Origin of the sequence: Lutibacter citreus (assembly GCF_003260195.1) — a bacterium.
Classification (GTDB): Bacteria; Bacteroidota; Bacteroidia; order Flavobacteriales; family Flavobacteriaceae; genus Lutibacter; species Lutibacter citreus.
Genome location: NZ_QEIH01000002.1, coordinates 115,343 through 346,028 on the forward strand (window position 1 = coordinate 115,343; position 230,686 = coordinate 346,028).

178 protein-coding genes, 1 tRNA gene and 1 pseudogene (2 of these 180 cut by a window edge) are annotated in these 230,686 nt (G+C 29.6%); 63 read left to right on the plus strand and 117 right to left on the minus strand.

Going from position 1 to position 230,686, the window contains the following annotated elements:
- Positions 1-425, plus strand: partial view of a tetratricopeptide repeat protein gene (locus tag DAD81_RS03600; RefSeq protein ID WP_111706873.1) — the 3' portion only. The gene continues 307 nt to the left of window position 1, outside the view; only the last 425 of its 732 coding nucleotides appear in the window; the start codon falls outside the window, past its left edge; it ends in the stop codon at positions 423-425.
- Between the two features lie 361 nt (positions 426-786).
- Here the strand turns inward: DAD81_RS03600 and DAD81_RS03605 are convergent, their stop codons facing one another.
- On the minus strand, positions 787-1,095 hold the full coding sequence (locus tag DAD81_RS03605) for an EthD family reductase (protein WP_111706874.1): 309 nt from the start codon (positions 1,093-1,095) through the stop codon (positions 787-789).
- A 341-nt stretch (positions 1,096-1,436) separates the two neighbouring features.
- Entirely contained in the window at positions 1,437-4,010 is a 2,574-nt protein-coding gene (locus DAD81_RS03610) for a hypothetical protein (protein ID WP_157961071.1), read from the minus strand.
- A gap of 704 nt (positions 4,011-4,714) precedes the next feature.
- On the opposite strand from DAD81_RS03610, the gene DAD81_RS03615 reads away from it, so the two are divergent.
- Complete coding sequence (locus DAD81_RS03615) at positions 4,715-4,918, plus strand: lipopolysaccharide assembly protein LapA domain-containing protein (protein WP_111706876.1); 204 nt, start codon at positions 4,715-4,717, stop codon at positions 4,916-4,918.
- Between the two features lie 11 nt (positions 4,919-4,929).
- On the plus strand, positions 4,930-5,373 hold the full coding sequence (locus DAD81_RS03620; RefSeq protein WP_111706877.1) for a hypothetical protein: 444 nt from the start codon (positions 4,930-4,932) through the stop codon (positions 5,371-5,373).
- Positions 5,374-5,556: 183 nt separating this feature from the next.
- Here the strand turns inward: DAD81_RS03620 and DAD81_RS03625 are convergent, their stop codons facing one another.
- Positions 5,557-6,648 (minus strand): OmpA family protein, encoded by a 1,092-nt coding sequence (locus tag DAD81_RS03625; protein WP_111706878.1) that lies wholly within the window; start codon positions 6,646-6,648, stop codon positions 5,557-5,559.
- A gap of 148 nt (positions 6,649-6,796) precedes the next feature.
- Between DAD81_RS03625 and DAD81_RS03630 the strand changes: the two genes are divergently transcribed.
- Positions 6,797-9,106 carry an outer membrane beta-barrel protein gene (locus DAD81_RS03630; RefSeq protein ID WP_111706879.1) on the plus strand — a complete coding sequence of 770 codons (2,310 nt, stop codon included), beginning with the start codon at positions 6,797-6,799 and terminating at the stop codon, positions 9,104-9,106.
- 147 nt (positions 9,107-9,253) lie between these two features.
- Here DAD81_RS03630 and DAD81_RS03635 read toward each other — a convergent pair whose 3' ends face one another.
- The 5 genes from DAD81_RS03635 to DAD81_RS03660 form a co-directional block, all read right to left on the minus strand.
- Complete coding sequence (locus tag DAD81_RS03635) at positions 9,254-9,889, minus strand: hypothetical protein (protein ID WP_111706880.1); 636 nt, start codon at positions 9,887-9,889, stop codon at positions 9,254-9,256.
- 177 nt (positions 9,890-10,066) lie between these two features.
- Positions 10,067-10,549 (minus strand): RidA family protein, encoded by a 483-nt coding sequence (locus DAD81_RS03640; protein ID WP_394340153.1) that lies wholly within the window; start codon positions 10,547-10,549, stop codon positions 10,067-10,069.
- A gap of 535 nt (positions 10,550-11,084) precedes the next feature.
- Complete coding sequence (locus DAD81_RS03650) at positions 11,085-11,303, minus strand: SDR family NAD(P)-dependent oxidoreductase (protein WP_262511268.1); 219 nt, start codon at positions 11,301-11,303, stop codon at positions 11,085-11,087.
- A gap of 144 nt (positions 11,304-11,447) precedes the next feature.
- On the minus strand, positions 11,448-11,834 hold the full coding sequence (locus DAD81_RS03655; protein WP_157961072.1) for a YybH family protein: 387 nt from the start codon (positions 11,832-11,834) through the stop codon (positions 11,448-11,450).
- A 414-nt stretch (positions 11,835-12,248) separates the two neighbouring features.
- Positions 12,249-12,971, minus strand: a complete 723-nt coding sequence (locus DAD81_RS03660; protein WP_111706884.1) for a hypothetical protein — start codon at positions 12,969-12,971, stop codon at positions 12,249-12,251.
- 90 nt (positions 12,972-13,061) lie between these two features.
- On the opposite strand from DAD81_RS03660, the gene DAD81_RS03665 reads away from it, so the two are divergent.
- Complete coding sequence (locus tag DAD81_RS03665) at positions 13,062-13,829, plus strand: TatD family hydrolase (protein ID WP_111706885.1); 768 nt, start codon at positions 13,062-13,064, stop codon at positions 13,827-13,829.
- Positions 13,830-13,831: 2 nt separating this feature from the next.
- On the opposite strand, the gene DAD81_RS03670 is transcribed toward DAD81_RS03665, so the two are convergent.
- Positions 13,832-14,194, minus strand: a complete 363-nt coding sequence (locus DAD81_RS03670; protein WP_111706886.1) for a hypothetical protein — start codon at positions 14,192-14,194, stop codon at positions 13,832-13,834.
- A 161-nt stretch (positions 14,195-14,355) separates the two neighbouring features.
- On the opposite strand from DAD81_RS03670, the gene DAD81_RS03675 reads away from it, so the two are divergent.
- The 3 genes from DAD81_RS03675 to DAD81_RS03685 all read left to right on the plus strand — a co-directional run bounded on the left by DAD81_RS03675 (position 14,356) and on the right by DAD81_RS03685 (position 19,008).
- Complete coding sequence (locus DAD81_RS03675) at positions 14,356-14,838, plus strand: methylated-DNA--[protein]-cysteine S-methyltransferase (RefSeq protein WP_394340148.1); 483 nt, start codon at positions 14,356-14,358, stop codon at positions 14,836-14,838.
- 156 nt (positions 14,839-14,994) lie between these two features.
- Complete coding sequence (locus DAD81_RS03680) at positions 14,995-18,384, plus strand: hypothetical protein (RefSeq protein WP_111706888.1); 3,390 nt, start codon at positions 14,995-14,997, stop codon at positions 18,382-18,384.
- A 57-nt stretch (positions 18,385-18,441) separates the two neighbouring features.
- Positions 18,442-19,008: a hypothetical protein gene (locus tag DAD81_RS03685; protein ID WP_111706889.1), complete on the plus strand. Its 567-nt coding sequence runs from the start codon at positions 18,442-18,444 to the stop codon at positions 19,006-19,008.
- A gap of 57 nt (positions 19,009-19,065) precedes the next feature.
- Here the strand turns inward: DAD81_RS03685 and DAD81_RS03690 are convergent, their stop codons facing one another.
- The 3 genes from DAD81_RS03690 to DAD81_RS03700 all read right to left on the minus strand — a co-directional run bounded on the left by DAD81_RS03690 (position 19,066) and on the right by DAD81_RS03700 (position 23,987).
- The gene (locus DAD81_RS03690) at positions 19,066-19,344 is read right to left on the minus strand and encodes a F0F1 ATP synthase subunit epsilon (RefSeq protein WP_111706890.1); all 279 of its coding nucleotides are present in this window, start codon (positions 19,342-19,344) and stop codon (positions 19,066-19,068) included.
- Between the two features lie 15 nt (positions 19,345-19,359).
- Complete coding sequence (atpD, locus tag DAD81_RS03695) at positions 19,360-20,868, minus strand: F0F1 ATP synthase subunit beta (RefSeq protein ID WP_111706891.1); 1,509 nt, start codon at positions 20,866-20,868, stop codon at positions 19,360-19,362.
- 170 nt (positions 20,869-21,038) lie between these two features.
- A complete protein-coding gene (locus tag DAD81_RS03700; RefSeq protein ID WP_111706892.1) occupies positions 21,039-23,987 on the minus strand; it encodes a TonB-dependent receptor domain-containing protein in 2,949 nt (982 codons plus the stop codon).
- A 224-nt stretch (positions 23,988-24,211) separates the two neighbouring features.
- Between DAD81_RS03700 and DAD81_RS03705 the strand changes: the two genes are divergently transcribed.
- Genes DAD81_RS03705 through DAD81_RS03715 form a run of 3 tightly spaced genes read left to right on the plus strand, consistent with a single transcriptional unit; the run spans position 24,212 to position 26,454 of the window.
- Complete coding sequence (locus DAD81_RS03705; protein ID WP_179950018.1) at positions 24,212-24,646, plus strand: hypothetical protein; 435 nt, start codon at positions 24,212-24,214, stop codon at positions 24,644-24,646.
- Between the two features lie 54 nt (positions 24,647-24,700).
- A complete protein-coding gene (locus tag DAD81_RS03710; RefSeq protein WP_111706893.1) occupies positions 24,701-25,432 on the plus strand; it encodes a lysophospholipid acyltransferase family protein in 732 nt (243 codons plus the stop codon).
- 26 nt (positions 25,433-25,458) lie between these two features.
- Positions 25,459-26,454 carry an acyl-ACP desaturase gene (locus DAD81_RS03715; RefSeq protein ID WP_111706894.1) on the plus strand — a complete coding sequence of 332 codons (996 nt, stop codon included), beginning with the start codon at positions 25,459-25,461 and terminating at the stop codon, positions 26,452-26,454.
- Positions 26,455-26,575: 121 nt separating this feature from the next.
- Here DAD81_RS03715 and DAD81_RS03720 read toward each other — a convergent pair whose 3' ends face one another.
- From DAD81_RS03720 to DAD81_RS03775, 12 genes are all read right to left on the minus strand, one after another.
- Entirely contained in the window at positions 26,576-27,358 is a 783-nt protein-coding gene (locus DAD81_RS03720; protein WP_111706895.1) for an amidohydrolase, read from the minus strand.
- Positions 27,359-27,369: 11 nt separating this feature from the next.
- Positions 27,370-27,846 carry a hypothetical protein gene (locus DAD81_RS03725; RefSeq protein ID WP_111706896.1) on the minus strand — a complete coding sequence of 159 codons (477 nt, stop codon included), beginning with the start codon at positions 27,844-27,846 and terminating at the stop codon, positions 27,370-27,372.
- A 38-nt stretch (positions 27,847-27,884) separates the two neighbouring features.
- On the minus strand, positions 27,885-29,042 hold the full coding sequence (locus DAD81_RS03730; RefSeq protein WP_111706897.1) for a methionine aminotransferase: 1,158 nt from the start codon (positions 29,040-29,042) through the stop codon (positions 27,885-27,887).
- 21 nt (positions 29,043-29,063) lie between these two features.
- The gene (locus DAD81_RS03735) at positions 29,064-30,236 is read right to left on the minus strand and encodes a carboxypeptidase-like regulatory domain-containing protein (RefSeq protein WP_111706898.1); all 1,173 of its coding nucleotides are present in this window, start codon (positions 30,234-30,236) and stop codon (positions 29,064-29,066) included.
- Between the two features lie 385 nt (positions 30,237-30,621).
- Entirely contained in the window at positions 30,622-31,362 is a 741-nt protein-coding gene (locus DAD81_RS03740; protein WP_111706899.1) for a succinate dehydrogenase/fumarate reductase iron-sulfur subunit, read from the minus strand.
- A 10-nt stretch (positions 31,363-31,372) separates the two neighbouring features.
- On the minus strand, positions 31,373-33,376 hold the full coding sequence (locus DAD81_RS03745; RefSeq protein ID WP_111706900.1) for a fumarate reductase/succinate dehydrogenase flavoprotein subunit: 2,004 nt from the start codon (positions 33,374-33,376) through the stop codon (positions 31,373-31,375).
- A gap of 12 nt (positions 33,377-33,388) precedes the next feature.
- A complete protein-coding gene (locus tag DAD81_RS03750; RefSeq protein WP_111706901.1) occupies positions 33,389-34,063 on the minus strand; it encodes a succinate dehydrogenase cytochrome b subunit in 675 nt (224 codons plus the stop codon).
- Between the two features lie 294 nt (positions 34,064-34,357).
- A complete protein-coding gene (locus DAD81_RS03755; protein ID WP_111706902.1) occupies positions 34,358-35,590 on the minus strand; it encodes a hypothetical protein in 1,233 nt (410 codons plus the stop codon).
- Positions 35,591-36,032: 442 nt separating this feature from the next.
- Positions 36,033-36,878, minus strand: coding sequence for a universal stress protein (locus DAD81_RS03760; RefSeq protein WP_157961073.1), 846 nt, complete (start codon positions 36,876-36,878; stop codon positions 36,033-36,035).
- 101 nt (positions 36,879-36,979) lie between these two features.
- Entirely contained in the window at positions 36,980-38,044 is a 1,065-nt protein-coding gene (locus DAD81_RS03765) for a response regulator (protein WP_111706904.1), read from the minus strand.
- Positions 38,041-39,273 (minus strand): PAS domain-containing sensor histidine kinase, encoded by a 1,233-nt coding sequence (locus DAD81_RS03770; protein ID WP_111706905.1) that lies wholly within the window; start codon positions 39,271-39,273, stop codon positions 38,041-38,043. Before DAD81_RS03770 ends, DAD81_RS03765 begins: the two co-directional genes overlap by 4 nt.
- 96 nt (positions 39,274-39,369) lie before the next feature.
- Positions 39,370-40,224: a ChaN family lipoprotein gene (locus tag DAD81_RS03775; RefSeq protein ID WP_111706906.1), complete on the minus strand. Its 855-nt coding sequence runs from the start codon at positions 40,222-40,224 to the stop codon at positions 39,370-39,372.
- 143 nt (positions 40,225-40,367) lie between these two features.
- Here DAD81_RS03775 and DAD81_RS03780 point away from each other — a divergent pair, with 143 nt between their 5' ends.
- Positions 40,368-41,660 (plus strand): aminopeptidase P family protein, encoded by a 1,293-nt coding sequence (locus DAD81_RS03780; protein WP_111706907.1) that lies wholly within the window; start codon positions 40,368-40,370, stop codon positions 41,658-41,660.
- A gap of 81 nt (positions 41,661-41,741) precedes the next feature.
- On the opposite strand, the gene DAD81_RS03785 is transcribed toward DAD81_RS03780, so the two are convergent.
- Positions 41,742-43,049 carry an aspartate kinase gene (locus tag DAD81_RS03785; RefSeq protein ID WP_111706908.1) on the minus strand — a complete coding sequence of 436 codons (1,308 nt, stop codon included), beginning with the start codon at positions 43,047-43,049 and terminating at the stop codon, positions 41,742-41,744.
- A gap of 102 nt (positions 43,050-43,151) precedes the next feature.
- On the opposite strand from DAD81_RS03785, the gene DAD81_RS03790 reads away from it, so the two are divergent.
- The 3 genes from DAD81_RS03790 to DAD81_RS03800 are packed head-to-tail and all read left to right on the plus strand — an operon-like array spanning position 43,152 to position 45,274.
- Positions 43,152-43,808 (plus strand): hypothetical protein, encoded by a 657-nt coding sequence (locus DAD81_RS03790; protein ID WP_111706909.1) that lies wholly within the window; start codon positions 43,152-43,154, stop codon positions 43,806-43,808.
- A gap of 33 nt (positions 43,809-43,841) precedes the next feature.
- Positions 43,842-44,624 (plus strand): alpha/beta fold hydrolase, encoded by a 783-nt coding sequence (locus tag DAD81_RS03795; RefSeq protein ID WP_111706910.1) that lies wholly within the window; start codon positions 43,842-43,844, stop codon positions 44,622-44,624.
- The gene (locus tag DAD81_RS03800; RefSeq protein ID WP_111706911.1) at positions 44,615-45,274 is read left to right on the plus strand and encodes a YiiX/YebB-like N1pC/P60 family cysteine hydrolase; all 660 of its coding nucleotides are present in this window, start codon (positions 44,615-44,617) and stop codon (positions 45,272-45,274) included. The genes DAD81_RS03795 and DAD81_RS03800 overlap by 10 nt, the downstream gene beginning before the upstream one ends.
- Here the strand turns inward: DAD81_RS03800 and thiL are convergent.
- A complete protein-coding gene (gene thiL, locus DAD81_RS03805) occupies positions 45,271-46,317 on the minus strand; it encodes a thiamine-phosphate kinase (RefSeq protein WP_111706912.1) in 1,047 nt (348 codons plus the stop codon). The genes DAD81_RS03800 and thiL overlap by 4 nt on opposite strands.
- Before the next feature lie 133 nt (positions 46,318-46,450).
- Here thiL and DAD81_RS03810 point away from each other — a divergent pair, with 133 nt between their 5' ends.
- From DAD81_RS03810 to sufD, 4 genes are read left to right on the plus strand one after another with little or no spacing between them, the layout of a single operon-like run.
- Positions 46,451-46,780 (plus strand): HesB/IscA family protein, encoded by a 330-nt coding sequence (locus DAD81_RS03810; protein ID WP_111706913.1) that lies wholly within the window; start codon positions 46,451-46,453, stop codon positions 46,778-46,780.
- A gap of 9 nt (positions 46,781-46,789) precedes the next feature.
- The gene (gene sufB / locus DAD81_RS03815; RefSeq protein WP_111706914.1) at positions 46,790-48,238 is read left to right on the plus strand and encodes a Fe-S cluster assembly protein SufB; all 1,449 of its coding nucleotides are present in this window, start codon (positions 46,790-46,792) and stop codon (positions 48,236-48,238) included.
- Positions 48,239-48,249: 11 nt separating this feature from the next.
- Positions 48,250-48,987, plus strand: a complete 738-nt coding sequence (gene sufC, locus DAD81_RS03820) for a Fe-S cluster assembly ATPase SufC (RefSeq protein WP_111706915.1) — start codon at positions 48,250-48,252, stop codon at positions 48,985-48,987.
- 6 nt (positions 48,988-48,993) lie between these two features.
- Positions 48,994-50,316, plus strand: coding sequence for a Fe-S cluster assembly protein SufD (gene sufD / locus DAD81_RS03825; protein WP_111706916.1), 1,323 nt, complete (start codon positions 48,994-48,996; stop codon positions 50,314-50,316).
- A gap of 64 nt (positions 50,317-50,380) precedes the next feature.
- Here the strand turns inward: sufD and DAD81_RS03830 are convergent, their stop codons facing one another.
- From DAD81_RS03830 to DAD81_RS03850, 5 genes are all read right to left on the minus strand, one after another.
- Positions 50,381-51,478 (minus strand): OmpA family protein, encoded by a 1,098-nt coding sequence (locus DAD81_RS03830; protein WP_111706917.1) that lies wholly within the window; start codon positions 51,476-51,478, stop codon positions 50,381-50,383.
- An 88-nt stretch (positions 51,479-51,566) separates the two neighbouring features.
- Positions 51,567-53,162 (minus strand): OmpA family protein, encoded by a 1,596-nt coding sequence (locus DAD81_RS03835; protein WP_111706918.1) that lies wholly within the window; start codon positions 53,160-53,162, stop codon positions 51,567-51,569.
- Between the two features lie 18 nt (positions 53,163-53,180).
- A complete protein-coding gene (locus DAD81_RS03840) occupies positions 53,181-54,083 on the minus strand; it encodes a PorP/SprF family type IX secretion system membrane protein (RefSeq protein ID WP_111706919.1) in 903 nt (300 codons plus the stop codon).
- Positions 54,084-54,145: 62 nt separating this feature from the next.
- The gene (locus tag DAD81_RS03845) at positions 54,146-68,893 is read right to left on the minus strand and encodes a T9SS type B sorting domain-containing protein (RefSeq protein WP_111706920.1); all 14,748 of its coding nucleotides are present in this window, start codon (positions 68,891-68,893) and stop codon (positions 54,146-54,148) included.
- A 668-nt stretch (positions 68,894-69,561) separates the two neighbouring features.
- On the minus strand, positions 69,562-70,968 hold the full coding sequence (locus tag DAD81_RS03850) for a serine hydrolase domain-containing protein (protein WP_111706921.1): 1,407 nt from the start codon (positions 70,966-70,968) through the stop codon (positions 69,562-69,564).
- 125 nt (positions 70,969-71,093) lie between these two features.
- Between DAD81_RS03850 and DAD81_RS03855 the strand changes: the two genes are divergently transcribed.
- Positions 71,094-72,308, plus strand: coding sequence for an aminotransferase class V-fold PLP-dependent enzyme (locus DAD81_RS03855; RefSeq protein ID WP_111706922.1), 1,215 nt, complete (start codon positions 71,094-71,096; stop codon positions 72,306-72,308).
- Positions 72,309-72,611: 303 nt separating this feature from the next.
- On the opposite strand, the gene DAD81_RS03860 is transcribed toward DAD81_RS03855, so the two are convergent.
- Together DAD81_RS03860 and purN are read right to left on the minus strand one after the other, a co-directional pair.
- Positions 72,612-73,244 carry a ribonuclease H1 domain-containing protein gene (locus DAD81_RS03860; RefSeq protein WP_111706923.1) on the minus strand — a complete coding sequence of 211 codons (633 nt, stop codon included), beginning with the start codon at positions 73,242-73,244 and terminating at the stop codon, positions 72,612-72,614.
- Positions 73,237-73,806, minus strand: a complete 570-nt coding sequence (purN, locus tag DAD81_RS03865; protein ID WP_111706924.1) for a phosphoribosylglycinamide formyltransferase — start codon at positions 73,804-73,806, stop codon at positions 73,237-73,239. Before purN ends, DAD81_RS03860 begins: the two co-directional genes overlap by 8 nt.
- Before the next feature lie 173 nt (positions 73,807-73,979).
- On the opposite strand from purN, the gene DAD81_RS03870 reads away from it, so the two are divergent.
- The 5 genes from DAD81_RS03870 (at position 73,980) to pyk (ending at position 78,208) form a co-directional block, all read left to right on the plus strand.
- A complete protein-coding gene (locus DAD81_RS03870; protein WP_068209181.1) occupies positions 73,980-74,216 on the plus strand; it encodes an acyl carrier protein in 237 nt (78 codons plus the stop codon).
- 7 nt (positions 74,217-74,223) lie between these two features.
- A complete protein-coding gene (gene fabF / locus DAD81_RS03875; protein ID WP_111706925.1) occupies positions 74,224-75,474 on the plus strand; it encodes a beta-ketoacyl-ACP synthase II in 1,251 nt (416 codons plus the stop codon).
- A gap of 9 nt (positions 75,475-75,483) precedes the next feature.
- Positions 75,484-76,224: a ribonuclease III gene (gene rnc / locus DAD81_RS03880; RefSeq protein WP_111706926.1), complete on the plus strand. Its 741-nt coding sequence runs from the start codon at positions 75,484-75,486 to the stop codon at positions 76,222-76,224.
- A gap of 89 nt (positions 76,225-76,313) precedes the next feature.
- Positions 76,314-76,769 (plus strand): IPExxxVDY family protein, encoded by a 456-nt coding sequence (locus tag DAD81_RS03885; RefSeq protein WP_111706927.1) that lies wholly within the window; start codon positions 76,314-76,316, stop codon positions 76,767-76,769.
- A 2-nt stretch (positions 76,770-76,771) separates the two neighbouring features.
- Complete coding sequence (gene pyk / locus DAD81_RS03890) at positions 76,772-78,208, plus strand: pyruvate kinase (protein ID WP_111706928.1); 1,437 nt, start codon at positions 76,772-76,774, stop codon at positions 78,206-78,208.
- Between the two features lie 270 nt (positions 78,209-78,478).
- Here pyk and DAD81_RS03895 read toward each other — a convergent pair whose 3' ends face one another.
- Together DAD81_RS03895 and DAD81_RS03900 are read right to left on the minus strand one after the other, a co-directional pair.
- On the minus strand, positions 78,479-78,826 hold the full coding sequence (locus tag DAD81_RS03895; protein WP_111706929.1) for a hypothetical protein: 348 nt from the start codon (positions 78,824-78,826) through the stop codon (positions 78,479-78,481).
- A gap of 93 nt (positions 78,827-78,919) precedes the next feature.
- Complete coding sequence (locus DAD81_RS03900; protein ID WP_111706930.1) at positions 78,920-79,492, minus strand: HNH endonuclease; 573 nt, start codon at positions 79,490-79,492, stop codon at positions 78,920-78,922.
- A gap of 594 nt (positions 79,493-80,086) precedes the next feature.
- Here DAD81_RS03900 and DAD81_RS03905 point away from each other — a divergent pair.
- Both DAD81_RS03905 and DAD81_RS03910 read left to right on the plus strand, forming a co-directional pair.
- On the plus strand, positions 80,087-83,215 hold the full coding sequence (locus tag DAD81_RS03905; protein WP_111706931.1) for a coiled-coil domain-containing protein: 3,129 nt from the start codon (positions 80,087-80,089) through the stop codon (positions 83,213-83,215).
- Between the two features lie 93 nt (positions 83,216-83,308).
- The gene (locus DAD81_RS03910; protein WP_111706932.1) at positions 83,309-84,181 is read left to right on the plus strand and encodes a BT1926 family outer membrane beta-barrel protein; all 873 of its coding nucleotides are present in this window, start codon (positions 83,309-83,311) and stop codon (positions 84,179-84,181) included.
- Between the two features lie 242 nt (positions 84,182-84,423).
- On the opposite strand, the gene DAD81_RS03915 is transcribed toward DAD81_RS03910, so the two are convergent.
- Positions 84,424-86,547 carry a Tex family protein gene (locus DAD81_RS03915; protein WP_111706933.1) on the minus strand — a complete coding sequence of 708 codons (2,124 nt, stop codon included), beginning with the start codon at positions 86,545-86,547 and terminating at the stop codon, positions 84,424-84,426.
- A gap of 42 nt (positions 86,548-86,589) precedes the next feature.
- Positions 86,590-87,771 carry a winged helix-turn-helix domain-containing protein gene (locus DAD81_RS03920; protein ID WP_111706934.1) on the minus strand — a complete coding sequence of 394 codons (1,182 nt, stop codon included), beginning with the start codon at positions 87,769-87,771 and terminating at the stop codon, positions 86,590-86,592.
- A 740-nt stretch (positions 87,772-88,511) separates the two neighbouring features.
- Here DAD81_RS03920 and DAD81_RS03925 point away from each other — a divergent pair.
- Positions 88,512-89,525: a glycoside hydrolase family protein gene (locus DAD81_RS03925; protein ID WP_157961074.1), complete on the plus strand. Its 1,014-nt coding sequence runs from the start codon at positions 88,512-88,514 to the stop codon at positions 89,523-89,525.
- An 18-nt stretch (positions 89,526-89,543) separates the two neighbouring features.
- Positions 89,544-91,973 carry a hypothetical protein gene (locus DAD81_RS03930; protein ID WP_111706936.1) on the plus strand — a complete coding sequence of 810 codons (2,430 nt, stop codon included), beginning with the start codon at positions 89,544-89,546 and terminating at the stop codon, positions 91,971-91,973.
- 68 nt (positions 91,974-92,041) lie between these two features.
- On the opposite strand, the gene metG is transcribed toward DAD81_RS03930, so the two are convergent.
- Positions 92,042-94,099 carry a methionine--tRNA ligase gene (gene metG, locus DAD81_RS03935; RefSeq protein ID WP_111707376.1) on the minus strand — a complete coding sequence of 686 codons (2,058 nt, stop codon included), beginning with the start codon at positions 94,097-94,099 and terminating at the stop codon, positions 92,042-92,044.
- A 101-nt stretch (positions 94,100-94,200) separates the two neighbouring features.
- Here metG and DAD81_RS03940 point away from each other — a divergent pair, with 101 nt between their 5' ends.
- The 4 genes from DAD81_RS03940 to DAD81_RS03955 all read left to right on the plus strand — a co-directional run bounded on the left by DAD81_RS03940 (position 94,201) and on the right by DAD81_RS03955 (position 96,466).
- A complete protein-coding gene (locus DAD81_RS03940; RefSeq protein ID WP_111707377.1) occupies positions 94,201-95,097 on the plus strand; it encodes a S66 peptidase family protein in 897 nt (298 codons plus the stop codon).
- A 110-nt stretch (positions 95,098-95,207) separates the two neighbouring features.
- The gene (locus tag DAD81_RS03945) at positions 95,208-95,567 is read left to right on the plus strand and encodes a YraN family protein (protein WP_111706937.1); all 360 of its coding nucleotides are present in this window, start codon (positions 95,208-95,210) and stop codon (positions 95,565-95,567) included.
- A gap of 97 nt (positions 95,568-95,664) precedes the next feature.
- On the plus strand, positions 95,665-96,063 hold the full coding sequence (locus DAD81_RS03950; protein WP_111706938.1) for a DUF134 domain-containing protein: 399 nt from the start codon (positions 95,665-95,667) through the stop codon (positions 96,061-96,063).
- A gap of 31 nt (positions 96,064-96,094) precedes the next feature.
- Positions 96,095-96,466 carry a NifB/NifX family molybdenum-iron cluster-binding protein gene (locus DAD81_RS03955; protein WP_111706939.1) on the plus strand — a complete coding sequence of 124 codons (372 nt, stop codon included), beginning with the start codon at positions 96,095-96,097 and terminating at the stop codon, positions 96,464-96,466.
- 70 nt (positions 96,467-96,536) lie between these two features.
- On the opposite strand, the gene DAD81_RS03960 is transcribed toward DAD81_RS03955, so the two are convergent.
- From DAD81_RS03960 to DAD81_RS03970, 3 genes are all read right to left on the minus strand, one after another.
- Positions 96,537-97,025 (minus strand): TlpA family protein disulfide reductase, encoded by a 489-nt coding sequence (locus DAD81_RS03960; protein ID WP_111706940.1) that lies wholly within the window; start codon positions 97,023-97,025, stop codon positions 96,537-96,539.
- A 120-nt stretch (positions 97,026-97,145) separates the two neighbouring features.
- Positions 97,146-98,552: a thioredoxin-like domain-containing protein gene (locus DAD81_RS03965; protein WP_111706941.1), complete on the minus strand. Its 1,407-nt coding sequence runs from the start codon at positions 98,550-98,552 to the stop codon at positions 97,146-97,148.
- Between the two features lie 79 nt (positions 98,553-98,631).
- A complete protein-coding gene (locus DAD81_RS03970; RefSeq protein WP_111706942.1) occupies positions 98,632-98,985 on the minus strand; it encodes a hypothetical protein in 354 nt (117 codons plus the stop codon).
- Between the two features lie 127 nt (positions 98,986-99,112).
- Between DAD81_RS03970 and DAD81_RS03975 the strand changes: the two genes are divergently transcribed.
- Both DAD81_RS03975 and DAD81_RS03980 read left to right on the plus strand, forming a co-directional pair.
- On the plus strand, positions 99,113-99,628 hold the full coding sequence (locus DAD81_RS03975) for a CvpA family protein (protein ID WP_111706943.1): 516 nt from the start codon (positions 99,113-99,115) through the stop codon (positions 99,626-99,628).
- Positions 99,629-99,681: 53 nt separating this feature from the next.
- A complete protein-coding gene (locus tag DAD81_RS03980; RefSeq protein ID WP_111706944.1) occupies positions 99,682-100,800 on the plus strand; it encodes a TlpA family protein disulfide reductase in 1,119 nt (372 codons plus the stop codon).
- Between the two features lie 172 nt (positions 100,801-100,972).
- Here DAD81_RS03980 and DAD81_RS03985 read toward each other — a convergent pair whose 3' ends face one another.
- From DAD81_RS03985 to DAD81_RS04075, 19 genes and pseudogenes are all read right to left on the minus strand, one after another.
- A complete protein-coding gene (locus DAD81_RS03985) occupies positions 100,973-101,725 on the minus strand; it encodes an SH3 domain-containing protein (RefSeq protein ID WP_111706945.1) in 753 nt (250 codons plus the stop codon).
- A 1-nt stretch (position 101,726) separates the two neighbouring features.
- The gene (locus DAD81_RS03990) at positions 101,727-103,493 is read right to left on the minus strand and encodes a BatD family protein (protein ID WP_111706946.1); all 1,767 of its coding nucleotides are present in this window, start codon (positions 103,491-103,493) and stop codon (positions 101,727-101,729) included.
- 5 nt (positions 103,494-103,498) lie between these two features.
- On the minus strand, positions 103,499-104,299 hold the full coding sequence (locus tag DAD81_RS03995; RefSeq protein ID WP_111706947.1) for a tetratricopeptide repeat protein: 801 nt from the start codon (positions 104,297-104,299) through the stop codon (positions 103,499-103,501).
- Positions 104,289-105,338, minus strand: a complete 1,050-nt coding sequence (locus DAD81_RS04000) for a VWA domain-containing protein (protein ID WP_179950019.1) — start codon at positions 105,336-105,338, stop codon at positions 104,289-104,291. Before DAD81_RS04000 ends, DAD81_RS03995 begins: the two co-directional genes overlap by 11 nt.
- Positions 105,339-105,406: 68 nt before the next feature.
- A complete protein-coding gene (locus tag DAD81_RS04005; RefSeq protein ID WP_179950020.1) occupies positions 105,407-106,411 on the minus strand; it encodes a vWA domain-containing protein in 1,005 nt (334 codons plus the stop codon).
- 2 nt (positions 106,412-106,413) lie between these two features.
- A complete protein-coding gene (locus DAD81_RS04010; RefSeq protein WP_111706949.1) occupies positions 106,414-108,003 on the minus strand; it encodes a hypothetical protein in 1,590 nt (529 codons plus the stop codon).
- A 15-nt stretch (positions 108,004-108,018) separates the two neighbouring features.
- The gene (locus tag DAD81_RS04015; protein ID WP_111706950.1) at positions 108,019-108,891 is read right to left on the minus strand and encodes a DUF58 domain-containing protein; all 873 of its coding nucleotides are present in this window, start codon (positions 108,889-108,891) and stop codon (positions 108,019-108,021) included.
- A gap of 79 nt (positions 108,892-108,970) precedes the next feature.
- Positions 108,971-109,978: an AAA family ATPase gene (locus DAD81_RS04020; RefSeq protein ID WP_179950021.1), complete on the minus strand. Its 1,008-nt coding sequence runs from the start codon at positions 109,976-109,978 to the stop codon at positions 108,971-108,973.
- A gap of 172 nt (positions 109,979-110,150) precedes the next feature.
- Positions 110,151-110,999, minus strand: coding sequence for an OmpA family protein (locus tag DAD81_RS04025; RefSeq protein ID WP_111706951.1), 849 nt, complete (start codon positions 110,997-110,999; stop codon positions 110,151-110,153).
- 113 nt (positions 111,000-111,112) lie between these two features.
- Positions 111,113-111,323, minus strand: a pseudogene (locus DAD81_RS04030) (UDP-2,3-diacylglucosamine diphosphatase); the annotation flags it as partial.
- A 35-nt stretch (positions 111,324-111,358) separates the two neighbouring features.
- The gene (locus DAD81_RS04035) at positions 111,359-112,207 is read right to left on the minus strand and encodes an OmpA family protein (protein WP_111706952.1); all 849 of its coding nucleotides are present in this window, start codon (positions 112,205-112,207) and stop codon (positions 111,359-111,361) included.
- A 113-nt stretch (positions 112,208-112,320) separates the two neighbouring features.
- Positions 112,321-113,073 carry a UDP-2,3-diacylglucosamine diphosphatase gene (locus DAD81_RS04040; RefSeq protein WP_111706953.1) on the minus strand — a complete coding sequence of 251 codons (753 nt, stop codon included), beginning with the start codon at positions 113,071-113,073 and terminating at the stop codon, positions 112,321-112,323.
- Between the two features lie 57 nt (positions 113,074-113,130).
- Positions 113,131-114,756, minus strand: coding sequence for a S41 family peptidase (locus DAD81_RS04045; RefSeq protein WP_111706954.1), 1,626 nt, complete (start codon positions 114,754-114,756; stop codon positions 113,131-113,133).
- A complete protein-coding gene (locus DAD81_RS04050; protein WP_111706955.1) occupies positions 114,753-115,178 on the minus strand; it encodes a deoxycytidylate deaminase in 426 nt (141 codons plus the stop codon). Before DAD81_RS04050 ends, DAD81_RS04045 begins: the two co-directional genes overlap by 4 nt.
- A 55-nt stretch (positions 115,179-115,233) precedes the next feature.
- Complete coding sequence (locus tag DAD81_RS04055) at positions 115,234-115,806, minus strand: HupE/UreJ family protein (RefSeq protein WP_317047310.1); 573 nt, start codon at positions 115,804-115,806, stop codon at positions 115,234-115,236.
- A 61-nt stretch (positions 115,807-115,867) separates the two neighbouring features.
- On the minus strand, positions 115,868-117,346 hold the full coding sequence (locus tag DAD81_RS04060) for an aminotransferase class V-fold PLP-dependent enzyme (protein ID WP_111706957.1): 1,479 nt from the start codon (positions 117,344-117,346) through the stop codon (positions 115,868-115,870).
- Between the two features lie 8 nt (positions 117,347-117,354).
- Positions 117,355-119,304, minus strand: coding sequence for a protein-disulfide reductase DsbD family protein (locus DAD81_RS04065; RefSeq protein ID WP_111706958.1), 1,950 nt, complete (start codon positions 119,302-119,304; stop codon positions 117,355-117,357).
- Positions 119,305-119,614: 310 nt separating this feature from the next.
- On the minus strand, positions 119,615-120,292 hold the full coding sequence (locus tag DAD81_RS04070) for a response regulator (protein ID WP_111706959.1): 678 nt from the start codon (positions 120,290-120,292) through the stop codon (positions 119,615-119,617).
- 7 nt (positions 120,293-120,299) lie between these two features.
- Positions 120,300-122,318, minus strand: coding sequence for a tetratricopeptide repeat-containing sensor histidine kinase (locus DAD81_RS04075; RefSeq protein WP_111706960.1), 2,019 nt, complete (start codon positions 122,316-122,318; stop codon positions 120,300-120,302).
- Between the two features lie 491 nt (positions 122,319-122,809).
- Between DAD81_RS04075 and DAD81_RS04080 the strand changes: the two genes are divergently transcribed.
- A complete protein-coding gene (locus DAD81_RS04080) occupies positions 122,810-124,606 on the plus strand; it encodes a Na/Pi cotransporter family protein (protein WP_111706961.1) in 1,797 nt (598 codons plus the stop codon).
- Positions 124,607-124,711: 105 nt separating this feature from the next.
- On the opposite strand, the gene DAD81_RS04085 is transcribed toward DAD81_RS04080, so the two are convergent.
- Positions 124,712-125,905, minus strand: a complete 1,194-nt coding sequence (locus tag DAD81_RS04085; RefSeq protein WP_111706962.1) for a porin — start codon at positions 125,903-125,905, stop codon at positions 124,712-124,714.
- Between the two features lie 260 nt (positions 125,906-126,165).
- On the opposite strand from DAD81_RS04085, the gene DAD81_RS04090 reads away from it, so the two are divergent.
- The 4 genes from DAD81_RS04090 (at position 126,166) to DAD81_RS04105 (ending at position 130,053) form a co-directional block, all read left to right on the plus strand.
- Positions 126,166-126,465: a hypothetical protein gene (locus tag DAD81_RS04090; RefSeq protein WP_111706963.1), complete on the plus strand. Its 300-nt coding sequence runs from the start codon at positions 126,166-126,168 to the stop codon at positions 126,463-126,465.
- A 272-nt stretch (positions 126,466-126,737) separates the two neighbouring features.
- Positions 126,738-127,367, plus strand: coding sequence for a carbonic anhydrase family protein (locus DAD81_RS04095; protein ID WP_111706964.1), 630 nt, complete (start codon positions 126,738-126,740; stop codon positions 127,365-127,367).
- A 55-nt stretch (positions 127,368-127,422) separates the two neighbouring features.
- Positions 127,423-129,285, plus strand: coding sequence for a SulP family inorganic anion transporter (locus DAD81_RS04100; protein WP_111706965.1), 1,863 nt, complete (start codon positions 127,423-127,425; stop codon positions 129,283-129,285).
- A 420-nt stretch (positions 129,286-129,705) separates the two neighbouring features.
- Positions 129,706-130,053, plus strand: coding sequence for a hypothetical protein (locus DAD81_RS04105; protein WP_111706966.1), 348 nt, complete (start codon positions 129,706-129,708; stop codon positions 130,051-130,053).
- A 297-nt stretch (positions 130,054-130,350) separates the two neighbouring features.
- On the opposite strand, the gene DAD81_RS20680 is transcribed toward DAD81_RS04105, so the two are convergent.
- Positions 130,351-130,509 carry a hypothetical protein gene (locus DAD81_RS20680; RefSeq protein WP_157961075.1) on the minus strand — a complete coding sequence of 53 codons (159 nt, stop codon included), beginning with the start codon at positions 130,507-130,509 and terminating at the stop codon, positions 130,351-130,353.
- A 179-nt stretch (positions 130,510-130,688) separates the two neighbouring features.
- Positions 130,689-131,444 (minus strand): LytR/AlgR family response regulator transcription factor, encoded by a 756-nt coding sequence (locus tag DAD81_RS04110; RefSeq protein ID WP_157961076.1) that lies wholly within the window; start codon positions 131,442-131,444, stop codon positions 130,689-130,691.
- A 167-nt stretch (positions 131,445-131,611) separates the two neighbouring features.
- Between DAD81_RS04110 and DAD81_RS20685 the strand changes: the two genes are divergently transcribed.
- Both DAD81_RS20685 and DAD81_RS04115 read left to right on the plus strand, forming a co-directional pair.
- Positions 131,612-131,767: a hypothetical protein gene (locus DAD81_RS20685; RefSeq protein ID WP_157961077.1), complete on the plus strand. Its 156-nt coding sequence runs from the start codon at positions 131,612-131,614 to the stop codon at positions 131,765-131,767.
- A 533-nt stretch (positions 131,768-132,300) separates the two neighbouring features.
- Complete coding sequence (locus tag DAD81_RS04115; RefSeq protein ID WP_111706968.1) at positions 132,301-133,629, plus strand: sugar MFS transporter; 1,329 nt, start codon at positions 132,301-132,303, stop codon at positions 133,627-133,629.
- 49 nt (positions 133,630-133,678) lie between these two features.
- Here DAD81_RS04115 and DAD81_RS04120 read toward each other — a convergent pair.
- Positions 133,679-133,760, minus strand: a tRNA-Leu gene (locus DAD81_RS04120).
- A 121-nt stretch (positions 133,761-133,881) separates the two neighbouring features.
- Between DAD81_RS04120 and DAD81_RS04125 the strand changes: the two genes are divergently transcribed.
- From DAD81_RS04125 to pth, 3 genes are all read left to right on the plus strand, one after another.
- Complete coding sequence (locus tag DAD81_RS04125; RefSeq protein ID WP_111706969.1) at positions 133,882-134,823, plus strand: ribose-phosphate pyrophosphokinase; 942 nt, start codon at positions 133,882-133,884, stop codon at positions 134,821-134,823.
- Positions 134,824-134,844: 21 nt separating this feature from the next.
- The gene (locus DAD81_RS04130; RefSeq protein WP_111706970.1) at positions 134,845-135,468 is read left to right on the plus strand and encodes a 50S ribosomal protein L25/general stress protein Ctc; all 624 of its coding nucleotides are present in this window, start codon (positions 134,845-134,847) and stop codon (positions 135,466-135,468) included.
- Between the two features lie 155 nt (positions 135,469-135,623).
- Positions 135,624-136,190 (plus strand): aminoacyl-tRNA hydrolase, encoded by a 567-nt coding sequence (pth, locus tag DAD81_RS04135; protein ID WP_111707380.1) that lies wholly within the window; start codon positions 135,624-135,626, stop codon positions 136,188-136,190.
- Between the two features lie 67 nt (positions 136,191-136,257).
- Here the strand turns inward: pth and DAD81_RS04140 are convergent, their stop codons facing one another.
- The 13 genes from DAD81_RS04140 to DAD81_RS04200 form a co-directional block, all read right to left on the minus strand.
- Positions 136,258-136,716: a 6-pyruvoyl trahydropterin synthase family protein gene (locus DAD81_RS04140; RefSeq protein WP_111706971.1), complete on the minus strand. Its 459-nt coding sequence runs from the start codon at positions 136,714-136,716 to the stop codon at positions 136,258-136,260.
- A 16-nt stretch (positions 136,717-136,732) separates the two neighbouring features.
- Positions 136,733-136,915, minus strand: a complete 183-nt coding sequence (locus DAD81_RS04145) for a hypothetical protein (RefSeq protein ID WP_111706972.1) — start codon at positions 136,913-136,915, stop codon at positions 136,733-136,735.
- Positions 136,916-136,918: 3 nt separating this feature from the next.
- Positions 136,919-137,674: an enoyl-CoA hydratase/isomerase family protein gene (locus DAD81_RS04150; protein ID WP_111706973.1), complete on the minus strand. Its 756-nt coding sequence runs from the start codon at positions 137,672-137,674 to the stop codon at positions 136,919-136,921.
- Between the two features lie 12 nt (positions 137,675-137,686).
- Entirely contained in the window at positions 137,687-139,021 is a 1,335-nt protein-coding gene (locus DAD81_RS04155) for an MATE family efflux transporter (protein WP_111706974.1), read from the minus strand.
- Positions 139,014-139,523, minus strand: a complete 510-nt coding sequence (locus DAD81_RS04160; RefSeq protein WP_111706975.1) for a GNAT family N-acetyltransferase — start codon at positions 139,521-139,523, stop codon at positions 139,014-139,016. The genes DAD81_RS04155 and DAD81_RS04160 overlap by 8 nt, the downstream gene beginning before the upstream one ends.
- Entirely contained in the window at positions 139,523-140,371 is an 849-nt protein-coding gene (locus DAD81_RS04165; protein ID WP_111706976.1) for an alpha/beta hydrolase family protein, read from the minus strand. Before DAD81_RS04165 ends, DAD81_RS04160 begins: the two co-directional genes overlap by 1 nt.
- Before the next feature lie 11 nt (positions 140,372-140,382).
- Positions 140,383-143,124 (minus strand): PD-(D/E)XK nuclease family protein, encoded by a 2,742-nt coding sequence (locus tag DAD81_RS04170; protein ID WP_111706977.1) that lies wholly within the window; start codon positions 143,122-143,124, stop codon positions 140,383-140,385.
- 128 nt (positions 143,125-143,252) lie between these two features.
- Positions 143,253-144,611 carry an OmpA family protein gene (locus DAD81_RS04175; protein WP_245949172.1) on the minus strand — a complete coding sequence of 453 codons (1,359 nt, stop codon included), beginning with the start codon at positions 144,609-144,611 and terminating at the stop codon, positions 143,253-143,255.
- 119 nt (positions 144,612-144,730) lie between these two features.
- Positions 144,731-145,924, minus strand: coding sequence for a glycine C-acetyltransferase (gene kbl, locus DAD81_RS04180; RefSeq protein ID WP_111706978.1), 1,194 nt, complete (start codon positions 145,922-145,924; stop codon positions 144,731-144,733).
- A gap of 37 nt (positions 145,925-145,961) precedes the next feature.
- Positions 145,962-149,108 carry a UvrD-helicase domain-containing protein gene (locus tag DAD81_RS04185; protein ID WP_111706979.1) on the minus strand — a complete coding sequence of 1,049 codons (3,147 nt, stop codon included), beginning with the start codon at positions 149,106-149,108 and terminating at the stop codon, positions 145,962-145,964.
- A 52-nt stretch (positions 149,109-149,160) separates the two neighbouring features.
- A complete protein-coding gene (locus tag DAD81_RS04190) occupies positions 149,161-149,823 on the minus strand; it encodes a hypothetical protein (RefSeq protein WP_111706980.1) in 663 nt (220 codons plus the stop codon).
- A 101-nt stretch (positions 149,824-149,924) separates the two neighbouring features.
- Positions 149,925-150,359 (minus strand): tellurite resistance TerB family protein, encoded by a 435-nt coding sequence (locus DAD81_RS04195; protein ID WP_111706981.1) that lies wholly within the window; start codon positions 150,357-150,359, stop codon positions 149,925-149,927.
- Between the two features lie 64 nt (positions 150,360-150,423).
- Positions 150,424-150,864: a TerB family tellurite resistance protein gene (locus DAD81_RS04200; RefSeq protein ID WP_111706982.1), complete on the minus strand. Its 441-nt coding sequence runs from the start codon at positions 150,862-150,864 to the stop codon at positions 150,424-150,426.
- Between the two features lie 88 nt (positions 150,865-150,952).
- Between DAD81_RS04200 and mfd the strand changes: the two genes are divergently transcribed.
- Together mfd and DAD81_RS04210 are read left to right on the plus strand one after the other, a co-directional pair.
- A complete protein-coding gene (gene mfd / locus DAD81_RS04205) occupies positions 150,953-154,345 on the plus strand; it encodes a transcription-repair coupling factor (RefSeq protein ID WP_111707382.1) in 3,393 nt (1,130 codons plus the stop codon).
- A complete protein-coding gene (locus DAD81_RS04210; RefSeq protein WP_111706983.1) occupies positions 154,338-155,195 on the plus strand; it encodes a DMT family transporter in 858 nt (285 codons plus the stop codon). Before mfd ends, DAD81_RS04210 begins: the two co-directional genes overlap by 8 nt.
- Positions 155,196-155,206: 11 nt before the next feature.
- Here the strand turns inward: DAD81_RS04210 and DAD81_RS04215 are convergent, their stop codons facing one another.
- The gene (locus DAD81_RS04215) at positions 155,207-155,803 is read right to left on the minus strand and encodes an HAD family hydrolase (RefSeq protein ID WP_111706984.1); all 597 of its coding nucleotides are present in this window, start codon (positions 155,801-155,803) and stop codon (positions 155,207-155,209) included.
- A 152-nt stretch (positions 155,804-155,955) separates the two neighbouring features.
- Here DAD81_RS04215 and DAD81_RS04220 point away from each other — a divergent pair, with 152 nt between their 5' ends.
- Complete coding sequence (locus DAD81_RS04220) at positions 155,956-157,512, plus strand: sulfatase-like hydrolase/transferase (protein WP_111706985.1); 1,557 nt, start codon at positions 155,956-155,958, stop codon at positions 157,510-157,512.
- Between the two features lie 123 nt (positions 157,513-157,635).
- Here DAD81_RS04220 and dprA read toward each other — a convergent pair whose 3' ends face one another.
- A complete protein-coding gene (gene dprA / locus DAD81_RS04225; RefSeq protein WP_111706986.1) occupies positions 157,636-158,739 on the minus strand; it encodes a DNA-processing protein DprA in 1,104 nt (367 codons plus the stop codon).
- A gap of 96 nt (positions 158,740-158,835) precedes the next feature.
- Here dprA and DAD81_RS04230 point away from each other — a divergent pair, with 96 nt between their 5' ends.
- On the plus strand, positions 158,836-159,768 hold the full coding sequence (locus DAD81_RS04230) for an HU domain-containing protein (protein ID WP_111706987.1): 933 nt from the start codon (positions 158,836-158,838) through the stop codon (positions 159,766-159,768).
- Between the two features lie 66 nt (positions 159,769-159,834).
- Positions 159,835-160,344, plus strand: coding sequence for an acyl-CoA thioesterase (locus tag DAD81_RS04235; RefSeq protein ID WP_111706988.1), 510 nt, complete (start codon positions 159,835-159,837; stop codon positions 160,342-160,344).
- 348 nt (positions 160,345-160,692) lie between these two features.
- Here DAD81_RS04235 and DAD81_RS04240 read toward each other — a convergent pair whose 3' ends face one another.
- From DAD81_RS04240 to DAD81_RS21190, 4 genes are read right to left on the minus strand one after another with little or no spacing between them, the layout of a single operon-like run.
- Positions 160,693-161,925 carry a murein hydrolase activator EnvC family protein gene (locus tag DAD81_RS04240; protein ID WP_111706989.1) on the minus strand — a complete coding sequence of 411 codons (1,233 nt, stop codon included), beginning with the start codon at positions 161,923-161,925 and terminating at the stop codon, positions 160,693-160,695.
- Positions 161,925-162,701, minus strand: coding sequence for a DUF4292 domain-containing protein (locus DAD81_RS04245; protein ID WP_111706990.1), 777 nt, complete (start codon positions 162,699-162,701; stop codon positions 161,925-161,927). The genes DAD81_RS04240 and DAD81_RS04245 overlap by 1 nt, the downstream gene beginning before the upstream one ends.
- The gene (locus tag DAD81_RS04250) at positions 162,702-163,694 is read right to left on the minus strand and encodes a tetratricopeptide repeat protein (protein WP_111706991.1); all 993 of its coding nucleotides are present in this window, start codon (positions 163,692-163,694) and stop codon (positions 162,702-162,704) included. It abuts the gene before it with no gap.
- A 30-nt stretch (positions 163,695-163,724) separates the two neighbouring features.
- Complete coding sequence (locus tag DAD81_RS21190) at positions 163,725-165,398, minus strand: ABC transporter ATP-binding protein (RefSeq protein ID WP_111706992.1); 1,674 nt, start codon at positions 165,396-165,398, stop codon at positions 163,725-163,727.
- 303 nt (positions 165,399-165,701) lie between these two features.
- Between DAD81_RS21190 and DAD81_RS04260 the strand changes: the two genes are divergently transcribed.
- A complete protein-coding gene (locus tag DAD81_RS04260) occupies positions 165,702-167,564 on the plus strand; it encodes an ABC-F family ATP-binding cassette domain-containing protein (protein WP_111706993.1) in 1,863 nt (620 codons plus the stop codon).
- A gap of 211 nt (positions 167,565-167,775) precedes the next feature.
- Here DAD81_RS04260 and DAD81_RS04265 read toward each other — a convergent pair whose 3' ends face one another.
- Positions 167,776-168,492, minus strand: coding sequence for a 3'-5' exonuclease (locus tag DAD81_RS04265; RefSeq protein WP_111706994.1), 717 nt, complete (start codon positions 168,490-168,492; stop codon positions 167,776-167,778).
- 59 nt (positions 168,493-168,551) lie between these two features.
- Positions 168,552-169,295 (minus strand): T9SS type A sorting domain-containing protein, encoded by a 744-nt coding sequence (locus DAD81_RS04270; protein ID WP_111706995.1) that lies wholly within the window; start codon positions 169,293-169,295, stop codon positions 168,552-168,554.
- Positions 169,296-169,853: 558 nt separating this feature from the next.
- Here DAD81_RS04270 and DAD81_RS04275 point away from each other — a divergent pair.
- Positions 169,854-171,272 (plus strand): PKD domain-containing protein, encoded by a 1,419-nt coding sequence (locus DAD81_RS04275; protein WP_111706996.1) that lies wholly within the window; start codon positions 169,854-169,856, stop codon positions 171,270-171,272.
- A gap of 5 nt (positions 171,273-171,277) precedes the next feature.
- Here the strand turns inward: DAD81_RS04275 and DAD81_RS04280 are convergent, their stop codons facing one another.
- Both DAD81_RS04280 and DAD81_RS04285 read right to left on the minus strand, forming a co-directional pair.
- On the minus strand, positions 171,278-172,108 hold the full coding sequence (locus tag DAD81_RS04280) for a T9SS type A sorting domain-containing protein (protein WP_111706997.1): 831 nt from the start codon (positions 172,106-172,108) through the stop codon (positions 171,278-171,280).
- Between the two features lie 248 nt (positions 172,109-172,356).
- Complete coding sequence (locus tag DAD81_RS04285; protein ID WP_111706998.1) at positions 172,357-173,964, minus strand: lamin tail domain-containing protein; 1,608 nt, start codon at positions 173,962-173,964, stop codon at positions 172,357-172,359.
- Between the two features lie 210 nt (positions 173,965-174,174).
- Here DAD81_RS04285 and DAD81_RS04290 point away from each other — a divergent pair, with 210 nt between their 5' ends.
- Both DAD81_RS04290 and DAD81_RS04295 read left to right on the plus strand, forming a co-directional pair.
- A complete protein-coding gene (locus DAD81_RS04290) occupies positions 174,175-174,879 on the plus strand; it encodes a response regulator transcription factor (protein ID WP_111706999.1) in 705 nt (234 codons plus the stop codon).
- Positions 174,869-175,921 carry a sensor histidine kinase gene (locus DAD81_RS04295; protein ID WP_111707000.1) on the plus strand — a complete coding sequence of 351 codons (1,053 nt, stop codon included), beginning with the start codon at positions 174,869-174,871 and terminating at the stop codon, positions 175,919-175,921. The genes DAD81_RS04290 and DAD81_RS04295 overlap by 11 nt, the downstream gene beginning before the upstream one ends.
- Before the next feature lie 63 nt (positions 175,922-175,984).
- Here the strand turns inward: DAD81_RS04295 and purD are convergent, their stop codons facing one another.
- The 4 genes from purD to rnpA form a co-directional block, all read right to left on the minus strand.
- Positions 175,985-177,256, minus strand: a complete 1,272-nt coding sequence (purD, locus tag DAD81_RS04300; protein ID WP_111707001.1) for a phosphoribosylamine--glycine ligase — start codon at positions 177,254-177,256, stop codon at positions 175,985-175,987.
- Between the two features lie 36 nt (positions 177,257-177,292).
- On the minus strand, positions 177,293-178,981 hold the full coding sequence (locus tag DAD81_RS04305; protein ID WP_111707002.1) for a DUF6909 family protein: 1,689 nt from the start codon (positions 178,979-178,981) through the stop codon (positions 177,293-177,295).
- A 74-nt stretch (positions 178,982-179,055) separates the two neighbouring features.
- Positions 179,056-180,693: a S41 family peptidase gene (locus tag DAD81_RS04310; RefSeq protein ID WP_111707003.1), complete on the minus strand. Its 1,638-nt coding sequence runs from the start codon at positions 180,691-180,693 to the stop codon at positions 179,056-179,058.
- Positions 180,683-181,066: a ribonuclease P protein component gene (gene rnpA, locus DAD81_RS04315; protein WP_111707004.1), complete on the minus strand. Its 384-nt coding sequence runs from the start codon at positions 181,064-181,066 to the stop codon at positions 180,683-180,685. Before rnpA ends, DAD81_RS04310 begins: the two co-directional genes overlap by 11 nt.
- A 67-nt stretch (positions 181,067-181,133) precedes the next feature.
- Here rnpA and DAD81_RS04320 point away from each other — a divergent pair, with 67 nt between their 5' ends.
- Positions 181,134-182,312 carry an acyl-CoA dehydrogenase family protein gene (locus DAD81_RS04320; RefSeq protein WP_111707005.1) on the plus strand — a complete coding sequence of 393 codons (1,179 nt, stop codon included), beginning with the start codon at positions 181,134-181,136 and terminating at the stop codon, positions 182,310-182,312.
- A gap of 18 nt (positions 182,313-182,330) precedes the next feature.
- Here the strand turns inward: DAD81_RS04320 and DAD81_RS04325 are convergent, their stop codons facing one another.
- The 7 genes from DAD81_RS04325 to DAD81_RS04355 all read right to left on the minus strand — a co-directional run bounded on the left by DAD81_RS04325 (position 182,331) and on the right by DAD81_RS04355 (position 198,237).
- Positions 182,331-184,784 (minus strand): TonB-dependent receptor plug domain-containing protein, encoded by a 2,454-nt coding sequence (locus DAD81_RS04325; protein ID WP_111707006.1) that lies wholly within the window; start codon positions 184,782-184,784, stop codon positions 182,331-182,333.
- 2 nt (positions 184,785-184,786) lie between these two features.
- Positions 184,787-185,503 carry a DNA repair protein RecO gene (gene recO / locus DAD81_RS04330; RefSeq protein ID WP_111707007.1) on the minus strand — a complete coding sequence of 239 codons (717 nt, stop codon included), beginning with the start codon at positions 185,501-185,503 and terminating at the stop codon, positions 184,787-184,789.
- Between the two features lie 2 nt (positions 185,504-185,505).
- A complete protein-coding gene (gene porZ / locus DAD81_RS04335) occupies positions 185,506-187,779 on the minus strand; it encodes a type IX secretion system anionic LPS delivery protein PorZ (protein WP_111707008.1) in 2,274 nt (757 codons plus the stop codon).
- Positions 187,780-188,134: 355 nt separating this feature from the next.
- Positions 188,135-189,463, minus strand: coding sequence for a sensor histidine kinase (locus DAD81_RS04340; RefSeq protein ID WP_111707009.1), 1,329 nt, complete (start codon positions 189,461-189,463; stop codon positions 188,135-188,137).
- Positions 189,464-189,466: 3 nt separating this feature from the next.
- Positions 189,467-190,204, minus strand: coding sequence for a LytR/AlgR family response regulator transcription factor (locus DAD81_RS04345; RefSeq protein WP_111707010.1), 738 nt, complete (start codon positions 190,202-190,204; stop codon positions 189,467-189,469).
- A 69-nt stretch (positions 190,205-190,273) separates the two neighbouring features.
- On the minus strand, positions 190,274-192,625 hold the full coding sequence (gene pbpC / locus DAD81_RS04350) for a penicillin-binding protein 1C (protein WP_394340149.1): 2,352 nt from the start codon (positions 192,623-192,625) through the stop codon (positions 190,274-190,276).
- Between the two features lie 32 nt (positions 192,626-192,657).
- Positions 192,658-198,237, minus strand: a complete 5,580-nt coding sequence (locus DAD81_RS04355) for an alpha-2-macroglobulin family protein (RefSeq protein WP_111707012.1) — start codon at positions 198,235-198,237, stop codon at positions 192,658-192,660.
- Between the two features lie 229 nt (positions 198,238-198,466).
- On the opposite strand from DAD81_RS04355, the gene DAD81_RS04360 reads away from it, so the two are divergent.
- Positions 198,467-200,851 (plus strand): erythromycin esterase family protein, encoded by a 2,385-nt coding sequence (locus DAD81_RS04360; protein ID WP_111707013.1) that lies wholly within the window; start codon positions 198,467-198,469, stop codon positions 200,849-200,851.
- Between the two features lie 3 nt (positions 200,852-200,854).
- Here DAD81_RS04360 and trhA read toward each other — a convergent pair whose 3' ends face one another.
- A complete protein-coding gene (gene trhA / locus DAD81_RS04365; RefSeq protein WP_111707014.1) occupies positions 200,855-201,508 on the minus strand; it encodes a PAQR family membrane homeostasis protein TrhA in 654 nt (217 codons plus the stop codon).
- 49 nt (positions 201,509-201,557) lie between these two features.
- Positions 201,558-202,280: a lysophospholipid acyltransferase family protein gene (locus DAD81_RS04370; RefSeq protein WP_317047311.1), complete on the minus strand. Its 723-nt coding sequence runs from the start codon at positions 202,278-202,280 to the stop codon at positions 201,558-201,560.
- Positions 202,281-202,366: 86 nt separating this feature from the next.
- On the opposite strand from DAD81_RS04370, the gene DAD81_RS04375 reads away from it, so the two are divergent.
- From DAD81_RS04375 to DAD81_RS04385, 3 genes are all read left to right on the plus strand, one after another.
- Positions 202,367-202,603 (plus strand): GlsB/YeaQ/YmgE family stress response membrane protein, encoded by a 237-nt coding sequence (locus tag DAD81_RS04375; protein ID WP_111707016.1) that lies wholly within the window; start codon positions 202,367-202,369, stop codon positions 202,601-202,603.
- Between the two features lie 90 nt (positions 202,604-202,693).
- Positions 202,694-203,662: a tryptophan--tRNA ligase gene (gene trpS, locus DAD81_RS04380; protein ID WP_111707017.1), complete on the plus strand. Its 969-nt coding sequence runs from the start codon at positions 202,694-202,696 to the stop codon at positions 203,660-203,662.
- A 10-nt stretch (positions 203,663-203,672) separates the two neighbouring features.
- Positions 203,673-204,845, plus strand: coding sequence for a DUF418 domain-containing protein (locus tag DAD81_RS04385; protein ID WP_111707018.1), 1,173 nt, complete (start codon positions 203,673-203,675; stop codon positions 204,843-204,845).
- A gap of 16 nt (positions 204,846-204,861) precedes the next feature.
- Here DAD81_RS04385 and DAD81_RS04390 read toward each other — a convergent pair whose 3' ends face one another.
- The 8 genes from DAD81_RS04390 to DAD81_RS04425 form a co-directional block, all read right to left on the minus strand.
- Positions 204,862-205,983 (minus strand): PepSY-associated TM helix domain-containing protein, encoded by a 1,122-nt coding sequence (locus DAD81_RS04390; protein WP_111707019.1) that lies wholly within the window; start codon positions 205,981-205,983, stop codon positions 204,862-204,864.
- 166 nt (positions 205,984-206,149) lie between these two features.
- Complete coding sequence (locus DAD81_RS21120; RefSeq protein ID WP_111707020.1) at positions 206,150-208,573, minus strand: TonB-dependent receptor domain-containing protein; 2,424 nt, start codon at positions 208,571-208,573, stop codon at positions 206,150-206,152.
- Positions 208,574-208,936: 363 nt separating this feature from the next.
- A complete protein-coding gene (gene ccsA, locus DAD81_RS04400) occupies positions 208,937-209,740 on the minus strand; it encodes a cytochrome c biogenesis protein CcsA (protein ID WP_111707021.1) in 804 nt (267 codons plus the stop codon).
- Positions 209,740-210,993, minus strand: coding sequence for a cytochrome c biogenesis protein ResB (locus DAD81_RS04405; protein ID WP_111707022.1), 1,254 nt, complete (start codon positions 210,991-210,993; stop codon positions 209,740-209,742). Before DAD81_RS04405 ends, ccsA begins: the two co-directional genes overlap by 1 nt.
- A 105-nt stretch (positions 210,994-211,098) precedes the next feature.
- A complete protein-coding gene (gene nrfA, locus DAD81_RS04410; RefSeq protein WP_111707023.1) occupies positions 211,099-212,589 on the minus strand; it encodes an ammonia-forming cytochrome c nitrite reductase in 1,491 nt (496 codons plus the stop codon).
- A complete protein-coding gene (gene nrfH / locus DAD81_RS04415; protein WP_111707024.1) occupies positions 212,582-213,205 on the minus strand; it encodes a cytochrome c nitrite reductase small subunit in 624 nt (207 codons plus the stop codon). The genes nrfA and nrfH overlap by 8 nt, the downstream gene beginning before the upstream one ends.
- 146 nt (positions 213,206-213,351) lie before the next feature.
- Positions 213,352-214,389, minus strand: a complete 1,038-nt coding sequence (locus DAD81_RS04420) for an aldo/keto reductase (protein ID WP_111707025.1) — start codon at positions 214,387-214,389, stop codon at positions 213,352-213,354.
- A gap of 124 nt (positions 214,390-214,513) precedes the next feature.
- Positions 214,514-215,701 (minus strand): phosphoglycerate kinase, encoded by a 1,188-nt coding sequence (locus DAD81_RS04425; protein WP_111707026.1) that lies wholly within the window; start codon positions 215,699-215,701, stop codon positions 214,514-214,516.
- Positions 215,702-216,003: 302 nt separating this feature from the next.
- On the opposite strand from DAD81_RS04425, the gene DAD81_RS04430 reads away from it, so the two are divergent.
- The 3 genes from DAD81_RS04430 (at position 216,004) to DAD81_RS04440 (ending at position 218,479) form a co-directional block, all read left to right on the plus strand.
- On the plus strand, positions 216,004-217,140 hold the full coding sequence (locus DAD81_RS04430) for a DNA polymerase III subunit (RefSeq protein ID WP_111707027.1): 1,137 nt from the start codon (positions 216,004-216,006) through the stop codon (positions 217,138-217,140).
- Between the two features lie 403 nt (positions 217,141-217,543).
- Positions 217,544-217,939: a DoxX family protein gene (locus DAD81_RS04435; RefSeq protein ID WP_111707028.1), complete on the plus strand. Its 396-nt coding sequence runs from the start codon at positions 217,544-217,546 to the stop codon at positions 217,937-217,939.
- A gap of 12 nt (positions 217,940-217,951) precedes the next feature.
- Entirely contained in the window at positions 217,952-218,479 is a 528-nt protein-coding gene (locus DAD81_RS04440; RefSeq protein ID WP_111707029.1) for a hypothetical protein, read from the plus strand.
- 66 nt (positions 218,480-218,545) lie between these two features.
- Here the strand turns inward: DAD81_RS04440 and DAD81_RS04445 are convergent, their stop codons facing one another.
- The 8 genes from DAD81_RS04445 to DAD81_RS04485 all read right to left on the minus strand — a co-directional run bounded on the left by DAD81_RS04445 (position 218,546) and on the right by DAD81_RS04485 (position 228,394).
- Positions 218,546-219,064, minus strand: a complete 519-nt coding sequence (locus DAD81_RS04445) for an OmpH family outer membrane protein (protein WP_111707030.1) — start codon at positions 219,062-219,064, stop codon at positions 218,546-218,548.
- A 223-nt stretch (positions 219,065-219,287) separates the two neighbouring features.
- Complete coding sequence (locus tag DAD81_RS04450; RefSeq protein WP_111707031.1) at positions 219,288-220,154, minus strand: class I SAM-dependent methyltransferase; 867 nt, start codon at positions 220,152-220,154, stop codon at positions 219,288-219,290.
- A 31-nt stretch (positions 220,155-220,185) separates the two neighbouring features.
- Positions 220,186-222,057, minus strand: a complete 1,872-nt coding sequence (gene mnmG, locus DAD81_RS04455) for a tRNA uridine-5-carboxymethylaminomethyl(34) synthesis enzyme MnmG (RefSeq protein ID WP_111707032.1) — start codon at positions 222,055-222,057, stop codon at positions 220,186-220,188.
- Between the two features lie 35 nt (positions 222,058-222,092).
- Complete coding sequence (ybeY, locus tag DAD81_RS04460) at positions 222,093-222,506, minus strand: rRNA maturation RNase YbeY (RefSeq protein WP_111707033.1); 414 nt, start codon at positions 222,504-222,506, stop codon at positions 222,093-222,095.
- Between the two features lie 2 nt (positions 222,507-222,508).
- A complete protein-coding gene (locus DAD81_RS04465; RefSeq protein ID WP_111707034.1) occupies positions 222,509-225,859 on the minus strand; it encodes a DUF4175 family protein in 3,351 nt (1,116 codons plus the stop codon).
- A 48-nt stretch (positions 225,860-225,907) separates the two neighbouring features.
- On the minus strand, positions 225,908-226,558 hold the full coding sequence (locus DAD81_RS04470) for a response regulator transcription factor (RefSeq protein WP_111707035.1): 651 nt from the start codon (positions 226,556-226,558) through the stop codon (positions 225,908-225,910).
- A 12-nt stretch (positions 226,559-226,570) separates the two neighbouring features.
- The gene (locus DAD81_RS04475; RefSeq protein WP_111707036.1) at positions 226,571-227,347 is read right to left on the minus strand and encodes a sensor histidine kinase; all 777 of its coding nucleotides are present in this window, start codon (positions 227,345-227,347) and stop codon (positions 226,571-226,573) included.
- Positions 227,348-227,992: 645 nt separating this feature from the next.
- Positions 227,993-228,394 carry a hypothetical protein gene (locus tag DAD81_RS04485; protein WP_111707038.1) on the minus strand — a complete coding sequence of 134 codons (402 nt, stop codon included), beginning with the start codon at positions 228,392-228,394 and terminating at the stop codon, positions 227,993-227,995.
- A 462-nt stretch (positions 228,395-228,856) separates the two neighbouring features.
- Here DAD81_RS04485 and gltX point away from each other — a divergent pair, with 462 nt between their 5' ends.
- The gene (gene gltX / locus DAD81_RS04490) at positions 228,857-230,380 is read left to right on the plus strand and encodes a glutamate--tRNA ligase (RefSeq protein ID WP_111707039.1); all 1,524 of its coding nucleotides are present in this window, start codon (positions 228,857-228,859) and stop codon (positions 230,378-230,380) included.
- A gap of 129 nt (positions 230,381-230,509) precedes the next feature.
- Here gltX and DAD81_RS04495 read toward each other — a convergent pair whose 3' ends face one another.
- On the minus strand, positions 230,510-230,686 hold the 3' portion of the coding sequence (locus DAD81_RS04495; protein ID WP_111707040.1) for an acyl-CoA thioesterase. It continues 369 nt past the right edge of the window; 177 of the gene's 546 nt are visible here — the last part of the coding sequence; the start codon falls outside the window, past its right edge; its stop codon occupies positions 230,510-230,512.

The following is a 230,686-nucleotide window of genomic DNA, read 5'->3' on the forward strand; positions in this document are numbered from 1 at the left end:
GCTTTTTTGTTTTTAAAAATGGTAATCCTGTATACAGTGACTTTTCTAACCATAATAATTTAGATATTGTAGCCAGAGGTGATTCTAACAATACTAAATCTAAAGCAGAAAAAGCATTTAACTCTAAAAATTATATTGAAGCTTTAAAACAACTTACTACCCTATCTAATGAGCATCCTAATGATGTTGAAATACAATTGTATAAAGGAATAAGCTTACTAGAACTAAATAAATATAGTGAAGCTGACGCAATTTTCGAAAAAATAAGCACTGGAAGCTCAGCTTTTACAACAAAAGCCACTTGGTACAAAGCTTTAAATTATTTGAAGCAAAAAAAGTTTGAAGATTGTAAACGTGTCCTTAAAACTATTCCTGAAGCTGCCGAAGAATATGAGATGGCTCAGAAGTTGTTGGGAGAATTATAATAAAGAAAAGAATAAAAACTCAGGACTGAAATTCAATCCTGAGTTTTTTTTAAACTTACACAGTTTATTAGATACTGCTAGAAATTGCTTTTTTTTTAGAGCCAGTGGATTTTCAATAGAATAAGTATTAATCAATTCTTGATTAATTAAACTGTAAAAATTAGCTGTTTATAATTTTATTTTTCTCATCCCAATTGTATAATTTATAATACAATTATAATTCCAATCACAACTAGTATAATTTCTCAACTACATAAAACATATATTTCCAAAAATTGTTTTAGTTAGCATTTTTTCGCGAATTATTCTATAGAATTTTATTATTTGTTAATAGCTGGTTGTAATAATTACGATATGTTTTTTAACTTGATTTTCCAATTAAGATTGTTGGTGCGCCTCCCGTTGAAATCCTATTTGCATCTGCTGCAACTTCTTGCATTCCTTCTGAAGACATTGCTCCATTTAATGCTTCTAGCGAATCAAATGGCATTGTAAACATCTGATAAAAAGGAGGATTACCTTCTGGTCCTTGTAAAAATTTAGTTACTATATAAGGTTTTACCTCATTAGGTATTCCTGTTTTCTCATGAAATAACTTAATGTGAGCAGAATACTCCGATTCAAATTTTTCTACGTCTATTGGTTGTGGATAAAGAACTATTAAATTCATAATTGTTAAGTTTTATTTTATACCTACTCTAATCGGTTTTCGGCTCCCCCATTTTTAACTAAATAGTTGTTTTATTTAATGAAGCCGAACAGGATTAATGTAACCTAAAAGGGTAATCGAAAAACATCACTTTCAAGATACAATAAACTTAGCGCGAGTGATAAGTTTATTGTATCACTAAAACCAACGTTAAATAAAGCTGTTGTAACTAAAATTGAGATTGCAATTGAACAACGTGAAGCCATTTCATAACTCTCACGAGGTTCTAAATACATCTCTTGCCTCCAAAAAGCATAAACCGAAAAAAGAGTTAATTTTCTTTTTTAGAATAGTTTAAAGGCTTACTCAAACTTCCACATAGCACTCCACGAATTTGGTTGAATTGGACCTATTTCTAGTTTGCCATATTCAATATGTATAACCTTTTCGGGATACCAATTATTTTGAAGTCTTCCATAGCCACTATGAGTTGGAATTAATTTCCATAAGGCACTTGCCCAATTAGGTTTAATAGAAACAACTTCAAGTGTACTACCCGAAAAATTTAAGTAAAGTTCAGGATTCTCCAAGCTTTGTATTCGGAACCAACCGTTAGCAGCAGGAATCATCTTCCATTGGTCTGCGTTACCGGTAACTGATTTTACCCCCTTTATAGCCTTTTTACCTTGGCTTTGGATGTACATATCTTTTTTCCAATAGTTTCTAATTCGTTTGTAATCTCCTTTCTTAACTGTATATAAAAACCCCTGATTGCCGCCAACAACACCAATGTTTGCTCCTTTTTTAAATTGTTGTATATCCTTTTGAATAGGCACAGCAAATCTTCCATCTGCCATTCTTAAATAAGCAAATGCTTGAAAACCACTACTCCAAGCATCATTAAGCTCATTTTCTGTTGCTAATGTCCAACCATGAAATTGTGCTTTACTTTTGGCCTGTGCCAAAGTAAGACCATCCTCGGAATAATGATGCATATCAGGGATAAGGTACCTAGCATCCAAAGTGGACATTATTTGATTTTTAAGCGCAGCCTGTTTAGCATCTTTCCTCACTATATAATTAGCAGCAGCAGTTTCCAAACGACGTTGTTCGGCTTTATCCGCAACATCCGCAGGAATCAAATAAGTGAAGTCCTTAGCATCTACAACCAACATCTTGAATAAGAATGAAAAATTTTCAATCTTCTCAGCATCTTTCATAGCCATCCAATCTTGTTGACGGTCTTTTATATAGCTATCCTTTTTTAGGTTATCTTCAAAAATAGCTATTTCTATTGCTTTACCACCTGTAGGCATAAAACCGACCATAAACACCCCAACTCCAGCTGCTATTGGGCCAATAGCGTTTACAAGAGCCGGTCCAATAGCATTAGATCCGAGTGCAGAACTGTTAACCCCTACACTTGTAATTGTAGTAACACTTTTTTCTACTAATTGCCCACCAATATTATGAACCACTGCATTGGTAATTGGACCAGACAAACTCCTTGCTATTTCAGCTGAAAGTTGGAGCGCTTGAAGTGCAAATCCGCTAAATAATAGGGTTCCTCCAATAGCAGCTCCCGTTCCAGCTCTTATGCCTATACTTTCAGCAATATTAAGTGCTTTAGCTTCTGCAGATAAGTTTTTGGAAAAGTAATTAGGAACACTCAATAGCAATTTTACACCTTGATCATTTTGGAAAGATTGCGCTGCCACTGGCATTACAAAATCCATTACCACTAAATTTTGTTCAAACGTAAAATACATAGGACTGCCATTCATTCCATTCTCTTTAAAATCATTAACTGACTTACCTGGTAATGGAACGGCAGATTTTATAAAAATGGACGACATAGTAACCCGATCATAAGATTGAGCCGTTCCTAAGTCATTTTGATCTATTAATGTTGGACCAGCATTTAGGTTTAACCCTGGTATAAAAGGCTCATCTCTTAACTGAGCTGAGTTTCTTCTTGAATAATACTTCCACGCTACTAAACTTTTTCTACTCGCGCTTGCAATGTGATAACTTACATATTCAGAAAACTGTTGTCGTAATGCAGGATTGGATCCTGTGCGCAGCATTTTCAGATACTCAGGCACAAAAAAACCAACAAACTCATATCTAGCAATCTCACAATCAGTACAATTTTCATCCTTACTAAGGATTAGACTTTTTAAATATTCAAATAAATGGATACTATTATCACGATAGCTATTAGGAAACTTTTCAACAATGTATCGACTTAGCGCTCTGTTTAAAATAGGTTGGTAATTAGCATCATCCCATTTGTCTTGCATAATATTACCAATACCATTTGCATACTTTTTTTCATATTCACGATATTTAGCAGCATCACTATCTTTATAAGGTATCCCATTTAATTTAAAGAACTCTCTAGCATAAAACCCTCCTTCTGAATTGTTTATAGCTATTGGATTACCTGCATTTCCCGATAATTTGATTGTATTATTAGATGGAGACGCAGCTACAACCGCTGGAGGCCTTTTTACAATTGGCGTTCCAGGTTTAATAGTGTAAAAGAAGCCTTGGTTACCTCCATTCACACCAATATTTACACCCTTTTTAAATGTGCCCATATCGCTTTGAACCGGAACTGACATTTGACCATCTGCCAACATTCCATAAGCAAAATGGCCATAGTTTAACCTGTTATAAGCAGCAGATAATTCATCTGCCGTGGCCAATGTCCAACCACTATAAGAAGCAACCGTTTTGGCTTGTTCTAAAGACAAATTGTTTTCATTATGAAATTTCACTTCATAGAGGCAGCCTCCATTAACACCATTCACCTTACCATCAGTACAGTTGGTCCTTATGCTAACATCTCCCGTTATAATAATCTTTTTTTGGGAGTATAATTGGTTTACAATAAAAAATAAAAGAATGGAGAATAAGATTCGATTCATCATTAGTTGGATTTTTAGTTAAAATAGAATTTTGTTTCACTTTATTCACAAGCAATATGTTGCTTGCTATATTAATAGTTAGAATTACAAAGACATTCTTTAATCTGAAGAAATATTTTACTGATTTTGTAAAACATCATTCTGATTTATCATGTCTGAGAAAGTCAACTTTAATTTATCTTGAAACTTATCTTGCTTCAAACTCCTATTATAAGTAGTAATTATAATGTTTATCGGTTCTATTTACCTTATAAACCAAGAGTCATTATTAAATTAATTTATGTTCAAAATTTCAAATAAGTATTTAATTACACTAAACGCGATTAAACAAGAAAATTAAAAGTAAAGACATAGATATTCTGGAGGAAATTTTTTTCTTTTCATCAGTCATTTTTTTGGTTAGTAATACACAATTTAAAAAATTTAATTAATAAAAACAAATTTAACACACTGAAATAGTTTGCATTACATTTAAAAAACAACTTAAATTAAAAATAATTGAAATTTATTATCCAACTGAAAAACCAATAATATACTTACAGTAAACAGGTGAGTTTTATTGACTTTTTAAGCCTAAAAGTTGAAATTAAAAAGTAGCTAATTCCGTTAAAATATCCACGTTTAATAGTTAAACGCAAATAACTTATTAGAGTTTAATTATGTCTTAAAATAACGTAACTTTATATAACAATTTATTTTTCATAAAAATGAAAACAAAAACAATTATAGCTATACTATTTATTTCATTAATAATTATTTTCTCCTTACAAAATGCAGAAATAACTGATGTTAAATTTTTATTCTGGAAAATAAGTATCTCTAGAGTATTGGTGATTTTAGGTAGTTTTGTAATTGGAATTTTAGTTGGTATATTAGTGTCAATCAAAAAGAAATTTACTAAACCTATTTAATATTTACTATAATGGCAAAATTAACTTCTATAAAGCTAGGTGAGCTACCTGAATCTATTGTTGTTGGAAACGATTCAACTGAAGTTTCAATAGAGGCAATAATTGATTTTCATAAAATAGATTTACAATTAGAAATGGAATACATATTATTTCTTTTTGTATACGATGTAAATGGTAAAATTGATATTCCTGTTATTATTGGAAATTGGGACCAAAGTAGTATTTATGGAATTTCAGATGATCGCCACGATCATTTAATGGGCACTATAAAGCTACCTATAAAAGCAATTGAAAGTAACGTTATTTTGAACACGTCTATAAAATTAAATTTAGGAAGGATCTTAGATGGAGATTCATATTTTTCTAAAAAACTAGAAGTATTTGGCACTTTAATTCCTGCTATAGGAAGAGCTTCTAATTGGTCTCAGCCTAAAGAGATAGGTATTCTATTTTAGATTATTTTGTATATGCCTGCTACCAAATATCTTAAATCTGTATGTTTTCTGGATGTGTTAGCATTTTCAATTCTTCACTTTAGCTAAAGACAGGTTAAAGTAAAATTTCTCATATTTATTGTAAATCAAAATTATTCTTTTACATCTTATATTACTTCAGATGTAAAAGAATACTAATATATATTAAAGAGTTTTAGTAATTTCTATTTCAACTCTACGTGCTTTTGATTCATTTTTCTCAGTATAATCAACGCCAAAAGATTCACTTTTAATAGCACTACCCTCCACACCTTTTATAACTAAATAATTAAGTACTGCTTGTGATCTTTTTGTTGATAAAGCTTTATTATAACTCGTATTTCCAGAATTACTTGCAAAACCTTTAATAGAAAAATTAAGTTTATCATTAACTCCATAAACATTTGAAAACATCTCATCAAGAATGGTTTTATTTATTTCATTTAAACTGAATTCATTATTAAAAAAATACAATTTTAAAGTACTAATATCTTTAACCTTTTCAATTTTTCTTGGCACCGATATGTTTTTCATTACTAATTGATTTTTTAATGAATCAATTAGTAATTGCTGGTCTTTTATCTGGTTACTTTTTACAGTTAACAACTTCATATTTAAAGAATCTAGGGTTTTAGAACCATCATTTTCTTTTAAAACATACACTGTATCAGTTTTTGAAATAGTTTTTTCAAGAAACACTGGTGCCGGATGAATAACGGTTCTTACATCTTTAGTTTCACCAGAAAGAATAGAGTTTTTCACCTGATTTTCAAGAACTTTTGAAACCAAATATTTTAATTCAGCAACTTCTTGCTGAAGCCTGTTTAACTCTAAAGTTTTATTTTCATTTTCATAATTAGTGCTTTTTTCTTTATTAGAATACTCATTAACAGCTTTAGATAGCACAGATTCTTTAGGTGAGTTTATATTGTCTTCAACATTAACATCCTTATTAGAGTCCAAAGCTGTAACAACTATTGGAACTAATTCTTTTGAACTTAATGTCGATTTTTTTTGTAATGAAAGTAATTCAGTTAATTGATTTATTCTTTGGTTTAACGAATCTAACTCTCTTTTTGTTGAGTTATTAATAGTTAAACTATTGGTGTTTTTGTATTTTTTTAAAGTATTTGAAAGCGAAATTAATTCTGCTTCAGAAATAACTATGTTACTTTTTTGCGTTTTAATTTGCGCAAAATTATGTGTACTTAATAGTACTAAAAACAACCCTAAAATTACTTTGTATGATTTTTTCATTTAACGAATATTTTTTTACAAATGTATGCACAATTTACCTAAATTAGACATAAAAAATAATTGATAATCGTATAAAAAAATAAGTTACTTTTGTCTCCAATTTTTTAAAAATGAGTTACATAACAACAATTTAAAGAAATCAATATAAATGAAAAAAATAATATTAGTAATCGTATTCTTTTTGATAATTACTTCAAAACTTACAGCGCAAGTAAAAGATATTAGTTTTACTTTTTCACCTGCTGCAGAATATACTTGGTGGGATAATCAAGCAGCATTTAAAGATGGTACTTTAGTTGGTGGAAAACTAGGATTTGGATTTGGTGAATATATAGAACTTCGTGGAGTTTATTTACGTTCATTAGATTTACAAACAGATTTTTCAAACTTTGGACTAACTAGTTTTGATAAAACCTTGTTTAACTCGCAAGATGCAACTCTTACCCGTTGGGGAGGCGAGTTTAAAGCTAATATTGGAACAAAAAGGTTAAAACCGTATTTTACAATTGGAACGGGAGTTCAAAATATTGAAGTAAATTCAGAAAAATTTGATCAAGTTTATGGTAGTTTAGGTGTTGGATTTAAAGTTAATTTGGTAAAAAGAATAGTATTATCAGTTGAAGCAAAAAACACAACTTATAACTTTAATGCAGCTTCTGCTTTATTAACAAATAATGATAAAGCTACGTTTAATGTAAATGATGCAAATACAACCAAAGAACGTACAAGTAACTGGGGATTAATGGGATCTCTTCAGATTTATTTAGGAGGAAGAAAACCAGGAACACTTACCGAATTGGATGAAGCATATTTAAAAAAGTTTAAAGGTGGTTTTAAAGGAATGCAATTGGTTATTGAACCAAGTATTGCACATATTTCATTTGATGATAATTCATTATTTAAAGACACTTATATGTTAGGTGGCTATGCTGGTTTTGATTTTAATGAATATATAGGAATAAGAGGTTTTTACTTTAAAGCAACGGAAAACGATGAGATTTCAACAAATTTTGATGAATTATCTATGTATGGAGTTGAATTTAGAGCAAGATTAAATGATGGAAACGGAGTAACTCCTTACTTAATTTTAGGTGGAGGATATTTAAACTCGTCTGATTTATATATTGGCAAAGGAAATTTAAATGTTGATAGCGGAGAATTTGCCACAGGTGGTTTAGGCTTAAATATACCTTTAGGTAGAAGAGTACTTATTTCTGGTGGGCTGCGAGCTATGATTACTTCTGGTGAAGATATTGACAATATTTCTGCACCAAATGATATTAAAACACATTTAATGTACAATGCTGGGGTTAAATTTACTATGGGAAGAAAATCTAAAGCGCCTTCAACCGTTTATGATGAAAAAGTTGCAAAAGAATTAAGTGTTCAGCAAGAAAATAATACTGAAAAAATTAATGCACTTAAAAATGAATATCAATCTAAAATAACAACCTTAGAAGGTGAAATTCAAAAAGCCTACCAAGCTAAAGATGTAAATAAAGCATTAGAGCTATTGGAAGATAAAAAAGAAGCTCAAGAAGCTTTAAAAGAAGTTGAAAAAATTTCAAAAATAGAAAATGAAAAAGCTATTGCACCACAAAATGGAACAATTATACAAATGACTCCTTTAGAGTTTGAATCGTTAATTGATAGAATTTTAAAAGGAGTAAATGGAGCTACTTCTGAAGATAATGAATTTATAAATGGTTCTGAGAAGTCAAAATCGGTAAATCATCAATTAGATAGTATTAACTCACGAATAAATGTTTTGGAAAAATTGATTTTAGAAAAAAACGAAATTCAAAAAGAAAGTTTAATTGAAAATTCTAAAGTTATAGACTCTTCTAAAACAGTAAAAAAAGAGCAAAAAGAAAAAAAATCTTTAAAAACTCTTATAAAAACAGAACAGAAAGATACAACTACAAAAGAAGATAAAAAAGCTGCTAAAAAAATAGCAAAAAATATTGAATCTATTGAGAAAGACAATATAAAATTGGACAAAGTTAATACAGAAACTAAAATAACTGATGCTATTACGGTTGACAATTCTGATAAATTAATTTCAGAACGATTTTTATCGTATAAAAATTCTTCAATTCAAGGTGGCTATGAATTTAGCAATTCTGGATATGCGGTTATTGGAGCAAAAGCTTATTTTACAATGGGCAATTCTTCATTTGAGTTTGTACCAGAAATATTTGCAGGATTTGACGATAATATTGTATTTGGAGCTGCTGGAAACATAATTTACCCATTTTTAAAAGAAAATATAAAAATACAACCTTACGTAGGAGTTGGAGCAGGAGCATTATCAAATAGTGACAATACTAAAGGGTTTTACAATGCAATATTAGGTGCTTATTTACCTTTTATTTCAGAAAAATTATTTATTGATTACACTATGAGAAACACGTTTGATTTAAATCAAATTTCAATTGGGTATCAACTACCGTTTTAGTCTCATTTTATAGGCATAGCTTGTACAAATAAAAAAAACAATTGTCCCATAGTCTAATTTATAATTCCTTTAAATATGGCTAGGGACAATCTTTAAGAATTAAAGTTTATTGTTTATATATTCACTTAAAGATAAGTATCCATATTATTATAAGCTACCACTAGTAATTGCAGGAGTTGGGTCGTTTTCTTTAATTCTAATTCTACATTTTTTTTCAATATTAAATACATTTTCAATTTGTGAAATATAGATAATATCTGGTATAAAAACATCTGATCGGTTTTTTCTACTTTTCATTTTCCCTGTTCTTAATTCCAACTCAATATCCCCATAATTACCATTACTTTTAATATTAATGCTCCCTGTAAATTGTTCCCAATCTTTTATGGTAATATTTCCTTTTCTAAATTTAATCAATCTAGTTTTAGTACCTACAAAATAAGCTCCATCTTGAAAAAATAAAATTATTGCCCAAATTAACATTCCTATTCCAACTATAAGAAATAGTCCAATAACTAATCCGGGAATTAATAAAGGCTCTAAATTTTCAGGACTTGCTACTACAGCAATATTGTTACTTGAAAAATGAACTTCTTTTCCTTTAAATATTGGCCCTAAAAAAGCAAATACAAAAATACTTGTAAAAGCAATCCAAAAAAATGAAAAAAACAATAAAGAAACACTTTTCTTTTTAGGATAATTTCTCTTGCTTTTTATTAAAAAATCAATTTTTTCAGAATCAATTATAATTTTTAATTCTTTTGGTGGGTTTAAAAAATTCATGATTTTAAGTATAGTTTATAGCGTTTTTAAGTAACTAATTTAGCAAATAAAACACATACCATAAAAATCGGAATTATAAATTATAAACTATTTATAAATTGATAATATTTCCGTCTCATATTTTCCATTGTTAGTTTAACATATTTAGACCAACTATCTGAAATTTTTCAACTTTCACTACTCGGATTTATGAACTTCTAATTCAATTTCAATCATAAATTCTGGTAGTGCTAACTCTTTCACTCCAAGCCAAGAACCTGTTGGAAATTGCTTTTTATAGATTTCAGTTCTGTAACCTGCGACTTCCAAAAATTTTGGCATATCTGTTGTGAATACATCTTCCTTTACCACATCATCAAAAGTACAACTATAATGTTTTAATATTTTTTCTAAATCGGCATAACAATTTTTCATTTGTTGCTCAAAATCACCAATGGCTGTTGGATTTCCTTCGTCGTCCATACTTACAGCTCCAGATATTTTAATATCATTACCTATTTTTACAGCGTGTGAATATCCATATGCTTTTTCAACTTCTGGTCGGAGTAAAAAATATTCAGGTTTTTCAGGTTTAACAACTATTTCTTTTTCAACTTCTTTCTTTGATTCTTTTTCCTTCTCTTCACAACTTTGAATTGTAAAAGTCAATGTTAAAAGCATCAAAATTAATGTGAACTTATTAGTAAAATTAATTCGTTTTTTCATAATTATTATTTTTTAGTGCCTACTTTGAATGGTTTTTCGGCTTAAGCTTAATTTATTTTTTAGTCAAGTTGATTGTGTAGCGGGTACAATTCAGGTCGTACATCAATGCCATGTTTCTTTGCTAATGGCACCATAATTTCTCCATTTTTTTTAAAGTCCTCTACTGACTCCCAAATGTTAACAACTTGTATTTCACCCTCTTTTATAGACGCGAAATGATGTGGTCTTGCTTTAAATTTTATTTGTTTTGCTTCTTTTAAATCCACTAATAAATCATCATACGATTTTGTGGTTGCACCTTTTAGGTGTAAATTGCTAATACTTTTTTCATTGTTTTTAAACTTAAAATATTTACCTACTCTAGTCGGTTTTCAGTATCCCCGTTTAAGTTTTCTTAAAAAATTTAGCTAACTTGTTTATATATATTTTGGTTGCCAACAACTTTATTCTTTCATTTTCGCCCTAATCAATAATCTAACTTTAAGATTTATTACATCGTCAATGTGAGTCCACCGTCAACTGTAAGTGTTGAACCAGAAATATAACTAGATTCATCTGAACAAAGAAATACAATAGCATTTGCAACCTCCTCTGGGCGACCAGTTCTTTGTAAATGTACAGTAGGTAGCAATCCTTTATCGTACAAGTCGTCTCCAACAATACCTCGCAAGCGATGGTGCATAGGTGTATCAGTTATACCTGGACATATAAGATTAGTTGTATGGTTTAAGCACTATAATTATCAAATAAATCACCGATAGAATATTCCTCAGGAATATTTTTAAGTAGGCTACAACTAGCAATTAATTATATAAATTGCTATCTATAGGTTTTTTATGTAGACTTCTTTAAGCTATTTCTTTTTGTCAGAAAACCAAGTATCTCGTAATATTTTCCATTTTCCGTCATCTTTTTTCCAAACTAATAAATATCTTCCACTTCCAACAGCCGTTCCATTAGTATGGTACCAAGTTTCTGTTCCGTCTTCCACAAATAATTGTTCATTTCCCCATAATTTCGTAGTTTTAAAACTTGAGCCAGTTGTACCGCCTCTAATCATATTCCCAAATACCTTAGTAATATTTTCTTTTCCCACAACAGATGGTATTATCTCGGCATCTTCCATATACATATTCCCTAAAGCAATCGAGTCACCTTTTTTTAAATGACTTTCATATTCTTGAAGACGTAATTCAATTTCTTTTTCAAGGATTGGTAAATCCGTTTGGTTAGATCTCAAAGTCTGATCATTTGCTTTTTGGTCACAGCTCGTAATGAAAATCAAAGCTATTAAAAACGCTAAAATTGGATCTTTGTTAGTTTTGATTTTTTCATTTTTTTTCTATTTAAAGTGTTTATTCAGCTTATGAACAACCATCCATTAAAAGCACAAATTCAAACCTTCACCCTTTAATTTTAACGGATAAACCAAATAGTAATTATTTATATTTAATAGATAAAAAATGGGATTGTTTAATAATTTATTTCTTAAAATTATTAAGTATCAAATAGCAATTTTAGAAAAGCAGTTTTTGTTATCACAACTAATTTTTTTAGTTAGTTACAGCTAAATGTAAGAAAAAATATGACATATTACAAATGTAAAGTACTGTATGTCTATATGTTAATTTATTTATACGTGTAAAATAATATCTTAATTATTTCTTTTCGATAAATAATAAGGTAATAATTTATTCTTTCCGTGTTCAAAACGAGAATGACAATTATCAATATCACCTTCAAATTTTAACTCGTTTGGAACAGCCAAATTAAATATTCCTTTACCTTTTGCAATTCTTTCTAATCTATAAAGTGCTTTAATTGAAAGTCTATTATATAAGGGTTCTAAAACTTGACATTGCTCATAAGTCCCGTTTTTAATATCCCAAATTTTAGCTTTTTCACCTATTATAAGATCTTCAGAAAAATAAACTTCTTTCAACAATGGAAATCCAAATGCCAATACTTTTTTAGAACCTTCATTTGCAAAAAGTACTATTTCTTTATTTCTAACAATAAAAACCCGGATAAAACCATTATCCATATTAGATAATTGTTTTGCAGCTATAGAAGCAATTCCAACTCCATTTATTTCGTGCCCTTTAACCTTAATAGCATTATCAAACCATTTATAAAAATCACAAATCTGACTTATAGAAGTATACTTTAAATTTCCATTTTCTGCCGCCAAATTAAAAATATTAGCATTTTCCCAAACTTCAGTTTGTCTTTTTCTGTCTTTTTTTAGCCAACAACCAGATTGTAAAACCTTGCTATTTGAAACCTTTTTATAAGTTTGTATATTCCTATATTCCTGCGCACTTACACATTCAAAAAGGAACACAAATAACAAAATAAAACCAATCTTAATATTCATTCTTTAACAACTTATTACGGCTAAACTAAAGTAGGTATTAATTACTGAACAACTCTATTATTTAAAACAGTTTTTAACTACTTTTGCCCTATGATTTTAACCGATACGCACACGCATTTATACAGCGAACAATTTGATGATGATAGAAATGAAATTGTACAACGCGCCATAGATTCTGGAGTTTCTAGATTATTTATTCCTGCCATAGATTCTACTTATTTACCAGCTATGTTAGATTTGGAAAAAGCTTTTCCAAAAAATATATTTTTAATGATGGGATTACACCCAACACATGTAAAAGAAAATGTCGCTGAGGAATTAGCATTTGTAAAAGAATGGTTGGATAAGCGGAATTTTTATGCAGTTGGTGAAATTGGTATAGATTTGTATTGGGATAAATCCTTTTTACAGCAACAACAAGATGCTTTTAAGCAACAAATTGAATGGGCTAAAGAAAAAAACTTACCAATTGTAATTCATTGTAGAGATGCTTTTAATGAGATTTTTGAAGTTTTAGAAGAAGTGAAAGATGATAAGTTATACGGAATATTTCATTGTTTTACGGGAAATTTAGAACAAGCCCAACAAGCAATTTCATATAATATGAAATTAGGAATAGGTGGTGTTTTAACCTTTAAAAATGGTAAAATAGATAAATTTTTAAATGAAATTCCATTAAATAATATTGTTCTGGAAACCGATTCTCCATATTTAGCACCAACTCCTTTTAGAGGAAAAAGAAACGAAAGTAGTTATATTATAAATGTATTAGATAAACTAGTAGATATATACAATTTAACGCCACAAGAAATCGCTAAAATAACAACACAAAACTCTAAAGATATTTTTAAAATTTAGAATTATTCAACTTTATTAAATGGTAAGTCTGAATAATCTATTAAAATAAGTTGCCCTGTTTTATTAAAAGAAAATGAAGTTTTATTAATTTCATCCAATTCATCAAATGTTAGGATATTTTCATCAGTACTCCAATTAAACATAATAGCTGAAGAAACAATTGTTGTTCCCATATTCCCTTCTTTAAAGGTTTTATAACCAGTGTTATCTGGAAGAAAATTTAATTTAAATTCAAGATTTTCACTAAAATCAGTGCGCAACCATTCTCCTATCAACTTATCAGATAGATCCATATCATCATCACTATTACAAGATAAGAATGTAGTAAAAGTTACTAGTAATAAAAGAAATTTAATATTTTTCATAGCTAAGTAATTTAATGTCAGAACTTAAATTACACATCAAAGTTAATTCTTTAATATATTAAAAAAAAACTTAATAAGCTAACTGTAATGTTTTTTCAACAATTGGCGTCTTTTCATAAATAAATGTATATTTAATATTCATAAATAATATTTTCAATATTTTGGAACAAAATCATAAAGTATATTATAAAACACCCATCGGAATTGCCAAAATAATTGGTGATATAAATGGAATAATTTCAGTCTCTGTTATAAATGATGAAATTGAATCTTCTGAAATAGTCCCTGAATGTTTGAAAGATTGTGTACAGCAACTAGATGAATACTTTAAAGGTTCAAGAGAATCATTTAACTTAAAACTAAATCCTGTTGGGACAGATTTTCAAAAAAAAGTTTGGAATGAATTATTAAATGTACCCTTTGGAAAAACAAGAAGTTATTTAGACCAAAGTAAAAAACTTGGAGATGTAAAAGCCATTAGAGCTGTAGCTTCAGCAAATGGAAAAAACCCAATCTGGATTATTATTCCATGTCATAGGATAATTGGAAGTGATGGTTCTTTAACAGGTTATGCCGGCGGAATCTGGAGAAAAAAATGGCTTTTAGAACACGAAAGCCCTTCTCTGCAACAGTCATTATTTTAAACTATTTTTGCTAAAAATTCGTTATACCGTTTATTGCTTGCATTTACTATAAAAGAAAATAATGTATCGCTATAGTAACGGTTTCTTTTTTTAATGAACTAGAAAAAGAGCATTTTAATGTGGTGAATATAATTGATGAATGGTATTATTTAAAAAATGAAAAAAGGACTCTTCTTATTATTTCTTTTAAGTAGTGTAATTGTCAATGCCCAATTTCAATCTAAAAATTTACATAAGAAATCATTTTCAGTTAAAAACGACAGTGTAAAAATAGATTCTGTAAGCATAAATCCATTTAAATTTAAAGTTTTTTCAGATACTATTTCTGAAATTGATTCTTCCAGATACATTATAGATTTTTCCAAAGCATTGCTTATTTTTAAATCTAATAATTCTAAAAAATATTCAAATATAATAGTTCAATATAACTCCTACCCAGATTTTTTAACCAAAAAATATTTTGATTTTGACGATAAAATTATTGTTCCGAATGATCAAATTGACGCACCATTATATAGCCTCACAACTAATCAAGAAAAATCACCATTCAAACCTTTTGAAGGGTTAAATACTGCCGGAAATATTACAAGAGGTCTCACTGTTGGTAACAACCAAAATGGAGTAGTAAATTCTTCATTAGATTTACAAATTGCTGGAAAATTATCAGATAAAATAACTTTAAAAGCTTCTATAATTGACACCAATTTACCTATTCAAGAAAATGGAAATACTTATAAATTAAATGAGTTTGATCGCGTTTTTATGGAGCTTTTTAGTGATAATTGGAGTTTAAACGCAGGTGATATTTATTTAAACAACCAAGAAACTTCTTTTTTAAATTTTAATAAAAAAGTTTCAGGATTACGGGTAAACACAAAAATTAATAATGAAAATTCAGAAATAGCTATTAAAGCCTCTGGAGCTATTGTAAGAGGGAAATATAATAAAGTTCAATTTATAGGAAATGAAGGAAATCAGGGTCCGTATAATTTATCTGATTTTAACAATAAATATGTATTAATTTTATCTGGAACGGAAAAAATATATGTGAATGGACGCCTTTTAAAACGCGGTGAAAATAATGATTATACTATAGATTATAATACCGCTGAATTAACTTTTACCACAACTTTTCCAGTTACTGCAAATATGCGGATTTCAGCAGAATATCAATTCAATGATAGGGTTTATACACGTTTTATCACTTACAACAATATTTCTTACAAAAGCGACAAACTCTCAGTTAGTGGATATTTTTACAATGAAAACGATTTAAAAAACCAATCTTTAGAACAAGATTTATCTAATGATCAAAAGCTAATTTTAGCAAATTCAGGAAATAACACCAGAGAAATGGTCACTCCTTCTGCTTATTTAGACACGTTTTCTGAAGACAAAATATTATATCGAAAAATTTCAAATGGTGCCACTAATATTTTTGAATATTCAATAAACGAAAACGATGAATTATACCAAGTTTCATTTTCTTATGTTGGAGAAAATTTAGGAAATTATACATTAAAAGATGTTATTGCTCTTGGAAAAATATATGAATATAAAGGCGAAAACTTAGGAGATTACAACCCAACTATTCAATTAGTTGCGCCTGAAAAATTACAAGTCGCCGTTTTTAAAGCAACTTATAATCCTTCTACAAAAACTACAATTAATACAGAAACTGCATTTAGTACTTTTGATCAAAATTTATTCTCAAAACTTGATGATTCAGAAAATAATGGTTTAGCTTCAAAATTTAGCTGGGATCAAATTATTTTTCAACATAAATGGGAGTTAAAAAGCAATTTAAAATTCAACTTTATTAATGAACGTTTTAAAAGTGTTGAACGTGTTCAAAACATTGAATTTAATAGAGATTGGAATATTGAGAACACAAGCGGAGATCAAAAATTATTAAGTAGTTTTTTAGAATTAAAAAACCAACAGAATAGTACATTTAAATACCTTTTTGAAAATTTAGAATTTGGTGAATCTTTTACAGGAAACAAACATCATTTATTAGGAAATATCAACAAAAAAAATAGCTCTCTAAATTTCAATACAAGTATTTTAAATAATGAAACTTTATTAGATAAAGGAACTTTTACTAGATATTTTGTAGTTTCAAAATATAACCTTTCAAAAAGCTGGTTTGGTATTCAATTAAGTGGAGAAAATAATAAACGTATAGAAACTGCATCAAATTTAACATCAAAATTAAGTCATAAATTTAATGAGTACGAAGCCTTTATGGGAATTGGAGATTCCACTAAAGTTTACACGCAATTTGGTGCTAATTTTCGATCAACAGATAGTATACAAAACAACACTTTTAAACGTGCTAACAATTCAAAAACGTATTATTTAAAGTCTACATTAATTAATACAAAAAGAGCTCAATTAAATACATATATAAATTATAGAACAGTTGAAAATACAAATTTTAAAAATGAAGAATCATTAAACTCAAAGATATTTTACAAACAACAGTTATTTAATCAGTTTTTATCTTTTAATACTGTTTATGAAAACAAATCAGGAAACTTACCTCAACAAGATTATTCATATATTAAAACTGAACCAGGTCAAGGTTTTTATACTTGGATTGATTACAACAATGATAATATTAAGGATTTAAATGAATTTGAAATAGCTCAATTTGCTGATCAGGCAACTTATTTAAGAATTATTTTACCAACTATAAATTACATAGCCACGCAACAAAATAAATTTACTCAAAATATCTCTATAAATCCACAACAGTGGAACTCTAAAAAAGGACTAAAAAAATTAGCTTCTCATTTTTACAATCAAACTTATTTACTGGTAGATAGTAAACAAAAAAAGAGTGGAAACTCATTCAACTTAAATCCTTTTGATACTAATAATGAAAACTTATTGGGATTAAACTATAATTTAAACAATAGCCTATTCTTTAATAAAGGGAAGAAAAATTATTCAACAACCTATAGCTATATTCAATCAAAAATTAAAAACACTACAACTATTGATGATTTAGAAAATGAAATTGAACTTCATAAAATTAAATTTGAACATAAAATTGGTGCTTTTTGGCAATTAAATTTTGATGCTAGTAATACTTATAACAATTCCTTATCCTTAAATTTTAACAATAGAAACTATAAACTTAAAAACACTTCTCTTTTACCAAAAATCTCTTATTATTATAATGACAACACCTACTTCTCTTTATTTTATGAATCTGAAAATAAAAAAAATAAAATTGGTGATTTAGAAGCCTTAAAATTGCAAAAATTAGGTTTTGAAGTAAACTATGCCTCAAACGCTAAAAACCTCTTAAAAGCTGATCTAAATCTTTTTAAAAACAACTTTACAGGAAATAGTAATTCACCCATCGCATACCATATGCTAGAAGGTTTACAACCTGGGGAAAATTTTACTTGGAGTATCTTATTTTACCGAAAAATAAATTCATTTCTAAATCTTAACTTAAATTATTTAGGAAGAAAAAGTGAAAGTTCAAATGCTATTCACACAGGAACAATTCAATTAAAAGCTCTTTTTTAAGTTAACTAAATTTATGGTTCGGTTTTTGTAATTATTAATTTAAATAAACATTAAGTTATGAAAAAACTCGCATTAGCATTTGCATTTCTATTCAGTATAACTGTCTTTTCACAAGGTATTAGAGGCTCCTACAGAATAAATAATACTCAGCAACAAAACTATAGAACTCCATCACAATTAAATGAAATAAAAATAGACGGAGCAAAACTTGCAATAGGAGGTATTCTTGAAGCTAGTTATGAGTTTGTAGGCAATAATTCTTCAGGTTATGGAATATCCGTTTTAGTTAACCCTAGGGAAAGTGATGCTTATTTTGAGAAATTTTCTATAACTCCTTTCTATAGAATGTATTTTTTAAACCGTCAAGATTATGGAGCAAAAGGACTTTTTATTGAAGGTTTTTCTAAATTCTCATTTGGTACAGATGACAATTATTACTATGACAACTATGGAGATGATGAATACTTTGATACAGCTTTAGGATTATCCATTGGAAAAAAATGGGTAAACAATAATGGATTTATTTTGGAAATATTTGCTGGAGGAGGTAGAACACTTGGTATGAGTGAGGCTTCTCCAGAAGGATTTTTTAGAGGAGGTATTTTTATAGGAAAAAGATTTTAAAAATAAAAAATGCCTAGCAAATTGCTAGGCATTTTTTTATAAATATATTATTTGAAATTAATCAGCAAGAATAATAATCTTGTTTTCTTTCATTTCAATTGTACCACTTTTAATAGGTAATGAATACCCTTCTTTATTATTAGAAAATTTACTTTCAAAACCTTCTTCAAACTTCACATTTGCTCCTTTAAATTTAACAGTACCTTCAACAAGTAAAGAAACTATAGGTGCGTGATTATCTAACATTTGAAACTCTCCATTTACACCAGGAACTGAAACTAGTTCAACTTCTGAATGTAATAATGTTGCTTCTGGTGAAACTATTTCTAAAATCATAATTATATAATTAAATTATACTTCAGCTAACATTTTCTCTCCAGCATCAATCGCATCTTGAATTGATCCTCTTAAGTTAAATGCAGCTTCAGGATATTTATCTAACTCACCATCCATAATCATATTAAACCCTTTAATAGTATCTTTAATATCAACTAAAACACCTGGTATACCTGTAAACTGTTCAGCAACGTGGAATGGTTGAGATAAGAAACGTTGAGCTCTACGTGCTCTATGTACAGCTAATTTATCTTCTTCAGATAATTCTTCCATACCTAAAATCGCAATAATATCTTGTAATTCTTTATAACGTTGTAACAACTCTTTAACACGTTGTGCACAATCATAATGTTCTTTACCTAAAATGTCTGCCGTTAAAATTCTTGAAGTAGAATCCAATGGATCTACCGCAGGATAAATACCAAGCTCAGCAATTTTACGAGACAATACTGTAGTAGCATCTAAATGCGCAAACGTTGTTGCTGGCGCTGGATCCGTTAAATCATCCGCAGGTACATATACCGCTTGTACTGATGTAATTGAACCATTTTTTGTTGAAGTAATACGTTCTTGCATTGCTCCCATTTCAGTTGCCAATGTTGGTTGGTAACCTACCGCTGATGGCATACGACCTAAAAGTGCAGATACCTCTGAACCAGCTTGTGTGAAACGGAAAATATTATCTACGAAAAATAATACATCTTTTCCTTGTCCTTCACCTGCACCATCACGGAAATACTCAGCAATAGTTAATCCAGATAAGGCAACACGTGCACGTGCTCCAGGTGGCTCATTCATTTGACCGAATACGAAAGTAGCCTTAGATTCTTTCATTCCAGCCTTATCAACTTTAGATAAATCCCATCCTCCTTCTTCCATAGAGTGCATAAAATCATCACCGTATTTAATAATACCAGATTCTAACATCTCTCTTAAAAGGTCATTTCCTTCACGAGTTCTTTCTCCTACACCAGCAAATACTGATAAACCACCGTGACCTTTTGCTATATTATTAATTAACTCTTGAATTAATACAGTTTTACCAACTCCGGCTCCACCAAATAATCCAATTTTACCACCTTTTGCATATGGCTCAATTAAGTCAATTACTTTAATTCCTGTAAATAATACTTCTGTTGAAGTAGACAAGTCTTCAAATCTTGGAGCCTGTCTGTGAATAGGTAAACCATTTTCACCAGCTTTTGGTAAATTACCTAAACCGTCAATTGAATCTCCAATAACGTTAAATAAACGGCCATAAATATCAGCTCCAACTGGCATTTGAATTGCATTACCTGTAGAAAAAACCTCAGTTCCTCTACTTAATCCATCTGTTGAATCCATTGAAATAGTTCTAACAGTATCTTCACCAATATGTGACTGAACTTCTAACACTAATAATGATCCATCTGTTCTTTTAATCTCTAATGAATCATACAACTTTGGAAGTTCTGCACCTGATTCAAATTCAACATCGATAACTGGACCAATAATTTGTGCAACTTTACCTGTAACTTTTGTCATTACTTTAACTGTTTATATTTAAGATAATTAATCTTTTTAGTTTATCCGCATTTTGCAGATTGCAAAGATAGTTTTTTGATTTTATTTTGAAAATTTTTACATATCTTTTTTAAAAAGAAGCGCTTTAACTACAATTAAAGCGCTTAAAATTCTTTATTTATTTGCTATTATTATAGATTAAAAGTCCATGAAGCAAAGTATTGAGAACCTATTTTCCCATTACCCGGAGCACTAAAATACTCTTTTCCTCCTAAATTAGCTGCTCCAATTTTAAATGTGGATTTCCAGGTTGGTATTGTATAGTTTACTTGTGCATCAACTACAGTTCTTGCATCAATAATAGCATCTGCAATTGTAGATTGCCACATATATTCATCGCTCCAACGCACATTTAAGTTAAAACCTAGGTTGTCTATTACATTTGTATTTCCAAAAGATAATTTCACTTTATGCTCTGGAGTATTAAAACCAGCTTCATAGTCAGGGTCTGAAGATTGATCAAAATCAAACTTTGCATACGTATAACTTAAACCAGCATTATAATTTCCAAATATTTTTGATGTAAGACCAATACTACCTCCATATGATGAAATATCTGCATCAGAATTTGTATATACTTGAAATCCTTGTAAATCTCCACTTCCAATAGCTTCTAACAATAATTGTGTATTTGGATCCGTAGCAACATTTGCTGGATTAAAACTTGGCACGTCTCCATATAATGGTACTGCAACATTTTTGTTTCCAATAAAATCTTCGTATTGGTTGTAATATGCACTTGCATCAAGAGAGAATTTTCCAAAACCAGCTCTATATCCAATTTCATAAGCAGTAACTCGCTCAGGTTGTACGTAATTAATTTTAGATTGTTTTATTAAACCGGCATTTAAACCGGCCGCCTGAGCAGGAGTTGCTCCAGCTAAAACTGCAGTTTGAACCGCTGCTCCGAATGCTATCAGAGAGGACTCTGTAAAAGCATTATCATAAGCTCTTGCTCCAGATAATTGTACTGTTGATCCACCAGCTACAGATTGACCCGTTGGACTATTAATTGGAATTGGTGCAGATGTATACCTATCTAAGTTATCAGGTGAAGATCCTACAAGTATTCCTACCCCAGCATCTAAACCAATATATAAATCTTGAGTTGTTGGGTTTCTAAACCCTGTTTGAAATGAAGCTCTTAAATTTCTAGTTTTTTCTTTCCCTAATGAATAAGACAATGAAATTCTAGGTGAAACATTTCCATCAAAGTTTTTAGCTTTATCATATCTTAAAGACCCTGTAAATTTAAGCCTGTCATCTAAATACTTTTTTTGAATTTGTGTATATGCTCCATATTCAGAATAATCAATAGGCCCATCTGAATCTGTAAATATAGTTCCGTCAGAATTTAATGAATACTGTCTCCAAGAACCTCCAACTTGAATATCCGCAAAATCGATTAATTCATGAAAATTATAATTAGCATCAATATGATACAATTTAGTATTATCTTTAAATTTAGCTCCTGTTAATATATTTGGATCCGAGACTACAGCATCTAATGCTTTTTTAAATTCAGGAGTTCCTGGTTGTAAAGTAACATTTGCATCGGCATATTGTCTTGCTCCGGCATGTAATTGGCTAGATGCAGCTGCCACGTCTGCTTGTGTACCTCCACCAGCTAAAATTTGACTAGCACCAGTTGCATATGCTCCTGCATAAGTTCCAAACCAAGTACCTGCAGTTTGTTTATTTAAATTAACACCAGCAAACTTCATATCATAAGAATCTCCGGCATCTTCAGTTGTTAAATACCCTCTCACAAAAAATCGATCACTTTTAATTTCTAACTTATGTTGTTGCAGCCAAAAATTATTAATGTTGTATCTATTTGTTCCTTGGTAAATTGTATTTCCTTTACCAAATTTACCATTATAAATAATTTCTAAATCATCAGCAAAAGGTCTATAATGTAACGCTACGTTGGTTTTTATACTTCGCGCACTATAATCTGTTAAATCTTGCTCTTTATATCCAGTACGTGATACATTATCTTTTGGCAATAAAGCGCTAGCTCCTGCTGGAAGTTGATTAATACTTTCTAAATATTGACCAAATAAATTTAAATCACCTAAACCTGCTGAAGATAAATTTACTTCATCACCATATATGTTCATTCTATCAAATGAAGTTTGCCCTGTTTCGGCTTTTATTGGTGTAGCAGAACCAGTTACGCTATTATCATGATCATAATCTCTATAATCTGTAGCGTACCAATCTGTTCCATCTAAAAATGAAAAAGAAGCTTTTGCTGCAAATTTATCACTAAACTTATGAGCTATTCTTATACCGGCATCTACAAAAAGATTATCTCCGGCAGCTTTTTGAGACGTTATTCCAGTTTTCCCGTAAGCACTAATCCCATGAGAATCAAACGGATTTTTACTGGTCATAAATAAAACACCATTAAATGCATTTGCACCATACAATGCAGAAGACGCACCAGGCAATAATTCAACAGTATTCACATCCAATTCAGACATTCCTAATAAATTTCCCAAAGCAAAATTTAATGCAGGTGATGAATTATCCATCCCATCAACCAATTGCATAAAACGTGTATTAGAGAAAGTAGCAAATCCTCTAGTATTAACGCTTTTATTGGTCAAACTATTCGCATTAATATCCACACCCTTTAAGTTTTCTAAACCATCATAAAATGTGGGTGAAGATGTATTTTTAATCGCTCTTGCATCCATTCTTTCAATAGTTACAGGCGATTCTAAAATTCTTTCTGGTGTTCTGGAAGCGGATACCACAACTTCATCTAAAGCTGTTGCAGACTCGTTTAACGAAATGTTTAAAACTTGATTATTTTTTGAAACTTCAACAGTGGTTGATGAATAACCTATTAACGAAATCTCTAGAGAGAAAGGAGGGTCTTGCGCAACTTTCATTGAAAAATTTCCATCAAAATCAGTAGTTGTACCAATAGATTTCCCAACAAATTTAATGTTGGCACCTGGAATTGGCTGTCCAGATTTAGCCTCCTTTACTGAACCCGTTACAGATGTCTGTGCTACTAAAACAAAACCTGTAAAAAGCGTAAAGAAAACACTTAATAATTTTTTCATATTTTCTTAATTAGAATTGATTAACTTAATCGCAAAATACAATATTTTTCTAATTTTCCTAAAAATAGTGTTAATATTTTTAATGTTTGACTAATTTACACGTTAATAATAATAGATTTTTCAATAAAAAAAACAATCTTAAACTTTTTTAACATACCCAATTTTAAAAAAATAAATTTCATTTTATTTAACTAAATTTGCTGCAACTAAAAAAAACTTTTATTATGATTAAAATGATACATTCTTATTGGGCCTACGTTGTTTTAGCAATTTTAATTTTTGCTACAATAAATGCAATTATTGGTTTAACTTCTAAGAAGAAATTTGGAGCTAATGACTTAAGAATTTCATTATTTGCACTTATAACTTCTCATATTCAACTATTAATTGGATTTGTTGCTTTTTACGTTTCTACTTACTATGAAACTATGAGAGAAATTGGAATGGGAGCCGTTATGAAAAACAGTGACCTAAGAAAAATCTTAATTGAACATCCTTTAGTAGGAGTAATAGCAATTACTTTAATAACTATTGGTTTTTCTAAGCATAAAAAGAAAACAACAGATACTGCTAAATTTAAAACAATTGCTGTTTTTTATGCAATAGCACTGCTTTTAATATTGAGTAGAATCCCTTGGTCTCAATGGTTTTCAAATTAATATAATACAATCCTAAGCATTATTGCTTAGGATTTTTTTTTACCCTTTTCTATTATGAAAAAAACAATATCATATATTCTTTCACCTATTTTCTATCTTTTTTATGGTAGTTTACTTGTAATATTTCATGGTTTACAATGGCTAGGGTTTAACCTTGGAAAATACAAAGGACATAAAATAGCTGTAGACTTAATGAATTGTACTCTTACATATTTACTTTATATGTTGGGAACTAGAATAAAATTTATAAGCAATTACCCCATTCCTAAAAATGTTCCTTTAATTGTAGTATCAAATCATCAAAGCATGCATGATATTTGCCCACTTGCCTGTTTTTTAAAAGATTACCACCCTAAATTTGTTTCTAAGATTGAATTAGGAAAAGGAATTCCAGGTGTATCTTACAATTTAACTCATGGAGGTTCAGTTTTAATAGATAGAAAAGATCCTAGACAATCACTAACAGCAATTAAAGAGTTTGGAAAATATATTGAAACTAATAATTATGCTGCTGTTATTTTTCCTGAAGGAACTAGAAGTAAAACAGGAGAACCAAGACGTTTTTCAGAAAATGGGTTAAAAATGCTAACCAAATTTGCTCCGTCTGCTTATGTTGTTCCAGTAACAATTAATAACTGTTGGAAAATAAATAAATATGGAATGTTCCCTCTAGAAATTGGGGTAAATGTAACAATAGAATTCCATGAAGCCATTGAAGCTAAATCAATGAAATTTGAAGACCTCTTCGAAAAAGTAGAAAATACAATTAAAAATTCCGTAATTTAGTTTTCTACTAAACTAAAAAAACGGACATGTCACAACACAATATCAGGTTAGAGGTAATGCTAACCCTAGAAAAGAATATAGAAACTTTTGTAGATAAATTTTTAATAAAACCCGAGGAAATTTGGCAACCAACAGATTTTCTACCAAATTCTCAAAGCGATAAATTTATTGAAGAAGTAAAAGAAATTAGAGAACTCTCAAAAGAAATGAATGATGATTTTTGGGTAGTTCTTGTTGGAGATACTATTACTGAAGAAGCATTACCAACCTATGAATCTTGGCTTTTAGATGTTGAAGGAATTTCACAACACAGCAATAACAATGGAGATAATGGTTGGGCGAAATGGATTAGATCTTGGACAGGTGAAGAAAACAGACATGGTGATGTTTTAAACAAATACCTATATCTTTCTGGTAGGGTAAATATGCGAGAAGTTGAAATTACTACGCAACATTTAATTTCTGATGGATTTGATATTGGAACTTCAAGAGATCCATACAAAAATTTTGTTTATACAAGCTTTCAAGAGCTGGCAACATATATTTCACACAATAACGTAGCCAAAATTGCTCGTAAAAATGGTCATAAAATGCTAGCCAAAATGTCTAAAATTATTGCGGGAGATGAAATGCGTCATCATTTAGCATATACAGAATTTGTGCGACAAATATTTGAACACGATCCAAGTGAAATGATGTTTGCTTACCAACATATGATGAAACATAAAATAGTAATGCCAGCTTATCATTTAAGACATTCGGGCGAAGAAAAAGGATCTTTATTCGATCAATTTTCAACAGTTGCCCAAAGAGTTGGTGTATATACTGGTTTTGATTATGTAGACATTATTAAAAAACTAAATACTACTTGGGAAATAGATAAAATCACCGGGCTAACTCCCGAAGCTGAAAAAGCAAGAGATTACTTAATGAAACTTCCAGAAAGAATGTATAGAATTACAGAGCGCATTGTTGTTCCAGATACCAAATACAACTTTAAATGGATGAATCCTTTAACTTAAAACAGTTAAATTATCATTAACCAGTATTTGATATTCAAATGATAAGTTTTTGAAACAAGTTCAGAATATCGTTATTATTACAAACCAAAGTGGTCTTCAAAACCTCATTGGTTTGTTTTTTTTACTCCATTATCTGAAAAGAATCTCTGTCATTTAAAAAATTAAGGTTTTTTCTTGTTTCAATAATATGACTTTTACTCAATTCAATTATTTGAACTGAGGCAGTTTCTTCGTTTAAATTACTTTTTATTTCACCTAAACAATTATAAACAGCAGAATGACCAATATAATTTAAATTATTAGCATCCTCTCCTATTCTATTTACCCCAACTGTATAACATAAATTCTCAATAGATCTTGCTTTTAACAAAGTATCCCAAGCCAATATTCTTAGTTTTGGCCAATTGGCAACATACAATAAAACATCATATTCTTCTATATTTCTAGAAAATACAGGGAATCGTAAATCGTAACAAATTTGTGGACAAATTTTCCACCCTTTAAAATCAATTATAACTTTTTCACAACCGGAAGTATAAATTTTATCTTCCCCGGCCAATGAAAACAAATGACGCTTATTATAAATATCAATTTCTCCTGAAGGATGCACAAATAAAAATCGATTGTAAAACTTATTATTTTCAGTTATTATAACACTTCCTGCAACCGCAACTTTTTTCTGAAAAGCAACTTTTTTCATCCACTGAACAGTTTCACCATCCATAGATTCTGCAATTTCTTGTGGTTCCATACTAAAACCAGTAGTAAACATTTCAGGCAAAACTATAATATCAGTTTCTTCACGAATCCCTTCAATTATTTTAGTAAAGTTAAGCAAGTTTTGACTACTGTTTTGCCAAACAATTGCTGATTGAAGTATTGTTATTTTTAAAAATGAATTCATAAAACTAAAAACTATAATTTTCTTTTGGCCTTATCTATTTTCTTTTGGTACCCTTTTAATTTTTCCTGCCATTTAGTTTCATCTTCAATAGATAACTTGCCTTTATCTCTTAATTTATCATGACGCTTTAATTCCTTTTTATATTTTTCTTTAGCATCAGTATAATTTTTTTTGAGTTTTTCTTTTTCTTTTATTTTATTTTCGGCTTTTTTTTGTTTTTTTTCAGCTTTCTTCTGAGCCTTTTCAGCATTTCTTTGAGCTTTTTTAGCTTCGTCTAACTTTTTTTCAGCTGATATCTGTTCGCTTAATCTATTCTTAATATTAACTTGTTTTTCTTGTGAAAGGGTATTTGTAACATCTAATTTATCAACAAATATGGCGTTTTTTTTCACCATATACTTCACTCCATTAAACTCTACCTTTTGAGCCTGAACTATGGTAAACACAAATAAAAAAACAAATAATACTATTCCTTTTAATTTTTCCATTTTTATAAATTTAATATATCGTAATTGTAAATTACAAATTATATTTTACATAAAATAGCAGCCGCTTGCTTTAAAGTATCATCAGTTTTAGCAAAACAAAAACGTAAAACTTTTGTATCTAACCTATCTTCATTAAATACTGAAATTGGAATACTTGCTATTTTATATTCTTCAATCAATCTTTTTGCAAAAACAACATCATTTTCATCAGTAATATCTTTATAACTCATAATTTGAAAATACGTACCATTAGAAGGCTTAAACTTAAATCTAGAATCCTTCATTAAATCTAAAAATAAATCACGTTTTTTCTGATAAAAAACCCCAAGTTCCATATACGTTTCAGGGTTTTTTATATATTTTGCCAACCCCACTTGCATTGGATGATTTACACTAAATACATTAAATTGATGCACTTTTTGAAATTCTTTCATCAAATACTTTGGAGCCAAACAATAACCTACTTTCCAGCCGGTATTATGAAATGTTTTTCCAAATGAAGCTGTTATAAAAGTTCTTTCGGCCAATCCTGGAAATAAAGCTGCAGACTGGTGTTGTTTATTATCAAAAATAATATGCTCATATACTTCATCACTTAACAATAATATATTTGTATCTCTCAGCAATCGCTCAAGACATTGCATATCTTCTTTTGAAAAAACCTTTCCTGATGGGTTATGCGGTGTATTTATTAAAATCATTTTGGTTTTAGAAGTAATTAACTTTTTAACCTCTTCCCAATTAACTTTAAACGTCTCAGGATTTAATTGATAAGAAACTACTTTTCCTCCAAATAATTGTATTGTTGGCTCATAACTATCATAAGCAGGTTTAAAAATAATAACCTCATCACCAACATTAACAACTGCTGCAATTGCCGTAAAAATAGCTTGTGTTGCACCTGCGGTTATTGTGATTTCAGTTTCTGGATTGTAACTCGCTCCATACAAATTCTCCATCTTTTCAGAAATAGCTCTTCTTAAACTAAATATACCTTGCATTGGTGCATATTGATTTTTACCATTTAACATGGCATTATTCACCATTTGCTTCAACTCTAAAGAACTTTCAAAATTTGGAAATCCTTGAGATAAATTTATAGCATTATGTTTAAATGCTAAACCGCTCATTACTGAAAAAATAGAGCTTTCAACATTTGGTAATTTAGATTGAATATATGGATTGTATTTTGGCATTAAATTAAATATTTTGGACAGTTAATTTACCAGTTCATACTGCTTTTCTAATGGAACACCATAATGTGATTCCAATTCTGATTTTATCTTTCTAAAAAACTCTGTATCTGGTGGAACATTAAAATTTTTCCAAAAATCGGCATGATAAGGAACTTTCATATCTCCCATATCCATTACTTCATTGTAATTTTTACCAAAGTTTATTTTCTTTCTGTTAGTTTCAATGCCCATTACAAAAGCCTCATGTCTGTAAGCTACTGTAATTTTATTATCTCCTTTTGTAATTCCCCTCAATTTTCGTTGATATTCAGGTAACGGAACTGCTGATTTCCAAACACGATTATGATAACTTAAATACAACTTTCCGTCTTTATTTTTTTTATAAACATAAACCGCATCTAAATCTGAAGTCTCTACTTTATAAATACCATAAGTGTCAACTCCTATATACAATCTTAAAAACCTTTGCTTTCCAATTCTACCTTCCATTATTACAACATCTTCACCATCATAAGATGTATCACCTTTCTTTGTCCATTTATATTTTTTAAAAGGAATTCCTTCTCTTAATGGATTTCTAGTAGCCATTACTTTAATATTATGAATAGGAAATTTCTTTTTTACGAATCTATAATCTGCAGATTTTCTCCCTTCCATAATTTCAATATCATTAAACGCACTAACACCAACACCATAGTCAATTACATTAATATAGTGCTCCACAAAAAATCTTGATATACCTTCCTCTTCTGACGCTCTTCGGTAAAGAATTTTTAATTGATGTCTAGAGCCTACACTATTTTGTCGCAAATTTTTAATTGCCCTCTTAACGTAATCAACATTTTTCAATATTTCTACAGTAGATAAAGACGTTACATGTTCTTTTAAAACTATGTTTTTGTCTTTATTATTAATAAAATCTTGTACTTTAAGTTTTAGTGATTCAAATCCAATACTAGAGACAAATAAACTATCCTTCAAATTTTCTTTTGAAACTGAAAGCGTAAAACCACCTTCTTCAGTACTAGATGTACCATTATTTTTATTAAAAATTGTAATTGAAGCATATGGAATTGTCATATTAAATTCATCCTTAATAACTCCTTCTAATACCATTTTTTCTTGTTGTGAAAAAACGGTTAAACTACTTGTAAAAAGTGCAATTAAAAGAATTTGTAATTTTATAAGCCTCATATGATTTTAATTAAGTTTTAAATATACACAATTTAACATTCTGAAGTAAACTCAATCAATAAAACAAAAAGCCTATTTTAGAAATAAAATAGGCTTTTAATTAACTTTATATGGTTTAGTAATTTAATTTCTGTCTTTCTAGTTCCAAATACTTAAATCTATAACCTCGGTGATATGTTTCATAGTCAAATTTGGATATGTATTATTTAATCAAAAGCATAAATAATAATATTACTTGAACCTCTTCAAAAGACTTCGTTTTTGTAATAATAAAATCCCACTTTGGAATTTAATGTTATTCCATATAAGAACAAAAAATATTTTCAATAAAAAAGAGCCGTATTATTAAAAATACGGCTCTTTTAATTATATATTTATTATTAATCTACATACTTGCTTTTAGATATTCACGATTCATACGTGCAATATTTTCTAATGAAATTCCTTTAGGGCATTCCACCTCACAAGCACCAGTATTAGTACAGTTACCAAAACCTTCTTCATCCATTTGTTTAACCATATTTCTAACTCGGTCTGCAGCTTCAATTTGACCTTGAGGCAATAATGCAAACTGAGAAACTTTAGCAGAAACAAATAACATTGCTGAAGAGTTTTTACAACTAGCAACACAAGCTCCACAACCAATACAAGCAGCAGCATCCATAGATAAATCTGCATTGTGCTTAGAAATAGGAATTGCATTTGCATCTTGTGTATTTCCTGAAGTATTTACAGAAATATACCCACCAGCTTGTTGAATACGCTCAAAAGCCATACGGTCTACAATTAAATCTTTAATTACCGGGAATGCTTTAGCTCTCCAAGGCTCAATATAAATAGTATCACCGTCTTTAAACATACGCATATGTAACTGACAAGTTGTAATACCTCTATCTGGACCGTGTGGTTCACCATTAATATGTAATGAACACATACCACAAATACCTTCTCTACAATCGTGATCAAAAGCTACAGGAACTTCTCCTTTAGCTACTAAACCTTCATTTAACACATCCATCATTTCTAAGAATGACATGTGTTCTGAAATATCGGTAACTTTATATTCGACCATTTGACCTTTATCTTGAGGCCCTTTTTGTCTCCAAATTTTTAACGTTAAATCCATATTGTCTTTCTTATTTGTATGAACGAGTTTTTAATTCGATATCTTTAAATTCTAATTGTTCTTTATGTAAAATAGCTTCGCTAGGTTTACCTGTATATTCCCAAGCAGCAACATACGCAAAGTTTTTATCATCACGTTTTGCTTCTCCATCTTCAGTAACGTGTTCTTCACGGAAGTGACCTCCACATGATTCTTCACGATTTAAAGCATCCTTTGCAAATAACTCACCTAATTCTAAGAAATCAGCAACTCTACCAGCTTTTTCAAGCTCAGCATTCATTTCATTTAAATCTCCAGGAACTTTTACGTTTTTCCAGAAATCTTCACGAATATCTTGAATTTCTTTAATCGCTTCTTTTAAGTGTTTTTCATTACGAGCCATCCCTACTTTATTCCACATAACTAAACCTAGTTTTTTATGGAAATAATCTACAGAATGCGTTCCGTTATTATTAATGAAAAATTCTAATTTTTCTTTTATTTCTTTTTCAGCTGCGTCAAACTCAGCAGAATCTGTTGGAATTGCACCAGTTCTAATATCATCAGATAAATATTCTCCAATAGTATAAGGTAATACAAAATAACCATCAGCCAACCCTTGCATTAAAGCAGAAGCTCCAAGTCTGTTTGCACCGTGATCAGAGAAGTTAGCTTCACCAATACAATATAAACCAGGTACTGTAGTCATTAAGTTATAATCAACCCAAACACCACCCATTGTATAGTGTGTTGCAGGATAAATCATCATTGGAGTTTTGTATGGATTCTCATCAACGATTTTCTCATACATTTGGAACAAGTTACCGTATTTTTCTTCAATAACAGCTTCTCCTAATTCAGTAATTACTTCTTTTGAAGCATTAGTTAAACCTTTAAGCTTTGCTTGAATAGTTCCATAACGGTTAATTGCATAAGCAAAATCTAAATAAACAGCTTCACCAGTAGCATTAACTCCAAAACCAGCATCACAACGTTCTTTTGCAGCTCTTGATGCAACATCACGTGGTACTAAGTTACCAAATGCAGGATATCTTCTTTCTAAATAGTAATCTCTATTTTCCTCAGCAATTGCAGTAGGTTTTAATTTTCCTTCTTGAATTGCTTTTGCATCTTCAATTTTTGCAGGAACCCAAATTCTACCATCATTACGTAATGATTCAGACATTAACGTTAATTTAGATTGGTAATCACCTGAACGAGGAATACACGTAGGGTGAATTTGTGTAAAACAAGGATTTGCAAAATATGCTCCTTTTTTATGAATTTTCCAAGCTGCAGTTGCATTAGATCCCATTGCGTTAGTAGATAAGAAATATACATTTCCATAACCACCAGTTGCAATAACTACTGCGTGAGCTGAATGACGCTCAATTTCACCAGTAATTAAATTACGCGCAATAATACCTCTTGCTTTTCCATCAACTTTTACAACATCTAGCATTTCGTGACGATTGAACATTTCAATATTTCCACGAGCTATTTGACGGTTCATTGCTGAATAACAACCTAATAATAATTGTTGTCCTGTTTGTCCTTTAGCGTAAAAAGTACGAGATACTAATACCCCACCAAATGAACGGTTATCAAGTAAACCACCATAATCACGTGCAAAAGGAACACCTTGTGCAACACATTGATCAATAATAGCTCCTGAAACCTCTGCCAAACGGTGTACATTCCCTTCACGAGAACGGTAATCTCCACCTTTTACTGTATCATAAAATAAACGATAGTCAGAATCACCATCATTTTGATAATTTTTTGATGCATTGATACCTCCTTGTGCTGCAATTGAATGCGCTCTACGTGGAGAATCTTGGTAAGCAAATGCTTTTACGTTATATCCTAATTCTGCTAACGAAGCCGCTGCAGAACCTCCTGCTAAACCTGTTCCAACAACAATAATATCAATATTACGTTTGTTTGCTGGGTTTACCAGATTTACATTTTCTTTATAAGTTGTCCATTTATCTTTAATTGGACCCTGTGGTACTTTTGAATTTAAAGTCGTCATAGTTATCTAAGATTAATGGTTAAAATGGTGACATAATGCTACAATAATAAATCCTAAAGGAATTACAATTGAATAAAATTTACCAAATGCTTTTACAAAACCAGTGTATTTGTTGTTGAAACCCATTGATTGAAATGCAGATTGAAAACCGTGCATTAAATGAATTGCTAATAAAACAAAAGCAACTACATAAGCTCCAACTCTTAATGGATTTGCAAATTTGTGTTGTAATTCTTCAAAATAACGATATCCTTCTTCACCTGGTAAAACACCAGACATGTCTCCTAAGACATATTTAGTATTCAATTCAGGAATCCAAAAATCGATGAAGTGTAACACGATAAAAGCCAAAATAACTGCTCCAGAAATAATCATATTTCTAGATGCCCAAGTTGAACTTGCTGCTCCGTTAAATTTAGCATACTTTACATTTCTAGCTCCTCTATTCCTTAGCTCTAATACAAATCCCATCACAAAGTGAAAAACAACTCCAAAAATTAATACCGGTTGCATAGCAAACTGTATTAATGGATTTGTCCCCATAAAATGAGAAGCTTCGTTAAAAGCATCTGCACTAAATAATGAAGTTAAATTAACTGCTAAATGAATAATTAAGAAAATGATAAGGAAAAGTGCTGACAATGCCATGGCTACTTTCCTTGCAATTGATGATGATAAAACGCTCATTTTTTATTATTTTTTTTAAAGGCACAAAGATACTCATTTCTCACTTCAAATTAAAGATAAAATGACCTTTTAGCTTTATTTAGAATGGTTATAAAAAACACACCACAAGCTTAAAAACTTAACCGGCATAAAGATTAGTAGATCTTTTTATCAATTAAAAACAATACCAATATAAGCTTAATTCTGGTTAAAAGAATTAAAAAACAAACCTAGAGGTTTCTACTTTCTGTTATAGCTATCAAAAACCAGGTTATTTAAAGATAGGAAAAACAACGTTTTGACTCTATTTTTTATTTAAAAATTAAAACGAGGATTAACAATTGAATTATACATGGAGCCAAAAGAATAATTAAGCCCCATTCTTAATGAATAATTATAACCAGATTTTGCTTGTTTTTGGGCCAATAATAAATCCTCTAAAGAAATATCACCAGCTGCTAAATTTAGTTGGTTATCTGTTATTTTATAATTTCCATTTACACTTAATGAAAGCCCTTTAAACACTCTAAAGTTAGTTCCAAGTCTAAAAGCCAGCGCACTTAATTTTGAATCATGTAAATAATGTTCGTAAGATAATTCACTACTAATATTTCCCCATTTTTGCAATACACTTCCTCCTAAATTTAAACCATGTTCCCAAAGTAGCTCCTCATCTTCACCGTATATAGTTGTTTCAATATAATCATTCTGACTAGCTCCAATTCTATAAGATAAAACAAGTTGCTTTTTAGAAGATTCTTTATAGGTAAAGAAATTATATTCAATGGCAGGTTTTAAATACGATGAAAAATCATAATTATTGTAGGTTGATTTATAAATACCTCCAAATACACCTGCAGACCAATGACTGTTTAAACTAAATATATTAGAAATACGCAAAGAGCTTGACTTCTGATTTGTTATAATTGTATCAGTGACTTTTCTAAATGTTTTTTTATCATTAGAATTGCTAATTCTAAAAAAGAATTTATTATTCTCTGTTACCCTTTTTGCCGAAACATTATAATTTAAGTATCGGGATTCTTTAACTTCTTGCCCTGTAAAACTTCCTCTAAACCCAACATTAAACGCCCATTTATTCCAAGGATCTCCCACTTCAACATCCTCTTCATTTTCATCTTCCTCTTTTAAATGTATAGAAATTACATCATCATTCCCACTGCGGATCCAAAATTTAACCAAACCTAATTTAATATACTCAAAAATCATATCTCTAACCTCGGCTTGAGTATCATCAGATTTTGTAGAAAAATTCAACCAATTTCTATTTTTCTTATAACGTCCCTGACCAAGAAAATCAATTTCATATTTTTTACCTCCACTTCCATTTGACTGAATTCTAAATAGAATATAAACATCTGCAAAATTCTGATCTCTAACAAAATCAACATGACTCAAATTTTGTTTTATATAAGATTCATCACAATTTGAACAATCCAAAAATAGTTTTAAATCAGAATGCTTCTTTTCCTGAGATGACAATTGAAATAAAGAAAATAATGTTATAAAAAGAAGAAAATTTTTCATTTTGAATTCTAAAGTTTAACGCGTCGATAAAAATATTTAGTTACAAATATAAACGTAAAAAATACATTTAAGCATTAAATTGAACATTTCTAATACTTTGTAGAAACAACACGCTTCTTACTCTTCCAATTTTGGAATTGATATTCTTTAAGAATCGCACCTTTTCAACTAAAAAAACTCGATTGGAATCTTTCTTTAGAGCTTATAAACTTCCTCTTTTTATTAAAAGTCTAATCTTTTCTTTTTTATCCTAGCCCAAACTTATTATTAAATAAATCCATCTATTTTTAAAGCATCTACCAAATATTTAACTAATAATGTAGTGGTTGCAATTGAATCGGAAACTTTTATAGCTTTTTCTAAAATTATTTCCGCTTTATTCACTTTAAAAGGATGTAAAAGTATCTAAGTTTTAAAAAGGAATGAATAAGTTTTTTACTCTTTAAAAATTAGATTGATGCATTGCAAGAAAAGGAGTTTTAGAATAGTACTCTAAATTTTCTTTTTTTGGTCTAAAAAGTATTTGTTCTAATAAATTCAAATTTTTTGCAGCCAATACAATTATATTAACCTTCTTTTCTTTTATGAATTCCTCTATAGATTCCTCTAAATTTTTATTTACTTTAGAATTAAAACTATGATTTTTATTTATAAAATAATCATGCAATGTTTCTTTATTCCAAGTTTGTTCTTTACTTAATTTGTATATTTCTTTACTTAGGTATAAAAAACGAATTGAAGAATTACTATAACAATCTCTATTTGTTAAATCTTGTAATAATTTTCCTTCGTAAAAATTTGTATAATCTGTTGGGAATCCTATTTCATTTAATCTATTAAAACAAGCATCTTCTGGAACTATTAATACAGAGCATTTTACTTTAGTAATTACTTCTTCAGAAATAGATTTTTTATTCTTTTTCCCATTAATAGTCATATCATCTGCACCAATAACAATTAAATCAATTTTTTTATTTCGTACTTGATTTCTTGTAGCTTCAACTATGTTGTTATCATCAATAATTGGAATAAATGTATGATCTCCTTTTATAGAAAGTAAATTGATTTTTTGAATTAATTTATCAAAAGCCCTTTTAGAATCTCTTTTACTATAAACTTTCACCAATTCTAATTGGTCGTGAATTTCGTCTTCAATTTCATTCTCATATCTTTTTCCAGCATGTAGTAAATGGAAAGAGCATTGAGTGTTTTGCAACAACTCAAGAACATACTCAATAGAGTTCCATGATTTTTTAGAAAAATCAGTTAAAATTAATACGTTTTTCATTATTCTTAATATTACTGCAAACATATAGTATGCAGTATTAATAAGAAATGACATAAATCAGTGAAATTATTTCTTAAAGTTGCTCTTTTTAAATAAAGAAATTAATAAATAGCCTTTAACTTTTCTAAATCAACTATTCTTATATTTCTTCCTTCTATTTCAATAACCCCTTCTTTCTTTAAATCTGTTAAAGTTCTAATTAAGCTTTCTGTTGCAATACCGGCAACACTAGCAAGGTCTCTTCTTGAAATATTAATACTATTTGTGGGTGTTTGCCTCATTTTATGAGCAAATTTTAAAATAGTTTTTGCAGTTTTTCTTCGCATAGAACCATATGCCATTTGAAGTAATTGGTCTTTAACTTCAGTTAAATTATCATTTATTAATTGAAATATATCTAGTGATAATTGATAGTTGTTTTTTAATATTTGTTGAATTATATTTTTTGAAACACTCATTATTTCAACTTTTTCCATTGCAATGGCAGATTCATAATTTCTAGAACCGTCAAATAATGCAGAGAAACCAAAAATATCATCGTCTTTGTTTACAGTAATTATTAATTCTTTCCCAAACTCATCAATTTTAACCCCTTTTACTTTTCCTTTATAAACTAAATATACACTATTTGAATTCTCTCTTTCTTTATAAATAGGTTCTCCTTTTTTATATAATTTTAGAGTACCAAAGTCACAAAAGTAATTTTTAAGGTCTTCTAAATTTAAAATATCAAGCAATGTTTCATCAACCTCTTCTTCAACCTTTTCTTCAACAGCAATATGTGTTTCATTTAAAAGTTCAGCTTTTGCTAGTCTACTTTCAATAGCACTTAATAACAATTCCTCTTGAACCGGTTTTGTTAAATAATCATCTGCACCTAAATCCATTCCTCTTCTAACATCTTTCATTTCTGTTTTAGCAGACATGAAAATAAAAGGTATTTTTTTTGTTTTATCTTCTTCTGAAAGCAATTTAAAAACATCGTACCCATCTAACTCAGGCATCATAATATCACAAATTATTAAGTCTGGCAACATAATTCGCGCTTGTTCAACACCTCTTTTACCATTAGAAGCTGTAACTACTTTATAGTTTTCTAATTCCAAAATTTCAGCCGTAGTTTCTCTTAAAACAACGTCATCTTCTATAATTAATATTTTTTTCATTCCTTATTTTTTAGTGGTATTTCAACAATAAAAATTGTTCCTTCATTAAAAATACTTCTAAATTTTATTTTCCCTCCTAAATTTTCTACGTGAGTTTTTACAATATTTAAACCAATACCTGTACCTTGATTTGTTAATGCATTTTCGGCTCTAAAATAACGATTAAAAATATATTTCTGATCTTTTGGTGGTATTCCAATTCCCTCATCTTTAATTTCATAAATCACTTTAGAAGTGTCAGATTTTATTATAAAATTAATTTTCGAATTTTCAGGAGAATATTTAATAGCATTATTTAAAATATTAGACAATATTAATTCTAATATTTTTTCATCTTGGTATAAATCTATATTATCAATATTCTTAGGATAAATAATATGTTGCCCATTTTTTAACATTAAATTAGAATTGTAAATAACTTCATTTACAACTTTACTCAACTTAAAATTGCCATATTTATATTTTACCTTACCAGACTCCATTCTTTCAACAGATAAGAAATCATTTAAAATACCATCTAAATATTGAACTTTATTTTTAATAGTTAATAAGTGCTTTTCTCTTTTCTCCTGCATTTCCGAAAGCTTATATTTACCTATTAAAATAGAAGCATTTAAAATTCCACTTAAAGGAGTTTTAAACTCATGAGAAACTAACGATAAAAACTTAGTCTTTAACTCATTTAGCTCTTTCTCTTTCTTTAACGCTTTAATTAATTTACTTTCAGCTTTTACTCTTTTCTCAATTTCTACTTGAAGGGTTTTAACAGTTTTATTTAATTCTGAAGTTCTTTCAGAAACCTTTCCTTCTAATAATGTATTAAGTTCTAATATTTTAGCCTCAGATTTTCGTCTATTTGTTATATCAATAATTATAGACATAACATACTTCTTCCCACTTATTTCAAAAGGATTTAAGCCAACCTCAACAGGAAAGTTTATTCCAGTTTTATTTGCCCCATATAAATCACTATTCTGCCCCATTTGACGGGTAGAAGATTTTTTATAAAATGAACTAAAATGAGAACCATGTTTTTTATGGTACCTAATTGGAATTAGTAAATTTAATGGTTGATTTAACAACTCTTCTTTAGTATATCCAAACATTTTTTCAGCCGCCCTGTTCGTAACAACAATTGTTTGATTTTCATCAACAACAATTACTCCTTCAGAAACTGCTTCAAATAGAACACTAAAAACAAATTCGTTTTCATGAAATAGATTAGGCAATGTGATATTTTTTAGTCTTAGTAGCTTCGAAAATAGCAAAAATTATTAAGTGATTAACTATTTTATCACTATTAAATTGTTAAAATAATTCTTCTATCAATAAGTCTTTGTCATATTTGTAGGAACAGAAATTATAAAATCAGCTTTCATTTTATTCTCTTTACTAAATTTTTTAATGTTTTCTTGGTCAATTAAACTAACCGTAACAATATTTAAGTTTTTATTATTTTCTTTTAAATACCAATAAATCCCTTCATAATTATCTGAATGATAAGAACCATTATAATGAATAAATAAATTATTTGGCTCTAAATTTTCTGTAATAAAATAACTCATTGTTGCATCTTTAATGGCTTGAGCTTTTGGTAAATTATCACCTCCATGACCACCCATCATCCCTTTCATTTTTACATAACCAGGTAAGGTTGCATCATATTTAACTGGCAATGGAGCCACCCATTCTTTTTCTTCATATGTAAGTTTCTCAAGAATTTCAAAACCACCTCTAAACACCAAACTTGCATATCTTCTAGGAATATTGGTTGCTATAAAAGCTAATTTATTCTCTTTAGCAAAATCCACTAAGGGCTTATAATCTGTAGGATAATTACTCCATAATCTCGCCAAAGTATCTAATTCTCTTTGTGTAATTTTCCCTAATAAATAATTATTTAATGCTTCTTGATTATCAGCCTCAAACATTTCTGCGCCAAGGGTTAGTTTTCTCAATTCATTTAAATCTTTAGTAACCTCTAATTGCAACCAATGCACTATTGGGTTATTGTGGTGTTCTCCAAATAAAACAACATCAGCTTTTCCCATTTTTTTAATCATTTTTTTATAAGATACTTTATTCCCTTTAGCATTGTATAATTTGTAAGCAGGCTTCTTTTGAGAATGCGTAACAACTGTAAATAAGATTGAAAGTAGAAATACTATTAGTTTTCGCATAAATAATATTAAAAATTTAAAGTTATGTTTTAAACAAATTTATAACTTTGTTACTTAATATTTCAATTATTCCTTTCTAATGAAATATTTATTCTTTTCTTAATTCAAACATTAAGATATTTATAACTTAAAACATTTTTAAAATGAAATACGCACCAATAAAAAATCAACTTTTTAAAAAAAACAGAGCAAAATTTGTTGCTCAAATGAAACCAAAATCAATTGCTGTTTTTAATTCGAATGATACCTTTACAACGGGTGCCGATAGCGCACTGCCTTTTGAACAAAGTCGAGATTTATTTTATTTAAGTGGTGCTGATCAAGAAGAAAGTATTTTAGTGCTTTTTCCAGATGCTATTGACCCAAACCACAGAGAAATTTTATTTTTAACTGAAACTAGCAAACTTATTGAAATCTGGTATGGAGCAAAATACTCTAAAGAAGAAGCTACCGAGGTTTCTGGTATTAAAACTATTTATTGGCTCTCAGAATTTGAAAAAACATTTTATGATTTAATGACCGAAGCTGAAAGCGTTTATTTTAACACAAATGAACACTACAGACAATCTGTAAAAATAGAAACTCGAGAAGATAGATTTATAAAAAAATGTAAAAATGATTACCCTGCTCATAAATGGGAAAAAAGCGGGCAAATCATGCAAGCTATTAGAGGTGTAAAAGAGCCTGAAGAAATTGAGCAAATGCAAACTGCCTGTGAAATTACCAATAAAGGTTTTAGAAGAATTTTACCTTTTGTGAAGCCAGGGATTATGGAATATGAAATTGAAGCTGAATATATGCATGAATTTTTAAGAGCTCGTTCTAAAGGATTTGCATACACACCAATTATTGCTTCTGGGTACAGCGCTTGTGTTTTACATTATATTGAAAATAATAAAATGTGTAAAGACGGTGATATGCTACTTATGGATGTTGGTGCTGAATATGCAAATTATTCAAGCGATATGACAAGAACTATTCCTGTTAATGGTCGTTTTACAGAACGTCAAAAAGCAGTTTACAACGCTGTTTTAAGAGTTAAAAATGAAGCTACAAAAATGCTTGTTCCAGGAAATCTTTGGGGAGAATACCACAAAGAAATTGGAAAAATAATGACTTCTGAATTAATAGATTTAGGATTAATTAGCAAAGCAGATGTAGAAAATGAAGATCCAAACTGGCCAGCTTATAAAAAATACTTTATGCACGGGACTTCACACCATTTAGGATTAGACACCCATGATTATGGAGCATTAAAAACACCAATGAAAGCCAATATGGTATTCACCGTTGAACCGGGAATTTACATTCCTGAAGAGAATATGGGTATTAGAATTGAAGATGATGTTGTGATTCAAAAAAACGGAAATCCTTTTAACTTAATGAGAAACATTCCTATTGAAGTTGAAGAAATTGAAGATTTGATGAATAGTTAATATTAATTTAAATGTATAAAAAAACCGAATCAATAGATTCGGTTTTTTTTATATTAACCAATAAATTTAAATACAATTGCTTTAAAAAACGTAAGAATTTAACTTTTTAAGAGCAGTTATTTTATCATCTGTATTTACTAATAATGATATATTATTATTACTACCACCATAAGAAATCATTCTTACAGGAATATCTTTTAAAACTTTAAATAATTTATGAGTATCAGCATGTTTAACTATTGAATGCCCAGCTAAACAAACAATTGTTTGTTGGCTATCTACCTCTACAGTTGAAAATTTCTCTAACTCTTCAACTATTGATTCTAAGTTAGAAGCATCATCTATTGTTAATGAAACTGCTATTTCAGAAGTAGTAATCATATCAATTGAAGTTTCATACTTTTCAAATATTTCAAAAACTTTTTTCAAAAAACCATGTGATTGTAGCATTCTAGCAGATTTTATTTTAATAGCTGTAATACCATCTTTTGCCGCAATAGCTTTAACACCGTCACCTTCCGTATCTTGCGAAATTAATGTTCCGTAAGATTCTGGATCCATTGTATTTTTTAATCTCACAGGAATATTAGCTTCACGAGCCGGCATTACTGTTTGCGGATGTAATATTTTTGCTCCAAAATATGCTAACTCGGCAGCTTCATCAAAACTTAAATTTGAAATGGCGTGTGTATTCTCTACAAATCTTGGATCATTATTATGCATTCCGTCAATATCTGTCCAAATTTGAACTTCATCAGCTTCAACAACAGCTCCAATAATTGTTGCTGTATAATCACTTCCTCCTCGTTGTAAGTTTGCAACATTTCCATAAGCATCTAAACAAATAAATCCTTGTGTAATATAAATTTCAGCTGGTAAAGCTTCATCAATTATACGTTGCAAGTTTTGTTTAATATAAAAATCATCTGGTTCATTTGATTTATCAATACGCATAAACCCTAAAGCAGGAAGTAAGCGAGCATTCACACCTTCTTGATTTAAATATTTAGTAAACATATAGGTAGACATTAATTCTCCCTGTGAAACAATTTTATTATATAAAAACTCATTATGTTTTTCAGAAGTTAATGATTTTAAATAATCAAAAACCTGATCTACATAATTACTAACTTCTTGTTTTAATTCAGATGCCTCAAACAACTCATCAATAACTACTTGATATTTTGCATATAATTCATCCATACTCTCTAAAGCTTCGTTAACCAAACCAGCTTTAATATTTTCTGAAAATCCAACTAATACATTTGTTGTGCCCGACATTGCCGATAAAACAACTATTTTTTTATCTCCATCAGTAATTATTTCTTTAACACGTTTAATGTTCTTAATTGAACCAACTGATGTTCCACCGAATTTTAAAACTTTCATTTTCTTGTTTTTAGAACTACAAATTTAAAATGATTTTCAAGTTTATGTGTATAATTAAAAATTATACACTAATTTTGCACAAACTGTTAACTATTTAACAAGATGAGAACAATAGCTACTTGCGTAGAAGAGATTTTAGTATCACAACCTTTTTTAGAAGATGCACTTACAAGAAACATCTTAAATTACAGCGCACTAGCTGAAGAGCTTAGAGATCCTATTTCTAAAATGCTACGTAAACCAGTAAAATCAGGCGCTATAATGATGGCGTTAAGAAGGTACAGTCCGCCAAAAGAAATGGCTAATAAAATTAAATTAAATAGAGCTCTTCAAAATTTAGGTGATATTACGGTTCGTTCAGATTTATCTGATTATACCTTTAAAAATTCGCCTTCTTTAATTCAGGCACATTTAAAAACTTTGGAAATAATAAAAGATGATTCTCATATCTTTTACACATTTACACGTGGTGTACACGAAAGTAACGTATTAATTACCACAGCTTTAAAAGAGCAAATTGAAGACTTTTATAAAAATGAAGTTTGCACTGCAGTACAAGATCATTTATCTGCCATTACTATTGGCTTACCTAAAGAAAACACTAAAATTGCTGGTTTATACTATCAATTTTTTAAACGTTTAGCTTGGGAAGGAATTTCTTTATATGAAGTTGTATCTACCACTAATGAATTTACAATTTTGGTAGAAGAAGATGTGGTTGACAAAGCTTTTTCAGCCATTAAAGGGTTGAAAAACTAATTTTTTATTAGTATTAATTTTTTATTTTGAGATATGCATATATTTCATAAAAATTCACAAGTCCACTTTTCAGATACGGGAAAAGGAAGTGCCATTGTTTTATTGCATGGTTTTCTTGAAAATAGTTCTATGTGGAATAGTACCGTAAATATTCTTTCTACAAAATTTAGAGTAATATGTATTGATTTACTAGGTCATGGTAAAACCGAAAATTTAGGATATGTTCATTCAATGAATGATCAAGCTGAAATGGTAAAAACAGTTTTAAATCATTTACATTTAAGAAAATACATGTTGGTTGGACATAGTATGGGAGGTTATATTGCACTTGCTTTTGGAAAACTTTTTCCTGAAAATGTTAAAGGATTGTGTTTAATGAATTCAACCGCTTTACCCGATACTGAAGAAAAAAAAATAAATAGAGATAGAGGGATTAAAGCTGTTAAACAAAACCATAAAACATTTATAAGAATTGCTATTCCAATGTTATTTTCAGAAAAAAACAGAACCATTTTCAAAAAAGAAATTGAAGAAGTAATTGAGGAGGCTTTAAAATTATCACCACAAGGAATAACTGCGGCTTTAGAAGGAATGAAAATAAGAGAAAATCTTACTTCTATTTATAAAAATACAACGTTCCCTATTGAAATGATTATAGGAAAACAAGATCCTGCTTTAGATTATAATTCATTAATTTATCAAACTAAAAATACGAAAGTTAGTATTGTTGAATTTCCTGATGGACATATGAGTCATATTGAGAATAAAAACGATTTAATTGAATCACTTTTAAAATTCGGAAAAAAATGTTTTTAAAAATTTTACCTTTCCTATTTTTATGTTTACTACTTATATCCTGTAGCCTAAACAAATTTAAGTTAAAAGAAGGTGATATACTTTTTCAAGATCTTGATAAAGAAAATATTGATGATGCCATAAAAAAAGTAACAGAAACAGGTTTAAAATTCAACTTTACCCATGTTGCTATTGTTGTTAAAGATAATAACAAATTAAAAGTCCTTGAGGCCATTTCATCTGGTGTTCAATTATCTTCAATTTCTACTTTTTTAGACAGAAATCTTGAAAACGGAAAACCAAAAGTTGTTGTAGGGCGATTAAAAAAAGTATTTAAACCATTAATAAAACCAGCTATTGAATACGGAAAAACGTTGGTTGGTTTACCTTATGATAAAATTTATATTATTGGCGATGATAATTATTATTGTTCAGAATTACTTTATGTAATGTTTCATAAAATTAATTCAACAACAAATCCTTTTCAATTAGAGCCTATGACTTTTAAAGATCCTAAAACTAATGAAACATTAAAGTTTTGGATTAATTATTATACAGAACTAAATCACTCAATACCAGAAGGTGAACCTGGATTAAACCCAAACGGAATGTCTAAATCTCCAAATATTAATCTAGTTTATGATTATTCAATAGGAAAAAAAATGAATTAATTTTTTAACGAATTCCAACCTTGAGCTGTTAATCCAATTTTCTGCCCCGCTCTAGTTACCAAATTAGCTCCCATAGAAGCATCGGTCATATGGCCAATTACAGTTAAATGCGGATTTGCCTTAATTTTTGGAAAATCTTCCTGAGCAACTGTAAATAATAGTTCATAATCTTCTCCTCCACTTAAAGCAATAGTAGTACTATTCAACTCAAATTCTTCACAAGTAGAAATTACTTGAGGATCTAATGGAATTTTTTCTTCATATAAATCACACCCAACTTTAGATTCTGTACATATATGTAAAATTTCAGAAGAAAGTCCATCAGAAATATCAATCATTGATGTAGGTTTAACTTTTAAATCTTTCAATAATTTTACAATATCTTTTCTTGCTTCTGGTTTTAATTGACGTTCAACTAAATAAGAATAAATAGACAGATCTGGTTGCGAATTTGGATTTACTTCAAAGACCTTCTTTTCACGTTCTAAAACCTGCAAACCTAAATATGCTGCTCCTAAGTCTCCTGAAACAACCAACAAATCATTAGGTTTTGCACCATTTCTACAAACAATATCCTCTTGGTTTATATCTCCAATAGCCGTAATACTAATCACCAAACCAGTAACAGAAGAAGTTGTATCACCTCCAACCAAATCAATATTATAACTACTACATGCTAAATGAATTCCTTCATATAATTCTTCAACTGCCTCTAAAGGAAAACGATTAGAAACCGCAATTGAAACAGTAATTTGAGTTGCTGTTCCATTCATTGCATAAACATCAGATAAATTTACCATAACCGCCTTATACCCCAAGTGTTTTAAAGGCATATAGCTTAAATCAAAGTGCACTCCTTCAATTAATAAATCTGTAGTTACTAAGGCTTTTTTATCTTTTAAATCAAGAACTGCCGCATCATCTCCAATTCCAATTACCGTAGATTTTTGTTGAATTTTAAAATTTTGAGTTAAGTGTTTTATCAATTTAAATTCACCTAATTCTGAAATACTTGTTCGTGCCTGGTTTTTATCTTCAATCATTTTGCAAAGTTAAAATATAAATTTTGAATAAGGAACATCAATAGTACTATCAATTATATTCATTATATATAGTACAAAAACACGTTTTTTCTCCTATATTTGCACTAATTTAGAATTAATCTATATAAGCAAAATGATAAAAGTTTCAGATATAGCAAAAAAGAAAGTTATAGAGCTTATGACTGATGACGGCTTTGACCCACAAGTTGATTTTGTGAGAGTTGGTGTTAAAAGTGGTGGTTGCTCAGGACTTTCATACGATTTAAATTTCGACAAAGAAAACCAAGATGATGATAAAGTTTTTGAAGACAATGGCATAAAAATTATTGTAGATAAAAAAAGCTTTTTATATTTGGTGGGCACAACATTAGAGTATTCTGGTGGATTAAACGGAACTGGATTTGTATTTAACAATCCTAATGCACAACGCACTTGTGGATGTGGCGAAAGTTTTTCACTTTAAAAATTTGTAATGAATAAATTTACTGAAGACGATTTAAAAAAAGAACTCGAAACTAAAGAGTACGAATACGGGTTTTATACTGATATAGAAGCTGATAAGTTTCCTATTGGTTTAAATGAAGAAGTTGTAATTGCAATTTCTAAAAAGAAAAATGAACCAGATTGGATGACTGAATGGCGTTTAGAAGCTTTTCGTGTATGGAAAGAGATGGAAGAGCCTGATTGGGCAAATGTTAATTACGAAAAACCAAAATTTCAAGACATTAGCTATTACTCAGCCCCAATTCAAAAGAAACAATTAGATAGTTTAGATCAAGTTGATCCTGAATTATTAAAAACTTTTGAAAAACTTGGAATTTCAATAGATGAACAAAAACGGTTATCAAATGTAGCTGTTGATATTGTTATTGATTCTGTTTCTGTAGCCACAACATTCAAAAAAACATTAAACGAAAAAGGTATTCTTTTTATGCCAATTTCAGATGCAATACAGGAACATCCAGAACTAGTTAAAAAATATTTAGGAACTATTGTACCTACTTCTGATAATTTTTATGCAGCATTAAATTCAGCTGTTTTTTCAGATGGATCTTTCTGTTACATTCCAAAAGGTGTTACTTGTCCAATGGAACTTTCAACATATTTTAGAATAAATGAAGGTGGAACAGGACAATTTGAACGTACTTTAGTTATAGCAGACGAAGGAAGTTTTGTAAGTTATTTAGAAGGTTGTACAGCACCTGCTCGTGATGAAAATCAATTACACGCAGCTGTTGTAGAGTTAATTGCTTTAGATGATGCTGAAATTAAATATTCAACAGTTCAAAACTGGTATCCTGGTGATGCAGAAGGAAAAGGTGGAGTTTACAATTTTGTAACTAAACGTGGATTGTGTGAAAAGAATGCAAAAATTTCTTGGACACAAGTTGAAACTGGAAGTGCTGTTACTTGGAAATATCCAAGTTGTGTATTAAAAGGTGATAATTCGGTTGGCGAATTTTATTCAATTGCTGTAACTAATAATTACCAGCAAGCAGATACTGGAACAAAAATGATACACTTAGGTAAAAACACAAAAAGTACAATTATATCTAAAGGTATTTCTGCCGGACATTCACAAAATTCATATAGAGGTTTGGTTCATGTTGGAGCACGTGCAAAAAATGCTCGTAACTTCTCTCAATGTGACTCCTTATTAATGGGTAATTTATGTGGAGCTCATACCTTCCCATATATTGAAGCAAAAAACAAAACAGCACAAATAGAACACGAAGCAACAACAAGTAAAATAGGTGAAGACCAATTATTTTATTGTAATCAACGTGGTATAAATACAGAAAAAGCCATTGCTTTAATTGTAAATGGTTTTGGTAAAGAAGTATTAAATAAATTACCAATGGAGTTTGCTGTTGAAGCTCAAAAATTATTAGAAATTAGTTTAGAAGGATCCGTAGGATAAAATATATAAAAATGTTAGAAGTAAAAAATTTACACGCAAGCATAAACGACAAAGAGATTTTAAGAGGTATAAATCTTAGTATTAAACCAGGTGAAGTTCACGCAATTATGGGACCTAACGGTTCTGGAAAAAGTACACTTTCAGCCGTAATTGCAGGAAAAGATGAATATGAAGTAACTAAAGGATCAGTTATTTTAAATGGTGAAGATTTAGCTGATTTAGCACCAGAAGATAGAGCACATAAAGGTATTTTCTTATCTTTTCAATATCCTGTTGAAATTCCAGGAGTAACAGTTACCAATTTTATTAAAACTGCAATTAATGAGACTAGAAAGGCAAAAGGTTTAGAAGACCTTCCAGCTAAAGATATGTTGAAGTTAATTCGTGAAAAAGCCGATTTATTAGAAATTGATCGTAAATTTTTATCACGCTCGTTAAACCAAGGTTTTTCAGGTGGAGAAAAGAAACGAAATGAGATTTTTCAAATGGCTATGTTAGAACCAAAATTAGCTATTTTAGATGAAACAGATTCAGGTTTAGATATTGATGCTTTAAAAATTGTTGCAAATGGAGTAAACAAGCTTAAAAGCAAGGATAATGCAGTTATTGTAATTACACACTACCAACGTTTGTTAGATTATATAGTTCCTGATTTTGTACATGTTTTACACAATGGTAAAATTGTTAAATCTGGAGGTAAAGAATTAGCTTTTGAATTAGAAGAAAAAGGTTACGACTGGTTGAAATAAAACACTATGGAATTAAAAGAAAAATTAGTTTCTTCATTTTTGGCTTTTGAAAACAAAGGTAACTTGGATTTAGATTCAAATGTTCACTCATTACGTTTAAAAGCAATTCACAATTTTGAAAAGGAAGGTTTTCCTACAAAAAAGAATGAAGAATGGAAATACACCAGCTTAAAATCTATATTAAAAAAAGATCTTGGTTTATTTCCGTCAACAGATAAATCAATTGGATTTAAAGATATTAAAGAATATTTGATTAATGATATTGAATCTTACACATTAATATTTATTGATGGTGTATTTAATTCATTTTTATCAGACACAACACATGATAATTGTGATGTTTGTGTTTTATCATCTGCTTTAACACGTCCAAAATATAAAATGATTGTTGATAATTATTTCAACACCATTGCAAAAGAAAACAATAGTTTAGCGGAATTAAATACAGCTTTTACAACAGAAGGTGCGTTTATAAATGTCCCTAAAAATACTATTGTTCAAAAGCCAATTCAAATACTAAACTTTTCAACTGGTATTGAAGGTGAAGTAATGCTTCAACCAAGAAATTTAGTTGTTGTTGGTGAAAATTCTCACGTTCAAATAATAGAACGTAATCAGAATTTATCTAAAAACACAACTCTAACAAATTCAGTTACTGAAATTTTTGTTCATAAAAGAGCTATTGTTGATTTTTACAAAATTCAAGATGATACGAAAGATTCATCTTTAATTGACAGTACTTTTGTTTCTCAAAAACAACAAAGTGTTGCATCTGTTCATACGTACTCGTTTGGAGGAAAAATTATTCGTAATAATTTAGAGTTCTATCACGAAGGTGAAAATATTACTTCAAATTTAAACGGTATATCAATTTTAAACGATAAGCAACACGTAGATAATCATACCTTAGTAAACCACAAGTATCCAAATTGTGAGAGCCACGAGCTTTATAAGGGTATTTATGATGATAAATCAACAGGTGTTTTTAACGGAAAAGTAATTGTACAACAAGAAGCACAAAAAACAAATGCATTTCAACAAAACAATAATATTTTAATTAGTGATGGTGCTACAATTAATTCGAAACCACAATTAGAAATATTTGCTGACGATGTTAAGTGTTCTCACGGTTGTACTATTGGTCAATTAGATGAAAGTGCATTATTTTATATGCAATCTCGAGGTATACCAAAAAAGGAAGCCAAAGCATTATTATTATTCGCCTTTGGAAATGATGTTGTTGAAAAAATAAAAATCCCACAATTAAAATCTAACATTACAAAACTAATTGCCAAAAATCTTGGCGTTGATTTAGGTTTTGATTTATAAGATTATTTAAATCATAAAAAATGCCACTTTATAAAAGTGGCATTTTTTTTATTCAATTTCTTAGTTATTCTTCACTTACTACTTCAGGATTTAAAATAACAAATTCTGTTCTTCTATTTAATTGATGCTCCTCTTCGGTACATAATACTCCATTTGAACATTTATTAACCAATTTGCTTTCTCCATAACCTTTTCCAGTTAATTGGAAAGGATTAATGCCTTTGTTAAACAACCAAGAAAGCACAGAATTAGTTCTTTGCCTGGATAGCTTTAAATTATAGCTGTCATCTTCTTTAGAATCCGTATGCGATCTTATTTCAACTTTAAGCTTTGGAAACTTCTTTAATAAAAATTCAACTTTTACTAATTCAGATACGCCGTCTTTTCTAATACTATATTTATCATTATCAAAGTAAATTGGTTTTATATCTATTTTTAAAATTCCGCGTTCCTTGCTTATAACTTTTTTAGACCAAGAAACAATTGAGTCATGTTTAAAAATAATTTGATCTTCTTTTTTACATTTCAAGTAAATAGGTTCTGCTATTGGGTAATCATCGTTTAAGTCAAAATCCTTTAAATAACCTTCATTTCCATAATTTTCAAATTCAACAGAAGTTACGTGTATAAATTCAAACATTACTCTACTTGTAGGCCCTTCATTTTCTTCAACGGCACCAAAAGTATCAATGCTTGGAGGATTATTATCTAAAATTAAATTTGTTTCGCTTGAAGTGCCTATTGATTTTAAATTTTCATTACAGTTTGTAGATAAAGCCTCATTATTAGGACCATCAATATCATTAATAATAAATCTTAAATTAGATGGTGGAATTAGCGTTTTTTGGTCAGATTTTAAAAAAGTAAATCGGATAATACTTAAATTATCAGGTATACCTTTTAAACTTGACAATGAAATATATCTTATATTATCTCCATTAATAGTAAATATACCATTTTCAGAGCCTTCTAATTTTTGCGCTCTTATATAAGCAAGAGAAGGAATTTGAGATGATTTTGCACTAAACAGCGCACAACTTGTCTCATTTCCCAATACAACATTTGTAACAGCTACTAAATGGTGGTCCTGACCAAAGCTTTTAAATATAAAAACTATGATTAAAATAACTATTACAAACCATTTATTACTCACACATTTCATTAACCACAAGTTAATCAAGTTTTAACTTTTAATTCAAAAAAAAACCACTAATAATTATTAGTGGTCTTTAAAATATATTTAAAACTTTTTAATTGTCTTCGTTTACTACTTCTGGATTTATAATTATAAATTCTGTTCTTCTATTTAATTGATGTTCTTCGTCTGAACATTTTACACCATTAGAACAATTATTAACCAATTCTGTTTCTCCAAATCCTTCAGCTGTTATTCTTGTAGGATCAATACCTTGATCAATTAACCACTCTAAAGAAGCTTTTGCTCTTCTATTGGATAAATCCCAATTGTATTTATCTGAAGCTCTACTATCAGTATGAGATCCCAATGCCACTTTAATTTTAGGATATTTTTCCATTACTTTTAAAACCTTTCCTAGCTCAACTGCCGCATCTGATCTAATAAATGATTGATTTAAATCAAAATAAATAGGATCTATTTTCACCATTAATTGTCCACGAACATTAATAAAATCGTTTGTTGTTAAATTTAAATCCAAAGCCAACTCTAAATCAGCCTCATTTGAAGTCTCAAATGCTTCTTGGTCTTTTAAATAATATTCTTTAGTTCCAATAACCTTATATGGTGTTTCACAATTTACTTTAAATGTAAAAGATGCAAATTTATCGGCAATTACACTTTCAATTTTTTCTCCGTCTTTTCCATATAAAGTTACTAAAGTTCCTGGTAATAATGCTTTGGTAGTTTTATCACGCACAATTCCTTCTACTATTTGATTACATTCAAGCTTAACAGGTATTAATTCTTCAAAATAATAGATATCATCGTCTCCTTTTCCTCCTTCTCTATTTGAAGAAAAATGACCCCAATTTTTTCCTGGTTTATAAACCAATGAAAAATCATCCTTATCGCTATTCATAGGAACGCCAATATTTACAGCAAGTTTAACAGCTTCTTTACCAACTATTTTTGTTTTATAAATATCCAAACCTCCGTAACCATCAATGTAACCATTTGATGAAAAATACAACACATTATTATCATCTATAAAAGGAAACATTTCTTTTCTTCTAGTGTTTACATTTGGCCCTAAATTAACAGGCTCTCCATAAGTTCCGTCTTTATTAATATCAACTACAAAAATATCTGTTTCCCCAATTGACCCAGGCATATCTGAAGTAAAATATAATTTATCCTCTAGCTTATTTAGAGATGGGTGTCCTGTCTGGTATTTATCACTGTTAAATGGCATTGGAACTATATTTGACCATTCTCCATTTTTATCTACAGTTGCTTTATACAATTGTATTAAAACCCAGCCATCATCATCTTTCGCTATTTTTTTATTAATATAATTATCTCTTGAAAAATAAACAGTTTTTAAATCTTTTGTAAAAGCAACATTAGACTCATGGTATTTGGTGTTTATTGTTTCTGAAAAACTTTCAATATCCTTAATCTCACCATCAGTAGTTAATGTTCCTTTAAATAATTCTAAATACGGTTGTTTATTTAAATACCATTTTCTTTTTCTAATAGATTTATCTTTTCTAGATGAAGCAAATACGGCCTCATTCTTTCCAAAATAAGTGACACCAAAATCAGATAACTTGGTATTCTCAGAAATGTTTTTGATACTATAGTTAACTTCTTGTGCATTCATAAAAGAAGCACAAAACAATAGTATTATAAGTGTAATTTTTTTCATATTATTTCTGTTTTATTATTAAAAGAATCTAGGACTCTTAATATTTTTTACATTAAAATCAAATAACAACATAATTTCATGAGATCCAGAATTAAAATTTCCAAATTTTGAAGTTGTATGATCATAGGCATACCCCACTCTAAAATCTTCATTTACTTGAAACCCTATCATACCACTAACAGAATCATCAAACCTATGAGACAGCCCTAACTCTATTTTTTCATCAATTAATAAATTAACAGATAAATCAACAGATATTGGCGCTCCAGAAGTTGCTTTTATCATAGTAGATGGTTTTAATTTTAAATTATCAGCTACATCAAACACATAACCAGAAGTTAAAAAATAATGCATTTTCTCTGAAGCTGTACTTACAATTCCTCCTTCTTTTTCAAGATGTTTGGTTTCTAAAAAATTTGGAGCAGACAAACCTGCATAAAATTTGTTTGTATAATAAAAAACACCAGCTCCAAAATTTGGAGAGGCTTGGTGTATTGGTATATTTAATGGATCTGGATCAACAGTTATAAACTCTCTAACATCCATAAATGTAATACCACCTTTTAATCCAAATGCTAACCTTCCTTCTTCAGAAGTAAAAATAGTATATGAGAAATCTGCGTATACATTATCCTCTTTAACCGGTCCTATTTCATCATGAATAACAGATAAACCAAGCCCAGTTGCTCTTCCTATAGGCGAATGTGCAGATAAGGTTACTGTTTTTGGAGCTCCTTCTACTCCTACCCATTGTGTTCTTCCCAATAAACCAATACTTGTAATACCTTTTGAACCTGCATAGGCTGGGTTCAAAACATTCATATTATACATATACTGAGTATATTGTGGATCTTGTTGACCATAAACTGTAGTAATGGACATTAAGATTATAAATCCAAAAAGTAATTTAAATTTTTTCATAAACCTTGTTTAAAATTTTAATGGAAAGAGAACATAAAAATTCTCTTTCCAAAAATAGTGTTTTATTTTCTTAAATATATCCAACCCGTTTGTGGTTTTCTATCATCGTCATTAAAGTGAATAGTATAGAAATAAGTTCCTGTAGGAAGTATATCATTAGTTAAATTCCAACGTCCGGTTGAGTAACCATCCCACCACTGTGGTGTATGGTATGGATTACCATCATGTTTATAATTATAAACTTTATTTCCGTATCTATTAACAATTTCCATTGAGAAGTTTGGATACAATACTTCTAAATATTCTATCTCAAATACATCGTTTATTCCATCTCCATTTGGTGTAAATCCTTCTGGAAGTGTTAATGGAATTATTGGATCAGTAGCAACTTGATCCATATCATCCTCAAAAATATCTCCATTGTTTGGTGTAGAATCTATATCTAATTCATTTGTAGCTGTTATCTCTGCCACATTTACCCAATCTCCAAGTGGATTAACAAAAGCTGTTATAATCAAGGTTTCTGACATTTCACTACTAATTGTTCCAACATTCCAAATTCCGGAATTATTATCATAGCTTCCAGTTGAAGTAGTAGCACTAACAAAATTATAACCATTTGGTAACATATCAGTCACTTCAACACCTGTTGCATCACTTAGTCCATTATTTGTTAACGTAATAGTGAAATTAACATTTGTTTCAGCATAAGGTTCTAATATGTCTGTTGTACTAACAGGTCCTTCACTAGCATCTGCAAAATCAACTTCTTTAGTTAATTCTAAATCTACCATCTTAACAGGAACTGTAGCAATACAACTTGTATTGTTTGATAATTCAAAATCTGTTTGGTGCATTTCTGTAATAGTAGCACAATTTAAATAATCACCTGTTGCATTTACTATTGCATCAACAACTAGTACCTCAGTTTCTCCATCTGCAATTGTCCCTACATTCCATTTTCCATCATCATAATCATAAGTCCCTCTAGTTGAACTATGATTAACATATGTATACCCTGCTGGCAACAAGTCAGTAACAACTACTTCTGTACCTTCTACAATTCCATCATTTATTAATCTAATTTCAAATGAAACTTCTGAACCAACTTCAGGTGTAATATTATCAGCTATTACAGTTTTTTCTAATCTTAAATCAAGCTCTTGATATGGAGGAGCAGATGCACAATCAAAATCATCTTCGTTTGGATCAAAATTATTTGGTGTAGAATCTAAATCATTTTCATTTGCGCCTGTAATTTCAGCACAATTCACATATTCACCACTTTTTAAAACTATTACATCAATAAGTAATACAGGTGTATTTCCAGCCTCTATAAAGCCAATGTTCCATAATCCAGTTATTGGATTATATGTACCTATTGTTGAACTATAATTTACAAAATTATATCCTGAAGGAATAATATCCGTTACTTTAACTCCAGTAGCTTCTGTTGGACCTTCATTCTCAACTCTTATTTCAAATGTAATCATAGTACCAACTTCTGGGTCTACTACATCATCAACTACTGATTTAGTTAAACTTAAATCTATAGTTGCCGTTGGAACTATTGAAACAATTCCAACATTATTAGTTGTATCAGAATCAGACTGATCTGCAAGAACACTACTTGTTGTATTTGTAATAGTTTGTCCTAAAGTATCATCATCAACAGTTGCATTTATTGTTAAAACTGCCGTTGCTCCATTTGTTAAATTTCCAATTGTCCACTCACCAGAACCATAGTTAAATGTTCCTTTTGAAGCTGAATGACTAACAAAAGTTACTCCTACTGGTAAATTATCAGTTAAGCTTACATTTGTTGCATCACTTGGTCCATTATTAGTTACTTCAATAGTATAGGTAATTGTATCGCCTTCATTTGGTTTTTTATTACTTACTGTTTTAACAGTTTCTAAATCTGTATTTGTAACAATTATAGTTTCAGAAGCATCATCTTCTGTTAAATTACTATCATCTTGATCTTGAGTATTTGAAATATTGTTAACCAATGTAATACCTCCTTGATCCATTCCTACAATAGCTTTTACAACAATTGTTTCTTGCTCTCCTTGAACAAGAGTTCCAATGTCCCAATTTGGTGCTCTCCAGACACCGTCACTTGGTGTAACCGTTTCATAAGTTAATCCAGATGGTAATTCATCTGTTACAACTAACCCTGTAACCACTGCATCTCCATTATTTACAACTGTAATTGTATATGTTATAATATCTCCTGCATTTGGAGTAGCATTGTCTACTACCTTAGTTAAGGCAATATCAACAAAATTTCCAACTCTAATTGCTGCTTCCAATACATCTCCATCTGTTGTTGGATCAAATTGATCTCCTTTAGCAGCAGTTGTAGCATTAGTTATTATAGATCCTGCTGTTCCTGCGTTAACACTTGCGGTAATATTCATTGTTACGGTAGCTCCTGTTACTATATAACCAATAGTCCATATTCCTGAACCTCTATTATAAGCTCCATTTTGATTGTCACTAACATAAGTAACTCCTGCTGGTAATAAATCTGTTAAACTTACCCCAGTTGCATCACTTGGTCCATTATTAGTAACGGCTATTGAATAAACAATATTATCTCCTTCAGCTGGTATAGCTTCACTTACAGTTTTAACAGTAACTAAATCTGAACCTGTAACTACAATTGTTTCTGTATCATCATCTTCAGTTAAGTTTGAATCAACTTGATCTTGGGTATTCGACACTGTATTTGTAAGTGTCTTACCTCCTTGATCCATACCTACAAGAGCTTCAATGACTATTGTTTCTTCTTCTCCTGTTTCTAAGATATCAACATTCCAATTTGGCGCTGTCCAGGTTCCATCACCTGGAGAAACAATACCATAAGTTAATCCTTCTGGTAAAGCATCCATGACAACTAAACCTGTAACTCTTGAAGGTCCGTTATTTCTAACAGTTACTGTATAAGTTACTATATCACCAACATTTGGTGTTGCATTATCAACTATTTTAGTTAATACAATATCTGTAAAATTCTGAACTTTAATTACTGCTTCCAGCACATCTCCATTTGTTATTAGATCTAATTGATCTCCTTTAGCAGCAGTTGTTGTATTAATTATTGTCTCTCCTACTGTTCCTGCATTAACTCTCGCTCTAATATTCATTCTTACAGTAGCACCTGCAAACATATTACCAATAGTCCATTTTCCTGAACCACTATTATAGGCCCCATTTTTATCATCACTTAAATAAGTAACTCCTGCAGGTAGTACATCGGTTAAACTTACTCCCGTTGCAAAACTAGGTCCATTATTTTTAACTGCTATTGAATAAATGATTTCGTCCCCTTCAGCAGGTTTAGTATTACTCACTCTTTTAACAGTAACTAAATCAGATGCCGTTACTATAATATCAGCAGAAGCTTCACTTGGTAAAGAAGTATCAACCTGATCTTGTGTATGACTTGCAGTATTAGTAATTGGTAATTGATCTAATGTTCCAATAGCATTCACGACACCTTCAATAGTCATAGTTTCGGTTTCTCCTACCGGTAACGTACCTATATTCCAAATTGGCGAAGTCCAGATACCCGCACTTGGCGTAACTAAACCTTCAATTACTCCTGAAGGAACAAGGTCTTCAACTTGTAAGTTAGTTACAATCGCTGGCCCATTATTTGTTATAGTAATTGTATAAGTAACAGTGTCTCCTGTATTAGGAGTACTATTATCTACTACTTTTGTTAATACAATATCAGAATAATTATCAACACCTATTTTTGCTTCTAAAACATCTCCATCTGTTGTAGGATCTGCTTGATCTCCTGTTGCTGCAGTTGTAATATTTGTAATAGATGTTCCTGATGTATCTTCATCAACAGTTGCTGTAATATTTAGTGTTGCTTTAGCAGTGTTAGCAATAGCTCCTATTGTCCAAATTCCTGAACCACTATTATATGCACCACCCTGATCATCACTAACATAAGTAACCCCTATTGGTAATAAATCTGTTAAACTTACTCCGGTTGCATTACTTGGGCCATTATTAGTTACTTCAATTGTATATATAATTGTATCACCTTCATTTGGTATAGAATTACTTACTGTTTTTACAGTTACTAAATCTGAACTTGTTACAACTATTGTTTCTCTATCATCATCCTCTGTTAATTCTGAATCTACTTGATCTTGACTATTACTAACTATATTTGTAAGTGTTTGACCTCCTTGATCCATACCTACAACAGCTTCAATAACTATTGTTTCTTCTTCACCTGAATCTAAGTTGTCTACGTACCAATTTGGTGCTGTCCAAGTTCCATCACTTGGTGAAACAATTGCATAGGTTAATCCTGTTGGCAATGCATCAGTTACTACTAAATTTGTAACTTTTGATGGACCGTTATTTCTAACAGTTACCGTATAGGTTACTGTATCTCCAACATTTGGTGTGGAATTGTCTACTATTTTTGTTAATACAATATCAGTATAATTTTCAACACCTATTATTGCTTCTAAAACATCTCCATCTGTTGTAGAATCTGTTTGATCTCCTGTTGCCGCAGTTGTAGTATTAGTTATAGAGGTTCCTGATGTGTCTTCATCAACGGTTGCTGTTATATTTAATGTTGCTTTTCCGCTGTTAGAAATAGTTCCTATAGTCCAAATTCCTGAACCACTATTATATGCCCCACCTTGATCATTGCTAACATAAGTAACCCCTACTGGTAATAAATCTGTTAAACTTACTCCGGTTGCATTACTTGGGCCATTATTAGTTACTTCAATTGTATATATAATTGTATCACCTTCATTTGGTGTTGGTTTATTTACTGATTTTACAGTTACTAAATCTGAAGCCGTTACCACTATATCCTCTTCTAAATCATCTTCAGCAGTTGTTGGATCTAACTGATCACCTGCTGCTGCAGTTACAATGTTTGTAATTGGATTTGATATTCCTTCTGCATTTACAAGTGCATTTATAGTTAAATTTGCTGATCCTCCAATATCAATCAACCCAATTACCCAGGTCATATCTCCTGCAATATCTGCATAAGTATTAACAGAACCTCCAGTTGCTGTATGGCTTACATACTCCAATCCTGTTGGTAAATTATCAATTAAATAAACTCCAGTAGCAGCACTTGGCCCTTTATTTACAACCGTTATGGTATAGGTAATTGTATCACCATTGTTTGGTGTACTATTGTTAACTGTTTTAGTAGTTACTAAATTTGTAATAGCCCTTGGTGTTGTCGTTGCTTCATCTTGATCATCTTCTATAGGATTATTATTTCCATGTATTGAATTAGGATCTTTTTGATCTGCATAAACAACCTCAGCTGTATTGGTATAATTTCCACTTTCATTAACAATTGCTGTTACTGTTAGTGTAGCTTCACTTACTCCTGTTGAATTATTATCAACTAAACTTCCTAAATCCCAAAGACCTGAATTTGGTCCACCTGGATAATAAATTCCTTGACTTGTACTTGGTGGTGTAGTTGTACTTAAAGTATAACCAGTTGGTAACACATCTAATACATCTATTCCTGTTGCATCTGATGGCCCCATATTGGTAACTGTAATTGTGAAAACAACTTCTGACCCAACATCTGGTGTTAAATTATCAACTGTTTTATTTACAACCAATGCAGCTTCTGCATCCATCTCGTCTGTATCCGTAGAACTATTGTTACTAGAATCCGGATCAACTGGCTCATTAAAGTTTGTTGATGGTGGTAAACTAGTACTTGCAGTATTTACAATATCTCCTGTATAACCACTAGGAACATTAATTGTTACTGTATATGTTACGGTTACACCTGAATCTAAAGTTGCAATTATATCATTTGAGATATCACCTACAACATCTGTTTTACCATTTCCAGTCCAAGTTGTAACAGCTTGTAAAATAGGGTCTGTTATATCATCATTTACAATTACACCTGCTGCATTAGCTGGTCCATTATTGGTTACTGTTATTGTATATACAATAGGTTCTCCTGGAGCATAGGTGTCAGAATTATCTGTTTTTACAACTTCAATATCTGCTAGAGCAATGTATATAATTGTTATGGAAGAATCATTAGATTGATTACCATCATTATCTTCTATATTATATGATACAGGTGTTGGATTACCATTAAAAGTTGTTATAGGTGTAAATTTAATTTCACCTGAAACTAAGTCAACACTCCAGTTACCTTCATTTGGTACATCAAAACTAGTTACATCTCCATTGCTATCAATAATTGTATTTATAGCTCCTGTTGGAGTAACCAAACTAACTGTAGTATAATCTAACGTTCCTCCTGCTGCTGCATCTCCATCAACATCTGGTCCTGAACCATTATTAACAGTAGGGTTTATTGTTACAGAATTTCCTGGTACATGACCTGCACCTCCATTATCACTCAAATCATCTTGAGTTATTGGTGGAACTGCTGTATATTCAACTGTAACTTTTGCTTTATTAGATATATTACCGTCATTATCCTCTACTGTATAATATATAGGTGTTGGATTATTCGTAAATGTTGGTAATGGTGTAAAAACAATATTAGCTTGATCTGAGTCCGTTATACTTAGTTCAATCGTCCATGTTCCTTCACCTGCTACTACTAATGGATCTCCTTCATTTATTGTTCCAACTATTTTTACTGTTGAAGACACTAATACCCCTCCAGCAGCTGCATCTACATCATAATCATTAGTTGGAGAACCGTCTAAAGCAGGAACTACAGCTTGGGTACCTGTTGTTAAACCTCCTAAATAATCATCAATTGCTACAGGTGATTCTATATCATAATTTACATGTACTGTTGCAGGTAATGAAGTATTTGGTGTAGCTCCACTTACTGCTTGTAAATCGTTTATTGTATATTGAATATCTGTTGGATCATTTGTAAAGCCAGAATCTGGACTAAACGTTAATTCTCCTGTTGTTGCATTATAAGACCATACCCCTTCTCCATCAACATCTGCCTGATAGTTTGAAGTTCCTATTGAACCTGTAATATTTGTTGTTACCCCTAATGCTGGTACAAATACAAAACTATCTGGATCAACAATATCTCCAGTAATATCATTTGCTAATATATCTATAACTGCATCAACTCCTGTTATGTTCCCTAAACTACTATCATTTATAGCAATAGGTACATAATCTATTAATATAGTGGCATTATTTGATGGATTACCATCATTATCTTCAATATTATATTCAATTATTGTTGGATCTTCTGTAAATGTTGATAATGGCGTAAACGTTATTTCTCCTGTTGTTCTGTGCACACTCCAGTTTCCTTCATTTGCTACATCAAAACTTGTAACATTACCATTATCGTAAACTGCATTTAATGCTCCAGCTGGTTCTATTAAACTTACCGTTGTTGGATCTAATGCTCCATCTGAATCTTCATCTACATCATCAAAAGTTCCTCCTGTTGCAACATTATTATCAATTAAAACATCAATTGTAACAGCAGTACCTGGTGTATTTCCTAAACTTTCATCATTAATAGCTACTGGATTTTGAGCCAAATATGATGCACTTACAATTGCTGTATCTGATAAACCTGTAGAGGTCTCAGTTAAAATATATGTAATTGGTGTTGGGTTACCTGTAAAATTAATTACATTACCTTGAAAAGTATAAGTACCTGGATCAAATGTTAAGTTATCAGTTGCAGGATCATAAGTCCAAACTCCTTCATTTGGAACTGTAACTACTAAGCCTCCATTACTTAAAACACCTCCTGGAACACTAGTTGCATCTAAAACTATTGTTGCATTTCCAGCATTTACAGCACTTCCATCACTTAATGTATCATTACCTGAAATATCTTCTATTACAGCAGGATCTCCTGTTATAATTCCCGTTACTCCATTATCTTCTGCAACCGGTGGTGCAGGATCATACTCTACTGTTACTAAAGCTGAAGTTGAATTTCCTTCAGCATCTGAAATTGTATAACCTATTTCTGTTGGATTTGTTGTAAATCCATCATCTGGATTAAATATTAATTCTCCGGTTGCTGGATTATAAGTCCAAGTTCCTTCATTTGGTATTGTTGCTATTAACCCTGTTCCGTCTATATAAGCTGCTGGCATTGGATTTGAAGTACTACCAAATTCAAAAGTTGTTAAATCTACAGCATCTCCTTCTGTATCGTTTGAAGTTATGTTTATAATAACATCATTTCCTACAGTATTTCCTGTACTTAAATCATCAACTGCCACTGGAATATAATCTACAGTAACCATTGCATTTGTTAATGACTCATTTCCATCATTATCTTCAATATTATAATACGTAGGTGTTGGATCTTCTGTAAATCCTGGTACTGGAGTAAAGGTTATTGCTCCTGTTGTTGGATTCACTTCCCATGTTCCTTCTCCTGGTTCTATATAACTTGTTGTATTTCCTTCTACATTGGTAATTACACTTGTTGCAGTACTTGTTGCTACTAAACTAACTTGCGTAGGATCTATAGTTCCTCCGGCAGTAACTCCATCTCCATCATAATCCTGACCTGCCGTTCCTGGTATAGGATCAACAATTACTGGTCCTGCAGTATTAGCTGAACTTAAATCATCTACTGGTACTGGTGGTTGAGCCACATATGCAGCACTAACAATTGCTGTATCTGTTAAGCCTGTAGAAGTCTCAGTTAAAATATAAGTAATTGGTGTTGGGTCTGAAGTAAATCCTAATACTGGATCAAATGTTAAATAACCATCCGTTGGCCCCGAATTATCAGCTGGAGTATAAGTCCAAACTCCTTCATTAGGAACTGTTACACTTCCATTTGTTTCTAAAACACCTCCTGGAACACTAGTTGCATCTAAAACTATTGTTGCATTTCCAGTTGTTGGTGTAGTATCTACAGCACTTCCATCACTTAATGAATCATTACCTGAAATATTTGGTATTAAAGCATTAGCTCCTGTTATAACTCCTGTTACTCCGTCATCTTCTGCAACTGGTGGTGCAGGATCATACTCTACTGTTACTAAAGCTGAAGTTGAATTTCCTTCAACATCTGATATTGTATAACCTATTGGTGTTGGATCTGTTGTGAAACCATCAATTGGATCAAATATTAATTCTCCGGTTGCTGGATTATAAGTCCAAGTTCCTTCATTTGGAATTGTTGCTATTAACCCTGTTCCATCAACATAAGCTGCTGGTATTGGATTTGCTGCACTACCAAATTCAAAAGTTGTTAAATCTACAGCATCTCCTTCTGTATCATTTGACGTTATGTTTATAGTAACATCATTACCAACTGTATTTCCTGTAATTAAATCATCAACTGCCACTGGAACATAATCTATAGTAACCTTAGCATTTGTTAATGACTGATTACCGTCATTATCTTCAATATTATAGTATACAGGTGTTGGATCTTCTGTAAATCCTGATACTGGAGTAAATGTTATTGCTCCTGTTGTTGGATTCACCTCCCATGTTCCTTCTCCTGGTTCTATAAAACTAGTTGTATTTCCTTCTACATTAGTAATTACGCTAGTTGCAGTGCCTGTTGCTACTAAACTAACTTGCGTAGGATCTATAGTTCCTCCTGCAGAAGCTCCATCCGCATCATAATCCTGACCTGGCGTTCCTGGTATAGGATCAACAATTACTGGTCCAGCTGTATTTGCTGAACTTAAATCATCAACTGGAACTGGTGCTTGAGCCACATAAGATGCATTTACAACAGCTGTATCTGTTAAACCTGTAGAGGTCTCAGTTAAAATATATGTAATTGGTGTTGGATTTGCGGTAAAACCAACAATTGGATCAAATGTTAACTCATCAGTTGTTGGATTATAAGTCCAAACTCCTTCATTTGGAACTGTTACACTTCCATTTGTTTCTAAAACACCTCCTGGAACACTAGTTGCATCTAAAACTATTGTTACATTTCCTGTTCCTGGTGTTGTATCTACAGCACTTCCATCACTTAATGTATCATTACCTGAAATATTTGGTATTACAGCATTAGCTCCTGTTATAACTCCTGTTACTCCATTATCTTCTGCAACTGGTGAATCGTTTACTACCACATTTGCAAAATCTCTATCATCTTCAGTAACATCATTATTACCAGGTATTGAATCTGGATCAAATTGATCAACTGAAACAATCTCAGCAAAATTTGTAAAATCACCTGTTGCATTTACAGTTGCTACAACTGTTAAAGTTGCAGTAGTATTACCTGGCAATACTGGAATAACCCAATGTCCTGTAATATTTGAATAAGTTCCTAAAGTTGTAGATGAACTAACATAAGAAAACCCTGATGGTAAATAATCAAATATATCTACATCTGTACCTTCATTTGGCCCTGTATTTATAACATTAATTGTAAATGTAACAACCTCTCCAGGGTTTGGCGCTGTATTACTAACAGTCTTTTTTATACTTAAATCTACAACAGGAAAAATTGTAATCTTAACAATATCACTGGTTGAAGCACAAGGGCTATTTTCAACCGTCCATTCAAATCTATATTCTCCTGGTTGTGTTCCTGTAACTATTGTTGTTGGAGATTTAGAATCTATAAAATTAGGAGTTGTTGGGCCAGATACAAATGACCATTCACCAGAACCTGATATTGTTGGATCATCTGCTTCTAATTGTAAAGTAGTAAACTGAGCTATTTCTTTATCTGCACCTGCGTTAGCATTTGCAACCGCATCTGTTACAGTAATTTGAACTGTATCTTCTAATGTACAATTTCCTTCTGCATTTTTTACTGTCCACATAAGTTCATAAACTCCTTCTTTTAATTCAGAAACAGTTGTTGATGCTGCATCAACCGGTGAAAAAACTGGATCAACACTCCCACCTGGTTTGGTAACAATAGTCCATTCCCCAGTATTTGTTGGGTCTATTGCTGCTGCTGATAAAGTAGTAGATACACTTCCCGCTGGGTTTATATTACACACTACCTTATCTGTTCCTGCATCTGCAGGTGCAGGCGGAACACCTGGATAATGTAAAATAATCGTAGCTACAGCGTCTGTACAGGTACCATTTGTCACTGTCCAAGTAAACTCATAATCACCTGTTTGTAAAGCATAAGGATCTCTTATTGTAAATGCTGTTGAAGGATTATTTGGATTATCAATTGTAATATCTCCAATGGTATAACCTATTGCTGTACCTGTTAAAGTCCATGTTCCAATACCATTATCTGGTGCATTAGCATCAAGTTGTGGAAATAATTGACAAGAAGTACCACTTGTTTCCGTTGTTGATATATCTGCATCACTTGGAGCCGCATAGGCTCTAACGGTTACTAAATCATTCAATCCACCTAAACATGCGTTGTTTGGTGATGCATTTTTTGAATTCCATTGAAATACATAAACCCCCTCATCATAAACATTTATGTCTGTTGTACCACTATTAGGATTAACAATTACAGCTGCTCCATTTACTACGGCAGGACCATCAATCAAAGTCCATGTTCCTGTGCTTGGGCCAACATCATTTCCAGCCATTGTTACTGTATTACCATCAGCTAAACATATTTCTTGATCATCACCTGCTATTGGAGTTTCTGGTGGCGCATCAGTTATAACTATTACTTCATCCTCTGCTCCACAATCAGAACCAGTATTATATTTAAAAATATAAGTATTCCCCGGTACTATTGTTGCAATTGCAGTATTACTTGCATTGGCAATTGTACCAAGAGTAGCAGTTCCATCTGTAGTAGATTCTAAAGTCCAATTTCCTACTGAACCCTCATTACCTTGCAACAAAACAGAGGTTGCATTACATAAACGAGTATCCTCACCCGCGTATGCTGGTGTATCAACCGTTAATGTAAAAGTTGCAGGTGATGGTGCATCACACATAGTACTAAGTGGTGTTATACTCCAGGTAAAGGTATACTCGCCTACCACTAATCCTGAAACATCTAAATTAGGTCCGTTTGGAGTATTTATAGTTGGTGAATTAGGTCCACTTACAGACCATGTACCTGTACCATTTACCACTGGTAATGTTAAAACTTCTGATAGATCCGAAGGATTTGAATAAACATATGTGGTGCTACAAATATTAGCAGAAGTTTCATTTAACCCAGCATCACTAGCTTGTAAATTCACATTAAATTCTACCTCATCTTCGTAAAAACCGCAAAGCCCTTTATCTACAACCCATTTAAATTTGTAATATCCAGGTTTAAAATCTGTTAAATTTGCAGTTGAATTATTTAATTCATCTTTATTGGTTTGTATTTGAGCCCATGAATTATCTCCATCTAATTGAACCCAAGTTCCTGTAAACCCATCATTTGAAGGATCACCAGCAACCAATTGAACATTTGCAACACCATCTAAGGTTGAACAAATATCTGAAGGGCCTGTTATAGGATACATAAATGTTGGATCATCAACAGTAATAGAAACAGTATCGGTATTTACACTGGCACAAGTACTTCCATTAGTAGTTTCCCATTCAAAAACATATTTCCCTTTTTCCAATCCTGAAAAAATCTGGTTAGGATCTGTTGAAGGTAACTCTATTGGATCAGCTGCTCCAGAAGGCTTACTTATTAAAGTCCAAGTTCCTACTGTATTTGGTGTTGCATCAGTAAAATTAGTAGCATCTGCCTGCATAGTTACGGATGTTGTACCTGCTAATAAACATTGGTCTGCACCTGCTTTTGCAGCTATAGGTGCCACATTAGTATCTGTAGAGATAGCAACTGTAGTATTATAATCACAACCTGTGGTAGTTGTAACGCTCCAAGTAAAAACGTAATCAGTTGCTGGTAATAGATTTACATATGTAGATGTACTAGTTGGATCTGTAAAGGTAGCGCTTGGGCTACTTGTCCACACACCTGTTTCTTGTGGTTCTAGAGCTCCCGCCTCCAAGAAAAAGTCTCCAGAACAAACTATGCCTGGTGACGTTAATATCCCTGAATTTGGAATAAGACTTACCGTAATAACAGTTTCATCAGATGAAACATCCGCTCCAGCTCCACCAGAAATATGCCAATTAAAAGTATACTCTCCAGAAGCTCCAACATCAACCCGCGTATTCCAATCATTCACATCTTCAATTACTGCAACACTTGGCCCACTTGTTTGTGTCCAATAACCAGTATATACATTAGTATCACCTACAGGAGGAGATGCGGGATCATTTCCTTGTAATTTGGTATAGTCAAGACCACATTTTAAAACAGAATCCGTCCCTGCATTTGCACCCATTGGGTCAAACTCTACAATAGTTTTAGAAACAATTAAAGTAATATCTTCAGATGCTTCATTACATTCTGTGGCAATTAAACCTTCAGAGTATCTAGTTACTTTAATAACATATGTTCCTGCACTATTTAAATTTGAAACCGTAATTTCGTTAGAACTATATTTAATATCATCTTTTGTATCAATCGCACTAGGCCCAGTTACTTCATATTTAAATTTATTCCCACCTGAATAAGTAATAGGAAATGTAACCGTATCTGCATCTGCAGGCAGAAGAATTGTATTGTCTCCTGAAGGATTTAAATCAATAGTAACAGGGTCGTTCGCATAACTTACAAAAATATCATTATCAGTAGTACAATCTTTAGCTGGATCCCCTAAGTCTGGCCCAGTAATTGCATACCTAAACATATAGGTACTAGATCCATTAAGACCCGATACTGTTGTTGTTGAACTATTTGGAGATTCAATTATTGCTGTTGTTGATGTTGGGCTTATTTGAGTCCATTTAACTGTTTCACCAGCATATAAAGGTGTATTGGCTGTTAAAACCGTAGAAGTAACGGGATCACAAAAAACTTGATCCAGTCCAGTACTAGCATTTGTAACCGTTTGGGTAGGTGCAGGAATCTCAATAACAACAGTATCTGACCCTGTTGCACAAGCCCCACTTACTGTCCATCTTAATGTATAGGTTCCTTCTGTTAAATTAGTAACACTAGTAACATTACTATGTTCATTTGTAAAAACCGGATTAGTAGTTGCTGTATTACTTGCTACAGACCAAGTACCTTGTTGACCACCATTACCAGTACCTCCATTTGAAGCACGTAAATTAACAGACTGTGTTGTTGAATAACATTCAGACACAGTTAATTGATCAGGCCCTGCGTCTACTGGTTGTTCACCTCCATAATTTGTAACAACTAAATCATCACTTGTTGAACAATAATTTACATCATCAGTAGGAAATCCATTTGAAATCACCCAACTTAAAACTGTGTCTCCAGATTTAGTTGCATCAAACGTAACTTCTGAATTAGGATCACTAGGATTAATAATAGTAACTCCCGCATTATTAGCGCTAGCAATAACCCAAACACCATTTTCTGATGTATGTAAAGGAGTATTACCTGAAAGCGTGTAAGGACCACCACTTGGGCATCCTAATATAGGACCCCCTACTTCAGCTTGCGTATTAGAATTTACTTTTATTAAAACAGACTGAGAATTAACTCCACTACCATCTATACAAGTACCTTCCAATAAAAAAGTATAATCGTTCCCGCCGGTATACCCAATAACTTCTGTTATTTCTGAAGTTGGTGATACAATATAAACTGATGGCCCTCCTATTTGAGTCCATTTTATATTATTTGTGGTACCTTCATTAATTGAATTAACATTTCCTAAAAATAAACTTTCAGTTTCACAAATTATGCGATCATTCCCTGCATTTAAATTACAAGTTTGAGCGTTTAATTCAGGATTAAACAAACCTAGCAACGCAATAAACATGACAAGAAGTGTCTGTTTATAATTTTTTCCGGAATTTTTCTTAAAAAAGTAATTTTTTCCCATATAATTAAATTTTATTTCTATAGCATAAGCTGCTATGGGCTTTATTCTATTATTTTAGATATAGAAATTCTTATAATCACTTAAATATTGATTGATAGAATTAATAAAATAACTTGCTATAACCTTTTGAATGTACAAATATTTTTTTATTTTTTTGTGAAATATTTGCTTAAAGAGAATTGCAAAATATTCATCAAAAATTTCAATTATAAAAAAACAAAAGACTAAGTGGGGTTAGCATTTTATTTTATTAATTCTATCAATCAAAATTAAACATTCTTACTTAAATTTTATTATAACTTTATTTTTTTCAACCAAACACCTTAATCAACTATAAATAAGGCGATTAAATAGATTAATTTTCAATTAAAAACGATTAAAAAACTTAAAATCACTACCCTAAAGCACTAATTCAAAATATTTTAACGCTGCAAAGCTACTTTTTTAAATAAAAAATTAACATAATTTCAACAAAAACTTAGCCAATTTAATATTCTTTAACATAAACGACATGCTTTGTAACATAAATAACACCTATCGATTTATTCGACCCAAGTTTACATATAAAGTCACATTATTGTATAAAAACTCTTAACATTTTAGTTTTAATGTTAAGAGTTTTTATAAAGGAATAATTTAATTTTATTTCAGTTAAAATAAAGTTTTCATTAATTAATTGTAGAAAGAATATTTTTTAACAAATTGTTATAGGTTATATTATTCAATTCAAATTCAACTACGTGTTTATTTTCGGCAGGTTTAATAGGTCTTGTCTTTAACAACTCATTTATTTTACTATAAGTAGCTCCCAACCTTACTACAACTAAATCTTTTGATGGAATTATAATAACACGCTGTCCTTGAAAACCATCTGCAAAAAAACAGTCTTTGGGTACATCTGATAAATGCCCTTTTGAATTTAACCAAAATTGAGCTCCATAAACACCTTGAGAAGTGTTTGTTGGTGTAGTTGTATATTTTACCCAATCTTCACTTATAATTTGCTCTCCGTTCCAATTTCCATTATTTAAATACAACAAACCATAACGCGCCCAATCTCTTGCTGTTGCCCAACTATAGGATGAAGCAATGTAATTACCTGCCATATCTGTTTCTAATAACATGGAATGCATTCCAATTTTATCTATTAATTGGGAATACCAAAAATCTAAATATTGTTGATGCGTTTTAAATTTTTTACGGATAATACCAGATACTAAATTTGTTGAACCCGAAGAATAGTACCAATGCTCATTAGGTTTGCTAATTAGTTTTTTATTTATTTGAGGTTTTGTCATATCACTTTCTAAATACAACATTTTTGTAACGTCTGAAATTTTGGTATAATCCTCTTCCCAATTTAAGCCACTATTCATTTGTAATAAATTATTGATGGTAATTTTAGAACGTTTGTCATTTTTCCACGCATCAATTGGTGCTAACTCATCTTTATTTAATAATCCTTTTTTACTCATTACCCCACAAACGGTACTCATTAAGCTTTTTGCCATGGACCATCCTAAAAATCGCGTTTGTTTATCAAAACCATCCGCATACTTCTCTGCAATAATTTTATTTTTATAGAGCACAACTAAAGCACGTGTTGTATTTTCAGGTGTATTTTCATTAAAATAATCTTCTACTACATTATTTAACTTCTTATAATTTATAGCAGAAAAAACGGTATCTTTTTGAGGTAAATCGCCATACGGAAATGGCAAAGCTGTTTTAATTTTATAACGGTTTGGTTTAAAGGTAATTTGGTCTGAATTTTTAGGTAACAAAATACATCCTACACCTTCTTTATATATAGCCTTTCTTTTCATTAACCCAAAAACCGTTGAAGTAACAGATTTTTCATCAAAATTAATTTTGTTTTTAGCTATATTAATTGGACTAAAACCATTATCTCCTTTTTCAATAGATGATAATTCTCTATCCGCAACAAAAGTACATGAACAAACACCTTTTGCTGAAAACCCTGAAATAATATTTAAACGCGGATATTGGTTCCAAACAACAGCAACAAGAATTACAACTAACGGAAATATTCCAAATTTTAATACTTTTTTCATTTGAATAGAAATTTTATGATTCTCAAATGTAACATTTATTTTGTGAGTTTAAAAAATCAGGAACACACCCTATAAATAACTTCAATTTTGTAATTTTGTATTTAGAATCATTCTAAAAAACACACATGATAGATATTCAAAAAATTCGCGCAGACTTTCCTATTTTAAAAACAACAGTTAACGGAAAGCCTCTTGTTTATTTAGATAATGCAGCTACAAGCCAAAAACCACAAGTAGTAATAGACAGTATTGTAAATTACTATTCTACAATAAATTCAAACATACACCGTGGCGTTCATACCTTAAGTCAGAAAGCTACCGACGCTTATGAAGAAACTCGTATAAAATTACAACATCATTTTAACGCAAATAAAAATTATGAAATTATACTAACTGCAGGTACAACACACAGTATAAATATTGTGGCTACAGGGTTTACTTCATTATTAAAAAAAGGAGATGAAATTATTGTTTCAACTATGGAGCATCATTCAAATATTGTTCCTTGGCAAATGCTTTGCGAAAGAACAGGTGCTATTTTAAAAGTAATTCCTATGAATTTTGAAGGGGAGTTATTAATGGATGCTTATGATAATTTACTTTCTAATAAAACAAAGTTAGTTTTTGTAAATCACGTATCAAATGCACTTGGAACCATAAACCCAATAAAAGAAATTATTGATAAAGCTCACCAGGTTGGAGCGGCTGTTTTAATTGATGGAGCTCAAAGTTGCCCACATTTAAAACCAGATGTTCAAGCCTTAGATGTTGATTTTTATGTTGCTTCAGCTCATAAATTATGTGGGCCAACTGGAGTTGGTGTTTTATATGGTAAAGAAGATTGGTTAAATAAATTACCTCCATACCAAGGTGGTGGAGAAATGATAAAACAGGTAACTTTTGAAAAAACTACCTATGCAGATTTACCTTATAAATTTGAAGCTGGAACTCCAAATATTGCCGGCGGAATTGCCTTTGGAGCAGCTATAGATTATATGAATGAAATTGGCTTTGATAATATTGCCAAGTATGAAGATGAATTGCTTAATTACGCTACAAAAAAATTGTTACAAATTGAAGGCTTAAAAATTTATGGGACTGCTAAAAATAAAACTTCAGTAATTTCATTTAATATAGGTGATATTCACCCATTTGATATAGGTTCAATTATTGATAAATTAGGAATTGCCGTTAGAACCGGACACCATTGTGCGCAACCAATTATGGCTTTTTATAACATTCCTGGAACAGTTAGAGCTTCATTCTCTTTTTACAATACTTTTGAAGAAGTAGATATATTATATGATGCTTTAGTTAGAGCTAAAACGATGTTGAGTTAAATTAGATGTTACAAAACTATTTTATTAAGCACTAATATCAATCCACCCAACATGCTGAACCTGTTTCATTAGCCTTACGTTTACCATATTATGAGATCCCGAATCAAGTTCGGGATGACGCATTATCTTTGATAAATTCAGCATTACACTGAATTTATTTCAGCATCACATAATAAATAAGAAGAGTTGGATGAGACCCGTAATTTGAACAATCACGAATTCCATAATATAAAATTTAATGAGTAATCAAGTTCTAGGTGGCGTGATAAATTGAAAACAACTCCAAATTAATCATTAATTAATCTATTTTCTCCCGAAATCAGCAGGTATTTCTCCCCAAGCTTTGGTTTCCCATTTTAAAACTTTTGTGGTGTATTTATTTTCACTCAGCCATTTTTCAGCACGTTTTACAAAATCAAATAATTCTTTATTTTTTGAAGTAATTTGTAAATTTGTTCTACACTGACCTTTTTTAACCCAACTCATTGCTATTTTAGAATCTGAATAAATTGGAAGGTTGCTATTTCTCTGTTTTAAAAAACCAAGTCCATGAACTAATGCCAGAAATTCTCCAATATTATTTGTTCCTTGTTCAAAAGGACCTTGAATAAATAATTGTTTTTTTGATTTAGAATCTACTCCGCGATATTCCATTTTTCCAGGATTTCCTGCGCAAGCTGCATCAACTGATAAAGAAGGATAAATAGGTAGTCCTATTTTTTTTAATTCTTCAGAAGAAAGTTTTACTCTTTTAGTATCTACACCTACATAATCTTCATATCTACCTTCTAATGCTTTTTCCGCAGCTGTTTTAGATACAAATGCCTTGTATTGAGCACCTTTAAAATCTGTGATTTGCTTTTTACAAACATTCCAAGAAGTAAAAACTCCTTTTTTATGCCCTTTCCAAACAACGTAAAATTTCTTTTTAGCCATTTTTTAAAATAACTTGTTCAATAACTTTCGGGAAATTCTCATACTCTAATGTATGTACTTTATTTGCTACATCTTCCGCAGAATCTGACGGTAAAACTTCAAATTTCTTCTGAAAAACAATAGCACCTTCATCATAATTCTCATTTACAAAGTGAATTGTTATCCCAGATTCTTTTTCTTTATTTTCTACAACCGCATCATGAACATGCATTCCATACATCCCTTTTCCTCCATATTTTGGTAATAAAGCAGGATGAATATTAATTATTTTATTTGGAAAAGCCTCAATAATAGTCTCCGGTATTTTCCAAAGAAAACCTGCTAAAATAATATAATCAGCTTTCTTTTTTAAAATATCTAACACAACATTAGACTTTGAAAATTCCTCTCTATTAAAAATACCACTACTGATATTCAACCTTTTAGCCCTTTCTAAAACTTTGGCATCTTTCTTGTTGGTAAGCACCTGAGTAACAGAAATAGATTCATTATTATTAAAGTACTTTATAATGTTCTCGGCATTTGACCCAGAACCTGAAGCCAGTATTACTATACGATTCATAATTAAAAACTTGTTCTTCACAAATAAAACAAATTATTAGTAACAATTACCCATAAAATATAAAAAAAAATAGATTTATTATGTATGCATAGAATCTTTTATTGTTTAAAAGATTTTGAATTCATAAAAGTTTTATATTTTTGCCGAGTAATTAAATTTAAATTAAAAAAAATATGTCAGACATTGCATCAAGAGTAAAAGCCATTATCGTAGATAAATTAGGCGTTGACGAAAATGAAGTAACAACAGAAGCTAGCTTTACTAACGATTTAGGAGCAGACTCACTTGATACTGTTGAATTAATCATGGAATTTGAAAAAGAATTTGATATTCAAATACCAGATGATCAAGCAGAGAACATTGGAACTGTAGGTCAAGCAATTAGCTATATAGAAGAAGCTAAAAAGTAATTTTCATATGGAATTAAAACGAGTAGTAGTAACTGGACTTGGAGCATTGACTCCAATAGGAAATAATATTGAAGAATATTGGAACGGGCTTGTTAACGGTGTTAGCGGATCAGCTCCAATAACACATTTTGATGCATCCAAGTTCAAAACTCGTTTTGCTTGCGAGGTTAAAAATTTCAATGTTCTTGATTTTATTGACCGTAAAGAAGCTCGCAAAATGGATAAATTTTCACAGTATGCTTCAATAGCATCTGATGAAGCCATTAGCGATGCCAACTTTGATTTAGAAAACTTAGATAAAGATAGAGTTGGTGTAATTTGGGGAGCTGGTATTGGAGGTTTAGAAACGTTCCAAAACGAGTGTATTAATTTTGCCAATGGCGATGGTACTCCTAGATTTAACCCTTTCTTTATACCTAAAATGATTGCTGATATTGCACCTGGTCAAATTTCTATTAAATATGGATTTAGAGGACCAAATTTTGCAACTGTATCAGCATGTGCATCATCATCAAATGCTTTGATTGATGCTATGAATTATATTCGTTTAGGATATGCAGATGTTATGGTTTCTGGTGGCTCTGAGGCTGCTGTAGCAATAGCTGGTATGGGTGGTTTTAACGCTCTACAAGCACTTTCAACTAACAATGATGAGTATAAAACAGCATCTAGACCTTTTGATAAAGACCGTGATGGTTTTGTTTTAGGTGAAGGAGCTGGAGCTCTTATTTTAGAAGAATATGAATACGCAGTTGCTCGTGGCGCAAAAATTTATGCTGAAATAGGCGGTGGAGGCCTTTCTGCAGATGCTCACCATATTACAGCACCACATCCTGAAGGATTAGGAGCTAAAAATGTAATGAGAAACTGTTTAAAAGATGCTGGTTTAAAACCAGAAGATGTTGATGCTATTAATATGCACGGTACTGCTACACCTCTTGGTGATATTGCAGAATCTAAAGCTATTATTGAAGTTTTTGGCGAACACGCTTACAACTTAAACATTAACTCAACCAAGTCAATGACTGGTCACTTATTAGGTGCGGCTGGTGCTATAGAAGCTATTGCTTCAATATTAGCAATAAAAAATGGTATTGTACCACCTACCATAAATCATTTTACCGATGATGACCGAATTGACAGTAAATTAAATTTCACGTTTAATAAAGCACAAAAACGTGATGTGAAAGTTGCAATGAGCAACACATTTGGCTTTGGAGGACACAACGCTTGTGTGCTCTTTAAAAAATTTGAATAAAATAACTGAATGAAATTCATTCGAAAAATTATTGAAACTCGTTCTGCTAAGGACGAGGCATTTGTTGTTGACTTAAAAAAAATAATAGGTTTTACACCAAAAAATATACACCTTTATAAGAAAGCGTTTATTCATCGTTCTATTAAAGAATATGATAACAAAACAGGGCATCCTTTAAATTATGAACGTTTAGAATTTTTAGGTGATGCTATGCTTAGTGCTGTAATTGCTTCATTTTTATTTAAAGAAGTACCTTCTGGAGATGAAGGTTACTTAACTCAAATGAGATCTAAAATTGTAAGTAGAGAACATTTAAATGAACTTGGTAAAGACTTAGATTTATTTAGATTTGTTAGAAGCAATGTTGCAAAATCTAAATTTGGTGAAAATGTACATGGAAATATATTTGAAGCACTAGTTGGAGCTATTTATCTAGATAGAGGTTATAAATATTGCAACAAGTTTATTTTTAAAAGAGTTATTAACCCATATGTAGATGTACCAAAACTTGAAGGAAAAATAACAAGTTATAAAAGTATATTTATTGAATGGTGCCAAAAAGTAAAAAAAGAATTTGTTTTTGAAGTTTATGAAGACACCGCAAATGACATTGTAAAACATTTTAGTGTTAAACTTTTTTTAGACGGAAAAATAATTTCAAAAGGAAGGGCAACTTCTAAGAAAAAAGCTGAAGAGACAGCTGCAAAAAGAGCATATTTTGCTTTTCAACAAGAAATATCCAATATTTAAAATTGGTTATGTCGAATACGATTTCGTAAAATAATTAGTATCTATTACTAAACAATAGTACTTTTGCAACATTAATACTCATTCTTTACATGCAGCATTTAACGTTTGATTTAGAAGATGATTATTTATTGGTTGGAATTCATTCAACCGAAGAAGATTTTAGATTGGCTTATTTAATTAATAAACATCTAAATTTTAATTTTACCAGATATAAGGAAAATTTAGACTTTAAAAACTCTAATGCTCAATTCCCTTTATTCGAATATAAAAATGAAAAAACCTTCATCAACTATTACCTTATTAATAATAAATTTTTAAATGTTAATAATGAACAATATGCTGATGGATTATTTGGAGGTGAATATAGCACAACATCTTATTTAATACCAGAAAAAAAAAGAGTAGATTATCTGCTTAAGATTGAAGGATGCGATCCGAATTATATTTTCAATTTAATTGAAAAATTAAATAGTATTGAACAAATAATTACCACTTACCAAATAGAAACTAACACTTTAAAATCAAAAAATAACCTAATTTTTTAATTATGGCACAAAACAGAAAACGCACCAAAATAGTAGCAACTTTAGGCCCCGCTTGCGACAATAAAGAGGTTATTGAAAGTATGATAAAAGCCGGTGTAAATGTATTTAGAATAAATTTTTCTCACGCCGAATATCCTGATGTTATAAGAAGAGTAAATATCATTAGAGAAATAAATGAACGTTGTAACTACCATGTAGCAGTATTAGCTGATTTACAAGGACCAAAATTACGCGTTGGAATTATGCAAGATGGTATTGAGTTAAATACTGGAGATACATTTACTTTTACTACTGAACAATGTGAAGGAACTCATGAGAAGGCATTTATGACTTATCAAAATTTCCCAAAAGACGTTCAGGCTGGTGAACATATTTTAGTTGACGATGGTAAATTATTATTTGAAGTTATTGACACTGATAGAAAAACTAATGTAACAACTAAAGTTTTACGTGGTGGACCTTTAAAATCTAAAAAAGGAGTTAACTTACCAAATACAAAGATTTCTTTACCTGCACTTACTGAAAAAGATCATAAAGATGTTCTTTTTGCTATTGGGTTAGATGTAGACTGGATAGCTTTATCTTTTGTAAGAACACCTGAAGATTTAATATTATTACAAGATATTATTAAAGCTAATTCTGATCACAAAATTCCTATTATAGCTAAGATTGAAAAACCAGAAGCTGTTGATAATATAGATAAATTAACACCTTATTGTGACGCCTTAATGGTTGCTCGTGGTGATTTAGGTGTTGAGGTACCAATGGAAAGAGTTCCTTTAATTCAAAAAAGGTTGGTATTAAAAGCTAAAAAAGCTCATATCCCAGTAATTATCGCTACACAAATGATGGAAACTATGATTGATAATCAAGTTCCAACAAGAGCCGAAGTTAATGATGTTGCAAATTCTATTATGGATGGTGCAGATGCAGTTATGTTATCTGGTGAAACAGCAATGGGTAAATTTCCATTAGCGGTAATTCAACAAATGCGTAAAATTATAGAAAATGTTGAAAATTCACCATTAATTTCTATGCCTGAAAAATATATTCAGTGTATTAATGAACGTTATGTTTCAAAAACAATTTGTCATCAAGCTGCTTTAGTTGCAAATTCTGTTAATGCAGAAGTAATTACAACATTAACTGATTCAGGATTTACTGCTTTTCATATTTCATCTTGGAGACCAACATCTAATATTTTAGTATTTTCATCAAATAAAAGAGTTTTAGCAATGCTAAATTTATTATGGGGTGTAAAAGGAGTTTACTATGATAGGTTTGTAAGTACAGATCAAACAATTGAAGATATTAACAATTTAGCAGCTGAACGTGGATATTTACGTGAAGGGGATTTTGCTATTAACGTAACTTCAATGCCAGTAAAAGAAAGAGGTATGGCTAACACAATGAGAATTACAGAATATCATAAATCTTAATTACTTTTAAGATTATATACTTTTAGTAAAATAAAAAGACCGCAAGAAAATATTCTTGCGGTCTTTTTTTTATAAAAAATGCTACTCCTTATTATTATAACTAATTAAAAAACAATATTAAGAGATAAAACAGATTATCCTCAACTCTAATTAGTTTGCTAAAATCCCTCTTTTTAATCAGCTTTATTTTTTATATAATTTATAAGAAACAAAAACCTAAACACATTAATAAAATAGAATGTGCTTTAAAATACTTCAACAGAAAACTTACTATTCCTTTTTTATTAACAAATAATAATCATTCTCTAAAGCTAAATAACCTTGGTTGTAAATATAATAATAGGTATTCCCTGTTTTAGTAATGTAAATAGAAGTGAAAAAATTAAAATCAAAATTACCATCCAATAATTTTGTTCTTGTAACCTTAGTTTTACCAGTAACATTTAACTCCGATAATAATTTGTGATTTTTACGAAGACGGTTATTAATATTTCTTATTAAATTTTTACTGTCCTTATTAATTTTATTGTTGTAAGAATTTCTACAATAATCGGAGCAAAACTTTTTATCTATCCTTCCTTTAAGTATTGCACCACACTCCAGGCAATTTTTTTTCATATAATTTATTTATCTTTTACAAGGTAATAGAGAATGTACGCAATTTTTTATTTTCATATAGGTTAAATTTAAACAAACTCACTTACTATAATTTTAATCTTTGTTACTATCCTCAATATCAATTTTTACACTACCCCAGTTTTCACCAGATTTTATTCTATATAACTGCATTTCAGAAATTCCAAATTGCTTCGCAATCATTTTTAACCTAGTTTTTCTATTAGGATCAAATATTTTCTTTTTAATTAAGCGCACTCTACCTTCAGTTAATTTAGAATAGGTTCTTTTACCAAATCGCTCTAACTTTTTAGGGTTTTTTTTATGATGTAAAAACATTTCTGATTTATTCACCCATTTTAAATTTGAAGATTCATTATTTAGTTTATCAAAATTTAAGTGAATCACATAAACTTGATCTTCTTTTTTATCACAAAATAATTCAGCTACAATTCTATGTGTATAGCAATAACTAGATCTATCTCTGCCTTTTTTTCTTACCCAAAAGGTATCATACCCACCAACTAAAGAGGTTTTTGATAATTCCCAATCTTCTTTATCTATCTTTTTTCGTTGTACCCTACCATAATTAGAAATTAAATATTCATCTTCAACAACTAACAATTCATTTTTATAAGGTTTCCACACTTCATTTCTATAATTTCTCATATTCCTTTTAATTTTAGTTAGTTACCACGTAATATACAAAAAATTTATTCGACTCCTATTATATATAAAATCTTACCTTAAACATTTTTAAACGTACTTTTAAAAAATCACACAATTTACAGAAACTAAAAAATTAAGTTAATCTTCAAAAATGAAATATATCTCACTGCACCTCTAAAATTAACTTTACAGCTAAATATTATAGATTAAAAAATCAACTTGAATAAATCCTTTAATTTGTCAATTCTTAATTAAAAACGCAGGTTTTAATCCTTTAAATTTAGAAAGTTGACTTTTTTAACTCACTTTTATTTAAAAAAAACAAATAAAAATTCTAAATATCATAATCTATCACTAATAATTGCAATAATCACTCAATAAAAACAGCATAAAAACCAAACATAAACTATTGTTTTTTAACCTTTTACATAAGCCAACACACTCTAACACTTATTAACCGTCAAAAAAACATTAGTTTTCGCATATCAACTATTGCATAATTAAATATTTTATGTAGTTTTGTTAACTAATTGTAATAACACAAGTTTATTAACCTATTTAAATTTTAAAGAATATTAATTAAAAAGTTACAAAATGAAAAATTTAAAAAAATTGTCGGTAGTACTATTTGCTACTTTACTAAGTTTAAACTTCACATCATGTATTGATGACGGAGTTTCTGACGCTGTAGACCAAGTATACTTGGCGCAAGCAGAATTCCTTAAAGCACAAGCCACATTAAAAGAGGCTGACGCTCAAGTTCAATTAGCTATTGCTTCTAAAGAAGAAGCTAAAGCTCAATACCAATTGGCACTAGCAGAAGTACAATTAGCTAATGCACGTGAGAAAGATGCTGACACTGAATCTCAAACAATTCAGAATACTTATGACGCTGCAAAAGATGCACAAGATCTTCAAAAGTTTGCTGCTCAATTAGATGTTGAGTTAGAAAAACAGTTAGGTTTGCTAGAAGAAGCAAAATCTGCAAATCAAGTTGCATTAGTTGCTTATGCTGATGCTGTTGCTGAAGCTAAAGATGCTTTATTAACTAATTTAGCAGGTAAGTACACAAGTAGAATTGGTGATTTAGATCAACTTTACGTAGATGAAATTTCTAAAATGAATGACATTGCAAAAGCTGAGTTAGTTTTAACAGGTACTTACGGTGATGAAACTGCTGCTTTTGTACGTGCTGGTTTAGTTGCTGATTTAGCTGAATTAAATCAAGGTTTATTAGATGCTCAAGCTGAAATTGCTCGTTTAGAAGGTTTAACTCCTTCAGATGCTCAACAACAAACTACTGATTTAGAGCAACAAATTGAAGATTTAAAAGATCTTCAAATGGCTTTAGGTGTAGATTTAGCAACTAAAGAAAATGCATTTACAGAAGCTAAAGTTGCTTTTGAAGCTGCAAATCAAGATTTTTCTGATATAAACACAAAACAAAATGAGGTTGATGGTATTAACGCTTTAATTACTGCTCACAATAATGCAGATAAAGCTGCAGATAAAGCTATTGCTACAGCTAACGATAATATAGCTGCAATTCCTGCTGCTGAAACTGCTGTTGCTGATGCTGAAGCTTATATTGTTACTGCTGAAGCTGGTGTACAAACGGCTAAAGATGATGTAGCCGCTGCTGAAGCTGCTGTTGGTGTAAATTACACTAATGACTCTCCTGATGCTGTTAAAGATCCAAAAATTACTGATTCTCCTATAACTGAAGTTACTGCTTGGGATAAAGTATGGAATGCAGAATTAGCTGCAATACAAGCTAAAGCTGAGTATGATAGTATTGCTAAATATACTGTTGTCTCTACTACATTTGGTGCACCAGCAATTATGTTAAATGACTTACAATCTGCATTAAAAGGTGCTATCCTTGCTGCTACAGGAACTTTACCTGCAAGTATTCAAGCTGCTCAAGATACATTTGACGATGCTGCTGCAAGAGAAGAAGCTGCTCAACTTGCTTTTAACGCTGACCCTTCTGGATCAACTTGGACTGATGGTACTGACGGTGGTACAACATTTCCTAATACATTAATTGGTGATCATACTGATGGTGCTATTGCAACTTCATATGTAAAAGTAGCAACTTGGCAAGAATTACCAACCACTGGTAGTGGTTTTTGGTATCCTTTAACTTATGTAGCTGGTTCAGTTCCTGCTATTCCAGTTGTTGCTGGTTATAGTGAATTTGATGCTTCTGCAGGAGTAAATACTGCAGATAAAGATGAAGCTTTAGCTGATACAAAAGCATTTTATGTTGAAATTGAAGCTGATGATACTCCTACAGATAATTTAACTGAATTAATTGATGCTGCAGCTGCAGCTCAAATAGCTGAAAACGCTTTAAATACTTTACAAGGTACTAATAGTTTAGAAGCTAAAACTATTGCTGATGCTCAAGCAGAATTAGATTTCGCTTATGCTGCTTTAGGGTATGCTGTACCTCCAACTAGTTTTACTAGTTCTGATTTAAATGCTTTAGCTGCTAAAAAAACTGCTGCTCAAAATGATGCACAAGCTGCACAAGCTGCAATTGGTACTGATATGACTAACGTTGTTGTTGGAACAGCAATTACAAGTCCTTACAGTAACGCTGAAAAAGCAACTGCTTACTATAACGTTGTTGTAGCTGAAGCTGCTGTACAAACGGCTAACGCTGCTTTAGGTAATGATTTCCGTCCAGGTAACCCAGAAAGTTGGGAAACTGAATTTTCTGTATGGTATGATTTAACTCCAGATGCTATGGCTGATGATGCGTACGATGTAAATAATCAAGCTGTTGTTGGTACTGGTAACCAATACCAAGCATTAGAAGAAGAAGTTAACGCTGCTGGTGATAAAGAAAGACTTTACTTATTACCACACGTTGCTAAAGGTTCTTACACTCCTTCTGCTTACCAAGAATTAAGAAATGCTTATTTCATGTTAGTTTGGGAAATGGAAAAACTTGAAGCTTTACAAACTGTAGAGTACGTAAGTCCATATAATGAAATTGGTAATAATAATTCAGATTCAAATGCTAAAACAATAACTGAAGCAACAAAAGATATTGCTAAGATTGCTGATTTATTAGTTGCTGATGAAGCACTTAAAGCTATATACGACGCTCAATTAGCTGACTTAAAAGCTGCTGCTGGTTATGATACTAGTTCTCTTTTATGGGATCACGAAACACAAACATTTTCTGTAGTTGAAAATTCTGGTGATTATGGTCAAACTAATGGAAGTAATGCAAATTATAATGATTCTGGTTACTTACCTTTATTAGCTGATTTATTAAATGCTGAAATAGCTAGAGATATGGTAGCTGTTCAAGTACAGGCTAACAAAGCTGAGCAAGATAAAATTACAAATATCATTAACCACGTTCAGTTCTATTTATTAGATAACGATCCTAGTGATGCTGCCTATGCAATTAAAAATGTAGAATCATTTGAAGAATGGGTTAAAGATGCAATTGCAATGGAAAACTATGATATCGACGGTGAAGCAGTAACTATTGATGGTACTTCTTACTCTGCTAAAGATGGTTTAATTAAAGACATTGAGCAAGCTGAAGTATTAATTGCTAAAGACATGGTAACTGAAGAAGATGCTGCTGCTAAGCTTGAAGATGATAAACGTCAATTAGTTGAAATTCAAACTGAAATTGAATACACAGAAGATTCTGCTGCTAGTATTTTAGCTAGAATGGAACTTTTAATGAACTAGTAAAGTTTTTTTAAGAAATAAATTGAGACTGGAAGTTTATCTTCCAGTCTCTATTAAACTAAAATTAGTCAAATCTTAAAGAACTTTAACAATATGAAAAACAAAATAATTTTTAGCTTTCTACTTTCAATATTTACTGTTGTTGGTATGAATGCTCAAGATAAAGATTCTCAAAGCAAAGATGCTTGTGCACAAGATACTTGTGAACACAGTCCTAGATTTGCGCCAAAAAGAGGAGACTTTACTGCTCAAATGTTATTTGGTAGAGGTAATTTTGCTAATTATAATCTAACAGGTCAAGTACCTACTTCTAGTACATCTAGCGCTTACGCTGGAACAGGAAGTACTGTTATGAGTACTGATTTAGTTGTTAGTGAAGTTAGCGCTAATGATAACAGCATATCTAATATGACTGGTGCTGAATTTAGATATTATGTTAGTGATAAAGTAGCATTAAAAGTTAGTGGTGCTGCAATATTAAGAAACACTCCTTACCAAGTAAATATTCCAGGTGTTAACGATCCTACTACAGGAGCTGTTATTATACCAGGATACAGTACAGTAGATTCAACTGAAGAAATTCAGGCACAATTCTCTATTGGAGCTGAATATTTATTGAAAACAAACAATGAGAGATTATTTCCTTATGTAGGTATAAACTTACCATTTGATTACGCTAGAAGTTCTGTGTTTACACCAGCTTCTATTGATATAAGTGGTAATGTAAGTATCCCTGATACAGGAGCTCGTCATTACGAAGTAACAGCTTATAGTGCACAGTTTATTGCTGGTGCAGATTACTATATAGCAAAAGGATTATTTGCAGGTTTCGAGATTAAACCAGCATCTTATACTTACGCAACTAGCGTTAAGTCTCCTGCTCCTGAATTGAGAAATTTAGAAGTAGAAAATAGTACAGTTTCATTCTTTGCCCAATATTCATTTAAACTTGGGTTTAAATTTTAACTTGTGGGATATTACTATATTATGAAAAGGCTACCAATTTGGTAGCCTTTTTTTTTGTATATACTTTACGCACTTTCCAAGTTAAAGAATTTAACTAGCACTATTAACTTAAGAAATACATTCCTTTATCATACTCAAGATAATCAACTCTCTTATTTGAAAAGAACAGTTAAAACTTAACTAAAAAACCTTCACCCAGAATACAACTGTAAATATTAGTATAAGCAAAGAATCACTATTTTTTATTTAACCAAAGCCAATTGAATACGTTTTCTAGCCACATCTACTTCTAATACTTTAACTATAACTTGTTGGTGTAAGCTAACAACTGAACTTATATCACTAACAAATTTATCAGATAAGTTTGAAACGTGTATTAAACCACTTTCTTTAATACCTATATCTACAAAGCAACCAAAATTTGTTATATTATTCACAATACCGGGTAATAATTGCCCTTCATGTAAATCAGTAATACTTCTTATATTTTGATTAAAAGTAAATACTTTGGCTTTTTCCCTTGGATCTAACCCTGGTTTTTCAAGCTCTGCAACAATATCTTTTAATGTAGGCAAACCAACAGTAGCAGAAGTATACTTTACAAGGTCAATTTTTTGAAGAACTTCTTTATTACCAATTAAATCATGAACAGTACAGCCTTCATCTTTTGCCATTATTTCAACAACTTTATAACTTTCAGGATGCACGGCTGAATCATCTAAAGGATTTTTCCCATTTTTAATTCGTAAAAATCCCGCACCTTGTTCATACGCTTTATTACCTAAACGAGTTACCTTTTTAATATCATTTCTTGAAATAAAAGGGCCGTTCTCATCTCTATACTTTACAATATTTTCTGCCAATTTAGGTCCAATACCAGACACATAACTTAGTAAAGAAGTACTTGCCGTATTAACATTTACACCAACAGAATTTACACAACTTTCAACAACAGTATCTAAAGAAGTATTAAGTTTAGTTTGATCAACATCGTGCTGATATTGTCCAACTCCTATAGATTTTGCATCTATCTTCACTAATTCCGCCAACGGATCCGCTAAACGACGCCCTATTGAAACCGAACCACGAACAGTAACATCATAATTTGGAAATTCATCACGAGCAATTTTTGAAGCTGAATAAATACTTGCACCTGCTTCACTTACCACAAAAACCTCAACATCTTTATTAAAACGCATTTTACGAATTAAATGTTCCGTTTCACGAGATGCTGTTCCATTACCAATTGCAATTGCTTCTATTTTATAAGCGTCTACCAATGAATTAATTTTTTTCATTGCACCAATAGAATCATTTTTTGGAGCATGTGGATAAATAGTTTCGTTATGCACCAAGCCTCCTTGTGCATTTAAACAAACTACTTTACAACCCGATCTAAAACCAGGATCAATAGCCAAAATAGTTTTTTCGCCTAAAGGTGCACCTAATAATAATTGCTTCAAATTTTTAGCGAATACTTCAATTGCGTTATCATCAGCTTTTACTTTTGCAATATTTAACGCTTCGTTTGATAATGATGGAAATAACAATCGCTTATAGGAATCTTCTACAGCAAAACTAATTTGTTCACTACATTCACTTTTAGAACGAATGATTCTGTCTTCCATTTTTTCCAATGCACGTTCATTATCAATCTCAATTTTAACACGAATAAAACCTTCTTTTTCTGCTCTTAAAATGGCCAATAATCTGTGAGAAGGACAACGGTTTAAACTTTCAGACCAATTAAAGTAATCTCTAAACTTTTGAGCTTTTTCATCTTCAACCTTAGCTTTTATAACCTTTGTGGTAATACTCGCATATTTTTCTAATTGATATCGAATATTGTTCCTAATATCCGTGCGCTCATTAATCCACTCCGCAATAATAAAACGAGCACCTTCTAATGCACTATCTTTATCTGCAACTTCCTTATTTATATATTTTGAAGCTGTATGATCCAAATCGTTTACTCGCTGACTCATTATCATTTTAGCCAATGGTTCTAAACCATTCTTTCGAGCAGTTTCAGCCTTTGTCTTGCGTTTTTTCTTAAAAGGAAGGTAAATATCTTCTAAAACAGTTAAGTCCGTTGTAGCTTCAATTTTTTGTCTTAATTCAGTCGTTAAAACCTCTTGCTCTTCTAAAGCTTTTAAAATAGCTGTTTTTCGTTTTTCTAATTCCTCAAACTGAGATTTAAATTTTACTATTTCTCCTATTTCAACTTCGTCTAAATTTCCTGTTCGTTCTTTTCTATAACGAGAAATAAATGGAATAGTACAATCTTCATTTAATAACTGAACCGTGTTTTCAATTCCTTTTATTGGAAGATTTGTTTTGTTTTGTATGAAGTTTAAGATTTGCATTTTATTGTAAGCTTATTTTTGGCAAATTTAAACTTTCAAACCTTAATCCAAAGTCTCAAGCTCAACTAACTTACATTCAATTTCAGTTCTATTAATTCCTTTAACTTCAAATAATGCGTTAAAATACTTTTTATCCTTCGGAATTCCCTTATAAAAATTATCTAACCATTCTTTATTCAAAAAGTTATTTACTGTTGCCAATACACCAATATCATTGTTAGAAACAAAAAACAAGGCTCTTTTTCCATTCTCAAGTTTTGCGAAAGAAACTAAGGCATACTCTAAGCGAATTCCATCTTCCAAACTGTTTTTATATTCTATTTTTCTGTTTTCTCTGGTAGCAACAAAACTATACATATCTGATTGATTTCTAAACACCTTGCTATTTTTTAAAAATATAGGTTTAGAAGTACTCATAGTTTTCAATTGCCCAATATAAATGAGATTATTATCTCGTAATTCATCTAACTCAAAATTACTTTCTAAACGCAACCCAAAATTACTTTTATGCTTTACAAATAACTCTGTAAGTTTTTTTACAGAAAAAGGGGCCATTTTAGAAAACAACGTATAATTTGCCAACCTCATCGAATCATTTGGGTGCTTTTGCAAATAAGAAATATAATCTGCTTTGTTGTTTATATCCTTATGCATTGTTGGTGCCAATTTATTGCCAAGTGTATGCCAGACAATGATTTGGTCTGCCATAATGCATATATTCTTCTCGCTTTTAAAAAAATCATTCCATAAATACATGTCCTCTTTCAAAAGACTTGTAAAATATACGGAGCCAAATACAATAGCTAAAATTGAGAACAAACCAATAATTCTATTTTTAGTAATTATTTTATTCACAAAATATTTAGGTTTACTTTCTTCGCAATAAGAACTCGAATCTCTTTTTTCAAAACTTAAATTATACTGTCCTTTCTCGAGCTTAAAAACAAGCGGATCATTTTTCCCTTCAGTTGTATAATACTCTTTTAATTTTTTTCTCAAATTATACATATAAACACGAACCTTACTATCGTTTTTGTGAGGTTCGTAATTCTTTTCGAATAATTCAAAACCAATTACATATTCATTCACATCTTTTCCAAGATTCGAACATTCAACCAAAAACTTTAGTAGTCTAACATTTCTAGGAGATTTTTCAAACATACGATCTCCGCATATTTTCTTTAAACAACTCTCAATTAATGTAATATCTAAAGGTTTTTTCATAATAGTAAAAGTACTAAAATAAAAGACATAAAATAAATGTGAGCTACTATGACTAGAAGGATGTTAATTCTACTTAACATATAATTTAACCGCTAAATAACTTTATTTTATCGAATTCGACACTCTATATTTAAGCAGTGATGTATTTTTATAAAAACAAATCAAATTAATATGAAGAAGATATTTTTATTGACTCTTATAGGAGTATTCTTATTAACGATATCATGCAATAAGAATGAGAACACCAAACAAGATATTACAATAACAAAAGGACCATTCAAACTATAGAAAAAGCGTTTGAGATATCTGAAGTAATAAGAGAAAATACAAATGAAACGATAAAATAAAATAAAATGAAGGTCTTAAAATTGATAATTTTGGTTTTATTGGCAAGTGCCTGTAATACGCCAGAAAAGTTTCAAATAACAAAATTAGAACTCTCTGATCAAGAAATAGACAGAGATGGAAGTGTTACCTTAAAGGTTTCAGTTATAAACAACAGCGAAACAAACGAAGAGCAAGATATTAATCTATATATTTCAAAACTTGGGCAATTTTTTGAAACACCCAGAGACTCTTTGAAATTAACAAAAAAAATATCAGGCAAACTGGGTAAGAAACAGCTAGTCGAATTTAATTTAACCCCTGGTAATTTACAGGTGCTCTGGGGTAATAATCGAAAAATAACAGCTCCTGGAACGTATTTATTATATGTTGGTTTTTCTTCAAACAGGAACAACATGAAACATGTCAAACTTAAAATAAAGGATGTTTTAAGTAAAAAAGAAACTGCTTATGAAGCATCATATGAAACCGAAAATCCTTTTCGTGATGCAATGCTACCGGTTCCTAAAACTGCAATCTTCAAAATGAAAGGCTATTCGGTATGGTGTCCTGCTATAATTAAAGTTGACAACGTATATCACATGTTCTGCTCACGATGGGCTGACACTGCATTCTGGGGAACAAGTCATATCATTAGAGCAACATCTAAATCATTGTTCGGCCCATATGAATACAAGGAAACAGTAATGAAGCCATCAACCTTTCCACATAAATGGGGGCAAGTAGGCTTACACAATCCTAAAATAATGAAAATCAAAGATAAATACCTATTATACTTCCTTGGTATCCCTTCAGGACATACAGGATATGCAATTTCTGATAAAATAACAGGACCTTGGGAAATAATAGATAAACCAGTAATTCCAATAAATAATCCTGCAATGTGTATTTCCAAAAATGGGAAAGCCTATGTAGTAGGAAAAGATAATGTGAAGGAAAACGGTAATGTTATCAGGAAAATGCGAGCATTTGAAGCCGATAATTATATGGGACCTTTCAAAATGCTTGGAGATACTCTCAACAGATTACCTTATAATTTTCAGCTTGAAGACCCAGCGATATGGTTTAACAATAACCAATACAATATAATTTGCACCGACTGGTTAGGTTTGATAACGAGTGAACAAAAATCGGTTGTATATTTAACCTCAAAAGACGGTATAAATTACAAATTATATTCTCGTCAAGCTATTTGGAGGCGAACAGACCCTATTCCTATTATTGATAAAAAAACCTCTGCTATTGATACACTATATATCGAGCAAGTTGAACGCCCCGAGGTATATCTCAATAAAAAAGGTGAAGTAGAAGCTCTTATGGTAGGAGTAATAGATAGAGTAGCTAAAGACAAAAAAATAAATTATATAATGATTCGTCCGGTGGATAAATTTGTACCAAAAAATAAATAAAAAAGGAATCTCTTGAACATGAAAAAACATTTATTATTAATTCTAATTCTGACTTTAATAAGTATAAATTCATACTCGCAAATAACTTTACTTGGTGACAACGCACCACACGCCAACGTTAACGATGGTGATTTTGAAGCCGTTCGAGGTTATTGGCGTCAGTCTAAACAATCTCCATTTTGGAAAACGTACAATGTAAAAGGACTTGGAGAATACAAAATGGGATTACATTATGGCACCATGTTTAGTATTAACGATATTGGTATTGCAGAATCTAAGCTATTAAATACCAATCCTGATTATCAAAATCCAAAAGCTGGAGATATCATAAACTGGAGTTTTGGAGCAGATTTAGAATACATCAGTAGCGGAGGCATTTCATTAAGTCTTGTTTTCGGTAAAAATGAACATATTGTAGCCGAAAAAGTGAAACTAATTGGTTCAGATAAAGTTGTTGAACATTTTAAAGGAACTTATACCGTTACTGAAGAAGATGCTAATGCTGGACTTCCTTTTGTTAGAGCCACATTTTATAGCGAAGATGAAATAAAAGTATTTTTACATTATGTAAATATTAGTGTTGTTGACAACAATAAAACTGGACCAAATATTTCTGCTGAAGTACAAAACGATGGCATTAATTTAACTTGGAAAGATAATTTAGCCAATGAATATAGTACATTTTACATATACCGACAATTTAATGAAAAGCAACCATATGAAAAGCTTGGAGAAACTTCAGAAAAAAACTTTTTAGATACAACTTTAATAAACGGTGTAAAATACACCTACGTTGTAACTCGTTATAATAAAAAAGAATCTGGGGCTTCTAACAAAATAAACATAGCTAAAATAGACACCATTCCTCCTACTCCGCCAACAAACTTAAAAGCCGAAATATATGATTCTGAAATAAAAATTTCTTGGAAAAAAAGTGTAGATAATGATGTTAAAAATTATTCGGTTTATCGCGGTGATGAAAATGGAAATAATTTGCAAGAAATTGCACATAATATTACTAGAAATTTCTATTTAGATTTTACACCTGCTAAAAATATTAAAAATACATATGCAGTGTTTGCTGAAGATTATAGCGGCAATAAAAGTGTTGCCTCAAAACCATTAAAAGCGAAAGTAAAAATGGTCTCTGGAGTGTCATTTAGTGATTTAATTTTACCAATGTCAATTCATAAAAAACTGAGTTCTAATGTTTGGGGAGCTGAAGGTGTTTTACCTCGCGATGCTGATAATGGAATAGAAGATCCTGCATGGAGTTATTGGGGAGGACGACCTGTTAAAGACAAAGATGGAAAATTTCATATAAATGTTACTCGCTGGCCTGCTAATGCAACCAAAGGTCATTGGGAATGGCCAAGATCAACCGTTGCTCATGCAGTTTCAGAAAAACCACAAGGCCCCTATTTAGTAAAAGATAATACTGTTTATGAATTTAATAATGGTCTAGGGCATAATCCTGATATCATCCTTTTAAACAATGGAACTTATTTAATGTATTCTCTTATTAATTGGGAACCAACCTTGTTTTCGTCAAATTCTATGAATGGTCCTTGGAAAAGATTAGGAATTATGAAAGTTGATACAAATACAACCTTAGAAAAACCTAACTTATTATACCGTTTTGAAAGAAATTTATCTGGAGTTCAATTAAATGATGGTCGTTTTTTGTTTGTTACCAAAGGTGGCGCAATGATGCTAAGTGAAGGAACCAACCCTTTAGGAATTTATAAAATAATGACTGCTCCTTTACAAGGAAACCCTATAATTCCAGAAAAATATAGAAATTCAAATTTTGAAGATCCTGTTCTTTGGAAAGATGAAGTTCAGTTTCATATGATGATTAACGCATTTATAGATTACCGTGCTATCTATTTGCGTTCACCTGATGGAATTCACTGGAAATTTAATCCCGGGACAGCCTACACACCTAATAATACATTTTATGAAAATGGTACTCAAACACATTGGTATAAGTTAGAACGCCCTCACGTTTTAACTGATGAATATGGGCGCGCAACTCATTTATCTTTAGCTGTTATTGATGTTCCAAAAGCTGATGATCTCGCTAAAGACAAGCATAGTTCTAAAAATATAGTAATGCCTTTAACGGTTCACAAACGTTTAAAAATATTGAATAAAAAACCGGTTACTAAGGATACAAAATCTATTAAAATTTTAATTCTTTCAGAAGAAGGTTTTGATGCTCAAAAAGATATTGATATTGAAAGCCTAAGATTTGGAGCTGCAGAAGAAGTTGATTACGGACGAGGTTGTAAAGCAGTTAAAACAAAGAAAAAAGGCGCAAATTTATTAGTTGAATTCAACGGCATAGGAAACGGAATTACAGCAAGTAATTTTGTTTGTAAACTTCTTGGGAAAACAAAAAAAGGAAAACTAATTATTGGGTTTTCTAAGTTACAAGCTGAGTAGTTTAAATAACTAAAAAAGGTCATTCAAAATATATTTTGAATGACCTTTTTTATATAATATTAGTTATTTTAACTCACCTGTTCACCATTTTTAACTGAATCATTTCCTGGCTCAACAAAAGCAAGTTTTCCATCAGGAGTATCAGTCATTAAGATCATTCCTTGGCTTTCAACACCACGTAATTTTCTTGGCGCTAGATTCACCAAAACAGTTACTTTTTGACCAATAATATCTTCTGGTTTAAAACTTTCTGCAATACCAGAAACAATGGTTCTAGTATCAATACCAACATCAACTTTAAGTTGTAATAACTTTTTAGTTTTGGGTACTTTTACAGCTTCAATTATAGTTCCAACACGCATATCAAGTTTTGTAAAATCATCAAACTCAATAGTTTCTTTTTGTGGTTCTACTACTTTATTTTCAGCTTCATTTGCTAATTTTGTAGCTTCCAATTTATCTAATTGAACTTGAATCTCACTATCTTCAATTTTAGCAAATAATAATTCGGCTTTTCCAATAGTATGATTAGCGGCAATTAATTCTGGAGTTGTTTCAATAGCATCCCAAGCTACACCTTCAGAAATATTTAAAATTCCTTTTAATTTTTCTGCAGAAAAAGGTAAAAAAGGCTCTGCAACAACAGATAATCCTGCAGCTATTTGTAACGCAACATACATTATTGTTTTTACGCGCTCTGGATTTGTTTTTATCAATTTCCAAGGTTCTTCATCAGCCAAATATTTATTTCCTAAACGGGCCAAATTCATTAACTCCTGAGAAGCTTCTCTAAAACGGTAGCGCTCTATAGAACTCGAAATAATTGATGGAAATTTCTGCAGTCTTTCTAAGGTTTCATTATCAACATCTGAAAACTCATTTGGCTCAGGAATAATTCCTTCGTAATATTTATTTGTAAGTACCACTACTCTATTAATAAAATTACCGAAAATGGCAACCAACTCGTTATTATTACGTGCTTGAAAATCTTTCCAAGTAAAATCATTATCCTTTGTTTCAGGTGCATTTGCAGTTAAAGCATAACGCAACACATCTTGCTTACCAGGGAAATCTTCTAAATACTCGTGTAACCAAACTGCCCAATTCTTAGAAGTTGATATTTTATTTCCTTCTAAATTTAAAAACTCATTTGCAGGTACATTTTCAGGTAAAATATAGCTTCCTTCAGCTTTTAACATTGCTGGGAAAATAATACAATGAAATACAATATTATCTTTTCCAATAAAGTGAACTAATTTTGTGTCTTTGTCTTTCCAATAAGGCTCCCAATCTTTTCCTTCACGTGCTGCCCATTCTTTAGTAGATGAAATATAACCAATAGGAGCATCAAACCAAACATACAGCACCTTTCCTTCTCCACCTTCAACAGGTACAGGAATTCCCCAATCTAAATCACGAGTTACAGCTCTTGGTTTTAAACCATCATCTAACCACGATTTTACTTGCCCAAGAACGTTTGTTTTCCAATCGTTCTTATGCCCTTCAACAATCCATTCACGTAACCATTTTTCGTATTTATCTAATGGCAAGTACCAGTGTTTTGTTACTTTGGTTGTTGGTACATTTCCCGTAATTGCAGATTTTGGATTGATTAAATCAGTTGCATTATGACTTGTTCCACAGCTCTCACACTGATCGCCATAACTTTCTTCGTTTCCACATTTTGGACACGTTCCAATTACAAATCTGTCTGCTAAAAACTGATTCGCTTCAGCATCATATAATTGTTCAGAAGATTCTTCAATAAATTTTCCTTCATCATATAATTTTTTAAAAAATTCAGAAGCAGTATCATGATGTACTTTTGCTGAAGTACGAGAATAATTATCAAAAGAAATACCAAATTCGCTAAACGATTTTTTAATAATTGCGTGGTATTTATCTACAATATCTTGTGGAGTAACACCTTCTTTTTTCGCCTTTAAAGTAATTGGCACACCGTGTTCATCTGAACCACATACGTACAACACATCGTTTCCTGTGTTACGTAAATAACGTGCATAAATATCAGCTGGCACATAAACACCTGCTAAATGACCAATGTGAACTGGTCCGTTAGTATAAGGCAAAGCCGCCGTAATGGTATATCTTTTTGTATTGCTCATTAACATAAATTTTGAAAGTGTAAAAATACGGATTGTTTGTTAGAAAAGTGAATAGTTGTTTGGGTTTTCGTAATTTGCATTTAGATTTAAAACTAAAAAAATTGATTCAACCTTCTTTTTTACAAAAAAACGATACTGTTGCCATCGTTTCTACAGCTCGAAAAATCACATCGTCAGCAATTAAACCTGCCATAAACTTACTTAAAAGTTGGGGCTTAACTGTTGAAATTGGAAAAACAATTGGTTTAGAAGACAATCAATTTGCTGGAAATGATCTTGAACGCACTGCCGATTTTCAGCAAATGCTAGACAACCCAAATATTAAAGCTATTTGGTGCGCTCGTGGTGGTTATGGAACCGTTAGAATTATTGATAAATTAGATTTTACTGAATTCAAAAAACACCCGAAATGGATTATTGGATATTCTGATGTTACTGTTTTACACAGTTACTTAAATAATTTAGGTTTTCAAACATTACACGCAACTATGCCGTTGGATGTAGAAAAAAACACCAAAAAAGCTTTAGAAACTTTAAAATATTGTTTGTTTGGGAAAACTATTTATTATGAAATTCCTACTTCAACAGAAAATAGATTAGGAAAGTGTTCTGGTGAATTGATTGGTGGAAATTTATCTATGTTTTATAGTTTATTGGGCAGTGAAACAAGCATAAACACAACTGGTAAAATATTATTTATTGAAGATTTAGATGAATACTTATATCATCTAGATAGAATGTTGATGAATTTAAAACGTAACGGTTATTTTAACCATTTAAAAGGACTTATTGTTGGAGGAATGACTGATATGCACGACAATAAAATTCCGTTTGGTAAAAATGCAGAGGAGATTATTTTAGATATTACTTATAAATATGATTTTCCAATAGTTTTTAATTTTCCTGCGGGACATCTAAAAGATAACCAAGCCTTGGTTTTTGGTAGAAATGTTGAATTAGAGGTTGGTGAAGAGAAAAGCTCAATAAAGTTTAAATAATAATTTAGTTTAAATGTTTGAAAGTACGTCATGCTGAACTTGTTTCAGCATCTCATCCTAAAATGCTAAATTGAAGGTGACGGAATCTCGCTTATACAAAAACAAAAAAAATGGCTACACACAATGAATTAGGAGAAAAAGGAGAACAATTAGCTGTTAATTTTCTTTTAAAAAAAGGTTATAAAATTTTAGAACGTAATTGGCGATTTAAAAAAGCTGAAGTTGATATTATTGCATTAAAAGATTCAATTTTAGTTCCGGTTGAAGTAAAAACCAGAACTTCAAATTACTTTGGAAATCCACAAGATTTTGTAAATCACAAAAAGATTCAATTATTGGTTGAAGCTATTAACCAATATGTAGTTTCTAAAGATTTAGATGTTGAAGTTAGGTTTGATATTATAGCAATTATCAAAAACAAAAACACCTCTAAAATAGAACATTTAGAAGATGCCTTCTTACATTTTTAAGGCTATGTAACTTTTACTGCCAAAAATAGCTATTTTTTATTTTTATTATGAACGCAGGTTCATTATATTTGTGCTTTCTTTTGAAGAATTATTAATAATGGCAAGACCAGAAAAGAATCGTAAAATTTCACAACCTCCTATAATGAAAGGCTTTAAACCTTATGGGATTCCACGTTGTAAAGTAGCGTCGGTTCAACTTACACTAGAAGAATACGAAAGTATACGATTGGTTAATTATGAAATGCTTCAACAAAAAGAAGCTGCAGTACTTATGAATATTTCTAGGCCTACACTTACCAGAATTTACAATAAAGCTTTAAAAACAATCACCAAAGCGTTTGTTGAAGGGAAATCCATTGAAATTGAAGGTGGCAATTATGAGTTTGATAAGGAATGGTACCGTTGTAAAAATTGCCACAATTTAGTTGAAGGAGAAAACAATGACGTTGTTTGTAAAACAAAAGAAAACTTCTGTAAAAGGGAGCAAAAAATTTGAATATTAAAAAATTAAAAATAATATAAATATCATGAAAAAAATAGCAATACCTGTAAATGAAAATAAAGAAATTGAAGATCATTTTGGACAATGTGACTTTTATGAAATATACACAATTGTAGAAGGAAATAAAATTCAAGAAGTTAACATTTTAGAATCTGAACAAGGCTGTGGATGCAAATCTAATATAGCAAGTGTTCTTGCTGAAAATGGTGTAACAACAATGCTTGCAGGTGGAATTGGACAAGGAGCCATTAATGTTTTAAACCAATCTAATATTGATGTTATTAGAGGTTGTTCTGGAAAAACTAAAAGTATTGTAGAACAATATTTAAACGGTAAAATACTAGACAGTGGCGAAACATGTACGTCTCATAGTCACGATCATGAATGCAGTCATTAATTAAATTATAATAAAAAAGAGCTCAACAAATTGAGCTCTTTTTTATTATAATTTATATCAATACTTACTTTTAAAGTAACTTTTCAATTTCTGAAATTAATATTTCTTCAATATTTTCAGAAGAACCTTCTAAAACAAAAGAAATAACTCCTTTTTTATTTATAATTACATGTGTTGGGTACAACTTTACCGGATTATAAACTTTTAACATTTCATAAGATCCAGACATTACTTCATAATCAAAATCAACTTTTCGTAAAAACTTTTTAAGTGTTTTTTTACTATTTGGTGCTGGAGCAATAAACACTATATCTGCTCTATTTTTATATTTTTCCACTACCTTGTTTACCTTTGGCATTTCTTGTATGCAAGGTGCACAGGTAGTAAACCACATTTTTAAAACAACAACCTTATCAGCATATGTTTCTATAGTACTTGTCTTGCCTTTTAAGTTATACAACTTAAAATCTGGTGCATTCTTACCTTTTAATACACTTTGTGCATTTACATTTAATAAAGCAAGTACCGCAACTAAAAAAACAATTAATCTTTTACGCATATTATCCTTTTATATTTATTATTTAACAAACGCCATACTATTCAAGATAAATAATTTAAATCCTTGAGATGATCTTTAAGTTTAAATTCTTTAACTATTAAAAATAAAATATTTCAGTTTTTACTTTGCGTTTAACAACAGCTCATCTTTTTCTATAACTCCTTTTTCAGATTCCGTTTTATTCTCATTCAAATACATCTTTAAATCTAAAAAATGTTCTGGTTTTGAAATAATTGTTTTATAAGAATCTAATATAAAATAGGTAGGGGTTGAATGAATTTCATACATCCTAGCAATAGGGTTTGTCCATTTTTCTAAAGCTAAAACATTTGTCCATTTTGTAAATTTTTCTGTATGATGATTAAAACCTAATTCATCTTTCTCTAAAGAAATTGCAATAACTTCAACATTTTTATTGTCTTTAATATATGTGTACAATTCAGGAACTTCTTTTAAACAATGGGAACAAGTAGTACTCCAAAAAACCAAAACATATTTTTTTGCACCTTTTAAATCAGATAATTTAACAAGTTTCCCTTCTTGTTCAAATGAAAAATCTGGAGCTGTTTTTCCAATTGCTAATTTTACTTTAGATTGAACATCTTCAATAACCTTCTGACTAATTAACTCAGCCGGAAGTTTATTATAATAATTATCAATACAAAAATCTAACATTCTAAAATTTTCTTCATTTGCAAATGCATATAAAAGAGAAACTAACACATCGCTTTTTGCATTGTTATCAGTTATTAATTTCATAACATTATTAACAGAATTCTTAAAAAGAACACTTTGCACATGAATATCATCAGAGCTATTTAAATAAAAAACATATTCAACAACACGTTCGCTTAAAAAAGACGAATTTATAAGTACTTTATCATTAAAGTTAATATTATCAAAATAATGTTTGTCTAAAAAATTTAAATATTCTTGAGGTGTTTTAATAGGTTTCTCTGGATATTCTTTTTTATAAGATTTTATAAAACTATTTGCAATATTATTTTGTGATTCACTTTCAAATTTAGATTGAAATTTTAAATATTCCTTTTTCTTTGAAACAAACTGTTTTGCCGTTTTCTTTGCTATTTTTTCGTCTTTCAAATTAAAAAACGCTAATTGTAAAGAATCTAAATTATGCAATATTGCAACTGATTCATTTAAATAACTTGCCAATGAACCGTTTTCTACAGAATTTATAAATTTAGTTGTGCCAGATGGAAATGTAGGGTCGAAATTAAATTGTATACTTTTTTTTGAATATAAAAAATCAACATATCCTGTATTTTCAAAATCAAACATTAATCTATACATTCCATTATTGAAAGATTCTGGAATTTCAACTGAAAAATCACCAGTTTTCTTATCAATAGCGGCATAATTCACATACAATTGCTTAGCTCCTTTTAATTGATAGACGATAACATTTTCATAATCTTCAGATACCGGATCCATCTTACCACTCACAATATTTTGCGCAAAACTATAAGTAGATACAAGGAAAACTAAAAGAACTATTCTTAACATATTCTATATTTTTTATAAATTATTTCAATAATCAGACCAAAATTAGTAATTTTTATAATCTAATTTTGAAACCTAATATTTAAATTAACTCTTGAGCTTTAAAGTATAAAACTATTGCTTCTTTCATAAGTACTGTTTGTTCACCAGATTTTAGTGGCGGTAACTCTTCCAATACTTTAAAATGTGGCCATCCATCATCATCAAAAAAATCAAATTCATAATACCCAAATGGTTCTAATAACCTACAAATGGCAATATGCATTAAGTTTAATTTATCATCCTTTTTAAATTCTACAACTCCTTTTCCAAGTTCCTGAACACCAATTAAATAAATTATAGCATCTAAATTAAGTTGCTCACCTTCTCCAAATTTTGCTGATAATATAGAAATAACAGAATCGTATTCCTCTTTTAATTTTATATCTCTTGACATTATTATTTTCTAGTTAGATTGCAAAGATAGTTATTAGTTTTTTTCGTTTAAACATAAAAACAATCAAATAAACAACGCATCATTTTAACAAATAAACAATAATAGTATCTTTACAAAAAACATTTATATGAATACTTTTGATATAATAATTGCTGCACTTTTAGTATTCGGATTTATAAGAGGGCTTTTAAAAGGACTTTTTGTTGAAGTTGCTTCACTAGTTGCTTTAATTGCTGGGATTTACGGTGCTATTCATTTTTCTTTTTTTGTTGGCAATTTTTTAGCAAAACAGGTTTCTTGGGATGAAAGATATATTACCATTGTTTCTTTTGCTGTAACCTTTGCAATTATTGTTTTAGTTATTAGTTTGTTAGGAAAATTATTCACCAAAATAGCAGATTTTGCAGCATTGGGTTTATTAAATAAAATTCTTGGTGGTGTATTTGGAGCTCTTAAAATTGGGCTTATTTTAAGTATTGTATTATTAGTGTTTACTAAATTAAATGACACAATTCCTTTTATTTCAGATGAACAAAAAGAGGAATCTATTTTATACCAACCCATTAAAAATTTAGCCCCAACAATATTTCCAAACTTTTTAACTATTGTTGAAGATAAAACCAATACTGCTATTTCAAATTAAATTATGTTAGTTAAATCATTTTGATGCGTCAAAAAGGTTAATTATTAAAAATTATGCACAATAAAACTATTTCACTACTAGGATTTTTAATTACTATCCTTCTTTTTTCTGGATGTAATTCTAACAACGAAAATTCATTCATTATTTCTGGAAAAATTCCAACTTTAAAGAATAGATATATCTTACTTTCAAAAATTGAAACTATAAAAATGAATAAAACCACCTTTATAGATTCAATAAAAGTTGATGAAAGAGGAGAATTTAATTCGGTTTACTTTCTAGAACCTGCCATTTATTCATTATCATTTAATAATGAGAGAACAATTTTAATAGCCGCAAATAGAGGTCAAAACATTAAATTTAAAGGTATTTCTGTAGATAAAATAAAAGTTGCTGGCTCTAAGGATTCAAAATTATTATATGCTTATCAAGCATTTAGAACCAAATCTTTAAATAGGTTGGTAAAATCAGTTAGAGATGAAATTAAAAATTTAGATTCCACTAAAATTTCTGTTAAAAAAATAACAGAATTAAGAGAGTTAGAAGTTGAAAACTACGGAAAACACATGAATGAATTAGCTGATTTTGTAAAAGATAAAATGGGGAATTCTATCGCAATTTATGTCTCTGCATTACGATGGAATAATGAGAAACTTCCATTTTTTGAAGATTTAATGGTTGATTTTTCGGAAAAATATCCTGATTTAGAAATTACACATCAATTACAAGATAAAATTGAGTTACTTAAAAAAACAAGCATTGGAAGTAAAATTTCAGCTATTAAAATGCCAAATGAATTTAATAAAACTATTTCATTAGATTCAATAAAAGGTACCTATACTCTTATAGATTTCTGGGCTAGCTGGTGTCCTCCCTGCAGAACAGAAAGTGTTTTACTTAAAGAGCTATATAAAGCATACAATCCGGAAGGATTTCAAATTTTAAGTATATCATTAGATTCCAATGGAAATCGTTGGTTAAATGCGCTTAAATTAGAACAGAGAACCTGGCCAAATGTTTCAACCGTTGAAGGATTTAGTACACCTGTTGCAATTGAATATGGAATTACCTCCTTACCATATAATATTTTAATAGATGCTGAAGGTAAAATTGTTGCTTCAAATGTTCATGGAAAGCATTTAAAAGAATTTGTTGAAAAATTATTTGAGTAAAGAAATTTATATCCACTAAAAATCATTTAGCTAAATAAGTTGTTTTTCTTAATCTCTGAAGAGAGATAAAAAATTCCATATTATTTATTAAGACCTTTAAATAACAGTTCTAAGCTGAAGGAAAGAATAACTTAGATTTTTTATTAAAAAAAATGAACTAAAGAGATAAAATTTAAATTTCTTTTAAGTAATCTGCATAAATCCATCCGATTTTACCATCGGCAATTTTAATTTTTTTCCAATTATCAAGTTCATCTAAAACAATTACTTTAGTTCCTTCATGAAGTTCAAACACTTCATCACTTGAAGTTGAAGGCGCATTTTTAATTTCTACTTTTGAAGAAAAAATAATCGCTGTTCTATTTTTTTGAACTGTTTTAAAATTTGAATAAGCGAAAAATACCGTTACAATTAAAACCAGCACTGAAAAAATAGTTGTATTAAAATAGAATATCTTCTTTTTTGATGATGATGAAAAATGATATAATAAAAATAATAACGAAGCTAAAAAAGAGGCTATAACAGCAATTATTGCCCAAGTATCAAAGGAAAACTTCTGGATAATACTAGCTGAGAATCGTTGCAAAAAAGTTTTTGGCAACTCTTCAATAACATCAATAGTCATTCTTTTTGCAAATGCCAGATTATTTAATGCATCCTCATTAGTTGGGTTTATTTTTAATGCTTTTTCATAATAATAAATAGCTGGAGCTACTTTATTCATTTTATAATAACAATTTGCAATATTAAAGTACAAATCATCAGATACCATTCCTTGTTCTTCAATAGCCAAATAAACACCAACGGCTCTTGTATAATTTTCTTCTTTATAAAATGTATTACCTTCATCAAAAAGCTTATCAACTTCTTGTGAATAAGCAACTAAGCTCAAAAGCAATACTACTATGCTAACTAACTTTTTCATCTTACAACTGCTTATCTATATTTGTTATTACTTCTTTGGCTTTCTCTAATTCTTGCTCCATCATTACATTTGTTGTTGGCGTATAACGAGCAAAATTACAACTATTTAAAACATTCATAAATTGCTTAATTGTTTCTGAATCAACCCCTTTTTCAGTCAATATTTCAGCTATTCTTTCAGATGAAATGTCAGAAGTTTCAACAAGAAGTTTTGCTTTTAAGAAATTATGCAATGCTCTTTCTAGAGCTATATAAAAGGCCTCCTGGTTTCCTAGTTCCTTTTTAGCTTGTGATAAATATTTTTTTGCCAGTCTATCCGCCTTTCTTATTTTATTTCCAAATACATCCCTAGCACGTTCCGCTCGTTTTTTACCTATTAAAACTCCAATAGGAATTGCTAAAAATGGCAAGAACAACAATAAATAAAATAGGTCGGAATCTAAAAATTGAGATTTAACATTTGCTTCTAATTCTGAATCTAAAGCAATAAATCTAAAATTATTATCAGTTCCTACAACACGCTGTTTAGGACTCACAGCTACATTATTGTTAGATGATGGTAATTCTTTACCTTCTGTTACATTAACAAAAATAGCCGGTGCTTTAATAGTATTATATTTTTCCTCTTTTGGGTTAAAATATGTAAATGAAACTTCTGGAATTTTATATTTTCCTTTATATTGTGGAACAACTGTATAAGTGTCGGCAACACTTCCACGTAAACCTGTTAATGCAGTTGCTACATTTTCTTTATGTTCTGGCGTATACACCTCTAATTCAGAAGGAGTAGTTATTTTAGGAATTTCAAATAGTTTTAAATTTCCTTTTCCCGAAACTTCTACTTTTATTTGTGCTGCATCATTTGCTTTTAAAACATTTTTATTTGCAGCAACCTTAAAGTCAAACTCACCAACAGCACCATTAAAATCAATTGGTTTTCCTGCTAATGGAAGTGCTTTTACATTCACCGTTTTAATAGCTGAACTTGCAGAGTAATTAATGTTTTTTGTAATCATATTCCCAAAAAAATCACCTCTCCCAGTTGGTACACCAACAGAGAAACTCATTTTCATAGGTTCAATTTTAAGATTTCCTTCTCTTTGTGGAATTAAAACAGCTCTTTTTAGAATTATATATCTATAATCTTCACCATTATATTCTCCTTTTTTAACACTAATCTCCTTTACTTCAATATCTTGATTCCAAAATCCATTATACTGCGGCGATTCGCTTACTCGCCAATCATTAACACTTATGTTTTCACTCACATAAAGCTTATAAACAACATAAATTCCTTCACCAACATAAGGTTTTAAATTAGAAACCTCAGCTACTAAATGAATATTTTGTTGTGCTATATACTCAGGATTATTTGGGTCTTTTGGTATATCAACGGCTTTTACAACTGTAATTTTAACTGGATTTGATTTTATAATCTCACCATCATACTCAATAGATGCCGGAGCAATAGTAAATTCCCCCTCTTTTTTAGGTTCAAGAATATATATGTAAGATTGAGAATAAGATGCTTTACCATTAATCCAAGATTGATTTACAGATGAACTAGGCCCTCCAACAATTGTAAAATTGTTAAAAGAAGGCGCAGCAAAATTATCAGCACCTTGTTTATTCACTGAAAATTGAACTTTAAATCGTTGATTTACTCCTAATTTATTTTTACTTACATCTGTTTTAAACTCAATTTGAGCAGACAACAGTTGCGATGTGCAAACTAAAAAACCAAGTATGTAAATTTTAAGAAATTTCATTTTTGTTACCAGTCTTTTTCTTGTTTAACTTGTTTACCTTTTGCTTTTTCAGCATTTAATTTTTTCTGAGTTTTATTCTCTTCATTATTCATAGCCTCTAACAATTGTTTCATCTGTTCTGGAGACAATTGATTTGGTCTAGGTTTTTGTTCCTGTTTTTTATCTTCATCTTTCTTTTCGTCATTTTTCTTTGGATCTCCTTTATCATCTTTCTTTTCGTCTCCTTTATCCTTTTTATCGTCTTTATTTTTGTCGTCTCCGTCTTTTTTATCCTTGTCCTTGTTATCCTTATTTTTATCGTCCTTTTTGTCTTTGTTATCTTTATTGTCCTTGTTATCCTTGTTTTGTTGTTGCTGTTGTTTCAACATTTCTTGAGCCAAAGCCAAATTGTAACGTGTTTCATCATCTTTTGAGTTGTTTCTCAAAGATTTTTTATAGGCATCTACCGCTTTATCATACTGTTTTTCTTTCATAAATGAATTTCCCATATTATGATAGGTTTCAGCCTTGCTTATTTTATCAGTACTCATTTTTTCAACCAATTCAAATTGCGCTATTGCTTCTTTGTTTCTATTTTGCTGATAAATTGTATTCCCTAAATTGTACGAAGCTTTTGGGTAACTTGGGTTCTTAGATAAGGCTTTTTTATACGAAATTTCAGCTTCATTAAATTTCAATTGATTGTATAATTTATTCCCCTCTCTAACATCTTCCCTAGCTTCACGCGCCAATTTCTCAGGGCTTTTTTGCTGAGAAAAAAGAACACTTGTAAAACCTAAAAATAATATGATGAATCTATTTTTCATTCTTTTCAGTTTGATTAAATAAATTTAAATTTTGAATCCATTTTGTTTTTTTCTCTAACATTAATACATCTAATAACAAGAATAATAAACCTAAGCCAACAAACCATTGAAACTGATCTTTATAATCAGCAAATTTTTTGGTTTCGAATTCACTTTTTTCTGCATTTAATAATAGATCTCCTATTATATCAACTGTTTCTTGCGTTTTATTTCCGTTAATGTATTTTCCATTACCTTCATTGGCAACATCCATCAATACTTTTTCAACCATCCGGGTTATTACTACTTCTCCTTTATTATCTTTTTTATAACCAATAACCGAACCATTATCTTTTATTGGAATTGGACCTCCTTTTTCTGTACCTACACCAATTGTATATGTTTTTATACCTTGTTCTTTAGCTTCTTTTGCCAATGAAACCGTATTCTCTTCGTGATCTTCACCATCTGAAACAATAAAAAGAAACCTATTGGTTTGTTCTTCATTATCAAAATAAGATATAGCTCTTTCAATTGCTTCATTTATTGCAGTTCCTTGGCTACTTACCATATCTGGAGTTGCATTTTGTAGAAACATTTTTGCGGCAGCGTGATCTGTTGTTATTGGTAATAAAGGATATGAATTTCCTGCATAAATAATAATCCCAACTCTATCGCTACCTAGTTTTTCAATTATTCGGGTAATAATTTGCTTTGCTTTATCCAATCTGCTTGGCGCAATATCCTCAGCTAACATACTTTTAGAAACATCTAGTGCAAAAACAATATCTACACCTTCTCGTTTCACTGTTTCAAGCTTTGTACCCATTTTAGGGTTTGTTAAAGAAATAACTAAAAAAGCCAGTCCTAAACAAAGTGAAATAATTTTCACAAACGATTTAAATGTTGATCGTTCTGGACTTAACTTGTTAATTAATCCAATATCTGCAAATTGTTTTTGTTTTCTTTTTTTCCACCAAAACACCAACAAAAACAATACAAATATTACTGGAATAATTGTTAGATATAAAAAATATGTCGGTTCTTCTATTTGATACATTTTTACTGATTGTTATTTCTTAGTTGTTGATTTCATTATTAAACAATTCCATTTCTCAACATCTATTTTTATATAAAACTTTTAAATATTGTGTTTCTTAAGAATACTTCAATCAAAATAAATAATCCTGCTAAAAGCACTAATAATCTATATTTCTCTTGATAATTATAATATTTAAACTCTTCTATTTTTGTTTTTTCTAATTTATTAATCTCTTCATAAATGGATTTTAATTTAGAATTATCAGTTGCTCTAAAATAGGTTCCCCCAGTTTCTTTAGCTATATACTGTAACAACTCTTCATCAATTTCAACAGGAGAGCTTCTAAATAATAATTTTCCAGTTCTAGGGTCTTTAGCATACGGAAATGAAGCGGTACCATTGGTTCCTAAACCAATTGTATAGACTTTTATTCCTAAGCCAACTGCTAATTCAGTTGCTGTTTTTGGATCTACAAAACCAGTATTATTTACTCCATCGGTTAATAATATAATAACCTTACTTTTAGCTTTACTTTCCTTTAACCTGTTTACTGCTGAACCTAATCCCATTCCAATTGCAGTACCACCATCAAGATCTCCCCATTTAATTTTTGAAATGGTATTTCTTATAATTCTTTTATCACTGGTTATAGGTGTTTGAGTAAAGCTTTCACCTGCATAAACAACAATTCCTATTCTATCATTTGGACGTTGGTTTACAAATTCAGTTGCTACTTTTTTAAGTGCCTCTAATCTGTTTGGTTTTAAATCACGTGCCAACATACTTGCTGAAACGTCAATTGCCATAACAATATCAATTCCCTTATTTGTTTTAGTACGTTTGCTTACTGATACATTTCTTGGGCGCGCCAATGCCACTATTAATAAGGTTAAGGCTAACAGCCTTAAAACATTTAATAAAGGCTTAAACTTAGCTAATAATGATGGTTTTGCCTCAAACCCTTTTATACTTGAAATGGTTAAAGTTGCTCCATCTTTTTTACGAACTAAAAAGAGCCAAACAGCCAATAATGGTATTAAAATTAATAACCATAAAAACTGAGGATGTAAAAATTCAAAATTTCTCCACATAATTACGGTTTTAATGATATTGATTTTACTATTCTATTTACCACTGCTTCGGCAGAATCATCACTCCATAGCGATGAAACATACACTTGTCTCATACCGTCTTCATCTGCAAAAAGTAACATTGTTAACTTATAATCTTCATTTAGATTAGTACTTTCATTTTTTCTTTTAAATTCAACATCTGCTCTTTTCCCTTTTATACCATCAATTTTAATGTTCTTCTTTTTAATATTGGTAAAGGTTGTATTCATTTGGGTTTCCATTGCATTTAATGATCCTGAAATTCCAATATCTAAATCTATTTCTTGCAGCTTATTTAAAAATTTTGTTGTTGAAACTGCTATATAAAAATTACTAATTGGACTACCATATGTAAATATTGAAAAATCTCCAATTGTTGAAACTCCATTATTTGGTAATTGCACTGATTGCACTGCTAAAATTTCTGGTGTTTCAACATAAATTGCAGGATTTCCATAGGTAGATTTGTACCATTGATCTTCAAGCATTTCAGTTGTAGTTTTTCCTAAGAAATTTTCTTTTATAAAATGATATCCAAAATAGCCAATTATACTAACTGCTAAAAATGCCAAAGCAATAAATATTAATAAATATTTTTTCAGCGGGCTTTTCTTTTTAACTGGTTGTTCGATAAATATCTCTTCATCTAAACTCTCATCTTTAGTTTTTAAATTATTAATATGAACAGCAGTTTGTGTATTTTTTATAATTTCTTCTACAGTTAATCTATCTGATTTAATTTCTTCAATTATTGGTTTTGATTTTGCGAATTTAACTAAATCAGCACTTTGTAAAACCTCTTTTAACTGCTTTATAGTTTCTTTTGAAATTCCTAATTTACTAGATTCATTAAAATCAACAATTGTTTCAACCAACTCGTTAGTTGTAGATTCTAATGCCGGAATTTTTATATCTTTTTCTATATAAGTTCTAACAATATCTGTTAATTCAGAATAGTATATTTTAACCTTATTTTGCTTCAACAATTCTTTTTCGTCTAATTCCTTAAGTCTATTCATAGCTTCCTGAATAGGAGCAACATAAACTTTTGGAATTGCTTTTATTATTTTCTTTCTAAAAATAAAATATAAGATAGCTGCAAATAATAGTAGTATTGGGATGATCCACCACCATAAATACTTGTAATCATCATAAGTTTTAGGTTCTCTTTTAATGGACTTTATTAAGTACATTTTTTGTTTTGTAGTATCTACTTTAACACTTACAACATTAATTAATAATGAGTCTGTTAAGTATTTTTTACTATTAACTAAAACTTGCTGTTGAGGAATAATAAACTGACCGCTATCAAAGCTTGTTAGCAAATATCTTTTTTCAAATTTATTTTTTAACGTATCTGTTTTAAAAGATTCAACAACTTCAACCTTACCTAAACTATCTAATTTTAATTCAGGAAAAACCACATTATCAGTTTCATTTACAGATATTTTATATTGAATTTGTTCTCCAATTCTTATAAAAGTAGTATCCGTTGAAATTGAAACAGTGTTTTGCTGTGCAATTCCAATAAAACCAATAAAAAACAATATATAAACTAAGTATTTTTTCATTTTTAAATTCACTATCTATCTTGCTCCTTTACGCTTAAAATATCCTAATAATTTTTTCACATAACTTTCATCAATTCGAGAACTTATAGTACCTGCACCACTACGAGTAAAGGATTTTTCAAAATAATCAACTGTTTCATTGTAGTGCTGAGAATATCCATTTCTTACACTTTTTGAAGCCGTATTTACCAATATTGTTTTACCCGATTCTGCATCAAGCATTGGCACCATACCTAGGTTTGGAATAGAAATATCATGTTTATCATAAATTCGTATTCCGGTAACATCATGCTTTCTACCTACAATTTTTAACGTGCGCTCATAATGTGTATCCATAAAATCAGAAAGCACAAAAACAATGGCTTTCTTTTTCATAACACTGGATAAAAATTTAAATGCTTCGTTTATATTTGTTTTAGTGCTTTTTGGTTTAAATTCAATAAGCTCTCTAATAATACGAAGTACATGACTCTTTCCTTTTTTAGGTGGAATATATAACTCCATTTCATCAGAAAAAAGCACTAACCCAACTTTATCATTATTTTGAATTGCAGAAAATGCTAACGTCGCAGCTATTTCTGTTATAGTATCTCTTTTAAATTGTTGTGTTGTTCCAAATAATTCTGAACCGCTAATATCAACCATTAACATCATTGTTAATTCACGTTCTTCTTCAAACACCTTTATGTAAGGCTCATTATAGCGTGCTGTAACATTCCAGTCAATTGCTCTTACATCATCTCCATATTGATATTGTCTTACTTCAGAAAAAGTCATACCTCGTCCTTTAAACGAACTGTGATATTCGCCTGAAAATATATGATCAGACAAACGACGCGTCTTAATCTCTATTTTTCGAACTTTTTTAAGTATTTCTTTAGTATCCAATTGTTGTTTATTTGTTGAATTGTTAAATCGTGTAATAGAAAAAAGTTTAACCGATTAATCGGTTAAATGCTTAAATATTTTAAGGCACTTCTACTTCGTTTACTATTTGATTTATGATATCTTCAGAAGTTACGTTTTCAGCTTCAGCTTCATATGTAATCCCAATTCTATGACGCAATACATCGTGAACTATTGCACGAACATCTTCTGGAATAACATATCCTCTTCGCTTAATAAATGCGTAACATTTGGCTGCCATAGCAAGGTTAATACTTCCACGAGGTGAAGCTCCAAAACTAATAAGCCCTTTTAAATCTGGTAAGTTATATTTCTCTGGATAACGAGTTGCAAAAATTATATCTAGTATATATTTTTCAATTTTCTCATCCATATAAACTTCTTTAACCGCTGCTCTTGCTCTATTTATTTGATCTAGAGACGCTACAGAATTAACAACACCAAAAGTTCCCATTAAATTATGACGCATAATTTGCTGTTCTTCTTCTAATTTTGGGTAGTCTATAACTGTTTTAAGCATAAAACGGTCAACTTGCGCTTCTGGCAATGGGTAAGTTCCTTCTTGTTCTACTGGATTTTGTGTAGCCATTACTAAAAATGGCTCATCTAATTTAAAAGTTGTGTCTCCAATTGTAATTTGACGTTCTTGCATTGCTTCTAATAAAGCAGACTGCACTTTTGCTGGAGCACGGTTAATCTCATCTGCCAATACGAAATTTGCAAATATTGGTCCTTTTTTTATAGTAAAATCATTGTCTTTTACACTATAAATCATAGTTCCAACAACATCTGCAGGCAGTAAATCTGGTGTAAATTGAATTCTACTAAAATCACCGTCAACGGCCTTAGCCATTGTGTTAATTGCTAATGTTTTTGCTAACCCAGGAACACCTTCCAATAAAATATGTCCATTTCCAAGTAAACCGATAAGCAATCGTTCAATCATGTGTTTTTGACCAACAATTACTTTGTTCATCTCCATAATTAGCAAATCAACAAATGCACTTTCCTTTTCAATCTTTTCATTGATAGCTTTTATATCAATAGAAACATTATTTTCTTCAATCATTTTTATTGTTTTTAACCGCGTGAATTTAACATGCTTTCTAACACCGTGCAAGTAGCATAAATTATTTTTTATTTGCTGTTAAAAATTGGTTAAAACAATGATGAACTATGGAATTTTATGAAAATTTAAACAATTAATATCTTTAATTAAAGCTTTGTTGAATTTAGCTTTCTTAGTTAGCCGAACTCACTCTTCTTGTTAAATATTCCATATCACTGATTGGCTTATATTTATTATGAAGTACAAATTCAACTCTTTTATTTTCAAGGTGCTTAGAACGAGAACATTTTGCTCCGTTAACACATTCATTTATAAGTTTAGTTTCTCCATACCCAACTGCTGTTAAACGATCCTTGTTTGGCCATTTTGATGAGTTAATATATTTATATATTTCATCGGCTCTTTTGGTTGTTAAATTCAAATTAAAAGAATCACCTCCTAAACTTGATGCATGTACTCCGATTTCAATTTCAAAATCTGGATATTTATATAAAAGCAATATAACTTTGTTTATATTTCTTTTAGATTCTGCAGTCATTTTAGTACTATTAATTTCAAATTGAATAGGATCTATTTTCATTAAAACACGCGAATCTTTATCTACATAAACTTCTTGATTTTCTAGGTTAAAATTAATTTCTCGCTCCTTAACTGAAGTATCTTCTGTAGAAAACAATTTTGTTTGACTAATAAAACCATTTATAGTAACTATTAATTTATAGCACTTTTCTGGAAGCATTTCAATTGTATATTCACCAGATTCATTTGTTGAAACAGATTTCAACTTATGCATTTTTGTGTTTTGACGAATAGTTTCTTGCCCTTTTTTTAAGTTTACAAAATCTTCTTTATTTATGTCATACAAAACAATTTTTGCATTGGACAAAGTTTGAGCCGTTAAGGAATCTTTAACAGTCCCTGAAGCAGTAATTAAATTTTCTGATGAAATTTTTTCTTTAGCGGTAGTAGAGATTGTAAATAAAAATACAACTATACAACTTAGGGTAATTAGGGGTTTCATATGTTAACGTATTTAAATTGGGGTTCTCAAATCTAATTAAATTAGATGATACATCCAAATAAATAGTCACTTTTTTTAAATAAACGGTATGTTTTTTCCTTTAAATGGTATTTCTAAGATTTGTAATAATTCAATATAAAGGCCTTACCATCCAATACAGCATAGGAAAAATAGGTAATCCAATCTTCTGTATTTATATATTTTGAGTTTTTACCAATTTTTATTTCAAGTGGTAAGTGCCTATGCCCAAATACAAAATAATCATAATGTTTATGTGAAAGCTTATCTTTACAATACAAGCCATTCATTTTCTTCGCCAAGAAATATCTTTAATTAAAACTTTATTGAATTTAGCTTTCTTAGTTAGCCGAACTTACTCTTCTAGTTAAATATTCCATATCACTGATAGGCTTGTATTTGTTTTTAAGTACAAATTCAACTCTTTTATTTTCAAGGTGCTTAGAACGAGAACATTTTGCTCCGTTAACACATTCATTTATAAGTTTAGCTTCTCCATACCCAACTGCTGTTAAACGATCCTTGTTTGGCCATTTTGATGAGTTAATGTATTTATATATTTCATCGGCTCTTTTGGTTGTTAAATTCAAATTAAAAGAATCACCTCCTAAACTTGATGCATGTACTCCGATTTCAATTTCAAAATCTGGATATTTATATAAAAGCAATATAACTTTGTTTATATTTCTTTTAGATTCTGCAGTCATTTTAGTACTATTAATTTCAAATTGAATAGGATCTATTTTCATTAAAACACGCGAATCTTTATCTACATAAACTTCTTGATTTTCTAGGTTAAAATTAATTTCTCGCTCCTTAACTGAAGTATCTTCTGTAGAAAACAATTTTGTTTGACTAATAAAACCATTTATAGTAACTATTAATTTATAGCACTTTTCTGGAAGCATTTCAATTGTATATTCACCAGATTCATTTGTTGAAACAGATTTCAACTTATGCATTTTTGTGTTTTGACGAATAGTTTCTTGCCCTTTTTTTAAGTTTACAAAATCTTCTTTATTTATGTCATACAAAACAATTTTTGCATTGGACAAAGTTTGAGCCGTTAAGGAATCTTTAACAGTCCCTGAAGCAGTAATTAAATTTTCTGATGAAATTTTTTCTTTAGCGGTAGTAGAGATTGTAAATAAAAATACAACTATACAACTTAGGGTAATTAGGGGTTTCATATGTTAACGTATTTAAATTGGGGTTTTCAAATCTAATTAAATTAGATGATAAATCAAAATAAATAGTCACTTTTTATTAATAAACGGTATGTTTTTACCTTTAAATGGTATTTCTAAGATTTATAATAATTCAATAAAAAGTCCTTACCATCAAATACAGCATAGGAAAAATAGGTAATCCAATCTCCTGTATTTATATATTTTGAGTTTTTACCAATTTTTATTTCAAGAGGTAAATGTCTATGCCCAAATACAAAATAATCATAATGTTTTTGCGAAAGCTTACTTTTACAATACTGTACAAGCCATTCATTTTCTTCACCAAGAAACTTCACATCTTCTTCCCCCGAAATTAATTTATTTTTTACTGATAAATACTGCGCTAATTTAACACCAATATCTGGATGAAGCCATCTAAAGAACCATTTAGAAAATGGGTTTATAAATACCTTTTTCATAATTTTAAAACCAGTATCACCTGGTCCTAAGCCGTCTCCATGCCCAATTAAAAACGTTTTACCATTAAACGTAAACTCTTTAGGAGTATGATATACCGGAATATTTAACTCTGTTTGAAAATAGTCTTCCATCCAAAGGTCATGATTCCCAACAAAAAAATGAATTTCAATTCCATTATCTTTTAGTTCTGCCAGTTTACCTAGCACGCGTATAAATCCTTTAGGAACTACTTTTTTATATTCAAACCAAAAATCAAATAAATCTCCTAGTAAAAAAATAACATCAGCATCGTTTTTAATGGAATCTAACCAATTAATAAACTTACGTTCTCTAATTTTACTTTTTTCAATTGTTGGCGCTCCAAAATGTTGATCAGAGGCAAAATATATTTTTTTATTGGAATTCAATACAGCAAAGAGTTAAGATTCGCAAAGATACATATTAAAACTTAATGAGATAAAGCTTTAATTAGCACTATCTAATTCAATAACTTTTTCAATCATATTATCCTGCTTCTGGGTTATTAAAAAATACCCAGTTTGACCAAATAAATCTCTTGCAAAAAAAGCATTGAAGTAAATTTTTAAATCTTCTCTTATTTTTGGCGCTAATGAAGTTTTAAGTTTCAACTCGTTTATATATGTATTAAAAATTTCACTATCAACATCAAAGTGATTTTTAAAATCTTTTAATTTCATATTCAAAAAAGAACCTCTATGATTATCTATATAATTAAAAACAAAACTATTTAAACCTCTATAAAATTTACTATTATATGTACGTGTAGTATCAATAGGAACAAAAACATCTGGAATTATCCCTCCTCCTCCGTAAACAATTTTCCCTTTAGGAGTGGTATATTTTAAAGAATCGTTTACCTTAATACTATCCTTAGACATTAATTCACCACTATGAATTCTGGTTAAATAATCACTATTATATTTAGTTGAATTAATGTGGTCATAAGGTTTTTGAATAGATCTTCCTGTTGGTGTATAATACCTTGAAGTAGTAAGCCTAACAGCAGAACCATCTCCTAAATCCATTTCTTGTTGAACTAATCCTTTACCAAATGATCGTCTTCCTACAATTGTTCCTTTATCATTATCTTGCAATGCTCCAGCAACAATTTCACTGGCTGATGCCGAATTTTGATCAATTAAAACATATACTTTACCTTCTTCAAAATCACCATATGATGTGGCAAAAGATTTATCTACCTCTCCGTTTTTATTTTTTGTAAAAACAATTAGTTTTCCATCTTCTAAAAATTCATCAATAATACTATTTGCAATATCCATATAACCCCCGGGGTTCCCTCTTAAATCTAAAATTAAAGACCCCATCCCTTCCGATTGTAAATCTGTTAAGGCTAGTTTAAATTCTTTAAAGGTTGTTCTGGCAAATCGCTCTATATTTATATAACCTAAAGTGTTATTAACCATATAATACCCAGGAACACTCTTAAGAGGAACTTCTCCACGATTAATAAGAATATCTAATACTTCGTTTGTAGATCGTCTATATACTGAAACTAATACATCTGTATTAACCTCTCCTTTCAATGCATTCATTACAGCTTCAGAAATTTTTCTACTTCCTAAGATGGTTCCTTTTTCACCTTCTTCTAATTTTGCTTTTTTTTCAATATAAGCACCAAATAATGAATCTTTATCTGCAGCTATAATTCTATCCCCAGCTTTTAAACCAGCTTTAAAACTTGGGCCACCTTCAATTACACTTGAAACAGTAACAGTATCTTTATACACCAAGAACTTTACACCAATACCTACAAATTTACCCTGCATATTCTCAGTCACTTGTTTCAATTCTTCTTTAGGAATATAAACCGAATGAGGGTCTAATTTTACAAGCATGTTAGTAATAGCGTTATCTAGCAAACTATCCGTATCAACTTCATCTACATAATCATATTGAATATAATTAATTAGTTTTTTTATTTTAACTTCATTGCTATTTGAACTAAATAAAACAGCTTTGTTTTTAAAGTTAATTGAACTTCCTATTAATATTCCAATAGCTACTGCTATACCTATATATAAAGGTAAGCTTGCTTTTCCTTTTATCATTTTAATTCTTTAAGGTGTGTTATTTCTACTCCCGCTTTTTCTAAAAACTGCAAACCAGAAACATCTTTATACTTATTACCATATACTACACGTTTTATTCCAGATTGATGTATTAATTTACTACATTCTTTACAAGGAGAAAGTGTAATATATAGTGTGGAATTTTTACACGATTGCGTTGAACTAGCTACTTTTAAAATTGCATTTGCCTCAGCATGTAAAACATACCATTTTGTATCTCCAACTTCTTCTTCACAACAATTCTCAAAACCTGTTGGTGTGCCATTAAAACCATCAGAAATAATCATTCTATCTTTTACAATTAGCGCACCTACTTTTTTTCTATCACAATATGATAATTTTGCCCATTCTAAGGCCATTCTCATATAGGCCTGATCATATTTTAATTGTTTTTTTTTCATAGTTCTGAGATAATTACGAATGTAAAAAGATTCTTTTTAACGGCAAGTTAAAATTTTACCAAAATATAGTAGACTTCAACATAGGAATCACAACTCCAATAACAATTGATGAAATTATGAGTACCCAATCACGTTTTGAAAATCGAAATATTGTTTGAAAAATAAAACCTAATATTAAGATTATTAAAACAATAATTATTTGAGCTACCTCTACACCCAAAGCAAATTCTAATAATGGGATAAGTTTATATTCTGATTTTCCTATTAAAATTCTAAAGTATGTTGAAAACCCTAAACCATGAATTAATCCAAAAAAGAGTGCGAATACTAAATTTGTGTTGGTTTTTAACTCCTTTGTACTATTCCTAACATAAAATATATTAAATAACGCGGTAATGAAAATAGTTACTGGAATTAAAAATTCAATCCAACGAGAATCAACTGAAACAACTTTATATACAGCCAAAATTAAAGATAATGAATGACCTATAGTAAATAATGTGATTAACCAAATAACTTTTTCCCAATTTCTAAAATCATAAACTACAGCAAGTGCAATTAAAAATAATATATGATCATAGGCGTTCCAATCTAACACATGAAACAAACCCTCTTTTCCAAAAAACATAAGATTATCCATTATAAAATAAAAAAATTAGCGCTCAAAGATAGTAAAGTTTACCCATTGGTTATTGAGCAAACCATTTATTTACAATAGAAGGCTCAATAAGTTTAGCCGTTTTATGAACAAAATCATTTTTACTATCACTATACTGGTAATCTTTACCCCACACTTTATAATTTTCTGCTACTTGCTTAATAGCCTCACAAACAAATAACACTTCCTTATTAGTAATTGTTGGGTGAATTGACATTCTAATCCAACCTGGACGCTCTATCATACATCCTCCTAAAATTTGCTCTTCTATATTATGAGAGTTTTCTTGGCTTACATGCAATAAAAAATGACCGTAAGTACCTGCGCAAGAGCACCCTCCTCGTGTTTGAACACCAAACTTATCATTCAATAATTTTACAATTAAATTAAAATGTACATCTTCAACATAAAAAGAAAAAATTCCTAATCTATCTTCGTGCTGCGAAGCAAGTATTTTTAAGTTTGAAATCTGTTTTAACTTTTCAAAAACAATTTTATTTATTTCATGTTCACGTCTCAAAATATTTTCAACACCCATTTTTTCTTTTAACTGGATGGCTAAAGCAATTTTTATACTTTGTAAAAAACCTGGTGTTCCGCCATCTTCACGCGTTTCAATATCATCTATATAATCATGATTACCCCAAGGGTTTGTATAATTAACGGTACCTCCTCCTGGATTATCAGGAATCATATTTTTGTATAATTTTTTATTAAAAACCAATACCCCTGAAGTACCCGGACCTCCCAAAAACTTATGAGGTGAAAAGAAAATAGCATCTAAATATGCTTCTTTATCCGTTGGGTGCATATTTATTTGAACATACGGTGCTGAACAAGCAAAATCTACAAAACATAAACCACCATACTGATGAATTATTTTTGCAATTTTATGAAAATCTGTTCTTATTCCCGTAACATTTGAACAAGCTGTTACAGAGGCAATTTTTATAGGTCTATTTTTATATTGTTCTAATAGCTTTATAAAACTATCAAAACAAATTAATCCTGAATCCTGACAAGGGATAATTTCAACATTAGCAATAGTTTCTAACCAAGAAGTTTGATTAGAATGATGCTCCATATGTGTAATAAAAACTATTGGTTTTAAATCTTCAGGAACTTTAGTAAATTCTTTTAAACCTTCTGATACCTTTAACCCTAAAATACGCTGAAACTTATTTACAACTCCCGTCATACCAGTTCCATCGGTTATTAACACATCGTTTTCACTTGCATTTACGTGTTCTTTAATTATGTTTCGGGCTTTATGGTAAGCCATTGTCATTACAGAGCCTGTAATAGAAGTTTCTGTATGAGTATTGGCTACAAACGGGCCAAACTCATTCATCATTTTTTCTTCAATTGGTCTGTACAACCTTCCACTTGCTGTCCAATCGGTATAAATAATTTCTTTTTCACCATAAGGTGAGTTAAACGTTTGATTTACACCTACAATATTATTTCTAAATTGTTTAAAATACTTTTCTAATGCTATTTGGTCAGCCATAATTTAAATTACTTAAAGTTTGAAACCCCTTTTTTCATCCAATTAAAATACTCATCAACATCTGGGGTATATGCAACTGGATCAATTAAATTCTCTTCATTTAAATCCATCAACACATAAAAAGGCTGTGCATTTGCTTTGTATTTTATTGTTTGAAATTCGCTCCATTTCTGTCCAATGTATTTTAATTTTTTACCTGGGCGTAATTTAGATGCTACTTCTTCTCCTTTTGGCAATCGACGCTTATCATCTACATACAACGAGATTAAAACAACATCATTTTTTAAAATGTTTAAAACTTTATCTTTTACCCATACATTTTGCTCCATTTTTCGACAATTAACACAAGCATGCCCCGTAAAATCAATCATTACGGGTTTGTTCACCTTTTTAGCGTATGCCAAACCTAAATCGTAATCGTTAAAAGCTATAATATTGTGTGGTGCCATTACATGAGCTCCTTCAGGAATATCTCCGTGAGCACTTCCGCCTCCTTGACTATTTCCAACTCCATAAGGAGATTCACTATAATGTTGTGCTGGTGGAAATGCGCTAATTAAATTTAAAGGCGCTCCCCATAAACCTGGAATCATATACACCGTAAATGAAAGTACTACCAAACCTAAACCTAACCTACCTACTGAAATATATTCTAAAGGTGAATCATGTGGTAATTTAATTTTTCCAAATAAATATAATGCTAAAACACCAAATACTGCAATCCAAATTGCTAAAAACACTTCACGTTCTAACCAATGTAATTGTAATACTAAATCGGCATTTGATAAAAATTTAAATGCCAAAGCTAATTCTAAAAATCCTAAAACCACTTTTACAGTATTTAACCATCCTCCAGATTTAGGTAATGAATTTAACCAACCCGGGAAAGCTGCAAATAATGCAAAAGGTATTGCTAAAGCTAAAGAAAAACCTAACATACCAACAATAGGACCAACCTGATTACCTCCTGCAGCGGCTTCAACCAATAAGGTTCCAACTATTGGACCTGTACAAGAAAATGATACAATTGCCAATGCTAATGCCATAAAGAAAATACCAATCATACCTCCTCTATCTGCTTGCGCATCTACTGTTGTTCCCCATGAACTTGGTAACGTAATTTCAAACGCACCTAAAAATGAGATGGCAAATATTATTAATAATAAGAAGAAAATAATATTAAACCACACATTTGTTGATAGTGCATTTAATGCATCTGCACCAAAAATTACACTAACTAACAATCCTAAAACAACATATATAATAACAATTGAAATACCATAAATAATTGCATTTCTAATCCCAACTGCTTTGTTCTTGCTTTGTTTTGTAAAAAAGCTTACCGTCATTGGTATCATTGGAAATACACATGGTGTTAAAAGCGCTGCAAAACCCGAGAAAAAGGCAATAATAAATATGGTTAATAAACTTTTATTTGAAGATTTATTTTTTATAGGTTTTGTGATTTCCTTTTTATCAATTTTAGATGAAATAGGAGCTACCTTTTCACCTGAAATAGAAAAATCTAAATCAACAAAAGTGGGTGGTAAACAACTGGCATCATCACAAACCATAAACTCAACTTCACCAACTACTTTAAATGCTGCTTTTGTTAGGGTTTTTATTCGTTGTTTAAAGACAGCTTTGTTTTCAAAAAACTTAATCTTCATTTGAAAAACTGGGTCATCAACAGTATGTCCTTTTTCTTCGGAAACGTCCCCTACAAATTCAAATGAATTTGAAGCTTCAAAGGTAAAAGAAGTTGGAATGGGTCCATCTTCAGGAACATTTTGAGAGTATAAGTGCCATCCTGAATCTATAGTTGCAGTTGCAACCAAATCAAATTCATTTTCTGAAATTTTATTAACTGATGTAGACCATTTTACAGGTTCATGAATTTGAGAGTACCCAGTTGTAATTAATAATATTAAAGATAGTAGCGTAAATATTTTTTTCATAATCTTAGTTAGATTTGATTAAAGAATTTCAAAATTAATCATTATTACAAGCTAAGACGTTGATTCACCGATTTTCCCTATAAATAAAATGTTAAATTTTTCTTAATGATTTTTTCTTTTAGGAATAATTCAAAAATAATAAGCTTTTCCCTTACTTTAAATAGATAAATTCCATAAACTTTTAAGCTAATTCAAAATTTGGTTGATAAAAGCTTTAAATATCTTAGAATTGTATTTACATTTATAAACGACTATAGGAATAATAATCAATCCCAAAGACATTTTTGTAGCAAAAAGGGTTTATTTTAAATTAAATAAACCCTTTTTCTTTTGCTTTTAGTATTAATTCTCGATCATCATTATCCAAAACTTTAAATAATTCTTTTAGATTTTTTTTCCTTTTTTCAAGTCCAGCCATAGACATTGGAATTATTTTAGGAAGATCTTTCATTTTTGTTCCAATAGACATTTCGTATAACAATTGTCTATCAATTTTATCTAATTTATAATCTATAGAAGATTGTTTTCTAAACAGTTCCAATACAGATTTACTGTAGTATGGAGAATCGTTTAAAACATTTTTTATAGAATTAACTAATTCGTCCTTATTAATATCATTTTTAATTAAAAAACCATCTGGGTTTACATTTTTCAAGATTACTTGAATTCTGTAATTATCATTAAAAGTTGTTGCAACTATTATTTTACATTTAGGTAACAACTCCTTTATTTTTACTCCAAGATCCTCTCCTGATAAATATTTTCCATCACTGGATGGCGGCAATGATATATCTAAAAAAATAATATCAAATGATTTATTTTTACTTGCAAAACTTATCTTATCAATAGCCTCATCACAATTTACTGCAATAGAAATATTAAAATTTAACTTTTCCTGCTCAGAACTTACAAATTCAAAAGCGCTTTTATATGCATCTGCTATTATTGGATGATCATCAATTAATAAAACATTATAATCTCTATTCATAATAATACTATAATATAGGGCAGTTAATATAAATGGTAGTTCCTTCGTTTATAGATGTAATTACTTTGAAAGAACCATCTAATTTACTAGCCCTTGATTTCATATTTTTTAGGCCAATTCCTTTTCTTGTTTCAGTTTCATCAAAACCTTTACCGTTATCTTTTATTACCAACTCAATATTTTTATCTATTAAATTAATTGCAACTTTTATTTTTGATGCTTCCGCGTACTTAATTACATTTTGCAAAGCTTCTTGGATAATTCTATAGAAATTAATTTTTATACTATCACTAATTAATTCCCAATGTATCTCTTCATCATTATCAAACTCCCACTCCAATCCTTCTAAATTACTCTTTTTTTCAATTAAATCTTCTATAATATTAAAGAAATCTTCTTTTGAGGATAGTATATCATTCTTTAACTCGTGTGAAATAGACCGTATTTCTTTTTCAATATTTTGAAGCTCGTCTATATATGTATCTAATTTAGTAATAGTCTCTTCGTCTCCTTTAACACTTAAAAAACCAAGCCCTAATCTTGTACCAAATATTTTACCTAAAACCCCATCATGCAAATCTTCAGAAATTCTATGCCGCTCTCTTAGCCTACCCTCTTCTAATTTTGTTTGTTGTTTTAACATTAAAGAGTAAATTTCTTCATTTGCCTTTTGTTGTTCTTTTTCAAATAACAATTCCTTATTTTTAATCCTTTGAACCCTTACTACGTAAGCAAATGAAAGAAACAAAATTGTTAAAAAACCTCCAAGAGATATAAATAATTTTTGCTGAGATAGCTTTTCTGTTTCTTGTATATATTCATCTGTTTCAAAACGAATTCTTGTAAATTTATTTCTTATTTTTCTTTCTTGTACTTGTAAACTATCATTTATTTTAACATAGTCTGTTAAATAAATTCCAGCATTTTTTTTATCAACATTTGCAAGCAGTAATAAGGTCTCTAACTTATCTCTATTATTTCCTACTTCTCCTGCCAAATTAAAAGCATCATTCGCTAATGATATCGCTTTTATTGTATCTTTTTTTAAAGCATAAAATTCTGATAAATGTCTTTTACTTACAACTACTCCCGATAAATAATTAAGGCTATCTCTAATTTTTAGGGCATTATATAAGTCGTCTTTAATATTTTCTGCATCTCCTCTTAAAAATTTTGTATAAGCAATATTATCAATAAGTGAAGCATAAAACTTAGGATCTTGATTTTTTAAATTTCTATATTCCATAGATTTATTGAAATTCTCCAGAGCTTTTCCATAATTTTTCAACTTTTGATAAACTAAGCCTAAATTACTTAAATTAACTTCTTTAGAATTTCCTACGTATTCAACTTTCTCTAAAAATTCTAATGCCTTATTATGATAATAAACAGCTTTGTCAAATTCTTCTAAATTGTAATAAATTATTCCTAAAAGATTATAGCATTGGTATAAATCCTTAAATTTATTTTCCTTCTCAAATGCTGGAATAGCCTCAAATAATGCAACTTCGCTTCCAGTATAATCTTTCATCCCAGACAGAATAAACCCCATATTAAACAACATTTTTGCCGAATAAAATTTATATTTTGGGTTATCTTTTGCTTTTTTAAAAGCACTATATGCTTTACTATAGTGAAAATATGCACTATCAACTACTTTTATATCTGTGTAATAATTTCCGTAATTCCAATATATGTAACCCATTTTAAAATAATCGGTTAATTTTAATGCTAAATCCAGAGATTCCCTATTAACCTTTATAAATAAACTATCAATATTTTGAGATTCAGCCTGAAACGCTATTTCTTCAAAATAAATTAGTTTTATAGAATCTTGATTTATTTCTGAAGTTAAATTATGCGCATTTTCTAACGCATTAGCTCTTTGGGTTAAACTAGTTTCATAAAGTTTAGATTGTTCAATCCAGTATTTAATACTATCATATTTAATTAATTCATTACTTTTAGAAGAATTAATTGAATTACTGCAACAAGAAAATATTGGTATTACAATTATGAATACCAAAACTTTAATTAATAATATGTGAATCTTTGTTTGAATTTAAACAGTATTAAATTTATTAAACAAAACTACTAAAAATGAACACTAAAAATAGAATAACTCATTATAATTTAATTCATCTTTCTTATAATGGTATACAATCTTATTTAAATACCTATTAAAAAATAAAAATGTAAAACCTGTATTAGTTTGTGAGTTATGTTTTCTGATAAAATGCTAAATTAAAAAAAATATAACATTCTAAATAACAATCTTTTAAATTAAAAACACTACCATGGTATAAAACAAAAAAATTGTGAAATAAGTTATATCTCACAATATAAGAAAAGACTTCATTTAACTTTTTTTGAATTCCAAAGTGAAAATACTTAACTTTAAACCTACAAAAAACTAATTAATATAAATTTTCAAGCTGTTGTTAGGAAGACTCAAATTAATAACCTTATGTTTATAATTAGATCTTTTATTTAAACAATTTTAACCATCAATTTTTAATGATTAGAAAAATCTTCTTTTCCATTTTTTTAGCTGCTTTAGCACTAATATTATTCTTCAATCCAAATTTTAAAACAATTGCTGCTGGGGTTGCTATTTTACTTTTTGGAATGATTTTATTAGAGGAAGGTTTTAAAGTTTTTACAAGAGGCCCACTTCAAAATATATTAAAAAAAGCAACTAACAAATTATATAAAAGTATTACCGCTGGAGCCGTTGTAACAGCCCTTATTCAATCTAGCTCATTAGTATCTGTAATTACAATTTCGTTTATAAGTGCAGGCTTAATAAGTCTTGGTGGAGGTATTGGGTTAATCTTTGGAGCAAATATTGGAAGTACTGCAACTGCATGGTTAGTAGCTGGTTTTGGTTTAAAAATTAAAATATCTGCCTTGGCAATGCCAATGATAATTTTTGGTTTAATTTTTTCATTTCAAAAAAACAGCACCTTAAAAGGAATAGGTGATGTACTTGCTGGTTTAGGCTTTTTCTTTCTTGGTATTTTCTTTATGAAAGAAGGATTTGATGTTTATAGCAAACATATAGATTTAACCCAATATGCTGTTTCAGGTTACTCAGGCGTATTATTATATACAGCTATTGGTATAATTATTACAATTATTTTACAATCTAGTGCAGCATCTTTAGTATTGGTGCTAACAGCTTTAGCCGCAGCGCAAATTGAGTATGAAAATGCGTTAGCAATGGCAATTGGGGCAAATGTAGGCACAACTATTACTGCTATCTTAGGCTCATTAAAATCTAACATAGCAGGAAAAAGACTGGCCGGGGCACATTTAATATTTAATATTTTAACGGCAATTATAGCATTAATTTTTATTTTCCCATTGGCCAACTTAGTAAACTATTTAGCTAATTTAGTTGGTATTGCAACAAACGATTACACATTGAAACTAGCAATGTTTCACACAATTTTTAATATTATTGGAGTACTTATTATGATTCCTTTTATTAAAAAACTGGAAGTTTTCTTATTGAAATTCTTTAAAGAAAGAAATGGAAAAGATATTCATGAACCTAAATATTTAAACGAGGCCATTTTAAAATTCCCAGGAACTGCAATTTCATCTTTAATAAACGAATCTAAATATTTATATAAAAATGCAGTTTTTGAAATTGTTGCTCACGGACTTAATATTCACAGAGATGATATTATTTCTGATAAAAAAATTAAAAAAATAATTAAGTCATCCACAAAAAACATGGATGTAAATGTTGAAGAACTTTACTATAGTAAAGTGAAAACAATTTATGGTGAAATTATTAAATACGCAACAACGGCCCAAAATGATCTAAAATTAACTAAGGAACAAAATAATGCCATTACTGATATAAAAATAGCTAATCGAAAAATGGTAGAAGTAATTAAAGATGTTAGAGAATTGAATAAAAACTTAACACTTTCTTTAAATTTAGACAATAAGGATCTGTTAGATGAATACAACAATTTTAGAAAAAAAATAACAAAAGTATTAAGGGTTATTTATTTGTTTAGAACTGAAGAAAATTCTAAAAAATATGCTGAAAAACTAAGTCAATTAAAAAAAGAAGCAAAAGAAAGCATTAGATTAAGTAACAAATCTATAGATAAACTAATTCGAGAAAATTTAATTTCTGTAAAAATGGCTTCTTCACTATTTAATGATAACACCAATGTAAAAGACATAAATAAGAAGTTGATTGAAGTAGCTGAATTACTGTATGGCAATAAAGATTCTCTTTTTGAAAATGGTAAAAAGAACAAAAAGTTGAAAAAGAAAGAAAAATTAACTTAAAAATCCTTCATCATTAGAAACTATTTTTAAGTTTTTATTAGACGATTTATATAAAAAAACAAGCCCCTTTAAAAGGGGCTTGTTTTTTTATATATATACCTTTTATTAAAAATGAAGCTCCACTTGTAACCTATACATTAGTTCATTATTACCACCTTTAACTTCTAGATGGCTAATATCTGTTTGAACTTTTAAATTATGACCAACAATATATTTTGACAGCCCTAAAGTATATTGATTTTCAGGATTTTTACCAGTAATATTTTTATCTAACTTAATGTTAGTATAACGCCCAGAAACTTCCCAATTATTATTCAATAAAAACCCACTTTGTAAATTTAAACCTTTTCCTACCTGCACTTCATCTCCTGTTAAAGAACCGTCAGAATTTTTTGCAAAAGGATCATCTGCATCTCTATCTGAATATTCAGCCATAAATGAAAACCCATTGTATTTAAACATTGCATCTATAAACAAAGTGTTTATGTTAGTCTCAAAAAACCCTGTATCAGTTGTCATATAAGAACCTTGATTACTTCTAGTTTTAACTGCATTATTATTATGATCATAACTTACACCTATTGCTAATTTAGGTGTTTGCTCTCTATTTAAATCAGCTCCTTTATAATCTCCTTTCCCTTCAAATTCCCCAAAAGGCAACAATTCTAATCTTCCAGTATACATATGGCCCCCCAAATTTCCTGTTGTTATATTTCTACCCTCACCTTGTGCTAATGAGAATATTTCTTTCATAACAATTTTTTTAGAAAGCTTTAATTTATGTCTTAACTGAAACCCAAAATCACGATCTATAGTAAATCTACTATTTAGTAAAGAACGATCTACTTGTTGCAAGTTAGCTGATGAAATAACACGTTCCCTGTTTCCTGGCAATTTACCTTGACCAAACCATAATTCAAAATTCTCATAAAAATTCCATTTTAACTGAGCATCTAAAATATATCTTGGTGCATTACTTGTAAATTCTGAAGCTCCCGAAAGATCTCTATTTGATAATCCCAGCTCAATTTTATACTTTAATTTAGGGCTATAAGCATAACCATCAAATTTTAAACGAGCTCTTCTTGCTAAAAAACTAGCCTCACTTTGCCCTCCTTCTTCCCAAGTTGAAGTTCCTAAAAGTTGAACTCTTAACCCAACTTTCATTGTCCAAGTGCTATCTTGACCAACTATATTTAAAAGACCTTTCCCAAATTTTGTTGGTTTAATCACCTCTTGAGAATAAGATAATGTAGCCGCAAAAAGGCATAATAACGCCAAGATAATTTTAACTTTCATAATGTATAATTTTCATTTTTGTCGTTGCAAAGAACCAACTTCTATGTTAAGTAATTGTTTCCTAATGGTTATCATATATTAAAGTTAACATTTTTTTGATATTTTGTTTTATATTATTTAATCATTTTACATCGCTCAAAAATTAATAAGAGCTTTTAAACTAAAAAAATAGCAACTTAACCCTACAATAAAGACTTTAAGATTATTTTAACAAAAAATTATTCTAAAAATGTATCTTTGTATTTCTCTTAAACTTAAATATGAAGAAAAATACAATTGCAATCTTTTTTTCAATATTATTTATTGCCTTTGTATCAATCCCTTCTATTGTAATTATACTGGATGATTCAATTGATGTTTCCATGTTCTACTCTACTTCAGAAGAAGAAAAAGGAAGTGAAAAAACAAAAGAAAATATAGTATTACTTTTTAATGAAAATTTAAGCGAAGTAAATTTAGCTTCAATAAAAATTGAAGAGAATACTGAGTATTTTTTTAAAATTTATTCAAAACCTTTTACTGGTATTATATCTCCCCCACCAGACTCATTTAAATTATAATTTCATTACATTTTTAATAAGAGATAAGCTTATTATTCTTATTTTTAGGATAAATTTAGTTATCTCAAGATTCATATAGAAATTATATTAATCTCATTAAACATAAATAACTATTACTTGACTAAAAAAACCTATGATTAAGATTTCTTGATATAGTTTTAAGGAAATTAATAATTTTCTTGTTTTCGTATGAATTTAAAAACTATTCAAAGAAATAACACCTAGCTTATTTTTAATGAGCCAAAATAACCGAACAAAAAAACAAAAACATAATGAAAGCACATACTAAAGAAACGCAAGCAACAATGACCCCTGAAAAGTCATTGCAATTTTTAAAAGAAGGAAATCGAAGATTTCAAAATAATTTAAAAGCAAACAGAAATTTATTAGAGCAGGTTAATGATACAAGTGAAGGTCAATTTCCATTTGCAACCATATTACATTGTATTGATTCTAGAGTTTCAGCAGAACTTATTTTCGACCAAGGTTTAGGAGATGTTTTTAGCATTAGAATTGCGGGTAATTTTGTAAATGAAGATATTTTAGGAAGTATGGAATTTGCTTGTAAACTTGCAGGAACAGAAGTTATTGTAGTTTTAGGACACACTAGTTGTGGAGCTGTAAAAGGAGCTTGTGATGATGCAAAATTAGGAAACTTAACTACTATGTTAGAAAAAATTAAACCTGCAGTTAACGCTGTTAAACTTCCTGAAGATAAAAGCTTACGAAATTCATCTAATAAAGAATTTGTAAATAATGTGGCTATAAAAAACGTAAATCTAACTATTGAAAGAATTTTAAAAGAAAGCCCTGTTTTGGCTGAGATGGTTACAAATGGTCAAGTTAAAATTGTAGGTGCTATGTATGATGTTAATACTGGAGCTGTTGATTTTTATGAATAAATCAATTTATAATTTTAATAATAAAACTAAGAAATAACTAAATAAAATAAAATAAATGAAAAATTTCTTTTCAAACTTTAAAGGAGATGCCTTTGGTGGAATTACAGCTGGAATTGTAGCCTTACCACTGGCATTAGCATTTGGTGTATCATCAGGTTTAGGACCAACCGCTGGGTTATATGGAGCCATTTTTATTAGCTTTTTTGCAGCTCTTTTTGGAGGTACAAACACTCAAATTTCTGGTCCAACTGCTCCGATGACCGCGGTTAGTATGGTTGTAATTGCTGGTATAATAGCTGTAAATGATGGGGATGTTAACAAAGCTTTACCTACAATACTTACAATTTTTTTATTGGCAGGTTTAATGCAAATTGGACTTGGAGTTATTGGTGTAGGTAAATATATTAGGTATATACCTTATCCCGTAGTTTCAGGATTTATGACTGCTATTGGTGTTATAATTTTAATTACACAAATTTTCCCTTCAGTTGGTTATTATCCAAAGGAAGATGTAGACTTTGTAAATCAATTTAAACCTCAAGCCGAAGAGTTAGTCTTAGAAAATATTTTAAAAGAAGAAGCAGGCGAAGGTATTTTAGTTCTTGACAATTTTAAAGAAACTATTAATAGAGCCCAAAATATTAGTGAAGATAAAATTTTAGCAGAATCTCAAACATTAGCAGCAAAAAAGGCTTCAGGTGTTATAGGTACACTAAAAATACTTCCAAGAGCGCTTAAAAGTATTAACTGGTTAGAATTAGCCCTTTCACTAGCTACCATTTTTATAATTTACGGATTTAAACGAATAACAACCGCTATTCCAAGTACACTTGTTGCTCTGGTTTTAGTTTCTGGTGTTGCAATTGCTTTTGGGTTTAATTATAGACCTATAGAACAAATACCTAGTGGATTTCCTTATCCTGTAGTAGAAATATTTACAAGTTTTAAACTTGGTAGTGTTACACCTTATGTTTTTACCGCTTTAACATTAGCTCTTTTAGGTTCAATTGACTCTTTATTAACTAGTGTTGTAGCAGATAATATGACAAAAACAAAGCACAAACCTAATAAAGAATTAATAGGTCAAGGTATTGGTAATAGTATTGGTGCAATATTTGGTGGTTTACCAGGTGCTGGTGCAACTATTAGAACTGTTGTTAACATTAATTCTGGAGGAAAAACTAGATTATCTGGTATGATTGCCGGTATTATGTTATTATTTATTTTACTTGCCTTAGGACCAATTGCATCTAAAATACCTGCCGCAGTATTAGCAGGAATACTTATTACAGTTGGATTAGGTGTAATGGATTACAAAGGTTTAAAAGCAATACCTAACTTACCTAGAGATATTAAACTTGGTCCTATTAAATTAAGTTCAGAAGTTATAACTATGCTTATTGTTTTAGTATTAGCATCAGTCTGGAATCTTGTTTATGCTGTAGGAATTGGTCTTGTAATTGCATCTTTGTCTTTTATGAAAAAAATTGGAGACTTAACAGCCAAGAGATCTAATGTTAAATCACTAAAAGAAGAGGTGTGGAAGGATGAAGTTGGGATCTTAGATCATCACAAAGAAGAAGTTTTTATTAAACATCTTAAAGGACCCTTGTTTTTTGGATCTACAAGTGATTTCCAAAGTTTAGCGGCTCAAATTCCAGATTCAGCTTCCATTGTAATAATGCGTTTAGGAAGAATGCAATATATGGATCAATCTGGATTATATGTTATGGAAGACATGTTATTAGATTTAAAAAAGAAAAACATTGATGTTGTTTTTGTAAACCTTTTAGACCAACCAAGATATATGATGGAACGTATTGATATTATCCCAGATTTTATTCCTGAGGATAGAATTTTTAAAAGTTTTAAAAAATGTATAAAATGGGTAAAAGTAACTTTAGAAGATGAAAATTAATTTCTGAAATAAATTATATAATTTATTATAAAAACAAAGACCACCAATTTCTTGGTGGTCTTTTCATTTCAAAAATTATTGTTGACAAAAACGAATATTATATGAAATGTAGGATGTATATAATTTTCAATACATATTTACAAATATTAAATAAAAATAAATATTATGCCTAAACTTATTATTATGAAATTATTAAATTTAAGCTGTTAACTATAACAATTGATAAAGATTTTTTTTAAATATCCTAATTTCTACAACATCTTCCCATTAAGCTTATCTGCTTCAATATAAACCTATTATACACTTACAAAAAAAACTTAATGTAAACTTAATGTTAAGAAAAGGTTTTTTAAGTGTTAATTCTATAAATTTGAACATAGAAGTTATAAACGAATAATTCACCTAAAAAAATCATATATTATGAAAAATTTATTAAACTTAATCTTATTATTATTTTGTGTAACGGCATTTGCTCAAGAGCAAAAAGTAGATTATAAAAAAACAGAAAATAATTTAGTTAAAGCAACTTACTATTTTACTGATAATGCATCAATAGTTGAAAGAGAAGGCTATTTCAATAAAGAAGGTAAATTACACGGCATTTGGACAAATTATGATGTAAACGGGAACAAAACAACAATTGCTTCATATAAAAACGGAACAAAGGACGGTGTTTGGACTTATATTAAAAAAGACAAAATAAATTTAGTTACTTACAACAATAATAAAATTATTAAAGTAGAAGAAAAGGCATTGGCAATTAATTAAAGTCAAATTAATGTTCTAAACAAAAAAGGGTGCTAATTAATTAGCACCCTTTTTTGTTTTTTCAATTTTACTACAATGATCTCTTCACGTAAATAAAAAAGACTATATAATTCCTTTAAAGCTTTTACTATTAAATATTTTATCTGAAAAATTACAGGTTACAAACTTAAATTTAAAACCAATGAAATTTAAACACAATAAAAAAACCAGTGAAAATGAATTCACTGGTTTAAATTTTATCTAGCATAATCTTAAACTTATATTAGGTACAACCTAAGTACAAATCAATGTAAATAATTAATCTCTTTCTCTCATTACATGAGCACCAGCTGTTTCACCTCCTGTTGCTTGCTCTTGTGCATAAAGTTGCTCATCTTCTGAAATAGAATCTGAAGTACAAGAAATAAATAATGTTGAAAATAATAAGAATGCGAAAATTAATTTGATTGATTTCATAATAAAAGGTTTTTATATTTTAATGATTTTGTTTCTCTTTAACACTGTAAAAGTATATTATAAAAACATATTTAAATACGTTTTTAACCTTTTATTAGCAAAATCGCAACATTTATTAGTGAAATCGTACTATTTATACGTGTAATTGGTTTTTAGCTATAAAAAATTAAATTGGTCTTTTAACTTACAGAAAGGTAGGAGTAATCAGATAATGATTTATTTATCTTTTTAATAGCTTCAATATAAGTTTTGGTGAAAGGCACTTCATATCTATTCCTTTTTATGGTGCATGAAAATTTCCCAAATTGAATTCTTGAAATGAAATTTTTATTAATCATATAACTCTTATGTATTCGATAAAAATTATTTGGCAGTAAATTTTCAAAAGTTTTAAGAGTTTTATAGGCATTTACAACATTACCATCATTCATATAAAAATCGGTACTATTATTATCGGCTTTTAAAAACAAAATTTCATCAGTATTAAGATATTGGTAATCTTTATACGACTTTAAACAAATACTTTTTTTTGATTGAGATGGAACCTTTTTAAGTACTTTTAAAATAGATTTCCTAATTTCCAATTCAGACAAAGGCTTCAATAAAAAATCAAAAAAACCACTTTTAATAACTTGATATAAGTTCTTTTTTGAACCTGACATAGCAATAAAAACTGGAAAATTCTCATTAAATAAATTCAACTCCCTTGCAAATTCAAAAGGATTTTCAAAAAGATTATCTACATTAAAAAAAACTAAATCTGGACTTTCTTTAAGAATTATATTCATTGCATCTTCATATATACTTGAAGTACCAATACAGTTAAATTCCATATAATCATCCAATACATTTTTAATTGTTTGAATTGATTTAGAATCGTTGTCAATTATAAAATAATTACGTATTTGAGAAGTAAATAACATATGTAATATCAAAAATACTGATTTTATTTAATAAAAAAGTACGGTTAAACCGTTCTTTTACTACGGTTTTATTTTTAAACTTTAAACTTAATAGAATTAAGTTTGCCATGTATTTGGATAAACATATAGTTTAATTCGCTAGTTTACCAATCATTTAATTTTTAATTAAAAAGTTTTAAATGAAAAATAAAATAAATAATGAAGTTTTAAAAATTAGCGGAATAAAACCTTCAACTATTGTAAATAGTAGTAATGAAGAGTCGAACATGCATTATTTAACCGAAGATAGCTACCCGAATGATATTCAAGGTTTGTTTAATCAATTAGGTATATAAAAGTACAAGCTAAAAATTAAAAAGTTTAGATTTTTTAATTAAATAATATATATTTTATTAAAATTCAGTTGCTATGAAAAATTGAATTAAACCCTGAGGATTTTTGATTCTTGGGGTTTTTAATTTAATATATTTAACTAAATAAGTTCATATAAAGTCTTTTTAAGCTTACAATAAAAAAATCTAAAAATTATTCTTCAACTCAATAAATTGAATGCTTATATTGAATTTTCTAATTTTAATATAAAGGTATTATTATTGGGATTTTATTTAAAACTTAACAACACCCATAACCTACTCATATTCAGAATTTAATAAAAAGTTAATTACCTCACTTTTTTAAACAATAACAAATCTGCTATATAAAAATCGATGAAATTACAGAATAACTTGTTTTCTTTCAACCTAAATAAGAATTATTTAGAGTTGATTCTAGAAAATTCTATATGTCTAAACTATTAAAAATACTACTTTAGAGCTTTATTCAATTTAAAGTGAAAAATAGATTTTTTAATCACCCAAAAACAAAGTCAATGTCAAACTCCCATAGAACAGATATCACTAAAAAAAATAGTACTTTAATTCCAATTCTTATAATTGCAAGCTTGTTTTTTATATTCGGCTTTGTAACTTGGATTAATGGAGCATTAATTCCTTTTATGAAAACTATTAATGAATTAACAGATGCTCAATCTTACTTAGTTGCATCGGCTTCTTATATTTCATTTGTTGTTATGGCTATTCCGGCATCCTCCATTATAGATAAAATAGGATACAGAAAAGGCATGTCTCTGGGTTTAATTGTAATGGCTATTGGAGCCTTAGTTTTTATTCCGGCAGCTGAAGCACGCACTTATTGGATATTCTTAGCAGGTATTTTTATTCAAGGAATGGGTATGACTCTTTTACAAACGGCATCCAACCCATATATTACAATATTAGGACCTATTGATAGTGCGGCAAAACGTATTGCTATTATGGGAATTGCAAATAAGGTTGCGGGCGCTCTAGGATCTATTATTTTTGGAGCTATTTTATTAACTGGAATTGGTGAAATTAAAGAAAAACTTAGCTCCGTTTCTTTAGAAGAAAAAGAAACAATTCTTGACGGTATGGCTGATAGTGTGGTTACGCCTTATATTGTAATGGCTATCGTTTTGTTTTTATTGGGAATATTAATAAGAAAAGCTCCTTTACCACATGTAGAAGCAGATCCAATTGAGGAATCAGAAGAAGGGAAAACAACAAAAACTAACATTTTTCAATTTCCACATTTATGGTTAGGTGTTTTAACTTTATTTGTTTATGTTGGAGTTGAAGTTATTGCTGGAGATACAATTATCTCCTATGGACTTTCATTGGGAATGCCACCTGAAAAAGCAAAATTTTTCACAATGCTTACATTAATGGCAATGGTAGCTACTTATGCACTAGGGGTATTTTTAATCCCTAAATATATTAGTCAAGCCTTAGCATTAAGGCTTAGTGCAATTTTAGGAATTGTTTTTACCTTTTTCGTACTTTTTACAACTGGTTTTACCTCAGTTTTATTTGTAGCTAGTTTAGGTATTGCCAATGCCTTAGTTTGGCCAGCAGTTTGGCCATTAACTTTAAAAGGATTAGGGAAATTCACCAAAACAGCTTCAGCATTATTAATTATGGCTATTTCTGGTGGAGCAATTATCCCTCCTTTATATGGTAAATTAGTTGATGGAAACAAAGCTGAATTAATAGCCAAAGGAATGAGTGAAATTGCAGCAAATGCTGAAGCTGCAACATCAAGCTATTGGATCTTACTTCCTTGCTATATTATTATTTTGTACTATGCTATTGCGGGTCATAAATTAGGTTTGAAAAAATAAACTCTTAAAAAATAAAAAAGCTGAGACCTAAATCTCAGCTTTTCTTCTGTACCTCGAGTGGGAATCGAACCCACACTCCCGAAAGAACTGGATTTTGAATCCAGCGCGTCTACCTATTCCGCCATCGAGGCTTTTAAACCGGATGCAAATTTATAAATAATTTTTGTCAAAAACCTAAAAAAAACAAGAAGTTGTTTAATAACTCTATTTTTAGTTTTAAATTTGCGCCAACAAACAACAACATAACTTAAGATGATAAACAACCAACTTACTCCAATAATCTTTGCATGCCGGCAAAGTAAGGAATTAGCAAAGAATATTGCCGAATCTTATGGACTTAAATTAGGAAATGTTAAAATTTCAACATTTAGTGATGGCGAATTTCAACCAGCTTTGGTTGACTCCGTAAGGGGAAGAAGAATATTTGTAATAGGATCAACATTTCCTAATACAGATAATTTAATGGAAATGCTATTGATTTTAGATGCCGCAAAAAGAGCTTCTGCAAGACATATTACTGCAGTAATACCTTATTTTGGTTGGGCAAGACAAGATCGTAAAGATCAACCTCGTGTTGCAATTGGAGCCAAATTAGTTGCAAATTTAATTCAAACTGCTGGAGCAACTAGAATAATGACAATGGATTTACATGCAGATCAAATTCAAGGATTTTTTGAAAAACCTGTTGATCATTTGTACGCATCAACAATATTTTTGCCATACATTCAAAAACTTGGTTTAGATAATATAACCGTTGCATCCCCTGATATGGGAGGCTCAAAAAGAGCTTATGCTTATTCTAAATACCTATCTAGTGAAGTTGTAATTTGTTACAAAGAGCGTTTAAAAGCCAATGTTATTGACACTATGGAGCTTATTGGAGAGGTTAGAGGACGCAATGTAATACTAGTTGATGATATGATTGATACTGGTGGTACGCTTGCAAAAGCAGCAGATGTAATGATGGAAAAAGGAGCTTTAAGTGTTCGTGCTGTATGTACTCATCCATTATTATCAGGCAATGCTTATGAAAAAATAGAAAACTCTAAACTAACTGAACTTATTGTTTCAGATACAATCCCTTTAAAAAGAGAGAGTTCTAAAATAAAAGTTGTATCTTGCGCCCCTTTGTTTGCGGATGTTATGCATAAAGTACAAAATTGCACATCAATTAGCGGACAATTTTTAATGTAAATAATTAATAAATATATATAAATGAAATCAATTACAATCAAAGGATCTCAAAGAGAAAGCGTGGGTAAAGTATCAACTAAGGCCTTACGTAATGCTGGAAAGGTACCTTGCGTATTATACGGAGGGGATAAACCATTACACTTTTCAGCTGACGAAATTTCGTTCAAAAAATTAGTGTATACCGCTAACGTTTATACTGCAACGATTGAATTAGAAGGAACTAAATATCATGCAATTTTGCAAGATATTCAATTTCACCCAGTATCAGATAGAATTTTACACGTAGATTTTTATCAATTATTTGATGATAAATTGGTAACAATGGAAATTCCTGTAAGATTAGCTGGTACTTCACCTGGTGTAATTAATGGTGGTTCTTTAAGTTTTGCTAAACGTAAATTAAGTGTAAGAGCATTACCTACAGATTTACCTGATTTTTTAACTGCAGATATTTCTAAATTAAAAATTGGTAGCAAATTAGTTGTTGCTGAATTAGAAAATGAAAAATTCTCAATATTACATCCTGAAAACACAGTTGTTGTTCAAGTTAGAACATCAAGAGCTGCTGTTTTAGAAGATGAAGATGGTGAAGAAGGTGAAGAAGGTGAAGAAGGAGCTGCAACTGAAGAAACTGCTGCTGAATAATTCAAAATCTTTAGATATTTTAAAAAGCGTTGCTTCGGCAGCGCTTTTTCTTTTTTAAAAAATCACTTCTTTTACTATTTTTGTGTATGAAAATTTCAGATTTAATAAAATTTTTATTCGGTAAAAGAAAAATAAATAAACCTACAGAAGACCTTATGAAAAAATTCTTGATTGTTGGCTTAGGAAATGTTGGTGTGAAATATGAAGAAACACGCCATAATATAGGTTTTAAAATTTTAGACGCTATGGCTTCAAAAGAGGATATTACTTTTGAAAGTCAAAAATTGGGTTCAATTTCTAAATTCAGATTTAAGGGTCGAACTTTTATTTTATTAAAACCTTCTACTTTTATGAATTTAAGTGGAAAAGCTGTTAAATACTGGCTTAATAAGGAAAATATTCCTTTTGAAAACTTATTAATTATTTGTGATGATTTAAATCTAGATTTTGGAGCAATAAGATTAAAAGCAAAAGGTAGTGATGGCGGCCATAATGGTTTAAAAGATATTAATGCCATTTTACAAACACAAAAATACGCTAGATATAGATTTGGCGTAAGTTCTCAATTTTCAAAAGGAAAACAGATAGATTATGTTTTAGGCGAATGGAATGATGATGAAAAAAAACTACTTCCAGAACGATTAGAGAAATCAGTTGAAATAATTAAATCTTTTGGTACTGCAGGTTTAAATAATACTATGAATACCTTCAACGGAAAATAAAGTATCCTCTTAAATCCCTTCCTAACGGGAAGGAATTTAATTAATTTAAGCTTTCCTATCAAAAAACTTAGATGGAATTTTGATCACTTGCAAACCACTCAGCATGCGAAGTTCCAGTTTCTTGTAACTTTAACGAATGTAATTTTATAGTTTCGGGTAATCTATTTTTAATTTTTTCAGAAAAATCAATCAACATCATCTCACTAGTTGGCTGATATTCAACCAAAATAACATTATGACCTCGTTTTTCTAATTCATGAGCCAATTCAATGTGAGGTGTATTTTTATTAAAAACAGTTGCATGGTCAAATTTATCTACAATTTCAGATAAGACTATTTTTTTTAAATCTCCAAAATCAATCACCATTCCGTATTTTACATTAGACACATCAATTATTGGAGTTCCAATTACAGTAACAGACAATTTATAGCTATGCCCATGTACATTTTTACATTTTCCATCATAACCATACAATGCGTGTCCTGTTTCAAAATCAAATTGTTTAGTTATTCTAATATTGCTCATTATTTTATTATATAAATTAATCTTCTAAATCTTTTCTATTCTTTGCTTTGTAATAAACCAAATATGCAATTCCCACTAAAACCACAAAGGGTAAATAAGTACCAATAACTACGCCTAACTCATAACCACTATCAGGTGCATTTTTTATTTTATCTTCTATATCTACGTCTTGTAAAAATCCTATTAGGTTAAAAAACATTGTTTATTTTTTAAATTTATTTAGTGCATCCTTTGTGAATTCCGACAATACTAGTTTTCCGCTTATTTCAGCTCTATTCTCCAGCAATTGGCCCCAATCTTCAGTTCCACTCCAAAACACTCTCTTCATCTCTCTTAAGGCTTTAGGATTGTAATTAGAGAGTTTATTCAACAACACGTCCAACTCAAAGTCCATATCTTTAATGTTTTCAAAAACATTTGAATACAAGCCTTTCTTTTGAGCCCAATAAGCATTTTTCCAACTTGTAGCATCTATAGTTAACTCGCTCAAAGCTGCCACTCCCATTTTTCTCTCAACTACTGGCGCAATAACAAATGGTCCAATACCAATTGTAAATTCAGATAATTTAATAGATGAAGCTTCTGTTGCAAAACAATAATCACAAGCTGCTGCCAAACCTACTCCACCACCAACTGCTTTTCCTTGAACTCTTCCAATAATTAATTTAGAACAAGTTCTCATTGCATTTATTACATTGGCAAAACCAAGAAAAAACTCCTTTCCTTGTTCAAAATTATCAATATTCACTAATTCATCAAATGAAGCTCCTGCACAAAATGCTTTATCCTTTTCACTTTTTAAAACAATTACAGATACCTCATTATTATTACTTAATTCATTAAAAGTCTTTGCAAGCCTTTCTAATAATTCTTTAGGCATTGAATTACTGGCTGGGTGATAAAACTCAACAGTTGCAATATTTTTTTGAATTTCTGTATATAAACTTCCATTACTCATAGTGGTTCAAAGTTACGTGTTTTTATGCAAATACTTATTCCTAAATTTAACAACTAATATACCAGATCTTAATAACATCCAAATAGTAAATGCTATCCAAATTGCATATAATTTCAAATCAAAATAATCACCAATTACCAAGGCCGGAATAAACCCTAAAAAAGTTGCAACTATTAATAAGTTTCTTAGGATCACTGCTTCTGCTAAGCCTTTAAAAATACCGTCAAAAACAAAAGCAACAGCATTAATAGGCTGCATTAGAATAACAATCCAAAATATTTGATAAAAAGAAGCCAACACATTTGTATCCTTTGAAAATAGTTTTCCTATATCATTATAAAAAACACCACATAAACACGCCAATATTAAAGCAATTATTATAGAATATCTGCTTAATTTAACACTTAAAATCCATAATGATTTATAATCTTTTTCACCTAATAATTTTCCAGAAACAATATTTCCAACACTTGCATAACCATCAATAAAAAATGAGAAAAACAACCATATTTGAAATGCAATTGTTTGTGCTGCAATATAATTATCTCCATACTTTGTAGCGTATGAATTTGACAAATAAAGTGCAATATTTAAAGCTACAGCTCTAACTATTAAATTTAAACTTATAGCTATAAGATTCTTAATTTCTTTATTAAAAGGAAATTTAAGTTTATAACTAAATGGTGTTTTTTTGAATAAGAGCACGGCTGCTAAAATTGCCATAACCCCTTGTGAAATTACACTTGCCCAAGCGGCTCCCTCTACATTCAACGGATCAATAAAACCCTCTATTCCGTATACCAAAGCAACGTCTAAAACAACATTTAAAACAGCTCCAATAATACTAATTACCATTGGCCAATAGGTGTTTTGTAAGCCTCTAAAAACACCAAAAGCCGAAAACACAAAAAGTGTAAGCGGAAAACCAATTGCCCTTATTTTGTAATATGCAACCGCATAATTTAATATAATTCCTTCAGCATTATAAAGTTTAAAAATTTGATTTACAAACAATAAAGTCACCAAATAAATAACAATACTAAGCACTAAATTTATAGCGATTATTTGCGCAGGTAAAGTTCCAATTTCATTTAGCTTTCTAGCTCCCAAATACTTACTTATTGTAGCTGAAATAGCAGATCTTGTTTGAGCCAAAATCCAAACTAAAGCAGAAATAAATGAACCTGCAATACCCACAGCTGCTAAAGCTTCAGTAGGATTTATATTAATATTTCCTACAATTGCAGTATCCGTAATTGAAAGCAAAGGCTCTGCAATACCAGATATTATTGCAGGTATTGCCAATTTATTTATCCCTTTAAAAGTTATGTTTGAAGCTTTATACATTTAGTGTTTTTTCATAACAATAAAAGGGATAAGAACTTTGATTTTGAAAATAAATACTCTCAAGTTTTATGTAATTTCGTTTTTCATAAAAATGCTGATTTCTTTTATTTTTACTGAAAGTATCTAACCTAATTGAAGTATATTTATTCTCAACAGCGAATTTCTCTGCAAAATTCATTAATTTTTGTGCATATCCCTTACCCTGAAATTTTGGATGCACCGCCAACCTATGAATATATAAATTATCACTACTTTCACTATTCCATTTCACTGTGTGATATTCTTCATCTACAATATTGGTTAAAACTATAATTCCAATAAGTTCTCTATCTTTTACCAATTTCCAAAGCTGATTTAACTGTAAATCATTTTGTAAAACATTTTTTGAAGGATAATGAGCATTCCATTGAAAAATACCTTGACTTTCCATATGTTTAGCACAACTTGTTGTAATACAATAGAGTTGTTCTAAATCCGATAAAACAGCCTTTTCGATTTTCATTATTTCTTTAATAAAAAAGAGATACTATTTTTTACAACTTCCGCTAAATAATGAGGCATTTTTGGTTGTGTCCACGGTTGTGAACAACCAAGTGGATGCTCCATCCCTTTAATAATAAGCAACTCACTATTAGGATTCCAACTATGTAAATTTTTAGCTTCTATTGGTTTTACTACTTCATCTTTATCTCCTTGAATTATTAACTGTGGAATTTTTAAATTAGCCACAGCCTTACTTATGGTTAAACGCTCTTCATTTTCTTTAAAATTTGTATAAAATTGAAAATAATGAGGCATTTGCTGTTTTGTTCTTGAATTTTCAATATAAGAAACACCAGCTTTCTCCCACATCTTTAACATCTCTGGATTAGGGAATCTCACTCCAAAATTAGAGACTCCTGCCCAAGAAATAACTTTTGTAATTCTTTTATCCTCAGAAGCTTTTAAAGTTACAATTCCTCCACCTCTAGAATGGCCAATTAAGGTAATATTTTCTGGATCTATTTCATTTTTAAATTCAGAATTTGAAAGAATCCAATTAATAATTGTCTCTAAATCATCCAATTCCAACACAAAATTGTTCTTTCCAAAAGCTTCTAAATCTGGAAAATCAATTGGATTTTCCAATGTTCCTCCATTATGAGAAAAATTAAACTTAACAAAAAACAATTCATTTTTTAAAAATTCATCAACCATTAAATTCCATGCACCCCAATCTTTATAACCCTTATATCCATGACAAAATATAACAACTGGTTTTTTAATCTCATTTTTGTTATAAAAAACATCTGTCACAATTGGCTTGTTATGTTTATTACTTTGTACGGGTATATTTATTAATTTGTTCATTATTAACTATTTTAAAATGGTAAATCTTTATTCTGTATAAATGGTGTTTTTGGGTCTAATATCTCTTTAATCAAGTTTTTTATCTCCTCCATAAAACTATTAATTCTTTCTTCTGAAACCTGATTGTCTGTTCCTCTATATTTTTCTGAAAAATTCATTTTTAAAAAACCTGAATTCAAATTTTTAAAAGATATCACACCACTTTCTAATTCACTTAATTCTTTTTTATTAGTTTTAGAATACATAAATGAATACAACATAACCTGCATTGCTTTTGTGTATTTATAATCTTCAGAAATTAAGCTAAAATCAGCTAATTTTAACTCACTTGCGGCAACCTTTCCGGTTTTGTAATCAATTATCCTTGTTATACCATCTAATTCATCAATTCTATCTACAATGCCTCGTAAACGAATTGGATAATCAATTCCTTCAATTGTTATTTCTACGTTTAAAAACTGTTCTAAAGCTATAATTTTCAATGCTTTATTTTTAGATACAACAGCTAATTCTTTCTTTAAAAAACGGTTTATATGATTTTTACAAACCTCAAATATAAGTTTGTTTTTTCCTGTTTCAATATTTCCTTTTAAATAATGCTTCTCAAAATATGTTAGTAATAAATCATCTAATTTCAGTTGCATATTAGCAATTGAATCTTTTGAGATAAACTTGTTTTCAAAAGGCTTATATAATTGCTCTAGAACATCATGAATTACGGTACCCATTGTATTTACAGCTATGGTTTCCTCTACTTCATCTGCATCATAAATTCCCAAAACTTTTTGTTCATAAAATTTTAAAGGGTTATAAATATAGGTGGCAAATGCAGAAGGTGATATCCCTTTTGTAAATACTTCTTTTAGTTTTTTAAGAATCGCATCTGTTTTTTCTATTTGAATTACCTTATCCTCAGTTTTCTGTAATTGTGGACTAACAATAGTATTTTTAATGTTTAGATTTTTAATTTCTAATTGTGTTAGAAAGCGACTTTTTTCACCAGCTCCATAACCATCCGTTTCTGTGTTATATAATAAATAAACATTTTTGGCCCGCTGAAGTAAACGTTGAAAATGATATGAAAAAATTGCATCCTTCTCTTGAAAAGTCGGCAATCCAAAGTATTTTTTCACATCATATGGTATAAACGAAGCCTCATTCTTACTTCCTGGTAAAATCCCTTCGTTTACCGATGTTATAATAATTGTTTCAAAATCCAGTACACGTGTTTCTAACATCCCCATTAACTGCAGGCCTCTTAATGGCTCTCCCTGAAATGATAGCTTTTCATTTTGTAAAATTTGGCCATAAAACAAAGTCAATGTTTTTAAATCTGAAATATGATTATACCTATTATTCAAAGCTTCTATTTGTTGAAAAACTTTATAAAAACGGAATAAATATTCTCTATCCACCCCTTCAACCAACGGTTTTATTTCACTTATTAATTGAAGACATTGATTAATAATTTTACTTATTGAAGTTGAAAATTCAAATAACTGCAAAAAGAAACTAACTTTTTCAAGTTCTTCCGTTATAATTGAGCTTTTCAAATCTTGTACAGTTAAAAATATTTTATTCTCTTTTTTTAAATTAGAAGCAATCTTTTGAAGGATTTCACCTTCCTTTTTATTTAAATAAGGGTCATTAAGAATGTTTAAGACATCTTTAAAGTAAAACTCGCTGTTCTGTGCTTTATTAAATTTTTGCTGGTTTAAATGCAGTTTAAATAACTTATCAAACAAGCCGGAAAGTGGAATATCATTTAAAGGATATCCCATTGTAATATTTATATTTTTAACGCTATTTGGAAGTGAATTTAACGTTAGTGTTAATAAATTTTCATCAGCTAGAACCAATGCTGTTTTTTGATGATTATCAAATCTTTCTAATAATTCTCCGGCATATTTAATTTGGGTTATATTTTTAGGAGCTCCTATAAATTCAATATTCTTATTATCATCACAATCTGATTGCACCCATAAAAAAGAATTTGATTTATAAAACGCCCATTCTTCTTTGTATTTTCTTAAAAAATAACCTGCTTCATTTGATTTTTTAAAGTATTCTTCAGTCGCATCCCAATAAACTGTTGCTATTTTAGCATTTAATAAATACTGAAATATATGCTCTTCCGCATTATTTAATGCATTAAACCCTACAAATACAATATGTTTATCTGAATTATTACTTATGTAATTGTCTAAATTTTTAGTAGCTTCCCTGTATACTAAACCCTGATATCCAAACCTATTTATTTTCAATTTTTCATAAAGTGAATTATACAATTCACCCATTACTTCAAAAAATTTAAGATAGTTCACCGCTAATTTACTAGGTGATTTATCTTGAAACCATAAATCTATTTTTTTAAGATCACTTAAATTTGAAAATAATTTTGAGCTATCAACTAAATAACTATCAATATCATTAAAATCTTTTAGAATAGTTGATGCCCATAGTGAAAAAGTTTCAAAGGGTTCCAATTTTTCTTTTGGTACAATGTTTTTATAAATTGAATAAAATTCAAAGAGTAACTGAACATTATCAATTAATTTTATATCTGCTAATTCTTGAATATATTTTTCAATACTTACAATTTCTGGCAAGAATATACTTGAAGATGTAATCTCTATTAGTTCCTTCTTTAAAAAAACACAAGAGCGTTGGCTTGGAAGAACAAATATTACATTACTAATATCTATCCTCTTATCTATAACATCTTTTACTACTTTTGAAATAAATGAATCCATACACTATTTATAAACTATAAAACTAAGAAAAGCCTTTTAAAATAAAATGGCTTTACTTAGTTTTTTCACTTTTAATCCACAAAAAAAGCCATTCTTACGAATGGCTTTTTTTTATATGTTTAATGAAATTATTTTACTTCATTAATTTCAACTCTTCTGTTATTTGCTCTACCTGTAGATGTTTTATTATCATCTATTGGAGCAGTTTCACCAAACCCTTGAGCTCTTAATCTGTTAGCTGAAATTCCTTTACCAATAAGGTAATCTTTCACAGAGTTTGCTCTATTGTTTGATAAAGTCATATTTCTAACAGCACTTCCAGTGTTATCTGTATGACCATCAATTGAAAATTTGAATTGTAAATTTTGATTTTCACTTAAAATAGTAGCTACTCTATCTAATATAGATGCAGCATCTGGTCTAATGTTCCATTTTCCAGTATCAAAATTAACACCTCTTAAAGCTGCGTCTAAAGATAATTGATCAGCAAAAACTTCAGGACAACCTTCGTTTTTAGCAGGACCAGGTACTTCAACACATCTATCAATTAAATCAATAACACCATCTTCGTCAGTATCTTTGAAAGGACAACCAGCGTTAGTTTTAGGACCAAATACATCTGGACAAGCATCATCTTTATCAGCTGTACCGTCACCATCTTTATCTGGACATCCGTGAGTTACTTTTAATCCAGCAACTTTTGGACAATTATCTTCAGAATCTTGAACTCCATCACCATCAGTATCAGGACATCCATTAAACTCAGCTAAACCAGCAACTTCTGGACATTCATCACAACAATCCATAACACCATCTTTATCAGTGTCTGTATCTGCACAACCACCAAATTCAGCTGAACCAGCTACAGTTGGACATTTATCTTCTTTATTGCTTATACCATCACCGTCAACATCTTTGTTTCCGAATTTCCAAGTTAAACCAACTGAATGTTGAAACATTTCAAAATCAACTGGAGTATTTACTTTTTTCCATCCAGTAGTAATGTTAATTCCTACATTATCACTAATCCAAGCATTGAAACCTAAACCTGCGTTAAATCCAATTCCGTTTTTAGAACCAACCCAGTTTTCACCTAAACCAGCATATACAAAAGGATCAAACCATCCTGTTTGACCAAAAGCATTATTTAAATCGTATTTTGCGTTCAAATCTAAACCTACATATGTAGATTCTCCTGCACTCCAAGGTTCATCAATTTTATTCAATGACCCTGCTAATTCTAAAACAAATCCTTTTCCAATATTTCTAGCTATTGCTAATCTACTAATCCAAGGGATCATATTTACATCGTTTCCGCTCTCGTTAAAAGATCCAAAATATCCCCCATTAGCATCAGAAGGTGTGCTAACATCAATAGCGTTAGCTCCAATAGTTAACATCCAAGGATTAGTTTCGTCCTGGGCGTTAGCGTTGCTATACGATGCAATTAATAACAAAGCCAAAATGGCAATTTTTAAATGTTTCATTTTCAATAAATTAAATTAAATGTTCTTTTTATTTTTTTAAGTAAAATAAGCTACCGTTACATAACTAATGTAGCAAATTTACAAAATATTCTTAAATAGAGGACAATAATATAACAAATCTAAATAATTTTCAACTTTTGTCCTACTTTTTTAAAAGCTTCTAACGCTTTATCTAAGTGTATTTTATCATGTGCCGCTGATAATTGAACTCTTATCCTTGCTTTACCTTTAGCAACTACTGGGAAAAAGAACCCAATTACATAAATTCCTTCATCCAATAACATATCTGCCATTGTTTGAGATAATTTAGCGTCATAAAGCATTACTGGTACAATTGCAGACTCTCCTAGAACAATATCAAATCCTAAAGAAATCATTTCTTTTTTAAAATAGTTGGTATTCCATTCAAGCTTATCTCTTAAAGAGGTATCTATTGAAATCATATCAAATACTTTTAAGGATGCACCAACAATTGCTGGAGCTAATGAATTTGAAAACAAATATGGTCTAGATCTTTGACGAAGAATCTCAATTATCTCTTTTTTACCAGTTGTATAACCACCCATGGCTCCACCTAAAGCTTTACCCAACGTTCCTGTAACAATATCTACCCTACCCATAACATTTCTAAGCTCAAGGGTTCCTCGCCCTGTTTTACCTATAAATCCAGCTGCATGACATTCATCAACCATTACTAAAGCATCATATTTATCTGCCAAATCACAAATTTTATCCAAACTTGCAACAACACCATCCATTGAAAAAACTCCATCAGTTACAATAATTTTAAATCGATGTTCTTTTTTATTGGCTTCTATAAGTTGCTTTTCTAAATCTTGCATATCATTATTTTCATAACGATATCGTGCCGCTTTACACAACCTAACACCATCTATTATGGATGCATGGTTTAATGAGTCTGAAATTATTGCATCTTCATTTGATAGCAATGGTTCAAAAACCCCGCCATTTGCATCAAAAGCAGCCGCATATAAAATTGTGTCTTCAGTTTGATAAAATTCAGCAATTTTTTTCTCTAATTGTTTATGAATATCTTGAGTACCGCAAATAAAACGTACTGAAGACATTCCAAAACCATGAGTATCCATTGTCTTTTTTGCCGCCTCAATAACTTCAGGGTTATTTGAAAGTCCTAAATAATTATTTGCACAAAAATTAATAACTTCTTCTCCCGTACTAATTTTTATAACCGCACTTTGAGATGATGTAATAATACGCTCTGATTTAAACAAACCAGATTCCTTTATTTCCAAAATCTCATTTTGTAAATATTGTTTTATTGAACCGTACATAATAGTATTCTTTAATTAGAGATAAAGTTATAAATTTTTAAACTTCTTCAACAGTTATTTCTTCATTTATATACACTAAAATCTTTTTATCAATTTTATAATTTAATTCTTCTAAAACCGAACCGTAATGCAAAAGTTGCTCGTGATATTTTTTATTAGGAACACCTGTTTTATAATCAATAATTGTAACAAGGTTTTTATTAACAACTAATCTATCTGGAATTATAATGTTTTTATCATTTGTTAATATTTCTTGCTCAGTAAAAACAGCCTCATTTTCATTGAAATATTGTTGTAACACTTCATTATCTACTATTTTACTCAATAGTAACCTTAATTTGTCTTTTTCTTCTGCAGATATCACTCCTTTAAACAAATACTCTTGAAGAATACTTTCAATATCATTCTTAATTTTTAGTTGTGATAATATTTCATGAATTAAATTTCCATAATCTACAGCTTTTCCTTGCTCAGTATCCCATAATAAAGATGAATTTGCAACTATTGATATATTATGATTTTTCCAAGAGTTAGATATAAATTTCTTTTGATTAGTTCCTGTATTTTTAACATTTTCGGGAATGTTTAAACGTTTTGTATCCCCAAAATTATATTCGGTTTTCTCAGAATCCCACAAGCTGTTTTGTTTTAAAAAACTAACAAACAATTCTGAAACTTTTTTAATTTCATCATCTTTTTTTGAATCTTTCTTTTTTTCTGAAATAATATATAATTGTTCAACCGCTCTGGTTAATGCAACGTATAAAATATTAAAATTATCAAGCTCTTGTTCTTCTTTTTGGTTTTTAAACAATTGAACTCCTTCTTTACCAATATAATTTAATTTTGAACTGCTGCTAACTAATATAGAATTTATATTACTTGATTCTGTATAATTATACCAAACTTTTTGTTTGTAATTACTATAAATTTCAATGTCATATGGATAAATAACTACTGGAAACTCTAGTCCTTTCGCTTTATGAATTGTCATAATTCGAACTGCATCTTTTGTTTCTGGAGCAACAATACTTAGTTTATCTTTTTTTAATTCCCATAAATCTAAAAATTCAGATAATGAGGCTTGTTTTTTCTGTTGGTATTCAAAAACAACATCTAAAAAAAACTGAATTTCAGAATCAGAATTTGTAGCCAACTTAAAATTTCGAATTATATATTCAAAACTCTCATAAAATGGAGTTTGGATAAATTCATTGTAATTAAAATAAATATTAACATCTTTTAATTTCTCAAAAAATTCAGAAATAGGTAAGTCTATATATTTACTAATAAAAAAGTGTTTTTCTTCTTTTATATTTAAATGATCAAATAAAAAATAAAGTAGTTTAATTTTTAATTCATTATTAAGCGGATTATCAATAACACTAATTAAATTAATTATAAAATCAACTTTATTATTGTTCTTAATTAATAGTGTTTCCGAAGAAATAATATCAATTTTATTCTCAGATAAAAAGTCTGCAATAGCAACGCCTTGTTTTTTTGTTCTTACTAATACACAAATTTCATTCTTTTGAAATGAATCATCTAAATTTTGAATTGTTTCCAAAACTTTTTTAGGATAAACTAAGTTTCTTTCTTCATCTTTCGGATCAATTTCAACAAAAGACAATTGAACAAAACCTCCTAAATTATTATTTATTTTTTGAGAATTCCCATCAAAATATAGGTCGCTATGATTCTTATTTGATAAAAATTGTGAAATATGTTTAAAAAATGAATTATTAAATTCAATAACTTCCGAATAACTTCTATAATTTGTCTCCAAATTAGATACCTTTTTTACAACATAAAAAGGATTACTTTGTTTATTTTTTTCGTTTAAAGAGAGTGAAATAAACTGTTCCGGATCTCCACCACGCCATCTGTAAATTGACTGTTTTGCATCACCTACTAATAATAATTGCCCATTCTGACCTAACTCATTTTCAGAAGTAATAGCATTTTCTATTAATGGAATTAAATTATTCCATTGCAATTGCGAGGTATCTTGCATTTCATCAAGAAAGTAATACTTGTATTTTTCACCTAAACGTTCATAAATAAAAGGTGCTGGTTCATCTTTAATAGTATCTCTTATTAATTGATTAAATTCTGCATTCAATAAAATATTGTTATCACTTTTTAATTCTTGTAAAGAATTATTAACATAACTTAAAACAGCTAAAGGAATTAGGCTATTTAACAATAAATCGTTTAAGGTTTTCTTTTGAAATAACTTTTCAGACTCTTCATACAACCCAATTAGTTCGCTAATTACACTATTAATAGCATTTTTTATATCATCTGATTTAGATTTAGAAAAGTACAATTCTTCCTCCAATCGCAGTTTTAATTTACTTTGATCAAAAAACTTAGCTTTTTTATAATCAGTAGCTAAATTTTGAAAATGTTTAGGAATTAAAGCATAATAAAAATCTTTAAAATCAACTCCAATTGAATTAATAAGGGAAAGTCCATTTTCACCAATAGTCTTAAACTCTTCTTCTATTTTTTTATTTTCTTTTTGAAGTTGCCCTTTAAGTTTTGTAAAATCATTAATTGGGATTTCGTTTAGAGATTTTAAATAAACGGCATCATTTTCATTTAAAATAATTGAGGCAAATTCCTTAAGTTCAAGTGAAATATCCCAAGATTTATCATCATCCAACTTTTGAATTGCATAGTTTACAAGTAAGTTGGTTAATTCTTTGTTCTCTCCAATTTTTGAAATAACTACATCAACAGCCTCATTTAATAAACTTTGAGCATCCATTTCAACATCAAAATTCATTGGTAGTTTTAAATCATATGCAAAAGTTCTAATAATTTTATGAGTAAAGCTATCTATAGTAGTAATACCAAAAGCTGAATAATTCTGTAAAATTGCATTCAGTACTTTTTTTGAATTTTGAAAAACTTCCTCTTCGGTTAAATTTGTTTCTTCGCAAATAGCCGATAGCATGTTATTACTCTTAGCAGTTGAAAATGTTCTTAAATTTTCAATTACCCGTTCTTTCATTTCACCGGCAGCTTTATTGGTGAATGTTATTGCTAAAATTTGTTGAAACTTATATGGATTTTGACTTTGTAATACTAATTTTAAATATTCCTTTACAAGTGTAAATGTTTTACCACTACCTGCAGAAGCACTAAAAATTTTGAAAGGGCTATATTGTTGCATGTATATAATTTATAATGCAAGTTAGTAATTATTAAAATAAATTTGAAGTAATCTATCTACCGCCTCTCCAATTAAATCTTTTTCTAGAATTCCACATATATCTATTATGTGAACTTAATTTCATTACAAATCCAAAAGTGTAAAATGCGTGAGGATACAATGAAAAATCAGGAGAATTATATTTAAAACCACCTTGCGCACAAAAACCAAATTTATCAGTAAACCAATATTTGCCTCCAATTCCAAGATTTACTGTACCTCCACTCTTATCTGCAAATGTATAACCACCTCCAGCATAAATATAAGGAACAAAGTAATTTTCTGGATTCACCAAACTATAAAGAATATTTCCATCAAAAGCATAATAAGAATATTCATCAACAACCAAATCTCCGATTTTAGTTATTTTATTTGCAGAAAACTGCACATCTAAAGAAATTCTATTTTTCCAATAACGTGTAATATTAATACTAGGTGCTGATATATTCCAATGATCTTCTGCATTGGTAATTTCGTTAAAAATTCCATTCTGATTTCCTGTTGAAGGATCTAAACCAATGAAATTTGTAGGATTTAGGAATGGGAAATAATCTACGGCATTAATTCCAATACCAACCACCCACTTACTATATGCGTCTTGAGCATTTACAGTACTAAATACCAATATATTAAAAGTAAATAGCAACAGTACTTTTTTAAGCAATCCTATTTTCATAGTTACGGGGCATTTGTTAATTCCTAATGATTTAAAACGAATAAAAAATAAATAAATTATATTTACTAGGGGTTTTTTATTGTTTTTATCAATAATTGTTGTTAAAATCTATTTACTTGCTTAATTGCCTTGGTGAAATCTTCTAAGTCATTGTCATTCAGAACTAGATGAATCGCTTCATCTGCTACTTTTTCAACATTATCTATTGGAAAACCTAATCCTGTACAAATTTTTCTTAATATTCCTACTTCTTTACTAGACACTTCATCATCAGCATAAATCATTTTAGCCAAATCATATAAATGTTCAATGCGCTCATCATAACTATGCAAACCTTTAATTGGATAGTTATTAGAATTTTCAAGTATTTCTTTGTATTTATCTTCTAAAATATGAAATCTTTTAGCAACTCTTCTTAACAACTTATCTTCACCTTCAGAAATAATTTCATCAGCTAAAGCTAGATTAACAATACTTGCAAAATGAGCAATATTTTTTTTCTGTTCTCCTTCTAAATTAAAATCCGATACACCCATATTTTATTTTTTCAATCGCAAATATAATTAAACCATTAAAAAATAAGCAATTATTAAAATAAATTTAATGTTTTATTAAGTTAACTTTTTTAATTTCAGCCTTAAAGTCTTCTAAATCGGGCTCTTTTAAAAAAAATTTAATAGACTCTTTTACAATTAATCTAACATTTTCAACCGGAAAACCAAGTTCAATTGCAATTCTATCCATTAAAGATGTTTTATCTATGGTAGGATTTCTATCTAAAAACAACATTTTTGTTAAATCATATAAACGCTCAAGACGCTCATTATAACTTACTGGCGGATTTGCAGGATACTTATCTGGGTTTTTAAGAATCGATTTAAACTCACTTTTAGATATATCTAGTCTTCTTGCTAAACGTTTTAATAATACGTATTCATTTTCGTCAATTTTATCATCTCTTAAAGCCAATCTTACAATAGTGCCAAAGTGACCAGTATTTTGCTCGTGCAACCCTGTTGGGTATAAATCTGAAATAGACATAATAGATACTTTTAATTGGTTGTATTATAAATTTACGGATTTTTTTTGGTTTTTCCATAAAATAGTACCTTTGGCAAAATTTGCAAAATTGAGTAAGCAAACCATTATTAAATCATTTGAGCGAATTGTTCAGAAAAAACAATTAGCCTCATTACTATCAAAAGACAATCAACAAGTTCAAATTTCAAATTTGGTTGGTTCGTCATTGTCTTTCATTATATCTGAATGTTTTAGACAAGTAGATAAACAGTTTCTTTTAATTTTTAATGATAAAGAAGAAGCAGCCTATTATTTAAACGATTTAGAACAATTGTTAAATGATAAGGATGTTTTGTTTTATCCTGGTTCATACAGAAGGCCTTATCAAATTGAAGAAGTAGACAATGCCAATGTATTATTAAGGTCTGAGGTTTTAAATAGATTAAACTCCAGAAAAAAACCGGCAATAATTGTAACCTACCCCGATGCCTTGTTTGAACAGGTTGTCACCAAAGCTGAACTTAAAAGAAATACACTTAAAATTAATGTAAATGACAACCTTACTTTAGATTTTGTAAATGAAATTTTATTTGAATATAAATTCAATAGAGTTGATTTTGTAACAGAGCCAGGTGAATTTTCAGTTAGAGGTGGTATTATTGATGTATTTTCTTTCTCTAATGATGAACCGTATAGGATTGAATTTTTTGGAGATGATGTTGATAGCATTAGAACTTTTGATATAGAAACACAGCTTTCAACGGAAAAATTAACCAAAATAAGTATAATTCCAAATGTTGAAAACAAAGCTTTGGATGAAAAACGTGAAAGTTTTTTAAAATATATATCTTCTCAAACAGTAATTTTCACTAAAAATACCGATCTTTTAGCAAGCAGATTAGATAAATTATTTTCAAAAGCAGAAAGCGCATTTAAAGAATTAACCTCAGCCATTAAACATGCTGAACCAAAAGAACTTTTTTGTAATGGTGCTCTTTTAAAAACACAACTCAACGAATTTACTACTGCTGAAATTTTAAATACTCATCACACAGAATTAGATTCAAAAACTCAAAAACAAATTCTTCAAAATGGCAACAAAAATGTTGTTATTTTCAATACAAAGCCGCAACCTTCATTTAACAAACAATTTGATTTATTAATTGAAGATTTTCAAAAAAATACTGAGAATGGCTTTTTAAACTATCTTTTTTGTGATTCACAAAAACAAGCAGATCGTTTTAAAGAAATTTTTGAAGATGTTGACGCAAAAGATGATTCAAAAATTGAATACGAAACAATTGTTTTTCCTTTATATCAAGGATTTATTGATATAGAAAATCAACTAGTTTGTTACACAGACCATCAAATTTTTGAACGTTATCATAAATTTCGACTAAAGAATGGATATGCTAAAAAACAATCCATTTCTTTAAAAGAACTTACAAATCTTGAAATTGGAGATTTTGTAACACATATTGATCACGGTATAGGAAAATTTGGAGGGCTTCAAAAAATTGATGTTGAAGGCAACAAACAAGAGGCTATTAAACTTATGTATGGTGAACGAGATATTTTATACATAAGTATCCATTCACTACATAAGATTTCAAAATACAGTGGAAAAGATGGAAAAGCACCTAAATTACATAAATTAGGCTCAGCAGCCTGGAAAAAATTAAAACAAAAAACAAAAACTCGTATTCGTCATATAGCATTCAACTTAATTGAATTGTATGCAAAACGAAAAATGAAAAAAGGTTTCCAATACCAACCAGATAGTTATTTACAACATGAACTGGAAGCTAGTTTTTTATATGAAGATACACCAGACCAATCATCATCAACCCAAGATGTAAAAAATGATATGGAAAGTGAACAACCAATGGATAGATTGGTTTGTGGAGACGTGGGTTTTGGAAAAACAGAAATAGCTATAAGAGCAGCATTTAAAGCTGTTGACAACGGAAAACAAGTTGCAATTCTAGTACCAACTACAATTTTAGCGTTTCAACATTTTAAAACTTTTAGCGAGCGTTTAAAAGATTTCCCTGTTTCGGTAGATTATTTAAACAGATTTAGAACTGCCAAACAACGAAAAGGAGTTTTAGAAGGTTTAGAAGATGGATCTGTAGATATTGTTATTGGCACACACCAATTAACAAATTCAAACATAATATATAAAGATTTAGGTCTTTTAATAGTTGATGAAGAACAAAAATTTGGTGTAGCGGTAAAAGACAAATTAAAAACAATTAAAGATAATGTTGATTCTTTAACCTTAACAGCAACCCCAATACCAAGAACATTACAGTTTTCATTAATGGCTGCAAGGGATTTATCAATTATTAGTACTCCACCACCAAATAGAGTTCCTATAGAAAGTCACGTAGTTCGTTTTTCTGAAGAAACAATTAGAGACGCCGTTAGATATGAAATTCAACGAGGTGGTCAAATATTTTTTATTCATAATAGAATTGAAAACATTAAAGAAGTTGCAGGTTTAATACAACGTTTAGTTCCTGATGCAAAAATTGGAATAGGACACGGACAAATGGAAGGTAAAAAACTAGAATCATTAATGCTTTCATTTATAAATAATGAATTTGATATTTTAGTTTCAACCACAATTATTGAAAGTGGATTGGATGTTCCAAATGCTAACACCATCTTTATAAACAATGCTAATAACTTTGGTTTATCAGATCTTCATCAAATGCGCGGAAGAGTTGGTAGATCTAACAAAAAAGCATTCTGTTATTTTATAACTCCACCCTACCATATGATGACAGATGATGCTCGAAAAAGAATTGAAGCCATCTCACTTTTTACAGAATTAGGAAGCGGTATTAATATTGCAATGAAAGATCTTGAAATTAGAGGTGCTGGAGATTTATTAGGTGGTGAACAAAGCGGTTTTATTAATGATATTGGTTTTGATACGTATCAAAAAATATTGAATGAAACTATTGAAGAATTAAAAGAAAATGAATTTAAAGATTTATACAAAGACGAATCAAACAAGCCAAAAGATTATGTAAAAGAAATTCAAATTGATACAGATTTCGAAATTTTATTCCCCGATGATTACATAAATGTAATTTCTGAAAGATTAAGCTTATATAACAAATTAAGTGAGCTTAAAACCGAGGAAGAGTTACTTCAATTTGAAAAAGAAATTATTGATCGTTTTGGAGAATTACCAACTCAAGTGGTAGATTTATTAGATAGCGTACGAATTAAGTGGATTGCCAAACATTTAGGTATTGAACGATTAATTTTGAAGAAAAAAAGGATGATTTGTTATTTTATTTCAGATCAACAAAGTCAGTTTTACAGCACTCCCGTTTTTACTAAAGTGCTAAATTTTGTTCAAAAAAATCCAACAACCTGCGTAATGAAAGAAAAAGAAACCAAAAATGGTTTACGTTTATTATTAACCTTTATACGAATAAACACTGTAGATAAGGCGCTAACTGAATTACAAAAAATAGATGATTAACAGTCATTTAAAAAATATTTTTGAAGTAAACCTTTCTATACTCTTTATTTGTTCTTCAGGAGTTTTAGGGAGATCTATAAACTTACCCCCTGAAAATATAATTTGGTGGCGTTGTTTTTTAGGTGCAATTTTTTTAGGCATTTATTGTTGGTATAAAAAAGACAGCCTAAAAATAACGTCAAAAAAAGATGCAATTTCATTATTCACAAGTGGTTTATTTCTAGGAGCTCATTGGGTTACTTATTTTTACGCACTTCAATTATCAAATGTTGCACTTGGTATGTTGTCTCTGTTTACCTACCCTGTAATAACTGCCGTTTTAGAACCATTGTTTTTTAATATTCGGTTTAACAAAAATCATATTATTTTAAGTGGACTGGTAATGGTGGGAATCTATTTTTTAACTCCCGAAATGGATTTTGAAAACGAAAATACAAAGGGGATAATTGTTGGAGTTATTTCAGCAATATTATTTGCATTAAGAAATATACTTACAAAAAGAAATTTACATCATTTTAAAGCTCCAAAAGTAATGTTTTATCAAATGCTAGTAGCTGTATTATTCATAGCTCCTTTGCTACATGGTGAAGGACTTCCTAAAGTAAACGATATGGGTAAATTATTATTTTTAGGATTATTTACCACTGCTATTGGCCATTCACTATTTGTAAATAGTTTTAAAAACTTCTCAATAAGTACCGTTAGTATAATTAGCAGTATGAGCCCAATTTACGGTATTATTCTTGGAATGATTTTTTTACAAGAAATTCCTGGTGGCAACACAGTAATAGGTGGTGTTTTAATATTAGTAACTGTAATTATTGAAAGTATTCAATCTAGAAATAAATAACTTCTTAAAACCTAAATAGTAAATTCTAATTTATAATAATCATTAACATCTATTACTCCCATTCCAACAGATTCGGCAGCTTGAATTCCTAAAATACCATCTTCAAAAACCAAACAATCTTTTGGTTCAACATCCATTAATTCGGCACACTTTAAAAATGTTTCTGGATGCGGTTTTGGGTTTAAAATATCATTTGCAGTTATTACAATATCAAAAAAAGTATCCATTCCTGTAATCTCTAAAGATTGCTTTGCTCCTAATTTAGTACTTCCTGTTCCTACGGACATAGGTAAAATAGTATGGTACTTTCTTATTACATCAGTAACTACCTTAATTTCTTGTGTTAAATGCGCTGATTTTTTAAAATGAGCAGCTTTTGCATTTCCAACCTCTATTGGGTTCATTGTAGTGCCATATAACTGGTTCAACTTTTCAATAGTAGCAATTCTAGGCATACCAGTTAAACTCCTAAATAAATCAGCATTAAAATCTATTCCATACGGCTTTACTGCTACTCGCCAAGCTTCAAAATGGTTTTGCATTGTATTTGCAATTGTACCATCCAAATCAAAAATTAGTCCTTTAACACCTGCAGGAATTTTAATCATAATAAAAATTTAATCGCTAAAATAGGTATTAATTCTGTTTCAGCATTTAATAATTCAATTTCAAATTAATTATTTATGCTTAATTTTGAATAAAATTATTACATTTACAGAACCAAAATAAACGTATAATATACACTTAATATTTTCATCTTATGAAATTTTTAAAAACACTACTCTTATTAACTTTAGTTTTTACCATAGGTTGTAAAGACAAAAAAGCTCCTGAAGTTGCAAAAACTGCAACAACAGAGAAACTTCCAAACATTATAATTATTTATTCCGATGATTTGGGGTATGGTGATGTTAGTGCAAATGGAGCCACTGAAATTAGCACTCCAAATATTGACAAATTAGCAAATGGAGGTGTAAGATTCACTAATGGATATGCAACCTCTGCAACTTGTACACCTAGTAGATACGGTTTACTAACAGGTGTGTACCCTTGGAGAAATAAAAACGCAAAAATTCTTCCTGGTACTGCACCATTAATTATTAGCACAGAACAAACAACTATTCCAAAAATGTTAAAAACTAAAGGTTACCAAACTGGTATTGTTGGTAAATGGCATTTAGGTTTAGGAACTGGTATTGTTGATTGGAATAAAAAAATTACACCTAGTCCAAATGAAGTTGGTTTTGATTATTCTTTTATTATGGCAGCTACACAAGATCGTGTACCTACAGTTTATATAAAAGATGGAAATGTAGTAAACTTAGATCCTAATGATCCTTTAGAAGTAAATTACAAAAAGAACTTTAAAGGACAACCAACAGGTAAAGACAATCCAGAATTAACAACTTTAAAATGGCACCATGGTCACAATAGTTCAATTGTAAATGGAATACCAAGAATTGGATATATGAAAGGTGGTGAAAGTGCTAAATGGCAAGACACTACAATGGCTGAGACTTTTTTAAATAAAGCTCAAGATTATGTAAAACAACATAAAGACAAACCATTTTTCTTATACTATGCTTTAAGACAACCACACGTACCACGTACTCCAAGTCCTAAATTTGTAGGAAAATCTGGTATGGGACCAAGAGGAGATGTTATTTTAGAAGCAGACTGGTGTATTGGAGAATTTATGAAAACATTAGAAGACGAAGGTTTATTAGAAAATACTTTAATCGTATTTTCAAGTGATAATGGCCCTGTATTAAATGATGGTTATTATGATGATGCTGTAGAAAAACTAGGAAACCATTCTCCAACAGGAGGTTTAAGAGGTGGAAAATACAGCTTATTTGAAGCTGGTACTAAAGTTCCATTTTTCACTTACTGGAAAGGTAAAATTCAACCAACAGTATCTAATGCTTTAATTTGTCAGTTAGATTTATTATCTTCTCTTTCTAAATTAGTTAATAGCGATATTACAACTGGTGATAGCCAAGAAAACTTAGATGTTTTTATGGGTAAAAGTATGATTGGTAGAAAAGATTTAGTTCTTGAAGCGAACAGAAAAACTGCCTACCGTAACGGTGACTGGGCATTGATACCTCCTTACAGTGGAAGCGCTGTTTTAAGTGATGTTAATATTGAAATTGGAAACTCTAAAGAGTATCAATTATACAATATTAAAAAAGATAGAGCACAACAAAAAAATGTTGCAAAAACTAATCCTAAAAAATTAGCTGAAATGATTGCTGGTTATACTGCGATTAGAGGTGAACAAAAAGGAGAAATTAAAGAAGTTGAATTGAAGTAAACTCTAAAATGTCTAAATCTTGAGATTCTGAAACAAATTTAGAATTGCGACTTATTATTCATTCTATAGAATTTAAAAAAAATAAAAACCTGTATTATTTTAAATAATGCGGGTTTTTTTATTTTAAATAATCTCATATAATTTTCCTGGTAAAGGCTTTACCACTCCTTTCATTTCTAAATTGAATAAAATAGTTGTTATTTTATGAATTGGTAGCTTACAATTAACAGCTATAACATCTAACAACTCTTTACCAGAATTTGAAATAAAATCATAAACAAGTTGTTCTTTTTCATCCAAATCTACGAACAACTGCTTTTGAATTACCTTATCCGCCTTTGATTTCACATCCCAATTTAACATTTCAATCAGATCATTAGCCGAAGTTAAAATGGCTGCTTTATTTCTTTTAATTAAATCATTACAACCTTTGCTAAACTTATCCGTAGCCCTTCCCGGCACAGCAAGGACATCTCTATTATAAGAATTTGCAATATCTGCAGTAACCAAAGAACCTCCTTTTTCTGCAGATTCAATAATTATTGTAGCTTCAGAAATACCTGCCACAATTCTATTTCGTTTTAGAAAATTTTCTCTTATTAATTTATCATTATGCCAAAAATCGGTAATAAAGCCACCATTTTTATTAATTTCAGAAACATACTTTTTATGAGATTTTGGGTAAATTTCTTCAAAACCGTGTGCCAAAACCCCAATGGTTTGTAAATTATTTTTTAAAGCTGCTTTATGAGCGCATATATCAACACCATAAGCAAAACCACTTACAATAATTGGATTAAACTCTTTTATATCTTCAATTAATTCTTCACAAAAACTTCGTCCATAGCTAGTTATTTTTCGTGTTCCAACAATACTTATAATTGGTTGTTCTTGTAAATTAAAATTCCCATCCTTAAATAACAAAATAGGCGCATCAATACAATGTTTTAATTTGTTTGGGTAATTTTTATTTTCAAAATAAAAGAATTCAATAGCATTATTTCTAATATAATTGAGTTCCTTTTCGGCAGCAATTAAGTTTTCTTTATCAAATAAATGTTTTATGGTAAAAGCTCCTATTCCGTTAATTTTTTCAAGAGTATGACGTTTCTCTTTTAGTACATTTTTTGCACTACCACAACAAGATATTAACTTTTTAGCATTGATATCTCCAATGCCTTTAACCCTTTGCAGGGCCAAAACATAGAGCAATTCTTCATCTTTCATACAATAACAATTTGAAACTCAATATATAAAATTATTGTTAATAAATATTGCGACAACTCTTTAAATTTAGGTTGGTTTTCAACTATATTTGTTTTAATGACATTAGCAAAATACATCAGCGATTTATTATACAGATATGAATGTGTAATTGTACCAAATTTTGGAGGATTTGTTACCAATGAAATTTCGGCAAAAGTGAATCACTTCACGCATACTTTTTATGCGCCTTCAAAACAATTAACATTTAATACGCATTTACAAAATAATGATGGCTTATTGGCTAACTATATAGCCTCTTCAAAAAATATTTCATACAACAAAGCAGTTGAATTTATTTTTAATGAAGTTAAAGACTGGAAAACAACTTTAGTAAAAGAAGAACTTGAGATTGAAAATATAGGTTCTATAAGTATTAATAATGAAGGTAACTATATTTTTGAACCTTCCAATACTATAAATTATTTAACCTCTTCTTTTGGGTTAAATACTTATGCTTCTCCTGCTGTTAAACGTATTACTTATAAAGAAAAAGTTAAACAGTTAGAAACTATTACTCCAATAATTCCTTCTGAAGAGCATAAGAAAAAAACACCTGCTTTTATTAAATATGCTGCATCTGCTGCAATAATTTTTGCATTAGGAACATTTGGATGGAAAGAGTACCAAAAAGTACAATTTCAAAATTTAGTTGTTCAAGCTGAAGCAAAACAACAAAAGGTTGAAAAATCTATTCAAGAAGCAACTTTTGTAATTAGCAATCCATTACCAACTATTACTTTAAATATTGCTAAAGAAACTTTTAATTACCATGTTATTGCAGGAGCTTTTAGAGAACCTGAAAATGCCAATAAAAAATTATTAGAATTAAAAGCTAAAGGCTACAACGCCAAAATTTTAGGCCTTAATAAATGGAATTTAACACAGGTTGCATACGGAAGTTTCAATTCTAAATTTGACGCAATTAACAAGCTAAATTCTATAAAAAGAACAGTTTCTAAAGATGCTTGGTTATTGGTAAAAGAATACTAGTTTCAACCTAAATATCATTATTCTTTTTTTAATAAATAGATATATCTTTGCCTAAAATTCAATGATATGATTAAAACTCCAAAAGACTCTTTAACTATATTAACTGATATTGTATTGCCCGCTGAAACCAATCCGTTGGGATATCTATTTGGCGGTGAATTATTAGCTCGTATGGATAGAGCTTGTAGTATTTCTGCGCAACGCCACTCTCATAAAATAGTTGTTACAGCATCAGTAAATCATGTTGCCTTCAATAAAGCGGTTCCAGTAGGAAGCGTAGTTTCTATTGAAGCCAAAGTTTCAAGAGCTTTTAAATCGTCTATGGAAGTTTATGTTGATGTTTGGATTGAAGACATAGATTCTCAAGAACGAACCATAGTAAATGAAGGTATTTACACATTTGTTGCTGTAGATAAAGAAGGAAGACCTACAAGAGTGCCAGAACTTAAACCTGAAACCTCTTTAGAAAAAGAACGTTTTGACGGCGCTTTAAGAAGAAAACAATTGAGTCTTATTTTATCTGGTAAAATGCAACCTTCTGAGGCTACAGAATTAAAAGCCATCTTTGTACAATAATTAAGGTATTGCCCTTTTTAAATCACTGATTTCAGCACTTTAGTAAATTCAAAAATAACACTTGACGAAAAATTTTACTCCTTCTTAATTTGTTAATTTTCAATAGAAATTTTTATATAAGGATCTTTAATTTTAAAAAGTAGCTTATCTCATGAATTTTCACTTCCAAACAAGCTATCTACTAACTTTTTAGACACCTTATTTTACTTAAAAGCAATCTTAAAGCCTCTTGTGCTGTTTTTAATTTTTAAAGCCTTAAAAAGAAGCTTTACATTTAAACCTTTCCTGTTATTTTATTTTGAAATAGCTTGTGAACTTCTATTATTCATTTTTAAATAAAATAAGAATTTACATTTTATAAATCCAACTAGCAGGATTCTCAGTTTTAGCATTGTTTTTAAGCATAAAATTAAGGATAGTTTTACCAGTAATTTTATCGGTATATATAGACCCTATTTTCTGTTTCGCTTTCACTTTTTCTCCATTAGAAACAATAACATTTTCTAAATTATTGTATACCGAAATATAATTACCGTGCTGCACCAACACTGCTTTTTTATTACCAGGCATCATTTGTATTGCAATTACAGTTCCCTCAAAAACGGCTCTTGCTACACTTCCTTTACTTGTTGTAATTCTAACACCGTTACTTTGAATTGTTAATGATTTTACAATTGGATGCGGCTGTTTACCATAATAAGTAGAAACATATCCTCTTTCAACAGGCCAAGGTAATTTCCCCCTATTAGCGGTAAAATTAGATGCTAATTTTTTAGCTTCTGCGGTTAATGCAAATGTTGATGATGATGTTGCACTTTTAGTAGTTCCTCTTTTTTTATTAGACGCAGCTATTGCATCTCTAATTAACTTATCAATTTGAGCGTTAAGTCTACTCTCATCTCTTTGAAACTGTTTTATTTGTCTCTTATACTTATTCTCTTTTGCCTTAACTTGAGACAACAAACTTTCTTGACTTTTCTTTTCTTTCTCAATAGCAGATTGTTCAACCTTTTTTACTGATAACAACTCATTTTTTTGATTCTTTTTAATCTTCAATGAATCTGTTAATACCTGCAACTGATTTGTTTTTACATGAATATCTTCACCTTGTTTTTTTCTAAAGGCTGTATATTGCTTCATATATTGAAACCTTTTATAACCCTGAAAAAAATTCTCTGAAGAAAGTAAAAACATTAACCTACTATTTTGAGACTTACTTTTATATGATTTAAAAACCATATCTGCATAATCCTTTTTTAAGGACTCTAAATCTCTTTTATTCTGATTAATTTCTAGTTGATTTAGGTAAATTTCGTTTGAAATTTCTTTAGATTCATTTTCAATTGCCTTAATTAACTTTTCTCTTGAACCTATTTTATGATCTAAATCTTTTAATTCACTTAATACATTTATCTCTTTCCTTTTTGTATTAGAAAGCAACGCATTAATATAAACTTGATCCTTTTGAAGCTGAACTCTTCTAGCTTCTAAAACTTGACGTTTAGATTTTTTCTGAGCATTACCACTTAACCCTAAAAGGAATACAAAAAATAAAAAAAAGTACTTTAACTTAAACTGCATTATTTTAAATCAATTTCTTTATAACCATTTGGTATTGCGAAAGGAAAAGTTAATTTATCATTAAATTCAACAGTTCGATATTCAATATTTATGGTAGTTAATTTTTTTTGATCAATTGCTTTTATTCGTATATTTTCAGGAAATTGTTCTCCTTTAATATCTTTATAATCAGAATATGATACTGTTAGCAACTGCTCTTTCTTTGGATTTCTAATTTCTTGTTTATTTAGTTTAAAATTATCTGGATTCATAAAAAATAATATCCCAAACAAATCATTAGCTCTCTTTGGACTAATTTGGTATAAGTTATTATCAATTTTAGAATTATAATTTCCTTTTTTCAAATTTAAAACTGCCTGTCCTAATAATATATTTTGAACTTTTTCATAATCTAATTCCGTTCCTAAAAACTTACTTAACAAAGAAAAATCACCATCAAAATATGTTTTTTGTAACTTTTCATAATAACTAACTCTGCTGGGTGTTATTTTTACTTTAGCTACAGGAAATCCAAACTTTGTGGCACTCATCCAAATAGTCTTATCTTTCTCTAAACGTAATTTTATACTAAATGAAACAGACGTTTTATTATCTTTATAACGTGCATTTAAGACAGCACTTATCGTTTTTTGATTAAACTCAGAACCATAATGATTATTTATAATTTTTTTTGTTGAAATAGAATGAACGTTAGTATTATCAACCACATTCTTTTTCGATTTACACGAAGTAAATATCAAAACAAATAATACTAATATTTTTGCAAATAATTTCATTTAATTCTTTCCTTTTAACTTTTCAGCTTTTTGTTTATATTTTAAAACTAATTCTTTATTATTTATACCTTCATAGCTAATAATAAGCTCATTATAATAATTTAGCTCCATCTTATTATTATCAAATACAAAATCAATGCCAATAGTTAACATTTCAATTGCTTCATCATATCTATTCAATTTATTTAGTGCAAATCCACTTAATTGATACAATATCGGTTGCGCCGGATACAATTCTATACCTGCTTTACTATCTAAATATAATTTTTCAAACAATCCAGATTTAAGATCATAACTTAAAATTTCTAATAATATTTTATAATCCTTTGTTTCATTATACTTTTTAATTAAAGTATCTATATTTAAATCCTTAGAAGAAATTTTTGAAGTTTCAACTATTTTATCATTATACTTTTTTCTAGTTTTTAAATAAGCCTTAAATCGTCTTAATTTTAAAGTTCCAAGTGCTTTTTTTTCAATTTCATCTATTAAGTTTTCAGCTTTGTCATATTCCTTGTTTTGTATATACAACAACACTAATTCATTAGAATAACTAGGCTTAATAAGAACCAATTTTTTTTGAATTTCAATTGCTTCTTTATAATTTATTTGCGCTTTTAAAATTGCAACTTTATGTTTAAGTAGGTACCTATTATTAGATTCTTTTTCAAGTGCTTTATCAATAAATATAGTTGCTTCGTTGTATTTTTGAAGCGCTAAATAATTTTTTGAAAATTCAAATTCTACAGCTAAATTTAAAGTATCTATCTGGTAGCAAACTTCTAATTCTTCTATAGCTTTTTTAAAATTATTAGTTGTGCTAAACTTTAAAGCTTCAAAAAAATGTTCTTGAAACTCTAAACTATTCATTTCTTCATTTTGCCCTTTTTCTCCGGTTAATATACTTTGAAGATCGTTGTTTTGGGCAACTGAAATAGTTGAAATGAAAACCATTCCAAAAACAATAAAAATATTTAAAATCCCTCTATACATAATTAGCCTGCAATATACAATAACTTCAAGTTAAATACCCTTTGGGATTGCATCAATTAATTTTTGTGTATAATTGGTTTTTGGAGTTTTATAAATTAAATCTGCATCACCAATTTCTTCAATTTTACCTTTATTCATAACCACTAATTGATCAGACATATATTTAACAACAGCCAAATCATGTGAGATAAAAATATACGTAAAACCAAAATCTTGTTTTAACTCATTTAATAAATTTAAAACCTGTGCTTGCACCGAAACATCCAATGCCGAAACCGATTCATCACAAATAATTAACTTTGGTTTTAAAGCAATAGTGCGCGCTATTCCAATTCTTTGTCGCTGTCCTCCAGAAAACTCATGTGGATATCTATAAAAGTGCTCCTCCTCTAGCCCCACACGTTTTAATATATCAAAAACGTATTGCTTTCTTTCATTTGATGAATTTAAAATTCCGTGAACTTTCATTGGTTCCATAATTGCTTTTCCTACAGGAATTCTAGGATTTAAGGATGAAAATGGATCTTGAAATATTATTTGAACTTCTTTTCTAAAATTTTTCAATTCTTTTCTTGAAAGATTGGTTACATCTTTCTGATTGTAATAAATTTCGCCTTTTGTAGCTTTCTCTAAATGCAAAATAGTACGTCCCAATGTTGTTTTTCCACAACCCGATTCTCCAACTAAACCTAACGTTTCACCTTCATATAATTGAAATGATACATTATCAACTGCTTTAACTACATTTTTTTTACCGAAGAAAAAACTGCTTTCAGAATTAAAATAAGTTGCCAAATTAAACACTTCTAACAATGGTTTTTTTGAATAAATTTTATTGTGAAATTCTTTTCGTTGCTCGGTTGTATAAATCTCGTCATTTATTTCTTGCTCTATAAAATCCTGAACTGTTGGTAGTTTTTTTATACGCTCTGTTAAACTTGGTTTTGAATTTATTAAAGCCTTTGTATAATCATGTTTTGGGTTCTTAAAAACTTGTTTAACATTACCTTGTTCAACAATACTTCCTTGATACATTACTAAAACACTATCTGCAATTTCAGATACCAAGGCTAAATCGTGAGAAATAAAAATAATACTCATTTCTGTTTCTTGCTGCAATTCCTTTAACAATTCAATAATTTCCTTTTGAACCGTTACATCTAAAGCCGTTGTTGGTTCATCGGCAATTAAAATATCCGGTTTACAAGCAATTGCCATAGCAATCATAACCCGTTGTTTTTGTCCACCAGATATTTGATGTGGATATTGATTATATATTTCTTCAGCTCTTGGCAATTTTACTTTATTAAAAAGTTCAATCACTTCTTTTTTAGCTTCACTTTTTGAACAATTTTTATGTTGTAATAAAATTTCTAAAACTTGATAACCACAAGTAAGACTTGGGTTTAACGAACTCATTGGCTCTTGAAAAATCATAGAAATTTCATTTCCTCTAATTTTTTGATATTCTTTTTCTGCAGTTTTTGTTAAGTTAATATCATTATAAAAAATTTCACCTTTAACCTCAGCATTGTTAGATAATAGTCCTAAAATTGCTAATGAAGTTACTGATTTACCACTTCCAGATTCCCCAACAATCCCTAAGATTTGTTGCTGTTGTAGCTCAAATGAAATATTGTGAACTACGGTATTTTTTTCTTTATCTGAATTAAAAGAAATTGAAAGGTTTTGAACTGATAGCATTTCTTATTTTTTTGATAAAAATACAATTTTTTAAAGTTAATTGTTAACAAGATAAAACTTTTGCTTAACTACATAATAGATTCTTCTTTATTGCTCAGAATACCAATTTAAAACTTATAAGGTTTACTTTCAATCTTTTATTCGCGTTAAGGATAGAATGGTTTGTTTGAGCTCTTTTTTTGTTGTTTTTCGCAATAAAAAAAAGCGAGTAGTGATAGCCTGACCCAACGGGAAACGCCCAAATAATTTTAATTACAATTATCCTTTTTATTTTATGTAATTTTGCCCAAAAATATAAGGTTAATGAATTACTTATCAGTTGAAAATATATCGAAATCTTTTGGAGAATTAGAATTGTTTAGCAACATTTCTTTTGGGATTAATAAAGACCAAAAAATTGCATTTATTGCTAAAAACGGAACCGGAAAAACATCGATGCTAAATATTATTGCTGGTTTGGATAGTTCGGATACCGGACAAATTGTAAACAGAAAAGGTTTAAAAATTGAATATTTGTCGCAAGAAGATAGTTTAAATGATGCTTTAACTGTTGAACAAACTATTTTTGATTCGGACAATGAAACGCTGAAAGTAATTGAACAATATGAGCACGCATTATTAAACCCAGAAGACGAAAAAGAATATCAGCGAGCTTTTGAAAAAATGGAGCAATTAAACGCTTGGGATTTTGAAACACAATTTAAACAAATTCTTTTTAAACTTAAATTAAGTGATCTTTCACAAAAAGTGGGCGATTTATCTGGTGGACAGCGTAAACGTTTAGCATTGGCATTAATTTTAATTCATAAACCCGATTTATTAATACTTGATGAACCAACAAATCATTTGGATTTAGAAATGATTGAATGGTTAGAAAGTTATTTTGAAAAAGAAAAAATAACCTTGTTTATGGTTACCCATGACCGCTTTTTTTTAGAACGTGTATGTAATGAAATTGTTGAATTGGATAATGGTGGTTTTTATACTTACAAAGGAAATTACTCTAACTATTTACAAAAGAAAGAAGAGCGAATTGAGATTGAACAAGCAACAGTATCTAAAGCCAAAAACTTGTTTAAAAAAGAGCTGGATTGGATGCGTAGACAACCAAAAGCCAGAACTACTAAAAGTAAAAGTAGAATAGACGATTTTTATGTAATTAAAGAAGCAGCTTCTAAACGAAGAAATGACCATAAGGTTCAGTTAGAAATTGATATGGAACGTATGGGGACCAAAATTTTGGAACTTCATAAAATATCAAAATCTTTTGGTGATTTAAAAATATTAGAAAATTTTGAATATAACTTTTTACGTGGTGAACGTATTGGGATTATTGGTAAAAATGGAACTGGGAAATCTAGTTTTTTAAAGGTTATTACTCAAGAAATTCCACTTGATTCTGGAAAAGTTGTGGTTGGAGAAACCATAAAATTTGGTTACTATACCCAAGATGGTATTGAAATAAAACCTGGCCAAAAAGTAATTGAAGTTATTAAAGAATATGGTGAATATATTCCTTTAACTAAAGGACGAAAAATTTCTGCAGGTCAATTATTAGAACGTTTTTTATTCAGCAGAAAACGCCAATATGATTTTGTTGAAAAATTGAGTGGTGGTGAACGTAAACGTTTGTTCTTATGTACTGTTTTAATACAAAATCCAAACTTTTTAATTTTGGATGAGCCTACAAATGACTTAGATATTATTACGCTAAATGTATTGGAAAACTTCTTACTAGATTTTCCTGGCTGTTTATTAGTAGTTTCTCACGACCGTTATTTTATGGATAAAATTGTAGATCACTTATTTGTTTTTAGAGGTGATGGTGTTGTTGAAGATTTCCCTGGAAATTACTCTGATTTTAGAGCTTATGAGGATTCTAAACCTAAGGAGGTAACAGCTGTTGTAAAAACGATTGAAACAAAAGAAAAACCCGCAACTCCAAAAGCAAAATTAAGCTACAAAGAAAAAAAGGAGTTTGATGGAATTGAAAGTGAAATTGAAAAATTAAACACTGAAAAAAGTGAAATTGAAGCAAAATTCTTAGATGGTTCAATTTCTGGTGATGAAATAAATGAACTGTCTATTAAACTTCAAGAAATTTCAAATTTAATAGACAAAAAAGAAGAACGTTGGTTTGAACTTTCTTCTAAATTAGAGGAATAAATATTTTTTTTAATTAAACTCTTTGTAAAGATTTTCAACTGCAGATATGTAGTAGCTAACTTTTTAAAACTTTAAATTTAGCGATAGTTTAATTTTTCTGGTTGTCTTTAAATAATCGCCATGATGCTTACCTACACAGGTAAGACCTGAATGTAAATTCACAATTATTATTCATTCTATTGAAAGATAAGAATCTATTTTTATTTAAAAATTACACATGAATAATCTTTAAATCGTCAATTAATGGTTCGTTATTAAACCGCAATAAAAGTTGAGCAATAGCAATAGTATCCTTTTCGCAATAGATTACAATTCGTTCAATGTTTTTTTCTTTGTAGTAAACGTCTCCAACTTCACTTCCTGAAATATCATCTTTTGGAGATGGAATCCCTAAAATTGAGGTCAATAATTTTAAAGAAGAATAGTGTTTATAATCTCCAAATTTCCACAATTCCATAGTGTCTAAATGAGGAATTTCCCATGGTTTTTTTCCAAAGAAATTTAATTTTTCTGGAAGCGCTATTCTGTTAATTATCATTCTGCGAGCTATAAATGGAAAATCAAATTCTTTTCCGTTATGGGCACATAAAAGGTGATTTTTTTTATTAAAGTGTTTATCTAATAACTCTTTAAAATCTTCTAATATTTTAACCTCATCACCATAAAAAGAAGTAACTCTAAACTTTCTATCTTTAGAATTAAAATTAGTAAAATACCCAACAGAAACACAAACTATTTTACCAAATTCAGCCCAAATTCCGGCTCTATCATAAAATTCTTCAGGAGTAAAATCTTCTTTTCTTTGGTATTGTGTTTTAGATGCAAAAAGTTCTTGCTTTTCTGTAGGTAAATCTGTGTAAAACTCGGTTTCTGGAACCGTTTCAATATCTAAAAACAAGATATTATCAAAATTAACTTTAATATTCATTAGCTTTTTTTTTATAAATATAATAAAAAAAGTTTTTAATAAATATTTATAAAATTTAGCTAGTTAATTAACAGCTTTTTAAGTGAAACCTTCTCATTTTCTTCTACCTGAACCATATACATTCCAACACTTAAATTTTGTACATTTACCAGCTCATTTGATCTTATAGTTTTTTCATAAACTACCCTTCCCGAAATTGAGTAAATTAGAACGTGCTTATCGAAAGAATTTTTTGTTGAAATTGTAAATAACCCTTCCCTAACAGGGTTTGGATATAAATTAAAATCTTCAATTTGATTTTTAGTTACTGATGCTGTTTTACTATTTATAGGAGGATTAGAAGTATCCCAACCTCCAGTAGCACTTGTTCTTTGAATAGAAAATTCTCCAGTTGTTGTACCTGCATAGATTGATGTTTCTCCAAAAGCAGCTTCTCCTTTTTTTACAGTAAATACTTCATCTGGACCATTATAACCAATCAATTCAACAGGATCACCATTCTTTTTAATTAAAGCAACTCCCAATCCATTAACATGCACATTTGACATTTCAGGAATACTAAACCAAATATCATTATTTTTTAGAGTACCATTTAATGTAACTTCATCAATTTTATTATATTCTTTCCCACTAGTTCTTTTATAAAAAACCAGTTTCCATCCATCCAAATCAGTGGTTCCACTTCCGGTTAATCTTATACCTTTGGAAGTTCCGGTATAATTAATTTCAGAAATAAAAACCTCTTGGCCAAAAAAAAGGCTTGTTGAAAACAACGTAAATAATAATATAATAAACTTTCGCATTTGTGGGGAAATTCAAAATTCTGGTACAAATTTGATTAAAAACCTATCAGCAAACAAGTTAACGTAAAAAAACCTAACAAATGGTTAGGTTTCAATAACAAACGGATATGGCTTTACCCTACATTAGTATATTTTATAAGTAAATTAAAGACTTACTATTAAGTGCTTTTTTATCTATTTCAACTTATTAAAGTAAGATCCCTATACTTAAGTTTTAATAATTAATTGATGGTTGAATTTTAAAAAATACATGAAAGATAAAATGCTTTTAAAATTTGTATGAATATCTATGATTTTTAAACACTTATCTTTTCGTAAAAAATCTTCAATTATTTTTAAATCTGCATCGTAATAAGATTAATTCATCTTTATTTATAAAAAAAACACCATTTATTAAGCATATTTAGACCTAAAAGTAAGGATTAACCTTACTTTTTGTAAATAAAACTAAACGCTTCATTTAAATAAAATCACCATTCATATATTCAACGTGAAATTGTTTTCAATTTATTTTAGATAACCTTTACTTTATACATACGTTTTTTCATAAAATATACTATGTTTAGTTTACCCCATATAAAACAATATTTAGTAATTTTTTCTATTGTTTTTTCGCTTTGTAGTTATTCACAATCATTTACATTTAATTCTTCTACAACAACTTTTAATATACCAGCTGGTGTTACAAAAGCAACCGTACAAGCTTGGGGTGGTGGTGGAAAAGGAGGCTCCAGAACATCTAACGGTACTGCAGGCGGCGGCGGCGGTGGCGCATACACAATCTTAAATTTAACAAGCTTAACATCAGGGATTTACGAAATAACAGTTGGTAAGGGTAGTACTAGTACCGCTGCTGGAGGTACTTCTATTTTTAAAAAAACAGGAGGACCTGATTTAGTAACTGCAAAAGGTGGGAAATCTGTGGGAAATAACAATTCAAATGGTGCAAATGGTGGTGCTGGCGGTTCTACTATTGGTGGAAATGGTGGAAATGGTTGGTGGAAATTTAGTGGAGATGGTGGAGATGCAGGAAACACCACTAATACTGGAGGTAATGGTGGATATAAATTCATTTTCTCAGCTATTGCTAAATCTGGTTCTGCTCCGGGTGGTGGAGGTGGCGGTGCTTACAAAAAAAACGAATCTGGAACTATAGCTGGAGGGAATGGTGCAGATGGTAGAGTTATTGTTTGTTTATTTCCAGCAGATGCAGGTAAAATAACTGGTTCTTCTAGTGTTTGCCAAGGTCAAAATACTGTTTCTTATTCTGTTCCCGCTATTTCTGGTGCTACTAGCTATACTTGGGCATATTCTGGATCTGGTGCTACTATTTCTGGTACAAGTAACACATTATCAATTAACTTTTCAAGTTCAGCAACCTCAGGTAATTTAACTGTGTATGGCGAAAACGAGTGTGGTAGTGGAACAACATCAGCAAATTATGTAATTACCGTTTCCGAAAATACAACACCTACTTCAAACTGCTCTTATACAGTAAACCCTATAAATAATGGAGAAGTAACATTTACAAATACTTCAACAAATGCTACATCTTATTTTTGGGATTTTGGTGATTCAAATACTTCAACAGCTAAAAATCCAACACACACCTATAGTACAACTGGCACTTATTTTGTAAAATTAACAAGTACAAACAGTTTTGGTACTAATGAGAAAACTATTTCAGTAATTGTAGATAATAATACTTTAGGAATTGATGATGAAATATTAAGTACTTTTTTATTGTACCCAAATCCTGTTTCTTCAGGTGCAATAAAAATGAATTTACCCAATGAAATTGAAGAATTCAAAATAACAATTTCATCAATATTAGGTCAAGAATTATACGGCAGTAAAGAAAAAAACAGGTACAATACCATACATTCTGTAGATGTCTCAAACTACAAGAGTGGTATTTATTTTATTACAGTGAGCACAGAACATGGAAAGGCAACAAAAAAGTTAATAATTAATTAGTTTTATTACTTCACTACCAATTTACGTGTAGCAATTTTACCTTCTTCTTCAATTTTCACTAAATAAATACCTCTGTTTAAATTGGAAACATTAACGTTTTCATGTGATTGTACATTATTATTATAAACCTGCTGCCCTGCTATATTGTATATTTCTACTTTCTTATGCAAATTTGCTCTTGAAGACATATATAATATCCCATTTGATACTGGATTTGGATACATAGCAAAATTCTCTATTTGGTTTTTAACTACGGATAATACAGAAGAGTTATAGACTGTATTTGTAAATGGATTTGATGCTGATGCATTTGTAGTCACCCCATCTAGAGCGTTTTTTCCACTATAATCCCATTCACTTTCTACAAAAGTACTACTAGGACCAGCAGTATTTCTATATGCCCAACCATCTTCGTAATCCCAAGGCTTCCCACTTCCATCAACATCAACATCTCCAAATATATCTATAATAGAACCATTTTCAAATAAAACAATTGCATCATCACCATTTATTTGCATAGCATTAGTTATATAATCAGGTTCAAAACCAAAAAAACTAGTAAATCCTGTTTTTTCAGAAGCAACATAAATATACTCTCCTGCATTTGCTAACACATTAGGAAATGTAAATTCTTGTCCATTAGACCCATGTCCATTATTGGCACTTTCTACACCAAAAATACTTAAATCTGCAATATCATTTTTTACATACAATTCTATTCCTTTGGGAACTCCTCCTGATATCGGCCCATCATAAATTCCTGTAATTACTAAATCTTGCCCAAAAAAAAGGCTTGTGAAAAATAACGTAAGAATTAATATAATAAACTTTTGCATTTGGATAGATATTCAAAATTTTAACACAAATCTGAATAAAAACCTAAAAACAAACAAGTTAATACAAATATACCTAACAAATGGTCGGATTAATTGAATAAATGGATATGTTTTTACCTTATATTAGTATTTTAAAGACTTACTATTAAGTACTCTTTTATCTACTTTAACTGTATAACTAAAATCCCTTTACTTAAGTTTTAAGAATTAGCTTATGATTAAAATTTTAAAAAATCACTATAAATTAATTATTCCACTATTAATTTACGTGTAGCAATTTTACCTTCTTCTTCAATTCTTACTATATAAAACCCCTTACTTAAATTAGAAATGTTAAGATTTTCATGTAATTGCACATTTTTATTATAAACCTGCTGCCCTGCTATATTGTATATTTCAACTTTCTTATGCAAATTTGCACTTGAAGACATATATAATATCCCATTTGATACTGGATTTGGATACATAGCAAAATTCTCTATTTGGTTTTTAACTACGGATAATCCAAAATCATTTACTGCTCCAGGAGTACCTAAATCACCTAATCCATAGCTTGAAGTTGCACTACCCCAATTAGATTCTGAATCATTTGAAACCCCATCATAATAAAACAAATGTAACTCTGTACTAATACCCTGTAAACTACTACTATAATGCACTCTATCAATTTCAATTATACCATTTGTTAAAATTATTTCATCATCTGCATTTCCTAAAGTGATCCCTGAATACTCATAATTAGCTGTAAAACCTCCATTTAATCCACTATCAGAATTTCTAGCAAAAACAGCATAACCGTTTGAAGGTACAATAACAGACGAACCAATTGTATATGAATTTGATCCTGCATCTGAAATAACCCAACCTTGCATATCTATATCTGATGCCGTAGTATTATAAACTTCAAAATATTCTCCATCAGAGTCGTTTACTTGATCTGGATTTTGCATAATTTCAGTAATAATTATTGAACCCACGTTTGGTGAAACAATTCCTGTTAGTGAAATATTTTTACCCACTGCATCAGAACTAGTAATTAAACCTTCTTGAGTATAACTACCAATACTTAATCCCGATTTTAGCCTAACATAAATAGCAGTAGTTGAAATAGAAGCCCCTACTCTTACTAATGTTATTGTAGAAGTCCAACCTCCACCAGAAGTTTCTGAAATTTCAAAATTTATTGGTGAGGTTATCACAATGTTATTTGTTAAATTTTCACCAGAAACATTAAACACCCCCTCAACAGAAGGTCCTAAACCCGTAACATAATCCAATCCATTAACCGAGGAAGTTGATAATATAAATGGTAAACTCGAAAATGTTTGTCCATTATTTTTTAGATTTGGCGTTGACGTTGCGGCAGACAACCATATAAAATCCTCATAATTAACACCTAAGCCTGATAATTGCAAAGATTTACCTGCTAAATCTGTACCATCTTCAAAAACACCAATATCAATTGATGTCATTCCATTTGCAACACCATCAATTGCTGTAATAACTCCTTCATAACTTATAAATTGTACAACACTATTAATTGAATTTATAAGTGACAAAGCTTCAGTTTCATTTTGAATATTACTTTCTGGAAACCAAAGTGTTCCTCTTCCGTTTTCAAGATCTGGAATTGTACCTGATAAGGAAATCGTAGCATAAACCATAGAAGTACTATTATTATATAAATCTATACTCCAACCTGTTAAATCTGTTCCTGCCGGACCCGCAATTTCGATTCCTTCATTTATATCTCCTCCACTATTTTCATAATGAATTTCGTTAATAAAAACATCTGTTTGCCCAAATGATATTGTAGCCACGAATGCGGTTACAACAAAAAGAAATAAGTTTTTCATAGCATATTTTTTTGTTATCTGTAAAGTATAAAAAATATTAGGCTTTACCAAAAAATATATTTTTATCTTAAAAACCACTCTAAAATTAATATAGCGTAAGTTTAATGTTACCTTAATGTTATAATTTTGATTACTTTTAATTCACAGTTTAAAAATTGTAAATAATGTTTACTTTTGAATGTTTTTTAGCATTAAAAACTGTAATAAATTATGAAAAAAGCCGATATAAAAATCCTTTTAGTTGATGATGAACCAGATATTTTAGAAATTGTTGGTTACAATTTAAAAATTGAAGGTTACAAGATTTTTACTGCAAAAAATGGTTTAGAAGCCGTTGAATCTGCAAAAAAACACAATCCTCATTTAATAATACTAGATATTATGATGCCTGAAATGGATGGTATTGAGGCTTGCGAAAAAATTAGAGCTACTAAAGGTTTAGAAAATGTTCTTATCACTTTTTTTACGGCACGTGGAGAAGATTATTCTCAAATGGCAGGCTTTGATGTTGGAGCAGATGATTACATTACAAAACCAATAAAACCAAAAGTTTTAGTTAGTAAAATAAAAGCATTATTAAGACGTATTAAAAATGCACAAACTACTACTCTTGTAGATGATGGTAAAGTAAAAGTAGGTGAAATAATTATTGACAGAGAAGAGTATGTTATAATTAAAGATGGTGCTAAACTATCACTGCCCCGCAAAGAATTTGAACTGTTTTCATTATTAGCTTCAAAACCGGATAAAGTATTTAAACGAGATGATATTTTAGATAAAGTTTGGGGAAATGAAGTTGTTGTAGGAGGAAGAACAATTGATGTACATATACGTAAACTAAGAGAAAAAATTGGAGACCAATATTTTAAAACCGTAAAAGGTGTAGGTTATAAATTTGTAATAGATGAAGACTAGGAAAACATATTCATTTGCTCTTTGGACTGCATTTGCTATTACCGTTTTTACTTTTTTTATTTTACTTACGGCTCAGTTTATTTCAAATTATTCAATTCCTTATTTATTTTTATTAATTGCCGTTTTATTTAATTTTATATTTTCTTTTATTCTAATACAATATAGGTTAGAAAAACTCATCTATAAACGAATTAAGAAAATATATGATAGTGTTTCTGTTTTAGACAATTCAGACTTAAACAAAACACCTATTACTTCTGATATTGAAGGTCTTTCGCGAGAAGTTAAAAAGTTTGCTGAAGTAAAACAAAAGCAAATTACTAAACTAAATATGAGAGAAAGTTACCGACGAGATTATTTAGGTAATATATCCCATGAGTTAAAAACACCATTATTTACAGTACAAGGCTACTTATTAATCCTTATGGATGGAGCTTTAAATGACAAAAAAATTGGAAAAAAATATTTAGAAAGAGCCAATAAAGGTGTTGAGAGATTAATTTCAATTGTAAAAGATTTAGATTTAATTTCAAAAATGGAAGCTGCTGATTTAAAATTAAATAAACAGCCTTTTAATATTTTAGAACTAGTACAAGATGTTTTTGACCTTCTAGAAATGAAAGCAAAAATGAGAGGTATTTCTTTATATTTTAACAAACATTACAGCTATCCAATTATGGTAATTGGTGATGTTGAAAAAATTGAACAAGTACTTACCAATTTAATAGTAAATTCTATTAAATACGGAAAAAAGAATGGAACAACAATAGTGAGTCTTGAAAAAACAGATAAGAATAAAATTCTTGTAAAAGTTACAGATAACGGAGAAGGAATAGAAGAAAAATACCATTCTAGGCTATTTGAACGCTTTTACAGAGTAGATCAAAGCAGATCTAGGGAACAAGGTGGTTCTGGCCTTGGGCTTTCAATTGTAAAGCATATTGTTGAAGCTCATAATGAAGAAATATTCCTAAAAAGTAATGTTGGAGAAGGTTCTGAATTCTCGTTTACTATTGAACAAGTAGAACAATTCATTATTTAATATGAGGTGAGATGCAACTATTTAGTGCATCCCAATCCCCAATTTAATATTTAAGTAAGTTTTTTATAGATCAAAACCTATATCCTTTCTAAAATTTACTCCTTCAAAGCATATTTTATCTACGTTTTTGTAAGACTGTTTAAGAGCATTTTGAAAAGTGTCTCCATAAGAAGTAACTGCAATTACTCTACCTCCATTTGTTACTACTTTTCCGTCCTTTATAGTTGTCCCAGCATGAAACGGAATGGAGTTTTCAACAGCATCTAAACCGTGAATCTCTTTTCCTTTTTCATAAGCTTCAGGATATCCGCCTGAAACAAGCATAACAGTACAAGCACTATCTTTTTTTAGTTTAATAGTTTTTGTATGCAATTCTTTGTTTCCTGCAGCAATTAAAAGTTCTAAGAAATCACTTTCAATTAGTGGAATTACAACTTCTGTCTCAGGATCACCCATTCTACAGTTATATTCAATAACTTTAATTTCTCCTTTATCAAGTATCAAACCAATAAAAACAAAACCTACATAAGGAATATTATCTTTTTGAAACCCATTAATAGTTGGTTTAATAACCTGAGTTTCTATTTTCGCCATTAAATCATCAGTTAAAAAAGGCACTGGTGAAACAGCTCCCATTCCTCCCGTATTTAAACCTTTATCTCCTTCTCCTATTCTTTTGTAGTCTTTGGCGCTAGGTAACGTAACATAGCTCTTTCCGTCCGTTAAAACAAAGCAACTAAGCTCTATTCCCGTTAAAAATTCTTCTATAACAACTTTACTACTTGCTTCACCAAACTTTTTATTAGCTAGCATTTCAGTAAGTTCATTTTTTGCTTCTTGTAAATCTTCTAAAATTAACACACCTTTACCAGCTGCTAAACCATCTGCTTTTAATACATATGGAGCGGTTAATGTTTCTAAAAACTTGTATCCATCTTCAATATTTTCAGCCGTAAAACTCTCATAAGCAGCAGTTGGAATATTATGACGAAACATAAATTCTTTTGCAAACTCTTTACTTCCTTCAAGCTGCGCAGCATATTTTTCAGGGCCAATTACAGGTACATTCTTTAACTTTTCATCATTTAAAAAGAAATCGTGCACTCCTTTTACCAAAGGATCTTCTGGTCCAACTATTACCAATTTAATGTTGTTTTCTATAACAGCTTTTTTTACTGCTTCAAAATCGGTAAGTTTAATTTCTAAATTTGTTCCTACTTCTTTTGTTCCTGCATTTCCAGGCGCAATAAATAGTTTATTTAATAATTTACTTTGTGCAATTTTCCAAGCCATTGCATGTTCTCTTCCTCCTGATCCAAGTATTAATACATTCATTTTGTAAACTTATTTTTATCTATTTATAGTATTGAATTAAAAAATTTGTTCTAATATTTTTTGAGTAATTAAATATGTTGGTAAAACCCCTGTAGTTCCTAATCCACCAGATGCTAATGTACTTCCCGTTTTTAAAGGGTTATCAGAAGCATAATATGCATATCTAACTTGTACTTTTTTGGAAATATTTCCTCTTATTTTTGAAGCTGCTTGAATAGCTTTTTGATAATGTGCTCCTTCCATTTCAAGACCTGTTACTTTCCAAGTTGAATTATGAAAGAATTTTAAAATATCTTTATTTTGAAGTGAAGTACCTAAAACTGTAACCATAGCTCCGGTATATACTCCTAACCCACATCCTTCAAACATTTTTTTCTTAAGTTCATTTTTAAAAGGATAATTATCTGCTGTTCCTTCAAAAAGATGAGAAGACGGAATCATAATATCTCCCTTTTCTCCATCTAAAATACCTGCCTTACCCATTATTGAAACAGATTCAACATTTAAATGATGATTCTTATTTTCAGAATCTTCATATGGTTTTAACAGCTCATCCATAGTTTCATATGCCTGTTCTCCAAAGGCATAATCCATTACAATAATTACTGGTTTTTCTTCATCATTTATACTGTTTTTTAAAACATATTTAGTTTTAGAAAGATCTATTTTTTCCGTATCAATTATTTGAACATTAATATTGGTTCCCGATTTATCTTTTATATAAATAAGACCATTTTCTGCCGCAAACTCCTTTACTTGTGTTCTTAAATCTTCATTTTCATCATTACTTAAAAGCTGAAATAAAGACATTGGGTTCTCTTTGTCTATTTGTTGCGGTAAAATAACTGGAGCATAAATAGAATTCATTACACTGTGCATATTTGCACTAATTATATGAACTGGTCTAGATAATAAGTTATTCTCTCTTAAAACTTCTTTAATGTTTGTAGCCCATATTTCACCATAAATATGATGTCCAATACGTTCTCTTAAAACTGGACTAAAAGTTATAGCTCTTTTTAAATTGTTTACTTTTTCATTAATTGCTAAATATCCTAACCAATAAATAATTTGAAAAAAACGATCTGAATTATCTTTTTCTTGAAAAATTTCGTGCACATAAAGTGTTTCTTCAAAAGTTCTTCCTAAAATACTAGCAGCGTGTGCCAACATAATATCTCTCTCTTCCCTAGAAATTTTCTTGTGATGTATAACAACATCTTCTAATTTCTTCCATTCTCTAATTGTGTCGGTTTCATCATTTATTAAAACTTTTGATGCTATTTTATGCGATTCAATAAATAAAAACGTAAGATGGGTTAAAATATCATAAATTTCAGATCTTCCTCTTGTTACCTCAATATTCATTTGATCTTTATCTATTCTAAAACAATTTCTTCTTCTTTTAGGTGGAATAATTGTTTTAAAATGTGATTTAGAATAACCTTCGTCTGATGTTAGGTTTACAAATCTACACTCTTCAATACCCATTGGAAGGCGCTCTATTACATAAATAAGTCCGTTTAATTCAACTTTTTCTTCTGCAATAGAACCATAAATTTCAGGTCTTAAAAGTAATAATGCTTCACGCAAAGCATCTCCTGAAATTCCCATTGGTTTATAAAAACCTCTACTAAATAAGTGACGCATTGAAATATATAATTTTTCAATTGCACTAGAAGATTCTTGTGCTCTGGTTCTTTCGTGATTTTTAGATAGTCCCATAAAATATTTTGATTACAAAGATACGATTAATGGATTAGTTTTTTATATTGAAAATTACATATGTACTATCACTTTTACTCCAGTAATTTAACATATTTATTTTGGTCATTTAGTATTGAAACAGCTTTTAAAATAGTTTTATCATAAACTGTTTTTTGCTTATAAACACCTTCAATGTAGTAATATCTCTTTACTATTTCTTCGGTTAATTTATTTAAAATTTCAACTTTGTTTTTCTTTAATTCGTTCAATTTTTCAACGTGAACTGCATTTAGTAATTCTGAATATTTTTTTTCTAAATTATTATTCAAATTTTCCGATTTAGATTTCTCTAAAGCAAGTTTAAATTTTGCTTCGGTTTCAGTTTCAAAATCACTTTGATTATTATTTAGATATTTTAACAATTCTGAAAATTCATTATCTTTCAATTCAAACTTTGATGGCGCTACGATTGATGAATTTTTATAAAAATAAGTTGTTACAAAATTAAAAAAGGCATCAGATTTTAATAATGTTTCCGTAGTTTTAGTTGTAACTGGTTTTTCCATTTCAACATCAGGTTGAATTCCACCACCACCATAAACAATTCTTCCTTTTTCAGTTTTATAAGTTTCTCTTCCGTAATCTGAGAATTTAGGTACTTTTCCTTTTTCGTCTCTGTTTGTATAATCCAATTCTTGAATACATCTTCCACTTGGAGTATAGTATTTTGAAATTGTTAATTTCATTTGGGTACCATAAGAAAGAGGTTTGTAACGTTGCACTAGTCCTTTTCCAAAAGAACGTTCACCAATTACCAACGCTCTATCATAATCTTGTAAAGATCCAGATAAAATTTCTGATGCAGAAGCTGACCTATTATTTATTAAAATTGTTAATGGAATATCTAACTCTATAGGTTCATTTCGTGTTTTATAGGTAGCACTTTCCTTTTCAGTTTTTGCCTTTGTAGTAACAATAATTTTATCTTTTGGTATAAAAAAGTTTGAAATTGTTACAGCTTCATTTAAAAGACCTCCAGGATTGCCTCTTACATCAATTATAAGTTTCTTCATTCCTTCACCTTTCAATTCTTCTATTGCATTTCTCACTTCTTTTGAAGCTTTTTCATTAAATTTAATAAAAGAAATATAACCCACTTCGGTATCAATCATTGTAAAATAAGGAACAGGATTTACGTCTATTTTTTTCCTTTTCAACTCGAATTTTTGTTCTTTATTTTGTCTTACAATAGTAAGTTTTAATACCGTATTTGGCAAACCATTAACCAATCCCGAAATATCATTTTCATCATATTCCTTAACATCAACTTCGCCAATTTTTATAATTTTATCTCCTGCTTTTAAACCTTCCTTTTCTGCTGGAGAATTTTTTAAAATCTCTCTAATGGTCAATTTTTTATTCTTGAAACGAGTTAAAATTCCAATACCACCATATTCTCCTGTAGCTCTAATTCTAGCATCTTCAACACCTTGTTCATCATAAAACCGGGTATAAGGATCTAAATTAGACAACATATAATTAATAGATTTACTTGTCATCTTTCCAGGATTAACCTCATCTATATAATACATATTCAACTCTTTAAAAAGAGTAGTATATATATTTATTTGCTTTGCAATTTCAAAAAAATCAGATTGAAAACTTACGGAAATAGTTATAAAACCGGCAACAAATACTCCAAGAATCCATTTTTTTATTTTAATTTTCATCTTCATTTATTTTTATCAGAAATTTATTGCTAAGTTTTTTTAAACTCAGCTCTAAATCTTCATATTTCATTTCTTCTCTAGACATGTATATAAACATAAACACATACTTTTCTTCTAATTTTTCGTAAAATAAATGCTTATTTTTTCTATAAACTTCTCTTAACAACCTTTTAATTCTGTTTCTATTAACTGCTAATTTAACATTCCTTTTTGGGACTGAAAAACCTGTTTTTAAAGGGAATTCGCCTTTATGATCAATTGGTAAATATATCAATCTAAAAGGGAAAGATTTTACATGATTTCCTTCAGCAAATAATTGCTCAATTAATATTTTACTCTTTAATTTTTCTTCTTTTCCTAAGGTATAACTCATTAACGCAAATGTAATGAATTAATGATTTTAATTAGTAAATTTGTTAGAAACCAAATTATAAATTCCCATGTCAAACGATTTATTTCAAGCACCGGACTATTACAAACTAGATGAATTATTAACTGAAGAGCAAAAATTAGTAAGAGATGCTGCTCGCGAATGGGTAAAAAGAGCTGTTTCTCCAATTATTGAAGATGCCGCCCAACAAGCTAAATTTCCAAAATCGATTGTTAAAGGTTTAGCTGAAATTGGAGCTTTTGGATCATATATTCCAGAAGAATATGGTGGCGCTGGCTTAGACCAAATGTGCTATGGGTTAATAATGCAAGAAATTGAACGCGGAGATTCAGGTGTTCGTTCAACTGCATCTGTGCAATCTTCTTTGGTGATGTATCCAATTTTTAATTATGGATCTGAAGCTCAAAAGCAAAAATATTTACCAAAATTAGCTTCGGGAGAACTTTTAGGTTGTTTTGGGTTAACAGAACCAAATCACGGCTCAAATCCTGGAGGAATGGAAACCAAAATTAAAGATATGGGCGATCATTTTTTATTAAATGGTGCCAAAATGTGGATTTCAAATGCTCCTCTTGCTGATATTGGGGTTGTTTGGGCAAAAAATGAAGAAGGACGCATAAAAGGGTTAATTGTTGAACGTGGAATGAAAGGATTTTCAACTCCTGAAACACATAATAAATGGAGTTTAAGAGCTTCAGCCACAGGAGAACTTATTTTTGATAATGTTAAAATTCCTAAAGAAAACATACTTCCTAACAAAGATGGATTAGGTGCTCCGCTTGGTTGTTTAGATTCTGCGCGTTATGGAATTGCCTGGGGAGCAATTGGAGCTGCAATGGATTGTTACGATACCGCTTTACGTTATGCTAAAGAACGTATTCAATTTGATAAACCAATTGCGGCGTATCAATTACAACAAAAAAAATTAGCAGAAATGATAACTGAAATCACCAAAGCTCAATTATTAACATGGCGCTTAGGAACGCTTAAAAATGAAAATAAAGCTACTTCGGCACAAATATCTATGGCTAAGCGTAATAATGTAGATATGGCCTTAAAAATAGCCAGAGAAGCACGTCAGGTGTTAGGTGCCATGGGAATTACAGGAGAATACTCAATTATGCGTCATATGATGAATTTAGAAAGCGTTGTAACTTATGAAGGAACCCACGATATTCACTTACTCATAACTGGTTTTGATATTACCGGACTTTCGGCTTTTAAATAAGAGAATTAAACGTCTTTTTTAGATATTTAAATTTACAGACAATGAAATATTTCTTCCTGGAGCACTTATTGAAGAAGCAAACTCTTTGTAATGTTCATTAAAAATATTATCAACATTTACAAAAAAAGTTAAATTATTACTAAACTTATAATTGGCATTCAAGTTTAGAGTATTCCATTTAGGATTACCATAATAACTATCTGTAACTTCGTTATAAGGTGTTTGTTCAATATTATCAATACCTTCAACTAAATTATAGTCTTCAAATCTTTTTTTTGCGTTGAACCTGAAATTTAAATTCATTTGAAAACGATCTTTTTCATAACCTATTTCAAGATTTCCAAAAAGCGGAGGAATTGAAGATAAGGGTAAATTAGTGTCATAGGCTTTTCCTTTTGTATAGGTTAAAGACCCTTTTGTTTTCCATATATCATTAATATTACCTTTATAACTGAAAGTACTTCCAACTATATATGCATTATCCTTATTTACATTGGCAATAATAGCACCTTCTTCATTATCATATATTATTGTTGATTTATTATCTATTTCAAAATAATCTCTAGTTATGTAATTATCTAACAACGTATAATAAATATTTATTCCTGTATGAAACCGTCTATTACTATAATATTTTAAAACACTAGCTTCAAAATTATAAGCATACTCCGGTTTTAAATTAATATTTGGAACTGTTACTTTCCCTGATTTTTCTCTTATTTTTCCTACATCATCTATATTTGGAGATCTAAAACCTGAAGAAATTACACTGTTTAATTGCCAATCTTTTTTAGGCTTGTAAGCAAACCCAATGGTTGCTGTAACTGCTGAATTATTTAACGAAATGTCAAAATCAGGTAAGGTTATAAAAGTGTCATCAATCCAAGTTGCTTGTAAATTTGTTTTAATTATACGAGCACCAGTATTTAAAGTTATTTTCTTGCTAATATCTTGTCTGTAATTTAAATAAGAAGCTAAACTAGTATAAGAACTTCCACCATCTGGATATCGAGACTGCACCGTAAAATCATCAGTAAAACCAACAATAGTATTGTTATAAACATCAAGTTTTTTTCCAAAAGCGTTAGAATTTACTTTATTATAGGTGGTTTCAAACCCATAAGAAAAAATTCTCGAATCAGTTTTCCCTAATGGGACAAAAAAATCACCATTTAAACTAAGTACATCTACGTTTTCCTCTCTATAAGAACGTTCTAAACTTGTAAATTTTCTTTGTACTCTAGATTCTTCAATATTTTGATACGCAGCTGTAATTGTTCCATTTTTTATCCATTTTTTATCTGGATTTATTTTTAATTGAGAAGAAATTAAAAGCCTTTTTTGAGGGCCATAATACCATTCTGCAAATTTCAACTTATCATCTGAATACTCTGTTAGTTTATCAAACCTGTTTATGTTTGAAGATTGAGAATATTGAAAATTAAACGTAATGTCTGTTTTATCTGAAAAAGGGATTGCAATTTTCTGCAATAAATCCAATTGATTAAAACTTGTGTTTTTTTCAATTAATGGGTCATTATTTACTATTGAAACCGAGTTATAAGTATTATTTTTATTATTTGAATACTCAAATACCTTTCCCCAATCCTTAAATCCGTGATTGCGATTATCACCCATCTTTAAATCACCAAATTTACTATGTGAAACACTTGTAAAAGAAGCCCATTTTTTATTTCTCAATTCTATATTTCCTTCTGTAGTAAATTCGTTATTAATTGTACTAAATCTTGAATATAATGAAGTATTAACTTCTTTCTTATTGCTCACTTTTGGAGTTTTTGTATAATAATGAATTACTCCTCCTAAAGCATCTGAACCATAAACAACAGAAGATGGTCCAAATATAACTTCAGTTCTTTCAATTATATTTGGCGAAACAGTAATAGAGTTTTGCAAATGTCCCATTCTATAAATAGCATTGTTCATTCTAACACCATCAACTACTAATAAAACTCTATTGGCTTCCATTCCACGAAGTACCGGGCTTCCACCTCCAAACTGAGATTTTTGAACTCTAACTCCCGGTAAATTTGCTAATAAATCTGCAGAAGTTTGCGGTGCAATTTTTCTAATTTCTTCTTTTGAAGCTATTTCAACATTTTCAGCAATTCTACTTCTTTTCTCTTCTCCTTTTGAAGCCGATAATACTATTTCATCAAGCATTTCAGCTTTTCTGGTTAAATAAACTACATAATCAACTACGGCTAATTCTCTCTTTAATATTTCAAATTCAATATAGGCTAAATGATTAAAGGAAATAATATCTGAATTCTTAAAGGTAGATAAATCAGCTAATCCATTTTTATCTGTATATAAAACAGTATCATTACTGTCATTATAAATTGTAACATTTTCTACTGGAAAATTAGCCCCCCTTTCTAAAACTTTTACTTGTTGAGAATTTACTATTGTTGTAAAAAAAACACTTAAAATTATTAATATACTTCTCATGTTTAGTTGAATACAGACTTTAATACATTTAATGATTTTGGTTTTCTAAAACCTTCTAAATGCAATTCGAAATATTGAATTAAAATAGACAAAACATTCTGCCTATTAGATGCATTAAAATTAACTTCGTGTATTGCATCAAAATTTATGCCTAACAGCCTTTTAAACTGATCTAATTTTTCACCTGAAACTGTATTTGAACTGGAACTACTAATAAACCTACCTTCTAACATATCAAAATATAATAAATTCACAGAATTTAACTTTGGATAAAAGCCTAAATACTTAGTTAGATTTAGTAAAAAAAGTAAATGAAAATTTGAAATATTAGAGTGCATATCTAACCATAAAAAAGAGGTCTCTAAATACTCAAAAAGAGCCTCGTTCTTTTCTTCTTCCTTAATTGAATAATACAATACTTCTGATAAAAATAACGCTATAGATTGTTTTTTTATATCGCTATAAATAGTGCCGTAAAAATTTATAATTTCAACATCTCTAATACTATTTAACGCTCCTCTGTTATTATGGTTTGCAGTTAAATTTAACTGCATTAAAGGCTGAAAATAAGCTGTTTTAACTTTTGCTTTCTTTGCTTTTAATACACCTTTTAACATGTACGTTTTTAACCCACAACTATTTGTGTAACAAGTTGCTATTAAACTGGTATCTCCATATTTAATAGTGTTAATAACTATTGCTTTTGTAGTTTCAATCATTTTTAATTGATAATAGCAATCTTAGCTATAGAAGTTTTTTGTCTCTCAGAATCAATTAAAAGAACAATGTATACTCCTGAAGCAACTTTTCTTCCTGCTAAATTTGTTTTGTTCCAAATAATTTTTCCACCAGAAGATTCTTCACCTTCTTTAACATTGGTTTCGAACACTAAATTACCTGCAGTATCAACAATCTTTAAATTAGTACCCTTAGGTAAATGCGCTCCATTCCTTCCATCTATAGTTATAAACTCATTATTTTTAGTTGAGGGATTGGGATAAGCGTAAACCTCAGTTAAAGACTCTCCATATTCAGCTACATCACTATTAAAAGCAACAATACCTTTTGAAGTAGCAAAGTAAACTTTTCCAGATTCTTTATCAATTTCAATTTTATTAATTGCATTTGAAGGAAGTGGTGAATTATTTACATTAAAATTATGTAATGTTGTTTTACCATCTGGGTTTGTCATTAGCACCCCTCCATTTGAAGTTCCAAACCATTTATTATTTGCGCCATCAATAGCTATTGTATTTACAGGCTGATCACCCAATAATTTTTTAGCTATACCAGAATCATTTAAAATAATAACAGGTTCAGCATCAATATTTAGGTCACTCAATACATTTGCAGCATTATATAATACAACTAATCCTTTTAGTGTTCCAATCCATACTCTATTATTCTCATCTGCCTGAATCGCTCTTACATTAGGATCTGGTAAAGAACCTTTTGTTTGCTCTGTTACCAACGCTCTTTTTTTCTCTCCATTTTCATTAAAAACCAATGCTCCATTTCTTCTAGAGCCAATCCAAATATTATTTGCATTGTCAACTATTAATCCTCCTAAACCTAAAGCCCCACTTGTCATAATTGAACTCATATCAAATTCATCCCATGTTCCATCTGCGCTATACTTTTTTAATCGTTTATCAACCCAAGAATTTGCAATCCATAAGTTTCCATCTTTATCAAATGCAGAACCATTAATTCTTGTTCTCCATTCTAAACCACTATTTAAATGTGTCCAGTGGTCAGTAATAATATTATTCTCAACAACTAACATCCCATTTCCGTAGGAGCTAATAAAAACTTTATTAATATTATCAGGATCAAAAGTAACATTAACCAAGTTAGTTACTTTAAAATCTTTATAAGGAATGTTTATCCAGTTATCCCCATTAAAATGGTCAATACTCCTAGCTAAATTTCTAGGTGCATATGCACCGTCATAAGCTCCATATACCACCCACAAGTTTTCATTCTTAACTGAAATTGAAAATGGCAAATTAGATGTTGGACCCATTGGGTGAATTTCTTCAAAATTTGGTATACCTTCTTTAGTGCTTTTTAACAAACCAAACTCTTGTGTAGCTATATAAAGTAAGTTATCCTCAAAAAAAGAAGTATTAAAGTTTGCATAAAAAGGCTGACTCGAATTAGTACTATATCTAAATTCTTCAATGTCAGATGAATTTAAAATATAAACCGCTCTTTGTGTGGTAATAGCTAAATTAGCTTTAGAAGAATTCAATTTCTTTATAGTTTGAAAATTCTTAACTAATTGTAATTGATTATTATAAAATTTATATAATGAACCACCTTTTGAAACATAAACCTGTCCATTAAAAATTTCAATTGCTGAAAAGTTACCTGTAAAATATTGATTCCAACTATTAAAATCAATTAAATTAGGGCTTGAAACATCAGCTGTAAAAATTCCATTTTCAGTAACTGCATAAATAACATTTTCATTAACTTTTACTTGGTTTACTTTTATTTCAGAAGATTGATCTCCAATAAAAAAAGTATCTCCGAATTGTAAATCTTTAATATTGTATTCTATAATCGCAAATGCTGTAGAAATATATAATTTATCACCATATTCATAAATATTGTTAATACGCTTATCTCCAGAATAATTAAAATTAACAATATCCTTTGCTATGGAAATATTATTTTTTTTATCTACTATTTCTATAAGCCCCGTTTCATAACCTATAATAAGCTTTTCATTAGCTTTGCTATAAAACAAACAAGAAGTTTCTTCTCCTGAAAGGCCATTAACCGAAGATAGTTTAGAATTCTCTCCATTTAATAAATTGTGTATAAATACGGCATTATCAACTATAGAATAGATATTTTCATCAATTTTAATAAAATCTTTTACGTTATTATAGGAATAGAAATCTTCCCATTTATTTGAGTAATCAATTTGAGCCCAGATACTTGTATTAAAAAGTAAAACTAGTAATATTTGAATTATTTTTTTCATATATAAATTCAAATATATCTATTAAAAATTTAAAAGGAAAGATATTAATTAGATAAAACTTTAGGCAAAAAAAAACCTCGAACATTGTAATACGTTACTACAATGTTCAAGGAATAAATAAATCAACCCCAAAGACTTATTTAATGTTTTTAATGTAAAAAGTCAAAACCCCTCTTGACTATAATACACTGTAAAGATACACATAATTAACAATTATTAATTACAAATAAACAAACGCTACTAAAAAATTAATAAATGGAGTATTTAATTAAACAAATGGAGAAATCGCCTTATAAAACAAATGTTTTTCCGTAATAAAATCAAGTAAATCACATAATTGACAGTAAAATAGCCTTTAAAGTAAAGGGAATTTGATAGAAACCTGCGTACCTGTCGCTGTACTAGACGAAATATCTTTAGTGACTATATATACGTCTTTCTTTTGATATAACATCCTAATTCTATTCTCAGTTGCTTCAGCTCCAAAAAACTTACGTTTATTGGACATATTATTAGAAAGCTCCTTTGCTTTATTAATTCCTATTCCATTATCTAAAACTTCACATAAAACACTATTCCCTTCTTTCTTAATAGAAAGTTTAATCATTTTATCTCCTTCTTTTTTCATAATCCCGTGCCATATGGAATTCTCAATAAAAGGTTGCAAAAACATAGGAGGTACTTTTATATTATTTAAATTTATTTCATCTCCTACAATTACGTGGTATTCAAACCCACCTTTTACACGCATTTGCTCTAATTTAATATATAAGTCTAGTAATCTTAATTCCTCTGAAAGAGTTGATGTAGGACTTGATGAACTATTTAATATAGCTCTTATTAATTTTGAAAATTTAGTGATATAATCTGACGCTTTTTCCACCTCATTTTTTATCACGAAATTATTTATTGAATTTAATGAATTAAACAAGAAATGTGGATTCATTTGACTTTGCAAAGCAGTCATTTTTAACTCCTCCATTTCTTTTAGCTTTATAGCTAATCTAACTTCAGCATTCTTACTTTTTTGTTCAAATCTTTTTATTGTAAAACCAATTATTATTGAAAAAATTATACATTGTAAAAATGCCCCAATGTATAGAAAAAATATTGGGTGAACTCCTTTACTAATAAAAAATTCTTTACCTATAATTACTTCTGAAAAAGTAATATTAGCTAAGATTAAATATATTGCGGATCCAACTACAAAATATTTCGAAAAATCATCTTTAATTCTTGTGAAAATTATATAATATGATATAATTGTAAAAATTGTTAAGAGAGGAGCTACAAATGTAAAAACCTTAATTTGAAAATTATATCCTAAAGCAAATTGAATTAAAATAAAAAATGGAGATAATATTAAGAGGGTAACTGTTTCAATTGAAAAATACCTATCCCATTTAATTAAATAAGTTCTGGTTTCTAATAAATGCCTAGCAAAAGAAATATAAGCTGCATATGCCAAAAATTGAATTGTAAAATTCACATATTTGTATATTTCACTTACAAAACCATAACTAATACCGTTTAAAAAATAAATAGTTAAAGCAAGTAAATACAAGCTATAATATAAGTATAATTTACTTTTATTTTGAAAATAAATTAAAAAATGATAAATAAACAAAACGAATAAACCGCCCCTAATCCAGGAATATATTTCAGAATGAACGTCTAATAACATTCCTTAATCCAGATAAAGTTTTTTGAATAATTCCGCCTTTCTATTTCTACTTATACTAGCTGTTAAACCATTAGTCATGATTAATTCACCACCTAATCCCTTTAAATATTCTTTAACATGATTTAAATTAATTAAATATGAATTATGAACTCTAAAAAAGTTTGGAAACAAGAATTTCTTTTCAACTTCTTTTAAAGTTTTGGAAACTAAAATTTGCTGCTCAGATTTTAAGTAAATTGTAGTATAACTTTTATCCGATTTTAACATAACAACATCATCTTTATCTAATAAATAAACCTTTCCATCTGCTGAAATGTTTATCTTATCATTGTTGTCGTTCAAATTATTTAATAAAAGCTGTAATTTATTTTCAAGAAAATCTCCTTTTCTAGACATATTTATTTTCTCAACTGAAGCCAATAATTCATCTTTATCAACTGGTTTCAATAAATAATCTATTGCTGAAACTTTAATTGCTTTTAACGCAAACTCATCATGAGCTGTCGTAAAAATTAAATTAAAATCTCTGTTTTCTAATTTTTCAATCATCGTAAATCCATCCATCTCAGGCATTTGAATGTCTAGAAAAACTACATCAGGTTTCATCTCATTTATAATCCCGATAGCTTTCACAGGTGAATTACAAGTAGTAACTTCAATATTTTCAACATATTTCGTTAATTTCCACTCAAGAGCTTCTAAGGCATCCTGTTCGTCATCAACAAGTAGAATTTGCATCATAATATTTAGGGCTGGCGTTGATTAATTATTCTGCAAGATACAATTTTTGATTACATCCTCAAAAACTTATTATCTAATTTCAATTTTGCCATAAATTTCATTACCAAATTCATCAACCACTGTGAGTAAAAATTGCCCCTTCTTTGGCAGAACTTCAATTTCATGAAAACCCTGAGTTTCCCTTAAAAATTCATTGTTTAAATACCAAAAAACTTTTGTTTCTGGATTTGAATGAACTAATTTAAATACAATTGGCAATTGGTTTTCAGAGAAATCTTTAGCTATATAAAAAGTCTCATTTTCTTTTGGACTAATAAATTCCATTTTAGCTTTATCTTCACTAGAACAATCACTTCTAAAACTTGGCAATAATCTATAAAATGGATTACTTTTTTCGTAATAAAATTCCATTAATGGCGGTAACACAAACCAACTTTTATGCACCATATTACTTAGTTTTTCACAAGAGGTATTAACCTGGTATTGTTCATTTTTATCTAAATGTACCCATAAATGATATGGACAAGGTTTTGTTTTTAAGCCTGCTCGTTGCACAAAAACAGAATCTTTTTGTTCGCAAATTTCACTTGCTCTATAACCGCTTTTACTACAAATAGGAATTTTTACTAACTCATCAAAAGGTTTTTCAAACCAACTATTTTGAGGTAAATAATTAAACACATCAAAAAGAATTGGTGCAGCCGTTGAAACTCCTACCAAACCAGGCCTACCTTCTCCATCTGCATTTCCAACCCAAACACCAACCACATACTTCTTAGTTGCTCCAATTGCCCAAGCATCTCTATAACCAAAACTTGTTCCTGTTTTCCAAGCAATTTTATTTGCATCATCAAAAAACTCCCAATTTTGTTCTCCTTCTGGTCTATTTACCTTGTTTAAACTTTCAAAAGTTAAATACGAGGATCCTGCATCAAAAAGGGTTTTTTCTATTGATATTTTTCCGAAATTGGGTTTAAAATTTTTTAAATATGAAGGTTCTAAAAATTCATTGGTATAATATTTTCCTTGAGTATCATCATAATGATTAATTGTTGAAGCCATTGAAGCATAGCTTTTACTTAAATCCCATAAATTACTTTCTGCCCCACCTAAAATTAACGATAATCCATAATGGTTGGCATTAAATTTTATGTCTTTTAACTTCAACTCTTTTAAATAATGGTAAAACCTATCCAAACCAAAACTCTGCAACATTTTAACCGCAGGTATATTTAATGAACGTGACAAAGCTTTACTTGCAGGAACAGCTCCAGAAAATTTTTTATTAAAATTCTCTGGCTTATAACTCGCAATCTGAGTTGGTACATCTGCAACTAACGTATTAGGCAATAAATCTCCAGCATCTAGCATTGCAGCATACAAAAAAGGCTTTAAAATACTACCAGTACTCCTTGGCTTGTCTATAATATCAACATCTTTTTGGTGTTTTTTTGAAGTTGGGGAATTTCCAACATATGCCAAAACTTGTCGTGTTTCAATATCTAAAACCAACACAGCAATATTGTAAATTTCATTCTTACTTAATTCGTTATAATGTGTTTTTACAATTTCATTTACATTATGTTGTAAGCCTATCTTTACAGAAGTTTTAATCCGTTTCCCTTTTGAATCCTCAACTACTTTTTGAAGTAAATGTTTTGCCATTTGAGGAATTTGATAAGGTTTTTGTGGTAATTCTTCTTCTAACGCTAATTCATAAGTTAGTTTATCTATAATTTCTTCATCAAATAATTTTTTTAACAAACGGTTTCTCTTCAATAATAATTTTTGTTGATTCTTACCTGGATATATTAAACTTGGTGCATTTGGTAAAACTGCTAAGGTTGCGCTTTCAGCCCAAGACAGTTCATTTGAAAACCGACCAAAATATCGCCACGAAGCTACATCCAAACCTACAACGTTTCCACCAAAAGGTGCATTTGAGGAATACAATGAAAGTATTTTTTCTTTTGAATAACGAAGCTCTAATCGAGTTGCTAAAACCAATTCCTTTAATTTCTCAAAATAGGTTCTTTTTTTATTTTTTCGAGACAATCTAATTACTTGCTGCGTAATTGTACTCCCTCCTCTTTTTACTTTTTTAGATTTTATATTTTCAGAAAGTGCTTTAAATATTGAAATAGGGTTAAATCCCGGATGTTTATAAAAATAAGCATCTTCAAAATTTACAATACATTGCTGAAATTTATACGGAACACTATCATTTTGAGGAAACCTCCACTGTCCATCTTCAGCAATTTTAGCACCTAATAATTCACCTTCAACACTTTCAATAACTGTTGAAGTAGGACTTTTAAATAACTGTTTTGGTAACGAAAAATAATAAGCCGTTATTAAAATAACGGCTATTATTAATTTAATTTTATGTTTTGAAATTATATTCATTAAAAATTTCATCATTCCAAAATAAATTCAGGTTGACGAATCTAAAGTTATTTTATTACCTCAATCCATTTACCAGTTGTACGGGTAAAATAATCATTATCATACATTGCTTCTGCTTGAACTCCGTATAAATAATAATTACCTAAATACGATGCGTTCAATAATACTTTAAACGTTTTAGATTTATTCTTACTTAAGTTGAAATAAAAGTTAACTCTGTCATCTCTAATATCCGTAAAATTAGCATTTCCTGTCGCTGTGTTTCCAAAATCTGTAAAACGCGTGTTTACAATTTCCCATCCCGAAGGGAAAATTTCTGTTAAAGCAATGTCATACACATCTTCTGGTTTTAAATTACTCACAGTAACTTCAGCAACAAACTCTGTTCCTTGTGAAAGTTTAGAAATATCAAGCGTTTTCCCTTTTGAATCTTTATAACTTACTGTTACACCTAAACCACGTTTTTCAGAAATTTCTTTTCCTAATGGTAAAATTCCAGAATTCAATACATTTACAAATACTAAATTACTTTCGGCATTCGTAATTGTTATAAAATTAGCTCCTTCAATAACTTTTAAATCTCTTTGTGCAATAGCAAACTCTGTAATTACACTTTCTTGTTTTCCTCCATTAATTACATACTTTAATTTAACAAATTTCCCTCCATTAACCTCTACCATTTTTGCCATTGAAAGCAAACTATATGCAGTAGTTTGCGTACTCATCCAGCTTTTTGAAGACAAGCGTTTTGCTATTAGTTTTGCCAACTCTCTAGATTGTTTATCGCCAGTTAACAACATTGTTTCCATTGCCATTGCACGGTTTCTATCTACTGAACCATATGTGTAATAATCATATCTTGATGAAGTAAAATTAATGTTTGCTGTATTTGCTATTTTAATTGCTGCTTCCTTTTGACTCGCCAATGCATATGCAGCAGCCAAACGCCATTTTGCGTTGTTTGAAAGCTCACTAAACTCACGTAAACGGTTCATAGCACCTAAATCTGGATGCCCTGCTAAAGCCAATGTATATAATCTATACGCTTGTGCTAAATCTGAATTATAACTCTTATAACTAGGTCTCCAATCACGAGCAGCTTGTTTTTGATATTTTAACCAATTACTCATAAAAGTTAATGGTAATACAAATCCTTTTTTCTCGGCTTCAATCATAAAATGACCAGCGTAACTTGTTCCCCAATCATTTGCTGAATTTTGTCCCATCCAATAACTTAAACCTCCACTTGGAGTTTGAAAATCGCCTAAACGCTCAATTCCATTTTTAATATTATCGGTCATTTTTTGTTTTTGCTGCATAGGTAAATCAAAAATATCGCCTAAATATAACTGCGGAAATACACTTGAAGTTGTCTGCTCCACGCAACCGTGAGGATACTGAATTAAATATTGTAATCTTCTTGTAAAATCCATTGCTGGCAACGTAGAAAATTCTACAGTTGCGGTATTGCTTCCTTTTATTCCGAAGGTTTCAAAATTAATAGTTTGTGTAGCATTTGGTTCTAACTCAACCGCAATTGATTTAGATGAAATTGGATTTGGATTTACCACATCAATCTCAACTTTATAAATAGATTTTTCTCCATTTCCTTGGGCAATCACTTCAATTGTCCCAATTCCTTTTGCTTCAGAAACATCTAAATTAAAATATGCCATTTTTTCATCAGGATTAGCAAAAGTTAGTTTTTGATTTTGCTCTCCAATAACTTTAATTCCATCAGATAATTTTAAACTTACTATTACATTTTTCACCTTATTTTCCATAGCAAAAACAGTAACAGGTAATGTTACTTTTTCACCCGGACTTAACTTTCTTGGTAAAGATGACAATACCATTAACGGTTTACGAACCGGAGTTGTTTCATCAATTTTTCCATAAGCTCCTTTCGCATTATCACCTGCAATAACCATAGTTCTTACCGAACCAATATATTTTGGTAATTGAATGTTGTGCGAAGTTGTTTTTCCTTTTGTTAACACAAACGGACCCATATAACGCACCACAGGTTTAAACCTGTTTGCTTTTTTGTTTTTTCCTGCCGCCGCATCACCATCACCACCAATAGCAAATACTTGTTCAATACTTCCACCAAAAGCCCCAATAACATCATCAAAAATATCCCAAGTTTTTACACCTAAAGCTTCACGAGTATAAAATGCATCCCAAATTTGAGGTGTTTTAAAACGAGTTAAATCTAACAATCCTTCTTCAACAATAGCAATTGTATAGGTCATTCGCTTACCTGATTTTTCACTTACTTTTAAGGTGAATTTTTCTTCAGGTTTTAACACTTTTGGCATTTTAATTTGTGGTTCTAATCGTGTTGATGGATCTTCAACCAAAATAGGAATAACACCATATAAACGCAACGGTAAATCATTGGCCGTGCTTGCGTGCGGTTGCAATAGTGAAATGTTTATAAACACATTTGGTGTCATTTCTGAAGTAATAGGAATTTCAACCGTTGTTTCGCCTTTTTGTGTTTTTTGCCAAACGGTTTGTAATACTTCTGTTCCGTTTTCAATACTTATTAAAGCCCTTCCTTCGGTTCCTGATGGGAACGTAACTTTAGCAGTTTCCCCAACATTGTAGTTTTCTTTATCTGCTGAAAAAACTAACATTTTTGAAGCTTCAGGATCGTTAGTTGGCCGTTTCCACCAATTTTTATAGAAATAAGCCGTTCTACCTGTTGCGTGACCACTTTTATGGTCCATTACTCTTATTAAAAATCGTCCTCCATCATTATCCGGAACATTAATTGTAAAAGCTCCTTTTCCTTCTAAATTAGTATTTACTTTTAGTTTTTTGAAAGGTTTATGATATTTATTACCATCATAAGAAGAAATATCATCATAGGAAGAACTCCACCACCAACGCCATTTAATTTGATAAACTTCAACTTCTAATCCATTCCTAGCAACTGGTTTTCCATCTTTAGTAACTGTTGCAACATTAAACGTTACATTATCATCGGTTTCAAAAGAGCCGTAACGTTTTGCTTTGGGAGATTTTAACCCAACAAATGAGCTATAAGGCGCATAATTTTTGGAAATAACATCCATTGAAAAATCACCACCGTTTTCAAAAGCTTTGGTTAAAAAAGCTACTTTTAGCATTCCAGGCGCTTTTCCTTTTAAGTTTACCTTTTTATTAATGTTTGCATTTCCTGAAACATCTAATTTATTATCAAAAATCACTAATTCTTCACTATTAAAATCTCGTGTAGGATCGTTAAAAATATAATCTGGAAATTGTTTTGAAAAAGCACTTGAATTATTACTAAACTTCGCTTTAACTTCTGTTCTAATATTCTTTGCAGGAGCTCCGTGTAACCAATTTACTTGTAACTCTCCATTAATTGGTTTTGTATTGGTTAAAACTTCTTCCTTAAAATCAATTTTAATTTTTAAACGGTTTGGTTTTACCGTTTCAACTTTTAATGACTTGTGAAATTTAGCACCACCAACACTAATATTAGCATTCCAATTTCCTGTTGGATCCGTATCTGATGTTGGTACTGAAAATTTGTAAAAACCATTTACATTAGTTGCCGTAACTTGCTTGTTAGTTAATTTTCCACGCGCATCAGTTACTTCTAATTTTACTGGATGAGATTTTGGTAATGGATTTGCATTGTCGTTCAACACAAAAGTTAAATGAATTGAATCTCCTGGACGCCAAACTCCGCGTTCACCATACATAAATCCTTTTAAGCCTTTCTGTAATTTTTTACCCGAAACATTAAACTTACTTAACGATAATGAATGACCATCGTCTAATTTTATATACGTTTTATTTGTTTTATCTGAAATAATGGCGAAATAAGCATTTTTATTAACGTCCATTTTAATTATTCCTTGATTGTTAGTTATTGCATTTGCAATTTCTTGCTGTTGGTAGTTATAAATTGCAACTTTTGCACCCGAAACTGGATTGGTTGTTAAAATGTTTGTTACGGCAAAAAAGTACGATTTGTTGGATCCTTTTTTAGCAATTACTCCCAAATTGGAAGCTAAAATGTTTGCTGAAACTATTCTATCATTATTATCGTAATACGCCTTCTTACAGGGGTTACTTCTATCATCCCAATTGTAATAATTATTGCTGTAACTGTAAATTAAATTATCCCAATATTGCTCTTCTCGTTCATCTAATTCAGCTGCTTGTTGCGTGGAATATTCGTGTTCATTATAATAATATTCATCTTCATAATTATTACCATACCCATTTTCTTCACTTGAAACAACACCCTCTCCATCACAAGTATACAATGAATATTCTTGTTTAATACTTAATTCAACTCTATAAATAGCGCCAGGGTCAGCCTTTATCATTTTTGATAAATCAATAGCGTATGCTTTCCATTTTCCGTTATTATCAAGTTCATTTTTAACAAGTTTAACAGTTTTTATAGCTACTCGCCTACCCACTCTCCTAATATTATACCGGTTACTGCTTCCTAAGCTATTTTCTTGTAAAAATTGCAAAATATTATCTTCAAATATTTTAATAACCCTAACATCAACTGCTTTTAAATTAACAGCTTCAAAATTGAATTTTAAATCGTTAGAATTTGGTAAAATAACTCCGTTGGATATTAACCTAATTGCAGGTTTTAGTTGTTCAAAAGCAACAGTTTCTGAAAAGGATTTTTTTAATTTATAACCATCTGTACTTTTAATTCCTTGAAAAACATCAACAAGTACATTTCCAACAACTCTAGTATCTGGGTATACTTTTAGTACGTTTCCATCAACAACATATTTTAAATTTTTTGCGTTTTTCACAGCAATTAAACCTTTAAAATTTTGTTGTTTTTGAAGAGGGTCTGAAAAGTTGATATTTAAATGCTGTTCTGGAGATTGAAAAACTTCAACATTTACAATTGAAAAGTTATTTTTTCCTGGAATATTTAATTGGTTTTTACCATCATTATCAACGTTTATAGCTTTTCCATTCCAAGAAACTTCAATGTTAGAATCATCTTCAAAACGATGAATACTATCAATTATAAAATTGAAATTTGTACTTATAGAATCTGCATTTTTCCAATTAATTTTTAATTTTTTATCATTTTGTTCTGCTGAAATTAATTTTTGAGCATCTACCAAATCTAAAATATCAGCCGTTTTTAAAACACCTTCAACATATTGCCATTCTTTACTGTAGGATTGTAAATTGTTTGTGGTAATATTAAAATTTTGCTCAAGTGTTTTAAATTTAAACGTATACGTTTTATATTCTGAAGTAACATTTGCATATAATTTTCCTAACTTAACAGTTACCGAATATTCTGTATTTGGTTGTAACCTTTCAGAGGGTTGAAACAACAAACTACGAGTATTTAAAGCCAATAGTTCTCCACTAATACTAGGTGAAATGTTAACTATGTTTTTTGATACTTTTTCATTAGAAACCCACCCTTCAACTTCTTTAGCTAAATCAATTCTAATGGGTTCAGCTACAGAAACTGCACCAGAAGTTGTATAATTAATATACTCTTTAAACTTAAATAAATTGTTAGTGGATTCTTGTGGTTTTTCATCTTTACAAGAAATGATTGCGACACTTAATAATAGTGTAAAAATTACTTTTTGAAATTTCATTTTTTGGGTACAGTTTTTTTTTAGCAAATTTTTATAAAATTAATTAAAATTGTTCAATTACATATAGGTTTGTTCCTTTAATTAATTGTTACAAAAAGTATTTTATTATGGGATATTGGCTATATTTTAACAAGCTAAGCATAAAAGCCTCCTTATTTTATAAACTTCTGTTAATATTTAATTTATCATCTAAAACAAAAACTTAGTTGCATTAATATTGCTATAAAAAATGAAAAAGCCATTTATTGTAACTTTTATACTATTTAGTATCATAATTTATTCTCAAGAATTAAAAACTATTAAGTTACTTCCACCCGAATCAAAAGAACATTCCGATTTACATTTTCTAAAGAATGAATTGCAAGAAAAACGACTTGTAATGTTAGGTGAAATTACACATATGTATGGAAACGTTTTTGAGATGAAATCTCGTGTGGTTGAGTATTTACATAAAGAATTAGGGTTTAATACCATTGCTATGGAATCTTCAATGTATGATTTGTGGCTGTTGAATAAAAATGGATTCAACTCTAAAGGATTTAACAATGCTATTTGGGGTGTTTGGTCTGGTTCAGTTGAATTTCAAAGACTTGTAAAAAACATTGAAAAAAATAAGATTAAAGTTATTGGTTTCGATTCTCAATTTAATAATAATATTCCATCATTTATTGATAATTTCTTTCATTATTGCGCTAATAACAACATACAATTTACCTTAAACAGAAATGATTTAGCTATTGCTATTGAAGGTGTTTTAGAACACACTTCATATGACGAATATGATATTAAATTTTCAAATTATGAAAAAGAACTAAATAGAATTATAACAACTATTGGATTATTTAAAAATACAGAACAAAACTATTATTGGTTACAGTTTACAAAAAACATTCTTGCTTGTTCCAAAGATGCATTCTATAATAAGAAAGAGATTTTAACTACAGATTTTGGTAATAAAAACTACAATTATAGAGATGCACAAATGGCTAACAATTTATTAAGTTATATGAGCAGGAACCCTAACGAAAAAGTAATTTGTTGGGCGGATAATATTCATATAATTAATTCTATTTCAAGTGTACAAAAGCCCATTATAAAAGACTTTATTTCAATGGGTAATCATATTAAAAAAGTTCTTAAAAATAAAGTTTATAGTTTGGCAACCATTCATGCAAATGATTCTCTTTTTGAAAAAGGTAAATGGTATGAAACTCCAATTGTTAAAAATTCTTTTGAGGATAAACTAAAATCCTTCAAAATGCCATACATTTTTGTAAGTTCCAATCAAGAGGCAATGAAAATACCTCAACAAACAAGACTTTTAAACATTATTGATTTTACAGAGGCAAGATTAGACCAACTTCACGATGGTTATATTTTTATTGAAAATGCAACAATCCCAACAAGTGAAATTGAAGATTACAGAGATACAAATTCAAAAAAACTTTTAGTTATCTCAAAAAATATAAATTCAAAAACAGATAAAAACAGACTCCTAAAAGGTCAAGTAATTGATTTTGAAACAGGTGAACCAATTCCCTATTCAAACATTATTATGAAAAAAGAAGAAATATATAGAGTTGCTGATGAAAATGGATATTTTGAGTTACCAATATCAAATAAAATATTAGAAAAATCAATGGTAAATATAACTTCTATAGGTTATGAAAATAAAGCCATTCTTCTTTCTAAATTCAAAAATAAAATAAATCTTAAACCAATATTTGAGAAACTTAATGAAGTAGTTATTAAAGCTAAAGCTTCACCAAAAGTGATACTTCAAAAAGCAATTAAAGCTATAAAAAACAATCATCCAATAAAGCCATTTAATTTTAAAAGGTATGCAAATATTATTATTAATAAAAATGATAAAACTTTATTAAATTTAGAGTTAGTTACAAAAGATTACGACCAGGGCTATCTTTCCCCTTATGTTATTACACAAAAGGTAGAACAAATAAAATATAACAAAAATCTATATCCTAAAAAGTATAAATACACTTCTCAATTTTATCAAATGAGAGAAAATGCAATTAGATATGCCAATATTCTTCATAAAAGAAAAAATAAAAAGTTTGAACTTCATTTTATAAAATCTAATCAATCAGAAAAGGACAATTTTTATATTATAGAATTTAAAACCGATAGAAATAAATGGAATTATACAAATAGATTTTATCCCGCCAAATATTCAGGTAAGGTTTTTATAAACAAAGATAATTTTGCTATTGTAAAAGTTATTGAAAATTGGGAAACAACATTAAATAAAGCTGAAATTGAAAACTATTTTAAAGGTTATAAAGAATATAGCAATGTTAAAGAATTTAAAAATAAAGAGGAAACTATTTGCACCTATTCTAAAAATATAAATGGTAAATACTATGCATCCCGTTTTTTTAATAGAAGATATGTTGAAACTTTAGATGAAGAAAACCATATAGAAAATTCTGTATTTGAAACAGTTTCAAATTTCTACAATTTTGAACTAAAAAACATTGAACCTATTGTATATGAGCACAATATTAAAAAATTTACAAAATTAAATAGCGTGTCTTTTCATCCAATTTTTTGGGATTCATTTTATAAACAGCACCCAAAATTAAAGAATTATTAGAGCTTACTTTTTTATAGGCAAGACATAAAAAAATATGGAGATAAAGTGACAAAAACTTCCTATTAAAACAAAAACATGAAAGATTGCATGGTTGTATTTTATACTTTTAATGCTATATAATACCGCTCCAATTGTATATGCAAATCCACCTCCAAATAACCATATTAAACCTTCAAATGGTAAATTATTAATTAATGGTTTTATAGCAAAAATAATTACCCAACCCATTAATACATAAGCCATTGTTGAAATTTTATCGAACCTTCCTGTATAAAATAATTTTAATATTACACCTATAATTGCTAAACCCCAAGAAACTCCAAAAATAGTCCAGCCAATCCAACCTTTTAAAACAACCAATGCAAAAGGAGTGTAAGTACCTGCTATTAAAATATAAATAGATGCATGGTCAAGTATATTTAACTTATAACGTAATTTAGGTAATTCTGAATAATGATAAAATGTAGAAGCAGCATATAATAAAATTAAACTTGCTCCGTAAATACTAAAACTTATTACATGCCAGATATTCCCGTATAGACTAGAGTAAACAACCAGTAAAACCAATGCTATTACACTTAAAACTAACCCTATACCATGTGAAAGCACATTTAGTTTTTCCTCTTTTGGATTGTAATATTTAATTTTCTTGTTCATTTAAATAATAAAGGTATAAAAATTACTTCACCTACAATACTTTTTTCAACTACTGATATAAACCGCTTTTAACAACATTAAAAGTTTTTTGTTTTAAACTTTCTCTATCTTTTAACGTTAAACCTTTAGTTTCAATAATTGGATGAACTTTTACACGAAGTTTACCTGGGCTTCCACTAAAAAAGGTATATGATAATCGCTTTTTACAATCCATAAAAGACAAAGGAACAATAGGAATCTGAAACTCAATTGCCAACCTAAAAGCACCATTTTTAAAAGTATCTAAAATTATACTTTCATCATCTGGAACAAGGCCTTCAGGGAAAATACAAACATCAACACCATTAGCAAGTCTTCTTCTAGCTTCATCATAAACAGCTATTCTACTTTTTGAATTATTACGATCTACAATAATACATGTACGCTTGTAAAAAAAACCAAAAATAGGAATCCTCGTCAATTCTTTTTTACCAACAAAAACAAATGGATTTTTTGCAATTGAAAGCATCACCATAATATCAATCATTGATGTATGATTTGGACAATATACATAACTTCTTGCTCCATTTTGAAGTTTATTATCTGTTAAAACAACTTTAAACCCCATAACAAATAAAATAGTATTTGCCCAAGCCCGTGCAATTTTAAAAAAAATAGGATATAATTTTTCAGATGAAGTAACTACTAATAAAATAGGAATTACTGGTATAATGGTAAACAATACCCAGCAATAAAACCAACAACGCCAAAAAATGTAAAAAATAAATTTCATAAGCATCAAATGTAAAAATTTAGGCTAACTTCTCCTTAAAAATTATTAATTTCATACTATTATTAATAATTAAACTCTAAAAATAAATGTTATACTCAATTATAATTGGTGGGCTTGCTGGTTGGCTTGCAGGCAACCTAATGAAAGGTGGCGGCTACGGACTTTTAAAAAATATTATACTTGGTATTATAGGTGGGTTGCTTGGTGGATGGCTCTTTAATAAATTAGGAGTTTCTATTTTAAACGGTATTCTTGGAGATTTATTAGAAGGTGTTATTGGAGCTGTTATTATTATGTCTATTGCAGGAGCAATTAAAAAATAAAAGTATTTTAAATAAATCTTTTTAAGCGGCTTCTACCGCTTTTTTTATGTAATTGAAATATGTACTTTTGTTGAACTTAAAAACAATTAGATGTCAAGAATTTTAACCGGTGTTCAAAGTACAGGAACACCACACTTAGGAAACTTATTAGGAGCAATTATACCAGCCATAAAAATGGCAAATAATTCTAAAGAAGAATCTTTTTTATTTATTGCTGATTTGCATTCATTAACGCAAATAAAAAATGGTAAAGAGTTAAGAGAAAACACTTATAATGTAGCAGCAACATGGCTTGCTTGTGGATTGGATGTTGAAAAAAATGTTTTTTACAGACAAAGTGATATTCCTGAAACAACTGAACTTTCTTGGTATTTAAGTTGCTTTTTTCCATACCAAAGATTAACGTTAGCACATAGTTTTAAAGATAAATCAGACAGATTAGAGGATGTAAATGCGGGTTTATTTGCATACCCAATGTTAATGGCCGCAGATATTTTATTATACGATGCAGAAATTGTTCCTGTAGGGAAAGATCAATTACAACATTTAGAAATTACCCGTGATGTTGCAAACAGGTTTAACCATCAAATGGGAGATACATTAGTTCCGCCAGAAGCAAAAATTCAAGAAGGAACAATGTGGGTACCAGGAACTGATGGTGGAAAAATGAGTAAATCTAGTGGTAATATTATCAATATATTTTTACCAGACAAACAGTTGCGTAAACAAGTAATGAAAATTAAAACAGATTCTACTCCTTTAGAAGATCCTAAAAATCCGGATACCTGTAATTTGTTTGCTCTTTATAAATTACTAGCTTCAGAAGCTCAAATTGAAGAAATGAGAGCAAATTATGAAGGTGGAAATTATGGTTATGGACACGCAAAACAAGCTTTTTATGAATTGTTAGTAGATAAATTTTCTGAAGAAAGAGCTCGTTACAATTATTACATGGAAAACCTTGATGAAATTGATAAAGCATTAGCTATTGGAGCTAAAAAAGCAAAAATAGTTGCCTCTGATGTACTTAAAAGAGTTAGAACTAAACTAGGTTACTAAACCATAAATTATGGAAACTTTAAACACAAAACAAAGACTCTTAAATGTTGATGCATTAAGAGGCTTTGCGTTGGTTTCCATAATGCTTTTACATAATTTAGAACACTTCGATTTTTATTTTAAACCCAAAAATTCACCTAATTGGCTTATTCAATTAGATCAAAGTATTTGGGATACTACTTTTTTCCTTTTCGCAGGAAAATCATATGCTATGTTTGCCTTTTTGTTTGGTGTTACTTTTTTTATTCAAATGAATAATCAAGCAAAAAAAGGTAAAGATTTTAGACTCCGTTTTATTTGGAGATTACTATTACTTTTTATTTTTGGAACTATAAACTCTGCTTTTTATCAAGGAGATATATTAACACTTTACGCTTTTGTAGGTTTGTTTTTAATTCCGTTTGCTAAAATGGATTCCAAAGCAGTTATAATAGTGGCATTTATCCTCTTTTTACAACCTTTTGAGTTAAGTAGACTAATTTACTATTTTCAAAATACGACAATAGAAATTAGCAATCCAGGATCTTGGGCTTATTTTGGAAAAATGAAAGAATATATACCTGGTGATTCTCTTTTAGAAACCTTAAAAGGTAATTTAACCAATGGTAAAAAAGCCGTTTGGTTATGGAGCTGGGAGAACGGAAGATTCTTACATTTACTTTGCCTTTTTATACTTGGAATGATAGCTTCAAAAAAGAACTTATTTGTGTTAACAGCTAAAAATAAAAAGTTTTGGCTTCGCGTATTTTTTGTCTCATTTATGATGTTTATTCCGTTGTATTTTATTCAAAAAGATTCTATAGGTTTAATTGAAAGCAAAACAATTAGAACTATTTTTAAAGCTATTGAAAAATCTTGGACCAATTTTGCTTTTACCTTTGTATTATTATCTGGTTTTTTACTGTTGTATTTTTCAAAATTCTGGCAAAAAGTATTAAATGTCTTTTCTCCAATGGGAAAAATGAGCTTATCTAATTACATATTTCAAACCGTTATTGGAACAACACTTTATTACGGATTTGGCTTTGGATTGTACAAATATACTGGCGCAACTTATAGCTTTTTAATAGGAATTGGCTGTTCAATACTTCTCATATTATTTAGTAAATGGTGGATGAAAAACCATAAGCGTGGACCTTTAGAACAACTTTGGCATAATTTAACATGGTTGAATTCAAAATAGTGGATTTAACAGCTATTTAGTGTTTCTTCTTATACTTACGGCCATACCATAACAAAACTCCTGTTACAGGTAAACTTGCAGTAATTAAACTAATTAAAAATGCTATAATTTTCCCAGCTATTCCACCTATTGCTCCAATATGAATATCATAATTCATACGGATTAATTTATCTGCAAACTTGGCATCTTTATATTTACCAAAAATGGTTTCCGTTTCAATTTCCTCTAACGTATTTTGATCAAAAAATCGATAGTCAGAATTATAATACAAACCTTCACTATTAGAAACTTCAACATAAATACTTGAGTCTTCTGTTTCAGGATAATGCAATTCAAAACTATTAGCTTTAGGTGATTCAGTTTGAAGTTTTACAATTAAATAGTCTATTGGTAATGTTTTGCTATCAACAGCTGTTTTTTCACTTGTATTTTCAGGTATAATAAATGCAGGAACCTTATCACCTCCAGAAGAAACATACACCACATATTTTAACCAGTTATATGATATTGTTGCACCTGTAAAAGCAGCTACTAAGGCAAAAGTACAGGCATAAAACCCAACTACAGTATGTAAATCGAAGTTTTTTCGTTTCCATTTTGTTGTAGACTTCCAATCAAATTTTAACCGTTGTTTTAAGGTTTTTCGCTTTTTAGGAATCCACAGTACAAAGCCTGAAATAATAATTAAAATAAAAGTAAGTATTGATGCTCCAACCACTTGTTCTCCAATTTCTTTTGGCAACCATAACCGCATATGACCTTTTAAAATAAAAGCAAAAAACCCACTTAAATGATTGTCTGTTTGAATGACTTCACCTGAATAAGGGTTTAAGAAAACACTTTGGTAAAACTCTGGTTTTGCATCGTAAAAAATAACTTCAATCGCATCATCTGCTTTTTTAAAAACTGTACCATGAACTGTATTGTTTGGAAAAATTTCTTTTGCTATAGTTTTTACCTCTGTTGGTGTTAAAATAGCTTTGTTTTGCGGTTCAACTTTTTTGTATTGATTGTATGTACTTTCTATTTCACTTCTAAAAGCCCAACAACAACCAGTTATTGATACTATAAATACAACAACACCTGTAACTAAACCAAGTATTTTATGAATTGAAAGAATGGTTTTTCTATATTTCATCTGAAAAAAATAAAGAGAAATGGGCGTCTAAAAAGTGTTGAATAACGTCATTCTGAATTTATTTCAGAATCTTATCATACTCATAAATAATTACTATGAGAACCTGAAACAAGTTCAGTTTGACGAAAAATTTACTTCTTAGACGACCATTTATTAATTAATATATCTAAAACTTATAATCTAACGTAGCTATAAATGCTCTTGTTTGTTGCGGAGTTACTGTACTCCAGCCAGAGTAGTATTCTTTATCGTTTAAATTGTTACCTTTTACGCTAACTCTAAACTTACTGGTTTCATAATATACAGATGCATTAAAAACGGTATATGCAGGTAAATCGAAACCACCAGAATTTGTATAATCACTCATAGTATTATAACTACTTACTCCATTAAAACCAGCTCCAAAACCAAGGTTTTTAGCAAAACCTTTGGTAATTTTATAATCTCCCCAAAAATTATATATAACGTCTGAACCAGATTCTGCAGGTCGTAAACCAATTAAATCTGGTCTAGAAGCAGATTTTATAACTTCAGCATTGTTATAACTAAATCCACCTCTTAAATTAAGGCCTTTTGTTGGACTTGCGTTTAACTCCAATTCAACACCGTTGCTATTTACGGTTGCATCTTGTTTTTTTGAAGCTCCAAAACCCATTATTTTATCTTTAACTTTAATGTCATAATAATTTAAAGTAGCTTCTAATCTATTATTAAAAAGATTTGTTTTAACTCCAAATTCTAGTTGATTTGCACGTTCTAAATCATAAGATTGTAAAACTGTTCCAGCAGAAGGATTGCTTAAATCAACAGGAACTAATTCTGGATTTACATATGAGAAACTATTTTGGTAATTACCGAAAATCGATAGCTTATTTACAATAGGCTGATAAACTACACCAAATTTAGGAGACCAAGTTGATTCATTAAATGCTTGTAAATCATCTGAAGGATCATTCAAATCTCCTTCGTACTTAAACCTATCAAAACGAATACTCGCCATTGCAGATAATTTAGGAGTTATTTTTGCAACATTAGATGCATACGCTCCAAAAACATTTTGTTTTGTTTTAATATTTGAATTTCCAATACCTGCTAATACTGTATATAAATTAGCTGCTGAAATTTCAGGCTCTCCATAAATGAGATCTCCTTGCGTATTAACTGTATGTAAATAGCCCCAGTTAGAACCATTATCAATAATTGTTGTTTGTAAAAAATCGAATCCAACTAAAAATTTATTTTGTAAATCTCCAATTTTAAACTCTCCTACAAAGTTTTGCTGAAGGTTAAATGTTTTTGTTTTAGCATCAGTTTCTTGAGCATACAATGCAAAATTTGGAGTTCCTGCAGGGTTTGAAACATCTGTCCAATCAGCAGAATTCCATAAATACGTATAAAATCCACTTGATTTTGCGGTTCCACCTGCAATAATTGTTTGAGAAGACCAATTGTTTGAAAGTTTATATGCTATTTCACCTTTATAGTTTTGAGTAGGGTTTTCAATAACTACATCATCATTTGTAAGAGATTTATTAGGGTTATAATTTAATTCATCAATTGTATTAAATACCAATGGAGCAGACCTGTTTAAAAATAAAAAGGTTTGGTTTGTTTGCTCGTTTTCTGAAGCTTCATAAGATAGGTTAAACGTTAAATTGTTATTTACCTTATAAGTAAGTGATGGTGCTATAAAAACAGATTTTTTGTAACCGTTATCTTGAAAACTATCTTCTTCTTGATAGCCAGTATTTAAACGAAACGATACGTTTTCTTTATTACTTAAATTAATATCTGCATTTACTTTTCTAAAACCAAAAGAACCTCCAGCAACGGTAACGCTTCCTCCAAAACTATTGTATGGTTTTTTAGTAACTATGTTAATTAACCCTCCATAAGAAGTTAGTGTACTACCAAACAACGTTGCTGAAGGCCCTTTAATAACCTCAACACGCTCTACATTTGATGGGTTTATAAATCCATTTGTAATTCCTGAAACTCCGTTTACTAATTGTGGTTGCACAGAAAATCCACGAATACTATAATAACCAGCTCCATCTCCACTTCTACCAGTAGAAGACCATAATTTATCTACGCCAACGGCATTTTTTAAAGCATCTTCAAAACTATTGGCTGATTGTGATACTAATAATTGATTTGTAATTGTACTATAAACTTGAGAATTATCAATGTTTTTAAGTGGCATTTTAGCTACATAGGCACTTTGTTTTCTTGAAAATTTATTATTTCTTGCACTTTCAATTACAACTTCATTTAAAATTTCATTTCCTTCATAAAGTTTAATTGTTTTTAAATCTATTGCATTATTGTTTGAAATAGTAATCTTTATTTCTCTTGTTTTATACCCAATATTAGAAATTGATAAAATATAATCTCCGTCCTGTAGATTTTGTATTTCAAAATACCCTTTATTGTTTGAAAGTGTACCTTTTGTTGTGTTTTTTAAAATAATATTTACACTATATAATGGATTATTATTGTTGTTTGTTATAATACCTTTTACGCCTCCGTTTTGTGAAAACATAATGGTTGAAAGTATTAAAAATAGTAATGTAGTTAATTGTTTTTTCATCTTATTTTTATTTAGACTAATTATAAATAAGAGGCAAATGTAACATGTATCACTAAACTAACAAAGCTTATTTAGAATAATTTTAAATAAGCTGATAAATGTCAGTTATTGCTTTTAAAACAATATTTCCGTTAGAGTAAAAAGTAGAATAATTTACTAAAGTTCCGTATAATAAATCTCTACAACATAGAATAGCACATTTAAAATTGCGTAAAGGATAGAACGCATGTTTAAGCTCTTTTTAAGTTGTTTTTCAACTAAAAAAAGCGAGTAGTGATAGCCTGACCCGAAGGGAAACGCCCAAAAAATAATTTAATTATAACTATGATGAGATACGGAAACAACTTCAGTATGATGAAATAATTAATACTGTGTATAAGTATGCACACTTGTATTAGCTACCGGTAAATAATTTACTCCAAACCAACAAACTAATAAAACCACAAAAGCTAATGCCAAAATAGTGAGTGCTTGTTTACTGTTTTGAGAATGAAAATAACGGTAATGAATGTATATTAAATAGCCCATCCAAGTTAAAAATGCCCAAACTTCTTTAGGATCCCAGGTCCAGTAATGTCCCCAAGCTTCTTTTGCCCATAATGCTCCAAATAACAACCCTAAAGTTAAAAATGCAAAACCAATATATACTAGATTATCAGCAAGTTTTAAAGTTTCAATTTTGAAATTTCCATTATAATTATCGTACCAACCTTTAATTGCAACAATACTTGATGCTGCTAAAACTGCATAAGAAAATAAATACACCAACACATGTGGTATAAACCACGGACTTTGTAATGCTGGCATTAAGGTTTTTGAATAGGTTTCTGGATTTAAATAATTGATAGCTAAAAACATACTTGCCATGGCAATACTGTAGGCTAAAAACCATTTATATTTCCAACGAGCATAGGTTACAAAACCAATTAAAGGTAAAAAAGTAGCATACCAAAGTCTAGTTTCGCCCAAAGTTCGCATTGGAGGCCGATCTAGCTCAAGCCATAATTTAACTACAAAAACTATCATAACCGCCCAACCTACAACAAATAATGCATTGGCAATTTTAAAAACTGCTTGTTTTTTGTACGAAACAACTAAAAATACCAAACCAATTATCCAAAGGATAACAATGATTGAACTATATAAGGGAAAGTCTATCCAAGTCATTATTCTTTATTTTTAGTTATTTTATTTCCCATCCAAAACATATATATAGCGCCAGCAATCATCATAAAAATCCCAATATATATAAGTGGTAGCCATGGGTCTTTTACAAGCTCTAAAACGCTTAAATTGCTCCATTTTCCCATTTTATCATCATAACTAAGCTGGTAAATTTTCCAACCTTTGTACTTAAAAGGTTTATTTACTTCTAATACTGTACTAATTCGATCACCTTCTCTGGTTAAAATATCAATATCTGAACTAAACTTTTTCACTTCAGGAATTGTCATTACCACTGAATAGTCTTCGCTTATTTTAAGAGATTCATAAGGATAGCGGAAACTTCCACTACTTATCCAAGCAGATTGAATTGAATCGTTTTCAACGTTTTTTACTGAAATTTTTGCTGCTGGAGATGAACCTACTTCGTTAACAGCTTCATATCTCATCCCAAAACGAATAGCATTTGGTAAAAAATCTTCAATTTTAACCTCAAAATTATGAAAATAATATGTTTCTCCTTTTTCAACTAAATAAAGGTTTTTACCATCGTTATGCGCAATACTTCCTGTTTTATTATCTACTAAGGCTAATTTTGGATTGTATTCTTCTATTAAAAAATCTTTTAAATAAAAGGCAAAAGGCAATTCAACTTTTTCATTTTTATAAGAATCTGTTGCAATCCAACTTGGTTTTCCTTCATACACATTTAAAGACAAACGTTGTAAATCTCCAGTTCCTAAAACACCTGCGGTTAACGCTAAAAAAAGTCCGGTATGGTTTAATATAAAACCAAAATTAGACCATTTAAATTGTAGCAATCTTTTTATTGAAATTAAACCCAAACAGGTTACAAATTGGAACAAGATTAATAAAAATGCCCAATTACTTGTTATGTGGTTTAAACCTAAATTATTTATAATCCTATTTTCTGAAGGTATTTGAGGTATAATTCCCATTATCATAACTAGCACTGTTACCAAAACAATACTTGATATTGAAGCGGGTACTTTTGTAAGCCAACGAATAATTTGTGAATTTGTAAACCATTTATACAATACAAATAGCAATATAATATAACCTCCTAAAAAGATTACATTGTATGGATATGCAATTGTAAATACACTAGTAGAAGTACTAAAAACCTCTAAAAAAAGTCCGGTTATTATTAAACCTATTCCTATAAAAAAAGATTCAACGTAACCCCAGGGATTTTCCCATAAATTACGTTGAATCTTTATATTATTTTCACTCATATAAAGTCAAATATACTATATTTTTAAATATGAGTTTTTTAATATACTAATTTAAAATTTTTAGTTAAAAACTCAGTACTAGATATTAATTACCCCATATTATTACTAATATGTAGCTTCTCTCTTTTTAGCAGCTTCTTGCCATTTAGGACGTAATTCTTTTAGGAATTTAGCTTTTTCAGCCTTTAATTCTTCCATTGGTAATCCAATAAATTCTTGAGCTTTAGCTTTTGTTTCAATATCTGGATAAGGTACTTCACCTTTAAAACCTAACTCCATTAACAATTTAGCCAATTTAATTCTAGTTTCTTGTGTAATATCAATACCTGTTCCTAATACTCTTCCTAGCTCAACAGGAGCATGAAAAGAACCACCGTGAGATGCTGCAACATAATCCCAACGCCATTGTCCATAGCGAATACCTTGTAAAATATCTTTCATTTGTTCTTCAGTTGCTCCTAATTCCCAAGCTTTTCCTGCTTCAACGTGAGCTCTAACTAATAAACGCTCTAATTGATCTCTGTTTTCAATAATTTTATCTTGATTATCAAAAACGTTTTTAATTAATTCATCTTTTTCTTCTCTATGACAAACTTGACAAGAATTTGCAACATTGTTTAAAGGAGATTGAATATGGTGATCTGTAAATTTTTGTCCACCTTCAGTTTTATAAGGCATATGACAATCTGCACAAGAAACACCTCTTTTACCGTGAATTCCCATTTGGTAAGTTTCGTAACCTGGGTGTTGTGCCTTTAACATTGGAGCTCTACTAATTTTATGAGTCCAATCTACGTGACCAACTTTATCGTAATAAGCTTCCATATCTTCAACGGTTTGCCCATCATCCCAAGGGAATACTAAGTAAGGAATTCCTTCTTTTTCTGGTAAATGTTTGTTGAAATAGTACTCTACGTGACATTGTGCACAAACTAAAGTACGCATATCATTATGAGATGATTTTGTTATATCCTTTCCTTGACGCTCAAATGCCTCAATTAAAGCAGGTTGCGTAATAGTTAATTTCATTGATTTTTCATCGTGACAGTTAGCACAACCAATTGGATTTACAATTTGTTCACCTTTACCAGCCCATTTACCTTTGTAGTAATCATCTACTCCAATTTCGTTAATTAAACGTGGAACATCAGGAGATTTACATGTCCAACAAGTTGCAGGCATTGGTCCATCTTCTGGTCCAGTTGGTCCACCAGTACGTAATGAGTTTGAAACATCTTCAATTGCATAAACGTGACCACGCCCTTGATTGTAATCTTTTGAAAAACCATATCCAGCCCAAAGAACCACCAAACGAGGATCTACATCTAACATATCTATCATTGCATTTCCGTTATATTTAGAGCGGAATGCAGTATCTGCAGTTTTATAATAAGATTGAAACTCTCTTGGAAAATTTTCTCCCCAAACTTCGTTTCTTGGTTCTAATTTTTTTATTTCCGTCATTGGAGTATAAGCAAATTTAGCCTCCATTTTACGTTCTGTTATTGAAGACACTAAAAGTCCTAACAAAAACACGATTACTAACGATGCTAAAAATAGCACCCAGTTTTTCCAAGGTTTTCTTGTATTACTCATCTTTTTTATCTTTTTGATTATCTGATTCTTTTTCTTTTAAAAATTTACTTAACCACTGTGGTACAGTTTCTTGATGTTCTTCGTCTATTTTTCCATAATATTTAACAGAAGACAAACTATGTATGCTACCATGAGGAACTTCTTGATGGCAAGTCCAACATTTTCTTTCTGTTCTGTTTTCAAAATGATTCTCAATAGTTCCACTAAGCCTTGCATCAGTTACTTGATCTTTATGGCATCTAATACAATTGTTTTGAACTACTTCAACACCAGCTTCTTTCATTCTAATTACCTCTGGTTCCCCACGTGTAAGAAATACTGAAGCATGGTATAAACCATCCTTAGCTTTAAAAGCATATTTTTTTAAAACATTGTCTTGTGGTACGTGACAATCATTACAACTTGCCCACTCTCTATGAGAACTATTTTGCCAAGTACTATATTGTGGAGTCATAACATGACAATTAGCACAAGTTTTAGGATCATCTGAAAGATATGAAACTGCCTTAGACTCAACTAAAGCATACATTGTAAGCCCTGTAATAGCTCCCAATAATATAATTACTGGTAAGATCCATTCTTTTGGTGGAATTAAAAATCTAAATAGTCTTTTCATTTCTCTTAAAATTTATAAAAAGAGTTTCGGATAAAATTATCTTCTACTACTTTCAATTAGCAAATTTTAAGAATTTTTTAACATTAAACAATGATAAAAGTCATAATACTAAAAAATTTCACTTTAAACACAAGATTTTTAACTATTTAAGGTGCTGGATTAGGCTGTAGCTCTTGAATTTCATCAATTTTCAATAAAGTTTCAATTGAAAGTTCCACGTGGATACTACCAATGTTTTCTTTTAATTGTTTCATTGTGGTTGCTCCAATAATATTACCTGTTAAAAAAGGTTGTTGATTTACAAAAGCCAAAGATAATTGCGCTAAACTTATATTTAATTCCGTTGCTAATTCTAAGTATTTTTCAGTTAAAAACGTAGATTGATCACTATTATAGCGTTTATAATTTGGAAATAACTTAATACGAGAATTCTCAGGTAATTGACCGTTTAAATATTTACCCGAAAGTACTCCAAATGCTAACGGAGAATAAGCCAATAATCCTACATTCTCTCGCATTGAAACTTCGGCTAAATTAATTTCAAACAATCTATTTAGAAGTGAATATGGATTTTGAATTGTTTTACAGCGCGTTAAATTATTTTGAGTACTTTCATTTAAATGACGCATAACTCCCCAAGAACTCTCATTAGAAACACCATAATTACGAATCTTACCTTCTTTTACCAAGCCATCTAATATTTCCACAACTTCTTTAATATTATCTTCCCATTGTTCATTTGAGTTATGCTTATAATTTCTTTGTCCAAAAAAAGGTACATTTCTATCTGGCCAATGTAATTGATAAACATCTACATAATCAGTTTGTAAGCGTTTTAAACTTTTATCTAAAGCATCTAAAATTACAGGTTTTGAAAAGCCTAAATTTTCGCGTAAATAATTAAAATAATCGTTTGGACCAGTTACTTTGGTAGCTACAACCAAATCTTCACGTTTTTGATCTTTTAACCAACTTCCAATATATTTTTCTGAATTACCTTGTGTTTCTTTACTTCCTGGTATGGAATACATTTCGGCAGTATCAATAAAATTAACACCCTGATCAACAGCATAACTTAATTGCTCATGGGCTTCTTGTTCAGTATTTTGTTGACCAAAAGTCATAGTACCTAAACAAATTTTACTTACTCTTATATTAGTATTTGGTATATTGGAATATTTCATTTTTTTAATTCTTTTAGTTTAGTATGAAGAAAAAACCATTTCCTAAAGATTTAGAAAATGGTTTTTTTAAATATGATGAGATGCTAAAATAAATTCAGCATGACGTTCTTTTTTAGATTAAAGCCTATTTTAAGATAGCTTCAATACCTGGTAAAATTTTACCTTCTAAACTTTCTAACATTGCTCCACCACCTGTTGAAACATAACTTACTTTATCAGCAAATCCAAATTGTTTAACAGCTGCTACAGAATCTCCACCACCTACAAGTGAGAAAGTTCCATTTTTAGTTGCTTTAGCAATAGATTCTCCTAGAGCAATTGTTCCTTTAGAAAAAGCATCTATTTCAAAAACACCTAAAGGTCCATTCCAAAGAATAGTTTTAGATTGGTTTACAACTTTATCAAATAATTCTCTAGATTTTGGTCCTGCATCAACACCTTCCCAACCATCAGGAATATTGTAAATATCACAAACTTGAGTATTTGCGTCGTTACTAAAATCATCAGCAGCAATTACATCAACAGGAATATGTATTTGAACTCCTTTTTCTTTTGCTTTTTTTAATATTTCTAAAGCTAATTCTTGCTTATCATCTTCACAAATAGATTGCCCTATTTTACCTCCTTGTGCTTTTACAAATGTAAAGCTCATTCCACCACCAATAATAAGATGATCTACTTTATCCAAAATATTTTCAATAACTGTAATTTTTGAAGAAACTTTTGCTCCTCCTAAAATAGCCAATACTGGTTTTTCACCTTCTTCTAATATTTTTTTAAGACTCACAATTTCTTGCGCTAATAAAGCACCAAAACATTTAGCTTTTGGAAAAAATTGAGCAATAATTGTTGTTGAAGCATGTGCTCTGTGAGCAGTACCAAACGCATCATTTACATAAATATCTCCTAATTTTGAAAGTTGTGATGCAAATTCAATATCTCCTGCTTTTTCTTCAGGATGAAAACGTAAATTTTCTAATAATAAAACTTCACCCATTTTTAAACCTGCAGCAGCTTTCTCAGCTTCTTCTCCAACACAGTTAGATGCGAATTTTACCTCTACTCCTATTATTTCAGAAACTTTATCAATAATATGTTTTAAAGAGTATTTATCTTCAACTCCACTTGGACGTCCTAAATGCGACATTAAAATAGCGGCTCCACCGTCTTCTAAAATTTTTATAATTGTTGGTTTAGCAGCTTGGATTCTTGTTGCATCTGTTACATTAAAATTTTCGTCTAATGGCACATTAAAATCTACTCTAATTAAGGCTTTTTTACCTTCAAAACTAATATCTTGTATTGTTTTCATTTTTATAATATTTTGTTCAACAAATATAACTCAAATTAAGCTAGTGAAACTAGTTTTTTACGAAACCGATTTCATTCCAAACCATTAAAAACCAAGTTATTTTAAAAAAACCTATATATAAATGGTCTTATTCAATTGAATACTTATATGTTCATTATTTAAATATTCATTATTAAAACTTGATAAATTGGTATTATAAATAGAACAAAATACGTTAAATACTGTATTATATTTAATTGTTAGTTAGAGATTCTTAGCTTCAATATTTATTAAAATTGAAAAATTGTTTTACATTCGCTTCAATGAATTTTAACGAAATTTTAGGACAGGAGCACTTAAAGAACCATTTAATAAAATCAACTGATAATGGAAGGGTTTCTCACGCTCAATTATTTGTAGGTAAAGAAGGTTCTGGCGTATTATCAATGGCTATTGCATATGCTCAATATATTTTATGCAGCACCAGTAATAATAAAGAAGAATGTGCTATTAAATGTTCAAAATTAATGCATCCAGATTTGCATTTTGCATTTCCCGTAGCAACAAACGACAGCGTAAAAAGTCATCCCGTTAGTAGTTTATTTTTAGAAGATTGGCGCAAGTTTATTGAATTGCACCCTTATGGAAACCTTTTTCAATGGCTTCAACATTTAGGAGTTGAAAATAAACAAGGACAAATTGGAGTTGATGAAGCTGAAGATATTGTAAAAGCACTACGTCTTAAAAGTTATGAAGGAGGTTATAAAGTAATGATTATTTGGATGGCTGAAAAAATGAATACTTCAGCAGCAAATAAATTGTTAAAACTTTTAGAAGAACCACCTACAAAAACAGTGTTTATATTGGTTGCCGAATCTGATGACCAAATAATAACTACCATAAAATCTCGCTGCCAAATTTTACAATTTCCTTTACTTTCTGATGCAGATATAGCTAATGGTTTAATTGAAAAAGAAGGAACTGATAAACCTATTGCTGAACAAATTTCGCAACAAGCCGATGGAAATTATAATAAAGCTCTTCAGCTTTTACACAACAACAGTTCTGATGAACAATTTGAAGAGTGGTTTATTACATGGATTAGAGCTGCTTTTAAAGCAAAAGGAAATGCTTCGGTAATCCAAAATTTAATTAGTTGGAGCGAAACCATTGCTAAAAGTGGTAGAGAAACTCAAAAGAAGTTTTTACATTATTGTTTGCAATTTTTTAGACAAGCCTTACTGCTAAATTACAGTGCAGATTCTTTGGTGTTTTTGGAACCTAAATCTAATTTTAAATTAGAAAATTTTGCGCCATTTATTCACAGTGAAAATATTTTAGAGATAAATAAAGAATTAAACGATGCCATTTATCACATTGAACGAAATGGAAACGCTAAAATAATTTTATTAGATTTATCTATTAAACTAACTCGTCTTTTACATACAAAAGAAGCATAAAAAAAGCTTATAACTATACGCTTCATTTAAATTTTGTTGACTATTACTAATTTTTTAACCAAAACCAATTAAAAATTTAGTTACATAGGAAATAAAACTGTTTTAGGAATACTTTTAAATTAGAATACGCAAAGCTACCGTAAAAAGCATATCGTTGTTAATTTGGCTCTATTTTATTGAAATATTGCATTATTTCTCCAACTCTTTTAAAACATATTTTTAAGGAACATTCACCAACAATCCAAGTTAATTTAATTGGCATTATAATATCTTTAATTATAGTAACTTGTAATTACACAAATAAGTAAACTAAGCCCAGTTGATAATATTAAAGCTAACACAAAAGGTCATTATAAATTATGAAGACCTTTTTTTAATTTACTTTTGCTAAAAACAAGAGTAAATGTCTATTATTAAAAATCATACTGCCGAAATATTAATAGTTATATTTTTTATAATTACATACCTATTTTCGGTTTTAGAAAAACTGGCAGATTGGAAAGGAACTGTAGCCTATTATACCATTCATTTTAGCAAAACTATACTCCAAAAAATAATTCCAATTTTATTAATAAATATTGTGGTTTTTGAAATTGCTACAGTCTTTTTATTAACCTTAGGACTTTACTATTTGGTTACTCAAAATGATTTATTAATCGCAAAAGTTGGACTAGAAATTTCAGCAATAACATTATTACAATTTTTAGTTGGCCAACGCATAGCAAAAGATTATCCAGGAGCTATGAACATAACGGTTTACTTTATGTTAAATATTATTGGTATCTACTTATTAACTTAAAAAAATATAAAAATGAAACTATTAGGAATTGGATCTAGAATTAAACATTCAGAATTTGGTTTAGATGTTGTTACAAACGTTACTTCAGAACATTATTGGGTAACTTTTATAGAAAACGGATTAGAAACTATTGATATTGATAGCGAATTTGAAGTAATTGAAGCTGTTGAAGATGAAGTAGATTCAGTAAGTTTTTTGGAAGTTGAAACCATTTTAAAAAATATGCTCAAAAAATGGTCTGATGTTTCTGAAATTATTCCAATTGCAGATCGTTGGAAAGGTGGTAAAATAATTATAGAACCTAAGGATACAAATTTAGCGAGTAAAGAAATCCCTATTGATACATTTTTCCATAAAATAGTAATGGTGCGTGATAGAGTTAGGGTTATGGAACAAAAAATAAATTCGAGCAAATTATTAGATGATCAAGAAAAGGTGGATTTAGAGCAATACATAACTCGTATTTATGGAAGTTTAACCACTTTTAATGTACTTTTTAAATTAAAAGATCATCAGTTTTCTGGAGCAAAATCTAAATAAATAAAAAAACCTCTTAAAATTAAGAGGTTTTTTTATTTAAACTACTATATATCAGTGTTTTAAAAATTATTTCTTAGCAAAATCTTTATTAAGAACATCTAATATCTGGCTAGTTACATTTAACTTATCATCGCCATACATAACAGTTCCATTCCCTGAAGTTCCTAAAACTAAACCTAAACCATTTGCTTTAGCGTAAGTTGCCACAAAACTATCTACCTTTTTTGTAATAGCTTCACTCAAAGTTTGATTTTCTAATTGTAAAGCTTGAGACGCTTGTTGTTGTCTTGCTTGTAAACCTTGTTGTTCTTGTTGCAAAGCTTGTTCAGTAGCCGCTCTTTTAGATGCGGACATTTTTTCGGCTTTTTGGTAATACTCTTGTACCTTTTGTTGAAAAGGAGCAGAAATACTATCCAACTCTTTTGCCATTACTTCTTGTTTTCCTTTTAAAGTTTCCTCTAATGCTTTTGTACCTTCATAATCTTTCATTAAATCTTCAACATTAATGTAAGCAATTTTAGTTTGGTTAGTTTGGTTACATGATGCAAAAGCAATCACAAAAGCCAATAATAGAATTTTTTTCATTTTATAATTATTTATTTGGTTTTTTAAAATTCCTGCGAATATAATACAAATAGCCAATTTATTTACTGATTATTTTACTATTAAGAATATTTATATAAAAAACGATATTTATAAACTATATTTATGAAATACAGGTTTAAATAAGGCGTTTTAAGGCGTTTTAAAAAAATAGCAAGGTTATCTTATGCTGAAGTGTTAAATATTGCAAGAAATCTCTTTAGGATTAATATTTACTAGATTTTATAACATATATTAGAGAAGAATACTCATTTGTTTTAATTGCTTTTAAATTTGAACGTAAACCGGTATAAAAAGCTTTTAAAATATTACCAGATCCCGTTTTGTATTTTTCACTTAAAATAGAAACATAAAAAGAATCGAAATACATTGGTACTATTTTTTCAACTTTTAAATTTTCTTTTAAAAAAAGTTGTTGAATAGATTTTTGTGAAAAATGCCATAAATGTCTTGGAACATCAAAAGCAGCCCAAAACTGTTTATAATATAACGCATCAAAACTTTTATAATTTGGAACAGCAACAACTAAAATCCCATTTGGTTTTAATAATTGTTTTAGTTTAGAAATGTATTCATTTAAATTTGGAACGTGTTCCAACACATGCCACATTGTAATAACATCAAATTTTTCAGAAGTCAATTCATTTATATCATTTACAATAGTTGATGAATTAATATCTTTTAATTTACTTAATGTTAACTCTCGAGCATTTTTATTTGGCTCTACTCCTACTACATTCCAATGGTTATTATTACAGGTTAGTAAAAACTCACCTGTTCCACACCCTACATCTAATAAATTTTTTTCTTCTGTATTAAATGAATTAATTAGTTTCAATTTATTTTTTAAGGCAATACTTTTTACAAATTGATAAAGTTTATCAATAAAAGATTTTTTAGAATCTGTATGAGAAATATAATCCTCGCTTTCGTAATATTTAGATAAATTTTCAATTGAAGGTTGTGGATATGTTTCTAACATATCCAGCTTTTCTTTATAAATTAATTTAAAGTTTTCTTTCGAAACCGTGTAATCTTTACACTCTAAATATTCGTTATTCTTAGTTTTCATTTTTCAATCGTTCCACGTGGAACATATAAATTTATCTTCCCATATAAACTAATAACACAGAAATATCACTTGGTGAAACTCCACTTATTCTACTTGCTTGTGAAATTGTTATTGGTTTAATTTTAGTTAATTTCTGGCGAGCTTCAATAGATAAAGAAGCTACTTTATAATAATCAAACGCAGATGGTATAGCAACATTTTCAAGACGATTTAATTTATCAGCTTGATTCTTTTCCTTTTCTATATAGCCAGCATATTTAACATGAACTTCAGTTTGTTCTATTATTTCATTATCAATATTATTCTCTAAAACAAAAGCTGCAACAGAAGGTATTCTTTGAATATCATTAAAATCTAATTGAGGCCTAGCCGCAATTTTAAACATCTTCATAGACTGTGAAATTGGCGCAGTTTTATTATCCTCTAAAATAGGATTTATAACTTCAGGCTTTACACTCGTGTCAATTAAAAACTTTACAAATAAATCTGTTTTCATTTGCTTTTCAATAACTCTATCCATTCTATCTTGTGAAGCCAAACCTAATTTAAAAGCTAACGGAGTTAAACGTAAATCCGCATTATCTTGTCTTAATAAAGTTCTATATTCAGCTCTTGATGTAAACATTCTATAAGGCTCTTCAGTTCCCTTTGTAATTAAATCATCTATTAAAACACCAATATAAGCTTCATTTCTTTTTAATATAAACGGAGCTCTTTCTTGAACATTTAAAGCAGCATTTATACCCGCCATTAAACCTTGCGCCGCTGCTTCTTCATATCCAGTCGTTCCATTTATTTGACCAGCAAAATATAAGTTTTTTATTAATTTAGTTTCTAACGTATGCGACAATTGTGTAGGTGGAAAAAAGTCGTATTCAATAGCATATCCATATCTAAAGAATTTCACATTTTCAAAACCAGCAACTTTACGTAAAGCTTTGTCTTGAATATCTTCTGGCAACGAAGTAGAAAATCCATTTACATAAACCTCAACGGTATTCCACCCTTCTGGCTCAACAAATATTTGATGACGTTCTTTAGTAGCAAAACGATCTATTTTATCTTCAATAGAAGGACAATATCTTGGACCAATACTTTTTATTCTACCATTAAACATTGGTGATCTATCAAACCCAGTTCGTAACAAATCATGTACTTCCAAAGAAGTATAACTCATATAACAAGAACGTTGTTTTTCTAAAGGTTTTGTTGAAGCCAAATAAGAGAATTTTTCAGGATTTTCATCACCAGGTTGTTCAATCATTTTTGAATAATCTAACGATCTTCCATCAACTCTTGGAGGTGTTCCTGTTTTCATTCTTCCAGCTTCAAAACCAACTTTCACCAAATCTTCTGTAATACCAATTGATGCACTTTCACCTGCTCTACCTCCACCAAAAGTTTTATCTCCAATATGAATTAAACCATTTAAAAAAGTACCAGCAGTAATAATAACTGTCTTCGATTTTATTTCAATTCCTAACGATGTTTTTACTCCAACAATTTTATTTCCTTCAAATAATAAACCCTTTACCATATCCTGAAAGAAATCTACATTGGTAGTTTCTTCCAACATATTTCTCCAAGTTTCAGCAAAACGCATACGATCACTTTGAGCTCTAGGACTCCACATTGCAGGTCCTTTAGATTTATTCAACATCTTAAATTGAATAGCAGTTTTGTCCGTAACAATTCCACTATAACCACCCAGGGCATCAATCTCACGAACAATTTGTCCTTTAGCAATTCCGCCCATTGCAGGGTTACAACTCATTTGCGCAATATTCTGCAAACTCATTGTAATTAACAATGTATGAGCACCCATATTTGCGGCAGCGGCAGCAGCCTCACTTCCAGCGTGACCCCCACCAACAACTATTACATCATATACAGTATTAAACATAATTTATATAGACTGTTCCACGTGGAACACTTTTTTTAATTAGTAAATAATTCAAGACAATCGTTCTCTGCATTTCTCATAGCTGTCTTTTCGCTATCACTTTTATCCTTTAACCCACAATAATGCAAAATACCATGAATAATCACTCTATTTAATTCAATCTCAAAGACTTGATCAAAATCCTTTGAATTTTCCTTCACTCTATCAATAGAAATAAAAATATCTCCAGAAATAAGCTTTCCTAAGGTATAATCAAAACTAATTATATCCGTTAAAGTATCATGCTGTAAAAATTCAATATTTAATTTATGCAAATAAACATCATCACAAAAAATGTAATTTAACTCACCTTCTTCAAAACCATTCTTTTCAATACACCTAGAAATCCACTCTTGAACTTTAGTTTCATTCTCAATTTTATAATCAATTTCGTAATTAAAAACTATCATACTTACTCTTTTACTTTGAAATATTCTTGAACTTTCTTTTTATAAATTCCGCGCAAAGGTAATGATTGTCTATTTAAAATTTCATTATAATTATAATACAACTTTTCTAATTCAATTCTATCTATAGATCTAGATTCAAAACTCTTTAAATTTGAATTAGATTTTCTCTCTATATCATCTCCTTGTTCTTTTTTCGCCTCATCTAATTTTAAAAGTTCATGATTTAATTCTTTCATTTTTTCAACTACATCACTACTAAATCCTTTTTCTAAAATCAACTGTTCTAACTCCTCCATTTTATTTGAAGCATCACCATTTCCTTTTTTAGAATCTCCTTTATCTTTACCTAAAAGATCATTCAAAAGTTCTTTAAGTTTCGCCTGTTCTTTATATATTTCAAAAAGTTCTTCATTCATTTCTTCATTATCACTGCCACTATTCTTTCCGTTACCTTTTTCTCCATCTCCTTTATCCCCTTTTTTACCCTTTTCTTTAGAATCCTTACCGTCCTTCTCTTTGCCTTTTTCACCTTCCTTCTTAATTCCATCCTCTAACTTTTTAGATAATTCACCTTGCTTTTTTATAATATCAGGCAGTGAAAATTGTTGAGAATCTCCTTTTCCTTTTCCCATACTCATCTTTGCATTCATCATACTTTCCAACAAATTACTTAACTGATTGGCTAGATTATTTACAGACGTAATAGTAAAATGTTGGTTTGAAACTCCATTATTAATTTTATTGTCAGAAAAATTTAAAATAGATTCATCAATATTAAAATGAACATCGGAAATTTCTTTTTGAATACTCTCACTCATTTTTACTAATCTTAATGACAACATATAAATACTATCATCTATATGCTCAAAATATTCTTTCAAAACATGCTGTTCTTTTAAATTAAAAGCATAATCTAAATCCTGATTATTTGCATAGGAAAACTTATTTAATAAACTCTCTTGCTTAAATGAAAATTCAATTAAATTTTCAACAATTACTCTTAAATCTTCAATATTTTCATCTATAGATTCACCATCTCCACTAGCCATAGAACTTTCAAATTGATCAGCCATTTCTTTCATTTTCTTTGCAGCTGATTTCTGATTATTTTTAGCATTGTTATTTTGATCTCCTCCATCTTCCTTACGTTCTTCTTTATTTAATTCTTTTAAGGCATTTTTTAATTCTTCAGAGATTTCCTTTTCTTCATCCTTACTATTTGGAAGTTTCATTGGTCTTTTTAAGCTTTCATTTTCCTTATCTAAATTTTTTAGTTCTTCTTTAATATCCTCAAAATCCTTATTTATATTTTTCTGTTCTTCTAAACTATTTTTCTCCGCATCATCATTTCTTAATTCGTCTTGCTTTTTAGAAAGGTCTTTTAATTTTTCCGCTATTTGATTTGCCTTTTGTTCAACATAAAATCGTTTAGTTAATTCTAAAACTCTCTCTAAACTTTTTTCTTTTTGTTTATTCTTTTTAGCTATTTCTTTTATCTTATCTACTAAATCTCCCTTCTCAATTTTTTTTGACAACTCTTCCAACTCTTTTAATAGATTCTCTTTAACAGCAATTTTTTTTGCTTCCTCTATACGCTTATTTAAATCCTCTTTCTTTTCTTTTAAAATACCATCTTCCGGTTGATCATTTAAGTTCTTTTGTAATTTATTCGTTTCTTTTTTAAACAGATTATTATATTGTTCTTGCCGTTTTATAAACTGTTCTAATTTCTTTGTATCATTCCAATTAATAGTTGCTTTCTTTTTAATTTCATCCTGAAACTTTTTCATTTCAGCATTACTCTTTTTAGTCTTATTAATTGTATTTGAAATAACATCTAAATTATCTTTTTGCTCTTTCAACAAACCTTCATTAAGTTCTTTTTTAGTTTTATTGTAATAACTAAAAACTTGGCTTTTGGTTCTTTTTCCTCCACTGTTTCTATCATTATCTACTACTTGGAAATACATTTCATAATTAACACCTTCTGTAATTGCAATATCATCTGGAAACACATAATAAAAGTCTGTGTACGTGGTATTTACAATATTTATTTTATGTTTATTTTGTTTTTCTGGACTCATTTTATCATAATAAACCAATTCTAATTTATTAATACCATAATCATCACTTAATTGACCCATAAAATGCACTGGTCCATATGAAATAGAATCTATATTAGAGTTAACAATTATTTTTGGAAACTCATCAACAATTACATCAATTTCAAAATGTAAATCTTCATAATTTTTTAATTCTGAATTGGATGCTGTTATTCTATAATTTGTATTCCTAAATATTCTATTTGAAAGACTATAATAACTTTTATTAACTTGATTAAAAGATATCTTCTTTTCGCCAGAAATAAAAGCAACTGAATCAGTTTGATTTGTATCTGTTTGCCATGTAATTAAAGTTCCTTGTGGAACAATTGCATTTCCAGTATTCTGTATTACTTCATTTTGTTTACCGGTATATTTTGGATACTCCAATACCATTTTTAAATTTATAATATTGGGCGTAGGAACTACTTCTAAAATGTACTCTCTAGATGTAACTTCATTTGCTACTATATAAAATTTAATAGGTTTAGATATATTTGAAAATTCATAAGAAAATTGACCAATATTTTTATTATCTAAATAATAATTTTCATTATTAAAATGTATTTTAATATCATCTGGGACTACTTCTCCACTAGTTTCAATTTCTAATAAAAAAGATTTTCCCTCAACAACTTTTAACGATTTATTTAAAACATGAATTGAAAAAGGAGCTGGAGCTTCATAGGCAATATTATGATGTACAACTCTAGAAAAACTATCATTAAACAATTGTAGATTCCCAGATAAATAAATTACAAACCAAATAATAAAAGGAACAAAAACATATTTTACATACTTTAAATTACCTTTAAAATTTACGGCTTTTTTAAAAGGAATTAAATTAAGTTCACTAGATTTTTGTTCAATACTTGCATTAATTAAATCTGAATCATACTGCATATTATTTAATTGCAACATGTTTAAAAGTTTGTCACTTACTTCAGGAAAATGTTTTCCAATAATTTTTGAAGCTTCTAATTGAGAAATACCTTTTTGTAAACCATATAACTTAAATAAAGGAATTACTATATAAACTGAAATTAGTATAATTTCAACTAATACAAACAACCAAAACAAAATAGTTCTTGCAATTGGTTTTAACCATAAAAAATATTCAACAAGTAGTGTGAAAATAAAATATAAGAAACCAATAGATATAAAAAGTAATATGCCTTTTATTAATTCATTGGTATAATACTTTCTTATAAATTTTTGTATTTTATCCTGTATGTTTTTAAAATTGCTCAATTCTTTATTTTATATCATTATAAACGGATAAAAATAAGGAAAAATACATTAAAGAATCACAATTTTTTCTTTGATGGCGTATAACACAAGTCCAATTCTAGTTTTAACCTCTAATTTTTCAAACAAAGATTCTCTATAATTTTCAACAGTTTTGGGACTTAAACACATAACATTGGCAATTTCCTTATAGGTTCTTTCCGATACCGTTAATTTTAAAAACTCCAGTTCTCTTTCTTTTAAAACTACGTTGTTTTTTAAAGACCCGTTTTCAGATGAGTTTAAAAGTGTATTGGTAACCTCTTCAGTATAATAAAAACCATTTTTATAAACTTCATTAATTGCATGTTCTAAAACTCCAGGATTTATATCTTTAAGTAAATATCCTTTTGCACCAGCTCTTAACATCCCAATAACTATTTCTTCATCTTCTTCCATTGAAAGTGCTAAAACTTTAATAGTTGGAAAATTTTTCTTTAACCACCCACAAGTCTCAATTCCCCCCATACGTTTCATTTTTACATCTAAAAGAACAACATCTGGTACACTGTTCTTATCTTCTAAAAAGCTAACAATCTCATCACCATCATTAAAAACTTCTGAAACTTTAAAATTAGAAAACGATGAAACTAAACCCTTTAATGAGGATGAAAATAGTTTATGATCATCTACTATAAAAATAGTTATTGGACTTTCACTCATATTAAAATCAATTTATTTTAAGCAACTAATATATAACTTTGTTCCTTTCTCCACTTCCGAAACTAAATTTAATTCAGCTCCAATAAGTTCTGCCCTACTCTTAATATTTATTAAACCTATTCCTTTTTCTTTAGAATTATTTTTTAAATCAAAACCAATACCATTATCTACAGCAGAAATTTCAACACGATCTTTTAAATAATTCATAGTTATTATTAAGCTTTTAGCCTTTGCATACTTTAATGTATTATTACAAAATTCTTGCAAAATTCTAAATAATATTATTTCTTTTTCGTTTGATAAATTAAAGGTTTCACCCTTTATATTTAAACTAGCCTCAATAACATCCAATCTATTAAATCTATCAATTTCAAATTTTAAAGATTCTTCTAAACCTTTATTTTTAATAGTTTCTGGATTTAAAGATTTAGATAATCCTCGTAACTCTTCAAGACTTTTACCAACAATATTTTTTACTTCCACTACCTTATTTTTCTCTTCATCTGGTAATGTATATTGAATCATGTTTAATTGCATTTTAGCAACAGATAATAATTGACCTATATTATCATGAATTTCCCAACTAATATTTCGAAGTGATTGTTCTTGTATTTCAAGTTTAGATTTATTTATTTCATTTTCAAACAATTCTTGAGTTTCTTTTTGTTTAAGAATAAAACCAATTTTTTTCTTTTGAAAATACAATAAAAAAACCACTAATGTAGCCGCTAAAACAATTACAATAATTGTAACTATTAAAACTAATAACTGAATTTCCGTTTGATCCATCTATTAAGAATTATATTCTTTTTCACTAATTATAAAACCTATAATAAAACAAGACAATAGTATAATATTTAAACTTAAAATTATATAATTCCAATAACCGCTAATAGAAGTAAACCTATAAAGAGCAATTGCTGGTAAAAAGGAAATATTATATAAAAAAGCTCCTAAACTAATCCAAAAGAATAAAGATTTCTGAATACTTAATATTTCATCACTTCCTAATAACTCAGCAAAATAAATAATTATAATTAGTGCTACTAAAAATTTAGCTAAAACTAAATTATAAATTAACGGTATCTCTATAATATTTCCGAAAAATAATATATTGATAAGAGTAAAGACACTAAAAAAAGCAACAAGTACCTTTATACTGTTTCTCCTTTTTTTATTTTTTATTCTACTTAAAAAGAAATATGCATAAAAAAGAAAACATAAAATGTTCCACGTATTATAAACAATATTGTTTCTAATTTTTAAAACTAATCCTAAATAATTCCCAATTATTTCTGATATGAATGTATATATTAAAAAAGCTAAAAATAACTTCAAATATTTATTATGCGAAAACTTTTTATAATTATATATTCCAATAAAAATACTTATAGAATATAATAACGGATATGTATAAACAGGCATTTAAAAACTTTATTGTGGATATGTTGATGAAGGCGGGTTCCCTAAACCACCATCATTTAATCCATCAATATCTTCAACATCAGGGTTTTCACTAGACTTTAAGCCATCTTTTTGCATTTCCCCTTGTCTATCTAATTTAGTTGGAACTAAAAAAACGGTAGATAAATTATTCTTTTCTTCATTCTTAATATTTTTAGAATAAGCACCAAAATAAACACGTATTCCATTTATATTAATTCCTTTTGCTTCTCCTTCTTTTTCAACATAATTTATATACTCTTTCAATTCTTCAATAGAAAACCAACTTGATAAAGCATCCTTTTTTCCTATAGCTTTATCTATTGCAGCTGATCTTGTATTTACAAAATTTTGATTAAGTGCTATACCTTCTTTTAAACTAATTTTACCCATTATTTATAATTTTAGCTAAAGTTAAACTTTTTTTTAAATCTAAATAAAAAAAGGGGGTATTCCCCCCCTTAATTAGCGTAATTACCCCTGCAAAATTATTAAAATTTGTCAATACTTTTACACAAATATTTAAAGGCAATATGTTTTCAAAGAAAATTTATTCAATTAAACATAAGAGAAAAAAATTAATTATTTTATTTATTTTATTGATACTAGTAAATTTTATTTTACTAAATAAATTAACAAAAAACTCATGCCACGATCAAATTATTGAAACAAACATATTAAAAAATAAAGTTTTGTTGTCCCTCTATTATTAAAAAAATATTCTTTGAAAATCAAAGAGTTTCTGAAATCAAATTTGGGTTGATTTTAAAGGTTGCTTTCGGGCAGCCTTTTTTTTATAAATAAAACTTACTTATTTCTGTTGATAAATTATCTTTGCACTTTAAAACACAAAAAATGAACAACGTTAGAGTACGATTTGCTCCAAGTCCAACTGGTCCTTTGCACATTGGTGGAGTTAGAACAGCACTTTTTAATTATTTATTTGCAAAAAAACATAACGGTACTTTTGTATTACGTATTGAAGATACAGACCAAACACGCTATGTTGCAAATGCTGAAAAATATATTATAAATTCATTAAACTGGTGTAATATCCCTTATGATGAAGGGCCTGGTAAAAATGAAAAATTTGGACCATATCGTCAGTCTGAACGTAAAGAATTGTATAAAAAATATGCTGAAGAACTAATTGCAAACAACAAAGCATATTACGCTTTTGATACTGCAGAAGAGTTAGATGTCCACAGAAAAGATCACGAAGCAAACAAAAAAACATTTATTTATAACTGGCATAACCGTTCGAAATTAAATAATTCTGTTTCACTTTCTAAAGAAGAAGTTGAAAAAAGAATTGCTAACGGAGACAAATATGTTGTACGTTTTAAAATGTATGATCCAGAGAATAACGATGCTGAAACTATTGAAGCAAATGATATAATTAGAGGACACGTTACATTTAAAAGAGAAATTTTAGATGATAAAATTTTGTTTAAATCTGACGGAATGCCAACATACCATTTAGCAAATATTGTAGATGATCATTTAATGGAAATTTCACACGTAATACGTGGTGAAGAGTGGTTACCATCCCTCCCACTTCATATTGCTTTGTATGAAGCCTTTAAATGGAATGCTCCAGAATTTGCACATTTACCACTAATTTTAAAACCAGTAGGTAAAGGAAAATTAAGCAAACGTGATGGAGATAAATTAGGTTTTCCTGTTTTCCCATTAGAGTATACAAATCCTGAAGGAGAAGTTTCACGTGGTTATAAAGAAGATGGTTATTTTTCTGAAACTGTTATTAACTTTTTAGCTTTATTAGGTTGGAACCCAGGTACTGAACAAGAATTATTTAGTTTAGAAGAATTAGTAAAAACGTTTGATTTAGCTCGTGTTAATAAATCTGGAGCGCGTTTTGATCCAGACAAAACAAAGTGGTTTAATCAACAATATATGCAACAAAAACCAAATGAAGAATTGGCTGTTTTGTTTGCTGAAGTATTAAAAGAAAAAGGTATTTCTTCTGAAATATCATTTATTGAAAAAGTAGTTGCATCAATAAAAGAACGTGCAACTTTTGTAAATGATTTTTGGGATTTAAGTAGTTTCTTTTTTGAAGCTCCAACAGAATTTGATGCAAAAGCTTCAAAGAAAAACTGGAAGGAAGGTACTGCTGAATTAATGCAAGAATTAATTTCTATTATCGAAAATATTGAAGATTTTAATTCCGCTTCTATAGAAACTATAGTTAAAGAATGGATTACTTCAAAAGAAATTGGTTTTGGAAAGGTAATGCAACCATTTCGTTTAAGTTTAGTAGGCGCTATGAAAGGTCCACACCTTTTTGATATTGCTGAAATGATTGGTAAACAACAAACAATTGATAGAATTAAAAAAGCAATAGATACGTTGTAAATTAATTGTCATTCCTGTAAAAACAGACAAACATATAGGTTCAGCGCAGGTATGAAAAACGGAGTGAAAGATTCTTCACAATCGTTTAAAAGGATAATAACAAAAAAAGGAGCTAATTAGCTCCTTTTTTTACATCTCTATCTTAACATTATAATCTTTTAAAGCATCTTTATATTTTTCAGGTTGAAAATTCTTAGCACTAAATTCTATATTTCTTTCATGTCTCATTTTAATATGCTTTATTGAACGTAAAAATCTACGCATATCCGTTTCATTAGAAAGAATTAATCCAGGAACCTGCACTCC

What these genes read in the sequence shown, in the direction of transcription:
- DAD81_RS04275 (WP_111706996.1), top strand. Translation starts at nt 169,854, where the DNA reads ATGTTTAGTTTACCCCATATAAAACAATATTTAGTAATTTTTTCTATT.
- atpD (WP_111706891.1), bottom strand. Translation starts at nt 20,868, where the DNA reads ATGACAAAAGTTACAGGTAAAGTTGCACAAATTATTGGTCCAGTTATC.
- DAD81_RS04065 (WP_111706958.1), bottom strand. Translation starts at nt 119,304, where the DNA reads ATGAAAAAAATATTTACGCTACTATCTTTAATATTATTAATTACAACT.
- DAD81_RS04195 (WP_111706981.1), bottom strand. Translation starts at nt 150,359, where the DNA reads ATGGGTGTATCGGATTTTAATTTAGAAGGAGAACAGAAAAAAAATATT.
- DAD81_RS04200 (WP_111706982.1), bottom strand. Translation starts at nt 150,864, where the DNA reads ATGTCTATTTCAGATTTATACCCAACAGGGTTGCACGAGCAAAATACT.
- DAD81_RS04215 (WP_111706984.1), bottom strand. Translation starts at nt 155,803, where the DNA reads ATGATTAAAATTCCTGCAGGTGTTAAAGGACTAATTTTTGATTTGGAT.
- DAD81_RS04310 (WP_111707003.1), bottom strand. Translation starts at nt 180,693, where the DNA reads ATGAAAATTAAAATAAAAAAATGGATTCTTGGAGTATTTGTTGCCGGT.
- DAD81_RS03775 (WP_111706906.1), bottom strand. Translation starts at nt 40,224, where the DNA reads ATGCGAAAACTAATAGTATTTCTACTTTCAATCTTATTTACAGTTGTT.
- DAD81_RS03995 (WP_111706947.1), bottom strand. Translation starts at nt 104,299, where the DNA reads ATGAAAAATAGATTCATCATATTATTTTTAGGTTTTACAAGTGTTCTT.
- DAD81_RS03795 (WP_111706910.1), top strand. Translation starts at nt 43,842, where the DNA reads ATGCATATATTTCATAAAAATTCACAAGTCCACTTTTCAGATACGGGA.
- DAD81_RS04235 (WP_111706988.1), top strand. Translation starts at nt 159,835, where the DNA reads ATGATTAAAACTCCAAAAGACTCTTTAACTATATTAACTGATATTGTA.
- DAD81_RS04280 (WP_111706997.1), bottom strand. Translation starts at nt 172,108, where the DNA reads ATGCAAAAGTTTATTATATTAATTCTTACGTTATTTTTCACAAGCCTT.
- nrfH (WP_111707024.1), bottom strand. Translation starts at nt 213,205, where the DNA reads ATGAAAAGACTATTTAGATTTTTAATTCCACCAAAAGAATGGATCTTA.
- DAD81_RS03925 (WP_157961074.1), top strand. Translation starts at nt 88,512, where the DNA reads ATGAAACATGTCAAACTTAAAATAAAGGATGTTTTAAGTAAAAAAGAA.
- DAD81_RS03975 (WP_111706943.1), top strand. Translation starts at nt 99,113, where the DNA reads ATGAATACTTTTGATATAATAATTGCTGCACTTTTAGTATTCGGATTT.
- DAD81_RS03685 (WP_111706889.1), top strand. Translation starts at nt 18,442, where the DNA reads ATGAAAAAACTCGCATTAGCATTTGCATTTCTATTCAGTATAACTGTC.
- DAD81_RS04155 (WP_111706974.1), bottom strand. Translation starts at nt 139,021, where the DNA reads ATGTATAAAGCTTCAAACATAACTTTTAAAGGGATAAATAAATTGGCA.
- mnmG (WP_111707032.1), bottom strand. Translation starts at nt 222,057, where the DNA reads ATGTTTAATACTGTATATGATGTAATAGTTGTTGGTGGGGGTCACGCT.
- DAD81_RS04170 (WP_111706977.1), bottom strand. Translation starts at nt 143,124, where the DNA reads ATGGATTCATTTATTTCAAAAGTAGTAAAAGATGTTATAGATAAGAGG.
- DAD81_RS04125 (WP_111706969.1), top strand. Translation starts at nt 133,882, where the DNA reads ATGATAAACAACCAACTTACTCCAATAATCTTTGCATGCCGGCAAAGT.
- DAD81_RS04470 (WP_111707035.1), bottom strand. Translation starts at nt 226,558, where the DNA reads ATGAGTGAAAGTCCAATAACTATTTTTATAGTAGATGATCATAAACTA.
- DAD81_RS04100 (WP_111706965.1), top strand. Translation starts at nt 127,423, where the DNA reads ATGAAAAATTTCTTTTCAAACTTTAAAGGAGATGCCTTTGGTGGAATT.
- DAD81_RS03850 (WP_111706921.1), bottom strand. Translation starts at nt 70,968, where the DNA reads ATGAAAAAAGTATTAAAATTTGGAATATTTCCGTTAGTTGTAATTCTT.
- DAD81_RS04140 (WP_111706971.1), bottom strand. Translation starts at nt 136,716, where the DNA reads ATGAGCAATATTAGAATAACTAAACAATTTGATTTTGAAACAGGACAC.
- gltX (WP_111707039.1), top strand. Translation starts at nt 228,857, where the DNA reads ATGAACAACGTTAGAGTACGATTTGCTCCAAGTCCAACTGGTCCTTTG.
- DAD81_RS03705 (WP_179950018.1), top strand. Translation starts at nt 24,212, where the DNA reads ATGATTAAAATGATACATTCTTATTGGGCCTACGTTGTTTTAGCAATT.
- DAD81_RS04240 (WP_111706989.1), bottom strand. Translation starts at nt 161,925, where the DNA reads ATGCAGTTTAAGTTAAAGTACTTTTTTTTATTTTTTGTATTCCTTTTA.
- DAD81_RS04435 (WP_111707028.1), top strand. Translation starts at nt 217,544, where the DNA reads ATGTCTATTATTAAAAATCATACTGCCGAAATATTAATAGTTATATTT.
- DAD81_RS04405 (WP_111707022.1), bottom strand. Translation starts at nt 210,993, where the DNA reads ATGAGTGAAAATAATATAAAGATTCAACGTAATTTATGGGAAAATCCC.
- DAD81_RS04475 (WP_111707036.1), bottom strand. Translation starts at nt 227,347, where the DNA reads ATGGATCAAACGGAAATTCAGTTATTAGTTTTAATAGTTACAATTATT.
- recO (WP_111707007.1), bottom strand. Translation starts at nt 185,503, where the DNA reads ATGATTGAAACTACAAAAGCAATAGTTATTAACACTATTAAATATGGA.
- DAD81_RS04115 (WP_111706968.1), top strand. Translation starts at nt 132,301, where the DNA reads ATGTCAAACTCCCATAGAACAGATATCACTAAAAAAAATAGTACTTTA.
- DAD81_RS03730 (WP_111706897.1), bottom strand. Translation starts at nt 29,042, where the DNA reads ATGCCAAAATACAATCCATATATTCAATCTAAATTACCAAATGTTGAA.
- DAD81_RS04150 (WP_111706973.1), bottom strand. Translation starts at nt 137,674, where the DNA reads ATGAGTAATGGAAGTTTATATACAGAAATTCAAAAAAATATTGCAACT.
- DAD81_RS04175 (WP_245949172.1), bottom strand. Translation starts at nt 144,611, where the DNA reads ATGAAACATTTAAAAATTGCCATTTTGGCTTTGTTATTAATTGCATCG.
- DAD81_RS04430 (WP_111707027.1), top strand. Translation starts at nt 216,004, where the DNA reads ATGAATTTTAACGAAATTTTAGGACAGGAGCACTTAAAGAACCATTTA.
- DAD81_RS04375 (WP_111707016.1), top strand. Translation starts at nt 202,367, where the DNA reads ATGTTATACTCAATTATAATTGGTGGGCTTGCTGGTTGGCTTGCAGGC.
- DAD81_RS03660 (WP_111706884.1), bottom strand. Translation starts at nt 12,971, where the DNA reads ATGAATATTAAGATTGGTTTTATTTTGTTATTTGTGTTCCTTTTTGAA.
- trhA (WP_111707014.1), bottom strand. Translation starts at nt 201,508, where the DNA reads ATGAACAAGAAAATTAAATATTACAATCCAAAAGAGGAAAAACTAAAT.
- DAD81_RS04050 (WP_111706955.1), bottom strand. Translation starts at nt 115,178, where the DNA reads ATGAAAAAAAAACAATTAAAATATGATCAGGCCTATATGAGAATGGCC.
- DAD81_RS04160 (WP_111706975.1), bottom strand. Translation starts at nt 139,523, where the DNA reads ATGAAAATCGAAAAGGCTGTTTTATCGGATTTAGAACAACTCTATTGT.
- DAD81_RS03755 (WP_111706902.1), bottom strand. Translation starts at nt 35,590, where the DNA reads ATGAAAAATTTTCTTCTTTTTATAACATTATTTTCTTTATTTCAATTG.
- DAD81_RS04035 (WP_111706952.1), bottom strand. Translation starts at nt 112,207, where the DNA reads ATGAAACCCCTAATTACCCTAAGTTGTATAGTTGTATTTTTATTTACA.
- DAD81_RS03710 (WP_111706893.1), top strand. Translation starts at nt 24,701, where the DNA reads ATGAAAAAAACAATATCATATATTCTTTCACCTATTTTCTATCTTTTT.
- DAD81_RS03900 (WP_111706930.1), bottom strand. Translation starts at nt 79,492, where the DNA reads ATGAGAAATTATAGAAATGAAGTGTGGAAACCTTATAAAAATGAATTG.
- DAD81_RS04285 (WP_111706998.1), bottom strand. Translation starts at nt 173,964, where the DNA reads ATGAAAAACTTATTTCTTTTTGTTGTAACCGCATTCGTGGCTACAATA.
- DAD81_RS04325 (WP_111707006.1), bottom strand. Translation starts at nt 184,784, where the DNA reads ATGAGAAGTATATTAATAATTTTAAGTGTTTTTTTTACAACAATAGTA.
- DAD81_RS04295 (WP_111707000.1), top strand. Translation starts at nt 174,869, where the DNA reads ATGAAGACTAGGAAAACATATTCATTTGCTCTTTGGACTGCATTTGCT.
- DAD81_RS20685 (WP_157961077.1), top strand. Translation starts at nt 131,612, where the DNA reads ATGAAAAATAAAATAAATAATGAAGTTTTAAAAATTAGCGGAATAAAA.
- sufB (WP_111706914.1), top strand. Translation starts at nt 46,790, where the DNA reads ATGAATAAATTTACTGAAGACGATTTAAAAAAAGAACTCGAAACTAAA.
- DAD81_RS04390 (WP_111707019.1), bottom strand. Translation starts at nt 205,983, where the DNA reads ATGAAATATAGAAAAACCATTCTTTCAATTCATAAAATACTTGGTTTA.
- DAD81_RS04190 (WP_111706980.1), bottom strand. Translation starts at nt 149,823, where the DNA reads ATGAAAATAGGATTGCTTAAAAAAGTACTGTTGCTATTTACTTTTAAT.
- DAD81_RS04165 (WP_111706976.1), bottom strand. Translation starts at nt 140,371, where the DNA reads ATGAACAAATTAATAAATATACCCGTACAAAGTAATAAACATAACAAG.
- rnc (WP_111706926.1), top strand. Translation starts at nt 75,484, where the DNA reads ATGAAATTCATTCGAAAAATTATTGAAACTCGTTCTGCTAAGGACGAG.
- DAD81_RS04045 (WP_111706954.1), bottom strand. Translation starts at nt 114,756, where the DNA reads ATGATAAAAGGAAAAGCAAGCTTACCTTTATATATAGGTATAGCAGTA.
- DAD81_RS04010 (WP_111706949.1), bottom strand. Translation starts at nt 108,003, where the DNA reads ATGAAAAAATACTTAGTTTATATATTGTTTTTTATTGGTTTTATTGGA.
- DAD81_RS04425 (WP_111707026.1), bottom strand. Translation starts at nt 215,701, where the DNA reads ATGAAAACAATACAAGATATTAGTTTTGAAGGTAAAAAAGCCTTAATT.
- DAD81_RS04385 (WP_111707018.1), top strand. Translation starts at nt 203,673, where the DNA reads ATGGAAACTTTAAACACAAAACAAAGACTCTTAAATGTTGATGCATTA.
- DAD81_RS03840 (WP_111706919.1), bottom strand. Translation starts at nt 54,083, where the DNA reads ATGAAAAAATTTAAATTACTTTTTGGATTTATAATCTTAATGTCCATT.
- DAD81_RS03985 (WP_111706945.1), bottom strand. Translation starts at nt 101,725, where the DNA reads ATGAAAAAGTTAGTTAGCATAGTAGTATTGCTTTTGAGCTTAGTTGCT.
- ccsA (WP_111707021.1), bottom strand. Translation starts at nt 209,740, where the DNA reads ATGACTTGGATAGACTTTCCCTTATATAGTTCAATCATTGTTATCCTT.
- DAD81_RS04070 (WP_111706959.1), bottom strand. Translation starts at nt 120,292, where the DNA reads ATGAATAGAGATTATAATGTTTTATTAATTGATGATCATCCAATAATA.
- DAD81_RS04210 (WP_111706983.1), top strand. Translation starts at nt 154,338, where the DNA reads ATGATTAACAGTCATTTAAAAAATATTTTTGAAGTAAACCTTTCTATA.
- DAD81_RS20680 (WP_157961075.1), bottom strand. Translation starts at nt 130,509, where the DNA reads ATGAAATCAATCAAATTAATTTTCGCATTCTTATTATTTTCAACATTA.
- DAD81_RS04055 (WP_317047310.1), bottom strand. Translation starts at nt 115,806, where the DNA reads ATGTTTTTTGGAAAAGAGGGTTTGTTTCATGTGTTAGATTGGAACGCC.
- pbpC (WP_394340149.1), bottom strand. Translation starts at nt 192,625, where the DNA reads ATGATGAAATTTTTAATGAATATAATTTCAAAACATAAAATTAAATTA.
- DAD81_RS04345 (WP_111707010.1), bottom strand. Translation starts at nt 190,204, where the DNA reads ATGATGCAAATTCTACTTGTTGATGACGAACAGGATGCCTTAGAAGCT.
- DAD81_RS03635 (WP_111706880.1), bottom strand. Translation starts at nt 9,889, where the DNA reads ATGAATTTTTTAAACCCACCAAAAGAATTAAAAATTATAATTGATTCT.
- DAD81_RS03700 (WP_111706892.1), bottom strand. Translation starts at nt 23,987, where the DNA reads ATGAAAAAATTATTAAGTGTTTTCTTTACGCTTTTTACAGGTTTTGTT.
- thiL (WP_111706912.1), bottom strand. Translation starts at nt 46,317, where the DNA reads ATGATTGAAGATAAAAACCAGGCACGAACAAGTATTTCAGAATTAGGT.
- DAD81_RS03610 (WP_157961071.1), bottom strand. Translation starts at nt 4,010, where the DNA reads ATGATGAATCGAATCTTATTCTCCATTCTTTTATTTTTTATTGTAAAC.
- dprA (WP_111706986.1), bottom strand. Translation starts at nt 158,739, where the DNA reads ATGAAAGATGAAGAATTGCTCTATGTTTTGGCCCTGCAAAGGGTTAAA.
- DAD81_RS04450 (WP_111707031.1), bottom strand. Translation starts at nt 220,154, where the DNA reads ATGAAAACTAAGAATAACGAATATTTAGAGTGTAAAGATTACACGGTT.
- DAD81_RS04245 (WP_111706990.1), bottom strand. Translation starts at nt 162,701, where the DNA reads ATGAAATTATTTGCAAAAATATTAGTATTATTTGTTTTGATATTTACT.
- DAD81_RS04025 (WP_111706951.1), bottom strand. Translation starts at nt 110,999, where the DNA reads ATGAAACCCCTAATTACCCTAAGTTGTATAGTTGTATTTTTATTTACA.
- ybeY (WP_111707033.1), bottom strand. Translation starts at nt 222,506, where the DNA reads ATGATAGTTTTTAATTACGAAATTGATTATAAAATTGAGAATGAAACT.
- DAD81_RS04230 (WP_111706987.1), top strand. Translation starts at nt 158,836, where the DNA reads ATGACATTAGCAAAATACATCAGCGATTTATTATACAGATATGAATGT.
- DAD81_RS03870 (WP_068209181.1), top strand. Translation starts at nt 73,980, where the DNA reads ATGTCAGACATTGCATCAAGAGTAAAAGCCATTATCGTAGATAAATTA.
- fabF (WP_111706925.1), top strand. Translation starts at nt 74,224, where the DNA reads ATGGAATTAAAACGAGTAGTAGTAACTGGACTTGGAGCATTGACTCCA.
- DAD81_RS04440 (WP_111707029.1), top strand. Translation starts at nt 217,952, where the DNA reads ATGAAACTATTAGGAATTGGATCTAGAATTAAACATTCAGAATTTGGT.
- DAD81_RS04130 (WP_111706970.1), top strand. Translation starts at nt 134,845, where the DNA reads ATGAAATCAATTACAATCAAAGGATCTCAAAGAGAAAGCGTGGGTAAA.
- sufD (WP_111706916.1), top strand. Translation starts at nt 48,994, where the DNA reads ATGGAATTAAAAGAAAAATTAGTTTCTTCATTTTTGGCTTTTGAAAAC.
- DAD81_RS03670 (WP_111706886.1), bottom strand. Translation starts at nt 14,194, where the DNA reads ATGAAAAATATTAAATTTCTTTTATTACTAGTAACTTTTACTACATTC.
- DAD81_RS04320 (WP_111707005.1), top strand. Translation starts at nt 181,134, where the DNA reads ATGTCAAACGATTTATTTCAAGCACCGGACTATTACAAACTAGATGAA.
- DAD81_RS04420 (WP_111707025.1), bottom strand. Translation starts at nt 214,389, where the DNA reads ATGAAATATTCCAATATACCAAATACTAATATAAGAGTAAGTAAAATT.
- DAD81_RS04000 (WP_179950019.1), bottom strand. Translation starts at nt 105,338, where the DNA reads ATGTATCAAATAGAAGAACCGACATATTTTTTATATCTAACAATTATT.
- DAD81_RS04370 (WP_317047311.1), bottom strand. Translation starts at nt 202,280, where the DNA reads ATGAAATTTATTTTTTACATTTTTTGGCGTTGTTGGTTTTATTGCTGG.
- DAD81_RS03855 (WP_111706922.1), top strand. Translation starts at nt 71,094, where the DNA reads ATGATAGATATTCAAAAAATTCGCGCAGACTTTCCTATTTTAAAAACA.
- DAD81_RS03740 (WP_111706899.1), bottom strand. Translation starts at nt 31,362, where the DNA reads ATGGATTTAACGTTAAAAATTTGGAGACAAAAAGGGCCTCAAGATAAA.
- DAD81_RS04105 (WP_111706966.1), top strand. Translation starts at nt 129,706, where the DNA reads ATGAAAAATTTATTAAACTTAATCTTATTATTATTTTGTGTAACGGCA.
- DAD81_RS03965 (WP_111706941.1), bottom strand. Translation starts at nt 98,552, where the DNA reads ATGTTAAGAATAGTTCTTTTAGTTTTCCTTGTATCTACTTATAGTTTT.
- pyk (WP_111706928.1), top strand. Translation starts at nt 76,772, where the DNA reads ATGGCACAAAACAGAAAACGCACCAAAATAGTAGCAACTTTAGGCCCC.
- DAD81_RS03605 (WP_111706874.1), bottom strand. Translation starts at nt 1,095, where the DNA reads ATGAATTTAATAGTTCTTTATCCACAACCAATAGACGTAGAAAAATTT.
- DAD81_RS03630 (WP_111706879.1), top strand. Translation starts at nt 6,797, where the DNA reads ATGAAAAAAATAATATTAGTAATCGTATTCTTTTTGATAATTACTTCA.
- DAD81_RS03625 (WP_111706878.1), bottom strand. Translation starts at nt 6,648, where the DNA reads ATGAAAAAATCATACAAAGTAATTTTAGGGTTGTTTTTAGTACTATTA.
- DAD81_RS03790 (WP_111706909.1), top strand. Translation starts at nt 43,152, where the DNA reads ATGAGAACAATAGCTACTTGCGTAGAAGAGATTTTAGTATCACAACCT.
- DAD81_RS03665 (WP_111706885.1), top strand. Translation starts at nt 13,062, where the DNA reads ATGATTTTAACCGATACGCACACGCATTTATACAGCGAACAATTTGAT.
- DAD81_RS04185 (WP_111706979.1), bottom strand. Translation starts at nt 149,108, where the DNA reads ATGCAACAATATAGCCCTTTCAAAATTTTTAGTGCTTCTGCAGGTAGT.
- DAD81_RS04260 (WP_111706993.1), top strand. Translation starts at nt 165,702, where the DNA reads ATGAATTACTTATCAGTTGAAAATATATCGAAATCTTTTGGAGAATTA.
- purD (WP_111707001.1), bottom strand. Translation starts at nt 177,256, where the DNA reads ATGAATGTATTAATACTTGGATCAGGAGGAAGAGAACATGCAATGGCT.
- DAD81_RS03845 (WP_111706920.1), bottom strand. Translation starts at nt 68,893, where the DNA reads ATGGGAAAAAATTACTTTTTTAAGAAAAATTCCGGAAAAAATTATAAA.
- DAD81_RS04360 (WP_111707013.1), top strand. Translation starts at nt 198,467, where the DNA reads ATGAAAAAGCCATTTATTGTAACTTTTATACTATTTAGTATCATAATT.
- DAD81_RS03725 (WP_111706896.1), bottom strand. Translation starts at nt 27,846, where the DNA reads ATGGAAAAATTAAAAGGAATAGTATTATTTGTTTTTTTATTTGTGTTT.
- nrfA (WP_111707023.1), bottom strand. Translation starts at nt 212,589, where the DNA reads ATGAGTAATACAAGAAAACCTTGGAAAAACTGGGTGCTATTTTTAGCA.
- DAD81_RS03860 (WP_111706923.1), bottom strand. Translation starts at nt 73,244, where the DNA reads ATGGCTAAAAAGAAATTTTACGTTGTTTGGAAAGGGCATAAAAAAGGA.
- DAD81_RS03885 (WP_111706927.1), top strand. Translation starts at nt 76,314, where the DNA reads ATGCAGCATTTAACGTTTGATTTAGAAGATGATTATTTATTGGTTGGA.
- DAD81_RS03895 (WP_111706929.1), bottom strand. Translation starts at nt 78,826, where the DNA reads ATGAAAAAAAATTGCCTGGAGTGTGGTGCAATACTTAAAGGAAGGATA.
- sufC (WP_111706915.1), top strand. Translation starts at nt 48,250, where the DNA reads ATGTTAGAAGTAAAAAATTTACACGCAAGCATAAACGACAAAGAGATT.
- metG (WP_111707376.1), bottom strand. Translation starts at nt 94,099, where the DNA reads ATGAGCAATACAAAAAGATATACCATTACGGCGGCTTTGCCTTATACT.
- DAD81_RS03765 (WP_111706904.1), bottom strand. Translation starts at nt 38,044, where the DNA reads ATGAAAAAAATATTAATTATAGAAGATGACGTTGTTTTAAGAGAAACT.
- DAD81_RS04090 (WP_111706963.1), top strand. Translation starts at nt 126,166, where the DNA reads ATGAAGAAAAATACAATTGCAATCTTTTTTTCAATATTATTTATTGCC.
- DAD81_RS03945 (WP_111706937.1), top strand. Translation starts at nt 95,208, where the DNA reads ATGGCTACACACAATGAATTAGGAGAAAAAGGAGAACAATTAGCTGTT.
- DAD81_RS03745 (WP_111706900.1), bottom strand. Translation starts at nt 33,376, where the DNA reads ATGACGACTTTAAATTCAAAAGTACCACAGGGTCCAATTAAAGATAAA.
- DAD81_RS04290 (WP_111706999.1), top strand. Translation starts at nt 174,175, where the DNA reads ATGAAAAAAGCCGATATAAAAATCCTTTTAGTTGATGATGAACCAGAT.
- DAD81_RS03620 (WP_111706877.1), top strand. Translation starts at nt 4,930, where the DNA reads ATGGCAAAATTAACTTCTATAAAGCTAGGTGAGCTACCTGAATCTATT.
- DAD81_RS04005 (WP_179950020.1), bottom strand. Translation starts at nt 106,411, where the DNA reads ATGTGGAGAAATTTTGAATTTTTACATCCTCAGTTTTTATGGTTATTA.
- DAD81_RS03715 (WP_111706894.1), top strand. Translation starts at nt 25,459, where the DNA reads ATGTCACAACACAATATCAGGTTAGAGGTAATGCTAACCCTAGAAAAG.
- rnpA (WP_111707004.1), bottom strand. Translation starts at nt 181,066, where the DNA reads ATGAGTTATACCTTAGGAAAAGAAGAAAAATTAAAGAGTAAAATATTA.
- DAD81_RS03810 (WP_111706913.1), top strand. Translation starts at nt 46,451, where the DNA reads ATGATAAAAGTTTCAGATATAGCAAAAAAGAAAGTTATAGAGCTTATG.
- DAD81_RS03950 (WP_111706938.1), top strand. Translation starts at nt 95,665, where the DNA reads ATGGCAAGACCAGAAAAGAATCGTAAAATTTCACAACCTCCTATAATG.
- DAD81_RS04085 (WP_111706962.1), bottom strand. Translation starts at nt 125,905, where the DNA reads ATGAAAGTTAAAATTATCTTGGCGTTATTATGCCTTTTTGCGGCTACA.
- DAD81_RS03615 (WP_111706876.1), top strand. Translation starts at nt 4,715, where the DNA reads ATGAAAACAAAAACAATTATAGCTATACTATTTATTTCATTAATAATT.
- porZ (WP_111707008.1), bottom strand. Translation starts at nt 187,779, where the DNA reads ATGAAAAAAATAATTCAAATATTACTAGTTTTACTTTTTAATACAAGT.
- DAD81_RS03920 (WP_111706934.1), bottom strand. Translation starts at nt 87,771, where the DNA reads ATGAAAAAACCTTTAGATATTACATTAATTGAGAGTTGTTTAAAGAAA.
- DAD81_RS04485 (WP_111707038.1), bottom strand. Translation starts at nt 228,394, where the DNA reads ATGGGTAAAATTAGTTTAAAAGAAGGTATAGCACTTAATCAAAATTTT.
- DAD81_RS04340 (WP_111707009.1), bottom strand. Translation starts at nt 189,463, where the DNA reads ATGTTATTAGACGTTCATTCTGAAATATATTCCTGGATTAGGGGCGGT.
- pth (WP_111707380.1), top strand. Translation starts at nt 135,624, where the DNA reads ATGAAAAAATTCTTGATTGTTGGCTTAGGAAATGTTGGTGTGAAATAT.
- DAD81_RS04095 (WP_111706964.1), top strand. Translation starts at nt 126,738, where the DNA reads ATGAAAGCACATACTAAAGAAACGCAAGCAACAATGACCCCTGAAAAG.
- purN (WP_111706924.1), bottom strand. Translation starts at nt 73,806, where the DNA reads ATGAATCGTATAGTAATACTGGCTTCAGGTTCTGGGTCAAATGCCGAG.
- DAD81_RS03835 (WP_111706918.1), bottom strand. Translation starts at nt 53,162, where the DNA reads ATGAAAAAAATTACACTTATAATACTATTGTTTTGTGCTTCTTTTATG.
- DAD81_RS03780 (WP_111706907.1), top strand. Translation starts at nt 40,368, where the DNA reads ATGAAATACGCACCAATAAAAAATCAACTTTTTAAAAAAAACAGAGCA.
- DAD81_RS03990 (WP_111706946.1), bottom strand. Translation starts at nt 103,493, where the DNA reads ATGAAATTTCTTAAAATTTACATACTTGGTTTTTTAGTTTGCACATCG.
- DAD81_RS04445 (WP_111707030.1), bottom strand. Translation starts at nt 219,064, where the DNA reads ATGAAAAAAATTCTATTATTGGCTTTTGTGATTGCTTTTGCATCATGT.
- DAD81_RS03750 (WP_111706901.1), bottom strand. Translation starts at nt 34,063, where the DNA reads ATGAGCGTTTTATCATCATCAATTGCAAGGAAAGTAGCCATGGCATTG.
- DAD81_RS03970 (WP_111706942.1), bottom strand. Translation starts at nt 98,985, where the DNA reads ATGTCAAGAGATATAAAATTAAAAGAGGAATACGATTCTGTTATTTCT.
- DAD81_RS04145 (WP_111706972.1), bottom strand. Translation starts at nt 136,915, where the DNA reads ATGTTTTTTAACCTAATAGGATTTTTACAAGACGTAGATATAGAAGAT.
- DAD81_RS03910 (WP_111706932.1), top strand. Translation starts at nt 83,309, where the DNA reads ATGAAAAACAAAATAATTTTTAGCTTTCTACTTTCAATATTTACTGTT.
- DAD81_RS03905 (WP_111706931.1), top strand. Translation starts at nt 80,087, where the DNA reads ATGAAAAATTTAAAAAAATTGTCGGTAGTACTATTTGCTACTTTACTA.
- DAD81_RS03760 (WP_157961073.1), bottom strand. Translation starts at nt 36,878, where the DNA reads ATGAAAAACGTATTAATTTTAACTGATTTTTCTAAAAAATCATGGAAC.
- DAD81_RS03960 (WP_111706940.1), bottom strand. Translation starts at nt 97,025, where the DNA reads ATGCGTAAAAGATTAATTGTTTTTTTAGTTGCGGTACTTGCTTTATTA.
- trpS (WP_111707017.1), top strand. Translation starts at nt 202,694, where the DNA reads ATGTCAAGAATTTTAACCGGTGTTCAAAGTACAGGAACACCACACTTA.
- DAD81_RS03800 (WP_111706911.1), top strand. Translation starts at nt 44,615, where the DNA reads ATGTTTTTAAAAATTTTACCTTTCCTATTTTTATGTTTACTACTTATA.
- DAD81_RS03690 (WP_111706890.1), bottom strand. Translation starts at nt 19,344, where the DNA reads ATGATTTTAGAAATAGTTTCACCAGAAGCAACATTATTACATTCAGAA.
- DAD81_RS03720 (WP_111706895.1), bottom strand. Translation starts at nt 27,358, where the DNA reads ATGAATTCATTTTTAAAAATAACAATACTTCAATCAGCAATTGTTTGG.
- DAD81_RS04060 (WP_111706957.1), bottom strand. Translation starts at nt 117,346, where the DNA reads ATGGCTGACCAAATAGCATTAGAAAAGTATTTTAAACAATTTAGAAAT.
- DAD81_RS04270 (WP_111706995.1), bottom strand. Translation starts at nt 169,295, where the DNA reads ATGCGAAAGTTTATTATATTATTATTTACGTTGTTTTCAACAAGCCTT.
- DAD81_RS03680 (WP_111706888.1), top strand. Translation starts at nt 14,995, where the DNA reads ATGAAAAAAGGACTCTTCTTATTATTTCTTTTAAGTAGTGTAATTGTC.
- kbl (WP_111706978.1), bottom strand. Translation starts at nt 145,924, where the DNA reads ATGTACGGTTCAATAAAACAATATTTACAAAATGAGATTTTGGAAATA.
- DAD81_RS04265 (WP_111706994.1), bottom strand. Translation starts at nt 168,492, where the DNA reads ATGAATATTAAAGTTAATTTTGATAATATCTTGTTTTTAGATATTGAA.
- DAD81_RS03830 (WP_111706917.1), bottom strand. Translation starts at nt 51,478, where the DNA reads ATGAAATGTGTGAGTAATAAATGGTTTGTAATAGTTATTTTAATCATA.
- DAD81_RS03915 (WP_111706933.1), bottom strand. Translation starts at nt 86,547, where the DNA reads ATGCAAATCTTAAACTTCATACAAAACAAAACAAATCTTCCAATAAAA.
- DAD81_RS21120 (WP_111707020.1), bottom strand. Translation starts at nt 208,573, where the DNA reads ATGAAAAAACAATTAACTACATTACTATTTTTAATACTTTCAACCATT.
- DAD81_RS03980 (WP_111706944.1), top strand. Translation starts at nt 99,682, where the DNA reads ATGCACAATAAAACTATTTCACTACTAGGATTTTTAATTACTATCCTT.
- DAD81_RS03735 (WP_111706898.1), bottom strand. Translation starts at nt 30,236, where the DNA reads ATGAGGCTTATAAAATTACAAATTCTTTTAATTGCACTTTTTACAAGT.
- DAD81_RS04305 (WP_111707002.1), bottom strand. Translation starts at nt 178,981, where the DNA reads ATGGGACTATCTAAAAATCACGAAAGAACCAGAGCACAAGAATCTTCT.
- DAD81_RS04020 (WP_179950021.1), bottom strand. Translation starts at nt 109,978, where the DNA reads ATGATTGAAGAAAATAATGTTTCTATTGATATAAAAGCTATCAATGAA.
- DAD81_RS03640 (WP_394340153.1), bottom strand. Translation starts at nt 10,549, where the DNA reads ATGCTTTTAACATTGACTTTTACAATTCAAAGTTGTGAAGAGAAGGAA.
- DAD81_RS03785 (WP_111706908.1), bottom strand. Translation starts at nt 43,049, where the DNA reads ATGAAAGTTTTAAAATTCGGTGGAACATCAGTTGGTTCAATTAAGAAC.
- DAD81_RS03955 (WP_111706939.1), top strand. Translation starts at nt 96,095, where the DNA reads ATGAAAAAAATAGCAATACCTGTAAATGAAAATAAAGAAATTGAAGAT.
- DAD81_RS21190 (WP_111706992.1), bottom strand. Translation starts at nt 165,398, where the DNA reads ATGCTATCAGTTCAAAACCTTTCAATTTCTTTTAATTCAGATAAAGAA.
- DAD81_RS04080 (WP_111706961.1), top strand. Translation starts at nt 122,810, where the DNA reads ATGATTAGAAAAATCTTCTTTTCCATTTTTTTAGCTGCTTTAGCACTA.
- DAD81_RS04355 (WP_111707012.1), bottom strand. Translation starts at nt 198,237, where the DNA reads ATGAAATTTCAAAAAGTAATTTTTACACTATTATTAAGTGTCGCAATC.
- DAD81_RS04220 (WP_111706985.1), top strand. Translation starts at nt 155,956, where the DNA reads ATGAAATTTTTAAAAACACTACTCTTATTAACTTTAGTTTTTACCATA.
- DAD81_RS04250 (WP_111706991.1), bottom strand. Translation starts at nt 163,694, where the DNA reads ATGTATAGAGGGATTTTAAATATTTTTATTGTTTTTGGAATGGTTTTC.
- DAD81_RS03930 (WP_111706936.1), top strand. Translation starts at nt 89,544, where the DNA reads ATGAAAAAACATTTATTATTAATTCTAATTCTGACTTTAATAAGTATA.